At 66.3% G+C, this 222,463-nt stretch carries 226 protein-coding genes, 4 tRNA genes and 2 riboswitches (2 of these 232 only partly in view); of the genes, 96 read left to right on the forward strand and 134 right to left on the reverse strand.

Annotated features, from left to right (window positions below; all coding sequences use genetic code 11):
• From ACPVPU_RS13560 to rpsL, 33 genes are all read right to left on the reverse strand, one after another.
• Window positions 1-1,083, reverse strand: the 5' portion of a protein-coding gene (locus tag ACPVPU_RS13560) for a prolyl oligopeptidase family serine peptidase (RefSeq protein ID WP_448658489.1). 1,077 nt of this gene lie to the left of the window's left edge; only the first 1,083 of its 2,160 coding nucleotides appear in the window; its start codon is at window positions 1,081-1,083; its stop codon lies beyond the left edge, outside the window.
• A 402-nt stretch (window positions 1,084-1,485) separates the two neighbouring features.
• Window positions 1,486-1,908, reverse strand: a complete 423-nt coding sequence (gene rplQ / locus ACPVPU_RS13565) for a 50S ribosomal protein L17 (RefSeq protein ID WP_448658491.1) — start codon at window positions 1,906-1,908, stop codon at window positions 1,486-1,488.
• A 219-nt stretch (window positions 1,909-2,127) separates the two neighbouring features.
• On the reverse strand, window positions 2,128-3,192 hold the full coding sequence (locus tag ACPVPU_RS13570) for a DNA-directed RNA polymerase subunit alpha (RefSeq protein WP_448658492.1): 1,065 nt from the start codon (window positions 3,190-3,192) through the stop codon (window positions 2,128-2,130).
• 105 nt (window positions 3,193-3,297) lie between these two features.
• Window positions 3,298-3,687: a 30S ribosomal protein S11 gene (gene rpsK, locus ACPVPU_RS13575; protein ID WP_114687585.1), complete on the reverse strand. Its 390-nt coding sequence runs from the start codon at window positions 3,685-3,687 to the stop codon at window positions 3,298-3,300.
• 57 nt (window positions 3,688-3,744) lie between these two features.
• Window positions 3,745-4,113: a 30S ribosomal protein S13 gene (gene rpsM / locus ACPVPU_RS13580; protein ID WP_448658493.1), complete on the reverse strand. Its 369-nt coding sequence runs from the start codon at window positions 4,111-4,113 to the stop codon at window positions 3,745-3,747.
• 221 nt (window positions 4,114-4,334) lie between these two features.
• Window positions 4,335-4,850 carry an SRPBCC family protein gene (locus ACPVPU_RS13585; RefSeq protein WP_448658494.1) on the reverse strand — a complete coding sequence of 172 codons (516 nt, stop codon included), beginning with the start codon at window positions 4,848-4,850 and terminating at the stop codon, window positions 4,335-4,337.
• Window positions 4,851-4,918: 68 nt separating this feature from the next.
• Window positions 4,919-5,575: an adenylate kinase gene (locus ACPVPU_RS13590; protein ID WP_448658495.1), complete on the reverse strand. Its 657-nt coding sequence runs from the start codon at window positions 5,573-5,575 to the stop codon at window positions 4,919-4,921.
• A gap of 49 nt (window positions 5,576-5,624) precedes the next feature.
• On the reverse strand, window positions 5,625-6,977 hold the full coding sequence (secY, locus tag ACPVPU_RS13595) for a preprotein translocase subunit SecY (RefSeq protein WP_448658496.1): 1,353 nt from the start codon (window positions 6,975-6,977) through the stop codon (window positions 5,625-5,627).
• Window positions 6,978-7,142: 165 nt separating this feature from the next.
• A complete protein-coding gene (gene rplO, locus ACPVPU_RS13600; protein WP_448658497.1) occupies window positions 7,143-7,688 on the reverse strand; it encodes a 50S ribosomal protein L15 in 546 nt (181 codons plus the stop codon).
• A gap of 114 nt (window positions 7,689-7,802) precedes the next feature.
• Entirely contained in the window at window positions 7,803-7,982 is a 180-nt protein-coding gene (gene rpmD / locus ACPVPU_RS13605; RefSeq protein WP_448658498.1) for a 50S ribosomal protein L30, read from the reverse strand.
• 5 nt (window positions 7,983-7,987) lie between these two features.
• Complete coding sequence (rpsE, locus tag ACPVPU_RS13610) at window positions 7,988-8,701, reverse strand: 30S ribosomal protein S5 (RefSeq protein WP_448658499.1); 714 nt, start codon at window positions 8,699-8,701, stop codon at window positions 7,988-7,990.
• Between the two features lie 3 nt (window positions 8,702-8,704).
• On the reverse strand, window positions 8,705-9,061 hold the full coding sequence (gene rplR / locus ACPVPU_RS13615; RefSeq protein ID WP_448658500.1) for a 50S ribosomal protein L18: 357 nt from the start codon (window positions 9,059-9,061) through the stop codon (window positions 8,705-8,707).
• Window positions 9,061-9,594: a 50S ribosomal protein L6 gene (rplF, locus tag ACPVPU_RS13620; RefSeq protein ID WP_448658501.1), complete on the reverse strand. Its 534-nt coding sequence runs from the start codon at window positions 9,592-9,594 to the stop codon at window positions 9,061-9,063. Before rplF ends, rplR begins: the two co-directional genes overlap by 1 nt.
• Entirely contained in the window at window positions 9,594-9,989 is a 396-nt protein-coding gene (gene rpsH / locus ACPVPU_RS13625) for a 30S ribosomal protein S8 (RefSeq protein WP_448658502.1), read from the reverse strand. The genes rplF and rpsH overlap by 1 nt, the downstream gene beginning before the upstream one ends.
• A gap of 11 nt (window positions 9,990-10,000) precedes the next feature.
• A complete protein-coding gene (rpsN, locus tag ACPVPU_RS13630; protein WP_260022059.1) occupies window positions 10,001-10,306 on the reverse strand; it encodes a 30S ribosomal protein S14 in 306 nt (101 codons plus the stop codon).
• Window positions 10,307-10,333: 27 nt separating this feature from the next.
• On the reverse strand, window positions 10,334-10,915 hold the full coding sequence (rplE, locus tag ACPVPU_RS13635; protein WP_448658503.1) for a 50S ribosomal protein L5: 582 nt from the start codon (window positions 10,913-10,915) through the stop codon (window positions 10,334-10,336).
• Window positions 10,908-11,225: a 50S ribosomal protein L24 gene (gene rplX / locus ACPVPU_RS13640; protein WP_448658504.1), complete on the reverse strand. Its 318-nt coding sequence runs from the start codon at window positions 11,223-11,225 to the stop codon at window positions 10,908-10,910. The genes rplE and rplX overlap by 8 nt, the downstream gene beginning before the upstream one ends.
• Window positions 11,225-11,593: a 50S ribosomal protein L14 gene (gene rplN, locus ACPVPU_RS13645; protein ID WP_260022056.1), complete on the reverse strand. Its 369-nt coding sequence runs from the start codon at window positions 11,591-11,593 to the stop codon at window positions 11,225-11,227. The genes rplX and rplN overlap by 1 nt, the downstream gene beginning before the upstream one ends.
• 158 nt (window positions 11,594-11,751) lie before the next feature.
• On the reverse strand, window positions 11,752-12,006 hold the full coding sequence (gene rpsQ / locus ACPVPU_RS13650) for a 30S ribosomal protein S17 (RefSeq protein ID WP_448658505.1): 255 nt from the start codon (window positions 12,004-12,006) through the stop codon (window positions 11,752-11,754).
• Between the two features lie 11 nt (window positions 12,007-12,017).
• Window positions 12,018-12,221: a 50S ribosomal protein L29 gene (gene rpmC, locus ACPVPU_RS13655; RefSeq protein WP_260022054.1), complete on the reverse strand. Its 204-nt coding sequence runs from the start codon at window positions 12,219-12,221 to the stop codon at window positions 12,018-12,020.
• A 5-nt stretch (window positions 12,222-12,226) separates the two neighbouring features.
• A complete protein-coding gene (gene rplP, locus ACPVPU_RS13660; protein ID WP_448658506.1) occupies window positions 12,227-12,658 on the reverse strand; it encodes a 50S ribosomal protein L16 in 432 nt (143 codons plus the stop codon).
• A 14-nt stretch (window positions 12,659-12,672) separates the two neighbouring features.
• On the reverse strand, window positions 12,673-13,380 hold the full coding sequence (rpsC, locus tag ACPVPU_RS13665; protein WP_448658507.1) for a 30S ribosomal protein S3: 708 nt from the start codon (window positions 13,378-13,380) through the stop codon (window positions 12,673-12,675).
• Window positions 13,381-13,383: 3 nt separating this feature from the next.
• Window positions 13,384-13,761: a 50S ribosomal protein L22 gene (gene rplV, locus ACPVPU_RS13670; RefSeq protein ID WP_448658508.1), complete on the reverse strand. Its 378-nt coding sequence runs from the start codon at window positions 13,759-13,761 to the stop codon at window positions 13,384-13,386.
• Window positions 13,761-14,039: a 30S ribosomal protein S19 gene (rpsS, locus tag ACPVPU_RS13675; protein WP_448658509.1), complete on the reverse strand. Its 279-nt coding sequence runs from the start codon at window positions 14,037-14,039 to the stop codon at window positions 13,761-13,763. Before rpsS ends, rplV begins: the two co-directional genes overlap by 1 nt.
• Before the next feature lie 5 nt (window positions 14,040-14,044).
• A complete protein-coding gene (gene rplB / locus ACPVPU_RS13680; RefSeq protein WP_448658510.1) occupies window positions 14,045-14,896 on the reverse strand; it encodes a 50S ribosomal protein L2 in 852 nt (283 codons plus the stop codon).
• A gap of 4 nt (window positions 14,897-14,900) precedes the next feature.
• Complete coding sequence (locus tag ACPVPU_RS13685; RefSeq protein ID WP_448658512.1) at window positions 14,901-15,218, reverse strand: 50S ribosomal protein L23; 318 nt, start codon at window positions 15,216-15,218, stop codon at window positions 14,901-14,903.
• Window positions 15,211-15,834, reverse strand: a complete 624-nt coding sequence (gene rplD / locus ACPVPU_RS13690; protein WP_448658513.1) for a 50S ribosomal protein L4 — start codon at window positions 15,832-15,834, stop codon at window positions 15,211-15,213. The genes ACPVPU_RS13685 and rplD overlap by 8 nt, the downstream gene beginning before the upstream one ends.
• A 2-nt stretch (window positions 15,835-15,836) precedes the next feature.
• On the reverse strand, window positions 15,837-16,592 hold the full coding sequence (gene rplC / locus ACPVPU_RS13695; protein WP_448658514.1) for a 50S ribosomal protein L3: 756 nt from the start codon (window positions 16,590-16,592) through the stop codon (window positions 15,837-15,839).
• Window positions 16,593-16,949: 357 nt separating this feature from the next.
• Window positions 16,950-17,261, reverse strand: coding sequence for a 30S ribosomal protein S10 (gene rpsJ, locus ACPVPU_RS13700; RefSeq protein WP_448660526.1), 312 nt, complete (start codon window positions 17,259-17,261; stop codon window positions 16,950-16,952).
• Between the two features lie 245 nt (window positions 17,262-17,506).
• Complete coding sequence (gene tuf / locus ACPVPU_RS13705; protein WP_448658515.1) at window positions 17,507-18,703, reverse strand: elongation factor Tu; 1,197 nt, start codon at window positions 18,701-18,703, stop codon at window positions 17,507-17,509.
• A gap of 101 nt (window positions 18,704-18,804) precedes the next feature.
• The gene (gene fusA, locus ACPVPU_RS13710) at window positions 18,805-20,901 is read right to left on the reverse strand and encodes an elongation factor G (RefSeq protein ID WP_448658516.1); all 2,097 of its coding nucleotides are present in this window, start codon (window positions 20,899-20,901) and stop codon (window positions 18,805-18,807) included.
• Between the two features lie 179 nt (window positions 20,902-21,080).
• Window positions 21,081-21,551: a 30S ribosomal protein S7 gene (rpsG, locus tag ACPVPU_RS13715; RefSeq protein ID WP_426276217.1), complete on the reverse strand. Its 471-nt coding sequence runs from the start codon at window positions 21,549-21,551 to the stop codon at window positions 21,081-21,083.
• Window positions 21,552-21,613: 62 nt separating this feature from the next.
• The gene (gene rpsL, locus ACPVPU_RS13720; RefSeq protein WP_019831557.1) at window positions 21,614-21,985 is read right to left on the reverse strand and encodes a 30S ribosomal protein S12; all 372 of its coding nucleotides are present in this window, start codon (window positions 21,983-21,985) and stop codon (window positions 21,614-21,616) included.
• Between the two features lie 323 nt (window positions 21,986-22,308).
• Here rpsL and ACPVPU_RS13725 point away from each other — a divergent pair, with 323 nt between their 5' ends.
• Complete coding sequence (locus ACPVPU_RS13725; RefSeq protein ID WP_448658517.1) at window positions 22,309-22,806, forward strand: bactofilin family protein; 498 nt, start codon at window positions 22,309-22,311, stop codon at window positions 22,804-22,806.
• A 123-nt stretch (window positions 22,807-22,929) separates the two neighbouring features.
• On the opposite strand, the gene ACPVPU_RS13730 is transcribed toward ACPVPU_RS13725, so the two are convergent.
• The 7 genes from ACPVPU_RS13730 to ACPVPU_RS13760 form a co-directional block, all read right to left on the reverse strand.
• On the reverse strand, window positions 22,930-24,207 hold the full coding sequence (locus tag ACPVPU_RS13730) for a Xaa-Pro dipeptidase (protein WP_448658518.1): 1,278 nt from the start codon (window positions 24,205-24,207) through the stop codon (window positions 22,930-22,932).
• A 72-nt stretch (window positions 24,208-24,279) separates the two neighbouring features.
• Entirely contained in the window at window positions 24,280-24,846 is a 567-nt protein-coding gene (locus ACPVPU_RS13735) for an alpha/beta hydrolase (protein ID WP_448658519.1), read from the reverse strand.
• A gap of 111 nt (window positions 24,847-24,957) precedes the next feature.
• Complete coding sequence (lpdA, locus tag ACPVPU_RS13740; protein WP_448658520.1) at window positions 24,958-26,358, reverse strand: dihydrolipoyl dehydrogenase; 1,401 nt, start codon at window positions 26,356-26,358, stop codon at window positions 24,958-24,960.
• Entirely contained in the window at window positions 26,351-26,851 is a 501-nt protein-coding gene (locus tag ACPVPU_RS13745; protein WP_448658521.1) for an endonuclease domain-containing protein, read from the reverse strand. The genes lpdA and ACPVPU_RS13745 overlap by 8 nt, the downstream gene beginning before the upstream one ends.
• On the reverse strand, window positions 26,848-27,240 hold the full coding sequence (locus ACPVPU_RS13750) for an acyl-CoA thioesterase (protein WP_448658522.1): 393 nt from the start codon (window positions 27,238-27,240) through the stop codon (window positions 26,848-26,850). The genes ACPVPU_RS13745 and ACPVPU_RS13750 overlap by 4 nt, the downstream gene beginning before the upstream one ends.
• Window positions 27,233-27,442, reverse strand: a complete 210-nt coding sequence (locus ACPVPU_RS13755) for a hypothetical protein (RefSeq protein WP_448658523.1) — start codon at window positions 27,440-27,442, stop codon at window positions 27,233-27,235. Before ACPVPU_RS13755 ends, ACPVPU_RS13750 begins: the two co-directional genes overlap by 8 nt.
• Window positions 27,443-27,452: 10 nt before the next feature.
• The gene (locus ACPVPU_RS13760; protein WP_448658524.1) at window positions 27,453-28,763 is read right to left on the reverse strand and encodes a pyruvate dehydrogenase complex dihydrolipoamide acetyltransferase; all 1,311 of its coding nucleotides are present in this window, start codon (window positions 28,761-28,763) and stop codon (window positions 27,453-27,455) included.
• Window positions 28,764-28,907: 144 nt separating this feature from the next.
• Here ACPVPU_RS13760 and ACPVPU_RS13765 point away from each other — a divergent pair, with 144 nt between their 5' ends.
• Window positions 28,908-29,360, forward strand: a complete 453-nt coding sequence (locus ACPVPU_RS13765) for a universal stress protein (protein ID WP_448658525.1) — start codon at window positions 28,908-28,910, stop codon at window positions 29,358-29,360.
• Window positions 29,361-29,446: 86 nt separating this feature from the next.
• Window positions 29,447-30,745: a M28 family peptidase gene (locus ACPVPU_RS13770; RefSeq protein ID WP_448658526.1), complete on the forward strand. Its 1,299-nt coding sequence runs from the start codon at window positions 29,447-29,449 to the stop codon at window positions 30,743-30,745.
• Window positions 30,746-30,867: 122 nt separating this feature from the next.
• Here ACPVPU_RS13770 and ACPVPU_RS13775 read toward each other — a convergent pair whose 3' ends face one another.
• The 5 genes from ACPVPU_RS13775 to folK all read right to left on the reverse strand — a co-directional run bounded on the left by ACPVPU_RS13775 (window position 30,868) and on the right by folK (window position 33,894).
• Window positions 30,868-31,935, reverse strand: coding sequence for an RcnB family protein (locus tag ACPVPU_RS13775; protein WP_448658527.1), 1,068 nt, complete (start codon window positions 31,933-31,935; stop codon window positions 30,868-30,870).
• 124 nt (window positions 31,936-32,059) lie between these two features.
• Window positions 32,060-32,548 (reverse strand): GAF domain-containing protein, encoded by a 489-nt coding sequence (locus ACPVPU_RS13780; protein ID WP_448658528.1) that lies wholly within the window; start codon window positions 32,546-32,548, stop codon window positions 32,060-32,062.
• A gap of 52 nt (window positions 32,549-32,600) precedes the next feature.
• Window positions 32,601-33,236: a DUF1349 domain-containing protein gene (locus ACPVPU_RS13785; RefSeq protein WP_448658529.1), complete on the reverse strand. Its 636-nt coding sequence runs from the start codon at window positions 33,234-33,236 to the stop codon at window positions 32,601-32,603.
• Between the two features lie 83 nt (window positions 33,237-33,319).
• A tRNA-Lys gene (locus ACPVPU_RS13790) sits at window positions 33,320-33,395 on the reverse strand.
• A 40-nt stretch (window positions 33,396-33,435) separates the two neighbouring features.
• Entirely contained in the window at window positions 33,436-33,894 is a 459-nt protein-coding gene (gene folK / locus ACPVPU_RS13795; protein ID WP_448658531.1) for a 2-amino-4-hydroxy-6-hydroxymethyldihydropteridine diphosphokinase, read from the reverse strand.
• A 22-nt stretch (window positions 33,895-33,916) separates the two neighbouring features.
• On the opposite strand from folK, the gene ACPVPU_RS13800 reads away from it, so the two are divergent.
• A complete protein-coding gene (locus ACPVPU_RS13800; RefSeq protein WP_448658532.1) occupies window positions 33,917-34,570 on the forward strand; it encodes a uracil-DNA glycosylase in 654 nt (217 codons plus the stop codon).
• Between the two features lie 52 nt (window positions 34,571-34,622).
• Here ACPVPU_RS13800 and ACPVPU_RS13805 read toward each other — a convergent pair whose 3' ends face one another.
• The 4 genes from ACPVPU_RS13805 to ACPVPU_RS13820 form a co-directional block, all read right to left on the reverse strand.
• Window positions 34,623-35,060: a VOC family protein gene (locus tag ACPVPU_RS13805; protein WP_448658534.1), complete on the reverse strand. Its 438-nt coding sequence runs from the start codon at window positions 35,058-35,060 to the stop codon at window positions 34,623-34,625.
• Window positions 35,060-35,908 carry an N-carbamoylputrescine amidase gene (aguB, locus tag ACPVPU_RS13810; protein WP_448658535.1) on the reverse strand — a complete coding sequence of 283 codons (849 nt, stop codon included), beginning with the start codon at window positions 35,906-35,908 and terminating at the stop codon, window positions 35,060-35,062. The genes ACPVPU_RS13805 and aguB overlap by 1 nt, the downstream gene beginning before the upstream one ends.
• 20 nt (window positions 35,909-35,928) lie before the next feature.
• Entirely contained in the window at window positions 35,929-36,912 is a 984-nt protein-coding gene (locus ACPVPU_RS13815) for an agmatine deiminase family protein (protein ID WP_448658536.1), read from the reverse strand.
• A gap of 201 nt (window positions 36,913-37,113) precedes the next feature.
• A complete protein-coding gene (locus ACPVPU_RS13820) occupies window positions 37,114-38,748 on the reverse strand; it encodes a M28 family metallopeptidase (RefSeq protein ID WP_448658537.1) in 1,635 nt (544 codons plus the stop codon).
• A 236-nt stretch (window positions 38,749-38,984) separates the two neighbouring features.
• Between ACPVPU_RS13820 and ACPVPU_RS13825 the strand changes: the two genes are divergently transcribed.
• Window positions 38,985-40,985: an alpha/beta hydrolase family protein gene (locus tag ACPVPU_RS13825; protein ID WP_448658538.1), complete on the forward strand. Its 2,001-nt coding sequence runs from the start codon at window positions 38,985-38,987 to the stop codon at window positions 40,983-40,985.
• 163 nt (window positions 40,986-41,148) lie between these two features.
• Here the strand turns inward: ACPVPU_RS13825 and rpsD are convergent, their stop codons facing one another.
• A complete protein-coding gene (rpsD, locus tag ACPVPU_RS13830; protein WP_448658539.1) occupies window positions 41,149-41,763 on the reverse strand; it encodes a 30S ribosomal protein S4 in 615 nt (204 codons plus the stop codon).
• 207 nt (window positions 41,764-41,970) lie between these two features.
• Between rpsD and ACPVPU_RS13835 the strand changes: the two genes are divergently transcribed.
• Window positions 41,971-42,291, forward strand: coding sequence for a chorismate mutase (locus ACPVPU_RS13835; RefSeq protein ID WP_448658540.1), 321 nt, complete (start codon window positions 41,971-41,973; stop codon window positions 42,289-42,291).
• 151 nt (window positions 42,292-42,442) lie between these two features.
• Here the strand turns inward: ACPVPU_RS13835 and ACPVPU_RS13840 are convergent, their stop codons facing one another.
• From ACPVPU_RS13840 to glyA, 3 genes are all read right to left on the reverse strand, one after another.
• Window positions 42,443-43,588 (reverse strand): TrmH family RNA methyltransferase, encoded by a 1,146-nt coding sequence (locus ACPVPU_RS13840; RefSeq protein WP_448658541.1) that lies wholly within the window; start codon window positions 43,586-43,588, stop codon window positions 42,443-42,445.
• A 139-nt stretch (window positions 43,589-43,727) separates the two neighbouring features.
• On the reverse strand, window positions 43,728-44,189 hold the full coding sequence (gene nrdR, locus ACPVPU_RS13845; RefSeq protein ID WP_448658542.1) for a transcriptional regulator NrdR: 462 nt from the start codon (window positions 44,187-44,189) through the stop codon (window positions 43,728-43,730).
• A gap of 86 nt (window positions 44,190-44,275) precedes the next feature.
• Window positions 44,276-45,598: a serine hydroxymethyltransferase gene (gene glyA, locus ACPVPU_RS13850; RefSeq protein WP_448658543.1), complete on the reverse strand. Its 1,323-nt coding sequence runs from the start codon at window positions 45,596-45,598 to the stop codon at window positions 44,276-44,278.
• A gap of 145 nt (window positions 45,599-45,743) precedes the next feature.
• Between glyA and ACPVPU_RS13855 the strand changes: the two genes are divergently transcribed.
• Entirely contained in the window at window positions 45,744-46,223 is a 480-nt protein-coding gene (locus ACPVPU_RS13855) for a DUF3429 domain-containing protein (RefSeq protein ID WP_448658544.1), read from the forward strand.
• A gap of 18 nt (window positions 46,224-46,241) precedes the next feature.
• Here the strand turns inward: ACPVPU_RS13855 and rpiB are convergent, their stop codons facing one another.
• The gene (rpiB, locus tag ACPVPU_RS13860) at window positions 46,242-46,685 is read right to left on the reverse strand and encodes a ribose 5-phosphate isomerase B (RefSeq protein ID WP_448658545.1); all 444 of its coding nucleotides are present in this window, start codon (window positions 46,683-46,685) and stop codon (window positions 46,242-46,244) included.
• 91 nt (window positions 46,686-46,776) lie between these two features.
• Here rpiB and ACPVPU_RS13865 point away from each other — a divergent pair, with 91 nt between their 5' ends.
• The 4 genes from ACPVPU_RS13865 (at window position 46,777) to ACPVPU_RS13880 (ending at window position 49,712) form a co-directional block, all read left to right on the forward strand.
• Entirely contained in the window at window positions 46,777-47,235 is a 459-nt protein-coding gene (locus ACPVPU_RS13865) for a hypothetical protein (protein WP_448658546.1), read from the forward strand.
• Between the two features lie 142 nt (window positions 47,236-47,377).
• Window positions 47,378-48,613 carry a DUF3419 family protein gene (locus tag ACPVPU_RS13870; RefSeq protein ID WP_448658547.1) on the forward strand — a complete coding sequence of 412 codons (1,236 nt, stop codon included), beginning with the start codon at window positions 47,378-47,380 and terminating at the stop codon, window positions 48,611-48,613.
• Complete coding sequence (locus ACPVPU_RS13875) at window positions 48,610-49,269, forward strand: class I SAM-dependent methyltransferase (protein WP_448658548.1); 660 nt, start codon at window positions 48,610-48,612, stop codon at window positions 49,267-49,269. The genes ACPVPU_RS13870 and ACPVPU_RS13875 overlap by 4 nt, the downstream gene beginning before the upstream one ends.
• Window positions 49,266-49,712, forward strand: coding sequence for an AAC(3)-I family aminoglycoside N-acetyltransferase (locus ACPVPU_RS13880; protein ID WP_448658549.1), 447 nt, complete (start codon window positions 49,266-49,268; stop codon window positions 49,710-49,712). The genes ACPVPU_RS13875 and ACPVPU_RS13880 overlap by 4 nt, the downstream gene beginning before the upstream one ends.
• Here the strand turns inward: ACPVPU_RS13880 and ACPVPU_RS13885 are convergent.
• The 4 genes from ACPVPU_RS13885 to ACPVPU_RS13900 all read right to left on the reverse strand — a co-directional run bounded on the left by ACPVPU_RS13885 (window position 49,709) and on the right by ACPVPU_RS13900 (window position 53,205).
• Complete coding sequence (locus ACPVPU_RS13885; RefSeq protein WP_448658550.1) at window positions 49,709-50,473, reverse strand: exonuclease domain-containing protein; 765 nt, start codon at window positions 50,471-50,473, stop codon at window positions 49,709-49,711. The two genes, ACPVPU_RS13880 and ACPVPU_RS13885, sit on opposite strands and share 4 nt — an antisense overlap.
• Before the next feature lie 127 nt (window positions 50,474-50,600).
• Window positions 50,601-51,983 carry a phosphoglucomutase/phosphomannomutase PgmG gene (gene pgmG / locus ACPVPU_RS13890; protein ID WP_448658551.1) on the reverse strand — a complete coding sequence of 461 codons (1,383 nt, stop codon included), beginning with the start codon at window positions 51,981-51,983 and terminating at the stop codon, window positions 50,601-50,603.
• A gap of 61 nt (window positions 51,984-52,044) precedes the next feature.
• Complete coding sequence (locus tag ACPVPU_RS13895; protein ID WP_448658552.1) at window positions 52,045-52,377, reverse strand: J domain-containing protein; 333 nt, start codon at window positions 52,375-52,377, stop codon at window positions 52,045-52,047.
• A 12-nt stretch (window positions 52,378-52,389) separates the two neighbouring features.
• On the reverse strand, window positions 52,390-53,205 hold the full coding sequence (locus ACPVPU_RS13900) for a division plane positioning ATPase MipZ (protein WP_448660527.1): 816 nt from the start codon (window positions 53,203-53,205) through the stop codon (window positions 52,390-52,392).
• A 96-nt stretch (window positions 53,206-53,301) separates the two neighbouring features.
• On the opposite strand from ACPVPU_RS13900, the gene panC reads away from it, so the two are divergent.
• Together panC and ACPVPU_RS13910 are read left to right on the forward strand one after the other, a co-directional pair.
• Entirely contained in the window at window positions 53,302-54,153 is an 852-nt protein-coding gene (gene panC, locus ACPVPU_RS13905) for a pantoate--beta-alanine ligase (protein ID WP_448658553.1), read from the forward strand.
• A 75-nt stretch (window positions 54,154-54,228) separates the two neighbouring features.
• Window positions 54,229-54,525, forward strand: coding sequence for a hypothetical protein (locus ACPVPU_RS13910; protein ID WP_448658554.1), 297 nt, complete (start codon window positions 54,229-54,231; stop codon window positions 54,523-54,525).
• A 16-nt stretch (window positions 54,526-54,541) separates the two neighbouring features.
• On the opposite strand, the gene ACPVPU_RS13915 is transcribed toward ACPVPU_RS13910, so the two are convergent.
• The 5 genes from ACPVPU_RS13915 to ACPVPU_RS13935 form a co-directional block, all read right to left on the reverse strand.
• A tRNA-Arg gene (locus tag ACPVPU_RS13915) sits at window positions 54,542-54,618 on the reverse strand.
• Window positions 54,619-54,654: 36 nt separating this feature from the next.
• Window positions 54,655-55,131, reverse strand: a complete 477-nt coding sequence (locus ACPVPU_RS13920) for a DUF1178 family protein (protein WP_448658555.1) — start codon at window positions 55,129-55,131, stop codon at window positions 54,655-54,657.
• A complete protein-coding gene (locus tag ACPVPU_RS13925; RefSeq protein WP_448658556.1) occupies window positions 55,128-55,952 on the reverse strand; it encodes a carbon-nitrogen hydrolase family protein in 825 nt (274 codons plus the stop codon). Before ACPVPU_RS13925 ends, ACPVPU_RS13920 begins: the two co-directional genes overlap by 4 nt.
• Complete coding sequence (grxC, locus tag ACPVPU_RS13930; RefSeq protein WP_448658557.1) at window positions 55,949-56,206, reverse strand: glutaredoxin 3; 258 nt, start codon at window positions 56,204-56,206, stop codon at window positions 55,949-55,951. Before grxC ends, ACPVPU_RS13925 begins: the two co-directional genes overlap by 4 nt.
• 31 nt (window positions 56,207-56,237) lie before the next feature.
• On the reverse strand, window positions 56,238-56,990 hold the full coding sequence (locus ACPVPU_RS13935) for a double zinc ribbon domain-containing protein (RefSeq protein WP_448658558.1): 753 nt from the start codon (window positions 56,988-56,990) through the stop codon (window positions 56,238-56,240).
• Between the two features lie 76 nt (window positions 56,991-57,066).
• Between ACPVPU_RS13935 and ACPVPU_RS13940 the strand changes: the two genes are divergently transcribed.
• Entirely contained in the window at window positions 57,067-57,900 is an 834-nt protein-coding gene (locus tag ACPVPU_RS13940; protein ID WP_448658559.1) for a methyltransferase domain-containing protein, read from the forward strand.
• Window positions 57,901-57,910: 10 nt separating this feature from the next.
• Here ACPVPU_RS13940 and ACPVPU_RS13945 read toward each other — a convergent pair whose 3' ends face one another.
• Window positions 57,911-58,093, reverse strand: a complete 183-nt coding sequence (locus ACPVPU_RS13945) for a hypothetical protein (RefSeq protein ID WP_448658560.1) — start codon at window positions 58,091-58,093, stop codon at window positions 57,911-57,913.
• A 60-nt stretch (window positions 58,094-58,153) separates the two neighbouring features.
• Here ACPVPU_RS13945 and ACPVPU_RS13950 point away from each other — a divergent pair, with 60 nt between their 5' ends.
• The gene (locus tag ACPVPU_RS13950; RefSeq protein WP_448658562.1) at window positions 58,154-58,975 is read left to right on the forward strand and encodes a class I SAM-dependent methyltransferase; all 822 of its coding nucleotides are present in this window, start codon (window positions 58,154-58,156) and stop codon (window positions 58,973-58,975) included.
• A 52-nt stretch (window positions 58,976-59,027) separates the two neighbouring features.
• Here ACPVPU_RS13950 and phaR read toward each other — a convergent pair whose 3' ends face one another.
• Window positions 59,028-59,600 (reverse strand): polyhydroxyalkanoate synthesis repressor PhaR, encoded by a 573-nt coding sequence (gene phaR, locus ACPVPU_RS13955; RefSeq protein ID WP_448658564.1) that lies wholly within the window; start codon window positions 59,598-59,600, stop codon window positions 59,028-59,030.
• A gap of 38 nt (window positions 59,601-59,638) precedes the next feature.
• Here phaR and ACPVPU_RS13960 point away from each other — a divergent pair, with 38 nt between their 5' ends.
• The 3 genes from ACPVPU_RS13960 to ACPVPU_RS13970 all read left to right on the forward strand — a co-directional run bounded on the left by ACPVPU_RS13960 (window position 59,639) and on the right by ACPVPU_RS13970 (window position 65,336).
• Window positions 59,639-60,694 carry an alpha/beta fold hydrolase gene (locus ACPVPU_RS13960; protein ID WP_448658565.1) on the forward strand — a complete coding sequence of 352 codons (1,056 nt, stop codon included), beginning with the start codon at window positions 59,639-59,641 and terminating at the stop codon, window positions 60,692-60,694.
• Window positions 60,695-60,752: 58 nt separating this feature from the next.
• Window positions 60,753-61,925: an acetyl-CoA C-acetyltransferase gene (locus ACPVPU_RS13965; RefSeq protein ID WP_448658566.1), complete on the forward strand. Its 1,173-nt coding sequence runs from the start codon at window positions 60,753-60,755 to the stop codon at window positions 61,923-61,925.
• 264 nt (window positions 61,926-62,189) lie between these two features.
• A complete protein-coding gene (locus ACPVPU_RS13970; protein ID WP_448658568.1) occupies window positions 62,190-65,336 on the forward strand; it encodes a TonB-dependent receptor domain-containing protein in 3,147 nt (1,048 codons plus the stop codon).
• Between the two features lie 109 nt (window positions 65,337-65,445).
• Here the strand turns inward: ACPVPU_RS13970 and ACPVPU_RS13975 are convergent, their stop codons facing one another.
• The 22 genes from ACPVPU_RS13975 to ACPVPU_RS14080 form a co-directional block, all read right to left on the reverse strand.
• Window positions 65,446-66,657: a deoxyguanosinetriphosphate triphosphohydrolase gene (locus tag ACPVPU_RS13975; protein ID WP_448658569.1), complete on the reverse strand. Its 1,212-nt coding sequence runs from the start codon at window positions 66,655-66,657 to the stop codon at window positions 65,446-65,448.
• Complete coding sequence (locus ACPVPU_RS13980; protein WP_448658571.1) at window positions 66,609-68,510, reverse strand: SPOR domain-containing protein; 1,902 nt, start codon at window positions 68,508-68,510, stop codon at window positions 66,609-66,611. The genes ACPVPU_RS13975 and ACPVPU_RS13980 overlap by 49 nt, the downstream gene beginning before the upstream one ends.
• 10 nt (window positions 68,511-68,520) lie before the next feature.
• Window positions 68,521-69,993, reverse strand: a complete 1,473-nt coding sequence (gene ftsZ, locus ACPVPU_RS13985) for a cell division protein FtsZ (protein ID WP_448658572.1) — start codon at window positions 69,991-69,993, stop codon at window positions 68,521-68,523.
• Window positions 69,994-70,111: 118 nt separating this feature from the next.
• On the reverse strand, window positions 70,112-71,371 hold the full coding sequence (gene ftsA / locus ACPVPU_RS13990; protein WP_448658573.1) for a cell division protein FtsA: 1,260 nt from the start codon (window positions 71,369-71,371) through the stop codon (window positions 70,112-70,114).
• Between the two features lie 25 nt (window positions 71,372-71,396).
• Window positions 71,397-72,296 carry a cell division protein FtsQ/DivIB gene (locus ACPVPU_RS13995; protein WP_448658574.1) on the reverse strand — a complete coding sequence of 300 codons (900 nt, stop codon included), beginning with the start codon at window positions 72,294-72,296 and terminating at the stop codon, window positions 71,397-71,399.
• Window positions 72,296-73,252, reverse strand: a complete 957-nt coding sequence (locus tag ACPVPU_RS14000; protein WP_448658575.1) for a D-alanine--D-alanine ligase — start codon at window positions 73,250-73,252, stop codon at window positions 72,296-72,298. Before ACPVPU_RS14000 ends, ACPVPU_RS13995 begins: the two co-directional genes overlap by 1 nt.
• Window positions 73,253-73,367: 115 nt before the next feature.
• Window positions 73,368-74,300: a UDP-N-acetylmuramate dehydrogenase gene (murB, locus tag ACPVPU_RS14005; RefSeq protein ID WP_448658576.1), complete on the reverse strand. Its 933-nt coding sequence runs from the start codon at window positions 74,298-74,300 to the stop codon at window positions 73,368-73,370.
• A gap of 118 nt (window positions 74,301-74,418) precedes the next feature.
• Window positions 74,419-74,634: a hypothetical protein gene (locus tag ACPVPU_RS14010; RefSeq protein WP_448658577.1), complete on the reverse strand. Its 216-nt coding sequence runs from the start codon at window positions 74,632-74,634 to the stop codon at window positions 74,419-74,421.
• Window positions 74,631-76,055, reverse strand: a complete 1,425-nt coding sequence (murC, locus tag ACPVPU_RS14015; protein WP_448658578.1) for a UDP-N-acetylmuramate--L-alanine ligase — start codon at window positions 76,053-76,055, stop codon at window positions 74,631-74,633. Before murC ends, ACPVPU_RS14010 begins: the two co-directional genes overlap by 4 nt.
• Window positions 76,052-77,200, reverse strand: coding sequence for an undecaprenyldiphospho-muramoylpentapeptide beta-N-acetylglucosaminyltransferase (gene murG, locus ACPVPU_RS14020; protein WP_448658579.1), 1,149 nt, complete (start codon window positions 77,198-77,200; stop codon window positions 76,052-76,054). Before murG ends, murC begins: the two co-directional genes overlap by 4 nt.
• Window positions 77,197-78,411 (reverse strand): FtsW/RodA/SpoVE family cell cycle protein, encoded by a 1,215-nt coding sequence (locus tag ACPVPU_RS14025; protein ID WP_448658580.1) that lies wholly within the window; start codon window positions 78,409-78,411, stop codon window positions 77,197-77,199. The genes murG and ACPVPU_RS14025 overlap by 4 nt, the downstream gene beginning before the upstream one ends.
• Entirely contained in the window at window positions 78,408-79,784 is a 1,377-nt protein-coding gene (gene murD, locus ACPVPU_RS14030) for a UDP-N-acetylmuramoyl-L-alanine--D-glutamate ligase (protein ID WP_448658581.1), read from the reverse strand. The genes ACPVPU_RS14025 and murD overlap by 4 nt, the downstream gene beginning before the upstream one ends.
• Before the next feature lie 100 nt (window positions 79,785-79,884).
• Window positions 79,885-80,955 (reverse strand): phospho-N-acetylmuramoyl-pentapeptide-transferase, encoded by a 1,071-nt coding sequence (mraY, locus tag ACPVPU_RS14035; protein ID WP_448658582.1) that lies wholly within the window; start codon window positions 80,953-80,955, stop codon window positions 79,885-79,887.
• The gene (locus ACPVPU_RS14040) at window positions 80,955-82,325 is read right to left on the reverse strand and encodes a UDP-N-acetylmuramoyl-tripeptide--D-alanyl-D-alanine ligase (protein WP_448658583.1); all 1,371 of its coding nucleotides are present in this window, start codon (window positions 82,323-82,325) and stop codon (window positions 80,955-80,957) included. Before ACPVPU_RS14040 ends, mraY begins: the two co-directional genes overlap by 1 nt.
• A complete protein-coding gene (locus tag ACPVPU_RS14045; RefSeq protein WP_448658584.1) occupies window positions 82,322-83,740 on the reverse strand; it encodes a UDP-N-acetylmuramoyl-L-alanyl-D-glutamate--2,6-diaminopimelate ligase in 1,419 nt (472 codons plus the stop codon). Before ACPVPU_RS14045 ends, ACPVPU_RS14040 begins: the two co-directional genes overlap by 4 nt.
• Complete coding sequence (locus ACPVPU_RS14050) at window positions 83,737-85,464, reverse strand: peptidoglycan D,D-transpeptidase FtsI family protein (RefSeq protein ID WP_448658585.1); 1,728 nt, start codon at window positions 85,462-85,464, stop codon at window positions 83,737-83,739. The genes ACPVPU_RS14045 and ACPVPU_RS14050 overlap by 4 nt, the downstream gene beginning before the upstream one ends.
• Window positions 85,461-86,090: a hypothetical protein gene (locus tag ACPVPU_RS14055; protein WP_448658586.1), complete on the reverse strand. Its 630-nt coding sequence runs from the start codon at window positions 86,088-86,090 to the stop codon at window positions 85,461-85,463. Before ACPVPU_RS14055 ends, ACPVPU_RS14050 begins: the two co-directional genes overlap by 4 nt.
• The gene (gene rsmH / locus ACPVPU_RS14060) at window positions 86,090-87,040 is read right to left on the reverse strand and encodes a 16S rRNA (cytosine(1402)-N(4))-methyltransferase RsmH (RefSeq protein ID WP_448658587.1); all 951 of its coding nucleotides are present in this window, start codon (window positions 87,038-87,040) and stop codon (window positions 86,090-86,092) included. Before rsmH ends, ACPVPU_RS14055 begins: the two co-directional genes overlap by 1 nt.
• A gap of 2 nt (window positions 87,041-87,042) precedes the next feature.
• Window positions 87,043-87,546 (reverse strand): division/cell wall cluster transcriptional repressor MraZ, encoded by a 504-nt coding sequence (locus ACPVPU_RS14065; protein WP_448658588.1) that lies wholly within the window; start codon window positions 87,544-87,546, stop codon window positions 87,043-87,045.
• A 332-nt stretch (window positions 87,547-87,878) separates the two neighbouring features.
• Complete coding sequence (locus ACPVPU_RS14070; protein ID WP_448658589.1) at window positions 87,879-88,163, reverse strand: hypothetical protein; 285 nt, start codon at window positions 88,161-88,163, stop codon at window positions 87,879-87,881.
• A 101-nt stretch (window positions 88,164-88,264) separates the two neighbouring features.
• Window positions 88,265-89,254, reverse strand: a complete 990-nt coding sequence (locus ACPVPU_RS14075; RefSeq protein ID WP_448658590.1) for a cysteine synthase A — start codon at window positions 89,252-89,254, stop codon at window positions 88,265-88,267.
• Window positions 89,255-89,311: 57 nt separating this feature from the next.
• Window positions 89,312-89,647: an Mpo1-like protein gene (locus tag ACPVPU_RS14080; RefSeq protein WP_448658591.1), complete on the reverse strand. Its 336-nt coding sequence runs from the start codon at window positions 89,645-89,647 to the stop codon at window positions 89,312-89,314.
• Window positions 89,648-89,710: 63 nt separating this feature from the next.
• On the opposite strand from ACPVPU_RS14080, the gene ACPVPU_RS14085 reads away from it, so the two are divergent.
• Window positions 89,711-89,881 (forward strand): hypothetical protein, encoded by a 171-nt coding sequence (locus ACPVPU_RS14085; RefSeq protein ID WP_448658593.1) that lies wholly within the window; start codon window positions 89,711-89,713, stop codon window positions 89,879-89,881.
• 130 nt (window positions 89,882-90,011) lie between these two features.
• Here ACPVPU_RS14085 and ACPVPU_RS14090 read toward each other — a convergent pair whose 3' ends face one another.
• Together ACPVPU_RS14090 and ACPVPU_RS14095 are read right to left on the reverse strand one after the other, a co-directional pair.
• On the reverse strand, window positions 90,012-91,874 hold the full coding sequence (locus tag ACPVPU_RS14090) for an ABC-F family ATP-binding cassette domain-containing protein (RefSeq protein WP_448658594.1): 1,863 nt from the start codon (window positions 91,872-91,874) through the stop codon (window positions 90,012-90,014).
• 66 nt (window positions 91,875-91,940) lie between these two features.
• Entirely contained in the window at window positions 91,941-92,429 is a 489-nt protein-coding gene (locus ACPVPU_RS14095; RefSeq protein ID WP_448658595.1) for a winged helix-turn-helix transcriptional regulator, read from the reverse strand.
• A gap of 159 nt (window positions 92,430-92,588) precedes the next feature.
• Between ACPVPU_RS14095 and ACPVPU_RS14100 the strand changes: the two genes are divergently transcribed.
• From ACPVPU_RS14100 to ACPVPU_RS14135, 8 genes are all read left to right on the forward strand, one after another.
• The gene (locus ACPVPU_RS14100; RefSeq protein ID WP_448658596.1) at window positions 92,589-92,894 is read left to right on the forward strand and encodes a CC_3452 family protein; all 306 of its coding nucleotides are present in this window, start codon (window positions 92,589-92,591) and stop codon (window positions 92,892-92,894) included.
• 84 nt (window positions 92,895-92,978) lie between these two features.
• On the forward strand, window positions 92,979-95,069 hold the full coding sequence (locus ACPVPU_RS14105) for a RelA/SpoT family protein (RefSeq protein WP_448658597.1): 2,091 nt from the start codon (window positions 92,979-92,981) through the stop codon (window positions 95,067-95,069).
• A 62-nt stretch (window positions 95,070-95,131) separates the two neighbouring features.
• Window positions 95,132-95,530, forward strand: coding sequence for an acyl-CoA thioesterase (locus ACPVPU_RS14110; protein ID WP_448658598.1), 399 nt, complete (start codon window positions 95,132-95,134; stop codon window positions 95,528-95,530).
• 71 nt (window positions 95,531-95,601) lie between these two features.
• The gene (locus ACPVPU_RS14115; protein ID WP_448658599.1) at window positions 95,602-95,895 is read left to right on the forward strand and encodes a hypothetical protein; all 294 of its coding nucleotides are present in this window, start codon (window positions 95,602-95,604) and stop codon (window positions 95,893-95,895) included.
• Window positions 95,892-97,430, forward strand: a complete 1,539-nt coding sequence (locus tag ACPVPU_RS14120; protein WP_448658600.1) for a methyl-accepting chemotaxis protein — start codon at window positions 95,892-95,894, stop codon at window positions 97,428-97,430. Before ACPVPU_RS14115 ends, ACPVPU_RS14120 begins: the two co-directional genes overlap by 4 nt.
• Before the next feature lie 44 nt (window positions 97,431-97,474).
• Window positions 97,475-98,485, forward strand: coding sequence for a glycosyltransferase family 2 protein (locus ACPVPU_RS14125; RefSeq protein WP_448658601.1), 1,011 nt, complete (start codon window positions 97,475-97,477; stop codon window positions 98,483-98,485).
• A gap of 253 nt (window positions 98,486-98,738) precedes the next feature.
• A complete protein-coding gene (locus ACPVPU_RS14130; protein ID WP_448660528.1) occupies window positions 98,739-100,127 on the forward strand; it encodes a CpaF family protein in 1,389 nt (462 codons plus the stop codon).
• Between the two features lie 162 nt (window positions 100,128-100,289).
• Window positions 100,290-101,399, forward strand: coding sequence for an aspartyl protease family protein (locus tag ACPVPU_RS14135; RefSeq protein ID WP_448658602.1), 1,110 nt, complete (start codon window positions 100,290-100,292; stop codon window positions 101,397-101,399).
• Here the strand turns inward: ACPVPU_RS14135 and ACPVPU_RS14140 are convergent.
• A complete protein-coding gene (locus ACPVPU_RS14140; RefSeq protein ID WP_448660530.1) occupies window positions 101,396-101,764 on the reverse strand; it encodes a (deoxy)nucleoside triphosphate pyrophosphohydrolase in 369 nt (122 codons plus the stop codon). The two genes, ACPVPU_RS14135 and ACPVPU_RS14140, sit on opposite strands and share 4 nt — an antisense overlap.
• Window positions 101,765-101,855: 91 nt before the next feature.
• On the opposite strand from ACPVPU_RS14140, the gene ACPVPU_RS14145 reads away from it, so the two are divergent.
• Window positions 101,856-102,056, forward strand: a complete 201-nt coding sequence (locus tag ACPVPU_RS14145; RefSeq protein WP_448658604.1) for a Flp family type IVb pilin — start codon at window positions 101,856-101,858, stop codon at window positions 102,054-102,056.
• A 153-nt stretch (window positions 102,057-102,209) separates the two neighbouring features.
• The gene (locus tag ACPVPU_RS14150; protein ID WP_448658605.1) at window positions 102,210-102,380 is read left to right on the forward strand and encodes a Flp family type IVb pilin; all 171 of its coding nucleotides are present in this window, start codon (window positions 102,210-102,212) and stop codon (window positions 102,378-102,380) included.
• Window positions 102,381-102,455: 75 nt separating this feature from the next.
• Here the strand turns inward: ACPVPU_RS14150 and ACPVPU_RS14155 are convergent, their stop codons facing one another.
• The 4 genes from ACPVPU_RS14155 to ACPVPU_RS14170 form a co-directional block, all read right to left on the reverse strand.
• Entirely contained in the window at window positions 102,456-103,202 is a 747-nt protein-coding gene (locus ACPVPU_RS14155) for an energy transducer TonB (protein WP_448658607.1), read from the reverse strand.
• 6 nt (window positions 103,203-103,208) lie between these two features.
• Window positions 103,209-104,627 carry an MFS transporter gene (locus ACPVPU_RS14160; protein WP_448660532.1) on the reverse strand — a complete coding sequence of 473 codons (1,419 nt, stop codon included), beginning with the start codon at window positions 104,625-104,627 and terminating at the stop codon, window positions 103,209-103,211.
• 100 nt (window positions 104,628-104,727) lie between these two features.
• Window positions 104,728-105,120, reverse strand: coding sequence for a response regulator (locus ACPVPU_RS14165; RefSeq protein ID WP_448658608.1), 393 nt, complete (start codon window positions 105,118-105,120; stop codon window positions 104,728-104,730).
• A gap of 106 nt (window positions 105,121-105,226) precedes the next feature.
• Window positions 105,227-106,489 carry a dicarboxylate/amino acid:cation symporter gene (locus ACPVPU_RS14170; RefSeq protein ID WP_448658609.1) on the reverse strand — a complete coding sequence of 421 codons (1,263 nt, stop codon included), beginning with the start codon at window positions 106,487-106,489 and terminating at the stop codon, window positions 105,227-105,229.
• Window positions 106,490-106,561: 72 nt separating this feature from the next.
• On the opposite strand from ACPVPU_RS14170, the gene glmM reads away from it, so the two are divergent.
• Window positions 106,562-107,905: a phosphoglucosamine mutase gene (gene glmM, locus ACPVPU_RS14175; protein WP_448658610.1), complete on the forward strand. Its 1,344-nt coding sequence runs from the start codon at window positions 106,562-106,564 to the stop codon at window positions 107,903-107,905.
• 175 nt (window positions 107,906-108,080) lie between these two features.
• Here the strand turns inward: glmM and ACPVPU_RS14180 are convergent, their stop codons facing one another.
• The gene (locus tag ACPVPU_RS14180) at window positions 108,081-108,392 is read right to left on the reverse strand and encodes a GIY-YIG nuclease family protein (RefSeq protein WP_448658611.1); all 312 of its coding nucleotides are present in this window, start codon (window positions 108,390-108,392) and stop codon (window positions 108,081-108,083) included.
• Window positions 108,393-108,575: 183 nt separating this feature from the next.
• Between ACPVPU_RS14180 and ACPVPU_RS14185 the strand changes: the two genes are divergently transcribed.
• A complete protein-coding gene (locus ACPVPU_RS14185; protein ID WP_448658612.1) occupies window positions 108,576-108,800 on the forward strand; it encodes a DUF1272 domain-containing protein in 225 nt (74 codons plus the stop codon).
• Window positions 108,801-108,868: 68 nt separating this feature from the next.
• Complete coding sequence (locus ACPVPU_RS14190) at window positions 108,869-109,747, forward strand: aspartyl protease family protein (protein ID WP_448658613.1); 879 nt, start codon at window positions 108,869-108,871, stop codon at window positions 109,745-109,747.
• Between the two features lie 28 nt (window positions 109,748-109,775).
• Here the strand turns inward: ACPVPU_RS14190 and ACPVPU_RS14195 are convergent, their stop codons facing one another.
• Entirely contained in the window at window positions 109,776-110,699 is a 924-nt protein-coding gene (locus ACPVPU_RS14195) for a hypothetical protein (RefSeq protein ID WP_448658615.1), read from the reverse strand.
• Between the two features lie 255 nt (window positions 110,700-110,954).
• On the opposite strand from ACPVPU_RS14195, the gene thiD reads away from it, so the two are divergent.
• From thiD to folP, 5 genes are all read left to right on the forward strand, one after another.
• A complete protein-coding gene (gene thiD, locus ACPVPU_RS14200) occupies window positions 110,955-112,124 on the forward strand; it encodes a bifunctional hydroxymethylpyrimidine kinase/phosphomethylpyrimidine kinase (protein ID WP_448658616.1) in 1,170 nt (389 codons plus the stop codon).
• Window positions 112,121-112,675 carry a ribonuclease HII gene (locus ACPVPU_RS14205; protein ID WP_448658617.1) on the forward strand — a complete coding sequence of 185 codons (555 nt, stop codon included), beginning with the start codon at window positions 112,121-112,123 and terminating at the stop codon, window positions 112,673-112,675. The genes thiD and ACPVPU_RS14205 overlap by 4 nt, the downstream gene beginning before the upstream one ends.
• Window positions 112,676-113,028: 353 nt before the next feature.
• On the forward strand, window positions 113,029-114,159 hold the full coding sequence (locus tag ACPVPU_RS14210) for a DNA methyltransferase (protein WP_448658618.1): 1,131 nt from the start codon (window positions 113,029-113,031) through the stop codon (window positions 114,157-114,159).
• A 158-nt stretch (window positions 114,160-114,317) separates the two neighbouring features.
• Window positions 114,318-115,091, forward strand: a complete 774-nt coding sequence (locus ACPVPU_RS14215) for an outer membrane protein (protein ID WP_448658619.1) — start codon at window positions 114,318-114,320, stop codon at window positions 115,089-115,091.
• Between the two features lie 80 nt (window positions 115,092-115,171).
• Window positions 115,172-116,296 (forward strand): dihydropteroate synthase, encoded by a 1,125-nt coding sequence (gene folP / locus ACPVPU_RS14220; protein ID WP_448658620.1) that lies wholly within the window; start codon window positions 115,172-115,174, stop codon window positions 116,294-116,296.
• Here folP and ACPVPU_RS14225 read toward each other — a convergent pair.
• A complete protein-coding gene (locus ACPVPU_RS14225; RefSeq protein ID WP_448658621.1) occupies window positions 116,269-116,940 on the reverse strand; it encodes a glutathione S-transferase family protein in 672 nt (223 codons plus the stop codon). The two genes, folP and ACPVPU_RS14225, sit on opposite strands and share 28 nt — an antisense overlap.
• Window positions 116,941-116,983: 43 nt before the next feature.
• Window positions 116,984-117,784 (reverse strand): LytTR family DNA-binding domain-containing protein, encoded by an 801-nt coding sequence (locus tag ACPVPU_RS14230; RefSeq protein WP_448658622.1) that lies wholly within the window; start codon window positions 117,782-117,784, stop codon window positions 116,984-116,986.
• Window positions 117,785-117,938: 154 nt separating this feature from the next.
• On the opposite strand from ACPVPU_RS14230, the gene ACPVPU_RS14235 reads away from it, so the two are divergent.
• Both ACPVPU_RS14235 and ACPVPU_RS14240 read left to right on the forward strand, forming a co-directional pair.
• Entirely contained in the window at window positions 117,939-118,490 is a 552-nt protein-coding gene (locus tag ACPVPU_RS14235) for a DUF2306 domain-containing protein (protein ID WP_448658623.1), read from the forward strand.
• Window positions 118,491-118,549: 59 nt separating this feature from the next.
• Window positions 118,550-119,887, forward strand: coding sequence for an ABC1 kinase family protein (locus tag ACPVPU_RS14240; protein WP_448658624.1), 1,338 nt, complete (start codon window positions 118,550-118,552; stop codon window positions 119,885-119,887).
• 96 nt (window positions 119,888-119,983) lie between these two features.
• Here ACPVPU_RS14240 and ACPVPU_RS14245 read toward each other — a convergent pair whose 3' ends face one another.
• Window positions 119,984-122,026, reverse strand: coding sequence for a S9 family peptidase (locus tag ACPVPU_RS14245; RefSeq protein ID WP_448658625.1), 2,043 nt, complete (start codon window positions 122,024-122,026; stop codon window positions 119,984-119,986).
• A 100-nt stretch (window positions 122,027-122,126) separates the two neighbouring features.
• Window positions 122,127-123,554: a sigma-54-dependent transcriptional regulator gene (locus ACPVPU_RS14250; RefSeq protein ID WP_448658626.1), complete on the reverse strand. Its 1,428-nt coding sequence runs from the start codon at window positions 123,552-123,554 to the stop codon at window positions 122,127-122,129.
• A gap of 196 nt (window positions 123,555-123,750) precedes the next feature.
• On the opposite strand from ACPVPU_RS14250, the gene ACPVPU_RS14255 reads away from it, so the two are divergent.
• The 9 genes from ACPVPU_RS14255 (at window position 123,751) to ACPVPU_RS14295 (ending at window position 130,025) form a co-directional block, all read left to right on the forward strand.
• Window positions 123,751-123,879, forward strand: a complete 129-nt coding sequence (locus tag ACPVPU_RS14255) for an aa3-type cytochrome c oxidase subunit IV (RefSeq protein ID WP_448658627.1) — start codon at window positions 123,751-123,753, stop codon at window positions 123,877-123,879.
• Between the two features lie 5 nt (window positions 123,880-123,884).
• The gene (locus tag ACPVPU_RS14260; RefSeq protein ID WP_448658628.1) at window positions 123,885-125,006 is read left to right on the forward strand and encodes an NAD(P) transhydrogenase subunit alpha; all 1,122 of its coding nucleotides are present in this window, start codon (window positions 123,885-123,887) and stop codon (window positions 125,004-125,006) included.
• On the forward strand, window positions 125,003-125,401 hold the full coding sequence (locus tag ACPVPU_RS14265; protein WP_448658630.1) for a hypothetical protein: 399 nt from the start codon (window positions 125,003-125,005) through the stop codon (window positions 125,399-125,401). The genes ACPVPU_RS14260 and ACPVPU_RS14265 overlap by 4 nt, the downstream gene beginning before the upstream one ends.
• A 4-nt stretch (window positions 125,402-125,405) precedes the next feature.
• The gene (locus ACPVPU_RS14270; RefSeq protein WP_448658631.1) at window positions 125,406-125,699 is read left to right on the forward strand and encodes an NAD(P) transhydrogenase subunit alpha; all 294 of its coding nucleotides are present in this window, start codon (window positions 125,406-125,408) and stop codon (window positions 125,697-125,699) included.
• Window positions 125,700-125,811: 112 nt separating this feature from the next.
• Window positions 125,812-127,224 carry an NAD(P)(+) transhydrogenase (Re/Si-specific) subunit beta gene (locus ACPVPU_RS14275; RefSeq protein ID WP_448658632.1) on the forward strand — a complete coding sequence of 471 codons (1,413 nt, stop codon included), beginning with the start codon at window positions 125,812-125,814 and terminating at the stop codon, window positions 127,222-127,224.
• Window positions 127,225-127,292: 68 nt separating this feature from the next.
• Window positions 127,293-128,183, forward strand: coding sequence for a hypothetical protein (locus ACPVPU_RS14280; RefSeq protein ID WP_448658633.1), 891 nt, complete (start codon window positions 127,293-127,295; stop codon window positions 128,181-128,183).
• The gene (locus ACPVPU_RS14285) at window positions 128,180-129,079 is read left to right on the forward strand and encodes a hypothetical protein (RefSeq protein WP_448658634.1); all 900 of its coding nucleotides are present in this window, start codon (window positions 128,180-128,182) and stop codon (window positions 129,077-129,079) included. Before ACPVPU_RS14280 ends, ACPVPU_RS14285 begins: the two co-directional genes overlap by 4 nt.
• Window positions 129,080-129,160: 81 nt before the next feature.
• Window positions 129,161-129,236, forward strand: a tRNA-Val gene (locus tag ACPVPU_RS14290).
• Window positions 129,237-129,284: 48 nt separating this feature from the next.
• Window positions 129,285-130,025 (forward strand): GIN domain-containing protein, encoded by a 741-nt coding sequence (locus ACPVPU_RS14295; RefSeq protein ID WP_448658635.1) that lies wholly within the window; start codon window positions 129,285-129,287, stop codon window positions 130,023-130,025.
• 65 nt (window positions 130,026-130,090) lie between these two features.
• Here ACPVPU_RS14295 and ACPVPU_RS14300 read toward each other — a convergent pair whose 3' ends face one another.
• Entirely contained in the window at window positions 130,091-130,723 is a 633-nt protein-coding gene (locus tag ACPVPU_RS14300; protein WP_448658636.1) for a LysE family translocator, read from the reverse strand.
• A gap of 18 nt (window positions 130,724-130,741) precedes the next feature.
• Window positions 130,742-130,821, reverse strand: a riboswitch (ZMP/ZTP riboswitch).
• A 315-nt stretch (window positions 130,822-131,136) separates the two neighbouring features.
• Here ACPVPU_RS14300 and ACPVPU_RS14305 point away from each other — a divergent pair.
• Window positions 131,137-131,751: a DJ-1/PfpI family protein gene (locus tag ACPVPU_RS14305; RefSeq protein WP_448658637.1), complete on the forward strand. Its 615-nt coding sequence runs from the start codon at window positions 131,137-131,139 to the stop codon at window positions 131,749-131,751.
• Between the two features lie 77 nt (window positions 131,752-131,828).
• Here the strand turns inward: ACPVPU_RS14305 and pdeM are convergent, their stop codons facing one another.
• From pdeM to ACPVPU_RS14320, 3 genes are all read right to left on the reverse strand, one after another.
• Complete coding sequence (gene pdeM, locus ACPVPU_RS14310; protein WP_448660534.1) at window positions 131,829-132,491, reverse strand: ligase-associated DNA damage response endonuclease PdeM; 663 nt, start codon at window positions 132,489-132,491, stop codon at window positions 131,829-131,831.
• A gap of 36 nt (window positions 132,492-132,527) precedes the next feature.
• Window positions 132,528-133,505, reverse strand: coding sequence for a retroviral-like aspartic protease family protein (locus tag ACPVPU_RS14315; RefSeq protein ID WP_448658638.1), 978 nt, complete (start codon window positions 133,503-133,505; stop codon window positions 132,528-132,530).
• Window positions 133,506-133,846: 341 nt separating this feature from the next.
• Complete coding sequence (locus ACPVPU_RS14320; protein ID WP_448658639.1) at window positions 133,847-136,249, reverse strand: ligase-associated DNA damage response DEXH box helicase; 2,403 nt, start codon at window positions 136,247-136,249, stop codon at window positions 133,847-133,849.
• 187 nt (window positions 136,250-136,436) lie between these two features.
• On the opposite strand from ACPVPU_RS14320, the gene ACPVPU_RS14325 reads away from it, so the two are divergent.
• The 3 genes from ACPVPU_RS14325 to ACPVPU_RS14335 all read left to right on the forward strand — a co-directional run bounded on the left by ACPVPU_RS14325 (window position 136,437) and on the right by ACPVPU_RS14335 (window position 139,923).
• Entirely contained in the window at window positions 136,437-137,435 is a 999-nt protein-coding gene (locus tag ACPVPU_RS14325) for a ligase-associated DNA damage response exonuclease (protein ID WP_448658640.1), read from the forward strand.
• Between the two features lie 194 nt (window positions 137,436-137,629).
• A complete protein-coding gene (locus ACPVPU_RS14330) occupies window positions 137,630-139,447 on the forward strand; it encodes a DUF885 domain-containing protein (RefSeq protein WP_448658641.1) in 1,818 nt (605 codons plus the stop codon).
• Complete coding sequence (locus tag ACPVPU_RS14335) at window positions 139,423-139,923, forward strand: hypothetical protein (protein ID WP_448658643.1); 501 nt, start codon at window positions 139,423-139,425, stop codon at window positions 139,921-139,923. The genes ACPVPU_RS14330 and ACPVPU_RS14335 overlap by 25 nt, the downstream gene beginning before the upstream one ends.
• Window positions 139,924-140,032: 109 nt before the next feature.
• Here the strand turns inward: ACPVPU_RS14335 and ACPVPU_RS14340 are convergent, their stop codons facing one another.
• Together ACPVPU_RS14340 and ACPVPU_RS14345 are read right to left on the reverse strand one after the other, a co-directional pair.
• Window positions 140,033-142,369 carry a bifunctional diguanylate cyclase/phosphodiesterase gene (locus ACPVPU_RS14340; RefSeq protein WP_448658644.1) on the reverse strand — a complete coding sequence of 779 codons (2,337 nt, stop codon included), beginning with the start codon at window positions 142,367-142,369 and terminating at the stop codon, window positions 140,033-140,035.
• Between the two features lie 150 nt (window positions 142,370-142,519).
• Window positions 142,520-145,051: a TonB-dependent receptor gene (locus ACPVPU_RS14345; RefSeq protein ID WP_448658645.1), complete on the reverse strand. Its 2,532-nt coding sequence runs from the start codon at window positions 145,049-145,051 to the stop codon at window positions 142,520-142,522.
• 473 nt (window positions 145,052-145,524) lie between these two features.
• On the opposite strand from ACPVPU_RS14345, the gene ACPVPU_RS14350 reads away from it, so the two are divergent.
• The 4 genes from ACPVPU_RS14350 to ACPVPU_RS14365 all read left to right on the forward strand — a co-directional run bounded on the left by ACPVPU_RS14350 (window position 145,525) and on the right by ACPVPU_RS14365 (window position 147,992).
• Window positions 145,525-146,319, forward strand: a complete 795-nt coding sequence (locus tag ACPVPU_RS14350; RefSeq protein WP_448658646.1) for a sterol desaturase family protein — start codon at window positions 145,525-145,527, stop codon at window positions 146,317-146,319.
• 19 nt (window positions 146,320-146,338) lie between these two features.
• Complete coding sequence (locus ACPVPU_RS14355; protein WP_448658647.1) at window positions 146,339-146,770, forward strand: DUF2141 domain-containing protein; 432 nt, start codon at window positions 146,339-146,341, stop codon at window positions 146,768-146,770.
• A 65-nt stretch (window positions 146,771-146,835) separates the two neighbouring features.
• A complete protein-coding gene (locus ACPVPU_RS14360) occupies window positions 146,836-147,687 on the forward strand; it encodes a MipA/OmpV family protein (RefSeq protein ID WP_448658648.1) in 852 nt (283 codons plus the stop codon).
• A gap of 56 nt (window positions 147,688-147,743) precedes the next feature.
• A complete protein-coding gene (locus ACPVPU_RS14365; protein WP_448658649.1) occupies window positions 147,744-147,992 on the forward strand; it encodes a hypothetical protein in 249 nt (82 codons plus the stop codon).
• 94 nt (window positions 147,993-148,086) lie between these two features.
• Here ACPVPU_RS14365 and ACPVPU_RS14370 read toward each other — a convergent pair whose 3' ends face one another.
• Entirely contained in the window at window positions 148,087-149,598 is a 1,512-nt protein-coding gene (locus tag ACPVPU_RS14370; protein WP_448658651.1) for a YadA-like family protein, read from the reverse strand.
• A 160-nt stretch (window positions 149,599-149,758) separates the two neighbouring features.
• A riboswitch (TPP riboswitch) is annotated at window positions 149,759-149,868 on the forward strand.
• A gap of 35 nt (window positions 149,869-149,903) precedes the next feature.
• Here ACPVPU_RS14370 and thiC point away from each other — a divergent pair.
• From thiC to ACPVPU_RS14395, 5 genes are all read left to right on the forward strand, one after another.
• Window positions 149,904-151,799 (forward strand): phosphomethylpyrimidine synthase ThiC, encoded by a 1,896-nt coding sequence (gene thiC, locus ACPVPU_RS14375; RefSeq protein ID WP_448658652.1) that lies wholly within the window; start codon window positions 149,904-149,906, stop codon window positions 151,797-151,799.
• Window positions 151,800-151,827: 28 nt separating this feature from the next.
• Window positions 151,828-152,337 carry a Pvc16 family protein gene (locus ACPVPU_RS14380; protein WP_448658653.1) on the forward strand — a complete coding sequence of 170 codons (510 nt, stop codon included), beginning with the start codon at window positions 151,828-151,830 and terminating at the stop codon, window positions 152,335-152,337.
• Window positions 152,338-152,394: 57 nt separating this feature from the next.
• Window positions 152,395-152,907 carry a phage tail protein gene (locus ACPVPU_RS14385; protein WP_448658654.1) on the forward strand — a complete coding sequence of 171 codons (513 nt, stop codon included), beginning with the start codon at window positions 152,395-152,397 and terminating at the stop codon, window positions 152,905-152,907.
• Between the two features lie 341 nt (window positions 152,908-153,248).
• The gene (locus ACPVPU_RS14390) at window positions 153,249-154,190 is read left to right on the forward strand and encodes a ParA family protein (protein WP_448658655.1); all 942 of its coding nucleotides are present in this window, start codon (window positions 153,249-153,251) and stop codon (window positions 154,188-154,190) included.
• Window positions 154,187-154,630: a hypothetical protein gene (locus tag ACPVPU_RS14395; RefSeq protein ID WP_448658656.1), complete on the forward strand. Its 444-nt coding sequence runs from the start codon at window positions 154,187-154,189 to the stop codon at window positions 154,628-154,630. The genes ACPVPU_RS14390 and ACPVPU_RS14395 overlap by 4 nt, the downstream gene beginning before the upstream one ends.
• 86 nt (window positions 154,631-154,716) lie before the next feature.
• Here ACPVPU_RS14395 and ACPVPU_RS14400 read toward each other — a convergent pair whose 3' ends face one another.
• Entirely contained in the window at window positions 154,717-155,463 is a 747-nt protein-coding gene (locus tag ACPVPU_RS14400) for a glucose 1-dehydrogenase (RefSeq protein ID WP_448658657.1), read from the reverse strand.
• Between the two features lie 114 nt (window positions 155,464-155,577).
• Between ACPVPU_RS14400 and ACPVPU_RS14405 the strand changes: the two genes are divergently transcribed.
• Together ACPVPU_RS14405 and ACPVPU_RS14410 are read left to right on the forward strand one after the other, a co-directional pair.
• Window positions 155,578-155,916 (forward strand): ArsR/SmtB family transcription factor, encoded by a 339-nt coding sequence (locus ACPVPU_RS14405; protein ID WP_448658658.1) that lies wholly within the window; start codon window positions 155,578-155,580, stop codon window positions 155,914-155,916.
• Window positions 155,917-155,960: 44 nt separating this feature from the next.
• Window positions 155,961-156,245, forward strand: coding sequence for a LysR family transcriptional regulator (locus ACPVPU_RS14410; RefSeq protein ID WP_448658660.1), 285 nt, complete (start codon window positions 155,961-155,963; stop codon window positions 156,243-156,245).
• Between the two features lie 136 nt (window positions 156,246-156,381).
• Here the strand turns inward: ACPVPU_RS14410 and era are convergent, their stop codons facing one another.
• From era to lepB, 3 genes are read right to left on the reverse strand one after another with little or no spacing between them, the layout of a single operon-like run.
• Window positions 156,382-157,281 carry a GTPase Era gene (gene era, locus ACPVPU_RS14415; protein WP_448658661.1) on the reverse strand — a complete coding sequence of 300 codons (900 nt, stop codon included), beginning with the start codon at window positions 157,279-157,281 and terminating at the stop codon, window positions 156,382-156,384.
• Between the two features lie 8 nt (window positions 157,282-157,289).
• Entirely contained in the window at window positions 157,290-157,952 is a 663-nt protein-coding gene (rnc, locus tag ACPVPU_RS14420) for a ribonuclease III (RefSeq protein WP_448658662.1), read from the reverse strand.
• Between the two features lie 3 nt (window positions 157,953-157,955).
• Window positions 157,956-158,798 carry a signal peptidase I gene (lepB, locus tag ACPVPU_RS14425; protein WP_448658663.1) on the reverse strand — a complete coding sequence of 281 codons (843 nt, stop codon included), beginning with the start codon at window positions 158,796-158,798 and terminating at the stop codon, window positions 157,956-157,958.
• Between the two features lie 99 nt (window positions 158,799-158,897).
• Between lepB and pgi the strand changes: the two genes are divergently transcribed.
• From pgi to ACPVPU_RS14440, 3 genes are all read left to right on the forward strand, one after another.
• Window positions 158,898-160,391, forward strand: a complete 1,494-nt coding sequence (pgi, locus tag ACPVPU_RS14430; protein ID WP_448658664.1) for a glucose-6-phosphate isomerase — start codon at window positions 158,898-158,900, stop codon at window positions 160,389-160,391.
• 59 nt (window positions 160,392-160,450) lie between these two features.
• The gene (gene gorA, locus ACPVPU_RS14435) at window positions 160,451-161,797 is read left to right on the forward strand and encodes a glutathione-disulfide reductase (protein WP_448658666.1); all 1,347 of its coding nucleotides are present in this window, start codon (window positions 160,451-160,453) and stop codon (window positions 161,795-161,797) included.
• 99 nt (window positions 161,798-161,896) lie between these two features.
• Window positions 161,897-162,925 (forward strand): cell wall hydrolase, encoded by a 1,029-nt coding sequence (locus tag ACPVPU_RS14440; RefSeq protein ID WP_448658667.1) that lies wholly within the window; start codon window positions 161,897-161,899, stop codon window positions 162,923-162,925.
• A gap of 6 nt (window positions 162,926-162,931) precedes the next feature.
• Here the strand turns inward: ACPVPU_RS14440 and ACPVPU_RS14445 are convergent, their stop codons facing one another.
• The 3 genes from ACPVPU_RS14445 to ACPVPU_RS14455 all read right to left on the reverse strand — a co-directional run bounded on the left by ACPVPU_RS14445 (window position 162,932) and on the right by ACPVPU_RS14455 (window position 166,096).
• Window positions 162,932-163,351 (reverse strand): hypothetical protein, encoded by a 420-nt coding sequence (locus ACPVPU_RS14445; protein WP_448658668.1) that lies wholly within the window; start codon window positions 163,349-163,351, stop codon window positions 162,932-162,934.
• Between the two features lie 63 nt (window positions 163,352-163,414).
• Window positions 163,415-164,470, reverse strand: coding sequence for an alanine racemase (alr, locus tag ACPVPU_RS14450; RefSeq protein WP_448658669.1), 1,056 nt, complete (start codon window positions 164,468-164,470; stop codon window positions 163,415-163,417).
• A 33-nt stretch (window positions 164,471-164,503) separates the two neighbouring features.
• Window positions 164,504-166,096: an MFS transporter gene (locus ACPVPU_RS14455; protein ID WP_448658670.1), complete on the reverse strand. Its 1,593-nt coding sequence runs from the start codon at window positions 166,094-166,096 to the stop codon at window positions 164,504-164,506.
• Between the two features lie 100 nt (window positions 166,097-166,196).
• On the opposite strand from ACPVPU_RS14455, the gene ACPVPU_RS14460 reads away from it, so the two are divergent.
• The gene (locus ACPVPU_RS14460) at window positions 166,197-167,597 is read left to right on the forward strand and encodes a GGDEF domain-containing protein (RefSeq protein ID WP_448658671.1); all 1,401 of its coding nucleotides are present in this window, start codon (window positions 166,197-166,199) and stop codon (window positions 167,595-167,597) included.
• Between the two features lie 31 nt (window positions 167,598-167,628).
• Here the strand turns inward: ACPVPU_RS14460 and metH are convergent, their stop codons facing one another.
• The 4 genes from metH to ACPVPU_RS14480 all read right to left on the reverse strand — a co-directional run bounded on the left by metH (window position 167,629) and on the right by ACPVPU_RS14480 (window position 173,388).
• Window positions 167,629-170,244, reverse strand: a complete 2,616-nt coding sequence (gene metH, locus ACPVPU_RS14465) for a methionine synthase (protein ID WP_448658672.1) — start codon at window positions 170,242-170,244, stop codon at window positions 167,629-167,631.
• A gap of 130 nt (window positions 170,245-170,374) precedes the next feature.
• Complete coding sequence (locus ACPVPU_RS14470) at window positions 170,375-171,421, reverse strand: homocysteine S-methyltransferase family protein (protein WP_448660536.1); 1,047 nt, start codon at window positions 171,419-171,421, stop codon at window positions 170,375-170,377.
• 69 nt (window positions 171,422-171,490) lie between these two features.
• Window positions 171,491-172,432 (reverse strand): methylenetetrahydrofolate reductase [NAD(P)H], encoded by a 942-nt coding sequence (gene metF, locus ACPVPU_RS14475; RefSeq protein WP_448658673.1) that lies wholly within the window; start codon window positions 172,430-172,432, stop codon window positions 171,491-171,493.
• Window positions 172,429-173,388: an ArsR/SmtB family transcription factor gene (locus ACPVPU_RS14480; RefSeq protein ID WP_448658674.1), complete on the reverse strand. Its 960-nt coding sequence runs from the start codon at window positions 173,386-173,388 to the stop codon at window positions 172,429-172,431. The genes metF and ACPVPU_RS14480 overlap by 4 nt, the downstream gene beginning before the upstream one ends.
• Before the next feature lie 159 nt (window positions 173,389-173,547).
• Between ACPVPU_RS14480 and ACPVPU_RS14485 the strand changes: the two genes are divergently transcribed.
• Window positions 173,548-173,808 (forward strand): hypothetical protein, encoded by a 261-nt coding sequence (locus ACPVPU_RS14485; protein ID WP_448658675.1) that lies wholly within the window; start codon window positions 173,548-173,550, stop codon window positions 173,806-173,808.
• A gap of 137 nt (window positions 173,809-173,945) precedes the next feature.
• Window positions 173,946-174,143 carry a hypothetical protein gene (locus ACPVPU_RS14490; protein WP_448658676.1) on the forward strand — a complete coding sequence of 66 codons (198 nt, stop codon included), beginning with the start codon at window positions 173,946-173,948 and terminating at the stop codon, window positions 174,141-174,143.
• A gap of 57 nt (window positions 174,144-174,200) precedes the next feature.
• On the opposite strand, the gene ACPVPU_RS14495 is transcribed toward ACPVPU_RS14490, so the two are convergent.
• Window positions 174,201-175,409, reverse strand: coding sequence for an LL-diaminopimelate aminotransferase (locus ACPVPU_RS14495; RefSeq protein ID WP_448658677.1), 1,209 nt, complete (start codon window positions 175,407-175,409; stop codon window positions 174,201-174,203).
• A gap of 197 nt (window positions 175,410-175,606) precedes the next feature.
• Between ACPVPU_RS14495 and ACPVPU_RS14500 the strand changes: the two genes are divergently transcribed.
• The 4 genes from ACPVPU_RS14500 (at window position 175,607) to murA (ending at window position 180,126) form a co-directional block, all read left to right on the forward strand.
• The gene (locus ACPVPU_RS14500; RefSeq protein WP_448658678.1) at window positions 175,607-177,328 is read left to right on the forward strand and encodes a PHA/PHB synthase family protein; all 1,722 of its coding nucleotides are present in this window, start codon (window positions 175,607-175,609) and stop codon (window positions 177,326-177,328) included.
• A 164-nt stretch (window positions 177,329-177,492) separates the two neighbouring features.
• A complete protein-coding gene (locus tag ACPVPU_RS14505; RefSeq protein WP_448658679.1) occupies window positions 177,493-178,284 on the forward strand; it encodes a phasin family protein in 792 nt (263 codons plus the stop codon).
• A gap of 171 nt (window positions 178,285-178,455) precedes the next feature.
• The gene (gene clpS / locus ACPVPU_RS14510) at window positions 178,456-178,785 is read left to right on the forward strand and encodes an ATP-dependent Clp protease adapter ClpS (RefSeq protein WP_448658680.1); all 330 of its coding nucleotides are present in this window, start codon (window positions 178,456-178,458) and stop codon (window positions 178,783-178,785) included.
• Window positions 178,786-178,842: 57 nt separating this feature from the next.
• Complete coding sequence (gene murA / locus ACPVPU_RS14515) at window positions 178,843-180,126, forward strand: UDP-N-acetylglucosamine 1-carboxyvinyltransferase (RefSeq protein WP_448658681.1); 1,284 nt, start codon at window positions 178,843-178,845, stop codon at window positions 180,124-180,126.
• A gap of 37 nt (window positions 180,127-180,163) precedes the next feature.
• Here murA and ACPVPU_RS14520 read toward each other — a convergent pair whose 3' ends face one another.
• From ACPVPU_RS14520 to ACPVPU_RS14530, 3 genes are all read right to left on the reverse strand, one after another.
• On the reverse strand, window positions 180,164-181,594 hold the full coding sequence (locus tag ACPVPU_RS14520) for a porin (protein ID WP_448660538.1): 1,431 nt from the start codon (window positions 181,592-181,594) through the stop codon (window positions 180,164-180,166).
• Window positions 181,595-181,684: 90 nt separating this feature from the next.
• Window positions 181,685-182,137 carry a YaiI/YqxD family protein gene (locus ACPVPU_RS14525; protein ID WP_448658682.1) on the reverse strand — a complete coding sequence of 151 codons (453 nt, stop codon included), beginning with the start codon at window positions 182,135-182,137 and terminating at the stop codon, window positions 181,685-181,687.
• Entirely contained in the window at window positions 182,134-183,912 is a 1,779-nt protein-coding gene (locus ACPVPU_RS14530) for a DEAD/DEAH box helicase (RefSeq protein WP_448658683.1), read from the reverse strand. The genes ACPVPU_RS14525 and ACPVPU_RS14530 overlap by 4 nt, the downstream gene beginning before the upstream one ends.
• A gap of 295 nt (window positions 183,913-184,207) precedes the next feature.
• On the opposite strand from ACPVPU_RS14530, the gene ACPVPU_RS14535 reads away from it, so the two are divergent.
• Together ACPVPU_RS14535 and ACPVPU_RS14540 are read left to right on the forward strand one after the other, a co-directional pair.
• The gene (locus ACPVPU_RS14535) at window positions 184,208-185,503 is read left to right on the forward strand and encodes a Y-family DNA polymerase (protein WP_448658684.1); all 1,296 of its coding nucleotides are present in this window, start codon (window positions 184,208-184,210) and stop codon (window positions 185,501-185,503) included.
• Between the two features lie 91 nt (window positions 185,504-185,594).
• On the forward strand, window positions 185,595-185,975 hold the full coding sequence (locus tag ACPVPU_RS14540; protein WP_448658685.1) for a hypothetical protein: 381 nt from the start codon (window positions 185,595-185,597) through the stop codon (window positions 185,973-185,975).
• An 86-nt stretch (window positions 185,976-186,061) separates the two neighbouring features.
• Here the strand turns inward: ACPVPU_RS14540 and ACPVPU_RS14545 are convergent, their stop codons facing one another.
• Together ACPVPU_RS14545 and ACPVPU_RS14550 are read right to left on the reverse strand one after the other, a co-directional pair.
• Window positions 186,062-187,372: an amidohydrolase gene (locus ACPVPU_RS14545; RefSeq protein WP_448658686.1), complete on the reverse strand. Its 1,311-nt coding sequence runs from the start codon at window positions 187,370-187,372 to the stop codon at window positions 186,062-186,064.
• Window positions 187,373-187,513: 141 nt separating this feature from the next.
• Window positions 187,514-187,831 (reverse strand): UrcA family protein, encoded by a 318-nt coding sequence (locus ACPVPU_RS14550; RefSeq protein ID WP_448658687.1) that lies wholly within the window; start codon window positions 187,829-187,831, stop codon window positions 187,514-187,516.
• Window positions 187,832-188,110: 279 nt separating this feature from the next.
• Between ACPVPU_RS14550 and ACPVPU_RS14555 the strand changes: the two genes are divergently transcribed.
• The 18 genes from ACPVPU_RS14555 (at window position 188,111) to ACPVPU_RS14640 (ending at window position 207,339) form a co-directional block, all read left to right on the forward strand.
• Complete coding sequence (locus ACPVPU_RS14555) at window positions 188,111-189,337, forward strand: hypothetical protein (protein WP_448658688.1); 1,227 nt, start codon at window positions 188,111-188,113, stop codon at window positions 189,335-189,337.
• Window positions 189,338-189,419: 82 nt separating this feature from the next.
• Window positions 189,420-191,093 (forward strand): diguanylate cyclase domain-containing protein, encoded by a 1,674-nt coding sequence (locus ACPVPU_RS14560; protein ID WP_448658689.1) that lies wholly within the window; start codon window positions 189,420-189,422, stop codon window positions 191,091-191,093.
• 112 nt (window positions 191,094-191,205) lie between these two features.
• The gene (locus tag ACPVPU_RS14565) at window positions 191,206-191,394 is read left to right on the forward strand and encodes a hypothetical protein (RefSeq protein WP_448658690.1); all 189 of its coding nucleotides are present in this window, start codon (window positions 191,206-191,208) and stop codon (window positions 191,392-191,394) included.
• A gap of 92 nt (window positions 191,395-191,486) precedes the next feature.
• Window positions 191,487-193,202 carry an AMP-binding protein gene (locus ACPVPU_RS14570; protein WP_448658691.1) on the forward strand — a complete coding sequence of 572 codons (1,716 nt, stop codon included), beginning with the start codon at window positions 191,487-191,489 and terminating at the stop codon, window positions 193,200-193,202.
• Between the two features lie 228 nt (window positions 193,203-193,430).
• Window positions 193,431-193,676: an exodeoxyribonuclease VII small subunit gene (locus tag ACPVPU_RS14575; RefSeq protein ID WP_448658692.1), complete on the forward strand. Its 246-nt coding sequence runs from the start codon at window positions 193,431-193,433 to the stop codon at window positions 193,674-193,676.
• A 17-nt stretch (window positions 193,677-193,693) separates the two neighbouring features.
• Entirely contained in the window at window positions 193,694-194,584 is an 891-nt protein-coding gene (locus ACPVPU_RS14580) for a polyprenyl synthetase family protein (protein ID WP_448658693.1), read from the forward strand.
• Window positions 194,581-195,096, forward strand: coding sequence for a pantetheine-phosphate adenylyltransferase (gene coaD / locus ACPVPU_RS14585; RefSeq protein ID WP_448658694.1), 516 nt, complete (start codon window positions 194,581-194,583; stop codon window positions 195,094-195,096). Before ACPVPU_RS14580 ends, coaD begins: the two co-directional genes overlap by 4 nt.
• A gap of 64 nt (window positions 195,097-195,160) precedes the next feature.
• Complete coding sequence (locus tag ACPVPU_RS14590; RefSeq protein ID WP_448658695.1) at window positions 195,161-195,853, forward strand: peptidylprolyl isomerase; 693 nt, start codon at window positions 195,161-195,163, stop codon at window positions 195,851-195,853.
• A 13-nt stretch (window positions 195,854-195,866) separates the two neighbouring features.
• Window positions 195,867-196,907: a tRNA preQ1(34) S-adenosylmethionine ribosyltransferase-isomerase QueA gene (gene queA / locus ACPVPU_RS14595; protein WP_448658696.1), complete on the forward strand. Its 1,041-nt coding sequence runs from the start codon at window positions 195,867-195,869 to the stop codon at window positions 196,905-196,907.
• Window positions 196,908-197,209: 302 nt separating this feature from the next.
• Complete coding sequence (locus tag ACPVPU_RS14600) at window positions 197,210-200,287, forward strand: TonB-dependent receptor (protein WP_448658697.1); 3,078 nt, start codon at window positions 197,210-197,212, stop codon at window positions 200,285-200,287.
• An 88-nt stretch (window positions 200,288-200,375) separates the two neighbouring features.
• Window positions 200,376-201,101, forward strand: a complete 726-nt coding sequence (locus ACPVPU_RS14605) for a SapC family protein (RefSeq protein ID WP_448658698.1) — start codon at window positions 200,376-200,378, stop codon at window positions 201,099-201,101.
• 5 nt (window positions 201,102-201,106) lie between these two features.
• Entirely contained in the window at window positions 201,107-202,144 is a 1,038-nt protein-coding gene (locus ACPVPU_RS14610) for a cupin-like domain-containing protein (protein ID WP_448658700.1), read from the forward strand.
• Window positions 202,141-203,640, forward strand: a complete 1,500-nt coding sequence (locus tag ACPVPU_RS14615; protein ID WP_448658701.1) for a tryptophan halogenase family protein — start codon at window positions 202,141-202,143, stop codon at window positions 203,638-203,640. The genes ACPVPU_RS14610 and ACPVPU_RS14615 overlap by 4 nt, the downstream gene beginning before the upstream one ends.
• Before the next feature lie 39 nt (window positions 203,641-203,679).
• Window positions 203,680-204,171, forward strand: coding sequence for an EF-hand domain-containing protein (locus ACPVPU_RS14620; RefSeq protein WP_448658702.1), 492 nt, complete (start codon window positions 203,680-203,682; stop codon window positions 204,169-204,171).
• Between the two features lie 8 nt (window positions 204,172-204,179).
• Complete coding sequence (locus ACPVPU_RS14625) at window positions 204,180-205,139, forward strand: cation diffusion facilitator family transporter (protein ID WP_448658704.1); 960 nt, start codon at window positions 204,180-204,182, stop codon at window positions 205,137-205,139.
• On the forward strand, window positions 205,136-205,822 hold the full coding sequence (locus tag ACPVPU_RS14630; protein WP_448658705.1) for an HAD hydrolase-like protein: 687 nt from the start codon (window positions 205,136-205,138) through the stop codon (window positions 205,820-205,822). Before ACPVPU_RS14625 ends, ACPVPU_RS14630 begins: the two co-directional genes overlap by 4 nt.
• Window positions 205,823-205,951: 129 nt before the next feature.
• Window positions 205,952-207,088, forward strand: a complete 1,137-nt coding sequence (gene tgt, locus ACPVPU_RS14635; protein ID WP_448658706.1) for a tRNA guanosine(34) transglycosylase Tgt — start codon at window positions 205,952-205,954, stop codon at window positions 207,086-207,088.
• Between the two features lie 17 nt (window positions 207,089-207,105).
• Window positions 207,106-207,339 carry a hypothetical protein gene (locus tag ACPVPU_RS14640; RefSeq protein WP_448658707.1) on the forward strand — a complete coding sequence of 78 codons (234 nt, stop codon included), beginning with the start codon at window positions 207,106-207,108 and terminating at the stop codon, window positions 207,337-207,339.
• Window positions 207,340-207,380: 41 nt separating this feature from the next.
• Here ACPVPU_RS14640 and ACPVPU_RS14645 read toward each other — a convergent pair whose 3' ends face one another.
• The 5 genes from ACPVPU_RS14645 to mtnB form a co-directional block, all read right to left on the reverse strand.
• Entirely contained in the window at window positions 207,381-208,421 is a 1,041-nt protein-coding gene (locus ACPVPU_RS14645) for a LacI family DNA-binding transcriptional regulator (RefSeq protein ID WP_448658708.1), read from the reverse strand.
• A 14-nt stretch (window positions 208,422-208,435) separates the two neighbouring features.
• Window positions 208,436-209,518 (reverse strand): S-methyl-5-thioribose-1-phosphate isomerase, encoded by a 1,083-nt coding sequence (gene mtnA, locus ACPVPU_RS14650; protein WP_448658710.1) that lies wholly within the window; start codon window positions 209,516-209,518, stop codon window positions 208,436-208,438.
• Window positions 209,515-210,159 carry an acireductone synthase gene (gene mtnC, locus ACPVPU_RS14655; RefSeq protein WP_448658711.1) on the reverse strand — a complete coding sequence of 215 codons (645 nt, stop codon included), beginning with the start codon at window positions 210,157-210,159 and terminating at the stop codon, window positions 209,515-209,517. The genes mtnA and mtnC overlap by 4 nt, the downstream gene beginning before the upstream one ends.
• Before the next feature lie 109 nt (window positions 210,160-210,268).
• A complete protein-coding gene (locus ACPVPU_RS14660; protein ID WP_448658712.1) occupies window positions 210,269-210,820 on the reverse strand; it encodes a 1,2-dihydroxy-3-keto-5-methylthiopentene dioxygenase in 552 nt (183 codons plus the stop codon).
• Window positions 210,817-211,455: a methylthioribulose 1-phosphate dehydratase gene (gene mtnB, locus ACPVPU_RS14665; RefSeq protein ID WP_448658713.1), complete on the reverse strand. Its 639-nt coding sequence runs from the start codon at window positions 211,453-211,455 to the stop codon at window positions 210,817-210,819. Before mtnB ends, ACPVPU_RS14660 begins: the two co-directional genes overlap by 4 nt.
• A gap of 306 nt (window positions 211,456-211,761) precedes the next feature.
• Here mtnB and ACPVPU_RS14670 point away from each other — a divergent pair, with 306 nt between their 5' ends.
• Window positions 211,762-212,904 carry an aminotransferase gene (locus ACPVPU_RS14670; RefSeq protein WP_448658715.1) on the forward strand — a complete coding sequence of 381 codons (1,143 nt, stop codon included), beginning with the start codon at window positions 211,762-211,764 and terminating at the stop codon, window positions 212,902-212,904.
• 95 nt (window positions 212,905-212,999) lie between these two features.
• On the opposite strand, the gene ygfZ is transcribed toward ACPVPU_RS14670, so the two are convergent.
• On the reverse strand, window positions 213,000-213,719 hold the full coding sequence (gene ygfZ / locus ACPVPU_RS14675) for a CAF17-like 4Fe-4S cluster assembly/insertion protein YgfZ (protein ID WP_448658716.1): 720 nt from the start codon (window positions 213,717-213,719) through the stop codon (window positions 213,000-213,002).
• Between the two features lie 102 nt (window positions 213,720-213,821).
• On the opposite strand from ygfZ, the gene pyrC reads away from it, so the two are divergent.
• Window positions 213,822-214,859, forward strand: a complete 1,038-nt coding sequence (pyrC, locus tag ACPVPU_RS14680) for a dihydroorotase (RefSeq protein WP_448658717.1) — start codon at window positions 213,822-213,824, stop codon at window positions 214,857-214,859.
• 186 nt (window positions 214,860-215,045) lie between these two features.
• On the opposite strand, the gene ACPVPU_RS14685 is transcribed toward pyrC, so the two are convergent.
• Window positions 215,046-215,834: an EipA family protein gene (locus tag ACPVPU_RS14685; RefSeq protein WP_448658718.1), complete on the reverse strand. Its 789-nt coding sequence runs from the start codon at window positions 215,832-215,834 to the stop codon at window positions 215,046-215,048.
• Window positions 215,835-216,021: 187 nt separating this feature from the next.
• Between ACPVPU_RS14685 and ACPVPU_RS14690 the strand changes: the two genes are divergently transcribed.
• Window positions 216,022-216,111 (forward strand) — tRNA-Ser (locus tag ACPVPU_RS14690).
• A gap of 71 nt (window positions 216,112-216,182) precedes the next feature.
• Here ACPVPU_RS14690 and ACPVPU_RS14695 read toward each other — a convergent pair.
• The 3 genes in view from ACPVPU_RS14695 to ACPVPU_RS14705 are tightly spaced (at most 57 nt apart) and all read right to left on the reverse strand, a layout consistent with a single transcriptional unit that may run on beyond the window.
• Window positions 216,183-220,619, reverse strand: a complete 4,437-nt coding sequence (locus ACPVPU_RS14695; RefSeq protein ID WP_448658719.1) for a Calx-beta domain-containing protein — start codon at window positions 220,617-220,619, stop codon at window positions 216,183-216,185.
• Between the two features lie 57 nt (window positions 220,620-220,676).
• Window positions 220,677-221,660, reverse strand: coding sequence for a CsgG/HfaB family protein (locus ACPVPU_RS14700; RefSeq protein WP_448658720.1), 984 nt, complete (start codon window positions 221,658-221,660; stop codon window positions 220,677-220,679).
• Window positions 221,660-222,463 carry the 3' portion of a hypothetical protein gene (locus tag ACPVPU_RS14705; protein WP_448658721.1) on the reverse strand. Its footprint extends 111 nt past the window's final position, so the window shows 804 of its 915 coding nt (coding positions 112-915); the start codon falls outside the window, past its right edge; the stop codon is at window positions 221,660-221,662. Before ACPVPU_RS14705 ends, ACPVPU_RS14700 begins: the two co-directional genes overlap by 1 nt.

Genomic DNA, 222,463 nt, shown 5'->3' on the forward strand with positions numbered 1-222,463 from the left:
CAGCGTCGCTTCCTGCTGACCCACGATCTCGCGGGGGGTCAGGTCCGCAGAGGCGATGTCGATCGCCATGATCCGGCCCCGCGGCGCGCCGAAATCGGTGGAGAAGTAAAAGGTCGTGCCGACATTGCCGATCGCCGACCAGTCGTTCTTGAGCTCAGCGATGATCGGCTTTGCCGTCCAGTCGCCGCTTTCCAGATCGACGATGTGCACCTTGTTCCGATTATCGGTGCCTTCGGTCGTGCTGATGACCAGATAGCGGCCATCGTCGGTCATGCCCGAATAATGGCTGAGCTTCGGCGCATCCGGCGTCGAATAGACCAGCCGGTCGGCGCCTTGCGGCGTGCCGAGCTTGTGGAAATAGATTTTGTGGTTCTCGTTCAGCGCCTGGAACTGGGCGTCGGCGGGCGGTTCGGGATAGCGGGAATAGAAAAAGCCGCTGCCATCCTTTGCCCAGGAAGCACCCATGGTGAACTTGGCCCATTTCACCTCGTCATCCAGCACCTTGCCGGTGGCGACGTCGAGCACCTTGATCGTCCGCCAGTCGCTGCCCCCGTCCTGGATGGAATAGGCGAGCCTCTTGCCATCCTCCGACGGCAGCCATTCGGCCAGCGCGGTTGCGCCGTCCGCCGACCAGCCATTGGGATCGATCAGCACCCGGCCTTCCCCGTCCAGGCTGTCGCGGACATAGAGGACCGCCTGGTTCTGAAGCCCCGAGTTGCGGGAATAGAAATAGCGACCACCCTTCTTGTCCGGCAGGCCGAACCGCTCATAATCGAACAACGCCTTCAACCGGCCGGCAAAGACGTCGCGGCCGGGCAGCGTGTCCAGATAGGCGTCGGTCACCTTGTTCTGCGCCTCGACCCAGGCGGCGACGTCCTTGTCGGTGCGGACATCGTTTTCCAGCCAGCGATAGGGGTCGGCGACCTTTTGCCCGAACGCATCCTCGACCAGATCGACCTTGCGGGTTTCGGGATAGGCGATGGGGGCAGTCATGGCAGGCGTTGCTTCCTTGTGGTGATCGGCCGCGACGGCCAGCGGGCTGGCGAACAGGAGCGGCAGGGCGAGGATCGTAGAACGACGCATGGGGATCTCCGGTTTCGGGATGGCGTCACCCTATTGGCAGACGCCGGACCGTCAAGCGGGCGAGCATTGACAGTTTTGACGAAATGGATGGGGTTTTGCGCGCGGTGACAACCACGCGATGATCGAGATGCAGCCATGCCGGCGCCTCGTCCGGCTTTTGAACCTGCGATGCTCTGAACGCGAAGGGCATTGGATGGGCCATGACCAGCTTAGATCACGGCAACGCCTACATTGGAAGCGTGTGCTCCTGCGAAGGCAGGAGCCCAGGGTTTCAAGGGATACAGCTCTGCCGCTCTGGGCTTCCGCTTTCGCGGGAGCACTGCCCCACCCTCCTGCCATTGAACGAGAAAAGGGCGGCCGCATCGCTGCGACCGCCCCCTTTCATCGTGGCTGAAGTGCCGATCAGGCGGCTTCGTCCAGCCCCTCGTCGGTCATCACCGGGCCGCTATCCTGGCCCTTGGCATCGACGTCGCGGTCGACGAATTCGATGATCGCCATCGGGCTGGCGTCCGACGCGCGGATGCCCGCCTTGATGATGCGGGTATAGCCGCCGGCGCGGTCGGCGTAACGGGCCGCCAGCACGTCGAACAGCTTCACCAGCTGGGCATCGTCCAGCAGCCGGGCATGGGCCAGACGGCGATTGGACAGGCCGCCACGCTTGGCCAGCGTGACCAGACGCTCGACATAGGGGCGAAGCTCCTTTGCCTTGGCGGTGGTGGTGGTGATCTGTTCGTGCTTGATCAGCGCAGCCGCCATGTTGCGGAACAGGGCGGCGCGATGGGCCGAGGTACGCTGCAGCTTACGGCCGCCGACGCGATGACGCATGGTAATTCCTTCCTTCGTTCGTCAGGGGGCCGTTTGACGGAACCCCAAGCCTGGTGGGACGGCGGGCCACCGGTTGATGCCGTCGCTCCGGCTGAAAGCCGAAGCCCTTGTTCGTTGTCAGGCCCGGCGTGGCGAAGCCACGCCGTCAGACGGAGCCTTGCGGCTCCGCTGGCCGGGCTGATCGCTGCAGCGGCAGATAGCGGAACTATCTGCCTGCGATCAGCCGAGGATCTCCTGTTCCAGCTTCTTGGCCATTTCCTCGATATTCTCGGGCGGCCAGCCGGGGATTTCCATGCCGAGACGCAGGCCCATGCTGGACAGCACTTCCTTGATCTCGTTGAGCGACTTGCGGCCGAAATTCGGCGTGCGCAGCATCTCCGCCTCGGTCTTCTGAACCAGATCGCCGATATAGATGATGTTGTCGTTCTTCAGGCAGTTGGCGCTGCGAACCGACAGTTCCAGCTCGTCCACCTTCTTGAGCAGATAGCGGTTGATCGTCGCGGTGTCGCCGGCCGCTTCGGGCGCGGCGGCGGCGACGCCGGCCACCGGTGCGGCGGCGCGGGTCATCGACGAGTCGTCGAAATGGACGAACAGCGCCAGCTGGTCCTGAAGGATGCGCGCGGCATAGGCCAGCGCATCTTCGGGCGTGATGGTGCCGTCGGTTTCGATGCTGAGCGTCAGCTTGTCATAGTCCAGTTCCTGGCCGACGCGGGTGTTCTCCACCTTGTAGCTGACCTGGCGAACGGGCGAATACAGCGCATCGACCGGGATCAGGCCGATGGGCGCATCGGCCGGACGGTTGGCGGTGGCGGGGACATAACCCTTGCCGGTATCCGCGGTCAGTTCCATGTTCAGCGTGGCGCCGTCGTCCAGATGGCACAGCACCAGATCGGGGTTCATCACCTCGATATCGCCGGTCACGGCGATGTCGCCGGCCTTCACTTCGGCCGGGCCGGTGGCCGACAGCTGCAACCGCTTCGGGCCTTCGCCCTGCATGCGGAGCGCAATCTGCTTCACGTTCAGGACGATGTCGGTGACATCCTCCCGCACGCCGGCCAGCGACGAAAACTCATGCAGCACGTTTTCGATCTTGATCGAGGTGACGGCCGCGCCCTGCAGCGAGGACAGGAGCACGCGGCGCAGCGCATTGCCCAGCGTCAAGCCGAATCCGCGCTCCAGCGGCTCGGCAACGAACGTGGACTTGCGCTTGGGATCGCCAGCAGCCTTTTTCTCGAGGCCGTTGGGCTTTTTCAGTTCCTGCCAGTTCTTAGCGTTGACAGACACGGGCTTCCCCTAGGTTGGGCGGGATTGGGCGGCTCCCGCCAATAATCCGAAACGGACCGGCCGCGCGGGGCATCCGCGCCGACCGATCCGACGGCAATCACGCAATCAGACGCGGCGGCGCTTGGACGGACGAACGCCGTTGTGCGGGATCGAGGTCACGTCGCGGATCGACGTGATCTGGAAACCCACCGCCTGCAGCGCGCGCAGCGCCGATTCACGGCCCGAACCCGGGCCCTTCACTTCGACTTCCAGCGTGCGCACGCCGTGTTCGGCGGCCTTCTTGCCGGCGTCTTCCGCCGCGACCTGCGCGGCATAGGGCGTCGACTTGCGGCTGCCCTTGAACCCCATCATGCCGGCGGACGACCAGCTGATCGCATTGCCCTGGGCATCGGTGATGGTGATCATCGTGTTGTTGAAGCTGGCGTTCACATGCGCGACGCCAGAGGTGATGTTCTTGCGCTCGCGGCGGCGAATGCGCTGTGGTTCACGTGCCATGAAATGATCCTGACCTTGTCTGCAATCGGGGAGCCACCGACCAGCGGTGGCTCAACCTCACTTCTTCTTGCCGGCGATCGGCTTGGCCTTGCCCTTGCGGGTGCGCGCATTGGTGTGCGTGCGCTGGCCGCGAACCGGCAGACCCTTGCGATGCCGCAGCCCGCGATAGCAGGCCAGGTCCATCAGGCGCTTGATGTTCATCGCGGTTTCGCGGCGAAGATCGCCCTCGACCGTATGATCGGCGTCGATGGATTCGCGGATCTGCAGCACTTCCTGATCCGACAGGTCCTGGACGCGACGCTCGGCAGCGATGCCCAGCTTGTCCGTGATCTGACGGGCCTTTGCCGGGCCGATTCCGTGAATATATTGCAGCGCGATCACTACGCGCTTGTTGGTCGGGATATTAACACCCGCGATACGTGCCATGAATTTGTTTCTCCCAGCTCCACAGGGCATCGCATGGCGATACGGATGCCCTATCTCTCAGCATTGCATCCCGGAACGCACGACAGCGACGGGCACGCGATAAACGCGCCGTCGGCACCGCCGTCGAACCGGGAATGCGCTCCACTAGAGGGGTGCGGTTCGGCTGTCAAGCGAACCACGGCCTGTCAAGACGGATATTCCGGTCCGATCCCGACGAGTCATCACCCTGTCTCGACGGCCTTTTTCAGCCGGAGTGCCTGTTCGCCGATCACCCCATCGACAATCGGCGCCAACGTCGCCACCGGAACCCCGGCATCGCCATTGACCGCATAGCGCATCGTCAATTGAGTCGCACCATCATCAGCCGGTGCCAGTTCGATGGTCAGCGCGCCCGAAGCGCCGCTCGCCTGAAGCGGACCAAGCGCGCCCGACAATCGCAGCAACCGGCCGCGATCCAGATAGACGATTCGTGCATGTTCAACGCCGCCGCCGGGCAGCCGTTCGCAGAAGCAACCGCCGGGGCGCATTTCCATCGAGAAATTGGCAGCGTCGCCCGACCAGCTGTGCTGGCCGGACCACCAGCGCGCGGGCTGTCCGATCATCGCCCAGACCCGGTCGGCATCCGCAGCGACGGTCATCCTGTGCTCGACGGTGAAGTGAGTGTCGCCGCGGCGGACCACTTCGGCAGCGGTGGGCGAAGCGGCACACAAGGCCGCCACCAGCACAATCCGGTTCATGCCATCCCCTCCCCGCGCCCGGACGATGCGCCCTCTGGCATCGCTCCGTCAACGGCGAGGGAACGAGATCAGGCGGGCTGACGGTCGAGGATGGCCTCGATCGCTTCGGTAACCTGTCCGATCGGCGCCATGCCGTCGACCCGGTCGACGATGCCGCGCGCTTCATAGATGGGCAGGATCGGTGCGGTCTTGGCGCGATATTCGGCCATGCGGGTCCGCACCGTTTCCTCGTTGTCGTCCGCACGGCGCTTGAATTCCGTGCCGCCGCACGCGTCGCACACGCCGTCGGTGCTCGGGCGATGGAACTGATCGTGATAGCCCGCACCGCAGCTGGCGCAGGTAAAACGGCCGACAATCCGCTCGACCAGCGCGTCCTCGTCCACCACCAGTTCGATCACCCGGTCAAGGGCGCGGCCACGGTCGGACAGCAATGTGTCGAGCGATGCGGCCTGCGGCGCGGTGCGGGGATAACCGTCGAAGATGACGCCCTGCCCCGCCGACAGCGCGTCCAGCGCCTCGCCGATGATGCCCGACACGATCTCGTCGGACACGAGCGCGCCGGCCTCCATCACTGCCTTTGCCTTCAGGCCCGTCGGCGTGCCGGCCTTTACCGCCGCGCGCAGCATGTCGCCGGTCGACAGCTGTACCATGCCGCGTTCGGCAACCAGGCGAGCCGCCTGGGTGCCCTTGCCCGCGCCCGGCGGCCCCAGCAGGATGATGTTCACGCCTTGCAATCCCCTCTTGATGCCACCCGTCACCGACCGGTCATGCCGATCAGCGCAGGCGGCCCCCTTTCAGCTTCGCCTTCTTGATCAGGTCGCCATACTGGTGGGCCAGCAGGTGCGACTGGATCTGCGTCACCGTGTCCATGGTTACGTTGACCACGATCAGAAGGCTAGTCCCGCCCAGATAGAAGGGGATGCCCAGGCTGGCGATCAGATATTCCGGCACCAGACAGATGAAGGTCAGATAGGCCGCCCCGATCACGGTGATGCGGGTGAGCACGTAATCAAAATAATTCTCGGTATTCTTGCCCGGACGGATGCCGGGGATGAACCCGCCATAGCGCTTCAGATTCTCCGCCGTCTCCTCCGGATTGAACACGATCGCGGTGTAGAAGAAGCAGAAGAAGATGATGCCCAGGCCATAGAGCGCCATGTACACCGGGCTGCCATGCGTCAGATACTGGTTCAGCGTGACGATGGCGTTGCCGTACCAGGTGTCGCTGGTCGCGGAGGCGCCGGCGAACTGGCTGACCGTCAGCGGCATCAGCAGCAGCGACGAGGCGAAGATCGGCGGAATGACGCCCGCGGTATTGATCTTCAGCGGCAGATGGCTGCGCTCCGCCTGCATCCCCCGGCCCTGCGCCTGCTGACGCTTGGGATACTGGATCAGGATGCGGCGCTGGGCACGCTCCATGAAGCAGATGATGAGCACCAGCCCGGCAACCGCCGCGATGGTGGCGACGATGACCAAAGGCGAGGTGGAGCCGGTGCGGCCCCCTTCGAACAGCTGGGCCAGGGTCACCGGCAGGTTGGCGACGATGCCCGCCATGATGATCAGCGAAATGCCGTTGCCGATGCCCCGGCTGGTGATCTGTTCGCCCAGCCACATCAGGAACATGGTGCCGCCGACCAGGCTGATGACCGCGCCGATGCGGAACAGCATCCCCGGCTCGACCACCGCGCCGCCCGCTTCAAGCCCCGTGGCGATGAACCAGCCCTGCACCATGGTCAGGCCGACGGTGCCATAGCGGGTGTACTGGTTCAGCTTCTTGCGGCCGCTCTCCCCTTCCTTCTTCAGGGCGGCGAGCTGCGGCGCCAGCGAGCTGGCGAGCTGAACCACGATCGAGGCGGTGATATAGGGCATGACGCCCAGCGCGATCAGGCTGGCCCGTTCAAGCGCACCGCCTGAGAAATTGTTGAAAAACTCGAGCACACCGCCCGATGCACGATCGGCCAGGCCCTGCAGCCCCACGGGATCGATGCCCGGCAGCGGCACATAGCTGAGCAGCCGGAACACGATCAGCGCACCGATGGTGAACCAGAGGCGCTTTTTCAGGTCGGTCGCCTGCGAAAACTTCGACAGGCTCAGATTGGTGGCCAGTTGATCGGCTGCGGATGCCATATGAATGTTCGTCCCGGAAACACGTGCGGCGGATATCCTGCCGCCCTCCCGCCGTCCATATAGGTGCTGGCACGGGGATGTCTAACGGGGAAGCACCGGGCGCTGGCAGGCCCGCCCCCCGACGTGGAGAGCGGGGGAACCCGAAAGTCCCCCCGCCCCTGTCAATCAGCCCTTCTTCTTCTCGGCCTTCGCGGCCAGGCGCGCCTCGCGGGTCTTGCCCTTCTTGGCAGCGGCCTTTTCGTTCGCGGGCACGACTTCGATCACCTGGACCGAGCCGCCGGCCTTTTCGACCGCCTCGACCGCCGACTTGGACGCACCGGCCACGACGAAGCTCAGCTTCGCGGTCAGTTCGCCCTTGCCCAGCAGGCGCACGCCGTCCTTGCCGCCACGGGCCAGGCTGGCCGCCTTCAGCGCGGCATGATCGATGGTGGCACCGGCTTCCAGCTTGCCCGCGTCGACCGCCTTCTGGATCGCGCCCAGGTTCACCTCGGCATAATCCTTGGCGAAGATGTTGTTGAAGCCGCGCTTCGGGATCCGCATGTGCAGCGGCATCTGGCCGCCCTCGAAGCCCTTGATGGACACGCCTTCGCGGCTCTTCTGGCCCTTCTGGCCACGTCCGGCGGTCTTGCCCTTGCCGGAACCGATGCCGCGGCCGACCCGCATCTTGCGGTGACGGGCGCCTTCGTTGTCGCGGATGTCGTTCAGTTTCATGTGGTGCACTCGCTTTCGCTTTTGTCGCGCTTCGGAAAAATGGAAGGGGGGCCATTAGCCCCCCGTCCGGTATTTGTCACCCCGCTAAAGCGGGGCGGGACGGTGTTCGGGGCCTCAGCCCTCCAGCACCTTCACCATGTGCGGCAGCTTGGCGATCATGCCCCGAACCTCGGGGCTGTCCTCCAGCTCGCTGACCCGGTGCATTTTGTTGAGGCCCAGGCCGATCAGCGTCGCGCGCTGATCCTTGGTGCGGCGGATCGGCGAGCCGATCTGCTGAACTTTGATCTTCGCCATGTCGATTACTCCACGACCGCTGCGGCGTCGGCTTCTGCCTCGGCCTTGTCCGCGCCGCCACGGCCCAGCAGGTCGGCAATCTTCTTGCCGCGACGCTGCGCCACCGACTTGGGGCTGGTCTGTTCGACCAGCGCCTCGAAGGTCGCACGGATCATGTTATAAGGGTTGGACGTGCCGATCGACTTGGTCACGACGTCCGCGACGCCCAGCGCCTCGAACACCGCACGCATCGGGCCGCCCGCGATGATGCCGGTACCGGCTGGGGCCGAACGGACATAGACGCAGCCAGCGCCGAAGTGACCCGCACCGTCATGATGCAGCGTCCGGCCTTCCTTCAGTGGAACGCGGACCATCTTCTTCTTGGCAGCCGCCGTCGCCTTGGAAATGGCTTCCGGCACTTCGCGCGCCTTGCCATGACCGAAGCCGACCCGGCCCTTGCCGTCGCCCACCACGACCAGCGCGGCGAAACCGAAGCGCTTGCCGCCCTTCACCGTCTTGGACACGCGGTTGATGTGGACCAGCTTTTCGATCAGCTCTTCGCCACCCTCTTCCGCGCCGCCGCGACGATCGTCGCGCCGTCCGCGATTGCCGTCACGGCCACCCCGGCCGCGATTGTCGCCGCCCGGGCCGCCACGACCGCGACCACCGCGTCCGCCACGGGGGGGAGCGCCGGCGGCATCGCCTTCGGGCTGAGCGCCCTGAATGATTTCGTCAGCCATGCCTTAGAACTCCAATCCGCCTTCGCGCGCGGCTTCCGCCAGCGCCTTGACCCGACCGTGGAACAGGAAGCCGCCACGATCGAACACCACCTGGGTAACCCCGGCGGCCTTCGCCGCCTCGGCCAGGCGCTTGCCGACTTCGGCAGCGGCCGAGGTGTTGGCGCCCGACTGGCCCCGCACGTCCTTTTCCAGGGTGGACGCCGACGCCAGGGTACGACCCTGCGCATCGTCGATCACCTGGGCATAGATGTGCTTGCCGGAACGATGCACCGACAGACGCGGACGACCACCGGCCCGCGCACGAAGCGCGGTGCGGTTGCGGCGACGCCGCTTCTCGAACAGAGAAAGACCCTTGGTCATTACTTCTTCTTCCCTTCCTTGCGGAAGATGAACTCGCCGTCATACTTGATGCCCTTGCCCTTATAGGGCTCCGGCTTGCGCCAACGACGGATTTCCGCGGCCACCTGACCGACCTTCTGCTTGTCGATGCCCGAGATTTCGACCGTGGTCTGATCCGGGGTCTTGATTTCGATCCCTTCCGGAATGTCGAAATTCACATCGTGCGAATAGCCGAGCTGCAGCTTCAGCACCTTGCCCTGCGACGCGGCGCGATAACCGACGCCGGTGATCAGCAGCTTCTTGGTGAAGCCCTCGGTCACGCCGGTGACCAGGTTCTGCACCAGGGTGCGCTGCATGCCCCAGAAGGCGCGGGCCTGCTTGGTGCCATTGCCCGGCTGGACGACGATGCCGCCATCCTCGAGCGTGTAGCTGATCTCGTCGCGCAGCGGCAGGGTCAGGGTACCCTTCGGCCCCTTCACCGACAGGGTGCGCCCGTCGATGCTGGCGGTGACGTTCGCCGGCACGGTGACCGGCTTCTTGCCAATGCGGCTCATCAGAATACCTCCGCCAGCACTTCGCCGCCGACATTCTGTTCGCGCGCTTCGGCGTCGGACAGAACGCCGCGAGGCGTCGAGACGATGGTGATGCCAAGGCCGTTGCGGACGCGCGGCAGTTCCTGCGAACCGGAATAGACACGGCGGCCGGGCTTCGACACGCGAGCGACGTGCTTGATCGCCGGCTGGCCCTCGAAATACTTCAGCTCGATGCGGATGCCCGCAGCCGGGCCCATCTGCTCTTCGCTGTAGCCGCGAATATAGCCTTCGCGCTGCAGCACGTCGAGCACACGGACACGCAGCTTCGACGCCGGCGTCAGGACGCTGTCCTTGCGCGCGCGCTGGCCGTTGCGGATGCGGGTGAGCATATCACCCAGGGGATCGGTCAATGCCATACCAGTGATCCTTACCAGCTCGACTTGGTGACGCCGGGAATCATGCCCTTATTGGCCAATTCACGCAGCATGACGCGGGCGAGACGGAACTTGCGATAATAGCCGCGCGGACGACCCGTCAGTTCGCAGCGGTTGCGGATGCGGGTCGGATTCCCGTTGCGGGGAATCTCGGCCATCTTGAGCCGCGCGATCAGACGCTCGGTTTCATCCAGCGACTGGTCATTCGCCGTCGCCTTCAGCTTCGCATACTTGCCGGCGTACTTCTTCACCAGCTGCTTGCGACGCTCGTTCTTGTTGATCGAACTCAGTTTCGCCATGGACTTAAGCTCTCTTTCCTTAAAGTCTTACGCGGCCTGCTTCTCTTCACCGGTCATGCCGATGAAGGGGAAGCCGAACAGACGGAGCAGCTCGCGAGCTTCCTCATCCGTCTTTGCGGTGGTGGTCACGATCACGTCCATGCCGCGAACCTTGTCGATCCGGTCATAGTTGATCTCGGGGAACACGAGCTGTTCCTTGATGCCGCAGGCATAGTTGCCGCGGCCGTCGAACGACTTCGGGTTCAGCCCGCGAAAGTCGCGGACGCGGGGCAGCGCGATCGTCACGAAACGGTCGAGAAACTCGTACATCCGTTCACGACGCAGCGTCACCTTGCAACCGATCGCCATGCCTTCGCGCAGCTTGAACTGGGCGATGGACTTCTTGGCCTTGGTCACGACCGGCTTCTGACCGGCGATCAGCTCCATTTCCTGAGCGGCCTGTTCGACGCGCTTCTTGTCCTGGGTCGCTTCGCCGACGCCCATGTTCAGCACGATCTTGTCGATCCGCGGAACTTCGAGCGCGTTCTTGTAGCCGAACTTGTCGGTCATCGCCTTGACGATCTGCTCGTCATACAGCTTGCGCAGGCGGGGGGTGTATTTGTCAGCCATTGATCACGTCTCCGGTCTTGACGGCCACGCGTACCTTCTTGCCGTCGCGCTCCTCGAAGCGGACGCGGGTCGGCTTGCCGTCGGCGGTCACGTGCGCAACCTTGGACACGTGGAGCGGGGCTTCGGCGCGGTCCAGGCCACCCTGCGGGTTCGCTTGGGTCGGCTTGCGGTGACGAACGGCGATGTTGACGCCGGACACGACGACCTTGCCGTCCTTCGGCATCGACTTCACGACTTCGCCGGTCTTGCCCTTGTCCTTGCCGGACAGGACGATGACCTGGTCACCCTTCTTGATGCGAGCGGCAGCCATCACAGCACCTCCGGCGCGAGCGAAATGATCTTCATGAAGCCGCGCGAACGCAGCTCGCGGACGACCGGGCCAAAGATACGGGTGCCGATCGGCTCCTCGTTCTTGTTGATCAGCACGGCGGCGTTGCCGTCGAAACGGATCACCGAGCCATCGGCGCGGCGCACGTCCTTGGCGGTGCGCACGATCACCGCACGGTGAACGTCACCCTTCTTCACCTTGCCACGGGGCTGTGCTTCCTTGATGCTGACGACGATGATGTCGCCCACGGAGGCGAAGCGACGCTTCGATCCGCCCAGCACCTTGATGCACTGCACCCGCTTCGCGCCGCTGTTGTCAGCGACGTCGAGATTCGACTGCATCTGGATCATCGATCCGGTTCCTTCTTACCAATGGGCAGGATACCGACCCTGCCCCGCCTTAAATCCAAAACCCTCACCCTTCCCACCGCTTCGCGGCGGGCCCCTTCCATCTCCCGCGAGCGCGAGGGAGCGGCGTCAGCCGCGGAAGGGTGAGGGTCTGCTTCCCACTACGCGGCCGGCGTGTCGGCGCCGACGCGCCCCACGACCTTCCACGTCTTGAGCCGCGAAATCGGGGCGGTCTCTTCGATCCGCACGGTTTCGCCCTCGCGATACTCGTTGCCCTCGTCATGGGCATGATACTTCTTCGAACGACGGATGATCTTGCCGTAGAGCGGGTGCTTCACCTTGCGCTCCACCAGCACGACCACGGTCTTGTCGCCCTTGTCGGAAACCACGTTCCCGGTCAGCACGCGCTTCGGCATGGTTCTTCCTCTTACTTCGCAGCCGAGCGCGAACGCTCGTTCTGAATGGTCTTGATACGGGCGATGTCGCGGCGCACTTCGCGGACGCGGCTCGCCTTTTCAAGCTGCGCAGTTGCGGCCTGGAAGCGCAGGTTGAATGCCTCGCGCTTCAGCTGGCCCAGCGTCTCGACCAGCTGGTCGTCGCTCTGCGCACGGATATCTGCAGGCTTGGTCATTGTCCTCAACCCTCCAGGTGCGACGTGTCGCCCAGACGCGCCACGACCTTGACCTTGATCGGCAGCTTCATCGCCGCACGCTCGAATGCTTCCGCCGCCAGCGGGCCGGCAACGCCGTCCAGCTCGAACAGGATGCGGCCCGGCTTGACGCGGGCGACCCAGAATTCCGGCGAACCCTTGCCCGAGCCCATGCGGACTTCGGCGGGCTTGGACGATACCGGCACGTCCGGGAAAATGCGGATCCAGAGGCGACCCTGGCGCTTGATGTGGCGGGTGATCGCGCGGCGGGCCGCTTCGATCTGACGGGCGGTGATCCGCTCCGGCTCCATCGCCTTCAGGCCATAGGAACCGAAGTTCAGCGTCGTGCCACCCTTGGCATCGCCGTGAATCCGGCCCTTGAAGGCCTTGCGGAACTTGGTGCGCTTTGGCTGCAACATTGTCTTCTAGCCCCTTAGCGCCGGTCGTCGCGCGCCGGGCGAACGCCCGACGTCTGCGATTCCAGCATCAGACGGTCCTGCGCCATCGGATCATGGCCCAGGATCTCGCCCTTGAAGATCCACACCTTGACGCCGCAGACACCATAAGCAGTGTGCGCCTGCGCCTCGGCATAATCGACGTTCGCGCGCAGCGTGTGCAGCGGCACCCGGCCCTCGCGATACCATTCGGTCCGCGCGATTTCTGCGCCGCCCAGACGGCCGCCGCAGTTGATCCGGATGCCCTCTGCGCCCAGACGCATCGCCGACTGAACGGCGCGCTTCATGGCGCGGCGGAACGCGATGCGGCGCTCCAGCTGATCGGCAATGCCCTGCGCTACCAGCTTGGAATCGATTTCCGGCTTGCGGATCTCGACGATGTTCAGGCTGACGTCGCTCGAGGTCAGGCTGCCCAGCTTCTTGCGCAGCTTTTCGATGTCGGCGCCCTTCTTGCCGATGATCACGCCGGGGCGTGCGGCATAGATGGACACGCGGCACAGCTTGGCCGGACGCTCGATCACCACCTTGGAAATCGCGGCCTGCGGCAGCGTTTCCATGATGTACTTGCGGATCTTCAGGTCCTCCAGCAGCAGCCGGCCATAATCATGGCCTTCCGCGAACCAGCGGCTGTCCCAGGTGCGGTTGATCTGCAGGCGCAGACCGATCGGATTGCTCTTCTGACCCATGACTTACGCCTCTTCCTGCTCGCGCACGACAATCCGCAGCCGCGAGAACGGCTTGAGGATGCGGGTGGACTTGCCGCGACCGCGCGTGGCGAACCGCTTCATGGTGATCGACTTGCCGACCGACGCCTCGGCGACGACGAGCGCGTCGACATCGAGGTTGTGGTTGTTTTCCGCGTTGGCGATGGCGGACGCCAGCACCTTGCGGGCATCGACCGCCATGGCCTTCTTCGAGAAAGCCAGGATGTTCATCGCATCACCCGCCTTCTTGCCGCGGATCAGGCCCGCGACCAGGTTCAGCTTCTGGGCCGAACCACGGATGGTGGTGCCAACGGCCAGCGCCTCATTGTCGGCGACGCGGCGCGGAGCTGCTTGCTTGCTCATCAGCGCTTACCCTTCTTGTCGGCAGCGTGGCCGGGGAAATAGCGCGTGGGCGCAAATTCACCGAGCTTCATGCCGACCATGTCTTCGTTGACCGAAACCGGCACGAACTTGCGACCGTTATAGACGTTGAACGTCAGGCCGACGAAATCCGGCAGGATCGTCGAGCGGCGCGACCAGGTCTTGATCGGACCGGCGCGGGTGCCCTGCTCCTGGGCGACCTGCGCCTTCTTGAGCAGATGAAGGTCGACGAACGGACCCTTCCAAACCGAACGAGCCATTGCGTTTAGCCCTTCTTCTTCGCGTGACGCGACCGGATGATCATCTTGTCCGTCGCCTTGTTGTGGCGGGTGCGCGCACCCTTGGTCGGCTTGCCCCACGGGGTGACCGGATGACGGCCGCCCGAGGTCCGGCCTTCACCACCGCCGTGCGGGTGGTCGACCGGGTTCTTGGCGACGCCGCGGGTCAGCGGGCGCTTGCCCAGCCAGCGGTTGCGGCCGGCCTTGGCAAGGTTGGTGTTGGCGTTGTCCGGGTTGGACACCGCGCCGACCGTCGCCATGCAGTTGGAGTGGATATAGCGCTGCTCACCCGAATTCAGGCGAACGATCACCATGCCCTTGTCACGGCCGACGACCTGCACATAGGTGCCCGCCGAACGCGCGATCTGACCGCCCTTGCCCGGCTTCATCTCCACATTGTGGACGATGGTGCCGACCGGCATCTGGCCCAGCTCCATGGCGTTGCCCGGCTTCACGTCGGTCTTCTTGCCGGCGATCACCTTGTCGCCGACGCCCAGACGCTGCGGCGCGATGATATAGGCCAGGCGGTCCTGGCCGGCATCGTCGGCGCCGTAGTTCACCAGGGCGATGAACGCGGTGCGGTTGGGATCATATTCGATCCGCTCCACGGTGCCCTCGACATCCCACAGGCGACGCTTGAAGTCGATGATGCGATACCGCTGCTTGTGGCCGCCCGCGATGCCGCGCGACGTCACATGGCCCTTGTTGTTGCGGCCGCCGGTCTTGCGCTTGCCTTCGGTCAGCGCCTTGATCGGGCCGCCCTTGTGCAGGCCCGAACGGTCGACCAGGATCAGCCCGCGACGGGCCGGCGAGGTCGGATTATAATGCTTGAGTGCCATTGCCTCAGATCCCCGTCGTGACGTCGATGGAATCGCCGTCCTTCAGCGTCACGATCGCCTTCTTGACGTCGGAACGCTTGTAGGGGGCGCCCTTCCACTTCTTGGTCTTGCCCTTCTGCACCAGCGTGTTCACGCCCGTAACGGTCACGTTGAACAGCGCCTCGACAGCCGCTTTGATCTCGGGCTTGGACGCATCGCCCGCCACCTTGAACACCACGGCATTGTGCTCGGACACGAGCGTCGACTTTTCGGTGATGTGGGGGGCCACGATCACGTCGTAATGACGGACATCGACCGCCGCCTTGGTCGGCTGCTTAGCCATTGAACCGGGCCTCCAGCTTTTCGACCGCGGCGCGGGTCAGCACCAGCGTGTCATGCTTCAGGATGTCGTACACGTTCGCGCCGACGGCGGGCAGGACGTTGATGCCCGACAGGTTGCGGCTGGCGAGCGCGAAGCCGTATTCGACCTGCTCGCCATCGATGACCAGCGCGGTCTTGCCGAAGCCCAGCTTGGCCAGCTTGCCCTTCAGCTCGGCCGTCTTTTCAGCGCCGCCCAGCGTTTCCATGATCACGAGCGACCCTGCCTTGGCATGGCTCGACAGCGCCATCTTCAGGCCCAGTGCGCGGATCTTCTTGTTCAGCGACGGATCGAAGTCGCGAACGCGGGCGCCGTGCGCCTTGCCGCCGCCGACGAACACCGGAGCCCGGCGATCGCCGTGACGGGCGACGCCGCCGCCCTTCTGGCGACCCAGCTTCTTGCCCGACCGCGCCACATCGCTGCGCTCACGGGTGCCGCGAGCGGTGCCGCGACGCTTTTCCAGCTGCCAGGTGACGACGCGGTGCAGGATGTCGGCGCGCGGCTCGACGCCGAACACTTCGTCCTTCAGTTCGATTTCGCCCTTGTCGGCGGCATCGAGGGTTTGAACCTTGACCTTCACGTTCAGCCCTCCTGGCCTTCGGTCGCCTCGACCGCGTTCACGTCCTCAGCGGGCGTGTCGGCGGGGGCGTCGTTGTTGTTGCTCGCGCTCTTGATCGAGGCGGGGAACGGCGCATCGGCATGGCGCGGCTGCTTGACCGCATCCTTGACGAACAGCCAGCCGCCCTTCGATCCGGGCACCGAGCCCTTGACGAAGATCAGGCCGCGCTCGACGTCGGTGCCCACAATTTCCAGGTTCTGCTGGGTGCGATACTTGTCGCCCATGTGCCCGGCCATCTTCTTGTTCTTGAAGACCTTGCCCGGATCCTGGCGCTGACCGGTCGAACCGAGCGAACGGTGCGAGACCGAAACACCGTGGGTGGCGCGCAGACCGCCGAAGCCCCAACGCTTCATGCCGCCCGCAAAGCCCTTGCCCTGGGTGCGGCCCTGGATATCGACGAACTGGCCGGCAACATAGTGATCGGCCGAGATTTCGGCGCCGACATCGACCAGCGCATCCTCAGCGACCCGGAATTCGTGCACCACCGCCTTCGGCTCCACTTCGGCCTTGCCGAAATGGCCGCGCTGCGGCTTGGCGACATTCTTTGCCTTGGCGCTGCCAGCGCCCAGCTGGACGGCGGTGTAGCCGTCGCGTTCGGCGGTGCGATGCGCAACCACCTGAACCCCTTCAAGCGCCAGGACGGTAACGGGCACGTGGCGGCCGTCATCCTGGAACAGGCGGGTCATCCCCAGTTTCTTAACGATCACGCCAGTGCGCATGACCATGCTCCCATACAGAGGCCCGCGACGGACGATTCCGACGCGGGCGTGCTCCCAACCCGTAAAGCGATGCGAGCCCCCGTCCGGGCTGGTTTGCGCTGCCGAAGCGGCGCAAGACGGGGGACGCAGTCCCAGGCAAGCCTGGCGGTATCCCGAATTCATGAGAGGGCTTCGCCCTCTGCGCTATCCCCGTATCGGCGTCATCGCCGCCTGGGCTAGGCCGCTCACCCGATCAAGGGGAGCGCGAATCTCTTGGTGGAGGCGGGCTAATAGGTCAGCTTCGCTTCCTTGTCCACCCTGCATTTGCAGGATGGGTCCGGCCACCCCGGCCTTCGCCGGGGGTAACCGCAAACTCGCTCAGGCGAGCTTGATCTCGACATCGACACCGGCGGCCAGATCGAGCTTCATCAGCGCATCGACCGTCTGCGGCGTCGGCTGAACGATGTCCAGCAGGCGCTTGTAGGTGCGCGTCTCGAACTGCTCGCGCGACTTCTTGTCGATGTGCGGGCCGCGGTTGACGGTGAACTTGTCGATGTGCGTGGGCAGCGGGATGGGGCCACGGATCAGCGCGCCGGTGCGGCGGGCGGTGTCGGCGATGTCGCCGGCGGCCTGATCGAGCACGCGGTGATCAAAAGCCTTCAGGCGAATACGGATATTCTGAGCGTCCATGGTCCCTACCGATGCGAAAGAGCGGACCCCGTGGGCGGGGTTCATGCTGTTGTGTTGATCTGGAGGCGGGCCATTACAGGGCAGAAGCCGGGATGGCAAGGGGGTGGGACACGGATTCTGCCGCTATTGGCAGAGATACTTCGCTGGCCGGGCCGCATTTCGAAACGGCCGAACGGATCACGAAAAAGCCCGGCCTCCCCATGGGGAAGCCGGGCCTTTCTGTCTCAGCCCTTGCGGGCGTCAGATCACTTGTCGATCGACGCGACCACGCCGGCGCCGACGGTACGACCGCCTTCACGGATGGTGAAGCGCTGGCCGATGTCCATGGCGATCGGGGCGATCAGCTTGACGCCGAGCGCGACGTTGTCGCCGGGCATGACCATTTCCGTGCCCTCGGGCAGAACCACCGTGCCGGTGACGTCCGTGGTGCGGAAATAGAACTGCGGACGATAGTTGGCGAAGAACGGCGTGTGACGGCCACCTTCGTCCTTCGAAAGCACGTACACTTCCGACTGGAACTCGGTGTGCGGCTTGATCGAGCCGGGCTTGGCCAGAACCTGGCCACGCTCGACTTCTTCACGGCCGACGCCGCGGATCAGCGCACCGATGTTGTCGCCCGCCTGACCCTGGTCCAGCAGCTTCCGGAACATTTCGACGCCGGTCACAACGGTCTTGCGGACCGCTTCCTGGATGCCGATGATTTCGACTTCGTCGCCAACCTTGACGATGCCGGTTTCGACGCGGCCGGTGACGACCGTGCCGCGACCCGAGATCGAGAACACGTCTTCGATCGGCATCATGAACGGCTTGTCCAGCGGACGCTCCGGCTGCGGGATCGATTCGTCGACCGCCGCCATCAGGGCCAGGATCGCGTCCTTGCCGAGCTTGTCGTCCGAACCCGACAGAGCGGCCGTGGCCGAACCGCGGATGATCGGAATGTTGTCGCCGTCGAATTCGCGCTTGGACAGTTCCTCGCGGATTTCCATTTCGACCAGCTCGAGGATTTCCTCGTCATCGACCAGGTCGACCTTATTCAGGAACACGACCATCGTCGGCACGCCGACCTGGCGGGCGAGCAGGATGTGCTCCTTGGTCTGCGGCATCGGGCCGTCGGTCGCGGCAACCACCAGGATCGCGCCGTCCATCTGTGCCGCGCCGGTGATCATGTTCTTCACATAGTCGGCGTGGCCGGGGCAGTCGACGTGCGCATAGTGACGCGTTTCGGTTTCATACTCGACGTGCGCGGTCGAGATGGTGATGCCGCGCTCGCGCTCTTCCGGAGCCTTGTCGATGTTGGCGAAATCGACGGCGGCGTTGCCGGCGACGTTTTCGGCCAGGATCTTGGTGATCGCGGCGGTCAGCGACGTCTTGCCATGGTCGACGTGGCCGATGGTGCCGATGTTGAGGTGCGGTTTGTTCCGCTCAAACTTTGCCTTTGCCATTGTTTCCTACCTTCTGATCTTATCCCGCGCCGCCAAGGGAAATCGCCGGAACGCGGCCCCATAGCGGCTGATTAACGTTTATGCCAGCACCAACCTGTCGGTTAGGCGAGCTTCGCCTTCACTTCATCGGCCACATTCTGCGGCACTTCGTCATAATGGCTGAACTGCATCGAATATTGCGCCCGCCCTTGCGTGAACGAGCGCAGCTGGTTCACGTAACCGAACATGTTGGCCAGCGGCACCATCGCCTCGACCACCTGAGCATTGCCCCGGCTGTCAGTGCCCTGGATCTGGCCACGCCGCGAGTTCATGTCGCCGATGACGTCGCCCAGATAATCCTCCGGCGTCACCACCTCGACCTTCATGATCGGCTCAAGCAGCTTGATGCCCGACTTCTGGGCCGCTTCGCGCATCGCGCCACGGGCGCAGATTTCGAAGGCGAGCGCCGAGGAGTCGACGTCGTGATACTTGCCGTCGACCAGGTGAACCTCGAAGTCGATGATCGGAAAGCCGATCAGCGAGCCGGTTTCGGCGGTTTCGCGGAAGCCCTTTTCGACCGAGGGGATATATTCCTTGGGAATATTGCCGCCCTTGATCTCGTCGAAGAACTGGTATCCCGATCCGCGTTCGCCAGGGATCACCTTGACCTTCACTTCGCCGAACTGGCCGGAGCCGCCCGACTGCTTCTTGTGCGTGTAGGTCAGCTCGACCGGCTTCGCCAGATATTCGCGGTACGCCACCTGCGGCGCACCGACATTGGCTTCCACCTTGAACTCGCGCCGCATGCGATCGACCAGGATTTCCAGGTGAAGTTCACCCATCCCCTTGATGATCGTCTGGCCGCTTTCGGAATCAGACGATACGCGGAACGACGGATCCTCGCGGGCGAGACGGTTGAGCGCCACACCCATCTTTTCCTGGTCGGCCTTGGTCTTGGGCTCCACCGACAGCTCGATCACGGGCTCGGGGAACTCCATCCGCTCAAGGATGATCGGCGCGCTCTGCGCGCAGAGGGTATCGCCCGTGGTGGTGTCCTTCAGACCCGCAAGCGCCACGATGTCGCCAGCGAACGCCTCCTGAATGTCCTCGCGGCTGTTCGCGTGCATCAGCAGCATCCGGCCGACCTTTTCCTTCTTGTCCTTCACCGAATTGGTGACGGTCGAAGCGGCCTCGAGCTTGCCGGAATAGATGCGCGCGAAGGTCAGCGTGCCGACGAACGGATCGTTCATGATCTTGAACGCCAGGGCAGCGAACGGCGCCTCGTCGGACGAAGGACGCTCGTCCGGCGTCTCGCCGTCCAGCTTCACGCCCTTGATCGCCGGCACGTCCAGCGGCGACGGCAGATAGTCGATCACCGCGTCGAGCAGGGGCTGAACGCCCTTGTTCTTGAACGCCGAGCCGCAGACGATCGGCACGAACGCCATTTCCAGCGTGCCCTTGCGGATCAGCTTCTTGAGGTCGGCCACCGAAGGCTCGTTGCCTTCAAGATAGGCTTCCATCAGCTCGTCGTCCTGCTCGACGGCCATTTCGATCAGCTCGCTGCGATACTTCGCGGCCTTTTCGGCCATGTCGTCCGGGATCGGCTGATATTCGAACTTGGCACCCAGCGATTCTTCGAGCCAGATGATCGCGCGGTTCTCGACCAGGTCGACCAGGCCCTTGAACCCGCCTTCGATACCGATCGGCAGATACAGGACCGCCGGACGTGCGCCGAGGCGCTCGATGATCGAGTTCACGCAGTAATAGAAATCGGCCCCGGTCCGGTCGAGCTTGTTGACGAAGCACATGCGCGGCACGCCGTACTTGTCGGCCTGACGCCACACGGTTTCCGACTGCGGCTCCACACCGGCAACGCCGTCGAAGCAGGCGACCGCACCGTCGAGCACGCGCAGCGAACGCTCGACTTCGATGGTGAAGTCGACGTGGCCGGGGGTGTCGATGATGTTGATCCGGTGCTCTTCGCCCTGACCGTCCTGCGCCTTCCAGAAACAGGTGGTGGCAGCGGACGTGATCGTGATCCCGCGCTCCTGCTCCTGCTCCATCCAGTCCATGGTGGCCGTGCCTTCATGAACTTCGCCGATCTTATACGACTTGCCGGTGTAATAAAGGATACGCTCGGTCGTCGTCGTCTTGCCGGCATCGATGTGCGCCATGATGCCGATGTTGCGATAGCGCTCGAGCGGATGGCTGCGGGCCATGATCTTAACTCCTGATGCCTAACGGCGTTCGAAAAAGGACTGCACCTATTTCCGTTCGGGCTGAGCCAGTCGAAGCCCTGTCCTTTCTTCCGGGGAAGAAGTGCAGCCCTTCGACAAGCTCAGGGCGAACGGTGATGGGTGGAGGCGCCGGAGCGCTCCACCCATATAGTAACCCAAACTTACCAGCGGTAGTGGCTGAACGCACGGTTGGCCTCAGCCATCCGGTGCGTGTCTTCCCGCTTCTTCACCGCGTTGCCGCGGTTGTTGGCGGCGTCCATCAGCTCGCCCGACAGGCGGGCGGCCATGGTGTTTTCGCTGCGGTTGCGGGCCGACGTGATCAGCCAGCGGATCGCCAGCGCCTGGGCACGCTCGGGGCGCACCTCGACCGGCACCTGATAGGTCGCACCGCCGACGCGGCGGCTGCGGACCTCGATGCCCGGCTTGATGTTGTTCAGCGCATCGTGGAACACGCCCAGCGGATCGCGCTTGGCACGGGTTTCCACCGTTTCCAGCGCACCATAGACGATGCTTTCCGCGACCGACTTCTTGCCGTCCAGCATCACGCTGTTCATGAACTTGGACAGCACCACATCCCCGAACTTGGGATCCGGCAGAATTTCCCGCTTTTCGGGACGACGACGACGAGCCATCTTAGATTTCCTTCTAGAACTTCGGCCGGTCCGGAACCCGTCCGGGGCCTACTCTGGCTGAATTACTTCGGACGCTTCGCGCCGTACTTCGAACGGGACTGCTTGCGGTCCTTGACGCCCTGCGTGTCGAGCACGCCGCGCAGGACGTGGTAGCGCACGCCGGGCAAGTCGCGCACACGGCCGCCGCGGATGAGCACCACCGAGTGCTCCTGCAGGTTGTGGCCTTCGCCCGGAATGTAGCTGATGACTTCGCGCTGGTTGGTCAGGCGGACCTTGGCCACCTTGCGCAGCGCCGAGTTCGGCTTCTTCGGGGTCGTGGTATAGACACGGGTGCAGACGCCGCGCTTCTGCGGGTTCTGCTCCATCGCAGGGACCTTCGACTTGGCCTTCTGCGGTTCGCGGCCCTTGCGGACCAGCTGGTTGATCGTCGGCATGAAGCCCTTCACCTTCCAATGGTTACTTTGCTGGAGCCATGATTCCGGAAAATACGAAAGGACCCTGACGGCCTTGCCGGCCTCCGGGCCCTGGCGTCTCCAACAATGTTCAGCTCAAAAAAATCCCCATGCCCGAACCCATGGTCCGGTCAGATGTGGATGGCGCGCCTATACGCAGGGGCACGGCGCGGGTCAATGGGCCGCTGCGCGTCATTCCGCGCCATCCGTGCGCCCGGCCGTGGCCGCAATCCGCGACACGCCCGCCGCCCCCTGCTATGGCATTGTCGGTCGCGCAACGGCGCAGAAACGGGGGGAGCCGAATCATGTTCAACAACAACCGCAACCGTGAGGACCGTTTCGCGGCGCCCGCCCCCGTGTCCGTCACCCCGTCGCCGGCGCCCGCCAACCAGCAGGCGGGGCGAAAGGGAATGTTCTCCGTCGTCGGTGCCGATATCGTCATCACCGGCAACGTCACCGCATCGAACGACCTGCATATCGATGGCCGGGTCGAGGGGGACATTACCTGCGCCAGCCTGATCCAGGGGCCGGAAAGCCGGATCGGGGGCGTCATCACCGCCGATACCGCGCGGCTGGCGGGAACGGTGGACGGGACGGTGCGGGTCAAGAACCTGACCATCGACCGCACCGCCCGGATCAACGGCGATGTGGAATATGATCAGATCACGATCGAAACCGGCGGCCATATCGACGGACGACTGAAGCATATGGCCGTGATCGCCGAACAGGCGGCAAAGGCGGTACCGATGGAGGCACCGGAGCCGATCGCGCCGGTGACCATCGTCAGCGATACGGCGGAATAAGGCGGGCCGAGAGGCTCGGCGAACAGGACACTCTCACCCTGCCCACCGCTACGCGGCGGGCCGCCTCCCCCTCCGCCATGCGGGGAGGAGGCATTGGCAGGCTTCGGCCGCCTTTCCCCTACCCTACTCCTTCACCAGCACCCCGCCCTTCACCACCGTCACCGGTCCGGCGAGCAGGCCGATGTCGCGGGTCGGATCACCCGGCACCGCGACGATGTCGGCATAGCGGCCGACGGCGATCGCGCCGACATCCTTTTCCCGGCCAAGCGCTTCGGCGGCGTTCCGCGTGGCGGCCTGGATCGCCTCCATCGGGGTCATGCCGTACTGGACCATCACGCGGAACTGGCCGCCCGCCGTGCCGTGCGGCATGACGCCCGCGTCGGAACCGAACACCATCCGCACACCGGCCTTGTGCGCCTTGCGGAAATTGTCGCGCTGGATCTGCGCGATCTCCCGGTCCTTGCGCAGATTGTCCTCCAGCACGCCGTTCCTGGCGCCCTCTGCCTGAGTATAGTCGGTGTTGAAGATATCCATCGAGAACCAGACCGGCTGCTTGCGCTCGACGGCCAGCTTGATGCCCTCGTCATCGACCAGGCTGGCGTGCTCGATCGTGTCGATGCCCGCCTTGATCGCGGCCTTGATCCCCGCTGCGCCGTGCGCATGGGCGGCGACGCGCAGGCCCCATTGATGCGCCTCGTCAGCGATGGCGCGCAATTCGCCCTCGGACAATTGCTGCTGGCCGGGTTCGGTATTGCGGGAGAATACGCCGCCGGTCGCGCACACCTTGATGACCTCCGCGCCATATTTTCGCTGTTCGCGGACGATGCGGCGCAGTTCGTCCGGGCTGTCGCCCACTGCCACGCCCTTTGCCTTGAACGAGGGCGGCAGATAGGTGCTGTCGCAGTGCCCGCCCGTGGCGCCGAGCGAATGCGCCGCCGGGACGATGCGCGGGCCGGGGATCAGCCCCTCGTCGATCGCCTGCTTATAGGCCACATCGTCATAGTTTTCCGAGCCGACGTTCCGGACAGTGGTGAACCCCGCCATCAGCATGTCGCGGGCATTGGCTGTGCCCTGCACCGCCCAGAAATTGTCGGTGAACTGCAGGTTGGTATAGCCGCCATATTTCGGGTTGCTGTCCAGATGGACGTGCATGTCGATGAAGCCTGGCAGGATCGTCTGACCGGACAGGTCGATATGGCGGACGTCGCTGCTCCAGCGGACGATGCGCGCGTCGGCAATGCCGGTGATCCGGCCATCGGTGATGAACACCGCCGGGCTTTCGACCATCTTGCCGGTCAGCACATCGACCATCCGGTCGGCGGTCACCACGACATCCTCCGCCATCGCCGGCGCAGCGAACAGGGCAAGGGCCGATACGGCACCGGCAAACATCGATTTCATCAGGGTACCCCCGGCCAACGGAACAGGCGGCAAGCCTGTGCCCGGGCCGCCGCTCCTGTCAATCGCGCACCGTCAGATTTCGGTGCGAATCCCGTGCAGCGCGACGTCGCGTTCCACCACGCGGCGCATCCAGCGATTGACCGCATGGCTGAATGCCGTGCCCAGGCCCGTCGGTCCCGCGACAACCGATGCTTCGCCGCCCCATGTGCCGGCCAGCATCTGCACCCGCTCATCGCTGCCGAGCAGCGCTTCGCCATCGATCAGCATCGATTGAAAGGGCAGCGGGATCCGCGGCGATGCCAGGCTGGCGATGCGATCATCCTCGACCGGATCGACCATCAGCGCGCCCACGACGCGGTCGACATAATAGCGCGGGGTCAGCCGGCCCCACCAGGCGGCGGCAAAGCAAGCCGCCCCGCTGGCGAGCAGCAGCGCGGGCCGGGCGGCCTGGTTCACCGCTTCGTCAAGCTGGGCCGCCCAGCGGTTGCGCTCCGGCACGCTCCGCCCCCGGAACGGCAGCGTCCGAGCATCCGGAAACCGTCCGGCGACCAGTTCGGCCAGCACGGGCGGCAATCCACGGCGGTCGGGCAGCAAAATCAGGGAAACAGCGTCGGGACGATGCAGCGCAAGCGAGGTCATGGCGAGTCTCCGGCACAGATGCGCCGACAGAATGCCTTATCCCGACCAAATGACTAGGCGAAAAACGACTGGCGCGCCAAGACGGTATCCAGGCGCGCCAAGCCGTTCGGATCACATGTGCAGCGTCCGGCCATAAGCCGAGAGCACGCTTTCGTGCATCATTTCGGACAGGGTCGGGTGCGGGAAGACGGTGTTCATCAGCTCCGCCTCGGTCGTCTCCAGCGTCTTGCCGACGGTATAGCCCTGGATCAGCTCGGTCACTTCCGCGCCGACCATGTGCGCCCCCAGCAGCTCGCCGGTCTTGGCGTCGAACACCGTCTTGATGAAGCCTTCCGCCTCGCCCAGCGCAATCGCCTTGCCATTGCCGATGAAGGGGAAGTTGCCGACCTTGACGCTGTAGCCCAGCTCCTTCGCCTTGGCTTCGGTCAGGCCGACCGATGCGACCTGCGGGTGGCAATAGGTGCAGCCCGGAATGTTGCGCGGGTCCATGGCGTGCGGATGGCCGCCGGTCATTGCCTCCACCGCGATCACGCCCTCATGGCTCGCCTTGTGCGCCAGCCATGGCGGCGCGGTGATGTCGCCGATCGCCCAGATGCCGGGGACGTTGGTGGCGCAGTCCGGCCCGGTCTTCAGGAAGCCGCGATCGTCCATGGCGACGCCCAGTTCCTTCAGCCCGATATTCTCGGTATTCGGCACGATGCCGACCGCGACGATGACATGGCTGAACTCCTCGGTGGTTTCCTTGCCCGCCTTGTCCTTCAGCTTGGCCTTCACGCCGTTCACGCCGACCTCCAGCCCGTTCACGCCGGCGCCGGTCATGATCGTCATGCCCTGCTTAACGAGCGCCTTTTCGAGGAAGGTCGAGACATCCTTGTCCTCGACCGGCACGATGCGGTCCATCATCTCGACCACGGTCACCTTGGCGCCCATGTCGTTGTAGAAGCTGGCGAACTCGATGCCGATCGCGCCCGATCCGATGACCAGCAGCTTCGATGGCATCTCGGTCGGCACCATGGCGTGGCGATAGGTCCAGATGCGCTTGCCGTCCGATTTGGCGAAGGGCAGCTCCCGGGCGCGCGCACCGGTGGCGACGATGATGTTCTTGGCGGTCAGCTCGGTCGTCTTGCCGTCCTTGTCGGTGACGGTCAGCTTGTCCTTCGCCGTCAGCTTGCCATCGCCTATGTGGACGGTGATCTTGTTCTTCTTCATCAGGTGCGTGACGCCCTGATTGAGCTGCTTCGCCACGCCGCGCGACCGCTTGACCACCGCGTCCAGATCGGCGCTGATCTTCTCCGCGACCAGACCGTAATTCTTGGCGTGCTGCATGTAATGATAGATTTCGGCGGAGCGCAGCAGCGCCTTGGTGGGGATACAGCCCCAGTTGAGGCAGATGCCGCCCAGATTTTCCCGCTCGACGATCGCGGTCTTGAGGCCAAGCTGGCTCGCGCGGATCGCCGCGACATAGCCGCCGGGACCGGAGCCGAGAACGATCAGGTCGTAAGTGTCAGCCACGATTGTGCTCCTGCAAAAGCCCCTCTCCCCTTGCGGGAGAGGGGTTGGGGAGAGGGGGCGGTGCCGCAGGCGCATCGGTCGATGCAACAGCACCGGCCTGCGCCGCGAGGATGCGGTCGGCGACCCCCTCGGGATTGGTCAGAATATCGTTGTTCCAGAACCGGATGATACGAAAGCCCTGATCGGTGAGCCATTTATCGCGGGCAAGGTCGGCCTGACTGTCTGCGTGCTGGCCGCCATCGGCTTCGACGATCAGCCGCGTTTCAAAACAGACGAAATCGGCGATGTAGCGTTCCAGCGGCTGCTGGCGACGCCATTTCCACCCGGAAAGCTTCTTGGCGCGGAGGATCGACCAGAGCTTGCGTTCGGCGTCTGTAGTATCGCGCCGAAGCTGACGGGCGCGGCCTATCAGCCCCCCTCTCCCTCCCACGCCTTCGGCGCGGGCCCCTCCCTCCCCCGCAAGGGGGGAGGGGTTTGGGTTGAGACCGTTCATTCGCCGATCACACGCGGCTTCCGCGCTTCGTCAATGGCGACGAACACGAACCGCGCCTCGGTCACCTTGCAGAGTTGTTCGCCGTGGCGGTCGCGGCACCAGCTTTCGACCTGGATCGTCATGCTGGTGCGGCCGACCTTGACCATGTCGGCATAGACCGACACCTCGTCGCCGACGACGACCGGGCGGTGAAACTGCATGGCGTCGACCGCGATGGTGACGGCGCGGCCGCGCGAATAGCGGGAGGCGACGAGGCCCGCCGCCATGTCCATCACGCTCATCAGCCAGCCGCCAAAGATATCGCCATAGGGATTGGCGTCGGCGGGCATGGTGGTCACGCGCAGCGCGGGTTCGCCGGACGGCGGGCGACCGGGATCGCGTTCAGCCATGATTGCCCCGCCCTTCGCGCTCGGCGGCCATGGCACGGCGGACCGGGCCGATACCCATGGCGACCGAGATGACCGTGATCGCGCCCGTCACCAGCCAGATGTCGCCCGCTCCCTGCGGATAGGACCAGGCCGACAGCGCGCCGATGACCAGCGCTGCAATCAGGCCAAGGGCGACGAACGCCAGTTCAGTCCATACCCGCATCGCGGCCGTCTCAGGCGATGAAGCCCAGCGGGCTTTCGACCAGTTCCTTGAACAATTTCATCAGCTCCGCCCCGTCCGCACCGTCGATGGCGCGGTGGTCGAAACTGCCGGTGGCGCTCATCACCGTCGCCACGCCCAGCGCATCGTCCACGATATAGGGCCGCTTTTCGCCGGCGCCGATCGCCATGATCATGCCCTGCGGCGGGTTGATGACGGCTTCGAACTGCTTGATGCCGAACATGCCCATGTTGGAGAGCGACGCGGTACCGCCCTGATACTGTTCGGGCTTCAGCTTGCCCTCCTTGGCCAGCCCCGCCAGTTCCTTCATCTCGGCCGAGATCTTTGCCATCGACTTGTTGGCGGCATCGCGGACGATCGGGGTGATCAGGCCGGTCGGCGTGGAAACCGCGACCGACACGTCGGCGCGGTGGTAGCTGATCAGCTGATCGCCCGCGAAGGTGACGTTGCACTTCGGCGTCTGTTCCAGCGCCACGCCCAGCGCCTTGATCAGCAGGTCGTTGACCGACAGCTTCACGCCGCGCGATTCCAGCCCCTTGTTCAACTCGCCGCGCAGCTTGAGCAGCTTGTCCAAGCGGATATCGACGGTCAGGTAGATGTGCGGGATCGTCTGCTTCGCCTCGGTCAGGCGGCGGGCGATCGTCTTGCGGATGTTGGACAGCTTGTCGGCGGTGTGCGGGATCGAGTCGTCGAACCACACGGCCTTGGCCTCGGTCGGCGCGGCTGCGGGAGCAGCGGCGGGCGCAGGTGCCGCGGCGGCGGGCTTGGCACCCGGCTTGGCATCCTCGACGTCCGCCTTGACGATCCGGCCGTTCGGGCCGGTGCCCTGCAGCGCGGACAGGTCCAGCCCCTTGTCGGCGGCGATGCGGCGGGCCAGCGGGCTGGCCTTTACCCGGTCGCCGGACGCAGCTGGCGCGGGCGCAGCCTTGGCTTCGGCGCGCTCGGCCTGGGGCGCGTCCTTGGCGGGCTGGGCGCCATAGCCCTTTTCGGCGGCTACAGGCTCGGCAGCGGCCGGCGCGGCGGAAGCGGCGGGCTTTGCCTCGACCGCGCTCGCATCCTCGCCTTCTTCGGCGATGATGGCGATCACGGTTCCCACCTTCACGCCGTCGGTGCCTTCGGCGACCAAAATCTTGGCGATAACGCCTTCATCGACCGCCTCGAACTCCATCGTCGCCTTGTCGGTTTCGATTTCGGCCATGACATCGCCCGCCTTTACGGCATCGCCCTCCTTGAGGAGCCATTTGGCAAGCGTGCCCTCCTCCATCGTCGGCGACAGGGCGGGCATCTTGAGTTCGATCGACATGGCTTGTCCCGTTACTGGTCCTGTGAGTGGCCTTCCTTTGCCGTCATGGCAAGGCTGGTCAAGCCCGCCCCTTGCACTGGACGCGCCAGCGCTTACCCTTTCATTCGTATTCGGGCGATGCCGCCCGACAGGGGAGGATGGCGCGTGCGCACCTATCTGGTGGTGGTCGACGAAAGCCCGGAGGCAGCAATCGCCCTGCGTTTTGCCGCGCGCCGCGCGGTGAAAACGGGCGGGCATGTCGAAATCCTGGCGCTGATCCCGAAGCCCGATTTCGTGCAATGGGGCGGGGTGATGGCCCAGATGGAGGCAGAGGCGCGCGAGCGGGTCGATGCGCTGGTGACGGCGGCGGCCGGCACCTTGCTGGACGAATCCGGGCTGTCGCCAAGCATCATCGTGCATGAAGGCGAAGGTGCCCGCGCGGTGCGCGAGACGATTGCGGGCAATCCCGAAATCGCCGCGCTGGTGCTGGGCGCGGCGGCGGAGGGTGCGCCCGGCCCGCTCGTCACCCTGTTCGCGGCAGAGGCCGGAACGCTTGGCGTACCAGTGATGATCGTGCCCGGCGGGCTTAGTCACGAGGCGCTCGACCGGTTGAGCTGAGGTCCTGCCTTTCCTCCCCCCGCCAAGGGGAAGGAAGAAACCATTCGCCCCTTGAGCCGCGCGGCTTTTCCCGCCACGTTCCGGCAATGCGCACCCTTGTCCTTGCCCCGCTGCTGCTGAGCGCAGCCGTTCCCGCCATCGCTCAGGAAGCGCCCTCCCCCGCCCGGCTTGAGGCGGATGTGGCAAAGCTGGTTTCTTTCGGCACGCGTCACACCGCATCCGACCCCGATCATCCGACGCGGGGCATCGGTGCCGCCCGGCGCTGGTTCGCCAATGAACTGAACGGCATCAGCGAAAAATGCGGCGGGTGCATCACCGTCAGCAACATTGCCCGCACCTTCAACGGCCCGCGCGCGCCGAACGGCGTCAATGTCGTCGATGTGCTTGGCTTTCAGGCGGGCGAGGAAAACAAGCGCGTCATCATCATCATGGGCCATATCGACAGCCGCGTGTCCGACGTGATGGACGCGACCAGCGACGCGCCGGGGGCCAATGACGATGCGTCGGGTACCGCACTGGTGCTGGAGACGGCGCGTATCCTGTCAAAGGAGAAGTTCAAGGCGACGATCATCTATGCCGCGCTGTCCGGCGAGGAACAGGGCCTTTGGGGCGGGCAGTTGCTGGCCGAGACGGCACAGGCGGCGGGATGGGAAGTCTCGGCGGTGCTGAACAACGATATCGTCGGCAACACGGTGGGGCAGAACGGCGTGCGGGTCGCCGACCGGGTGCGCGTGTTTTCGGAAGGCATCCGCCAGATCGAGACGCTGGACGAGCAGAAGGCACGGCGCGGCAATGGCGGCGAGGATGACGGGCCGAGCCGGTCGCTGGCCAAGTCGATCGACCGGCTGGCCGCGGCGACCCCCGGCGCGCTCGACGTGTTCGTGGTGCGCCGCCCCGACCGATTCGGGCGCGGCGGCGATCATGAGGCGTTCCTGCGCCTCGGCTATCCGGCGATCCGCTTTTCGGTGGCGGCGGAGAATTACGACCAGCAGCACCAGGATCTGCGCACCGAAGGCGGCAGGGAATATGGCGACACCATCGACAAGATGGATTTCCCCTATCTGGCCAAGGTGACGGCCCTGAATATCGCCGCCGCGCGGCAGTTCGCATCCGCGCCGGGCATCCCGAAGAACGCCGCCATCGAAGGCGCGCTGGCGACCGATACCACCGTCAGCTGGGATCCGGTGCCGGGTGCCGCGAAATACCGGGTCCATTGGCGGCGCAACGATGCGCAGGACTGGACCGACCAGCTGGAGGTGACCGGCACGTCGGCGGTGCTGAAGGACATCGTGGTCGACGACCATTTCGTCGGCGTGTCCGCGCTGAGCGAGACGGGTGCCGAAAGCGTGGTGGCCTTTGCCGGGCGGGCGGTGCGTCGGCCCTGACTGCGCCCTCTCAACCGACAGGCGCTAGCCGATGGCGGGACAAGATGCGGCGGTGAACGCAAAAACGGCGCGGCTCCCCCCGAAGCCGCGCCGTTCGCGCTATCCGGCGATTGCCGGGCGCTTTACTTGCCCTTGGATCGATACACCCGCTTGATCGGCGCGCGGGGCGTCATCTTGCCGGGATGCGATTCCTCGATGATCACGGCTTCGTGGCGGGCTTCGCCGGGCACGCCGACGACCATCTGCGTTTCGATGACCGGCGGATAATACCAGCCATTCGCGGCATAGCCTTCGCGCACGATGCGGGTCCGGCGGCTGCCGATGGGGCCGAACACCTCGCCGCCATAGCGCCATTCGCCGTCACGGGCGGCGTAACCGTCCTCCACGGCATAGCGTTCGTCGAGGTCATAGCCCTCGGCATGACCCTCTTCGCGGCCGTAATAGCCGCCATGGCTGGGCGGAACCATCCGGCCATCGGGATAGCCCGGCTGGTCATAGGTCGCCCCCCGGCGGCGCGAATTGCTGTTTTCGGCCGAATCGATGGCGGCACCGGCCACTGCGCCGACGCCAGCACCGATCAGCGTACCGGCCAGGCGATTGCCGCGCCCGCCGATCAGGTTGCCGGCCACGCCGCCGACCACCGCCCCAGCCACCGCGCCTTCGACATTGCTGTCCTTGGGCACCGGCGCGGCCTCGTAACGGTCGTAATAGCCGTCCCGGCCGGCAATTCCGGCATCCGCGCCGCCGCTATAGGCACCGTCATAATAGGGGCCGTCATAGCGTTCCCATTCGACGCCCGGCTGAACCTGTTCCACCCGGCCGCGATGATCGACCAGCACCGCATCGTCGTAATAGCGTACCCAGGTGCGGCCGCGCGGCGGCGGGGCAAAGCTGTACCGGCTCCAGTCGCTGATCTGGAACTGCGGCGCGATCCAGTAGCTGGGCAGGATGAACCCGCGAGTCGGCGCGATATAGCCGCCCCAGCCGCCGGGCGCGCCAAAGCCGCCATACCAGCGGCCCTGCATCGCCCCGCCCCAGCGATGATGGCCCGGCATCGGCCGGTGCGGCATCATCGGGCGATGCGGCATCATGCCCCCGCCGGGCCGACCGCGATGCGCCACCTGTGCTTCGGCGGGCATGGCGGTGGCAAGGGCGGCCAGCGCGGCAGCGGACAGGGCAATGAGGCGCATCGGCAACTCCTGTTGAACGAAGCGGACCCGAATCCGGGACCGCAACATGGTTGCCGATTGATTTACCAGCCGCAGGGCGGCCGTGCCTACGCCGCGCTTTGGTTAAGGACTGTCCCGTTCCGGGTCAGCCGATCCGCGCGGCCAGCAAGGCCGCCAGCCGTTCGCAGCCGATCCGGTCCTGATCGTCGAACCGGCCGGGCAACGGACTGTCCAGGTCCAGGACAGCCAGCACGCGGTCCCCATCGGACGACAGGATCGGCACGACCAGTTCCGACCGGCTGGCCGCATCGCACGCGATGTGGCCCGGAAAGGCATGGACGTCGGGCACCAGCTGCGTTTCCCGCGTCGCAGCCGCCGTGCCGCATACCCCGCGACCAAACGGGATGCGGATGCACGCCGCCTTGCCCTGAAACGGGCCGAGCACCAGTTCGTCGCCGACGTTGCGGTAGAATCCGGCCCAGTTCAGGTCGGGCAGCACCTGCCAGATCAGGGCGGCGGCGTTGGCCATGTTGGCGATGCCGTCCGGCTCGCCGGCGGTCACCCCGTCCAGCGCGTCGGCCAGCGCGGCATACATTGCAGGCTTGTCGCCGGAATTGATTTCGAAGCTGTACATGCCAACGCCTTTAGCGATCCTGGACGCGCAGCGGGAGGGGGCGTTTGGCGGATCAGGCGCCGGCCTGCACCGCCGGCGGCTGGATGGTCAGCGCGCGGAACCGGACGTCGAAGCCCGATCCTTCCGGCGCGGCGGCCATGACACCGACGTCCAGCGTCGTCGCATCGGTCAGGTGACCCTGCCGGACCTCGCGCCAAGTCCTGCCGTCTGCGCTCCAGCTATAGGTGAAGGTCGACCCTTTTCGCGCCAGGCGGAACCACAGGTCGTTGGGGCTGGCATCGATCGGAAAGCCGGACCAGTCGGAAAAATCGCGGGTGAAGACCGCGCTGACGGTCGCGACGCCATCCACCCGTTCCACCCCGCATTTCAACCAGGTTTCATGGTCCAGCCGGACCATCAGCCCCGCCTGGTCATATTGCGCGGCATAGTCGCCGACGACATTGACCGTCGCCACGAAATCGCCGGTCACCCGCTGACTGCGAAAATGGCCATTGTCGGTGACATAACCGAAATAGGTCTTTCGCCAGAAATCCGTCTTGGGTTCGGCACGCATCATTAGCACGCCGTCCTGTTCGCGCCAGACGCGCGGCGGATTCATCCATCCGGCCTGATCGGTCGGGCCGGCAAGGGCGCGCGGCGGAACCAGCGCTGCGCCGCCCATGGCCGCCAACACCATCCGCCTGTCCATCGCCCCTCTCCGCATCCCGTTGATCGTCGCGCACGACAATGCCGTGATCGGTGGCCGATGCAAGCGATGGGGCGGTGAGTGGATGGTGGGTCCGCCGGGATTCGAACCCGGGACCTCTCGATTAAAAGTCGCTTGCTCTACCAACTGAGCTACGGACCCCGACCATCGGCGACGCACCTAGGGGCACTGGGCCGGTGCGTCAACCGAGCCGGGCAAGAAGCTGGCGCATGGTCCGCCCGGTCACCGGATCGCGGGCATCGGGGATCAGCGCCGCCAGCGGGCCAAGGGCGAACGCCCGTTCCCGCAACAGGATATGCGGGATCATCAGCCGGGGCGAGGCAAAGGCACCGCCCGACCACCACAGGATATCCAGATCGATGGGACGCGCCGCCCAGCGCTGGCCGCGCCGCCGCCCGAACGCCGTCTCGATCCGTTTAAGCCGGGCCAGCAGTTCGGGCGGCTGTTCGGCGGTATCGATCAGGACGGCGGTGTTGACGAAGCGGCGGATCGACGGACCGACCGGCGCGGTTTCGGTGAGCGGCGCGATGGCTGTGACGGGGCCGATGGCCTTGATCGCCGCCGCCACCATCGCGCGCGGCCGGCCGTGACGGCCGGGCCGGTTGGAGCCGATGCCGATGGCATAGCTTGTCTTTGCCACCCGCTCCCCCTAGCCCGCGCCCATGATTCCCACATCCCCGCTGCCCGAAACCGAACCGCCGCACAACTGCCCACTCTGTCCCCGCCTGGTCGCGTACCGCGAGGCATGCCGTGCGGAATATGCCGACTGGTGGAATGCGCCGGTGCAGGCGTTCGGCGATCCGGCTGCCTGGCTGGCGATCGTCGGCCTGGCCCCCGGCAAGCACGGCGCGAACCGCACCGGGCGGCCCTTCACCGGCGACTATGCAGGCGACCTGCTGTTCGCCACCCTGGCCAAGTTCGGGTTGAGCGAGGGAACCTATGATGCCCGGATCGACGACGGCCTGACGCTGAAGGGCGCGATGATCGTCAATTCGGTCAAGTGCCTGCCGCCCCAGAACAAGCCGACGCCGGAGGAAATCCGCACCTGTCGCCCGTTTCTGGAGGGGCAGGTCGCGGCGCTGCCGAATGCGCGGGTGTTCGTGGCGCTGGGCCAGATCGCCCACCAGTCGGCGGTCAAGGTGCTGGGCGGGCGCTTGCCCAAGGCCCGGTTCGGGCACCTGGCCGAACACCGGATGCCGGACGGCCGGGTGCTGATCGACAGCTATCATTGCAGCCGGTACAACACGAACACCGGTCGGCTGACCGCCGAGATGTTCGAAGCGGTGTTCGCGCGGGCGGTGGCATTGCGTCCCTGACGGCTCAACATCAACCTTTCCGTGCTCCCGCTTTCGCGGGAGCACGGATGAGTCACTCCGCCGCCTGGTGCAACGCGATGCGGTTGCCTTCGCTGTCCTCGATCTCGGCGACGCGGCCAAGCTCGCCCAGATCCTTGGGCGGATACAGGATGGCTGCACCCGCCGCCGTCGCCCGCGCCAATGTCGCATCGAGGTCGTCGACGCTGAAATACAGGATCGGCCCTGCCTTGCCGGGGACATAGACTTCGCCCTTGACCAGCGCGCCGCTGGCGCCCGCTGCGCCATTGGCAGCGGGGAAAAGCGCCATGGGATACCCGTCGATGGTAGCCCGTTCGAAATCGGTGCCCAGGACGCGAGTGTAGAAGGCGACGGCGCGGTCCATGTCGCTGACCGGCAGCTCGAAATAGCCCACGGGATTCATCGGTCGTACCCCCGCATGATGACAGCCCGCCAGCGCCAGGAGCAGCGCCGACAGGACCGCCGCCCGCATCAGATATCCTGAACCAGCCGCCCGTACAGTTCCGGCCGCCGGTCCCGGAAAAATCCGAATGCGGCGCGGTGGCGGCGGGCAAGATCCAGGTCGAGCATCGCGGTGATGACCCCTTCTTCCTCGCGGTCCAGCTCGGCCAGGATGTCGCCGCGTTCGTCGGTAATGAAACTGGTGCCGTAAAAGGTCTGGCCATGTTCGGTGCCGACGCGGTTGGCGGCGACCACGGGTACGACATTGGACACGGCATGGCCCACCATCGCGCGCCGCCAAAGCCGGGCGGTGTCCAGCCCCTCGTCATGCGGCTCCGATCCGATCGCGGTCGGATAGAACAGGATTTCGGCGCCCATCAGCATCATCGCGCGCGCGGTTTCGGGATACCATTGGTCCCAGCATACCCCGACGCCCAGCGTCGTCTGCGGCCCCTTCCACACCTTGAACCCCGTATTGCCGGGGCGGAAATAGAATTTCTCCTCATAGCCCGGACCGTCCGGGATATGGCTCTTGCGATAGACGCCCTGCACCCGGCCATCGGGATCGATCATCGCCAGCGAGTTGTAATGGTGCGGGCCTTCGCGTTCGAAAAAGCTGGTCGGTATCCAGATCTTCAGCTCGGCGGCCAGCGCCTGCATCGCCAGCACCGCCTTGTGCTCGTCCACCGGCTTTGCGGTGGCGAACAGCCCCTCATCCTCGACGCGGCAGAAATATTCCCCCTCGAACAATTCGGGCGGCAGCACGACCTGGGCTCCCTTCGCCGCGCCCTCGCGCACCATGCGGGCGACGTTGGCGATGTTGCGGTCGATGTCAGGGCCAAAGCCAAGCTGAAGCGCGGCAACGGTGATCTGGGTCATGATATGCTCCGGTGCCGGGTTCAGCGGCTGGGGATTTGCTGGCTGATGCAGTGGAAGCTGCCGCCGCCGGTCAGGATATGGTCGGCCCGCTGGCCGACGATGCGGCGGTCGGGGAACAGCGCCTGGATCGCCTCGATCGCGGCATCGTCGTTCGGCTGGCCATAGAGCGGCACGACCACGGCGGCATTGCCGATATAGAAGTTCATGTAGCTGGCCGGGATGATCTGTTCGTCCTCGTCCAGCACTCGGCCGGGCGAGGGGATGCGCACCAGCTCCACCCCGGCCACGCGGGCGGCATCGGCTGCGTGCTGATAGACCAGCCAGTTGGGATCATTCTCGGCCGCCTGCGGGATCGCCAGCCGGTTCTCGCCGACGAAGCGCGCCAGATTGTCGACATGGCCATCGGTATGGTCGTTTAGCAGCCCCTCGCCCAGCCACAGGAAGCGGGTGAAGCCGAGGTCGGCGGTCAGCCGCGCCTCGATGTCCCGCTGCGACAGCCCGGGATTGCGGTTTGGGTTGAGCAGGCATTGTTCGGTCGTGACGACCAGGCCGGTGCCGTCGCCATCGATTGCACCGCCCTCCAGCACCCAGTCATGGCGGATCGCCTTGAAGTGCCGCCGGTTCGCCAGCCGCTGGCCGATGGTGTCGTCGCCGGGCAGGTCGTATTTGCCGCCCCAGCCGTTGAAGCCGAAATCATGCGCGTGATGATCGCCGCCGATGATCGGCCCGGTATCGCGCAGCCAGATGTCGCCGAAGGGTTCCACGACGATCTGGGCGAAACGGCCGGCCAGCGCCTCCGCAGCCTCGGCCGCCTCGTCATCGGCAGCGACCAGGATCACCTTCTCGCCAGCGCCATCGGCATGAACCGCCTGGGCAAAGGCCGTCACCTCCTCCCGCGCGGGCTCCAGGTCGTCGACCCACAGCTCGGGATGGCTGGGAAAGCCGATCCAGACGGCATCGTGATGCGCCCATTCGGCGGGCGGCGGCGGGGGCGGCGTGCTCATGCGCCGCCATATAGGAGCGAATGACCGCGCGGGGGAGAGGGTGTTTGCGGCGCCAGGTGATTGGCGCGATCCTGGATCTATTCACCAGCAAGCCCAACCATCCGTTCGTGCTGAGCTTGTCGAAGCACTGCCCTTTTCTGCCAGCGGCGAATAGGCAGAAGGGCAGTACTTCGACAGGCTCAGTGCGAACGGGTGGGGATTCTACTGCGCCCCCGCCCGGCTCTTGTCGCGGATCGCGCGGAATTCGGCGGTGGGGTACCAGTTTGGCCACGCATCGCCCTCGGCCAATTGCCGACCAAGCGCGTAGTAGAGGGACAGGTCGGCCACCGCCCCGTCCCAGTTCCAGGCGGGATCATATTCGTCCTGCGGCTTGTGATAGCGCCGCTCGACATAATCCGCCGCCGCCGCTGCGCCCGCCTGAGGCCCGCCCTGGATCAGATCCTCGCCGCTTTCGGCATAGAGCATGGGCACGCCAAGCTTGGCGAAGCTGAAATGATCGGAGCGGTAATAATAGCCCTTTTCCGGGCTGGGTTCCGGCCGGATCACCCGCCCCGCCCCCTCGGCGATCGGCCGGACCAGATCCTCCAGCTCCGACTTGCCGACACCGACCACGACGAAATCGCGGGCGGGGCCGACGATGTTCAGCCCGTCCATGTTCACGCCCCCGACCGTCTGCGCGAGCGGATAGACCGGGTTTTCGGCATAATATTTCGATCCCAACAGGCCCGATTCCTCGGCCGTCACCGCCAGGAAAACCAGGCTGCGCTTGGCGGCTCCAGCCTTGGCATGGGCGCTGGCCAGCTCGATCAGCCCGGCAGTGCCGGTCGCATTGTCCAGCGCGCCGTTGCAGATGTCGTCGCCGTCCACTGCGTCGCAGCGGCCCAGATGGTCCCAATGCGCCGTGTAGAGGACATATTCATCGGGCGCGGCCGTGCCGGGCAGGATGCCGATCACGTTCTTCGACGCCTGTCGCCGGATATTCAGGTCGAAGCCCGTGCTGGCGCGCACGCCCAGCGGCACCGCGCGAAACCCCTTCTGCCGGGCCGACAGGGCCAGTGCCGCGAAATCCCGCCCGGCGCTGGCGAACAGCTTTTGTGCGGCATCCAGCTGAATCCAGCCAATGACGGCGCTTTCACCCGGATTCTCGTCGCCAGGATCCTGGATCAGCTGCGGGCCGGTCCAGCTGGACTGGACGACGCCCCAGCCATAGGCCGCCGGTTCGGTATCATGGACGATGATCGCCGCTGCCGCGCCCTGCCGCGCCGCTTCCTCGTATTTGTAGGTCCAGCGACCGTAATAGGTCATGGCGCGACCCCCGAACGGCCCGTCCAGGTTCGTGCTCTGCCAGTCGGGATCGTTGACCAGGATGACGACCGTCTTTCCCTTCACGTCGACGCCGGCATAATCGTTCCAGCCGCGTTCGGGGGCGTTGATGCCATAGCCGACGAACACGACCTCGCTGTCCTTTACCGCCACGTTCGGCACCACGCGGTACGTACCCATCACCACGTCGGTTCGATAGGCAAAGGACAGCGGCGTCTTGCCGCCGGATATCGTCAGCGGCTGCACATTCCCGGCGGTCAGTTCGACCAATGGCACGTCCTGCGTCCATTCGCCCTTGTTGCCAGGCTTCAGCCCCGCCGCCTGCATCCGTTCGATCAGGAAGGCGACGGTCTTTTCCTCGCCCGCAGTCGTGGGTGCCCGCCCTTCATATTCGTCGGACGCCAGCGTCTCCGTCATCGCCTTCAATGCGTCGATCGAAAGCGCGGGTGCATCCTGCGCCGTAACCGGAGCAGCAAGCAGCGCGATCAGCACGGCGGGGGTCAGAAAACGCATGCAAGCCTCCAGTGATGATTGCGTGATGCTGGCATTGGCGGCGGCCGGGGGCAATGGCCATGAGCGAAAAGGCCGTCGCGTCCATCCACGGTCGCACCGGCCATCCGCCAATCGATTGAACCGGCTGGATTTCCGCATTGCCGGATCGTCCATTCCGGCGCGGATAGGGCCTTGTGCGCCCGGCGGGATTGATCCAGCATCACCCCCTGGGGTTATTGCGTATGGGGGCAATCGAAATGACGAGGACGTGGAACGCGGCATGGGTTGCCGCTGCCGGAATTGCAGCCGTAGTGGGGGCACCGGCTTATGGACAGGACAGCGCGGGCGATGCCGCCATATTCGGCGCGCGCGAATCGATCGAACAGGCCAGCCTGTCGCCCGACGGAACCCGACTGGCCTATCTGTCGGCGGGCGCCGGCCAGGGATCGCAGCTGATGATCCACGATCTCGCAAAACCGGATTTGCCGCCCAAGACGGCGTTGGTGGCAGACGGCAATCCGCATCGCATCTCGTCCTGTCGCTGGACGGGGCGGACGCGATTGATGTGTTCGGTCTATATGGCGACCAAGCTGGACGGCGATGCGGTCTATGCCTCGCGCATGATCGCCGTCGATGCCGATGGCGGCAACCTGAAGGTGATCGAGGTCAAGAGCGGGGCCGGCGAGCGCCTTGGCGCAGCGCTCTATGGCGGTACCGTGATCGACTGGAACCCGGATCAGGAGGGCGAGGTGCTGATGACCCGGAATTACATTCCGGAAGCCCGCACCGGCGGCACGCGGCTGGCCCAGACGAAAAGCGGCCTTGGCGTCGACCGGATCAACACCATGACGATGGCGACCACGGTGCTGGTCCAGCCGGACGACGAAGCCACGGAGTTCATCTCCGACGGCTATGGCGCGGTCAGGATCAAGGGCATCCGCAAGGTCAGCGACGCCACCGGATACGATCGGGACGAACGGCGCTATTTCCATCGCGGGGTCGATGGCGGGAACTGGCAATTGCTCAGCACGATCAATGCGACCGATCGGGGATTCGATCCCTATGCCGTCGATCGGGAAAAGAATGTCGCCTATGGCCTGAAACCGCTGAACGGCCGGATGGCCGCCTATACCAAGGCTTTGGATGGCACCGGAACCGAAACCCTGGTCTTTGCGCATCCGGAGGTGGATGTATCCGGCTTTATCCGCGTCGGGCGGCGCGGCCGGGTGATCGGCGTGCGCTATGTTACTGATCAGGCCCAGGCCGAGTATTTCGACAAGGGCATTGCGTCGATGACCCGCGCCTTGTCCAAGGCGATCCCCGGCCTGCCGCTGATCCGCGTGGTCGATACCAACGAGGACGAAAGCAAGCTGCTGGTCTGGGCAGGCAGCGACATCGATCCGGGCCGCTATTTCCTTTTCGACCGGACGGCCAAGAGCCTGAACGAACTGGCGCTGGTCCGGCCGCAGATGGAAAACCGGCCGCTCGGCGCGATGAAGGCAGTCAGCTATGCCGCGCGCGACGGCGTGACCGTGCCGGGCTACCTCACCCTGCCGCCGGGCAAGACCGACGCCAAGGGCCTGCCGGCCATCGTGATGCCGCATGGCGGCCCCGGATCGCGCGACGAATGGGGGTTTGACTGGATGGTCCAATATTATGCCGCACAGGGCTATGCCGTGCTGCAACCCAATTTCCGCGGATCGGCCGGATATGGCGAGGCATGGTTCCAGAAGAACGGGTTTCAGAACTGGCAGACGGCAATCAACGACATTGTCGACGGTGCCCGGTGGCTGCTGTCCCAGGGGACCGACCAGCGGCGGCTTGCCGTGGTCGGATGGTCCTATGGCGGCTATGCGGCACTGCAATCCGCGGCGGTCGACCCCGACCTGTTCAAGGCGGTGGTGGCCATCGCCCCGGTGACCGACCTGGAACGGCTGAAAGAGGATCGCCGCAACTGGTCCGACTATAATCTGGTCAGCCGCTTCGTCGGGACCGGCCCGCATGTCGCCGAAGGGTCACCCGCCCGCCGCGCGGCCGAGATCAAGGCGCCGGTCCTGCTGTTCCACGGCGATTTCGACCGCAACGTCGATGTCGGCCATGCCCGGCTGATGCAGTCGCGGCTGCAGGCGGCGGGCAAGGCATCGGAACTGGTCATCTTCAAGGACCGCGACCATTATATCGACGATAGCGCCATGCGAACCGAAATGCTGGCGAAAAGCACCGTGCTGTTCGACCGGGCCTTTGCCACGGCGAATTGAGCGGTATCCGCCAGGATGCAACGAGAAAGGGCGGCCCCGGATGGGACCGCCCTTTTTTGGCTTTATGACGTCGCGGCGAAGCCGCGTCGTCAGTCGCCGCTGAAGCGGCGCCGCCCGTTCGCGCTGATTTCAAGGTGGATTCAGCTCGCGCTAAATCCAGCCATCAGCGCGAATAGAATTCGACGACCAGGTTCGGTTCCATCTTCACCGGATACGGCACTTCGTCCAGCGACGGCACGCGGGTGAAGGTGACCTTCGCATTGCCATCGGCAGCGACGTAATCGGGGATTTCGCGCTCGGCCAGGCCCTGCGCTTCCAGGACCAGCGCCATTTCCTTGGCCTTGCTGCCCAGCGTGATTTCCTCGCCCGGCTTGATCCGGCGCGACGCGACGTTGCACTTCACGCCGTTGACGCGGATGTGACCGTGGCTGACCAGCTGGCGGGCGGCGAAGATCGTCGGCGCGAACTTGGCGCGATAGACGATCATGTCCAGCCGCTGTTCCAGCAGGCCGATCAGGTTCATGCCCGTATCGCCCTTCAGCCGCGACGCTTCCTCATAGGTGCGCTTGAACTGCTTTTCGGTGATGTCGCCGTAATAGCCCTTCAGCTTCTGCTTGGCGCGCAGCTGGATGCCGAAATCCGACATCTTGCCCTTGCGGCGCTGGCCGTGCTGGCCGGGGCCGTATTCGCGCTTGTTCACCGGCGATTTCGGACGACCCCAGATGTTTTCGCCCATCCGGCGGTCGAGTTTATACTTGGCGCTCTGGCGCTTCGACATGGATATTCCTTTGCAACTTCCAACGACGTTGACCACCATCCCAAGAGGGCGGCCGCGATCCCGGTCATCGCCTGGACCGGGGCCAATGGCCCGGTCAGGGTCGCCGCTTCACCGGGGTGCGGGACCAATTGCGAAGGCGGGCGCGTAGCGTCGGCCACGCGCCGAGTCAAGCTGGACAGGCCAGCCCGGCCCGCCTAACCGACGGGAATGAGCGATCCCTTGTCCCCGGAACCATCCCCGGAAAGCTGCACCACCATGGCGGAGGTCCGCGCGGGCGTCGATGCGCTCGACCGCCGGATCGTCGCCCTGCTCGCCACCCGCTTCGCCTATATGGACGCCGCCGCCCGCATCAAGCCGGACCGGAATCAGGTGCGGGACGAGGCGCGCAAGGCAGCGGTCATCGATCAGGCCCGGGCGGAAGCGGAACGGCTCGGCGCGCCCGCCGATCGCATAGCGGCGCTGTGGGAAGTGCTGGTCGAGGCGTCGATCGCCCATGAGATGGAGCAGTTCGACGCGCTGAAGGGCTAGTGCCCGGGTCATCGATCTGCCGCTTCAGCCGTTCGTGTCGAGTAGGTGTCGAGCCTGTCGAGACATCGTATCGAGACAGGCCCCGGCAATGTCCCTCGATGTGCCTTCTCGACAAGCTCGAAGGTTACTCGGGACGAACGGAGATGGGATGCTACCGCCGCCGTGGCCGGGCCAGGGTACTGAGCACGCCGCGCATCGTCCGCACCTCCATCGCATTCCAGCCCGGCTTGGTCAGCAGTCCGCGCAGTGTACGCCGCGTCACCTCGGTCCGCTCCGGCGGATGGAAATAGCCTGCCGGGGCCAGCATCCCCTCCAGCTGTTCGATCATCCCCTCCAGCTCGGCCTGTGGCGCTGGCGGATCGAGCTCGGTCAGTGGCGGCTGCGCCAAGCCCTGACCCTTTGACCATTCATAGGCGCACAGGATCACCGCCTGCGCCAGGTTGAGCGAACCGAACTGCGGATTGATCGGCACGGTCAGGATGGTGCGGGCAAGCGCCACATCGTCCGTTTCCAAGCCCGATCGTTCCGGCCCGAACAGATAGGCGGAGCGACCCGGCCCGGCATGGATGGCCCGCGCCGCCACCTCGGGCGTCACGACCGGCTTGGTGACGCCGCGCTTGCGCACCGTGGTCGCATAGACATGGGCGCAATCGGCCACCGCATCGGCAACCGTGTCGAACACTTGGGCGCGCTCCAGCACGACGTCCGCCCCGGATGCCGCCGGCCCCGCCGACGGATTGGGCCAGCCATCGCGCGGAGCGACCAGCCGCATTTCCGTCAGGCCGAAATTGAGCATCGCGCGGGCGGCCTTGCCGATATTCTCGCCCAGTTGCGGGCGGACCAGCACGATGACGGGGGGCGGGGTGGCGGTTCGAGCAGTGCTTCGAGACGGCGCTTCGCTAGCGCTCAGCACCTCCTCAGCACGAACGGTTGAGAAAAAGGTGCCGCCCCCCATACCCCGTTCGTGCTGAGGAGAGGCTGACCCCGGACTTGATCCGGGGGAAGCCTCGTCTCGAAGCACCGACCTGCTGGCCAGCCTACGGATCGCATCCCAGTCTCCCCGGAACAGCGCCTCCTTCTTGGCACGATTCCAACCCTTGATCCGCCGCTCCGCCTCGATCGCTTCAGGTCGGCTGACAAACTCCTGTGACCACATCAGCGTGACCGGCAACCGGATGCGGGTGAACCCCTGGACCTCACCGCTCTGATGCTGTGCAATCCGATGCTCGAGATCGTCTGTGTGACCGGTGTAATATTTTCCGTCCGCGCAGCGCAGGATGTAAGTCCAAAAAGCCATGCTGCGGCCTAGCCCTCGATACGCGCTCTCGACAAGCTCGATCGCTACTCGGGCCGAACGGATATTTTAACCGACGCTCCAAAGCCGCTCGTTCCGCTCAGGGTTCGTGCATATCGTGAACCCGGATCGAAACAGGGGCCTACGCCTTGCCCACTTCCGTCACCGAGCCGGCAAATTCCTCGAAATCGCGGGCTTCGCGGAAGTCCTTATAGACGCTGGCGAACCGGATATAAGCGACGGAATCGAGCGCCTTCAGCCCGTCCATCACCAGTTCGCCGATGCGGGTGGACGTCACCTCGCCCTCGCCCTGGGTTTCCAGCTGGCGCTGGATCGAACTGACCAGCCGCTCGATCTGCGTTCCGGCGATGGGCCGCTTGCGACAGGCGATGGACACCGATCGCACCAGTTTCTCCCGCTCGAACGGCTCGCGCCGGTCCTCGGACTTGAGCACGGTCAGCTCGCGCAGCTGGATGCGTTCAAAGGTCGTGAAGCGCGCGCCGCAACCCTCGCACTGGCGGCGGCGACGGATCGCCGTGCCGTCCTCGGTCGGGCGGCTGTCCTTTACCTGGCTCGCCTCGTTGGCGCAGAATGGGCAACGCATTGCTTGGTCCTGACGGATGCGGTGCCGATCCTTTCCACCGATTGGAGGATCGAACCGGCACCGCTCACACGCGCAAGCGCGTCAAATCAACCGTAGATCGGGAAACGGGCGCACAGCGCGCGGACGCGGGCACGGACATCGGCCTCGACCACCGGATCGCCGCCCTCGCCCTTTTCCTTCAGACCATCGAGCACATCGGCGACCATATGGCCGATCTCGCGGAACTCGGCGACGCCGAACCCGCGGGTGGTGCCCGCAGGCGTCCCGACCCGGATGCCGCTGGTCTTGGCGGGCGGCAGCGGATCGTTGGGGATGCCGTTCTTGTTGCAGGTGATGCCCGCCCGCTCCAGCGCCTCGTCCGCGTCCTTGCCGGTGACGCCCAGCGGGCGCAGGTCGATGAGCGCCAGATGCGTGTCGGTGCCGCCCGCGATCACGTCGGCCCCCCGCTCCTTCAGCGTCGCGGCCAGCACCTTGGCGTTTTCGACGACGGCGCGGATATAGGTCTTGTAATCGGGCTGCAGCGCCTCGCCGAACGCCACCGCCTTGGCGGCGATGACGTGCATCAGCGGACCGCCCTGCATGCCGGGGAACACGGCCGAGTTGAACTTCTTGGCCAGCGCCTCGTCATTGGTCAGGATCATGCCGCCACGCGGGCCGCGCAGCGTCTTGTGCGTCGTCGTGGTGGCGACATGGGCGTGCGGGAAGGGGGAGGGATGCTGGCCTGCCGCGACGATGCCGCTGAAATGCGCCATGTCGACCATGAAGAACGCGCCGACCTTGTCCGCGATCGCGCGGAAGCGGGCAAAGTCGATAACGCGCGGATAGGCGGATCCGCCCGCGATGATCAGCTTTGGCTGATGCTCGATCGCCAGCGCCTCGACGGCGTCATAATCGATCAGGTGGGTGACCGGATCGACGCCGTACTGGACCGCGTTGAACCACTTGCCGCTCATCGCCGCCTTTGCGCCGTGGGTTAGGTGCCCGCCCGCATCCAGGCTCATGCCCAGGATGGTATCGCCCGGCTTGACCAGAGCGAGCATCACCGCGCCGTTCGCCTGAGCGCCCGAATGCGGCTGGACATTGGCGAAGCCGCAATCGAACAGCTGCTTGGCCCGCTCGATCGCCAGCGTCTCGACCGTGTCGGACGGGTGGCAGCCCTGATAATAGCGCTTGCCCGGATAGCCCTCGGCATATTTGTTGGTGAAGACCGACCCCTGCGCCTCCATCACCGCGCGGCTGACGATGTTTTCGGACGCAATCAGTTCGATCTGGGTCTGCTCGCGCTCCAGTTCCTCTGCCACGCCAGCAAATACCTCGGCATCGGCATCGGCCAGGCCGCGGGTAAAGAAACCGTCGGGCTGAACATCGGACAGCGCGCGGGGGGAAAGGGTCAGGGGCTGGGTGCTCATCGGCCGGACCTTTGATTTCGGGGCGGCGCGTGGCTGAGCCGCCTTCATGCTTCGCCGCGCCATCTATCCGCTTGGCGCGCCGATTTCCACTGCCCATTATAGGGGCAGGCCGGAACGATCGCACGAAAGGAATAGCATGGGGCGCATGACGCCGAACTTGCCCGCCCTGGTGGGGATGCCTGCCGGCGCGAAATGGCTGGGCCTGGCGGGATTGTTGCCGCAGGGGGCCTGTGTCGCAGTGCTGGTTTCCGGCTCGGTCGAATGGCGCTTTGCCGCACTGGCGATCGCATGGCTGTACGGCGCGCTGATCCTCAGCTTTCTGGGCGGCACCTGGTGGGGCCTTGCCGCGCGGCATCAGGAGCCGTCGGCGGGGCTGTTCGCCATCGCGGTGGTGCCGTCGCTGGTCGCGCTGGCGACGATCTGGCCCTGGCTGGTCGGCGACCCGTGGCCGCAACCCTCTCTGTTCCTGCTGGGTGTCGCGATCCTGGCCTCGCCGTTCGTCGACGCGTGGTTCTACCGCCAGCGGCTGACCCCGGCCTGGTGGATGGGGCTGCGGGTGCCGTTGTCCATCGGATTGGGCCTGTTGACCCTGATCGCCAGCGGATTCGCCACGCCGGTGGTCTAGGGCTGCCGACCCGCGCGCTCAGCCGAGGACGCGGCCCAGCTTTTCGACGCGGCGGGCATGGCGGTCGCCGCCGAATGGCTGCGCCAGGAACGCCTCGATACACGCCTTGGCCATGTCCGGTCCGGTCAGCCGCGCGCCCATCGCAATGACGTTCGCGTCATTATGCTCGCGCGCCAGCCGGGCCGATAAAGGTTCCGACACCAGCGCGCAGCGACAACCGGGATGGCGGTTGACCGCGATCGAGATGCCAATGCCCGATCCGCACAGCGCAATGCCGAAATCCGACCCGCCACCGGCCAGATGTTCCGCGAGCGCATAGCCGTAATCGGGATAATCGACGCTGTCGGCGGCATGCGGCCCCAGATCCTCGACCGCATGGCCCTGCGCCCCCAGCCAGGCCACAAGCATGGCCTTCAGCTCGACGGCTGCATGGTCGGATGCGATGGCGATGCGATGGGTCATGGCGTTCCCGTGACGAAGGCGATGCGTCCATCTAGGCGCTTCGGGCGTTCAGCACTAGGCTGAAGTCAATCACCCCCGCCTGGAGAAGATCATGCGCACCCTGTTCCCCGCACTACTGTTGCCGCTCACCATGACCCTGGCGGCCTGTGGCGGCGGGACGGAGAACCCCGCCGTGACCGATGCAGCCGATGCCATGCCGAACGAGATCGTCGATCTGCCCGTCGAGGGGAATGACGCCATCGGCAACGAAAGCGCGGTGGCCAATGAATGGACCGGCCGCTGGATCGGGCCGGAGGGCACCTATGCCACCATCCTTCCGGACGAAGAGGTTGGGCCGGGCCATTACCGGATCAACATGAAATACGGGCTGGACGATTCCATGGCCGGCGATTTCCAGGCCGTGACGGATGGGGAGACGTTGCGCTTCACCCGGCCGGACGGCGATCAGGTGCTGAAACGCGGCGACGGGGCCGCCACCGGCATGAAATATTTGGCCGAAAAGTCGGATTGCATCTACGTCAAATCGGGCGAAGGCTATTGCCGCGACTGACCCCAGCGGTTAGCGGGCGCCTATGCCGGCTTGGCGACGATTGACCTTCGATCACCCCTGTGACGCGGAACCGTCATATGTCATGTCTAGGCGCGCGTGAAACCGCTATGGTGCGGCCGCAACCAGTTCCGGGAAGCCGTTGATGCGTTCGATTGCCAAGTCGCCCAAGAACGAAGCGGTCCGTGGTGCCGTTCATCGTCACGACCACCTGTCGAAGGAAGGGTTGCTCGAACGGGCCTTCACCTTCGCCTTTCGCGGGCTGGTTTATGCGCAGATCTGGGAAGACCCGGTCGTCGACATGGAAGCGCTGGCCATCACGCGCGACAGCCATGTGATGACGATTGCGTCGGGCGGCTGCAACATGATGTCGTACCTGACCGCCGATCCGGCCCGGATCACGGTCGTCGACCTGAACCCGGCGCATATCGCGCTCAACAAGATGAAGCTGGTGGCAGCGCGCCACCTGCCCGACCAGGCGGCGTTCCACCGGTTTTTCGCCGATGCCGACCGCGCCGACAATCTGGACCTGTATCGCCGCCACATCGCGCCCAACCTGGACGCCACCAGCCGCGCCTATTGGGAGGGTCGCGACCTGATCGGCCGCAAGCGGATCGGCGGCTTTGCCAAGGGATTCTATCGCCGCGGCCTGCTGGGCAATTTCATCGCGCTCGCCCATTTCCTGTCGAAGCTGTACGGTGTCGATCCCCGCGAAATCCTGGCGGCCAGGGACATGGCCGAACAGCGGCGCATCTTCGACACCCGGCTGAAGACCGTGTTCGACAAGGGCTTCATCCGCTGGCTGGTCGATCAGCCCGCCAGCCTGTTCGGCCTGGGCATCCCGCCGGCGCAATATGAATCGCTGGCCAGCGACGATCCGCAAGGGATGCGCGCGGTGCTGATCGAGCGGCTGCGCAAGCTGGCCTGCGATTTCCCGCTTAAGGACAATTATTTCGCGTGGCAGGCGTTCAATCGCGGGTACGACAAGGCGCCGGGCGCGTCGCTGCCGCCCTATCTGCAGGCCGACAATTTCGAAACGGTACGGGCGCGTGCCGACCGCGTCGATGTTCGCCACGAAAACATGGTGCATTTCCTTGAATCGCAAGGGGCCGGATCGCTCGACCGCTATATCCTGCTCGATGCGCAGGACTGGATGACCGACGAACAGCTGACGAAGCTGTGGAGCGAGATCACCCGCACGGCAAAGTCCGGCGCGCGCGTGCTGTTCCGCACCGCCGCTGCGCCCAGCCTGTTGCCCGGCCGGATCCCCGACGTGCTGCTGAACCAGTGGGACTATCGCGCGGACGAATCGCTGGATTACACCCGCCGCGACCGATCGGCGATCTATGGCGGCGTTCACCTGTACGTTCTGAAGGCATGAACGACCAAAGCCCGGCCGATCATGGCCGCCGCATGGATGCGATCTATGCGGCGCAACGCCATATCTATGACCTGACCCGCAAATATTATCTGCTGGGCCGCGACCGCATGCTGGATGCATTGCAACCCCCGCCGGGCGGCACGGTGCTGGAGGTCGGGTGCGGGACGGCGCGCAACCTGATCCTGACTGCCCGGCGTTATCCCGGTGCGCGCTGCCATGGCTTCGACATTTCGGCCGCGATGCTGGAAACGGCGCGCGACAAGGTCGCAAAGGCCGGGTTGGCGGGTCGCATCACCTTGGCAGAGGGGGACGCCACCGCGTTCAGCCCGTCCGCCCTGTTCGGCCTAGACGGGTTCGACCGCATCTTCATGAGCTATACCCTGTCGATGATCCCCGACTGGCAGGGGGCGATTGCGGAGGCAGCAGCCAGGCTCAATTCCGGCGGCGCGCTGCATATCGTCGATTTCGGCCAGCAGGAACGCCTGCCCGCCCCCTTTCGTGCCGCGCTGTTCGCTTGGCTGGACAAGTTCCATGTGACGCCCCGCGCGGATATGCGGGCAGCCGTCGAACGCATCGCGTCGGAACAGGGCATGACCGCCGATTTCCGGCCGCTGTTCCGCGGCTATGCCTGGTCGGCGGTGCTGACCCGGCCATGATCGTCCGCCGCCTCGGCGCGGCTGACCTTGCCGCCATGCGGGCGGTCAACGCGCTGTTTGCCGAAGCGTTCGGGAACGATGGCGGCGATGCCTATACCGATGCCCCGCCCGGGGACGACTGGCTGGCCGAGCGGTTGGCCAGCCCCGACTTCATCGCGCTCGCGGCGATGGAGGATGGCCGGACCATAGGTGCCGCCGCCTATGTCCTGACCAAGTTCGAACAGGAACGGCGCGAAATCTATCTCTACGATCTGGCGGTGGCAGCGGACCGGCGGCGGCAGGGCGTGGCCACTGCCTTGATCGAGGCGCTGCGGGAAATCGCCCGATCAATCGGTGCCTGGGTCGTCTATGTCCAGGCCGATCACCGCGATCCGCCCGCTGTCGCGCTCTACAGCAAGCTCGGCGAGCGCGAGGACGTGCTGCATTTCGACATCGCGCCTTAAAGCAACAACCGCTCCACGCTTTCCGGGTCCGCGCCGATCGCGCCGCCATTGTTGCGCCGCTCCAGTTCCAGCTTAGCGGTATAGCGCACATCCTCGTCCCGGTCGGTCAGGTACCGGGCCAGCACCTCGTTCTCCAGTTCGCGCCAGTCGCGGCCGCGATCCGGGCCATAGCGGACGCGGGGCAGCAGTCCGGGCTGGTTCGACCATTCGACCAACTGGGCGACGCTCGCCTGGTTCAGCATGTCGCGCAGGTGAAAGGCAGTGACATAGGCGTCGGGAAAGGCGCGGTGCGCCGGCAGCCCGCGTTCATGCTCCATGCCGTCGGGCTTGCGCCAGTAGCGCAGCATCTGATTGGAAAAGCCCGGGCTTTCCGGCCATAGCCGCATCGCGCATTTCCAGGTGCAGATCCAGTCTGCCGACCGGGTCAGCGCCGGGGTGCAGAACTGCTCCTCGAAACTCGCGCGGTGGGCGGCCAGCGCCACCCGGCGCGGCCAGGGGTCGAGCACCTGTCGCGCGACATCATGCCACCAGGGCGCATCCGCCACCTGTTCGTCCAGGATGTGATGCACCGCCTGGGTAACGGGCGGGATCGACCGACCGGGATTGACCAGCATCGAGCCGCCATCGCCCGACAATTCCCACCGGCCATCCTCGCCCAGCGCCACATCCTGCCAGCCGATTTCGATGACTGCATGGGTCGGCGGCGCTGAGCCGGTGGTTTCCAGGTCGATTACCCGGACGATCTGGGGGGTGGGACGCATCCCGGACAGATGGGCCGTGCCGGCCCCGATTGCCAGTGCAAATGCTGAATGCGCGCCAGACCGGGTTCCCACCGCAACCCCGTCGTCCCCGCCTTCGCGGGGACGACGACAATCAATCAGGCCGCGATCAATGCCCGGCCTGCGGACCGCGTTCCAGGCCGCTGGCGGCGAGTTGCGCATCGATCATCGCCATCAGCCGGTCCAGACCGGCCTGATCGTTCGATTCGGCGCGCGCGACCAGCACGTCCTGGGTGTTGGATGCACGCAGCAGCCACCAGCCATCGGGCGTATTCACCCGCGCACCATCGGTGTCGTTGACGGTCGCGCCCTCGGCCTTCAGCCGGGCCAGCACTTCGTCGATGACGGCGAACTTGCGCGATTCATCGACCTGGAACCGCATTTCCGGCGTATTGACCATCGCCGGCATTTCGCTGCGCAACTGGGTCACCGATTTCCCGATCTTGCTGACCGCCTCGATCAGGCGGACGGCGGCATATTGCGCGTCGTCGAAGCCGTAAAAGCGGTGCGCGAAAAAGATGTGACCCGACATTTCGCCGGCCAGCGGCGATCCGGTTTCCTTCATCTTGGTCTTGACCAGGCTGTGACCGGTTTTCCACATCAGCGGCTCGCCACCCAGTTCGGCGATGCGGTCATACAGCGCCTGGCTGGCCTTCACGTCCGCAATGATGGTCGCGCCGGGCACGTCGGCCAGCACGGCTTCCGCCAGAATGGACAAAAGCTGGTCGCCCCAGATCACCCGGCCCTGCCCGTCGATCGCGCCGATCCGGTCGCCGTCGCCGTCGAATGCCAGACCGAAATCGAGCTGCTTGTCAGCGACCAGCGCCTTCAGATCGGCCAAGTTCTTTTCTTCGGTGGGATCCGGGTGATGATTGGGAAACGTGCCGTCGATTTCGGTGAACAGTGTGAAATGCTCGCCGGGCAGCTTGGTGACCAGCTTTTCGATGACGGTGCCGGCCGCGCCGTTGCCGGCGTCCCAGCCGATGCGGAATGCGTTGCCCTCGAACCCCTCGACCAGCCGGTCGACATAGGCGTCGAGAATGTCGGCGTCGGTCACCTCGCCTGCGCCTTCCTCCCAATCGCCTTCGGCCGCAAGTCGGCCCAGCGTCTGGATATCGGCGCCGAAAAACGGACGGTGCTGAAACACCATCTTGAAGCCGTTATAGTCGGCGGGATTATGGCTGCCGGTTATCTGGATGCCGCCATCCACCTCTAGCGTCGCTTCGGCGTAATAGAGCATCGGCGTGGGGCCCAGGCCGACGCGGACGACGTCCACGCCGCTGGCGGTCAGCCCTTCGACCAGCGCCGCTTCCAGGCTGGGCGAGGACAGGCGGCCGTCGCGGCCGACGGCGACCCGCGTGCCGCCCGCCCGGCGGATCAGCGTGGCAAAGCCGCGTCCGATCGCGCGCGCGTCGTCCGGCCCAAGCGTTTTGCCGACGATGCCGCGAATGTCGTATTCGCGCAGGCTGGTCGGATGGAACTGATGTGTCATTGCGGATCTCCCCTGCCGGTGCGCGGCACCCAAAGCCCTATTGCCGCAGCGCAATAATCGTTCAAGAGCCGATTTGTTTCAGCAATGTGTCCCGCGCCGCGTTGACCGTGCGCGTCAACTCGGCCGAACCGCCCCGGTCGGGGTGGACCGCCGCGATCAACCGGCGATGTGCGGCGCGGATCTGGGCCGCGTCCGCATCCGGCCCGACGCCAAGCACCGCACGGGCCGCAGCCGCCTCGTCCGCCAGACGAACCGCAGGGGCAGGCGCGGACGAAGGCGCGGACGGGGCAGAGGGTCGCGGTCGCCGGAACCGGTCCTGACGCACGACCGGCATCCGCCATATCCACCACCCGGCATAGGCAACGGCCAGTGCGATCAGCAATTTCCAGATCATGACCGTGGGGGATCAGGCCACGCGCGGGATCGACGGTGCGTCCGGCGTCGCGCCGGGAGCCAGGTCGGGCAGCGCCAGCCCGGCCATCATCTCCCGCAACTCCTGGCGCGCGGCGACATGGGCAATTCCCATCTCTCCGAACGCGCCGGCGTCCAGCATCGTCAGCCCCTTGGGAAACAATTCGCGGTAGATCACGCGTTCCGACAATCCGGGCACCACCCTAAACCCGACACGCTTGGACAACTGGTCGATCGCCTCGCCCACCCGCTTCATGTTGCGCGCCTCGATATGCTGAACGCGGTTGCGCAGCACGACCCAGTCGATCGTCGCCCCGTCCGCCCGCGCCCGCGTCTTGCGCGTTTCCCAGATCAGTTCGGAATAAAAGCTGGGCCGCGTCACCTTGAACGTATCGGGATCGACCTGACCGATCAGGTCGAAATCGACGAAACTGTCGTTCATCGGCGTGACCAGCGTGTCCGCATTGGTAACCGCGATCCGGGCAAAGCGGTCGTCGCGGCCGGGCGTGTCGATCACCAGGAAATCGGTGTCGGCACTCATGCGTTCCAGCAGGCCGGTAAACCGGGCCATGGTTTCGCCGTCATGCGTTTCATAGGCCGGCATGGGCAGATCCAGCTGGTTGCGCCGCATGATCTCGCGCCGATTGTCCAGATAGCGGCCGAGCGTGCGCTGCCGGTGATCCAAGTCGATACAGCCGACGCGGGCGCCCCGCGCCGCCAGCGCGATGGCGACGTGAACCGCCGTGGTCGATTTGCCCGTCCCGCCCTTTTCGTTGGCGAACACGATGACGTGCAGGCCCTTGCTGCCGATGCCCAAGCGTGAATATCCCTTGTTGCCGGACCCTGTTCGCCAGCCTAGATGGCCGCCCGCATCCGTTGCGGACATTGTATCGGAGGCCTGGTTACCGTGCAAACTATCCGTGAGCTGGATCGCCTGAGGGCCGAAATCCGGGCCATGGCAGCCGGGGGCGATCGGGTCGCGCTGGTGCCGACGATGGGGGCGCTGCATGCCGGCCATATCGCGCTGGTCCAGGCCGCGCGCAGCCAGGCGCAGCGCGTCGTCGTGTCGATCTTCGTCAATCCGATGCAATTCGCCCCGAACGAGGATCTGGCCGCCTATCCCCGGCGGGAAGCCGCCGATTTGCGGATGCTGGCCGATGCCAATGTCGACATCGCCTGGCTGCCCAGTGTCGAGACCATGTATCCCAACGGGTTCGCCAGCCGGGTGAGCGTGGCGGGAATCACCGAACGGCTGGATGGCGCGCACCGGCCCGGTCATTTCGACGGGGTGGCGACGGTGGTGACCAAGCTGTTCAATCAGGTGCGTCCCGATCTGGCACTGTTCGGCGAAAAGGATTTCCAGCAGCTGGCGGTCATCCGGCGGATGGTTGCCGATCTGGACATGCCGATCGACATCGTTTCGGTGCCGACGCAGCGGGACGATGACGGCCTGGCCCTGTCGTCGCGCAACCTGTACCTGACGCCGGAGGAACGCAGCGCCGCCACTGCCCTGCCCCGCGCACTGGGCGTCGCGCAGCGGCAGATCGAAGCAGGCGGCGATGTGGATGCCGCATTGGCCCAGGCATCCGAACAGCTGGAACGGGCGGGCTTCACCACCGATTATGTGACGCTGGTCGATGCCGCGACCCTGGGCGAACCCGGCGAAGGGGAGCGCCGCCTGCTGGCGGCCGCGCGCATCGGCGGAACGCGGCTGATCGACAACATGGCGGTTGCTGCACCCATTACCGAACAGGGTTAACGCCGTTAACCATTTGTTGAAGTTCATCGGCCAGAACGGACCCCGCTAAGGAAGCAATGCTTTCAAGGGGGCGACATGGGCAACAGCGTGAAAAGCGCACAGTTCCTGATGGACAGCCGGATGCGCGACGCGATGCGGGGCGATACCGATGCCTGTTTCGAACTGGGCATGGTGTATTCAAGCGGGGCTGGCGGCGAATCGATCGACCTGATCGAAGCGCATAAATGGTTCAATTTGGCGGCGCGCCACGGCGATATCCGCGCCCAGCAATGCCGCGCCGAAATCGCCGAGGACATGACGGCCCGCGAAATCGCCGAAGCGCAAAAGCAGGCCCGCGCGGTGCTGGTAAGCGCGAACGTCCGCGCAGCCTGAACACGGGATGGGGGCGTGGTGCCCTCGAGAGGACTTGAACCTCCGACCTGCGGTTTAGGAAACCGTTGCTCTATCCGGCTGAGCTACGAGGGCACTGGCACAGGCTGGTAGGCGAGCGGGACTTTGCGGTCAATTCAGCTGTTCGGGTGGAACCACCGGCACCAGGAGCGGCATCACCGGCACCCCTTCTTCCGCCAGTTCGCGCGCCACTTGCGGATCGGCGCGACCATGGATCGGCGAATCCGGCTCCTTCCCCGAATGCATCGCCCGTGCCTTTCGCGCGAAATCATCCCCCACCCACTGACTGTCCGCCAGCGCCTTTGCCTGGGCTTGCGCCAGCGCGGCCATCGCCTCGCGCAACGGCGGGGGTATCGAAGGGCCGCCGCTGGTCATCGGTACAGGCCGCTGACGGGCTGGCTCGACCGCCTGGCGCTGATTGCCCTTGGCCGCGACATTGGGGGCCATCACCGCCTTTTCGACCGAACCGTCGCCGCAGACTGGACATTCGACCAGACCAGCGGCGCGCTGTTCCTCCCAGGCCGACGACGATCCGAACCATGCTTCGAACACATGGCCTCGCCCGCATCGCAGGTCGAACACGATCATCCCGCCCGGTCCACCGCCGGAATGTGTCGCCGATGCCGGATCGCGGGCACCCGGCCGCGCACTTCCGCAACGCGCGCCACGTCGATTTCCGCAAAGCCCAGACCCGCCGCCTCGCCCATGTCCAGCAGCACCTCGCCCCAGGGATCGATGACGAGCGAATGGCCATAGGTCGCCCGGCCATCCTCGTGCACCCCGGTTTGTGCCGCCGCGACGACGAACACCCCCGCCTCGATGGCACGGGCGCGCAGCAGGGTATGCCAGTGCGCCTTGCCCGTGGGACGGGTGAATGCAGCCGGGATGGACAGGATTTCGGCACCCGCATCGGTCAATGCCCGGAACAGGTCGGGGAAGCGCATGTCGTAACAGATCGCCGGGCCGATCGCGCCGACCGGCGTGTCGACCACCACCGCCCCCTCGCCGGGCCGATAGCTGGCCGATTCGCGCCACCGCTCTCCGGTCGCCAGATCGACGTCGAACAAATGCAGCTTGTCATAACGGGCACGGATCGCACCAGCATCGTCGATCACGAACGCGCGGTTGGCATAGCGCCCATCGCCCGCCAGCACGGCCAGGCTGCCGATATGCACCCACATGCCCTGCGCCGCCGCAGCCGACCGCACGGCGGCCAGCACGGGGTCCAGATCCTCCTGCGTCACATGCACGGAGCCGCGTGCCCGGTCTGAATCCAGAAGGCCGCTCATTTCCGGGGTGAACAGCATTGCCGCACCCTCTGCCTTTGCCGCGGCCACGGCATCGACCATCACTGCGGCATTGGCGGCGGGATCGATACCGCTCGTCATCTGCAGGACGGCGACCTTCATGCCGATAACAGCGCGTCCAGCCGCCCTTCGCGGTCCATCGCGGCCAGATCGTCCGATCCGCCAACATGGGTATCGCCGATGAAGATCTGCGGCACGGTCGTCCGGCCGCCAGCCCGATCAATCATCTCGGCGCGTTTCGGACCGCCCATCGTGATGTCGTGTTCCTCGAACGATACGCCCTTGCCGTCCAGCAGCCGCTTGGCCCGGATGCAATAGGGGCACCATGCCTTGGTATAGATTTCGACCTTTGCCATGGGTTCTAGCTGTGGTGCCTGCCCGCGCTTGTCAATCCGCCTCGACATGGGTGACGCGGGCAAAGGTCAGGACGCTGACCCGCGCGGCCCCCGCGCGCTTCAGCGCGGCGGCACAGGCACCGACCGTCGCGCCGCTGGTATGGACATCGTCGATCAGCACCAGATGCCGCCCGGCGATGCGGGCACGCCCTGCCGCATCGACCCCGAAAACGCCGCGCACGGCCCGCCGCCGCGCGCTGCCGTCCATTCCGCGCAGCACCGGCGTGCGCCGGATGCGCGCCAGCAACTGCGTATCGTGCGGCACGCCTCCGATACGACCCAACGCCGCCGCGATCAGCGCCGACTGGTTGAACCCGCGCGACCATAGCCGCCAGCGGTGCAACGGCACCGGCACCAACAGGTGCGCATCGTCGGGCAGGTGACGGGCCATCATCCGCGCCATGGTCTGGGCCAGCGCCATCCGCCGCCCATATTTCAGCTTCAACGCCATCTGGCGCGCAACGGGGCCATAGGCGACTGCGGCGCGCAGCCCGTCATGGACGGGTGGCGACGCCATGCAGGGCGCGCACTGCGCCATCGGGCCTAGGTCCGCCTCGAACGGTTCGGCGCACAGGGCACAGGCCGGCTGGCCCAGAAAGCGCAGGCCCGACCAGCAATCGGCGCAAAGGCGATGGTCCGCCTCCACCACCTCCCCGCATCCCGGGCATCGTGGCGGCAATGCCAGCGCGAGGATGCCTGCCCCGGCCCGTGCCGCCCAGTCTGCCGCCGCCTTGCCCCGCCCCATGGCCTGCCCCGCGTCACCCCTTGCCGTGGCCCAAGCCCCCTTGTCGCGCGCCCCCGCACCCGGCACAAGCCGCGCGATGAGCGTCCCGAACCTGTTCGATCGCAATGCGCGCCGCCTGCGCCGCGACCGTGCCGCCGCCCGCGGTGCCGATGATTTCCTGCGCGCGGTGATGATCGACGGGCTGGCCGACCGGCTGGGTATGGTCACGCGGACCTTTGCCGATGCGCTGGAAATCGGCTGTGCGCCGCCGCTGTTCCCCTTTCCCGCCGGAGTTGCCGTCACCCGGATCGATCCCGGCCCGCGCTATGCGGCGATGGCGGGTGGCCTGGCGATGGACGAGGACAGGCTCGACCTGGGTACTGGCCGGTTCGACCTGATCGTTTCCGCCGGTCTGATCGATCAGGTCAGCGACCTGCCGGGCACGCTGGCCCTGATCCGCCGTGCCCTGCGACCGGACGGGCTGTTCCTCGGCGCATTTTGCGGGGCGGGCAGCCTGTCCAGTCTGAAGGCTGCTTTCCTGGCGGCAGAGGCGGAGCGCCCGGCGGCGCGGGTCCACCCGCAGGTCGACGTGCGATCGGCGGGCGACCTGTTGCAGCGGGCGGGCTTTGCCCTGCCGGTGGCGGATGTCGAGCCGCTGACGGTCCGCTACGGCTCGCTCGGCCGGTTGCTCGACGACCTGCGCGCGATGGCGGCCACCAACCTGATGACCGCGCGGGTGCCCTTGACCCGCACGACCCTGGGCCGGGCGGCGGCGGCGTTCGCCGACATGGCGGATGCGGACGGGCGGACGGCCGAACGGTTCGACATCGTGTACCTGACCGCGTGGGCGCCCGACGACAGCCAGCCGAAACCGGCGCGGCGGGGATCGGCCACGGCATCGATGCTGGACGCGCTGAAACCCCGGTCCTGAATGCGGGGCGTCAGGCGGTCAGGGCAAAGGCGGCCAGCAGGAAGCCGATTAGGATCGCCAGGAACTGCACCGTCGTCCACGGCACGACGCTCACCCGGTCTGGATCGTCCCGGTTGACCCGCCGGTGTTCCGCCACCCCACCGACCACGGCCAGCATCGCCATCGCGGCCACGCCGCCCCAAATCGCTTGCATCGCTGCGCCCCAACACCCATTCCACGCCAGTCAAACCCATAATTGGTGAAGGAGAGTCGAATGCGCCAGACCCTGACCCTTGCGATCGTCGCTGCCCTGATGGCGAGCGGAGGCGCCGCCGTCGCGTTGATGCCCGATCATCATGCCGCAGCCCCGTCGGACGCGATCAAGGCCGCCGTCGCCGCGCCCAGCCGCACCCCGGCCAACACCGCGCGCGACCGGTATCGCCACCCGTCGGAAACCCTTGCCTTTTTCGGCGTCAAACCCACCGATACCGTGGTCGAACTCTATCCCGGCGGCGGCTGGTACACCGAAATCCTGGCCCCCTATCTGGCGGCGAGCGGTTCCCTGCATGTCGCCGCCCCCAGCCCGCGCGGCCTGAACGGGGTCAACGCGCTGATCGCGGCCAAGCCGGATGTGTATGGCAAGGTCAAGACGGCCAGCTTTCCCGCCAATGCCGACGCCCCCGGCATCCCCGACGGCGCGGCCGATGTCGTGCTGACGTTCCGCAACGTCCATAATTGGCGTTTCGGCGGGGCGGATGCGGCGCAGGCCAATTTCAATGCCATCTTCAAGATGCTGAAGCCCGGCGGCGTGCTGGGTGTGGTCGAACATCGCCTGCCCGAGGGGCGCGACCCGGCGGCCGAGGAAAAATCGGGCTATATGAAGGAAAGCTCGGTCATCGCCTTTGCCGAGAAAGCGGGGTTCAAGCTGGCGGGCAAGTCAGAGGTGAACGCCAATGCGAAGGATACGGCCGACTGGCCCGACGGCGTCTGGACCCTGCCGCCCAGCTATGCGCTGAAGGACAAGGACCGGGAAAAATACGCCGCCATCGGCGAAAGCGACCGGATGACGCTGAAATTCGTGAAACCCGCCAACTAAAGACCGCGCGCCCCCGCCCCGGCATGTGCCGGGCGGGGGACAGGCGTCGGGCTTACTTGCCCAGCTTTTCGACCTTGTCGTGCAGCTTGGCCAACTCGGCGCGCAGCGCGGCGATCTCGTCGTCCTTCGCATCGCTGTCGGGGGCGGCAGCCTGGGCTGTGGTGGGCGCGCCGGGTATGCCCTGGCCCTTGAACGCGCCGGCGGCAGCCTCGAACATCGCCATGTTGCGCTTGGCGATTTCGGCAAAGGGCGTGTTGGCGAACGCGCCCTCGACGGCGGACTTGAACTGTTCCTGGTTGCGCCGGAAACTTTCCATCGACGCCTCCAGATAGCCGGGGACCATCGCCTGCATCGAATCGCCGTACAGCGCGATCAACTGGCGCAGGAAACTGACCGGCAGCATGGTCTGGCCACGCTGTTCCTCTTCCATGATGATCTGGGTCAGGACATTGTGCGTGATATCGTCTTCGGACTTGGCGTCGATGACCTTGAAATCCCGGCCCTCCCGCGTCATCGCCGCCAGATGCTCCAGCGTGATGTAGCTGGACGTCTCGGTGTTATACAGACGACGGTTGGCGTATTTCTTGATGATGACGGGACCGTTGCCGGCAGCAGCTCTTTTCATGGGACCCTCGCGCGATGACTGGGCCAGCCTTAGCATCAATGGATACCGCACCGCAACACGGCCCCAGGCCCCTGCCGCTGTTCCTTGCGATGCTGCATCATTACTGCGCAGCAACGCCGGATCGGCTGGCGGCGGCACTGGCCGGACTGGCCGCCTATCAGCGGGCGGCACGGCCGAATGGCGATGGACAGGGCGCAATTTTCGCGCAGCATGGGCGCGCCCGGCTGACCGGGCATGGCGATCCGGGGCACCCCGCCCCGCCGGTCTTGTTGGTGCCATCGCTGATCAATCCTCCATCGATCCTTGACCTGACCCCGACGACATCGCTCGCCCGCCATCTGGCACGGGACGGGCGGCAGGTGCTGCTGCTCGACTGGGGCACGCCGGATGCGGGCGAGGCAGGGCTGACGCTGGCCGGGCATGTGGAAACCTCTCTGCTGCCGCTGATGGACGGCCTCGGGCGGCCGCCGGTGCTTGTCGGCTATTGCCTGGGCGGCACGCTGGCGCTGGCGGCGGCGATGCTGCGGCCGGTCGCCGGAGTGGCGACGATTGCCGCACCCTGGCATTTCGCAGGCTATGGCGCGCGCGGCCGGGCGGATATCGCCAGCGGGTGGCAGGGTTCGCGCGATGCCTGTGCTGCGCTCGGGCTGGTGCCGATGGAGGTGCTGCAGGCCGGATTCTGGCGGATCGATCCCGAACGGACCATCGACAAATATGCCCGCTTTGCGACGCTCGACCCGGACAGCGATGCCGCGCGGCAGTTCGTGGTGCTGGAAGACTGGGCCAATGCCGGGGCGCCGCTGACCTTTGCGGCGGGTGCGGGACTGTTCGACGATCTGATCGGTGCGGACGTGACCGGACGCGGCTTGTGGCAGGTGGCCGGGCGGACGGTCGATCCCGCCGCGCTCGACTGTCCTGCGGTCGAGTTCGTGTCCACCACCGACCGCATCGTGCCCGCCGCCAGCGCCGTCGGCCTGCCGGATCAGCGGCGGCTGACCGCCGGCCATGTCGGCATGGTCGTCGGCGGGCGCGCGCGCGAACAGCTGTGGCAACCGCTCAGCGACTGGTTAAGCGGCCTCCCCTTCGCTAGATAGGCCCCCGACAGAAGCGGGCCGGAGGCAACCGGGCCGTCATCAGCAGGAGCCGACCCCCATGACCGATATCGTCATCACCGCCGCCAAGCGTACGCCGGTGGGCAGTTTCCTGGGCGCATTCGCCGCCGTGCCCGCGCATGAGCTGGGCCGCACCGCGATCGAGGCCGCGCTGGCCCAGGCGGGCGTCGCGGGCGAAGAGGTGTCCGAGGTGATCCTTGGCCAGGTGCTGACCGCGGCTCAGGGCCAGAACCCGGCGCGGCAGGCATCGATGGCCGCCGGCGTGCCAAAGGAGGTGCCGGCATGGGGCGTCAACCAGGTCTGCGGATCGGGCCTGCGTGCCGTCGCGCTGGCGGCTCAGGCGATTGCGACGGGCGATGCGCGCATCGTCGTTGCCGGGGGTCAGGAATCCATGTCGCTTTCGGCCCATGCCGCCAATCTGCGGCCCGGCACCAAGATGGGCGACCTGGGCCTGGTCGATACCATGATCAAGGATGGCCTGACCGACGTGTTCAACGGCTATCACATGGGCATCACCGCCGAAAATCTGGCCGAACAATTCCAGATCAGCCGGGGCGAACAGGATGCCTTCGCCGTCCGCTCGCAGAACCTGGCCGAAGCCGCGCGCGCATCGGGCCGCTTTGCCGACGAGATCGCGCCCGTGACGGTCAAGGGGCGCAAGGGCGACACGATCGTCGATCAGGACGAATATATTCGCGCAGGCGCCACGATCGACAGCGTGTCGGGACTGCGCCCGGCGTTCAAGAAGGACGGCAGCGTCACCGCCGCCAACGCCTCTGGCCTGAACGACGGTGCCGCCGCACTGGTCGTCATGAGCCGCGAGGAAGCGGAACGGCGCGGGTCGCCCATCCTGGCCCGCATCGCCAGCTGGGCGTCCGCCGGGGTCGATCCGTCGATCATGGGCATCGGCCCGGTTCCGGCCAGCCGCCGCGCGCTGGAAAAGGCTGGCTGGACGATCGACGACCTGGATCTGATCGAGGCGAACGAAGCATTTGCCGCGCAGGCGCTGGCGGTGGGCAAGGATATGGGCTGGAATGCGGACAAGGTGAACGTCAATGGCGGGGCCATCGCCATCGGCCATCCCATCGGCGCGTCGGGTGCCCGCGTGCTGACCACCCTGATCTATGAAATGCACAAGCGCGATGCGAAAAAGGGGCTGGCCACGCTGTGCATCGGCGGCGGCATGGGAATCGCCATGTGCATTGAACGGTGACCCTGCTGTTGCCGCAAAAGCGACACGGTTACTGTCCTATCTCAACCCACTGAGCAGGCGCAACATTCGTAAAGTCCGATGGGCCATGGGCCGCGCGATTATTTCGCGCGGCCATTTTTGCGTTGCAGTACTGTGACATCGCCGCAACAGCATTGGGGCGAAATCGGGCGCACAATCGCCAGAAGCCTTGCCACAGCATGAACAATGCAATTGTCTGGCCCCAGGCCGTGCACCCCCGCGCGGCACGATATCTGGGGCACATCGATGAGACTCTCACGCCTTTTGACGGCGACCGCGCTTGCCAGCGTCGCCTTTACCCTCCCACAGGTTGCTTTGGCCCAGGACACGCCCGCCGTCGGCGATCCGGCCCAGACGGCGGCTGACGAGGATGAGGAAGAAACCACCAACGACATCGTCGTCACCGGTACCCGCATCCGCCTGCCGAACCTGACCTCGCCCGAACCGATCACCACGCTGGACAATGCCCAGCTGCGCGAGCGGAACTTCACCAACATCGCCGACGCGCTGAACGAACTGCCTGGCGTGCGCGGTTCGGTGACCCCGGCCGGTGCGCAGGGCTTTGGTCAGGGCACGAACTTCATCAACAATTACGGCCTCGGCTCGAACCGCACACTGACCCTGATCAACGGTCGCCGTTTCGTCAGCTCGAACGTCGCCACCATCTTCAACAATGCCGGCGCCGGTACTCAGGTCGACCTGAACACCGTGCCCAGCATCCTGGTCGACCGCATCGACACGATCAGCGTCGGCGGCGCGCCGCTTTACGGTTCGGACGCCATCTCGGGCACCATCCTGGTCCAGCTGCGGTCGAAGTATGAAGGCGTCGAACTGCAGGCGACCACCGGCATCACGCAGGAAGGCGACAACGGCACCTACAACTTCTCCGGTATCGCCGGTAAGACGTTCCTGGACGGCCGCCTGAACATCACGATCGCGGGCCAGCACGACAATGTCGACGGCGTCGTCTATAACGATCGCGAATTCTTGCGTCGCCGCATCGGCGGTGCGACCAACCCGACCTCGGCTCAGGGCACGTCGCTGCGTCCCGGCCTGTCGCTCGGCGCCAGCAACGACGGCCGCGTGAACCCCAATATCGGGTTCAACAACAGCCAGACCGACGGCAATCCGGGCACGGTGCTGATCCGTCAGGTCAATATTCCGTTCCTGACCCCCGGCGGCCTGATCACCGCGACCAACCTGACGACTGCCGATCCGCGCAACCCCGCGGTTCCGTTCGGCGTTGCCACGACCCGTGGCCTTCAGTTCGCACCGGACGGCAGCCTGATCCCGTTCAACCAGGGCGTCGTGTTCCCCGGCACCTCCGGCTCGGGCGGCCAGGGTTTCACCTTCGCCGACTATACGCAGATCACCTCCGACCTGCGTCGCACGACCCTGAACGGCTTCCTGACGTTCGAATTCACGCCTGGTTTCGAATTCTTTGCGGAAGGCACGTTCTTCAAGTCGCGCGCCGACGAACTGACGCAGCAGCCGACGTTCAACAGCTCGCTGTTCGGCGGCCTCAGCGGCGCGCTGACCTACAGCGTCGACAACCCGTTCCTGACGCAGCAGGCGCGCGACGCGCTGGTTTCGCGCGGCGTGACCCGGTTCCAGGTGTCGCGCGCATCGGATGACTTCGCCGACCTGACCGGCTTCAACGATACCGAGATCTATTTCGGTACCGCTGGCATCCGGGGCGACATCAATGCACTGGGCACCACCTTCAACTTCGAAGTCTATGGCAGCCATGGCCGCACCCGCAGCCAGGACAACGGCCAGGATCTGAACGCCCAGAACTTCATCAACGCCGTCAACGTCGCGCGTGACGTGAACGGCAACATCGTCTGCACCACGGCGCCCACGGTGGGCACCGGCTTTGCCGCCCCCGGCGGCACGCCGATCGCTGATCCGAACTGTCGTCCGCTGAACGTGTTCGGCCGGTTCAATTCGGACCCCGCCGCCCGCGATTACGTGATCGAGGAGTTCAGCACCGTCAGCATCCAGGAACAGACGGTGTTCAACGCCAATATCGGTGGTGCGCTGTTCGACCTGTGGGGTGCCGGTGCGGCCGGTTTCAACGTCGGTTACGAATATCGCCGCGAATTCGCCAGCTTCACGCCCAGCTCGTTCCAGCAGGAAGGTCGCGGCCGTTCGGTCGCCATCACCCCGCTGTCGGGCAGCTACCAGCTGCATGACGTGTTCGGCGAAGTCGTGCTGCCGATCATCTCGCCGGAAAACGACATCCCGTTGCTGCACCGCGTGCAGGCATTCGGACGTGGCCGTTATTCGGACAACTCGATCAACGGCGGCTTCTTTGCCTATACGGCTGGCGGCACGATCGCACCGGTCGAGGATATCGCGTTCCGCGGCAACATCACCCGTTCGTTCCGTTCGCCCGCGATCACCGAACTGTTCCTGCCGGAAGTGAACACGTTCCAGTTCGTGGCCGATCTGTGCCAGGACGCCTCGATCCGTGGCGGCCCGGTGCCCACGATCCGCGAACGCAACTGCAACGCGTTCCGGGCCGCATTCCCCGGCACCGACTACTCCACGCCCGATCCGGCGTCGACGGCATCGGTTCCGGCACGTGCGGGCGGCAACCCGAACCTACAGAACGAAGAAGCCAACAGCTACACCTTCGGCGTCATCATCGAACCGCGGTTCATCCCGCGCCTGTCGCTGGCCGTCGATTATGTGAACATCGAACTGACCGGTCCGATCGCCAACCTGACCGTGCCGCAGATCGTGTCCGGCTGTTTCGACAACGAAACCTTTGATGCCAGCAATGTGCTCAACGCCAACGCGTTCTGCTCGCTGATCAACCGCAATCCGACCACGGGCCGGGTTGTCGGCGATCCGCAGAACCCGGCAGTGACTGCGGGCTTCGTCAACGGCCAGTCGATCGAGTTCAGCGGCATCCAGGGCACCATCGCCTACCAATTCCCGTTGTTCGGTGGCGACCTGCTGCTCGGCGGCGATGCGCAGTTCGTCGAACGGCGCCTGGTCGACATCACCGGCGTCGCCCCGGCGGAAAGCCATGGCGTCCTGGGTGATCCGGTCCTCGCGGGCCAGCTGCGGATTCGCTATATCGAGGAAGACTTCGGCATCAACACCACCATCAACTGGCAGGGCCAGACCCTGTTCAGCCGTCTGAACCGCGATGCGTCGGTTCCCGGCGGTGGTCCTGACGCCCGCGAACTCGATCGTCTGCCGGGCTTTGCCACGGTCAGCGGCGGCGTGTTCTTCGATCCGACGGACAATTTCCGCCTGGCCTTCTCGGTGACGAACCTGTTCAACCGTCAGGGCTATGAATATTTCGGGGAGCTGCACCCCTCCAGCTTCAACGACCTGCTGGGTCGTCGTTTCCAGGCGAGCGCCCGCGTCCGCTTCTGATCCGACGACCGGGCAACCGGTATGAATTGGGCCGCTTTCCTTATCGGGAAAGCGGCCCTTTTCATGGGTTCGCAATGGTCCGGACCGGTAGCAGCCGGACCGGCGGCGGTCAGAATCCTTCAGGCATCTCGATCGGGCCGACTACCTCGCGGTAGCAGCGGATGGCATAGCGGTCGGTCATCCCGCTGATGAAATCGGCGATATGGCGGCTGCGCCCCGGCTCGTCCGCCGGCACGGTGTCGCGCCACCCCTCCGCCATCCGGGACGGATCGTCGGCATAGGCGGCGAACAGCCCGCCGACCACCGTCCGCGCCGCCTCCGCCGCTGCCAGCTGACGGGGATGGTGGTACAGATTGGCGTACATGAACCGCTTCAGGTCGCGTTCCGTCGCCTGCATCTCGTCCGAAAATCCCGCCAGGCACCGATCGGCTGCGCGCACATCGTCCACCGTCTCCACCCCGCTTTCGCCGATGCGCCGCCGGGTTTCGGCCAGGAAGTCATTGACCATCAACCCGATCTGGCTGCGTGTCAGTTCGCTTATCAGCCGCGCGGGCGAGCTGTCGGGAAAGCGGGCGCGCACCTTGTCCCACAGTGCCGCGACCATCGGCACCGCCAGCAGCTGGTCCAGCGTCAACAGGCCGGCGCGGATGCCGTCGTCGATATCGTGATTATCATAGGCGATGTCGTCCGCCACCGCCGCCACCTGCGCCTCCAGCGACGGCCAGTCGTCCAGCGCCAGCGGAAAGGCCGCATCCGCCGCCTGCATCGCCCAGCCGGGGTGGCGCACCGGCCCGTTATGCTTGGCCAGCCCCTCCAGCATGTCCCAGGTCAGGTTCAGCCCCCGCCAGCCGGGATAGGGGCAATCCAGCTCGGTCAGCGCGCGCAGCGTATGGCCATTATGGTCGAACCCCCCTGCCCCGCCCAGCGCATCCTTCAACGCGCGTTCCCCGGCATGGCCGAACGGCGGATGGCCGATGTCGTGCGCCAGGCACAGGGCTTCGGTCAAATCCTCGTTCAGGCCGAGCGCGCGGGCGATCGTCCGCCCGATCTGAGCCACCTCCAGGCTGTGGGTCAGCCGGACGCGGAAATGGTCGCCATCGGGGGCCATGAACACCTGCGTCTTGTGGCGCAGGCGGCGGAAACTGATCGAATGGATGATCCGGTCCCGGTCCCGCTGGAATGCGTCACGCGGCCCGCGCTGTTCGCCGCCCGCTTCGGGGTGCAGCCGCCCGTGCGACCGGGCCGGGTCCGCGGCCCATGGAGCGCGGCGGATTACTTGACCGCCAGTGATTCGATCTGCTGCCCTGCGCCGCTGGTCCATTGAAAGCCGTCCAGTCCCTTTTTCTCGATCGCCTCAAGAAAGGCGCGCGCCTGCCCATTGCTGGCAAAGGGACCGACCAGCAAGCGGTTCGTGCGTCCGGCCGCCACGTATCCGCCCTGCTTGCCCTTGAACGCATCCGGCGCGGTCCGGTTCAGCTGGCGCCAGGTATAGGGCAGCTTGCTCTCATCGGCGCCGACGCCGACCTGGACCCAGATGCGCGACGGATGCAGCTTCTTGGGGTCGGGCTTTGCCGGTGCGGGCTTTGCCGCTGGAGCCTTGGGCGCGGCGGGCTTGGCCACCGGCTTTTCCGGCGTCGCTGATGGGGCTTCCTTTGCAGCGACGACCATCGGCCTGGCCCCCGGCGGCGGTTCCCGCGACGGCAGCGGCAGGGCAATCGGCTCGGGATTGGGATCGGCATCCCCGGCCAGCCGGGCGACGATCGCGGCCAGTTCGGCTCGCGCCGCCGCGCGCTGGGCGACGGGATCGGCGGGTTCGGGAGCCGTCGCCACCGTCTGGACCACAGCCGGGGCAACAGCAGCCGGCACCCGGTCGGCCACGGATGGCGCCACGGCGTCGATGCCCGGCTGAGCAGCAGCGATGGTCACCGGCGGCTGGGCGACGGACACCGGAGCGGCCGCCGGGGCAGATGCCGGCAAAACGGGTTCGGGCGGACGAGCCGCCACGGCGACCGGCGCGACAGCGACGGGTGCCGCGGGCATGGCAGCGACAGGTGGCGGGGTCTGCTGAACCTGCGCAGTGGCGACCGGCGCAGTCGGCTGAACCTGTGTTGCAGTCGTGACAGGTGGCGCGGGTTCAACCGATGACGGCGGCACGGGCACGGGTGCCAGATTTACGGCAGCGGTGGCCAGCGGACGCTCGCGCGCCACCAGGTCCAGCGAGGACATTCGGACCGGCCCGCCCTGTTGCGGCGTCAGCGCCTTCAAGTCGGGCGCAAGCGCCAGATCGGCCCGCCGCTCGGCAGTCATGCCCAGCTGGCCGAAATGCGCGGCATGGGCGCGGTCGGCGGGGGCAAGCGCCGCCAGCCGGTCGAAAAACGGAGCCAGCGACGGCCCGAACCCGGGCAGGCTGCCCGCCGCAATCGCCTTGGCCTGTGCCGGATCGCCGTTCATCGCCAGCACGCACGCCCAGGTCCGCCACGCCGACCGGTCGTTCTTGCGCAGCAGCGGATCGATCAGCCGCGTCGCTTCGGCCAGGTTGCCCGCAATGCCGAGCGACAGGGCCAGGCGGCGGGTCGCCTCTTCGCCGTCCGGTCCACCCTGCACCATCCGGTAATCGCGCTGCGCCAGATCGGGTCGGCCCAACAGGTCAAAGGCCATGCCCCGGTCCAGCGCCATCGCCTCGACCGACAGGCCGCGCTGCTCCGCCTCGCGGAACAGCCAGATCGCCTCGCCCGGCCGTTCCATCGCCACCAGTGCCGATGCGCGCCCCGCCAGCGCGCGGGGATGGCGCGGCGAAATCTGGTCGGCCCGTGCGAAAAATGCCATCGCGGCGACCGGATCGTTCAACCGGACGCTCGCCTCTCCCGCTACCAGCAATGCTTCCAGATTGCGGGGATTGGTCGCCAGCAGGCGGACCTGTTCCATCAGCCGGTCGGCAGTCGGCGTCGGCTGGGGCTGGGTCACGGGGGCGGCCGGGGCCGCATCCTGCCATGCCATTGCCGGGGCGGAACTCAACAACAGCGCGGAAATCAGCCCTGCCGCGCGGCAATACGGTGAACGAACGATCATCTTGCTGCGCTTGTGCCAGACCGCAAATGATCCGGCAATGAACCGACGGTCGGGCCGGGCACGAAACGGGCCGGGCAATCGCTCGCCCGGCCCGATGCGTGCCATGATTGACGGGTTACTGGTTGTTCTGGCGATGCAGGAACCGCGGGATGTCCAGGCCGCTGTCCTTGGCGGTTTCGTCCTCGTTCCGGCCCAGCGACCGGCCGGCATTGGCCATCCGTTCGAACAGTGTGCCGCCCGATTTCGGCGCTTCCGGTTCTGGCGCTTCCTCGGCCCCCGGCGTCAGCCAGCGTCGACGCCCGGCCCCTGACATGGGCAGCGGCTCCGGCTCGGCCAGTTGCGCCGTTTCATCGAGCACCAGTTCGTCGCCGGTCGGTTCGTCCTCCAGCCCGTCGTCCGCGAACACGCGCGGCGGTGCCTGCGGCGTCGGCGCAGCGGTTTCCGCAACCGGCGGCTCCAGGGTCAGCGGATCGGATTCAGCCGACGGCTCTTCGCTGAACCCGGGCTCGGGCAACGGATCGGCGTCGGCCACCGGCGCCGCTGCAACCGGCACGCGGCGCGGCGCGCCAAAGCTGAAGCTGCGCGACAGATCGGCCTGGGGCGTGGGCGCACTGGCGGCGGCCCCGTCCTCGATGCCGGTGGCGACCACGGATACGCGGATCTTGCCTTCCAGATCGGGGTTGAACGACGAACCCCAGATGATGTTCGCATCCTCGTCCACGAGTTCGCGGATGTGATGGGCGGCCTCGTCCACTTCCATCAGCCGCATGTCGTCGCCGCCGCTGATCGAAACGATCACGCCCTTGGCCCCGTTGAGCGACACGCCGTCCAGCAGCGGGTTGGCGATCGCCATCCGTGCGGCCTCGATCGCGCGACCGTCGCCCGACGCTTCGCCGGTGCCCATCATCGCCTTGCCCGCTTCCTGCATGACGGAGCGGACGTCGGCGAAGTCGAGGTTGATCAGGCCGGGCATGACCATCAGGTCGGTGATGCCGCGCACGCCCTGCTGCAGCACCTCGTCGGCCAGTTCGAACGCCTGCTTGAAGGTGGTATTGGCATCCGCGATCAGGAACAGATTCTGGTTCGGAATGACGATCAGCGTGTCGACGACCTTTTGCAGCTCCTCGATCCCCGCATCGGCAGAGCGCGAGCGCTTCTTGCCCTCGAACGCGAACGGCTTGGTCACGACGCCAACAGTCAGGATGCCCATGTCCCGCGCGGCCTTGGCCACCACGGGGGCAGCGCCGGTGCCGGTGCCGCCGCCCATGCCGGCGGCGATGAAGCACATATGGCTGCCCTCAAGCGCCTTTTGCACCGTCTCGATCGTCTCCTCGGCCGCGGCACGACCGATTTCCGGCCGCGAACCGGCACCCAGGCCCTGGGTGATCTTCGCGCCCAGCTGGATCCGCTGCGCCGCCGTCGACTGCTTCAGCGCCTGGGCATCGGTGTTCGCGACCAGGAACTCGACGCCCTGCACGTCCGCGCGGATCATGTTGGCGATGGCGTTTCCGCCCGCGCCGCCCACGCCGATCACCGAAATGCGGGGGGTCAGTTCGTCGCCGTCCGGCGGCAGGAATTCGATGCTCATTGTCGTCATCTCCACGGACCCGGCCGGAGCCGATGCCTTTTTGCTCTTATGCCCCTAGGATTGTGCACCAACTGGACTGCCGATCCTAGTCCCGGCAGCCAAAAACCGTAGCAATTCTTTAATAATTGGTCCGGAACGCCCAGACCATCTTGCGCAGCAATTCGCCAATCCGCGGGCGAACGACCAATTGCGTGGCCGATTCCACCGCGCGCAGATCGACCGGATCGGCGGCCGCAAACATCGCCAGCCCGGCCAGCGTGGCAAAGGCGGGGGTGCCGTGCGCATCGGGGAGCGCGGTCAGCCCGCGCGGACGCCCGATCCGCACCGGGCATCCCAGCGCCTGCTGCGCATAATCGGCGATCCCCTTCAGCTCGGCCCCGCCGCCGGTCAGCACCACCTGGCGTCCCATGCCGTTGGTGAATTCCAGCCGCTCCAGCTCGCGCTTGATCTCGGCGATCAGCCGGTCCAGCCGGGTGCGGATCACCGCGATCAACTGTGCCCGCGCGATCCGATTGAATTCGGACGGGTCGTCATCGGCCAGCGGCGGCACCTCCAGCATCTCGTGATTGTCGCGCGGGCTGACATTGGCCGAACCCTTCACGCATTTCAGCCGCTCGGCATGGACGCGCGCCGTGCCGAAGGTCGATGCGATGTCGTCGGTAATGTCGCCGCCGCCCATCGGCAGGGTTGCGATGCCGGTCACCACGCCGCCGGCATAGACGGACACGTTGGTCAGCCCCGCGCCGATTTCGACCAGCGCCACGCCCAGGTCGCGCTCCTCCGGGGTCAGGCAGGCCAGGCCGGTTGCCACCGGCGCGGCAACGATCGACCGCACGTTCAGATGGGCCGAACCGACGCACAAATGCAGGTTGCGGACCGGCGAGCCCTCGGTCGACACCAGATGCACCTCCACCCCCAGCCGGTCGGCATGCAGGCCGCGCGGATCGCTGACCCCGGCCAGCCCGTCGACCGAATAGCGCATGGGATGGGCGTGCAGGATCATGCGCTGGCCGGGATCGATGCCGTTGCGCGCCGTGCGCAACAGGCTTTCCACATCGCCCTGTTCGACCCGGCGTCCGTCCAGCAACGCCTCGCGCCGAAAGATATGGCTGTCCATGTCGCCGGCCGAAAAGCTGACCCACACATCCTCGATGCTGACGCCCGCGACCTGTTCGGCCTGTTCCACCGCCTGACGCACGGCGGTTTCGGCGGCGCGCATGTCGGCGACATAGCCGCGCTTGACGCCCTTGCTCTCGCGCTGGCCGGTGCCCAGCACCAGCAGTTCGCCGCCGTCGAGCGGCTGCGCGATCATCGCGGTCACCTTGGACGAACCGATGTCCAGCGCGGTGATCAGCCCTTCCGATACTGCCTTCGCCATGTCCCTGCCCCCGTTGTCCTCAGCGTCACTCGCCCGTATCGCCCACCAGCCGGGTGGACACATCGCCCGTGCCGCGCTGGATCACCAGTCGCGTCACGTCGCGCATGTCGAAATGGCGGTGCCCCCGCCCCAGCAGGCCGGTCGTGCCGTCCCATTCGGCGAACTTGACCAGCGCCGCCGAACTTTCCCGCACCCCTTCGGGCAGCATCAGCCGCTCGCCGGAGACGAAGGTCAACGTCCAGCGCCGGTCGCCGACCCAGTTGGCGGCCCGCACCATCGGTTTCAGCGCCGGGGCGGCCGCGATCAGCCGCTGGTAATCGTCATAATGATCGTTCGCGCTTTCCCCGACCACCATCGGCAGGTCGGGCAGCCGGTTGGGATCGAGCGGTTCCAGCGGCGTTCCCGCCGCATCGATCAGCATCAGTTGGCCGTTGCTCTGCCAAATGGCGGCGGGCACCCGCTCGCGGATGCGCACGACCAGCGCGTCGGGATAGCGGCGCGATACCTGCGCATCGGCGATCCACCCTTCCTGCAGCAATTGTTCGCGCAGGCCGTCCAGATCCACGAACGGCAAGGGCCGCGATTCCTGCGTCGCCAGCACCGAATAGACTACGGTCTTGTCGATGCGCTTGGCACCGATCAGCTCGAACGACCGCACTTTCAGCCCCGCAGCGCCCATCCCGTCGCCGATCGCGCCGCCGACCCCGGCCAGCGCGCCGCTCCACGATGCCAGCATCAGCACCCCGGCCAGCGCAACCCCGCTGATGGTAAAGGCCGCGATCCGGCGCATCATGTCCTGCCCGCCGGGCATCGCCGCCACGGCATGATCCAGGATGCCCGGGCGCTGGGCACGGTTCGTCTGCGGCTTGCGCTTCGGCTTGACCGGCGGACGCTGCGGCGCGCGGCGGGTGGACTGGCGCGCCATCAGGCCGGTTCCACCATCGCCGCACCCGCCATCGCCTCATCGACGATGCGCTGCACCAGTTGCGGATAATCGATGCCCAGATGCTTCGCCTGTTCAGGGACCAGGCTCAGCGGGGTCATGCCCGGCTGGGTATTCACCTCCAGCAGGAACAGTCCCTCGACGCCCTGATGATCGTCCCAGCGGAAGTCCGATCGCGATGCACCGCGACAGCCAAGCAGCCGATGGGCGCGGAGCGCGATGGCCTTGCACGCCTGCGCAATCTCATCGGGAATGTCGGCGGGAAAGACATGCTCGGTCATGCCGTCGGTATATTTGGCGTCATAGTCGTAGAATCCGCTCTTTGGCCGCAGTTCGGTAACGCCCAGCGCCGCGTCGCCCAGCACCGCCGCGGTCAGTTCGCGCCCGCGAATGAACGGCTCCGCCAGCAATTCGTCGAATTCGTGCCAGGGACCGGCGGCATCGCGGCTGATCGGATTGCCCAGATTGCCCTCGTCCGTGACGATGGCGACGCCGACCGACGATCCTTCGTTGACGGGTTTTAGCACATAGGGACGCGGCAACGGATCGCGCTCGAACAGCTCCTCCGTCCGCACGATCCTTCCACCGGGCATGGGGATGCCGTGCGGGACCAGGCTGTTCTTGGTCAGCACCTTGTCGATGGCGATGACCGAAGTGGCCAGCCCCGAATGGGTGTAACGCAGGCCCATCAGGTCCATCATTCCCTGCACCGACCCGTCCTCGCCAGGAGTACCGTGCAGCGCGTTGAACACCAGATCGGGCTTCGCCTCGGCCAGCCGCAGCGCGACATCGCGGTCCATGTCGATGCGCGTGACGTGGTGGCCGAGCGATTCCAGCGCGACGGCGACACCCGCGCCCGACATCAGCGACACCTCCCGCTCGGCGGACCAGCCGCCCATCAGGACCGCGATGTGGAGGGGGGACACCGATACGCTCACAGCATGTCTCCGTTCGGGCTGAGCTTGGCGAAGCCCCGTCCTGCCTTGGCGTCGCGTGGGCGAAGAAGCGGCAGCCCTTCGACAAGCTCAGAGCGAGCGGGATGATGCGCCAGGCTCACTTCGTCACCTCGACCCGTTCATCGCCACGATCATCGGCAAACACGCCCACCCGCTGGATTTCCCAATGCAGGTCGACGCCCGAATGCGCCTTGACCCGCGCGCGGACTTCCTCGCCCAGCGCCTCGATCTCGGCACTGGTCGCATCGCCGGTGTTGATCAGGAAATTCGTGTGCTTTTCACTGACCTGCGCGCCGCCCAGCGTCAGCCCGCGACAGCCGGCCGCATCGACCAGCGCCCATGCCTTCTCCCCATCCGGATTCTTGAAGGTCGATCCGCCGGTCTTGCTGCGCAGCGGCTGCGACGCTTCCCGCGCAGCACCGATCCGGTCCATTTCCGCCTGGATCGCGGCGGGCTCGCCCGGATCGCCCCGGAACACCGCGCCGACCACGACCGCACCCTCGGGCAACGCGCTGTGGCGATAGGTGAAGCCGAGCGCATCGAGCGGCAGCGTCAGCCGCTCGCCCGTACGCAGCACCACGTCGGCCTCGATCAGCACGTCCTTGACTTCGCGGCCATAGGCACCGCCGTTCATGCGGACGAAGCCGCCTACGGTGCCGGGGATCGACCGCAGGAACTCAAGCCCCGCAATGCCCGCGTCGCGCGCGGTCGACGAAACCAAGATGCCCGATGCCCCCGCCCCGCAGCGAAGCGTGGTGTCGTCCAGCCGCTCGACCCGCGCGAATGCCTTGCCCAGCCGCACGACCACGCCGGGCACGCCGCCATCGCGCACGATCAGATTGGAGCCAAGGCCCAGCGCCATGACGGGGGTGGCGGGATCGAGATCGCGCAGGAACGCAGCCAGATCGTCCACGTCCGCCGGCTCGAACAGCCACTGCGCCGCGCCGCCCGACTTGAACCAGACGAGCGGTGCGAGCGGCGCGTTCGGCGTCAGTTTCCCGCGCACTTCGGGGGAGGCAAGAACGGTCATCCCGCGACCCCTGTGATATCAATCCAGTGCTCCTGCGAAAGCAGGAGCCCAGGGTATCGAAGGGCGTCCGACGCCGCTCTGGGCTCCTGCTTTCGCAGGAGCGCGGCAGGGGCCCCGCTCACTTCCATCCCCACAGCTTCGCCCAGGCGTTCCACGCCTTCATGTTCGCCTCTGCGGCCTGCTGCCCAGCCTGCATCGCCTTTTTCCCGGCGGCCTGCATGTCGACCATGGCGCTGCCGGAATCGACCAGCTTCCGTGCGGCATCCAGTTGCGTCTGTTGCGCCCGGATGATCTCGCGCTGCATTTCGATGGCGGTGGAAAACCAGTCGGTCATGTGCGTGTTCCTTCGATGGCCCCCGCCAGGCCCCCCGCCCATTTGGTGATATCGCCCGCGCCCAGACACACGATCAGGTCGCCCGGCCCGACCTCGACCGCCAGCATCGCCGCCAGCGCATCGGCACTGTCGGCGGTGCGCGCCGACCGGTGGCCACGGTTCAGGATCGCCTGCACCAGCGCATCGGCGGACACGCCCTCGACCGGCGCTTCGCCCGCAGCATAGACGGGGGTGACGATGACGGCATCGGCGTCGTTGAACGCGGTGGCGAACTCGTCCATCAAATTGCCCAGCCGCGAATAGCGGTGCGGCTGGCACACCGCGATCACCCGACCCTGCACGCTTTCGCGCGCGGCGGACAGGACGGCGCGGATCTCGACGGGATGGTGCCCATAATCGTCGATCACCAGCGCAGGCGGTTGGCCATCGCCAAAGCCGATCTCGCCGACCTTGGTAAAGCGGCGCTTGACCCCGCTGAACCGAGCAAAACCCCGCTGGATCGTTGCATCATCCACGCCCAGTTCCAGCGCGACGCCGATCGCGGCCAGCGCGTTCTGGACATTGTGGCGGCCCGCCATGGGCAGGTCCACGGCCTCGATCGTGCGGGTCGATCCGTCGCGGGCGCGGGCAACCACGTCAAACCGGTTGCCGCCGGGATAGGGGGCGACGTTCAGCCCGCGCACGTCCGCCTGCGCGGCAAAGCCATAGGTGACGATGCGCCGGTCGCGCACCTTGGGGATGATCGCCTGAACCTCGGGATGGTCGAGGCACAGCAAAGCCGCGCCGTAAAAAGGGACGTTTTCGACAAACTCGACGAAGCAATCCTTCACCCGGTCGAACGACCCGTAATGATCCAGATGCTCGGGATCGATGTTGGTGACCACCGCAATGGTGCCGTCCAGGCGCAGGAAGCTGCCGTCGCTTTCGTCCGCCTCCACCACCATCCAGTCGGATGCGCCGAGCCTGGCATTGCTGCCGTAGCTGTTGATGATGCCGCCATTGATGACCGTGGGGTCGATGCCGCCGGCATCCAGGATCGCGGCGATCATGCTGGTCGTCGTCGTCTTGCCGTGCGTGCCCGCCACCGCGACGGTGGATTTCAGCCGCATCAGCTCGGCCAGCATCTCCGCGCGGCGGACCACGGGAATGCGCCGGGCATAGGCCGCCTCGACCTCCGGATTGCCGCGCTTGATCGCGGTCGAGGTGACGACCACGGCGGCGTCGCCCAGATTGTCCGCGTCATGGCCGATCGCGACGCGGATGCCGCGCTCGCGCAGGCCCTGGATCACATAGCCCTCGGCAACGTCCGATCCCTGCACGGCATAGCCCATATTGGCCATCACCTCGGCAATGCCGGACATGCCGATGCCGCCGATGCCGACGAAATGGATCGTGCCGATGTCGGTGCCGACCCCCTTCACGCGTAAGCCTCCCGGCTGGGGCTGGACTGCACCTTGCCGACGGGTGCCGTGGGCGCATCGACGCTTTCGACAAGGTCGGCCAGATCGCGCACCGCGTCGGGGCGCCCCACCGCGCGGGCGCGGGCGGCGGCATTGGCCAGCGCCTCCGGCTCCAGCCCCAGCTTCTGCATCTGCTTGGCCAGTTCCATGGCGGTGAATGCCGACTGGCGAATCGTGCGCGCGCCCCCCGCCTCGGTCATCTCGCGTGCGTTCGCCGTCTGGTGATCGTCGGTCGCGCTGGGCAGCGGCACCAGGATCGCGGGCCGCCCCGCCGCCGTCAGCTCGGCAATGGTCGATGCGCCCGCCCGCGCGATGACGATATGCGCCCAGGCCAGCCGGTCGGGCATGTCGGGCAGATAGGTGGCGATTTCCGCCGGAATGCCGTGCGCGGCATATTTGGCGCGCACCGCGTCCACATCCTCCGGCCGCGCCTGATGCGTCACCTGCAGCCGCTGGCGGAAATGCACGGGCAGCAGGGCCAGGCCGTCGGGCACCACCTGGCTCAGCACGCTCGCCCCCTGGCTGCCGCCCGTCACCAGCACGCGAAAGATGCTGTCGGCATCCAGCGGCGGATAGGGCCGCGCGCGCAGGTCGAGCACCGCCTGGCGCACGGGATTGCCGACCAGATGGACCTTGGGTGCCAGGCCGGGCTTCAGCCGCTCGACCGTGTCGTAACTGGTGGCGATGCCGTCCACCCGGCCCGCGACGAACCGGTTTACCCGGCCCAGCACGGCATTCTGTTCATGGATGATCGTCGGGATGCGCTTGCTGAACGCACCCAGCAGCGCGGGCAGCGCGGGGTATCCGCCGAAGCCGACGACGGCGGTCGGCCGCATCTTGGTGTAGATCTGGATGGCGCGCGCCCGGCCCTGGCGCATCTGGTTGACCGCGCGCAGCCAGCCGAGCGGCCCGCCCGCCAGCCGCCCGGCGGGCAGGACATGCGTTTCCACCCCGTCGAACAGGCCCGGAAAACGCACCCCGCGCGCATCGGAAATCAGCGCGACACTGTGCCCGCGCTTCATCAGTTCGGCCGCCAGTGCAGCCGCGGGCACCATATGGCCACCGGTCCCGCCGGCGGCGAGCACGAAATGGCGGGTTCTCTTCATCGTCCGTTCCACCTTGCCCCATAGGGAGACTGGGCCAGATACGGGTTTCGGCGGGTAAAGGCGAGCAAAAGGCCGGTGCCAACGGCCATCGCCAGCATCGACGACCCGCCATAGGAAATGAACGGCAGCGTCATGCCCTTTGACGGGGCCAGGCCGGTATTGACCATCATGCTGATCAGCGCTTGCAAGCCGATCTGCACCGTGATCCCCGCCCCTGCCAGCAGTCGGAAGGCGTCGGTTTCGTCGAACAGGCGGACGGCGGCACGGATGATCAGCGTCATGAACAGCGCGGCGATGATCCCGCAGGCGACCAGCCCGAACTCCTCGCCGATCACGGCAAAGATATAATCGGTGTGCGCCTCGGGCAGCTTGAACTTCGCCTGGCCCTGGGTCGGGCCAGTGCCGAGCAGGCCGCCGCCGGTCAGCGTTTCCATCGCCCGTTCGATCTGGAACCGCGTCGCCTCGGTATCCTCGCTCGACGGGAACAGGAACGCGTCGATGCGCCGCTGGGCCGTGCCATAGAAGAAATAGGCCGCAACGATGCCGCCGATGCCCGCCGCGATCAGCGCCGCAATGGCGCGGAACGGGATTCCGGCCAGGATGACCATGATCAGCCAGATGGTACACAGCAGGAACGCCTGACCGAAATCGGGCTGCAACATCAACAGGCCGGCACAGACGGCGGTGATGCCCCCGGTCACGGTGAACATCGGCAGATAGGGCGCATCGGCGCGCAGCGACAGCATCCATGCCGTGGCGACGATGAATGCGGGCTTCAGGAACTCGGACGGCTGCACGGTAAAGAAACCGAGCGGGATCCAGCGCGATGCGCCATTGGTCCCCTCTCCCCCGATCAGCGCCGCCAGCAACACCAGCGCCATGCAGGCGGGCAGCGCGGGAATGGCGATCCGCCAGACCCATTTCACCGGCAGCATCGACACCGCGAACAGCACCGGCAACGCCATGGTCACCCACGCCGCCTGTCGCCAGAAATAATGCATCGGGGCATATTGCACCGCTGCGCTGGAATAGCGGTCGGCAGAGGCGGGCGATGCCGCCGCCACCGCGAACAGCCCGAACGCGATCAGCACCAGCGTGGTCGCCACCAGCATCCGGTCGATCTCGTGGAACCAGGCGGCATAGCTGTTGCGGCTGCGCGTGGTCAGCGCCCGGGTGACGCCCGCCGGGCCGCCGCGCCAGATATCGGTCATTTCAGCGCCTCCACGGCCGCGCGGAATGCGGCGCCCCTGTCCTCGAAATCGCGGAACTGGTCGAACGATGCACAGGCGGGCGACAACAGCACCGTATCGCCCGGCCGTGCTTCGGCGGCTGCAGCGGCAACGGCGCGGTCCAGCGTGCCCAGTTCCTCCACGGCCATTTCCCCCTTCAACAATTCGGCGAAGCGCGCCCCTGCCTGCCCGATCGTATAGGCTTTGACGACATGGGGGAATCCCGCACGGCATGCCTCCAGATCATCGGTCTTGGCCTGGCCGCCCACGATCCAGCGGATCCGGGGAAACGCCATCAGCGCGGGCGCGACGGAATCGGGATTGGTCGCCTTGCTGTCATTGACGAATGCCACGCCACCCACGGTCGCAATGCGCTCCATCCGGTGCGGCAGGCCGGGGAACGTCTCCAGCCCCCGGTCGATGGCGTCGCGCGGTACGCCCAGCGCCTCGCACGCGGCAATCGCGGCCAGCGCGTTCAGCGCATTGTGCGGCCCCTGAAGCGCGGGCCAGCGCGACTGGTCCATGCAGAAACCGGGCGCGATCTTGGTCAGCCGCTCGCCGCGCCGCGACAGGCGGCGGGCGATGGCGGCGCTGGCTGCGTCGAAGATGCCGACGATCGCGGAATGATCGTTCGACTGCATGACGAACAGCCGTTCCTTGGACGCGGCATAGGCGTCGAACCCGTCATACCGATCCAGATGATCGGGCGTGATGTTCAGCAGCACCCCGACTTCGCAGTCCAGCGTCCGCGTCAGGTCGATCTGATAGCTGGACAGCTCCAGGACATAGACGCCCCCCGCCGCCAGCGGCTCCTGCTCCAGGATCGGCAGGCCGATATTGCCGCCCATCATCGTCGGGATGCCCGCCCCGGCGATGATGTGATGGGTCAGCGCCGTCGTCGTGGACTTGCCATTAGTGCCAGTGATGCCGACCACCTTGTGCGGCGGCAGGTCGGCACGGGCTTGGGCGAACAGCTCGATGTCCCCGATGACGGGCACCCCGAACCGCTCGGCATGGGCCGCAATCGGATGCCGGTTCAGCGGCACGCCGGGCGACACGACAACGGCTTCATAACCGGTGAGGTCAAGGGTTAAGGGGTCGGCAAAGCTTAGCCCCTCCCCTTCAGGGGAGGGGTTGGGGTGGGGTGATGGGGTGCAGTCAGCCCGCCCCACACCCCCACCCCAACCCCTCCCCCAGGGGGGAGGGGCTTGAATGGCGGAACGCCGTCCCTCGTCCGCATCCCAGGCCGTGACCTCGGCCCCGCCCACCAGCAGCGCGCGCACCGTCGCCGCGCCGGACCGCGCCAGCCCGAGCACCGCATAGCGTTTGCCGCGCCAGTCAGGTGAGACGATCACAAGCCCGTGCTCCTGCGAAAGCAGGAGCCCAGAGCCCCAGGCGACGTCGGCCGTTGCTCTGGATCCCCGCTTTCGCGGGGATACTGGGAAATCTGAAACGTCACCGCAGCTTCAGCGTGCTGAGCCCCGCCAGCGCCAGCACGAACGCGATGATCCAGAAGCGGATCACGACCGTCGGCTCGCTCCAGCCGAGCTGTTCGAAATGATGGTGGATCGGCGCCATGCGGAACACGCGGCGGCCCGTCCGCTTGTAGAAGAACACCTGGATGATGACGGAAAGCGCCTCGACCACGAACAGGCCGCCGATGATGCCCAGCACGATCTCGTGATGCGTGGCGACCGCGATGGTGCCGATCGCCCCGCCCAGCGCCAGGCTGCCGGTATCGCCCATGAACACCGCTGCCGGGGGCGCGTTGAACCACAGAAACGCCAGGCCCGCGCCGACAATGGCACCGCAGAAAATGGCCAGGTCGCCCGCCCCCGCCACGTGCGGGATGCCCAGATAGCTGGCGAACTTCACATTGCCGACCAGATAGGCGATCAGCATGAACGCGACACAGGCGATGATGACCGGCATCGTTGCCAGCCCGTCCAGCCCGTCGGTCAGGTTCACCGCATTGCCGAACGCCACGATCGTGAACGCGGCAAAGACGATGTAGAAATAGCCGAGGTCGATGGCGATGTTCGAAAAGAACGGCACATAGAGCTGCGTCCCGTTCTGGCCGGTGATGATCCAGGCCGCGATCGCCGCGATCAGGAACTCGCCCGCCAGCCGGATCCGGCCGGAAACGCCGGCCGTACTCGCCTTTCGCACCTTGTCGTAATCGTCCAGGAACCCGATGAACGCAAAGCCCAACGTCACGAACAGGCACGCCCAGACATAGGGGCTGCGCGGGTCCATCCAGATCAGGATGGCCAGGCTCATCGCGGTCAGGATCATCAGCCCGCCCATGGTCGGCGTGCCGCGCTTTGCCAGGTGCGATTGTGGCCCGTCGGTGCGGATCGGCTGGCCCTTGCCCTGGCGGACGCGCAGCCAGCCGATGAAGCGCGGACCGATGACCAGCCCGATGAACAGCGCCGTCGCCACCGCCGCGCCGGTTCGGAACGACAGATAGCGCACCAGATTGAGCAGGCCAGGAAAGCCCAGCGCCTCGGCCAGCAGATACAGCATCAGTTTGTCCCCGCCAGCGCCGCCACCAGCGTCGCCAGCCTTACCCCATTGGATCCCTTGACGAGCACCGCGTCGCCGGGTGCGAGCCGCGCCCGGATGATTTCCGTGGCCGCTGCGGCGTCGGGCACATGGACGAAATCCACCTGCCCCTCAAGCGTCCTGGCCAGCGGCGCCATCGCTTCGCCGACCAATACGGCGAAATGCACGCCCGCTGCGACGACCGGTTCGGCCAGCCCGCCATGCAGCGCGTCCGACTGGTCGCCCAGCTCGCGCATTTCGCCCAGCACGGCGATTCTGCGCGTCGCCGGTTCGGCGGCCAGCACCGCCAGCGTCGCCCGCATCGATGCGGCATTGGCGTTGTAGCTCTCGTCGATCAGCAGCGCATGGCCTTCGCCGACGGCCACGCTCATCCGCGCGCCGCGCCCCGGCAGGTCGGCCATGTCGGCCAGCGCCAGCCCCGCCAGCGCCAGGTCGCCGCCCGCCGCATCCACCGCCGCCAGCACTGCCAGCGCGTTGGACACCCAGTGCGCACCGGGCAGGCCGATGGTAAAGGTCAGCTGCCGGTCGCCCACCTGCGCCGTCACCTCGCTGCCGCCGGTCAGGGTGCGGATCGATTCGAGCGCGCGCACATCCGCGCCCTCGCCGTGACCGAAGGTGACGATCCGCGCCGCATGGGGCCGGGCGTGACCGATCAACCGATCGCGGTGCACGCTGTCGAACGGGACGATGGCCGTGCCGTCCGGCTCCAGCCCCTGGAAAATCTCGCCCTTGGCATCGGCGATGCCGCTTTCGTCCTTGAAAAACTCGATATGTGCCGGCGCAATGGCGGTGATGATGGCGACATGCGGGCGCACGATCCGGGTCAGCGCCGCCAGCTCGCCCGCATGGTTCATGCCCATCTCGAACACGCCGAACCGGCTGTCGGCGGGTGCTCGCGCCAGGCTCAGCGGCACGCCGGTATGGTTGTTGTAGCTCTTGACCGACCGGTGGACCCCGCCCGGCGCACATCGGTCCAATGCGGCGAACAGCGCTTCCTTGGTGCCCGTCTTGCCCACCGATCCGGTGACGCCGATCACCGTGCCCGTCATGCGCGCCCGCGCAGCGACGCCCAGGGCGTTCAGCGCGGCAAAGCCGTCCGCCACCCGGACATGGGGATGATCGGTCGGCTGGCTGACGATCAGGCCCGCCGCGCCGCGCGCCATCGCCTGATCCAGATAGCGATGCCCGTCGCTCGCCTCGCCCTGCATGGCGATGAACAGGTCGCCAGGCTGCACTTCGCGGCTGTCGAACGTGACGCCGGTGACGGTAAAGTCGGCGGATGCCGTGCCCCCGGTCGCGGCCGCGATGTCGGCTGAAGTCCACAGGCTCATGCCCCGGCGCACTCCCGCGCCACGGTCACGTCGTCGAACGGCAGCACGCGGTCGCCGACGATCTGGCCCTGTTCGTGCCCCTTGCCAGCGATCAGCACGATGTCGTTCGGCCCCGCCTCGGCAATGGCGGCGGCGATGGCGGCGCGGCGGTCGCCGATCACCGTTGCGCCGGGTGCGCCGGCCAGCACCATCGCGCGGATCGCGGCCGGATCCTCGCTGCGCGGATTGTCGTCGGTCACGATGACGCGGTCGGCGGCGGCGATGGCGACCGCGCCCATTTCCTCCCGCTTGCCAGCGTCCCGGTCACCCCCTGCCCCGAACACCACGATCAGCCGCCCGGCGGTGTGCGGCTTCAGCGCGGCGATGGCGGCGGCCAGCGCATCGGGGGTATGGGCATAGTCGACATAGACCGGCGCGCCATCCCGCGTGATCGCCGCCCGTTCCAGCCGACCGCGCACCGGGGCCAGCCGGGCGAGCGCCGCGATGGTCGTGCCCGCATCGCCGCCCGTGGCGATGACCAGCCCCGCGGCGACCAGCGCATTCGCCGCCTGATAGGCGCCGATCAGCGGAAGCATCACCCGGTGCTGCGTGCCCTCCACCTCGATAACCAGTTTCTGGCCCAACAGCGACGGTTCACGGTCGACCAGTCGCAGCGCATCGCCATGCTCGCCCACGGTCAGGATGCGGTTGCCCCGATGCCGTGCCAGGTCGATCACCCGCTCCGCATGGGGATCGTCGGCCCAGATCACCGCCGTGCCGTCCGCGTCCAGCACCTCGCTGAACAGGCGCAGCTTGGCGGTGAAATAGGCCGCCATGTCGCCGTGATAGTCCAGGTGGTCGCGCGACAGGTTGGTAAAGGCTGCAGCGCGCACCGGCAGCCCCTCGGTCCGGTATTGCGCCAGGCCGTGGCTCGACGCCTCGAACGCCAGATGGCTCACCCCCTCGCGCGCCAGACCGGCGACGTTGGACAGGAACGTGACGACATCGGGCGTGGTCAGGCCGGTGACGACGCGCTCGTCCGCCGTGGTGACGCCCAGCGTGCCGATGCTGGCGGCATGGTGCCCCGCCATCCGCCACAGCTGGCGCGTCAGCTCGACCGTACTGGTCTTGCCATTGGTGCCGGTAACGGCGACGGCCGTGTCGGGAAAGGGCTGGAAGAATCGCGCCGCCAGCCGGGCGAACCGGGCGCGCGGGCTGTCGTCGGCGATATGGACCGCCCCCTCCACCCGTACGCCGGGCCGGGCGACCACTGCAACCGCGCCCGCCTCGATCGCGGCGGGAATGAAATCCTCGCCGTTGACGCGCAGTCCTTCGAATGCCCCGAAGATGGTGCCGGGCGCGACCTTGCGATGGTCGATGGCAAAGCCGGTGACCGTGCGCTCGTCCGTCCCGCCGATCAGCGACGACAGCCTCATTCCGCTGCCACCGCCGTTCCGCGCGGCGACCACAGCAACGGCTCCAGTTCGCCGACGTCGATGTCCTTCGCCGGTTCGGGCAGCACGCCCAGCATCGGGCCGGTGCGCTGGATCGTGCGGCTGACGGCCGGGGCGACGGTCCATGCCGCCGAAGTCTGGCCATAGGTATCGGCGCTTGCCTTGGGCGAATCGAGCATGGCGACCACCACATATCGCGGTGCGTCCATCGGGAAAGCCGCTGCGAAGGTGGAAACGTTCACCGTCTTGGAATAGCCGCCGGTCGCGCTCAGCCGCTCGGCCGTTCCGGTCTTTGCGCCGACGCGGTAGCCATGGGCATCCCCGCGCTTGCCCGTTCCCTTCAGCGCGATCAGCCGCAACAGCTGGCGCATCCGGTGGCTGGTCGCTTCGCTGAACACGCGCTTGCCCTCCGGCACCTGGCTGGGGGCCAGCCGCATCAGCGTGGCGGGCCGCAGCACGCCGCCATTGACCAGCGCGGCATAGGCGATGGCCAGGTGCATCGGCGTCACGGCGACGCCGTGGCCATATCCGCTGGTCAGCACGCGGGCACGACTCCAGTTCTCTTCCGAAAAACGGGGGTTGCTGCGTTCGATCTCGATGTCCAGCGGCTGATGAAAGCCCAGGCTGCGAAACAGCGCCTTCATCCGGTCCTCGCCCATCTCGTCCGCCAGCCGCGCGGTGACGATGTTGGACGAATGGACCAGCGTTTCCGGCACGTTCAGGAACCGGCGCTGGGCATGGTCGTCCTTGATGCGGAACCGGCCGACGGCCAGCGGTTCGACCGCGTCGTACCGGCGCTGCATCGACGTCACGACCCCGGCGTCGATCGCCCCGGCGACGGTGATCGGCTTGAACGTCGATCCCAGTTCGTAAACGCCCTTGGTCACGTTGTTGAACTGGCCGTCAAGCGACCGGACATGGTTGGGATTGAAACTGGGCAGCGATACCATCGCCATCACTTCGCCCGTATCCACGTCCAGGATGATGCCCGCCGCACCCAGTGCCTGATGCTTGATCATCGCATGGCCCAGCTCGCTTTCCAGCGCCGACTGGACGCGCAGGTCGATGGACAGCGCAGCCGGCGTCTTGGCCAGCGCGGCATCGGTCAGCCGCCCGTCCAGGAACTTCTCCATGCCGAGCGCGCCCCGGCCCTGCGCATTGGTGAAGCCCAGGATGTGCGCAGCCGTCGCCGACTGGGTATAGAGCCGCTCGGGCTCGCGCCCGATGCGGATGCCCGGATCGCCCAGCGCGTTCGCCGCCTCGGCCAGCTCCGGCCGGGCATGACGCTTCAGGAACTGGAACGGCGCGGTGCTGGTCAGCCGGGCATAATACCATGCCTCGCTTTCCTCGGGCATCAGCGCGTGCAGCCGCCGGGCCAGGTCGCGCTTGTCGCCGATGACCTTGTCCGGCTGAACCCCGATCGACGGGACCAGGATCGTCTGGGCCAGCGGCACGCCGTTGCGATCGACGATGTCGCCGCGATTGACGGCGATGCCGGTCCGCCCCCCGGCTTCCGCCTCGGGGGTCATCGCCAGCCAGCTCAGCCGCACGATCACGGCCACCACCGCCAGCACGAACAGCGCCAGGATAACGGCCATGCGCGCATGGGCCACCGGCACCAGCCCCAGCGGCGGGGCAGGCAACGGCGCTGCCGTCCGGTTGGCAGGCTCCAGCGCCAGATCGCGGCCAAGCAGCAATGTGGTCACCGCAAGGTCGCTCCGCCGGCGGCCGAACCGCGCAACAGATCGCTGAAACTGGTATCGCGCAGCAGCTTGTCCTCAAGCGGCGCGGCACGCCCGGCGCCCTTGCCCGCACGCGGGGCGGCGGCGGGAGTGACGACCGATTTGACCTTCACCGTCTGGGCTGGCGCGATCGGCTGGGGCGTCGGGGCCGGGCCGACCGCTGCGGTCGTGGCGGCGGCGACCTGCGGCGCAGGCTTGGCAACCTGCGGCACGTCCGCTGCCTCGAGCGGCTTGGCCGCCAGCGCAGGGACGGCTTCGGGCACGATATAGCCCGCAAACTGGCGGTCGCCCGCCTCGCCCGGCTGTTCCAGCTGGGCCAGCGCCGCCTCGCCGGTCATGAACTGGCCGGCCGCCGGTACGCTCAGCCGCATCAGCTCGCCGTTCCACCGTTCCAGCTGGGCGGTGTTGGCGCGCGTCATGAACTCGGCCTCCAGCATCCGGATATCCGCCTCGGTCGCGGCGATGGCATTGTCCAGCGCCACCACGCGCTGCCGCTCCGCATCGACATGCGACGACACCATGTTGCACCCGAGCGCGACGACCACCGCCCCGCCCAGCCAGCCCAGCCCCCGAAAGCCCCTGATCGCCATCAGTCCTCTCCCTTGCCTGTCCATGGTGCGCCCGCCGTCCGCCGCGCCGCCCGCAGCGTGGCCGAACGGGCGCGCGGGTTGCGGGCCAGTTCCACTTCATCGGCGCGCACCGCCCGCGCCGGCGTCTCGAATGTCGGTGCCCGCGCTGCCGCCAGCGCGGGCCGGTGGCGCGAACCGGTCGGCTCGCTGCCCGATCGTTCGCGCAGGAACCGCTTGACCATCCGGTCCTCGCCCGAATGAAAGCTGACGATCACCAGCCGCCCGCCGGGGGCCAGCACCCGCTCGGCGGCGTCCATTGCCTCGGCCAGCTCGTCCAGCTCGCGGTTCACATGGATGCGGATCGCCTGGAACGTGCGGGTGGCGGGATCCTTCTTGTCGTGCGGGCGATGGCCCAGTGCCCGGCGAACGGTGGATGCCAGCTTGCCCGTCGTCTGGAACGGACGGTCGGCGACGATCGCCCGCGCCACCCGGCGGGCACGCGGTTCGTCGCCATAGCGGTGCAGGACATCGGCAATGTCCGCCTCGTCCGCGGTGTTGACGAAATCCGCCGCGCTGTCGCCTTCCTGCGCCATGCGCATGTCCAGCGGACCGTCCTCCGCCTGGAACGAAAAGCCGCGATGCGCCTGGTCCAGCTGCATCGACGATACGCCGATATCCATCACCACCCCGTCGACCGGCACCTTGCCGATCCCGGCCAGAGCCTCCGCCATCGCCGAAAAGGGCGCGTGGATCAGCGTCAGGCGACCGTCGCTGCCCTCGACCATCGCCTGGCCGCCGGCAATCGCATCGGGATCGCGGTCGAATGCGATCACCTCCGCACCCGCCGCCAGCATCGCCCGCGTGTAACCGCCCGCGCCGAACGTCGCATCGACATGGCGCTCGCCCGGCCGAATCGCCAGCGCGGCCAGCACCGGCTCCAAGAGGACGGGGATATGCGGCTGCCCGGTCATGCTCATGCCGCCTTCAGCCGTTCGAGGTGAAACTGGCACGCCCCGCGCAGGTCCTCGGACACATGGTCCAGCGCCATCAGCGTTTCCGGCTTCCAGATCTCGATGCGGTCGTTGCCGCCCCAGAAAAAGGCATAGCGGTCGATCTTGGCCCGAAAGCGCAGATAGGGCGGCAGGACGAACCGCCCATTGGCGTCGAACGTCACATATTCCGGCACGCCGATGGCATTGCGCAGCAGCTGGTCGTTGATCGCCCCGTCCGGCCCGGCATGGGCGCGGGCGCGGGCATCGACATCGGCCAGGTGGCGCTGGAAACTGGCGGGGTCGTACGCGACCAGGCAGGGCTGCTTTTCATGGGTGGCGATGGTCAGCCGGCGCATGTCCTTGTTCATCGCATCCGGCCCGAGCACCATTTCGACGGTCGAGCGCAGCTGTCCGGGCAGGGCCACCCGGCCCTTGTCGTCCACCGTCTGCACGGCGACCCCGAAATATCCCAGCCCCCCGCTCACGCCCGTTTTCGCACCCCTCTGGGCAAAGCTCCGCCAGCTCCGAAGTCACGCCCGCATGGCGTGCCGGATCGATGAATCTGGCGCGGAAAGAAAATGCCCTGTTAGCCAATTTCGCTAACGCAAATGGCTGCGGGATACAACGCCTCTTGGCGGGAATTTGCCCCACTTCGCTCCACTTTTTGCTCCGGAGCAGCAATGTTCTAACTTAGTTCTTGCTTTGATCCGTGTGATGGGCAATCCATTGGGTCTGGTCGGTTCGGGTCCTTCTGGTCGGCGATGCTCCTGGTGCGGGATGCGGTGCCCTATCGCGGGAATCGGATGCGCGGCGAATCTCAGGGGGTCTGGGGTTCGGTCGGCGGGGTGGTTGCATCCCCGCCCTTGGGTCGTTCGGCTGGCGTCACGCCCAGCGTCGCCAGCGGCTCGTCCGGCGTCGCATCGGTGGTCGCATTGGCCATCGGCGTCGGCGCTGTCATCGTCGCCACCACGTCGGGATTGGCCTGTCCGACGATCTTGGTCGGTTCCTCGCGCGATGCCGAGCGATAGACGATCGCAGCCGCCAGGATCAGCAGAACGGTGATGGTCAGGCCGGTCAGCCCAACACGTACACGCTGGAGCACCTGCCCCCGGTCGGATGTCGATTGTTGCAGCACTGTTGCACGAAGGTAACAGCGAAGCCCCATCCTGTCCACCGGATGTGGCAAATCGATTGGACCGCCGATCAGCGGCCGGCCCATTCGGGCACGTCCAGCCCCTTCGCCGCGCGCCATTCCGGGTTGTACAGGCTGGAGAGATACCGGAACCCGGTATCGCACAGGATCGTCGCCACCCGCGATCCCGGCCCCAGTTCCCGCGCCAGCCGCACCGCACCTGCCACGTTGATGCCGGACGACAGGCCCAGGCACAGCCCCTCTTCGTCCAGCAGGCGGCGGACCCATTCCATCCCCTCCGCATCGGACACGCGGTACTGGGTGTCGATCGGCGCGCCTTCCAGATTGGCGGTGATGCGCCCCTGCCCAATCCCCTCGGCCACCGACGATCCCTCGGCCTTCAATTCGCCGTGCGCATAGTAATGATAGAGCGCAGCACCGTGCGGGTCGGTCAGCGCGATCCGCACCCGCTCGTCCCGCTCCTTCAGGCCCAGGCCGATCCCGGCCAGCGTGCCGCCAGTGCCCACCGCGCAGGTGAACCCGTCGATCCGCCCGTCCATCTGCGCCCAGATTTCCGGTGCGGTGCCCATGATATGGGCGCGGCGGTTGGCGATATTGTCGAACTGGTTGGCCCAAACCGCGTTGGGTGTTTCCTCCGCGATGCGGCGGCTGGTGTGCACGAAATGGCCGGGATTGGCATAGGGCGCGGCGGGCACCAGCACCAGTTCGGCGCCCAGCGCGCGCAGCGTGTCCATCTTTTCCCGGCTCTGCGTTTCCGGCATGACGATGATCGACTTGTAGCCCTTGGCATTGGCGACCAGCGCCAGGCCGATGCCGGTATTGCCCGCCGTCCCCTCGACGATGGTGCCGCCCGGCTGGATGGCGCCGCGCGCCTCCGCATCCTCGACGATGAACAGCGCCGCGCGGTCCTTTACGCTCGCGCCGGGATTGGCGAATTCGCACTTGCCATAGATTTCGGCGCCGGCGGCCTCGCTCGGCCCCTTCAGCTTCACGAGCGGGGTGTTGCCGATCAGGGCGAGCGTATCGGAAATAATGGTCATGCCCCGTTAGCTATGCCGCCCGCCTGCCCACCGCAAGCAAGGGCTGCTGCGAGCGCATCAAGCGCGGCTTGCCACCCCTGCCGCACGCAGATGCGGGCCGAGCCGCCCGGCAAGCCATAGGAAGAACATCCGGTAATCGCTGATCAGCGACCAGAGCGGATAGGTGAAGGTCGCGGGCCGATTGCGCTCCACAGCGAAATGTGCGGCCCAGGCAAAGCCGTATCCGGCCAGCGGGATCGCAAGGAACCACCAGGCCGAACCGGTCAGCCCCAGCGCCAGCGCGACAAAGGTAAGGGCCGTGCCCGCATAATGGATCGCCCGCGTCTCCGCCCGCCCATGCTCGCGCAGATAATGCGGCCAGAATTCGGCATAATGGCGGATGGGAGCAGCCATGGCTTTGCGATCCTCTCCCGGCCATTCTATCGACCGCGCCAGGCAGCGCAACGGGAGCCGATCATGCGAACCAGGGCCAGCATCTGCGCGCGCAAGGCCCGCTACGCCAGCGGCGGCGATGCGGCAGAGGCGGCGGGGCGCAGCGGTCTTGCCCTGTTCCCCTATCGCTGCGACCGGTGCGGCCAGTTCCACCTGACCAGCCGGACCAAGGGGCGGCGACTGCCCCGGCCCTGAGTTACTCGACGCACCCCTCACCCGCTCGTGCTGAGCCTGTCGAAGCACTGCCCTTCTTCCACCAGCGGCCTGGGGGGAAGGACAATGCTTCGACAAGCTCAGCACGAGCGGTATGAATGTGCCGGACGGCTTAACCCGCCACCTGCTCCAGCGCCTCGCCAAGCTCCAGCCAGCGCGCCTCCGCCGCTTCCAGCCGGGCGACCACATCGGCATGGCGCTTCATCAATTCGCTCATCGGCAGCTTGGCGAGCGAAGCCTGCGCCTCGGCGGGGGCGAACATGGCGTGATCCAGCGCCTGCTTCTCGGCGGTCAGCTTCGTCACCTCGGCCTCCGCCGCCTTGGCCTGTTTCTTCAGCTCGGCCTCTTTCTCGCGCGCCTCGGCGGCGGCCTTCCGGTCGGCCTTCTTGTCCTTTTTCGATGCCTTTTCAGCCGCACTCTGGCCCAGCACATGGGCGATGTAATCGTCCAGTGTCCCGTCGAACTCGCGCGCCATGCCCTGATCGACCAGCACCAGCCGGTCGGCGGTCGTCTCCAGCATATGCCGATCGTGGCTGACCAGCAGCACGGCACCGGTATAGGCATTGAGCGCCTGGATCAGCGCTTCGCGCGCGTCGACGTCCAGGTGGTTGGTCGGCTCGTCCAGGATCAGCAGGTGCGGCGCATCCCGCGTGATCAGTGCCAGCGCCAGCCGCGCGCGCTCGCCACCGGACAGCTTGCCGACCTTGGTCGTCGCCTTGTCCCCCGAAAAGCCGAACCGGCCAAGCTGCGCGCGCACCGCTGCCGGGGTCGCGCCCTTCATCTGGCGGGTCATGTGGTCGAGCGGGGTGTCGGTGACGTCCAGTTCCTCGACCTGATACTGGGTGAAATACCCAACCTTCATCTTGCCCGACGCGTTCATCGCGCCTTCCATCGGAGCGAGTTGCGCCGCGAGCAGCCGGGCCAGCGTCGTCTTGCCGTTGCCGTTGCGGCCCAGGAGCGCGATCCGGTCGTCCGGGTCCATCCGCAGGTTCAGCCGTTTCAGGATCGGCGTCTCGCCATAGCCGACCGCCGCCATGTCCAGCGTGATCAGCGGCGGACGCAGCTCGTCCGGCGCCGGGAAATCGAAGCTGAGCGACGGATCCTCGGCCAGCGAGGCAATGGGCGTCAGCCTGGCCAGCGCCTTTTGCCGCGACTGCGCCTGTTTCGCAGTCGATGCGCGGGCGGAATTGCGCGCGATATAGTCCTGCAGCTTGGCGCGCTGCACCTCCTGGTTCGCCTTGGCCGCCGCAAGCTGCGCCATCCGCTCGGCCCGCTGCTTCTCGAACGCGTCATAGCCGCCGGGATAGAGCGTCACCTTGCCGCCCTGCAGGTGCAGGATATGGTCGACGACATTGTTCAGGAAATCGCGCTCGTGGCTGACCACGACGATGGTCGCGCGATAGGCCTTCAGGAAATCCTCCAGCCACATCACCGCTTCCAGGTCGAGGTGGTTGGACGGCTCGTCGAGCAGCAGGATGTCGGGCTGGCTGAACAAAAGGCTGGCCAGCGCCACGCGCATCTTCCACCCGCCCGAAAAACTGTCGAGCGGCCGCTGCTGCATCTCCTCGTCGAACCCCAGCCCCACCAGGATGCGGGCAGCCCGTGCAGGCGCGGCATAGGCGTCGATGGCGATCAGCCGCTCGTGCACATCGCCCAGCCGGTCCATGTCCGTCTGGGTCTCCGCTTCCTCAAGCAGCGCGGCCCGCTCGGTATCGGCGGCCAGCACCGTTTCGAACGGGGTCGCCGTGCCCGACGGCGCTTCCTGCGCGATATAGCCCAGCCGCGCGCCGCGAGGCATTTCCACCCCGCCGCCGTCCGGCTCCAGCATCCCGGCGATGACGCGGACCATGGTCGACTTGCCAGCGCCGTTCCGCCCGATCAGGCCGACGCGGCTGCGCGGCGGCAATGCGGCGCTCGCACCGTCCAGGATGGTGCGGCCACCCAGCCGCACGGTGATGTTGTTGAGGTTCAGCATGATTGCCGGGCCGATAGCAGGGTGCGCGCCCGTCCGAAACCCGCCGCGACAGATGCCGCGATCCGGTCAGCCCGCGTGGTCGCCGTCCGGGTCCGCTACATCCTCGGCCAGTGCCCAGACCAGGTCGTGCTTGCCCAGCGTCCGGCCGTCATGCGCCAGCACCGCCACGTCGCGCACCGGCCGCCGGTCGCGCGCATCGACCAGCACCGGACTGGCGCGGACCCCGGTTTCCCACCGCTCGCCCCATTGCCGCAAGGCAACCATGGTGGGCAGCAGCGCGAACCCCTTTTCCGTCAGGCAATATTCGACCTTGCGCCGGTCATCCTCGCACGGCCGACGCTCCAGGATGCCGTGCCCCACCAGACGCGCCAGCCGGTTGGCCAGGATGTTGCGGGCAATGCCCAGCTCGGACTGAAACTCCTCGAAATGCTTCAAGCCGTTGAATGCGGCGCGCAGGATCAGGAACGACCAGCGTTCGCCCATCGCCTCCAGCGCGGCGGGCAGACTGCAGTTCGCGGCCAGTTCCCGCAGGGATTCACGAAGCCGTTCGGACATTGCGTCCCGTCTAGCCGCATCCATCACAAAATGGAAACGCAACTTATCCGGTGGGAACATACTCGTTTCCGCTTGCAACCTATGGTGCACCTGCGTAAAAACATGGGTGTAAGTATCGTCCTGCAACTTAGTTTACGCCGAATTCAGGGGAGTTTCCGCATGATCCGCCTTGCCGTGCTTGCCGCCACCGCCGCCCTCGTCGCCGCTACGCCTGCCGCCGCTCAGTCGCGCGCGGGCTACATCGCCGCCCCGGTCGCGGCCAAGGCTGGCGAAAGCTTCATCACGCGCGGCGTCATGTGGCGCTGCACCGACACGGGCTGCATCGCGCCAAAGGGCAGCAGCCCGGCCAAGGTGGTGTGCGAACTGACCGTCCGCGAAGTCGGCGCGCTGACCGCCTTTTCGGTCGACGGGCTTGCCTTCGACGCGGATCAGCTGGCCCGGTGCAACGCCCGCGCCAAGGGCTGATTTCCCCGGAACTGTGCCTTTTGCGCCATATTCCGTGCCACTAACCGCTTGCAAAGTCCCGGCACGCCGCCCCACATTGGCGGCGTGCTGAGGCAATATGAACTGGTGGAGCGGGTCAAAAGCTATGACCCGGATGCCGACGAGGCGCTGCTCAACCGCGCCTATGTGTTCTCGTTGCACGCCCATGGCAGCCAGAAGCGCGCCAGCGGCGACCCCTATTTCAGCCACCCGATCGAGGTCGCCGGCATCCTGACCGACCTGCGGCTGGACGACGAAACGATCGCGACGGCGATCCTTCACGATACGATCGAGGATACGGTCGCCACGCCGGAGGAAATCCTGGCCAAGTTCGGCCCATCGGTCGCGCGGCTGGTCGATGGCGTGACCAAGCTGTCCAAGATCGAGGCCCAGTCCGAAAACGAGCGCGCAGCCGAAAACCTGCGCAAGTTCCTGCTCGCCATGTCGGACGATATCCGCGTGCTCCTGGTCAAGCTGGCAGACCGGCTGCACAACATGCGCACGCTCCACCACATCGCCAAGCCGGAAAAGCGCAAGCGCATCGCCCGCGAAACCATGGATATCTATGCGCCGCTTGCCGAGCGGATCGGCATGTACGAATTCATGAAGGAGATGCAGACGCTCGCCATGCGCGAGCTTGAGCCGGAGGGGTATGAATCGATCACCCGCCGGCTGGCCGCGCTCAAGGAAGGCGGCGGCGACCGCATTGCCAAGATCGCGTCGGGCCTGAAACTGCTCCTGTCCCGCGCCGGCATAGAGGCGGAACTCTCTGGCCGCGAAAAGCATCCCTATTCCATCTGGCGCAAGATGCAGGAACGCCATGTCAGCCTGGAATCCCTGTCCGACGTGATGGCGTTCCGGGCCATCGTGGAAACGGAAGAGGAATGTTACCGCGCGCTCGGCATCATCCATCGCCGCTGGCCGATGGTGCCCGGCCGGTTCAAGGATTATGTCTCGACGCCGAAACGCAACGGCTATCGCTCGCTACACACCACGATCATGCACGCGGGCGACACCCGCATCGAAATCCAGATCCGCACCCAGGAAATGCATGCCCAGGCGGAATATGGCCTGGCGGCGCACTGGGCGTACAAACAGGATGCGGTCCGCCCCGATACCCAGGTGCGCTGGATTCGCGATCTGGTCGAAATCCTCGAAAATGCCGAAAGCGCCGAGGAACTGATCGAACATACCAAGATGGCGATGTACCAGGATCGTATCTTCGCCTTTTCGCCCAAGGGCGAGCTGATCCAGCTGCCAAAGGGCGCGACGCCGATCGACTTCGCCTATGCCGTCCACACCGATCTGGGGGATCAGGCGGTGGGGGCAAAGGTCAATGGCCGCGTTGTGCCGCTGCGCCACGAACTGGCGAATGGCGACCAGGTGCAGATCCTGCGGTCAAAGGCGCAGCGCCCGCATGAGGCGTGGATGAACTTCGCCATTACCGGCAAGGCACGGGCCGCGATCCGCCGTCACCTGCGTCACAAGGAACGGGTGGAACGCGACCAGCTTGGCCGCAAATTGTTCGACAACATCATCGAACGGCTGCCGGCCAAAGTGGGGCCGGACGCGGTGGCCGCTGCGCTGAAACGGCTGAAACTGGCCGACGAATCGGCGCTGATGCAGGCGATTGCGCGCCAGAGCCTGACCGATGCGCAGGTGATGAACGCGCTGATGCCCGGATCGGCCAATCTGGACGAAGCCGGCGAGATGCCGCCCCAGCGCCACGCCATCATCATCAAGGGGCTGACCCCCGGCGTGGCGTTCGATCTGGCCGATTGCTGCCGCCCGGTCCCCGGCGACCGGATCGTCGGCATCCGGCGGCCCGGCGCCGGCATCGCCGTCCATGCCATCGAATGCCCCGAACTCGACCATTTCAACGATGCGCAATGGGTCGATCTGAACTGGGGGGACAAGGCGGAGGGCGGCGTCGCCCGGATCGCGGTCACGCTCAAGAACGAACCGGGCGCGTTGGGGGCCACCGCGACGATCATCGGTGCGCACCGCGCCAACATCCTCGGCCTGCGCATGGACAATCGCGACACGACCTTTCACACCAACGTGATCGATGTCGAGGTGCGCGACAACAGCCATCTGATGCGGCTGCTGGCCGCCCTGCGCGCCGCTGATGCGGTCAGCGCCGCCGAACGCGCCTGAACGCCCCGCCCCACTGCGCACATTCATTGACACCTTTGTCAGCAACGCCCATGCTGCACCGCATGACCGCAGCCGTCACCAGCCACGAACATCCCGTCTCGATCGCGCCCGGCGACATTGATTTCATGGGTCATGTCAACAATGCGGTCTATCTGACCTGGGTTCAGGATGCCGTCATCGCCTATTGGCGGGCGGTCGCCCCGGCAGAGGCGGTGGCGGCGCATCTGTGGGTCGCGCTGAAACACGAAATCACCTATCGCCGCCCCGCTTTCCTGGACGATCAGGTGATTGCGACCGTGGTTGCCGAACGTGTGCAGGGCGCACGCGCTGCGTTCCGCACGCTGATCCGCCGCGGCGAAGAAGTGCTGGCAGAAGTGGAAAGCAGCTGGTGCGCGCTCGATGCGACCACGCGCCGCCCGGTGCGCGTCGCCCGCGACATCGTTGCTCGTTTCCTCCCCTGAACGGCGGCAATCCCGCAATTCGCGCAACTGCGGTTAACGATGCGATAACCAGCTTGGACTAGGGACGGCGCATGACCTTGCGCGTGCCAGCCTGTCCGCCCGCCTGGACCGTCCAATCCTTTGGGGCATTGATGCTGATCCTTGGGCTGGGCGTGCTGCCTCCTGCCGAAGGCGCGATGCTGATCGTGCCGGTGGGCGATGCCGATGTGGTTGCCCCGGCGCTAGATGCGGGCGCTGCGCTCGTGGATCTCGGCCCCCTGCCCGGCTCCATCATCGTCCATGGCAGGTTTGACCGGCTGGCGGCGGGGGTCGGCGGCGCGCTGATCCTGCGCGCACCCCGTGCCGGATGCGAAGCACCGCGATGAGCGCCGCGCCCTTGTCCAGCCTCGACCAGTTGCGGCTGACCGGCACCCGCCTGCTGGTCGTCTGCGGCTGGGGATGCGTCGGGGCGATCGGGCTGATCGGGCTCGGCACCGGCGCGCCCATGGGCGCCATTGCCCTGGTGATCGCCGTCTTGGCGACGCTGCTTCCCACCCGCTACTTCCTGGCCAATCGGTGCGATGCGCAGGCGCGCATGGTGATCGGCACGCTGGCGGCCATCTATCCGGCACTGGGGCTGTTCCTGCTGTCCGGCCATGAATGGCAGATGGATGCCCATATGTACTTCTTCGTCGCGCTCGCCGCCCTGGCGGTGATGTGCGACTGGCGGCCCATCCTGCTCGCCAGCGGGATGATCGCCGTTCACCATCTGGTGCTCGGCTGGCTGATGCCGGCCTGGGTATTCAACGGCACCGAAAATATCGGTCGCGTCGTCATTCACGCGGTGGCGGTCCTGCTCCAGTTCGGCGTTCTTGCCCGGTTGACCACCCGTCTGGGCGAGCTGCTCGCTCAACAGGACCGGGCACGCGCCGAAAGCGAGGCAATGGCGCTGGAGGCCGACGAACGGCGGCACCAGGTCGAACGGGCGATGGCACAGACCCATGCCGCAGAGGCGCGCGCGAACGAGGAACGCCGCCGCCGCGAACAGCATCAGGCGGAACAGCGTGCCGAGCGACGTCAGGAAATGATCGCCTTTGCCGAACGCTTCCGCGAATCGATCGCCGATCTGGTCAACACGGTCGGTGCGGCCGCCGACGACCTTCGCCTGTCGGCCGGGGCACTGAACGATCTGGCCAGCCGCGCCAGCCGCGAAACGGCCCAGGTGGCAGAGGCGGCGCGCCGCTCCTCCGCCGGCGCCGCCGGGCTGGCTGCCCGCATCCATGAACTCAGCGAATCCATCACCGCTATCGCCGCGACCGCCGAACAGCAGGCACAGTTGAGCGCGGATGCCCGCGACAGCTCCAGCGCCGGGACGCTCGCCGTCGGCCAGCTGGGCGAACGGACCAACACGATCAGCGGTTTTGCCGAATCCATCCACGATATCGCCGCGCGCACCAACCTGCTGGCGTTGAACGCAACGATCGAAGCCGCCCGGGCGGGCGAGGTCGGGCGCGGCTTTGCCGTCGTCGCGCACGAGGTGAAACAGCTGGCGGGTCAGGCATCGGGCGCAACCAACGAAATCCGCACGCTTGCCAGCTCGATCCATGGCGAGGCAGACGTCGCCGAAACCGCGCTCGCCGAAATCGCACGGATGGTCGCCGATCTGGCCGACGCGGCGCAATCGGTCCGGCTTGCCGTCCAGCATCAGCACGCAACGGCCGACGCCATCGAAATCAACGCCCGCGATGCCGCCAGCGGCGCAGAAGTCATGGCCGACCAGGTCAAGGAAATCGCCCAAGTCGCGTTTCAGACCGAACATCTGTCCGGCACCGTCGCCGGGGCGGCCAACAGCCTGTCCGATACCGCAGCCACGCTCAGCCGCGTGACGGAACGGTTCATCGCCGATCTTCGCGCCGCCTGATTTGCCGATGACTTGGCGTTTGCCCCGCGCTAAGGCGCGCTGTCATGATCCGGCCTGACCTTTCGATCGTCGTCCCCTGCTATAACGAGGAATCGTGCCTCGACATCCTGCACGCCCGCATCGCCGCGGCGGCTGAGGCGGCGGTCGGCGATTCCTATGAAATCGTGCTGGTGAACGACGGATCGCGCGACAACAGCTGGGCGGTGATGCAGCGGCTGGCCGCCGCCGATCCGCACCTTGTCTGCATCAACCTGTCGCGCAATCACGGGCACCAGCTGGCGCTGACCGCCGGGCTCGATCTGTGCGCCGGACAGCAGATCCTGATCATCGATGCCGATCTTCAGGATCCGCCCGAACTGCTGGCCGACATGCGCCGCGTGATGGCGGAACAGGACGCCGATGTCGTCTATGCCGTCCGCCGCAAGCGCGAGGGCGAAAGCGTGTTCAAGAAACTGACCGCCGCCGCCTTCTACCGCGTGCTTGATCGGGTCACGGACACGCCGATCCCGCTGGATACCGGCGATTTCCGCCTGATGAGCCGCCGGGCGCTGGATGCGTTCCTGACCCTGCCGGAACAGGCGCGGTTCATCCGGGGCATGGTCGCCTGGGTCGGTTTCCGGCAGGTGCCGTTCCTCTATGACCGCGCCGAACGCCATGCAGGCGAGACCAAATATCCGCTGGCCAAGATGATCCGGTTCGCGCTGGATGCGGTCACCGGCTTTTCCACCGCGCCGCTTCGGCTCGCCAGCCATATCGGCCTGTGGCTCGTCGTCGCGGCGGGCCTGTTGATGCTGTATATCCTGGCCAGCTGGGCGCTGGGCGGTACGGTCGCCGGCTGGACGTCGCTGATGCTGCTCGTCCTGTTCCTGGGCGCGGCGCAGATGTTCGTGCTGGGCATGATCGGGGAATATCTGGGGCGGCTGTACATCGAATCGAAACGCCGCCCGCTCTATCTGGTCGCCGACATCGCCGGCAGCGCGCAGGGCCGCGCGACGCTTGGCTATAATGCGGTCGAAGCGCACGACCAGGCCGACGTCCACCCGCCCCTGATCTGACCGCCCGGCCTCGCCCGGATCCATGGAATCTGGATTGGTTAGGTAAATCGTAAGGCTTGTTGCTTACCCCTGTGGGTCAATCAATTTCGACCGGGGTGAGACTGAGACCGTGAGCGCATTCGGGCGACGCAGTGGATCGAACGGCACCGGCGGCAGGCCGGCCTTTGGCGTGGCGCGGCCGATGCAGGGTGCTCCTGCCGGATCGCACGACATGGACGGCGCGGGCCAGTTCCCGGCCGTTGCAGAGGCACCGATGCCCGTCGGGCTGAACGAGCCGATGGACAATAGCAGCATGTCGGGGGCCAATGCCGATGCGCTGGCCCGGCTGGCAGAGCGGCAATCCTCGTCCGGCGAAGCGGGCAACAGCCGGGTCGAGGGCTTTGAAAGCTCGATCCACCGCATCAAGGAACAGGTGCTGCCGCGCCTGCTCGAACGCGTCGATCCCGAAGCCGCGGCGACGCTGGGCAAGGACGAGCTGGCCGAGGAATTCCGCCCGATCATCGGGGAGGTGCTGGCCGAACTGAAGCTGACCCTCAACCGGCGCGAACAGTTCGCGCTGGAAAAGGTGCTGGTCGACGAACTGCTTGGCCTTGGTCCGCTTGAGGAACTGCTGTCCGATCCGGCGGTCAGCGACATCATGGTCAACGGGCCGGAACAGACCTATATCGAACGCAAGGGCAAGCTGGAGCTGGCCAACATCAATTTCCGCGACGAGGAGCATCTGTTCCAGATCGCGCAGCGCATCTGCAACTCGGTCGGCCGCCGCGTCGATCAGACCACGCCGCTGGCCGACGCCCGCCTGAAGGACGGATCCCGCGTCAACGTGATCGTCCCACCGCTCAGCCTCAAGGGCACGGCGATCTCGATCCGTAAGTTCTCCGCCAAGCCGATCACGCTGGACATGATGGCCAAGGGCGGATCGATGTCCGACAAGATGGCGACGTGCCTGAAGGTCGCTGGCGCCTGCCGCTTCAACATCGTCATCTCCGGCGGCACCGGCTCGGGCAAGACGACGATGCTGAATGCGCTGTCCAAGATGATTGATCCGGGCGAGCGCGTGCTGACCATCGAGGACGCGGCCGAACTTCGCCTGCAACAGCCGCACTGGCTGCCGCTCGAAACCCGCCCGCCGAACCTTGAAGGCCAGGGCGAAATCACCATCCGCGATCTCGTCAAGAACGCGCTGCGTATGCGCCCGGACCGCATCATCCTCGGCGAAATCCGCGGCAGCGAATGCTTCGACCTGCTCGCTGCCATGAATACCGGCCATGACGGCTCGATGGCGACGCTTCACTCCAACAGCCCCCGCGAATGCCTGGCGCGTATGGAAAACATGGTGATGATGTCGGACATCAAGGTGCCGAAGGAGGCCATTTCGCGCCAGATCGCCGACTCGGTCGACCTGATCGTCCAGGTCAAGCGCCTGCGCGACGGTTCGCGCCGCGTGACCAACATCACCGAGGTCATCGGCATGGAAGGCCCCGTCATCGTGACGCAGGAGCTGTTCAAGTTCGAATATCTGGACGAATCCGCCGAGGGCAAGATCATCGGCGAATATCGCTCCATGGGCCTGCGCCCCTATACGCTGGACAAGGCCAAGCAGTACGGCTTCGACCAGGCCCTGCTCGAAGCCTGCCTCTGACCCCCGGAAAGCCCCTCCCCTTCAGGGGAGGGGTTGGGGTGGGGTCGGGTCGCACGACAGTCGCCTCACTGCCCGGTATCGACCCCCGCCCGCCCATTGCGGGACATTAACCAGCGGCGGAAGCGGCTGGCGCGTGGCCGAGGCCCCGCCTAGCCTGCACATATGCGGCTCCTTCTCGCCCTGTTCGCGCTATTGGCCCTGGCCGCGCCTGCCCGAGCGGACGACAGCGGCTGGATCGCCTTCGATCGCACCCCCGGCAACCAGATCGCCTTTCTGCTCACCGTCGATGGCCGCCCGCTCCATGCGCTGCTCGACACCGGCGCCAGCCACAGCGTCATCGACGCACAGGCCGCCGCTGCGCTGAACCTGCGCTTGCGGGGCCAGGGCCGGGCAGATGCGATCGGCGGCCGGGCATCGCTGCGCTGGACGCAGGTTGCAGCCATCGGCCTCGGCGCGCTGACCTTGGGCGACCGGCAACTGGCCGTGCTGGCCCTGCCCGGCCGCGCCACCGGCAATGGCAGACCCGTATCCATGGTGATCGGCGCCGATATCCTTGGCGATCATGCGCTCGACATCGATTTCGCCACCCGCCGTTTCCGCCTGCTGCCCAGCGGCCGCCTGAGCTTTGCGGGCAGCGTCCTGCCGCTGGCACCGGGCTATGTCACGCCGCTCGGCCTTGCCGGCCAGACCATCGGCCCGGCGCTGATCGACACCGGCGACGGTGCCGCGCTGACGCTCAGCCGCCAGGGATGGGACCGCGCGGCCTTTCGGCATGACGGCGAATCCACGACCATCGGCTGGGGGGTCGGCGGCGCGGTGACGACGGGGATCGCCGTGATCGAGCGCGCCGATCTGGGCGACGTCGTCACCCGCCAGGTCGAGGCGCGGATCGAGGATGCCGGGGGCCATATCGCCGACCGCCGCCTGTCGGCGCGCATCGGTGCCGGCCTGCTTCAGCGGTTCCGCGTGCTGCTCGACCCCGGTGCCGGGCGCATGGTGCTCGGCCGGGTCGAACCGGATACCAGCCCGCTGCGCTCGACCAGCGGCCTGATCCTTGGCCGGGCGGGCGACCGGCTGACCGTCCTCCACGTCATGCGCGGCAGCCCGGCGGAACAGGCGGGATTCACCCCCGACGACCGCATCTGCGCGGTCGACGGAACCCAGGCGGCTCAGGCCGACCTGTCGGTGCTGGCCGGCACGCCGGGCCGCGCCCTTTCCGTCGCCTTGTGCAACGGCGGGCAGCGACAACTCACCCTCGCCCGCTTCTACTAGACCAGCAGCTCCAGCAATCCGATCAGCGGCCGGTCCGCCGGCGGCATCGCCAGCGCGTGCAGTTCGAACGGCTTTTTCCACGCCAGCGCCGTCGCATGGCGCGCCTGCGGGATCCCCGTCCATTTGCGCAGGACATAGACCAGCAGCAGCAGGTGCCGTCCGTCCAGCGGCTCGCTGGCAAATACGGCGGGGGCCAGGCAGCTGTGATCGACGGTCACGCCCAGTTCCTCGTCCAGCTCGCGGATCAGCGCCGCCTCCGGCGTTTCGCCCGGCTCCACCTTGCCGCCCGGAAACTCCCACAGCCCGGCCATGGCAGTACCCGGCGGGCGCTGCTGCACCAGCAACCGGCCATCGGCATCGATCATCGCGGCGGCCGTGACCAGCAGCAGCTTTGCCCCATGTTCCGGATCCAGGTTGCGCAATTCGTTAACCCCCTTTTGCTAGCCTGCGGCGTTCATGCGGGAGATCGCGGTGTTTGCCAGCCTTGTCAAAGCGCTCATGTGCCTGGCCCGCGATCGGCGGGGCGGGACGGCGATCGAATATGGCCTGATCGTGTCGCTGGTCGTGATCGCCATGATCGGGGCTGTGCATTTCCTGGCCGATACCACGACGACCATGTGGAACGACGTGTCCGACAAGGTCGTCAACGCCAGTTGACCGTCGATGCGGGCGACGGAAAATACGCAGAAATCGACGGTCTGCTTAAACAATTTTCAACCCTGTCGCGCTTAAATGCCCTTGCTGATCCGGGAAAGACGCCCGGTTGAGCCGGGTAAAATTGAAGACGTTTTCAATCTTGGAGACCGGAAAATGATGAAGATTCGCACGTTCCTGAAGAACAAGAAGGCCGCCACCGCCATCGAATACGGCCTGATCGCCGCGCTGATCGCCGTCGCCGCGATTGCCGCGATGCAGGGCCTGGGCAACGAGCTGAAGACCACGTTCAACAACGTGTCGAGCACGATGGGCAGCGCCAACTAATCGGCTCACGCCGTTTGGTATGCCGGGGGCGGCGGGGCGATGGTCCCGCCGCCCCTTTCGCATGTGCGGTCCGCGCTACTCGGGCGGTCGCGCCTGTCCCTCCAGCCACCAGTCCTGGCGGTATCCCGCCTGGCCCGCCACGGCCCGCCCGTCGGCATCGCGCGCCGGGGTATATCGGAACCGCTTGCGCGCCAGGGTACAGGTCGCATCGTCCAGCGCCTGCGTCCCGCTCGACCGCATGACCGCACAGCCCGTCACCCGCCCGCGCGCATCCACGTCCAGCGTCACGATCACCCGGCCGCCCGCGCCCGCGCGATAGGCGCTGGCGGGATAATCGCGGTTGCTGATGCTGCCGGCCACCCGTTTCAGCCCGCCGCCACCGCTGCCTGTGCCCGTTCCGGTGCCGCCGCTGCCCGTCCCGTTGCCGCTGCCCCCCGCGCCGGTGCCGGGCCCCGCCCGGTCGCTGGCCCCGGCGCTGGCCTGATTACCCTCGCCCGCAATCGGCGGCGCTGCGATCGGCGCGGGGCGCGGGCGGGGGACGGGCGGGGCCACCACGGCCTTTGGCCGGGCGCGCAGCGCGGGCGGTGCCGCCGCACCCTCCGCCTCGCCCATTACCGGCTCGGCGGCGGGGACCGGCGCGGGCGGCGGCGGCGGCGGGATGGCGACGTCGAACACGTCCAGCGCCCCGCCCGCCTCGACCACGCCCGATACCCGCAACCCCACCACAACCGCCGCGATCAGGCCAAGCCCGGCAATCGCCGCTGCAATGCCGCCGCCGATCCGCGCCCCCAGCGACCGATTCGGCGGGCGGCGGCGCATCATCCGGGATCAGCGGCCCGCCAGCCGGTCGAGCCGCGCCTCATGCTCGACCCGGCCAAAGGGAAAGGCGCGGTAGAACAGCGCCGCCACCAGCCCCAGGCTCAGGTAAATGGCGGCAAAGGCGAAGCTCAGCCGGTCGATCACCGCCACCGGCACCGTGCCCGGCGCGGCCCCGGTGGGGAATTCGATGACGGACAGGATGGCGCCGACCACGGCGATGCCCACGCCGCTGGTGCATTTCTGGACAAAGAACAGCCCGGCAAAGAACAGGCCTTCCGACCGCCGCCCGGTATCCGCTTCCGAATGCTCGACCACATCGGCCAGCATCGATGCCAGCAGGATGGTGGAACTCACCGCCGTCGCGCCGTTGATGAAATACAGGGCGAACAGCACCGGCATCAGCATCGGGTCGCCCGGTTCCGGGAACAGCCCCGCCAGCCGCAGCCAATAGGGCAAGCCGTTCAGCACCGCGGTCAGCGCCATGGTGGTCATCGCCGCCACCGGCTTGCCCAGCCGCCGCCCGAGCCGCGGCGCGATCACGAACGCGGCGACCGCGCCTGCCAGCAGCACCAGCCCCAGCCAGGTGAAATCCGCCCCGGCCATCCGCCACACATGGACATACAGGTAATTGGACAGGCCGAAACTGACCCCCTGTGCCACGAAATAGAACAGGCCGCCGCCCATCAGGATCAGGAACGCCCGGTTGCGCACGCTCGCGCCGATCTCGCCCAGATATCCGGCCAGCGTCTGCCGCTCGGCCGGCGGGCGCGACAACCGCCCGATCTCGCGGTGGGTGCCGATGGCGGACAACAGGATCACCCCCACGATCAGCGCCGCTCCGGCCAGCGAAAACCCGACATAGCCCTGCCGGTCCAGCACCCCGTCCGGCCCGTTCAGGAACACGCCGTACGTCAGGATCAGCATCCCCAGCCCGCCCAGCCAGCCAAAGACGTAGCGATAGGCCATGATCCGGGTGCGATCGTCGTAATCGGCGGTCAGTTCGGGGCTTAGCGCCTGGCTCGGCACCTCATAGGCGGACACGGCGCTGCGCACGACTACCGCCATGACGAACAGCCAGCCGAGCAGCGCGCCGCCAGTCCATTCCGGCGGGTTCCACAGCATCAGCCAGCCAAGCCCGATGGGCAGCGCCGCGCCGTACATCCACGGATGCCGCCGCCCCCAACGGCTGCGCGTCCGGTCCGACAGAAATCCGATCGCCGGATCGACAAAGGCATCGATGATCAGCGCGGCCCCGATCACCAGCCCCACCTGCGCCGCCGACAGGCCCAGCACCTGGTTGTAGAACAGCAGCAGAAAGGTCGAGAAACAGAAATCCTTGACGCCGTAGGCGATGGCCCCTGCGCCATAGAGCGTGCTCGTGCGGGTGGAGACGCGGCGGCGCGGCGGCAGGCTGGCGGGGGCGTCCATCACCACCGGTGATCGCCCGTCCCTGCGCACCGGTCAAGCTATCGTGCAATGCGCGCTTCAACCTGCCCGACGACCGACCAGCCGCGACAGCTTCGTCCCCTCACGTCTGCACCTGCGGTTGGACCTTTCCCTCGGCCGCCCGCTTGATCAATCGGCGCAGCTCCGGCGCCCGCCGAATGATCTGCGCCTTGTCGAAAAAGCCGAGCGCGCCGTGATCCATGGATTCGCACCGCGCCTCCGCACGTCCGCTCAGCATCACCGGGTGCGCCTTGGTCGTGGCGAGGATCAGGTCGAGCAGCGCGATGCCGTCCATGCCCGGCATGGCGATGTCCAACGTCACGACGTCGGGATAGAGCCTGCGGATCATCGTCATCGCCTGGGCGGCATCAGCCGCCTCGCCAACCACATCGATCTCCGGATCCCGTTCGAAAACGCTGTCCAGCATCGCCCGGATGGTCACGGAATCATCGACGACAAGCACGCGGATCTTCATGATCCTCTCCTTCTCTCCAATGGCTTACGCCTGGAGGATGGAGGAACGATTGCACAGACTGGCTAAGGCAATGCGCCGACCGGTTAAGCAATATTGTGCAGCGCCCTCACGCCGCGCCGATTGGCACGTCCGACCCGCCGCTCGCCGCCGCCTCGTCCTCGCCCGCCACGGCGGCGGTCACCGCCACGTCCATTGTCACATTGCCGACCGTGCGGAAGATGTCGGGGATCGTCTCCACCGCCACCAGCAGCGCCAGCGGCTCGATCGGCACGCCGATTGCCGAATTGATCGGCGCGATCGAGGTGACGAAGCTGATCGTGCCGGGCAGCCCCACCGATCCCATCGTGGTGATCGCCGCCGCCGCGATGCCGATGGCGACGCTATAGGGGGTCAGCTCGATCCCGTACCAATGGGCGATATAGAAGGCGACGGCGACGTTCATCGTCGGGCTGGTCGCGCGGAAAATCGCCACCGCCATCGGCAGGATGACGCCCGATTGCGCCGCCGGTGCCTTCAGCGTTTCCGCCGCGCGCAGCATCGCGGGCAGGCTTGCCAGCGACGATTGCGTGCTGATCGCCACCGCCCAGACCGGCAGCATCGCCCGCGAAAAGGCACCGGGCGACCGCTTGCCCGCCGCCGCCACCGCAAACGCCGCCAGGAAGATCGCCACGCCCACCGACGATACGATCAGCACATAATGAGCCAGCGCCCCCAGCGCCGCGCTGCCCGTCCGCGCACCAAGCCCGAATGCCAGCGCCGTCACGCCGATCGGGGCCAGCCACAGCACCCAATTGATGATGATGATCATCGCATCGCCGATCGCATCGAATAGCCCGACAAGCCGCCCGCGCTGTTCCTCGGGCAACCGCACCACGGCAAAGGCGAAGACAAGCGTGAACACGATCAGCGGCAGCAATTCGTCGGTTGCCGCCGCTGTGATCGGGTTGGTCGGCACCATTCCCTTGATGAACTCGACGAACGGCGGCACCTCGCCGACATCGCCCGCTCCGCTTAGCGCCCCGCGCAGCGCATCGGCGGATTCGCGCGGCATCGGAAACAATTCCAGCAACCCCAGCGTCATCAGTCCGCCCAGCGTGGAAAACAGCCAGAGCAGCGCGACGAACCGCGCAAGCACCTTGCCCGCAAAGGCCGTCGCGCTCGCCGCCTTCGCCGCCTTGGCGATGCCGACGACCAGCAGCGCGACGACCAGCGGCACGATGGTCATGCGCAGGCCGTTCAGCCACAATGTGCCGACCGGATCGGTCCACCCCACGACGCGCAGCGCGGCATCGGGTGCCCACTCCCCCATGCCGATCCCCAGCACCAGTCCCGCGACCAGTGCCGCCAATATCCGTGTCGCCTGTGACATACTCGCCCTTAACCGTTCATCGCGCTATGACGCACCGCAACGCATGGCGGCAAGGTGGAGCAGGCTCGCGCGATGGCAAGGAAATATTTCGGCACCGACGGCATCCGGGGCGCGACCAATGCCGGCGCGATGACCGCGCGCATGGCGATGCAGGTCGGCATGGCGGCGGGCGCGCATTTCCGCCGCGGCGATCACCGCCACCGCGTCGTCATCGGCAAGGACACGCGCCTGTCCGGCTATATGCTCGAAAGCGCGCTGGTCGCGGGCTTCACCAGCGTCGGCACCGATGTCGTGATGGTCGGCCCGATGCCCACGCCCGCCGTCGCCATGCTCACCCGCTCGATGCGCGCCGACATGGGCGTCATGCTCTCGGCCAGCCACAACCCCTATGCCGATAACGGCATCAAGCTGTTCGGCCCCGACGGCTACAAGCTGTCCGACGCGGACGAGGCGGCAATCGAGGCGCTGATCGACAGCGACGTGCCGCTTTCTCCTTCCGGCGATATTGGTCGTGCCCGCCGGATCGAGGATGCGCGCGGCCGCTATATCCACTTCGCCAAATCGACCTTTCCCGACGACCTGCGGCTGGATGGCATGAAGATCGTCGTCGATTGCGCCAATGGTGCGGCCTATCAGGTCGCGCCCTCGGCCCTGTGGGAACTGGGCGCTGAAATCGTCGCTATCGGCGTCAATCCCAATGGCAAGAACATCAACGACCGCATCGGCTCCACCCATCCCGAAACCATGTGCGAAACCGTCGTCGCATCCGGCGCGGACATCGGCATCGCGCTCGACGGCGATGCCGACCGGCTGATCGTCTGCGACGAACAGGGTCGCGTGGTCGACGGCGATCAGCTGATGGCGACCATCGCCGGCGGCTGGTCGGACAGCGGGCGGCTGACCCGAGCGGGCCTGGTGGCGACCGTGATGTCGAACCTCGGCCTGGAACGCCACCTCGCCACCCTCGGGCTCGACCTGATCCGCACCGGAGTCGGCGACCGCTATGTGCTGGAGGCGATGCGGGCGCAGGGATACAATGTCGGCGGCGAACAGTCGGGCCACATCATCCTGTCGGATTATGCCACCACCGGCGACGGCCTGGTCGCAGCGCTTCAGGTGCTGGCCGAGGTCAAGCGCGCCGGCGCGCCCGCCAGCGAAGTGCTCCACCGCTTCGACCCCGTGCCGCAGCTTCTGAAGAATGTCCGCTTCGCCGGCGGCAAGCCGCTCGAAGCGACCAGCGTCCAGGACGTCATCGCCGCCGCAGAGGCCGAACTGAACGGCACCGGCCGCCTCGTGATCCGCCCGTCGGGCACCGAACCGGTGATCCGGGTAATGGCGGAGGGCGACGACGCAGCGCAGGTGGAAGCGGTAGTCGACCGCATCTGCGACGCGGTAAGGGCGGCGGCGGCGGCTTAACACCCTCCGTCACCCCGGCCCTGTGCCGGGGTCCAGCGGTCAGCACGCGATCCCGCTCGAGCTGTCGCCCAGCAGCACCCTGGATGCCGCAACAAGTCCGGCATGACGGGTTATCCAGAAGCCAGCGCAATACGCCGTCACCCCGGCCTCTTGCCGGGGTCCAGACCTCGGCGCGCTACTCCCTCAGAGGCGGCAGCCCAAGGCCAACCGCCAGGTCGTTCCATTCCGGGTTCATCCGCTCGATCAAATTGCGCTTCCACTCCCGCCGATACCGCTTCACCTGCTTCTCGCGCGCGATGGCGGCCTCCATCGTCTCTGCCGTCTCGAAATATACCAAGCGCTTCACACCATAACGCTCGGTGAAACCGCCCGTTATCCCCTCCCGATGCTGGATCACCCGCCCGATCAAGTCGGACGTCACGCCCACATACAGCGCTCCATAATAACCACTGGCCAGGATATAGACACAGGGCATCCGCTCCCTCATGCCCGCACCCTGCCGCCCGCTGGACCCCGGCACAAGGCCGGGGTGACGATAGATGAATGTTACTCACCCGTCATGCCGGACTTGTTCCGGCATCCAGCGTGCCGCGACGGAAACCCTCACCGGAACGTCCACCCTAGCCCCCCAGCCCTTCCCCTCCCCTCGCCCAACCGCTAACCCGCCCCCATGCTCGCCATGCACCCCGATTGCGAACGCTGCGGCACGGACCTTCCCGCCGCCCGCCCCGGCGCATTCATCTGCTCCTTCGAATGCACCTTCTGCACCGAATGCGCCGAAGCATTGGACGATCGCTGCCCCAATTGCGGCGGCGAGCTGATGGACCGGCCAACCCGGACCGGCGACGCGCTGAGGCGCCATCCGGCCTCCACCGAGCGCCGACACCGCAGCTGATCCTGCCGCCATTGCGCCGCGGCGTCCGATGTGTATTACTACACTAACTCACACCGGGCGGAGGATGAATGTTCGGCACCCTGATCCTGATCGGCGCAGCACTCGCCGCCCATGCCCCCGTTCAGGATGAGCCAGCCGCCCCGCCCCCAGCCTGTGCCCTGGCCCACACCGCCGATCCGCTGGTCAGCGTGCCCTTCCGTGTCGTCGATGGCCGCATCTACGTCGCTGCCATGGTCAACGGCACCGGCCCCCACAATTTCGCAGTCGATACCGGGGCCAGCGGCATGGGCCGCGCCGATGCCGCGCTGGTCCGCACGCTCGGCCTTTCCGTCACCGGCTCCGGCCGGTCGTCCGACGGCGTCACCACGGCAGACGTCGATACCGTCCGCCTAGCCTCGGTCGAGCTTGGCGGCCTTGTCCGCCGCGACCTGGAGGTCATCACCCGCGACTATGCCAGTCGGACGAGCGCCGACGCCGCCTTTGCCGGCATCCTTGGGCGCGGCTTCTTCGACGACGGGCTGCTCGTCATCGACTATCCCGCCCGCCGCCTCACCTTCACCCGCGCCGTCTCGCTGACCGGCGAGGGGCCTGGCATACTGTCCTATGAACGCGCTTTCCGCGTGCCCGTCCGCATCGGCGACACCGTGGTGGAGGGCAATTTGGATACCGGCGCCAACGTCGCCTTCGTCCTGCCACAGCCGCTGTTCGACCGGATCGACGGCAGTGCAGTGACGGCGGCTGGCGAGGGGCGGCTGACCAACGGGTCGATCAGCACCGGCCGCGCCGTCATGAAAGGCCCCTTCCGCATCGGCGCCGCCACCCTGTCCGATGTCGAGGTTCGCGTGTCGGATCGCTTCCCCGAACTGCTCGTCGGCGCCCACGCGCTTCAGCACTTCACCCTGCTGATCGACCAGCGCACCCGCCGCGTCGCCCTCTGCCCGGCGTAACCCCGCCGGGTAGCGCCCGCCCCGCCGGTCAGCTCCGGGGCGGGCACATCAGCGTCACGGTGCCTGCGGCAAAGTCATAGTCGATCGACGCGCAATGCCCGATCGTATCCATGCCGATATACAGCCGCTGATTGGGCACCTTGCGCTTTCTGTCGGCGGTGACGACGATCTCGTTGGGGTCCGGCTCAGGCGCTGCACCCTCGGCGATTCGGCTGGCATTGCCCATGTCCGACACGCGCACCGCCAGATTGCGGATCTCCAGCTCGCCCAGCATCAGCGGGCGTTGCAGCTTCAGCGACCGGACCGGGCGCGACACGCCGTACAGGATCGGTGCGGCAAGCGCCTCGCCCTCGAAATACCCGCCATGCGCGTCGGCGATCCACTGGCCGCCCGTCGCGGAGACCAGGCTTTCGGCCCGGTCGATGCTGAACGCGGCATAGACCGGGCGGCCGCCCACATCGATGCGGACGCTGGTCTGGCTGTCCCCCATCTTGCGATCGAGCGGAAAGGAGATCGCCCGGTCGCCCGGCTGCGGGCCGCGCAGGATGAATTTCGTCCTGCCGAACGGAAATGTCTCCGGCCCGGCGATCCCGTCCGCCCCCGCCACCAACTGCCGCTGGCTGAACGCGGTGCGGACCCGGAACGATGCCTTCCCCTCGCCATAGCGGACATTGTCCGTGCGAAAGCCGATCTGCTCCGGCCCGATGATGTAGACATAGCCGATCAGGCTGGGTTTCAGCCCGATGCGCTCCGCCGTGTCGGCATTGACGGTGGGTACCGAAATCGCCTCCGGCACCATCCGAAACCGCACCGGCTGGCCATTGACCGTCATCTCGACTGTCTCGCCGCTGCGCACCTCGATGGTCCGCCCCGGTGCTTCCCGGCCAGTCGCGGCCATCGAAATACCGGCGGAGACAAGAGCGGCGACCGAGATACAGGCACGCAGGTTCATCGGGACACTCATCGATGGCAGGACGACGCGACCAAGACTATCGCGACGCCCCGTCGATGCAAGCGCGGACCGCCCATCAACCGCCCGCTCACCCTTTCCTACCCCCGCCCCGATATGCCATGGCTTGGCGATGATCTCCTCCCCGCCTTGCCCACCCCGCGCGCCTGTCGGTCGCGTCGCATCCCTGTCGCGTCACCGTCGCGTCCCCGGCGCGTCGCCCGCAAAACCCTTTCATTTCGTCAAAACCGTCAATCGATGAGCATCCCCCGCATCCTCATCATCGCCGGGTCCGACAGCGGCGGCGGCGCGGGTATTCAGGCGGATATCAAGACCGTCACGATGCTGGGCGGCCATGCCATGACCGCGATCACCGCGATCACGGCCCAGAACACTTTGGGCGTCGATGCCGTCCACCCCGTCCCCACCGACATGGTGCTGGCGCAGATCGACAGCGTGGTGCGCGATATCGGCGTCGATGCGGTCAAGATCGGCATGATCGGCTCGGCCCGCACCGCGCTGGCCGTCGCCGACCGGCTGGCGGAACTGCGCGGCATCCCCATCGTGTTCGATCCGGTGATGGTCGCCACCAGCGGCGCGGCGCTGGCCAATGATGCCACCATCGGCGCGTTCGAGCGGCTGATGCGGGTCGCCAGCGTCACCACGCCCAACCTGCCTGAACTGACCGCGCTCGGCGGCGATGCGGCGGCGCTGGTCACGGCACACGGCACGGCGGTGCTGGTCAAGGGCGGGCATGGCGACGATCCCATCGTCACCGATCGCCTCTATCAGCCCGCCGGCGACGGCCCGCCCGAAATCGCGTTTCAGGCCCCGCGCATCGACAGCAGCGCCACCCACGGCACCGGCTGCACCCTGTCCAGCGCGCTCGCCACGGAACTGGCCAAGGACTGGGACCTGCCCCGCGCGGTCGAGCGGGCGCGGCTGTTCGTCCGCCTCGCCATGCTGGATGCGCCGGACCTTGGCGGCGGCAACGGGCCGATGGGCCATGCCAACGTCCGGCTGGATCTGCCCGCCAGCCCCTATGCCCCCGCGTTCAACCAGGTGACGGTGCCCGCAGAGGACATCGCCGCCAGCGAGCATTTCTATCGCCTGCTGGGCCTCACCCAGATCGTCTCGACCCCCGGCAAATATGCCCGCTTCGAAAGCGAATGCGGGGCCACCTTCTCGCTCGAACGCCCGGAAAAGATGGGCGCGCGCGCCGTCGTCTATTTCGAATGTGCCGATCTCGACCTGACCGTCTCCTATCTGCAATCGCAGGGGATTTCGGTGGCGCAACAGCCGGTGGACGAACGCTGGGGCTGGCGAGAGGCGCGGCTGACCGACCCGTCGGGCAATCCCGTCTGCCTGTATCAGGCGGGCGAGATGCGCCGCTTCCCCCCCTGGCGGCTGGAATCAGCGCCCGAATGATCGCCGGTGTTGACGAGGCTGGGCGCGGGCCGCTGGCGGGACCCGTGGTGGCGGCGGCGGTCATCCTGTGCCCTGACGGCATCCCCGGGCTGGACGACAGCAAGAAACTGACCGAGCGTCGCCGCGAGGCGCTGTTCGCGCTGATCCTCGCGCATTGCACCGTCGGCATCGGCGTCGCGCAGGTGGAGGAGATCGACCGGCTCAACATCCTCTGGGCGACGATGCTGGCCATGGAGCGCGCGGTCGAGGGGCTTGGCCGCGACCCGGCGGAGGTGCTGGTTGACGGCAATCGCTGCCCGAACTGGCGCTGGCGCTCGCGCTGGATCGTCGGCGGCGACGCCATCGAACCCTGCATCTCGGCCGCCAGCATCGTCGCCAAGGTCACCCGCGACCGGATGATGCGCGAAGCGGACGCAGCGCATCCCGGCTATGGCTGGGCCAGCAACAAGGGCTATGGCAGCGCAGCACACCTGACCGCGCTGCGCACCCTCGGCCCCACCCCCCTCCACCGCCGCAGCTTCGCTCCCGTCGCGCAGGCGGTCCTGCTGTGATGGACCCGAACACCCTCACCTTTCCCACCGCTTCGCGGCGGGCCCCTTCCCTCTCCCATTGGGAGAGGGAGGGAGGCGCAACGCGCCGGAAGGGTGAGGGCCTTTCCCTAAGCCCTCCCCTTCAGGGGAGGGGTCGGGGTGGGGGCGGCAAAGGACGCCCGGATCGATGAGTCCTTTTCGCCACACCCCAACCCCTAGGGGCTGTGGATAACCGCCGGACTCAACATCTGCCCCCGCCCCCGGAATGTTCCGGAAGTTAACGGAATCCCAAGGATTTTCGTTAACCATTGTTTGCTTGACGGGAGTCCCGCCTTTCGCCTTTTTGGCCGCGGGGTCGTTAACCGGGGTTGGTCATGGGTGTTCTGGAAAAGGTCAAGCGCGGCCAGCGCGCAGCGGTAACGGTACCCGTCCGGCTGCCGCTGGACGAAATCCTGATGGACGATTGCGTGGCCGCGATGCAGTCGCTGCCCGACGCATCGATCGACATGATCTTTGCCGATCCGCCCTATAACCTTCAGCTCGGCGGCGACCTGCACCGCCCGGACGGCAGCCATGTCGATGCGGTGACGCAGGACTGGGACAAGTTTGCCAGCCTGGCCGCCTATGACCGCTTTACCGAGGCATGGATGAGCGAGGCGCGCCGCATCCTGAAACCGGGTGGCTCCATCTGGGTGATCGGCAGCTATCACAACATCTTCCGCGTCGGCTATGTGCTCCAGAACCAGGGCTTCTGGATCCTCAACGACATCGTCTGGCGGAAAGCCAACCCGATGCCCAATTTCAAGGGCACGCGCTTTACCAACGCCCATGAAACGCTGATCTGGGCGTCGATGGGGGAAAAGGCGAAATACACCTTCAACTACAAGACGATGAAGACCCTGAACGACGAACTGCAGATGCGGTCCGACTGGGAATTCCCCATCTGCGGCGGTCAGGAACGGCTGAAGGACGATAGCGGGCACAAGGTCCATCCGACCCAAAAGCCGGAGGCGCTGCTCTATCGCATCATGCTGGCCAGCACCCAGCCGGGCGATGTCGTGCTCGATCCCTTTTTCGGCACTGGCACCACGGGCGCGGTCGCCCGCCGCCTGGGCCGCAAGTTCATCGGTATCGAACGCGACGCGACCTATGTCGCGGCGGCACAGGCGCGCATCGATGCCGCCCTGCCGCTGGACGAAAGCGCGCTTCGATCGATGAAGTCGGCGGAGAAGCCGCCGCGCGTCGCATTCGGCCTGCTCGTCGAAAACGGCATGCTGACGCCGGGTCAGGTGCTGACCGATGCAAAACGCCGCTGGCGGGCCACCATCCTGGCCGATGGATCGATTTGCTGTGGCGATCATTCCGGTTCGATCCACAAGGTCGGATCGCTGGTTCAGGATGCGCCGGCCTGTAACGGCTGGACCTTCTGGCACACCGAAACCGCGACCGGTCTGCGGCCTATCGATCTGATCCGGCAGGATTATCTGCTGTCAACCCAGCCCTAGGGGCAGTGTTGCACTGCGGCAACAGTTCCGCAGTTTGCGACGAGATCAGCGACGGGATGCGCAACGATCGCGGCGCTTGCAGGTTTTGCGTCCTGACCTCGCCCGGGCATCCTCGCCCGGCGACGGGTCGGTGACAGATTAACGCAAGAGGACCCTATATGCGCATTTTGATGTTGGGCGCGGCCACCGCCGCCCTGTTTTCGGCCATGCCCGCTGCGGCTCAGGTCTATGTCGGTGTGCGCGGCGGTGCCACGCTGGACCAGAGCTCGACCAATCAGGGCCAGACGACCGCGACCATCCCCGCCACCACCGATTTCGGCGCGATCCCGGCCGGCACCTCGCTGGGTTGGGAAACCGACTTCGAAACCGGCTATGACGTGTCGGGCCAGATCGGCTACCGCTTCGCCGACGGCCTGCGGGTCGAGATCGAGGGCGGCTATTCGGACAGCAAGGTCGACAGCCACCGCAACCTGGCCGTCGGCGGTGCGGTGATCGACGCGGTCGACGTCGCCGTCCTGACGCGCGGCGCTCCGGCCGCCACCAACCCGACCGTCGGCGCGGTGCTCTCGACCGATCCGGGCAGCGTGAAGACGATCTACGGCTTCGGCAACGTCTTCTACGACATCAACAGCCAGGGCCGGTTCCAGCCCTATTTCGGCTTGGGTCTGGGCGCGGTTCGCGTCGATGTCGACTACAGCCCGTCGGGCGTTGCGGTCGTCAACGACAAGCAGACCCGCTTCGCCTATCAGCTGATGGGCGGCGCGACCTACAAGCTGTCCGACAATTTCGAGGTGTTCGCCCAGTACACCTGGCGCGCGACGCCGGACCGGGCGGAAACCGACGTGTCCCTGTTGCCTGCGCGACTGGGCGTGGAATCGCGCCAGTCGATCGTCGGCGGCGGCGTCCGTGTCGCCTTTGGCGGCGGCAACTAATGCGCTTTCGGGGCGGGCCTTCGGGTCCGCCCCGTTTTTTTCGGGTGCCGCATCCGCGACCCTTGGGTTAAGGGTCGGGCATGGAAATGCCGGCATTCGCCGCCTCTGCGCGGCTGTACCTTCGCCCCACCGCCTTTATCGACAGCCCGATCGGCCTCGACGGCCAGGTCGCCCGGCTGGCCGGAGGCATGTCTTGGTTCGCCGCCTATGAACTGATCGCGGTCGAAGGCACGCGCCGCACCGCACAGGCACTGATCCCCGTCGAACGGCTGCCCGCCCTGATCGCCGGGCTGCCCGAAGTTCAGGCCGCGCATCTGCGCACGCTTGCCGCCACGATCAGCGCGCCGCGCCCGGTGATCCGCGCCGGCGAACGCACCCTCCGCCTCGACCAGCCGCTCGTCGCTGGCATCCTGAACGCCACGCCGGATAGTTTTTCCGACGGCGGCCGACACGGCGACGATCCGCTCGCCATCGCCCAGGCCGGATACGACCTTAGCGCCGCCGGGGCCGCGCTGATTGATGTCGGCGGCGAATCCACCCGGCCCGGTGCACCGACGGTATGGGAGGGGGATGAGATCAAGCGGGTGATCCCCGTCATCGAACGGCTGGCTGCGTCCGGCGTCGCCATCTCCATCGACACGCGCAAGGCCGCCGTCATGGAGGCCGCGCTGGCCGCCGGGGCGCACATCGTCAACGACGTCGCCGCCCTCGCCTTTGACGAGCGCGCGGTGGAGGTGGTGGCGACGGCCGGATGCCCGGTCATCCTGATGCACTCGCCCGATCCGGCGAATGGCCCACATGGCGGCACCGGCCATGCCGATCCGCTGATCGAGGTCTATGACTGGCTGGCCGCGCGGATCGCTGCGGTCACGGCGCGCGGCATTCAGCGGTCGAACATCGTGATCGATCCCGGCATCGGCTTCGGCAAGTCGCTGACCGACAATCTGGCGCTCCTGAACGGCCTGACCCTGTTCCACGGGCTCGGCTGCCCGGTGATGCTGGGGGCCAGCCGCAAACGGATGATCGGCGCGCTGGATAACGAGGCACCGGTCGACCGTCGGCTCGGCGGCTCGGTTGCGCTAGCGATCCGTGGGGCAGAGGCGGGCTGCCAGCTCCTTCGCGTCCACGACGTCGCCGAAACGGTGCAGGCCATCCGCGTGTGGCGCGGGTGCAAGGATCAGGCGCTGGTCGGCCGCCCGGGCTGACCCTCGCCGGCCTCGAACAAGGCGCGCTGAGCGGCAAATGCACGCTGGAAAGCGGGCCGCGCCTCACCGCGTGCGACATACTCCGCCAGAACCGGGAACGCAGCGAGCAGGCCATCCCCCTGCAGCCGCCGCAGAACGGCGATCATCATCAGATCGCCTGCGCTGAACGGACCGTCCAGCCACTCGCCGTCCCCCAGCCGGTCGGCAAGGGCGCCAAGCCGCAGCCGCACCCGGTCGTCCAGCATCGGCTGGCGTTCGGCATGCCACGGCGCATGGCGCTCCAGCATCATCGCCAGGTCCCGCTCGACGATAGGCGGCTCGACCGTGTTCAACGCCGCGATCATCCATGCGATTGCCCGGGCGCGGGCATCGCCCTCGCTCGGCAGCAATCCCGGATGATGGCTGGCGATATGCAGCACGATCGCGCCCGATTCGAACAGGATCAGCCCATCCTGCTCAAGCGTCGGGATCTGCCCAAAGGGGTTCCGCGCCAGATGCGGGCCATGCTTCAGCTCGGCAAAGGATAGAGGCCGCACCTGATAGGAAAGGCCAGCCTCTTCCAGTGCCCAGCGCACCGGCATGTCGCGGGCCAGGCCCCGGCCCCGGTCGGGTGATGCGGCGAACACCGTCAGGATGATCGTCATTCCACTGCTCCCTGCGGCGGGCGACTGACCAGACGCCCAGTGATTACCACCAGCCCGCTGCCTCGAGCTCGGCTGCCTTGCCCCGCGCGACCGGCGCTTCCAGCCCGCCGGTCAGGATCAGGCGCAAATTGCGCCCGTCGCGTCGCACCCCCGTCACCGCCGCCCGCGCCACCCACCAGCTGCGATGCACCTGTGCGCCGTCCAGCCGGTCCAGTTCGGCCACGGCGTCGCGCATCCGCATCAGGATCAGGTCGCTGCCGGTCGTCGTGTGCGCACGGACATAATGATCCTCCATTTCCAGCGCGATCAGCACGCGCCCCAGTCGCGGCGGCAACCGGTCGAGAAACGGCGCAGTAGGGCCGGATGGCGGCGGCGCCGGGGACGCTGGCAAAGGCACCGCGACGGGGGATGCTTCGATGTCGACACCGGCCAGCGCCCGGCGCGCCCGCTGCTGCTGCGCGATCAGGAAAAAGATCATGGTGACGATGATACCGATCACCAGCACCTGCCCATAAAGCGCAACCGCCTGTTCCAGCGTCGGCAGGCGCACCGTCCCGCCATGCCATCCTGTCATCCAGACCACGGCGGACATCGGCACCGTGCCCACGACGCACGCGGCGATCCACATGGTCCATTCCGGCACCTGCAATCGCGGCGACAGCCAGGCGGCGATGCTGCCCGCGGGCCGATAGAACACATATCCGGCGACGATGACCCCGCACCAGTAAACCAGCCGCCAGGCAAAGGAGGCGCGAAAACTGCCGAACGGACCGATCAGCGCCATGGCGATGCCGATGACGATCAGGATGGTCAGGTCGATCAGGATCTGGCGCAGCGACGGCATGGCCCGACCATGGCTGCCATTTCACGCTTCGTGAAGGGGCAAAGCGCCGCATTTCCGCGCGATTGGCGCATGGGCTGCTCCGTCCGCGCAGCCGCGCTTGCCCGTGAAATGCCCGCTGGCAAACCGGCCCTGTCATCCAAGACGGAGCCACACCATGACGACCGCCACCGCCCTTTCCCGCTCGCCCGCCACGCCGCGTCCCGCCCGTTCCGTGGCGATGGACTATCCGCCGCTGGTCCGCTGGGGGCTGATCGCATCGGCGACGATCATCACCGTGCTGGCGCTGGCGGCGGTCGGTCGGGCAATGCTCGGCCTGGCCCCGGCCCATCCGGCGTGGAAGGAAACCGCCGTCGTGCTGCATGTCCTGACCGTGGTGCCCGCCGCGCCGCTCGGCCTTTACATCCTGATATCGCGAAAGGGCGGAAAGCTGCACAAGCTGCTCGGCCGCATCTGGGTCGGGCTGATGATCGCCACCGCCATTTCCGCCATCTTCATCCGCCACGTCAATCACGGCGATTTCAGCTTCATTCACCTGTTCGTGCCGATGACGATCATCGGTGCCGTCCGCTCGGTCCATGCCGCGCGCACCGGCCGGATCGACAAGCACCGCTTTCACCTGGCGGGCCTCTATTTCGGCGGCCTGTTCCTGGCGGGGCTGTTCAGCTTTGCCGGCGACCGGATGATGGGTGCATGGCTGTTCGGCTGATGCGGCACACGGCCTAAAGCCCATGTTGTCGGGTGTGGATCGCCCCCCATATCCGCCCCATGGCAAGCAACCCAGTCGACGAGCGCGGGCGCGCAGTCCCGCAGGGGCGGATCGCCCGCCTTTCCCGTTTCGGCGCGCTGGCGGGCGGCGTGGCGGGCGGAATGCTGGCAGAGGGGGCGCGGCAGCTGGCGGCCGGCAAGCGGCCCAGCCGCACCGACCTGCTGCTCACCCCCGCCAATGCCATGCGCGTCACCAAACAGCTCGCCCAGCTGCGCGGCGCGGCGATGAAGCTCGGCCAGCTCGTCTCGATGGATGCGGGCGATGTGCTGCCGCAGGAATTGACCGACATCCTCGCCCGGTTGCGTGCAGACGCGCAGCACATGCCGCCCGACCAGCTTCAGCGCGTGCTGGCCCAGCATTGGGGCCGGGACTGGCGCACCCGCTTCGCGCGGTTCGGCCCGCGGCCCATCGCCGCCGCCTCGATCGGTCAGGTCCACCGCGCCACCACCCGGGACGGCCGCGACCTGGCGATCAAGGTGCAATATCCCGGCGTCCGCGAAAGCATCGACAGCGATGTCGACAATGTCGCCACCCTGCTCCGCCTGACCGGCCTGCTGCCCGACACGATCGACCTCGACATGCTGCTGGCCGAGGCCAAGCGCCAGTTGCACGAGGAAGCGGACTATCTGCGCGAAGGCGAGCAGATGGAGCGGTTCCGCACGCTGCTGACCGGCGACGACCGCTATGTCGTGCCCGCGCTCGATGCCGAATTCACCGCCGACCGCGTGCTGGCGATGTCCTATGTCGAGGGCGTGCCGATCGAGCGGATGGCGGACGCGGATCAGGCGACCCGCGACCGGCTGATGACCAACCTCATCGATCTGGTCCTGCGCGAACTGTTCGAATTCGGCTGGATGCAGACCGATCCCAACTTCGCCAATTACCGGGTTCAGCCGGAAACCGGGCGGCTGGTGCTGCTGGATTTCGGCGCCGCGCGACCGGTGACGACCGCCACCGCGCTCGGCTATCACCGGATGCTGATGGCCGGGCTGGACATGGATGCCGACCGGGTGCGCGATGCGGCGCTGGCGGCGGGCTTCATGTCGCAACCGCTGGTCGAACGGCACCCCGAAACCGTCCGCCAGATGATCGGCGCGGTGATGGGCGAACTCGGTCGGGACGGCCCGTTCGACTTCGCTGACCGCGCTGTCGTCCATGCGCTGCGCGAACAGGGGATGGCCGTCGCCGCCGACCGCGCCGTCTGGCACCTGCCGCCCATCGAAACCCTGTTCGCCCAGCGCAAGATCAGCGGCACCGCCCTGCTCGCCGCCCGGCTAAAGGCGCGGGTGGACGTCAAATCCATGGTCGCCGCCTGGCGCGACCGGGTGCCGGGTTAGCCAACCCCATGTTCCCGCGAAAGCGGGAACCCAGAGCAACGGAAGACGGCCGATGCGGCACTGGGCTCCTGCTTTCGCAGGAGCACAACCCGCCTGTCACACCCCGCCATGCGCCTTGAACCAGGCGAGCCAGCGCTCCATCCGGTCCTTCTGGAAACTCGGCCGGGTCAGCCCGTGAAACTGGCCGGGATAGACGACCAGCTGCGTTTCGACCTTCTGGCTCTTCAATGCCTGATACATCTGCTCGCTGTTCAGCGCAGGCACGTTCAGGTCCTTTTCGCCGACCATGAACAGGGTCGGCGTCTTGATCCGGTCGACCTTGTAGAACGGATAGCTGATCTTCAGCCACGTCTCCAGATTGGCCCAGGGGACGCCCAGTTCCATCTCGTAATCGCGGATATACTGGTCGGTCCCGTATCCGGCCAGGACGTTGGCGATGCCGGCCCCGCTGACCGCCGCCTTGAACCGGGTGTCGCTGGCGATGACGTAATTGGTCAGCATCCCGCCATAGGACCATCCGCCGATATACAGCCGCTGGGGATCGGCGATGCCGCGTTTCACTGCGTCGTCCACCCCGGCCAGCGCGTCGGGCACGGCGGGTCCGCCCCAATCGGCATAGAGCGCGGCGGCGAAATCCTGGCCCCGCCCGGTGCTGCCGCGCGGGTTGGTCGAAACGATCGCATATCCGGCACCCGCCAGCACCTGCCAGCCGATATCGAATCCTGCATCAAACTGCGCCTGCGGCCCGCCATGATTGTACAGGATCGTCGGCAGGCGGCGGCCCTTCACCGCGTCGGGCGGGGTGATCAGGAACCCGTGCACCTCGGTCCCGTCGGCAGAGGCAAAGCGGGTCGGCTCCACCTTGGCCAGCTTCACCGATTTCAGCCACGCCTCGTTGTGGCGGGTCAGCTGGCGGGGCTTGCCGCCCTCGATGGCGAACACCTCGTCCGGCAGGGCGGGATTGGAATGCAGCGCCACCAGCGCGCCCGACGGTCCGGTGTCCATCCCGCCAAAGGTGCCCGTCACCCGCGCCACGTCGCGCACCTCGCCGCCGGCCGGGGCAACCTCGCCGATGCGGACATTGCCGTCATCCTCGATCAGAAACCGGATCGCGCCGCCATCCTCGGTCCATAGCGGCCGGGTGACGTTGCGATCCAGCGCCGGGGTCAACACCCGCGCCGCGCCCCCTGCCGACGGCACCACCGCCAGCACCTGCACCCCGTAACCGATCAGCTTGACCGGACCGCCCTGGATATAGGCGATAGATTGCCCGTCCGGGCTCCACGCCGGATAGCTGTCGCCGCCGACATCGACGTCCGCACCCTCGAAAATGGTTAGCGCCTTTGGCTCGGCGGGCTTGTCAGCCACGGTCACCACGAACAGGTTGCTGTCGTAATTGCGATCGGGATCGGCCGACCGGTTGGAGGCAAAGGCGATGCGCTTGCCGTCGGGCGACCATGCGGGCAGGCTTTCGTCGAAATCGCCGGTAGTCAGCCGCCGCGCCGTCCGCGTCGCCAGGTCGTACAGCCACAATCGCTGGCGCTGCTGGTTCAGATAGCCCTGATAATCCTGCTTGAACTGGAACCGGTCGATGACGATCGGCTTGGGCCGGTCCTTGGCCTTTCCGTCGGCCTTCTCCGCCGTCTTGCCGTCCTTTTCCTCCGCCTCCGGTTCCGGATCGGTCACGATCAGCGCCAGTTGCCGGCCATCGGGCGACCAGGCGAAATCGTCGACCGACCCCTTGATGCCGGGCAGCTTCTCGCCCTCCCCGCCCGCGCGCGGCATCAGCCACAGCGCGTCGCCCTCCTTGTCGTCCTCGGCCGCGCGGCCCGACAGGAACGCCAGATACCGGCCATCAGGGCTGAATCGCGGCGTCGATTCCCGCTCGCCCTTGCGGCTGGTCAGCTGCACGGTGCCGCTGCCGTCCCACCGGGTCATCCACAGATGCTTGTCGGTCTTGTCCGCATCGACATCGGTCGTCTGCACCGAATAGGCGACCCATTGCCCGGCGGGATCGACGTCCGGATCCTCGACGCGGGCAATGCGGGCGATGTCGTCGGGCGTCACGGCGCGCTGTGCGGCCACAGGCGTGCTCAGGATCGTGCCGGCGACCAGCAGCATCAGCAAAACAGGTTTCATCGCGGCATCTTGCTCCCCACCGGCTGGATACCGGTCGGGCCGCATTTGTCGTGCCGAACGGCCGATGGTCAAGCGGCGGCTGCGACTCCGTGCAGCGGGGTCAGGCCGCGCTCTGGTCGATCCCCAGTTCGGTCAGCTTGCGATACAGCGTCGATCGGCCGATCCCCAGCCGTCTGGCCACCTCGGTCATCCGCCCGCGATAATGGCCGATCGCCAGCCGGATCACATCCGCCTCGATCTCCTCCAGCGCGCGCAGATTGCCGTCGGCGGTGAACAGCGTCACGCCGCCCGAATTGGCCGGCGTCCGCTGCCCATGGGTCATTGGCGGCCCGCCCTCGGCCAGCCGCGCCAGCTGCGGGAAGTCCGCACGGGTCAGCGCCTGGCCGTCGCACAGCACCGATGCGCGGAACAGCGTGTTCTGCAGCTGGCGGACATTGCCCGGCCAGTCATAGGTCGCGAGCAACGCGAGCGCCTCGTCGGTGATGCCCAGCGGACGCAGCCCCGGCTGTTCGGCGATCCGCGCCATCAGGTGCCGGGCCAGCGCCGGAATATCGCCCAGCCGTTCGCGAAGCGGCGGAATCGACACCTGAGCGACGTTCAACCGGTAATACAGGTCCTCGCGGAACCGCCCGGCTTCGATCTCCTCGCTCAGCGTCTTGTTGGTCGCCGCCACGACGCGCACGTCGACGGTAAAGCTGTGCCGCGCGCCCAGCGGCTGGATTTCGCCGGATTGCAGCGCGCGGAGCAGCTTGACCTGCGCCTCCAGCGGCATCTCGCCCACCTCGTCCAGGAACAGGGTGGTGCCGTCGGCCTCCTGAAACCGGCCGATCTTGCGCTCGAACGCCCCGGTGAATGCCCCCTTTTCATGGCCGAACAGCTCGCTTTCGACCAGGTTCGCGGGGATCGCGCCGCAATTGACGCGCACCATCGGCTTGCGGGCGCGGGGGCTGGCGGCATGGATGGCCTCCGCCACCACTTCCTTGCCGACGCCGCTTTCGCCCTCGATCAGCACCGCGACCCTCGCCCGGGCCGCCTTGGCCGCAATGGCCAGCGCGGTGCGGAACTGCGGGGCGGAACCCACAATCTCGTCGAACCCCAGCGGGGCGGACATTTTTTCGGTCAGCGGCCGCAACTCGCCGGCGGTGCGTTCGCCCACCGCCGCATCCAGCGCCGCCAGCAACCGGTCCGCCGCCAGCGGCTTGACCAGGAAATCGCTCGCCCCCGCCCGCATCGCCTCGACCGCGGCTGCAACCGAGCTGTTGGCGGTCATCACCAGGATCGGCAATTGCGGCCGGTTGGCGCGCAGCTCGGCGATCAGTGCGGTCGTCTCCAGCTCCTGCGCCCAGCTGTCCAGCATGATCGCATCCAGCATCATGCCGTCGGGCGTGCCCAGCATCGCCAGCGCGGTTTCATGGTCGCCGGCAAAGATCGTGCGCCATCCCCGCCGGGCCGCGATCGCCGCGATCAGCCGGCGCTGGGCCGGCTCGTCGTCGATCAGCATCAATTGGCGCTGGCCGTTGCGATTCATTGGCCCTTGGGTCCCCTCTTGTCCCGGATCAGGACGGATGAGGTATCCGAAAGGAGTAAAGCGCAGCTTAAGCGACCCGCGACGAATTGATGCTGGACGCGGCCCGATGTTCGTTTAGCGTAATGCTTGAGCAGGCGGGATGCACTCGCTAGGGACGGGGCATCATTTACCCCTGCTCGAAAGGAGAGGACCGGCCATGGCTGGCACTGGCAATAGCGGCAGCGTCGATCGGCGCACCTATGACGGCTTCATGCGGATGACCAAGATCGGCAGCGTGATCGTGGCGATCGCGGTGGCCTTCGTCCTCTGGTTGATCGCGGGCTGACGGACATGAAGATCGGCGTTCTCAAGGAAGGCGCCGATGGCGAGCGCCGGGTGGCGGCGACGCCGGAAACCGTAAAGAAATATATCGGCTTGGGCGCCAGCGTCGCTGTAGAGGCGGGCGCGGGCGCTCATGCCAGCATCGCCGATGCGGCCTATGCCGATGCGGGCGCGACCATCGGATCGCGCGCGGACGTGATCGCCGATGCCGACATTCTGCTGGGCGTGGCCGGCCCCGATCCGGCCAGCCTGACCGGCATCAAGCCCGGCGCATGGCTTGCCGCATCGCTGAACCCGTTCGGTGAGCGCGCCCGCGTCGACGCCTATGCCGCTCTGGGCATCGAGGCGCTGGCGATGGAATTCATGCCGCGCATCACCCGCGCCCAGTCGATGGATATCCTGTCGTCGCAGGCGAACCTGGCCGGATACAAGGCGGTGCTGGATGCGGCCGCCGAATATGGCCGCGCCTTCCCCATGATGATGACCGCGGCGGGCACCGTCTCCGCCGCTCGGGTGTTCGTCATGGGCGTCGGCGTGGCGGGGCTACAGGCGATCGCCACCGCCCGGCGACTGGGCGCTCAGGTCTCGGCAACCGACGTGCGCTCCGCCACCAAGGAGCAGATCCTGTCGCTGGGTGCGAAACCGATCTTCGTCGAAGCGGTAAAGGGCATCGAGGGCGAAGGCTCGGGCGGCTATGCCACCGAAATGAGCGACGAATACAAGGCGGCACAAGCGGAGTTGGTTTCCACCCACATCGCCAAGCAGGACATCGTCATCACGACGGCCCTGATCCCCGGCCGCCCCGCCCCGCGCCTTATCAGCGATGCCCAGATCGCCTCGATGCGCCCCGGCAGCGTCATCGTCGACCTGGCTGTGGAAAGCGGCGGCAATGTCGAGGGTAGCAAGGCGGGCGAAGTCGTGAACATCCACGGCGTGAAGATCGTCGGCCACAGGAACGTCCCCAGCCGCCTCGCCGCCGACGCCAGCGCCCTGTTCAGCCGCAACCTGTTCAACTTCCTCTCCGCCTTCTGGGACAAGGAAACGGGCAAGCCCGTCCTCGACGAAGAAATCGGCACCGCCATCCGCCTGACCCAGGGCGGCAAGGTCGTGAACGAGAGGCTGGTCGGGTGAGGATCGCGGTGTTGTCCGCTTTTCTTCTTTCGGGATGCGACTCAGCCATCAGCAACTTTGACCCGAAACCGGGAGCCGAGTTTCGACATTTCGCCCGCGAAGTGATGGGAAACATTGATCCGGTATGTCCGATGTCGGAGCGACCAGAAATGCTGGATAAATACGCGCCGATGAGGGAACGGCTGGAACAGCTGAAATCCAAGATAGTAGGAACGCGCCTCGCCACGGATCTTGCCGTCGCCGAAGCTGATGAGGCTTTTTTCCGTTCGATCACATTGGTCGAATGCGCGGAACCAGATGGGCCGGAGTCCGAGCGTTACCTAATGAACGTAATCAAATCGATGTCAGGCCATTTGGAAAAGATGGAAGCCATCGCCCAAAAGGGGGGAGCCTGAATTCATGGACTTCATCTCGATCCTGTCGATCTTCGTCATGGCCTGTTTCGTCGGCTATTATGTCGTCTGGTCGGTGACGCCCGCGCTGCACACGCCGCTGATGGCGGTGACCAACGCCATCTCCTCCGTCATCATCGTCGGCGCGCTGATCGCGGCGGCCGCTGCGGGGTCGCCGGTGGCGAAATGGCTGGGGCTGCTCGGCGTGGTGCTGGCCAGCGTCAACATCTTCGGCGGCTTTGCGGTCACCGAACGGATGCTGGCGATGTACAAGAAGAAAGAGCGGCCTGCCGCGAAATAGACCGATATTGCTTCGTCATTGTGAGGAGCGCAGCGACGAAGCAATCCAGCGGGCAGCGTGAGGCTGGATTGCTTCGCTCCGCTCGCAATGACGAATTGGGGGTAAGGGTTCGATGCACGAAGCGGTTGCCGTAAATCCATGGGTCGCCCTCGCCTATCTGGTGGCGGGCGTCTGCTTCATCCTGGCGCTGCGCGGCCTGTCCAGTCCGTCGACCAGCCGCGCGGGCAATCGCTATGGCATGATCGGCATGACCATCGCGGTGGTCACCACGCTGATCACGCACGAGATCGCCGCGCTGCCCGAAATCCTGGTCGCAATCGGCATCGGTGCCGCCATCGGCATCGTCACCGCGCGGCGGATCGCGATGACCGACATGCCGCAGCTGGTCGCGGGGTTCCACTCGCTGGTCGGCCTTGCCGCCGTGCTGGTCGGGGCCGCCGCCTTCCTCAATCCCACCGCCTTCGGGATCGCGGACGCCACGGGCTCGATCTTCACCGCCAGCCGGGTCGAGTTGATCCTGGGCGTCGCCATCGGCGCCATCACCTTTTCGGGCTCGGTCATCGCCTTTGCCAAGCTGAACGGAAACATGAGCGGCAAGCCGATCCTCCTGCCTGCCCGCCACTTCATCAACCTCGCCGTCGCGCTGGCCATCGTCATCTTCACGGTCGGTTTCGTCAGCGGCCAGCACAGCATCGATTTCTGGCTTGTCCTGGCACTCAGTTTCGCCATCGGCTTCCTGCTGATCATTCCAATCGGCGGCGCGGACATGCCGGTCGTCGTCTCCATGCTGAACAGCTATTCCGGCTGGGCCGCCGCGGCGATGGGCTTCACGCTCGGCAACACCGCGATGATCATCACCGGCGCGCTTGTCGGATCGTCCGGCGCGATCCTCAGCTACATCATGTGCAAGGCGATGAACCGCAGCTTCATCAGCGTGATCGCCGGCGGCTTCGGCGCGACCGACAGCGGGCCTGCCGGTGCCGCCGCTGTCGACCGCCCGTGGAAGCGCGGCAGCGCCGACGACGCGGCCTTCCTGATGCAACAGGCCGAACAGGTCATCATCGTGCCCGGTTACGGCATGGCGGTGGCCCAGGCCCAGCATGTGCTGCGTGAAATGGGCGACAAGCTGAAGGAACACGGCGTCCGCGTGAAATACGCAATCCATCCGGTCGCGGGCCGGATGCCGGGGCATATGAACGTGCTGCTGGCCGAAGCGAACGTCCCCTATGACGAGGTGTTCGAACTGGAGGACATCAATTCGGAATTCGCCCAGACCGATGTCGCATTCGTCATCGGCGCGAACGACGTGACCAATCCGGCGGCCAAGACCGACAAGACCAGCCCCATCTACGGGATGCCGGTCCTAGACGTGGAAAAGGCCAAGACCGTCCTGTTCATCAAGCGCAGCATGGGCGGCGTCGGCTATGCGGGCGTCGACAACGAGGTGTTCTACCGCGACAACACCATGATGCTCCTGGCCGATGCCAAGAAAATGGTCGAGGAAATCGTCAAGGCGCTGGACTGACGCCGCAAATCCGCTTGCTCCCCGACGGCCCGCTGCTAGCCTGACCAGGTTTAACGGGGGAACATCGCATGGATATCGGCCGGGCACTGGGTGCCGGTTTTCGCCTGGTTCAGGCTCACCCGCTTGCCGTCGCGGTCTGGACGGCGATCAACGTCGTGCTGGCGGCGCTCTCGCAATTCGGCCTGTCGTCCATGTTCGGGGCGATCATGGCCAATGCGGGCAACCCCAGCCCCGACATCAGCGGTGTGATGCAGGGTATGAGCACGCTCTATCTGGTCCAGTTCGCGGCGATGATCGTTCAGCTGGCGATCTGGGGCGCCGTCTATCGCGCGGTGTTTCGCCCGGATGAAGCGAACGTTGCCTTTCTGCGGATCAGCGGCGATGAAGGACGCCTGTTCCTGCTCGGCCTGATCACCGCCATCGTCGCTATCGTCCTGACGCTCGCCATTTTCCTGCCGGTCGGCTTCATGGCCGGGGCGTCGGCCGCCACCGGGGGAGAGCCGGGGGCGGGCATCGTCCTGACGACCTTTGCGCTGATGCTGCTGGTCTTTGTTGCCTTCATCTTCATCGGCGTCCGCTTCGCCCTTGCCTGGCCGATTGCGGTGGCAGAGGGGCGGGTCGCGCTGGGCGAGGCATGGCGGCTGTCGCGCGGCCGTTTCTGGTCGATGTTCGCAACCGCCCTGGTGCTGATCATCGCGCTTGGCATCGCGGGACAGATTGTCAGTGCACTGCAATTCGGCGGCATGTTCGCCGGGTTCACCCCCGGCGGCGATCCAGAGGCGGTGCAGCGGATGATGGTCGAACGCTTCACCAACGTCACCGCCTTTTCGGTGATCGCCTGGGTGCTGGGCGGCGTCGTGTCGACCGCATGGATCGTGATGATGGGTGCGGGCATCGCCGATACCTATCTGCAGCTGCAACCCGATACGCATGACGATCTGGCCGAAGTCTACGCATGACCGGTGCCCTGCCCTTTCATGCCGTTCCGGTGCGGGCCGGCATCGACCTGATCGGGCAGGACAGCGCGCTGCTGGCCCAGCGTCTGGCCGATGCCGGCATCGCCGCCAACAGCCTGTCCACCTTCGGGCCGCTGGCGATGGCGGTCGCGCCGGTGCGGTTCGTCGATCTGGCCGGCATGACTGCCGACGCCGTCGACCGGCTGTTCGATGATCTTGGTCCGCCCGATGCGCGCTGGATCGTCAGCGCGCCGCTCGACCTGCTCGATCATGCCGCCGCCCGCATTGCGGACCATGGCGGGGTCTTGCTGTGCGATCCGGGCGACGTCGACCGGATCGCCGCCATCCATGTCGCGCTCAACCGAATTGCCCCGGCATCGCTGCGCGAGGGCGGCGAGGATGTGGAGGCGCAGCTTCGCCAGCTGAATGAAGAGGTCGCCCGCATCGCGCGCGTCCTGTCCGAACTGGCCTCCACCGGATCGGGCGCACTGGCCGATCGCCGCCGCGATTACGACGCCCCGCCATCCGATGCGGGCGATACCCCGGTCCCCGCCGTGGCGGCATCCGACCTGCGCGCCGCGATCCGCGCGCGCCGCCTGCGCGACCGGTATTTCCCGGCCGATCTGTTCGGCGATCCGGCCTGGGACATCCTGCTCGATCTGATGCTGGCCGAAATCGAGCATCGTCGCGTCCCCGTATCCAGCCTGTGCATCGCCGCCGCCGTGCCGCCCACAACGGCGCTCCGCTGGATCGGCCAGATGACCGAACAGAAACTGCTGACGCGAGAGGCGGATGCGCTCGACCGGCGGCGCAGCTACATCAAGCTGACGGCCGACGCCGGCATCCGGATGCGCCGCCTGCTCGGCGCGCTGGCGGCCCAGGGCCTGCCGATACCCTGAACCGGCCCGCCGCCGGGCAGGCCGCCAACCACCTTGCCGCCGCCGCCCGCTTCGCCTAAGGGCACCGCCACCGGCACGGCCGGGCGCTTAGCTCAGTTGGTAGAGCATCTCGTTTACACCGAGAGGGTCGGCGGTTCGAGCCCGTCAGCGCCCACCATCCCATCCCCGCTTGCCAACCACGGCCCGCCGGTGCGATGCCATGGCCATGCGCACCGCCCTGTTGCTCGCCCTGTCCCTTCCCCTGCTGCCTGCCGCAGCGTCGCACGCCGTCGCTGCGCCGCAAGCCGGCGGCCCGGTGCTGGAACGCCGTGTCGTCCTGTCCGGGTTCGACCGGCTGCGCGTCGACGGGCCGTGGCGGGTGGAGGTTTCGACCGGCACCAGCCCCGGCGCGGTCGTCACGGGCACGCGTCAGGCGATGGAGACGGTGCAGGTCCGGCAGGAAGGGGGCGTGCTGATCGTCTCTCCCATGCGCGATGCGCGCGGCGGCTGGCCCGACGATGCGCTGTCGGGCGACGGCCCCGTCATCCGGGTCACCGTGCCCACGCTCGACGGCGCGACCGTCATCGGCGCGGGCAGCGTGGCGATCGACCGGATCGGGGGCGCCCGGGTGCAACTGGTCGTCAACGGCCCCGGCACGATGGCGGTCGGCGCGGTGGAGGCGGACCAGCTTCAGGCGACCGTGATCGGCACCGGTCGCATCACCATGGCCGGCACGGCCCGGTCGGCGCGCATCCTGTCCAATGGCGGGGGCAGCATCGGCGGCTTTCCGCTGGTCGCCGATGAAGCGCGGGTCCGTTCGGAAAGCAGCGGCACCATCGAACTCACCGCCCGTTACCGCGCCGATGTCAGCGGCCTCGGGCTGGGCAGCGTCACCATCGGCGGCAATCCCGAATGCCGCGTCACCGGCCCCGCCCCGATCCGCTGCGGCAAGGGCGGGGAACGGTAAGGGTTACAACTCCCGGGCTCGGCCATGGGAAAAGCGGTGCGCTGCCACCGGGGTCGCACTTGCCGTCAGCGTCGCGCTTCGGTTGCCATCTGCACGGCCAGTCCGCCAAGCACGGTGCCCATGACCCAGCGTTGCACCACAGCAAATGTCGGGCGCCGGGTCAGGAACACCGCGATGGATGCCGCAGAGATTGCGATCACGGCATTGACGACGACGCTGATGACGATTTGCGTCGTGCCGAGGATCAGGGCCTGCCCCAGGATGCTGCCGTTCGCCGGATAGATGAATTGCGGCAGCAACGACAGATACATGACCGCGATCTTGGGGTTGAGCAGATTCGTCAGGAACCCCATCGTGAACAGCTTGCCGGGGCTGTCGATCGGCAAGTCCTTAACCTGGAATGGCGATCGGCCGCCAGGCCGCACTGCCTGCCAGGCAAGCCACAGCAGATACATGGCACCGGCATAGCGGATGGCGTCATAGGCATAGGGAACGGCCATCACCAAAGCGGTGATACCAAAAGCTGCGCACAGCATGTAGAACACGAAACCCAGCGCAACCCCGCCTAACGAGATCAATCCGGCCTTCCTGCCCTGACAGATGGACCGCGAAATCAGATAGACCATGTTCGGTCCGGGCGTCAGAACCATGCCAAGGGCGATCGCGGCAAAGGTGAACAGGTTCGTCAGATCGGGCATCGGGCGTCTCCGGTATCAGAGTTCTGCCCAGACGCGCGGCGGTCCCGTCGCGCTTCCCGGTGGTTATCCACCTTGCAGCGTCAGTTGCGCGACCGTACCAATTAACAATCCCTTCGCTGGCATGTAAAGGGAAAAGGCATCGGCACGGGCTTGGCGGGCAGAGCCGCACCGTCGCTCCCCCGTTCCCGGCCATTCGGCCGCGCTTCGGTCATCCGCCCCGATCCGCTGCGGCAGGGGCGACGGGCGGTAGGCTTTACCGACGACAATCTGCTGATCGGCGCCGGTGTCGGAGCGCATCCTTCGACCAACTCAGGATGAGCGAGTGAAGCAGGGACGTCATTGACCCCATTACCGAGGTTCCCATTCAGAACACATGGGGCTAAGGCTCGCTCCGCACTTCAAGGTTGGCCGAAATGCAAATCGCTGTTGTAACTTTCGACGGCTTCAACGAATTGGACTCGTTCATCGCTTCTGGCATCCTTAACCGGATGAAAGGGAAAGGCTGGGGAGCGTACATCACCTCTCCAACTGAGCAGGTGACGTCGATGAACGGAGTTACGGTCACGCGTCAGCGGCCTCTATCCTTTGCGAACGACGCCGATGCCGTGCTGATCGGCAGCGGGATCAAGACACGCGACATTGCTGCCGATCCGGTGCTGCTTGGTCAGCTTGAGCTTGACCCTAAGCGCCAGCTTGTTGCCGCCCAGTGCTCTGGAACATTGCTGCTGGCGAAGCTCGGATTGGTCGGCGATCTTCCTGCTTGCACAGACCTTACGACAAAGCCTTGGGTAGTTGAGGCTGGCGTGCGGGTCATCGACGCGCCGTTTGTTGCACATGACAATGTAGCAACGGCGGGCGGGTGCCTGTCCTCCCAATATCTCGCGGCTTGGATGATTGCGCGTGGAGCGTCATGGCAAGATGCGGCAGATGCAATCCACTACGTCGCTCCGGTTGGTGAGAAAGAAGAGTGGATAGAGCGCGTCCGCGCAGCGGTCGGTAAATTCTTGCCTCTCGCAGCCGCCGCGTGACGTCCGCTTACCACCCAATCCCTGCCACTCGCACGTCCTTCTGATAGCGGCCGCTCGAGGCTCCGCCCGCACCCCCCTCACGCCGCCACGGAAAAGCGGAGCAACCGGTCCTCCAACGCCACCAGCGCCTCGGCATCCCGCCCCACCGCGCGCACCAGTTCGGGGTGCCGCACGTCCAGCCCACCGGTCAGCGCGCCGAATGCGGGCAGCACGATCTTGGTCGGGCTGGTCAGGAAGCATCGCCGCGATACCAGCCGCCCGCGCACCTGCACCCGGAACTTCGGGTGGAAATGCCCGGATAGCTCCGGCGCGGGATCGCCCGGCACCGCCTCGTGCCTGAGCGTCAGCCCCTCGACCACCGCCTCGTCCAGGATCTCGCCGCCCAGCCCGTCGGTCACCGCGCCGTCATGATTGCCCGCGATCCACACCCAGCGCCGCGCGCCGATCAGCCGCTTCAGCCCGGCCCGCACCTCGGTCGGCAACCGCTCCACCCCGGCGCTGTCATGGAAACTGTCGCCCAGGCACCACACCTCCCGCGCTCCCGTGCGCTCCACCGCCCGCGTCAGCGCCGCCAGCGTGGCGGCACTGTCATAGGGGGGCAGCATCTGGCCCCGCGCCGCGAACCAGCTCGCCTTTTCCAGATGCAGGTCGGCAACGATCAGCGCCCGGCGGCGCGGCCAGTAAAGCGCACCCTCGGCCAGCGCGGCCAGCCCGTGCCCTGCGAACGAAAAGGGAACCATGCCCCCGCTATGCCGCGCCATGTCGCGCCCCGCAAGTCACAAGCTCAGCGGCGTCGCCATCCCCGTCGGCATCACCCGGTGGTCGCGTGGCATCTGGAACAGCACCTGCCGGTTGGCGAAATCCACCTCCACCCGGCGGAACTGGCGGATCACGTCCATGCCCAGCAGCAGCGCGGGCTGCTTGTCCAGCGCCAGCCGGGCAAAGGGCGGCACATCGGCAAACGCCATGGGCAGGTTGGAAAACTGCATGCCCCCCAGCCGCAACCGGTCGATGACGCCGTAATCGGCAATCACCTGTCCGCCGGTAACGCTCAGCATGGTCAGCGGCTCGGTCGTGCCGCCGCGCCTCGCGATGATCCGCCGCAGCGCGCTGTTGCCGATGGTCACCGACGATCCGGTATCCACCACCACCCGGACCCGGGTGTTGAAATAAAAGGCATCGGTCAGGATAAGCTGACCGGCATAATTACGCGCGGTGACGATGATCTCGTCGCGCCCCGCCCGCTGCCGCGCCCGCTTGCGCGACGGGATCAGCTGCATCTGATTGGCGTCCAGGTCGATGACCACCCGGTGCCCCTGCAACACGTCGATGCCAAGCAGGCCCGGTCCGCCGACATGATGCGCCTCCAGAGCGGGCGCTGTGATCGCCGCCGAACGGCTCCGCTCGCTCAGGCGCAGCGACGGGATGGTGACGGTCGGCACGCTGCTCGTCCCGCTCATCGCGGTCAGGCTGACCGTCGGCCCTGCGGCCAGGCGCAACTGCTCGGCCAGCTGCCGCGCGATCACGGTACGCTGCGAACCGGTATCGATCATGAATGCGTGCGGACCCGCATCGCCGATGCCGACGGGCACCGTCATCCGCTGCTCGTGATAGCCGATGGCCAGCACCTCGGCCTCGCTCGGCGGGCTGTCCGCCGTTGGCGAAGCCTGTGCCGGCAACGGCGCGGCCTGGGGCAGCCGGTCGTCGCCCCCTGCCCCGATCATCGCCAGCACCGTCAACAGCCAGACGTTCATGCCCCCATGCTACGCCCGTCCACAGCCGCCGACAATCATGCGGTGCAGCAAGGCCTGCAAGGCGACCTCATCGCCCGATCGATCCGGGATCTGCCGACCTATGCGTGCGTTTTTCCCGCCCACATGACCCGGCCGTCACCCCGGCCTCGTGCCGGGGTCCAGCGCACCTCACGCCATACCGCCGCTGCTGCGCCCTGGATGGGAACAGGTCCGGCATGACGGGAAGAACGAACGCCCTCACCCTTCCCACCGCTAAGCGGCGGGCCCCTTCCCTCTCCTGCTTGCGGGAGAGGGAGGGAGCGCCGTCAGGCGCGGAAGGGTGAGGGACTTCCTTTACGCCCTCACCCCATCGCCTCCGCCGCCAGCGCCTCCGCCTCGATCAGCAGTTCGTCGTCCGCCGTCCCCTGCGCCACGCTCTCGCGCCCGATCAGCACGATGACGGGCACCGCCAGCGGACTGATCCGGTCGAGCTCCACATGCAGCATCGTGTCCGCCGCCCGGTCGAGCAGATCGGCCAGCCGCCCCACATCGGTCATCCGCGCCCGCGCGTCCGCCCATGCCGCCTGCAGGAGCAGATGCCCCGGCTCGTATTTGCGCAGCACGTCATAGATCAGGTCGGTCGAAAACGTCACCTGCCGCCCGGTCTTGCGCTTGCCCGGCAATTGCCGCTCGACCAGCCCGCCGATCACCGCCACCTCGCGGAACGCCCGCTTCAGCAGCGACGATCCCTGCACCCAGTCGACAAACTCCTCCTCCAGGATGTCGCGCGAAAACAGCGCCGCCGGATCATTGATCGGCTCCAGCCCATAACAGGCCAGCGCATAGTCGTTCGACACGAAGCCCAGCGGCTTCAGCCCCTGCGCCTCCATCCGCCGGGTAATCAGCATCCCCAGCGACTGGTGCGCGTTCCACCCCTCGAAGCTGTAGGCGATCATGTAATGCCGCCCCTCGCGCGGGAAGGTTTCCACCAGCAATTCGCCCGGCGCGGGCAGTCGCGATCGCCGCTGCTGCATCTCCAGCCATTCGCGCACATCGGCGGGAAAGCGCGTCCACTCCTCCGGCTCGTGCAGGAAATGGCGGACCCGATTGGCCAAGTTGGTAGAGAGCGGCATCCGCGCGCCGACATAGGTCGGGATGCGCGCCGGCCGGCTGGTCGCCCGCACGATCAGCTCGGCGGCGTCCATCCGCTCCACCTCCAGGCTGGTGCCCGCAAAGAAGAACGTGTCACCGACCGACAATTGTGCGGCAAAATACTCTTCCACCGTGCCCAGTTTGCGCCCGTTCTTGAACCGCACGTCCAGCACGGGCGCATCGACGATGATCCCGGCATTCAACCGATGCTGCGCAACAAATTGCGGATGGCTGACGCGCCAGAGGCCGTCCTTCCCCTTGGTCAGTCGCTTGAACCGGTCATAGGCGCGCAAGCTATAACCGCCGTCGGCGATGAACCCCAGCACCCGGTCGAACGTCTCTGCATCCAGCCCCGAATAGGGCAGCGCCGACTGCACTTCCCGCAACATGGTTGCAGCATCGAACGGCGCGGCGCACGCACAGGCCATCAGATGCTGGGCCAGCACGTCCAGCCCGCCGGGGCGAAAGATATCGGGGTCCAGCTCCCCCGCCCGCACCGCGTCCAGCGCCGCGCGCGCCTCCAGATATTCGAACCGGTTGCCCGGCACCAGCACCGCCTCCGACGGTTCGTCCAGCCGGTGATTGGCCCGGCCGATCCGCTGCAGCAGCCGCGATGATCCCTTGGGCGCGCCCATCTGAATGACGCAATCGACATTGCCCCAGTCGACGCCAAGGTCCAGGCTGGCGGTGGCCACCAAGGCGCGCAGTTCCCCCCGCGCCATCGCCTCCTCCACCTTCCTGCGCGCCTCGATCGACAGGCTGCCGTGATGCACCCCGATCGGCAGTTTCAGCTCATTCGCTTTCCACAAATCCTGAAAGATCAGCTCGGCCAGGCCCCGCGTGTTGCAGAACACGATGGTCGTCTCGTGCGTCTCGATCTCCGCCATCACCTGCGGCGCGGCGTATCGTCCCGAATGGCCGGACCAGGGCACCCGCCCTTCGGGCAACAGGATGGCGATGTCCGGCTCCGCCCCTTCAATGCCCGCCACCAGATCGACCGCGTCGATATCGCCGTCTGGGGCCAGCCAGGCGCGGTATCCGTCCGGGTCAGCGACCGTCGCCGACAGCGCCACCCGCCGCGCATCCGGCGCAATCGCCGACAACCGGCTCATCGCCAGCGCCAGCAGATCGCCCCGCTTGCCGGTGGCAAAGGCATGGACCTCATCGACGATGATGGTCTTCAATCCGCTAAGCAGTTCGAAACTGTCGGGATAGCTGATCAGCAAACTCAGCGACTCCGGCGTCGTCAGCAATATCTGCGGCGGCTTCGCCCGCTGCCGCGCCTTGCGGTCGCTCGGCGTGTCACCGGTCCGCGTCTCGACCCGGATCGGCAGCCCCATCTCCTCGACGGGCGCGATCAGGTTGCGCCGCACGTCCACCGCCAGCGCCTTCAATGGACTGATATAAAGGGTATGCAGCCCCTCTGCCGGCGCGCGGATCAGGTCGTCCAGCACCGGCAGGAACCCCGCCATGGTCTTGCCCGCGCCGGTGGGGGCGACCAGCAGCGCATGCCGCCCCGCCCTCGCCGATGCCAGCATCCGCAATTGATGATCCCGCACCGCCCATCCCCGCGCGGCAAACCAGTCGGTCAGGATGGGGGAGAGGTCGCTCACGCGCCCCATGTGGCCCCTCCCCGCCGCTTCGCCAATCCCCGCGCTGAACCGTGCGGGCTGCAGGAAAGAACCCTCACCCTTCCGCGGCTGAAGCCGCTCCCTCACTCTCCCGCTTGCGGGAGAGGGAAGCGGTGGGAAGGGTTAGGGCCTTCTTCCCTCCGCCCCTCCCCCGCCCCATATCCCCGCCATGGCAAGGCTCGGCGACTGGATAGACCCGCGACCGGAGGGGATTTACGTCCCCGCCGCCGATGCGTGGATCGACCCCAGCCAGCCCAAGCCCCGCGCCCTCGTCACCCACGGCCATGCCGATCACGCCCGCGGCGGCCATGGCGCGGTCTGGGCGACGCCCGAAACGCTGGCGATCATGGGCGTCCGCTACGGCGAGCAATCGGGCAACCCCGTCGGCTATGGCGACACGATCCGCCTGGGCGAGGTGGACATCCGCTTCGTCCCGGCCGGCCACGTCCTCGGCTCCGCCCAGATCCTGCTGGAGCATCGCGGCGAGCGCGTCGTGGTCACCGGCGATTATAAGCGCCGCCCCGATCCCACCTGCGCCCCGTTCGAAGTCGTCCCCTGCGACGTGTTCATTACCGAGGCGACGTTCGGCCTGCCCGTCTTCGTCCATCCCGACACCCCGTCGGAGGTTGCCAAGCTGATCGCCGCCGTCCGCGCCGATCCCACGCGCTGCGTGCTGGTCGGGGCCTATGCGCTGGGCAAGGCACAGCGGGTGATCCGCGAACTGCGCGACGCCGGGTTCGACGATCCGCTCTACCTGCACGGCGCGCTGCAACGCCTCTGCGACCTGTACATCGCCCACGGCGTCGATCTCGGCGAACTGCGCCCGGCCAGCGAGGCGACCAAGGCAGACCTTGCCGGCCGCATCGTGCTCGCCCCGCCCTCCGCGCTCAACGACCGCTGGTCGCGCCGCCTGCCCGATCCGGTCACCGCCATGGCATCCGGCTGGATGCGCGTCCGCCAGCGCGCCCGCCAGCGCAACGTCGAACTCCCGATCATCCTGTCCGACCATGCCGACTGGGACGAACTGACCACCACCATCCGCGAAGTCGCCCCCCGCGAGGTCTGGGTCACGCACGGCCGCGAGGATGCGCTCGTCCACTGGTGCCAGACCCACCAGATCAAGGCCCGAGCCCTCGATCTCGTCGGCTTCGAGGACGAGGACGACTGACCGGATCGTTTGCCCGACAAGGCATCCCCCTCCTCCCCCCTTGCGGGGGAGGATAGCGAAGCTTGCCGCCCCAGCGGCTAGCGCAGCTTGGAGAGGGGGAAGTGACGTAGCGGACGCATACACCCCCTTGCCCCGCGCCTCGCAATCGGCCAGCTTCGCGCCCATCCACGAACTCCGAAGCCAAAGGGCCGTCCATGTCGCGCAAGCTGTTGCCATTGCTTATGATTTCCGCCGCCCCGCTCATGCTCGCCACCGCGCCCGGCGAACCTGTCGTGCAAGCCTCCGCCCAGGCGGAGGACGCGCGCCTCACCGCCTTCCTGGACGAAGCCTTCAACAAGGGCGTGGCGCTCAGCCCCGAAACCCAGACCGCGCTGGGCCTCAAGACCAACACTGACAAGCTCGACGACTATACCCCCGCCGCCGGCGAAAAGCGGATGAAGCTGGCCGAGGAAACGCTGGCCGCCATGCGCGCCCGGTTCGATCCGGCAAAACTCTCGCCCCAGGGCCGCCTCAGCTATCGCCTCTATGAAAAGTCGGTCGAAAATCAGCGGCGTCAGTATCAATTCCGCGACTATGGCTTCCCGGTCAGCACCAATGGCTCACCCGCCGGGCAGATCCCGGTATTCCTGATCAACAACCACCGCATCGAAACCGCCGACGACGCCCGCGCCTATGTCGCCCGCATCGCGGAGACCGAACGCGTGATGCGCGAGGTCGCCGCCGAAATGCGCGATCAGGCGGCAAAGGGCATCGTGCCGCCGCAGATGGTGTTCGCCCCCGCCCGGGCCGATGCGCAGAAAGTGCTACAGGGCGCGCCCTTCGCCAGCGGAGAGGACAGCACTGTGCTGGCCGATTTCCGCAAGAAGGTGACCGCGCTCTCGATCCCGCAAGCCGAAAAGGACAAGCTGATCGCCGATGCCTCGACCGCGCTGACCGGCCCGTTCAAACGCGGTTTCGACACCTTGTTCGCGGTGCTGGACGAGATCGAGCCCAAGGCAACCGGCAATAACGGCGCATGGAGCCTGCCCAACGGCGCGGCCTATTATGACGCGCGCCTCTCCGCCTACACCACCACCGACCTGAGCGCCGACCAGATCCACCGGATCGGCCTCGATCAGGTCGCCTCGATCCGCAAGGAAATGGAGGCGATCAAGGATCGGGTGGGGTTCAAAGGCGACCTGAAGGCCTTTTTCGACCATGTCCGCACCGATCCGCAGTTCCGCTATTCCAACGACCAGGCCGGGCGCGACCAGTATCTCGCCGATGCCCGCGCCGTCATCGCCCGCATGATGGCCAAGGCGCCCGAGTTCTTCCGCACCCTGCCCAAGGCGGCGCTTGAGGTGCGCGCGGTGGAAAAATGGCGCGAAGGGACGGCGTCGACCGCCTTCTACAACCGCCCCGCCCCGGACGGCTCTCGCCCCGGCATCTATTACGTCAATCTGGTCGACATGACCCAGACGCAGAAGATCCAGATGGAGGGCATTTCGGTCCATGAAGGCGCGCCGGGCCATCATTTCCAGATCGCCCGGCAGCAGGAATTACAGGGCCTGCCCCGCTTCCGCCTGTTCGGCGGCTATTCGGCCTATTCGGAGGGCTGGGGCCTCTATACCGAGCGGCTCGGCAAGGAAATGGGCGGTTACGCCGATCCCTATTCCGAATTCGGGATGCTCTCGCTCCAGATGTGGCGCGCGATCCGCCTGGTCACCGATACGGGGTTGCATTCCAAACGCTGGACCCGCGATCAGGCGATCCAGTATTTCCTCGACAACAGCTCGATCTCAAAGGGCGATGTCGAGCGCGAGGTGAACCGCTACATCAACAATCCGGGCCAGGCGACCAGCTACATGATCGGCCAATTGAAGATCGCCGAGCTGCGGAAAAAGGCGGAAGGCGAACTCGGCCCCAAATTCGACATCCGCGACTTCCATGAGGTCATCTTGTCCGGCGGCGCCGTGCCGCTGGATGTGCTGGAAGAACAGGTGAACGCATGGATCGCATCGGCAAAGGCGTAACGATAGCTGGGGCGATTGCAGCGGCGCTGGCGCTGGCATCGGCCAGCCCTGCCGCCGCGCAGGGTCAGCAGGCGGCGGCGCTCGACCGCTGCCTGTCGGCAAAGACGACGCGCGCGGATCGCACCGCGATGGTCCGCTGGACCTTCGCAGTCGCCGCGCTCAGCCCCGATCTCGCCGATCTGGCGCAGGTGACGCCCGCCAAGCGCGAAGCCGCGACCCAGGCGGCGGCGGTTGTGTTCAACCGGCTCGCCTTCACCGATTGCAAGACGGAAATGACCGCTGCGGCGCGCACCGGCGGCCAGGCCGCGCTGCAACAGGGCTTTTCCCGCATCGCCCAGCTCGCGCTTCAGGAACGCCTGTCCGACCCGCAGGTCGCCGGCGGCCTCATGGCCCTCGTCGCCCGCCTCGACCTCGGCGCGCTCGCCGCGATGATGCTGGAGGCTGGCCAGAACCCGTTCGGCGGCATGGGGAATTAGGGGGCGCAAAGGGGGATAAAGGGGCCTGTCGGCTTTCGACACCATTGCAGTCAAAGCGGACTGGCTCAAAACACTCCCCGGTGGTGCCGGTTTACCGCTCCCCGCCCCTTCAACTCGCCACGCGCAGCTGGGGCATCCGTGCGCCGGGCATGCTCATCGGCTCACCATAGAGGAAGCCCTGCGCCTGCGGGCAGCCTTCCTCCATCACCATGCGCCGCTGCGCCTCGGTCTCTACCCCTTCGGCCACGACGGGCAGATTGAGGCTGCGGCCCAGCCCGACGATCGCCCGCACGATCGACCGCGCGGCATCGTCGTCGGTCACGCTCGACACGAAACTCCGGTCGATCTTGATCTTGTCGATGGGAAAGCTCTGCAGGTTGCTCAGTGACGAATAACCGGTGCCGAAATCGTCCATGGCGATCCGTACGCCCATCGCCTTGATCGCGTGCAGCGTGGCCAGCGTCGTCGCCCGGTTGCGCAGCAGCGCGCTTTCCGTGACCTCCAGTTCCAGCCGCTTCGGGTCCAGCCCCGATTGGAACACCGCGTCGCGCACCACGCTGGCCAGGTTGGCAAGCTGGAACTGCACCGGCGATACATTGACTGCGATGGTCAGGTCCTGTTCCCAGGTTGCGGCCTGCCGGCACGCCTCGCGCAGCACCCATTCGCCGATCGGCACGATCGCGCCGATCTCCTCGGCCACGGGGATGAAGGTTTCCGGCGGCACGAACCCACGTTCGGGGTGGTTCCACCGGATCAGCGCCTCATACCCCATCACCAGCCCGCCCGTGGTCGAAACCAGCGGCTGAAAGGCCAGGCTGAACTGATCGTGGACCAGCGCCTGGCGCAAATCATGTTCCAGCTGACGGCGCGCGCGCACGATCTTGTCCATCTCGCCGCTGAAGAAACATACGCGCCCGCGCCCGCCCTCCTTGGCGTGATACAGCGCGACATCGGCATTGTGGCGCAGCGTCTCTGCCTGCACCCCGTCGCCGGGATACATGGCGACGCCGATGCTGACGCCCACCGCCATCGGATCGCGGCTGATGTCCATGTCGGTCGCAAAGCGCTTCAGCACACGCCGCGCCAGCATGTGCGCATTCGCTGCCTGCTCGGTATTCGACTGCACGATGACGAATTCGTCGCCGCCGATCCGCGCGACCAGATCACCGTCGCGCGCGCAATCGCGCAGGATCGCCGCCACCCGGCGCAGCACATCGTCCCCGGCGGCATGGCCGAAGATATCGTTCACTGCCTTGAACCGGTCCAGGTCGATGGCCAGCAGCGCAAAGCCGCCGACCGGATTGGCGATGCGGTCGTCCAGCACCCGTTCCAGATGCGCCCGGTTGGGCAGGCCGGTCAGCGAATCATGCGATGCCATATGCTCGATCTGCCGCTGCGCCCGCTTGCGCTCGGTCAGGTCGCGCACGGCGAACACGGTGCAGGGCCGCCCGCGATATTCGATGCCATGCACCCCGATTTCCAGCACCTCGTCCGGGTGCCGCGCGCCCAGCGCCCGCCCCTCGAACGGCATGTGCCGCTCCAGTCCGATGGGATGGCCGTCGGCAGCCTCCAGCCACTGGTCGGGCGCGGTGCCGATCATCGTGCGGGGCGGCACGCCCATCATCTCCGCCAGCCGCCGGTTCACCTCGACGATCCGCCCGCGCGACACGATGGCCAGCCCCTCCAGGCTCGCCTCGGTCAGGCCGTGCATGTCGGTCAGCAACCGGTCCAGAAACGCACCCGCCAGCACCAGCAGGATCAGGCCCAGTGTCGCCGCGACGATGGCGACGACCAGCCATTCGGTATGCACCGGCACGATCAGGTCCGCTCGGGTCGGGTCGTATCGCAGGATCGTCGCGGACATGGCGGTGAAATGCAGCGCGACCACGGCCAGGACGGCGCCGGCGGCGGGCACCAGGATCCGCCACCAGCGCCGCAGCCGGGCAAAGGCGATGAAGGAAAGCGAAAATGCCGCCGTACCCAGCAGCGCGGCCACCGCGATCGGTGCTGGATCATAGGTGATGCGCACCGGCGCGATGATCGCCGCCATGCCGGTGAAGTGCATTGCCGCGACGCCCAGCGTTGCGACCAGCCCGGCGGCAACGGCCCGGCCCGTACCCGGCTGGCGACCGAGCAGGCCGAGCGCGCCCCAGAAGAACATGATGGCGATCCCCACCGACAGCGCGGTGATCCCGACATCATATCCGATGGGCACCGCACCGCGATAGGCGAGCATCGCAACGAAATGCGTCGCCCAGATGCCGACCCCGGCGGCCAGCGCCGCCACCGCGATCCATTGCCGCCGTCGTGCCTCGATGCATTCGGCCGACCGACGCAGCAACAGGAACAAGGTGACACTGCCGATCAGCCAGATCATGGCGGCCAGCGTCACCAGCCGCTGGTCATGTTGATCGACAATGCACTCCAGCACGTTGAACATGGCCATCTCTCATCAATGAGCGGCCACGATGCAATCCCACAGTTAACAAGCCATCATCGGCAACATTACGTGAATTGCGCAATTAACTTTGTTTCCGATGATGCGGAACAACATGCAGTCAGCGCGCCTCGTTACTTGGCAGTAACAACAGGGTTATCAGAAATTGAACGTCACCGTGCCGCCAAAGGTGCGCGGATCGCCGATCTGCCCGGCGATCAGGCCGGTATTGCCGCCGGTCCCGGCCAGCAGGAAATCGACATAATCCTTTTCGAACGCATTGCGGACCCATCCGAACACTCCGAACCGCTCGCCGCGATAGCCCAGACGGAAATTGTGCAGGCTGTATCCATCGACATTGGTATAGATCGACGGCGACGGGTTGGACGAAAAACTGGAACGGCCGCTGCCGTCATAGCCCAGATAGAATTGCCCCTCATCGCCGAACAGGCTGCCGGGCAGGTTGTATTCCGCGCCCCAGCTCGCCGCCCATTTCGACACGCCAGGCAGCACCGCGCCGGAAATGTCGACAAAGGGCGGGCTGACCGCCCCTGCCACGCCCGGCGCACCGACCGCGCCGGTAAAGGTGCAGCGGCCCGTCACCACGATCCCCGTCGACGATCCGCCCGCCAGTTCCGGCGGCGGCGGCGCGTCGCAGAATTCGCGGAAGGTCGCATCGGTATAGGCCAGGCTGACATAGGCGTTCAGTCGCTCGCTCGGCCGCACCGACAGGTCCGCCTCGACGCCCCGCGACCGCACCCGGTCGGCATTGGCGAGATAGCCGCGCACCGTGCCCAGCTGCCCGTTCGACACGCTGGCCTGGAAATCCTTGATCTCGGTCCAGAAGCCGGTGAGGTTGAACGTCACCCGGCGATCCCAGAACTGCGTCTTCACGCCCGCTTCGAAATGGTCGACCTTTTCGGGCTTGATGGTGAAGACGGACGCGATCGGCACACCATTGGCATCGGCCGGCACGCCGTTCAGGTTGATGCCGCCCGTCTTGAACGACTTGGCATAGGTCGCATACAGGTTCACGTCGTCCGTCACCGCATAGCGCAGGTTCAGGTCGTAGGAGAGGTTCCACGCGCTGAATTCGGGCTCGAAGAACTGCGATGCCTGCACGCCGCGCGCCGCCGCGATCCACGGATCGGTGTAATAGGGCGAACCCGGCACCGGCGACACCACCTGCCGCGTCCCGTCGGACGCATTCCCGGTCACGACCGAATCGTAAAGCCCCTGCTTCTTGTCGTAATTGACGCGGATGCCGGGCGAGACGGTCAGGCGGTCGGTCAGGTTCCAGTTGAGCTTGCCGAACAGCGCCAGGCTGGTGTTGTCCAGCCGGATGTCGTTCACCGCGCTCAGATTGTTCAGCACCTGCGGGTTGTCGGACAGCGCGCTCGTCGGATTGAGCAGCCATTTGCTCGCCGCCGGGCCGGTTTCCTGGACGCCGCTGGTCCGGATATTCTGGTGGAACCCGAACAGGCCGACGACGAAGTCATAGCCGGTGCCGACATGGTTGAACCGGAATTCCTGCGTATATTGGTGCTGGATCGTCGGGTTGTTGACCTTGGTATAGACCGGCAGGCCGACATAGTCGCGGTCGTTCGCCGGCCCCCAGTCCCAATACCGCCAGGCAGTGATCGACGTCACCGTATTGTTGTCGTCCAGGTCCCAGATCGCGCGGGCGGAAAGGCCGCCATGCTCGTTGCGCGCGGTCAGTTCCGCATCGACATCGGTCGTCCGGTCATAGGGATTGACGTTGGGAATGGGGTAATCGGCGCGGGGATAGCCGGGGAAAAAGCTCAGCAGCGCGGGCAGTTGCCGGTTCGCCGCCCGCTGGGTCGCGCCATAGCGGAAAAACGGCAGCGCGCAGCAGATCGGGTCCTGCAAATTCCAGTCGCCGCTGACCGTCACTCGCAGATCATCGGCGGGCTTCCACAACAGCGACCCGCGCACCGCGATGCTGTCGATCGACTGGATGGCGATGTTGGTCGCCAGGTTCCGGATCGTCCCCTGTCGGCTGGTGGTGGCAATGCTCACCCGCGCGGCCAGCGTGTCGGCCAGCGGGCCGGAGACGGAGAGCTTGCCCTGCTTGAAATTGTAATTGCCGAACGACACCTCGCCCCGTCCTTCCAGGGTAAAGCTGGGCGCGGCGGTGGTGATGTTGATCGCGCCCGACGTGGTGTTCTTGCCGTATAGCGTGCCCTGCGGCCCGCGCAGCGTCTCGACCTGCTCGATATCGACGAAATCCAGCGTCGCCGACGCGATGCGGTTGTAATAGACATCGTCGATGTAAATGCCGACGCCCTGTTCGAACCCGTCATTGGTCAGCCCGAACGGCGCGCCGATGCCGCGAATGTTGATGAAGGTATTGCGCGGGTTCTGGCTGTAGAATTGCAGCGTCGGCTGCAACTGGGTCAGCCGCTGGATATTGAACGCGCCGGTCTGGGTCAGCGTCTCGTCCGACAGCACGGATACCGCGATCGGCACGTCCTGCACATTTTCAGACCGCCGCCGCGCGGTCACCACGATTTCCCCCGCCTGGTCGTCCGCTCCCTCGGCCATGTCCGCCACCGGGGATTCCGCCGCGGCGTCGGACCGCTGGACGGGCGCGGGTGCCGGAGCTGGGTCCGCCAACGGCGGCGCGACCAGCGCAGTGGACGTGAGCAACAAACCGGCGAACGAAACCATCCCTGAATCTCCTACTATTTAGATAGGATAATGCCGCCGGCCGTATATCCTATCAAGATAGTAGGTCTTTAATCGGCTGTCGGTGCCGCTTTAGCCGTCGGCAGGCGATAGTGGGTGCGCGTCGGCATCCGCGACGCTGCGGTCAGGCCCGAAGCAACACCCTCACCCTTCCCACCGCCTACGGCGACGGGCCCCTTCCCTCTCCCGCAAGCGGGAGAGGGAGGGAGGCGCGAAGGGTTCCCATGAAAGTAATACTTTCATGGGGTCCGGGAGCGCCGGAAGGGTGAGGGCCTTTCTTCCCGCTCGACCTACCTGTGATGCCAGACCTCTTCCGGCATCCAAGGCTCAGCAGTGGACAGATCCCGCTATGGCTGGGGGCCCAGACATTGGCCGCTGTTTTCTGCGGGCTGTTGCCGCCGGTCGGTATCGATCCCCATGGCGTCCCCCGCCCCACCCCGCTATGCTGCCATGCAATGTCGGTCGCTCTTGCCATCCTGTTGTCCGCCATCGCCATGACGGTGATCGTCGGCGTCCGCTATCTCGCGGCATCGGGTGGGTTTGCGCTCGCCACCCGCATCCGCTTTCCGGGCCTGTATGACGGGCTGGACAAACAGATCGTGCGGGAAATCAAATGGTCGCTCGCTTCTGCCGCCATCTACGGCGTTCCCGCCGGCATCGTCGCCTGGGGCTGGCAGAATCGCGGCTGGACCCGGATTTACACGGACGTCGCGGATTACCCGCTCTGGTATCTGCCGGTCAGCGTGTTGCTGTATCTGTTCGCGCACGATACCTGGTTCTACTGGACGCACCGCTGGATGCACCGGCCCAAATGGTTCCGCATCGCCCATGCGGTGCATCATCAAAGCCGCCCGCCGACCGCCTGGGCGGCCATGGCCTTTCATCCGGTCGAGGCGCTGACGGGGGCCGTCGTGATTCCGGCACTCGTCTTCGCAATTCCCATCCATGTCGGTGCGCTGGCGGTTGTGCTGAGCGTGATGACGATTATGGGCGTCACCAACCATATGGGCTGGGAGGTTTTCCCCCGGTTCATCTGGGATGGGCCATTGGGGAAGTGGCTGATCACTGCGTCACATCACCAACGGCATCATGAACGATATGGTTGCAATTACGGATTATACTTCCGCTTCTGGGACCGGCTCTGTCGCACGGATCAGGGCCTGGGCCAGTTCGGCAAACGGACGCCGCATCGGGGGATGGCGGCGCGCATGGATAAAAATGGGGGCGCAATTGGCACGGGAATGGGGTGAAGCGGGACGGGGACACCGGATGGCGCGGCGATTTGGCGCGGCGCTGATTCTGATCGCGCTGCTGCCCGGCGCATCGCCGGTGGGCGGGCTGGACGTCGATGTTTCGAAACTGCGCTCGGAAAAGGGGATATTGCGGCTCTGCCTGACCGCCGATCCCGATAATTTTCCCGGCTGCCTGGATGACAAGAACGCCGTTACCCGGTCGGTTCCGGCCAGCGAACGCTCGGTCCGCTTCGACGGCCTGTCCGGCGGGCGCTATGCCCTGTCGGTGATCCACGACGAAAACGGCAATGCCAAGCTGGATACCTTTGCCGGCATCCCGCGAGAGGGATTCGGCTTTTCCCGCAATCCGGCGATCCGCTTCGGCCCGCCGCGTTTTTCCTCCGCTGAGTTCGCGCTTCAGGCCGGTGGCCGCGTCGAACAGGATGTCCGCATCCGCTATATGTTCTGACCGGCTGGAACCTGCGGCATGGGCGGGGCGTTACGCGGCTGAAACCGTTGGAGTATCCCCGTCCCATGAACGTCGCCCTGCCCGGTGCGCTTGTCGCGCTGATCCTGTGTGCCACCCCTGCTCTGGCGCAGGAAGGGGCCGGCGCGCCCGACCTCGATCCCAATCGGGATACGCTGTCGATCGGCACCGGCGTGATCACCGTGCCCAGCTATGAAGGGTCGGACGAAAACATCGTCATTCCCGAATTCGTGCTGCGGGGTCAGGTGTCGCGATTCTCCTTCTTCTCGCGCGGGCCGATGCTGTTCGTCGATGTCGTACGGGATCAGGGCAATCCGAACGGCATCGATATCGGCGCCGGGCCGACCATCGGCCTGCGGCTCGATCGCACCACGCTGATCAAGGATCCTCAGGTTGAGGCGCTGGGCAAGCTCGACACTGCCGTCGAACTCGGCGGCTGGGTCGGCGTGACCAAGACGGGCGTCATCACCAGCGATTACGACATCCTGTCCGCCCGCATCAGCGTCGCCAGCGACGTGGCCGGCGCGCATGGCAGCTATATCGTCACCCCCACCGTCGAATATGGCACGCCGCTGTCGACCCAGACGTTCGTCGGTGTCTCCGTCCTCGCGGATTATGTGGGCAAGGGCTATGGCGACTATTATTTCGACGTGAGCACAGCGGGCGCGGCCGCCAGCGGCCTGTCGCCCTACAGCGCGGCCGGTTCCGGCTGGAAACGCTGGGGCGTCAACGCCCTCGCCGTCCAGTCGCTGACCGGCGACCTGACCGGCGGCCTCAGCCTGGTCGGCGTCGTCGGCCGTTATCAGATGCTCGGCGACTACAAGCGCTCGCCGATCGTGGCAGAGGCGGGCAAGGCAGACCAGTGGATCGCCGGCCTGGGCCTCACCTACACCTTCTGAACCATCCGGTTACACCGGACGGGCGGTATTTCGTCGTGCGCGGGCGTCTATGGCGGATGAGCGATCCCGCTCTGCCGCCCGACCGGCGCGAGGCGCTGGTCAGCGAGTTGATGGCCGCTCGCCGCGCCGTCCGCGACCATGCGCCGGATGCCCGCGCCCGCGTCGACGCCGCCAAGCGCGCGCTCGGCGAACGCGGCCCGCCCTGGTGGGATGACGGCGCACCCGACTGGAACCGCCACCTGGCGAAGAACACGCCCTATGCCGAATGGTACGCCGCGCTGGGCACAACCGCCAGGAACGACTAGCCGCCGACCCTTCCCGGCAGCGCATCGATCCGCGCTGGTCAGGCGGAACCGGACGGGCGCGGCACGTCCGCCACCATGCCGCGCCCGCCGCTCCTCACCACCCGATCGTCATGCCCGCCCGCGCGGCCGTCTTGCCGCCCCGGTTAAAGCCCGTCGCTGCCCCCACATTCACCGCCACGTTCCGCGTGACCATCGCGCCCAGTTGCATCGAACCGGCATGGGCACCGTCATAGGTCGCCACGTTCGCCGTCAGGTTGAACTTCATGTCCGGCAGGAAAACGGCGCCGCCCATCGCCGTCGCGATCGCGCCGGCGCTCGCCACGCTTGCGTCCATCCGGTCGAGCCGCGAATCGATCTGGTCCAGCCGGCTCGCCACGGCATCGACGCGCAGCGACAGGGCATTGTCGGCAGCGATCCGCGCCGCATTCTCGTTGGCCAGCGCCGATGCCAGCGAATTGTCGACCGACTCCAGGGTCTGGATGCGCTGGGATACCTGTAACAGCGCGTTGGCCCGCGCCGTCGATTCGCTGACGATCGCCCCGGCCAGCTGGGTGTCGGCACTGGCGCGGGTTGCCGATTCGCTGGCAATCGCGCCCGCCAGGGCGGTATCGGCATTGGCCCGCGTCGTGGCCTCATTTGCGATCGCGCCGGCCAATTGCGTGTCGGCATTCGCCCGCGCTGTCGCTTCGCTCGTGATGGCGGCCGCCAGTTGCGTGTCGGCATTGGCCCGCGTCGTGGCCTCGGCTGCAATCGCGCCCGCCAGTGCCGTATCGGCGGCGGTGCGGGCCGCCGTTTCCTGCTGAAGCTGGCCGACATTGACCGCATCGGTCGCGGCAATGCCCGCCGCCAGGTTGGTGATCCGGCTGCCGCTCATGTCGATGCCCTGGCTCACGGTGATCCGCGGCGTGATCAGTCCCGTCTCGTCCAGATGCGTGGTCGTGACGAACGACAGGTCGGCCAGGTCCGACTGCACCGGTCCAACACGCGACACCGGGGCGGCCCCCAGCGTGGCCAACCCGGTCACCGTGCCAAAGGAAAGGCCATCGTTGGTATTGGTATCGTAAAAGCGCCCGACAATGCGGGTGGCGTTGTTGTTGATGATCTGGCTGCCATCGACGGTGCGGTACGTATAGGCAAAGCCGTCCAGCTGCTCGCGCCCCGAAACGTCCAGGAAATCAAGCTGAAGGTTTCGGTTCAGATAGGTGGGAAAGGCGGCAAATTCGCTGCCCGGCGGCACGGCTCCGACAAACAGGAAATCGTTGAACTGCCCCGTATACTGCAGCGACGTCCTCGCCGTGATGTTCCTGTTCGATGTCCCACCCAGGTTGACGGTGCGATTCACGTTCCAGTTGACGATGTCGACGTCATACACGCCATTCTGGATCCGGGTATTGCCCGATGGCGTAGTCGTGCGTGTTTCGGTGACGGTGGTGACGGTGCGGGAGTCACCATCGAAGGTACAGGTTTGGCCCGGATTGGCGAAAAACCCGCCTGCACAGCTCGTTTCGTAAATGGAAACGGTCTGCGGATCGTCGGTGATCGTTGTCGGAACCGTTTGTGCAACCGCTTCCGCACCCCAGATCGACGCACCCGTGGCTAAAGCCAACGCTGCATACTTCCCTTTTCCCATCGCCTGCCCTCCTGTTGCTGCCGTCATGAAAGTAAAACCAAGTTATCGGTCGGGAAGCGTATCACGAAAGCCGCAGACGATGCGCATGCAATTCCGGGCATGGGCTTCCTTGGCTGGTCGGAATGCGCTACCACGGGCTGATCCCCGGGGGAGCGCTGACGCGGCGCTTGAGAGGGGGGCGGCAGCCCCCGACCCGCTGAACCTGATCCGGCTGACACCGGCGTAGGGAGCGGAGCGCTTGTCCCCTCAGGCCATCCCTCCCCCGCCCAAGGAGAGACACGATGGCAGACATCCCCGCCCGCACCGAACTGCGCGTCACCACCGGCCCCATTCGCGGCAGCCGCAAGGTGCATGTCGGCCCCCTCAATGTCGCCATGCGCGAGATCGACCTGGAACCCACCTCCGGCGAGCCACCCCTGCGCGTCTATGACACCTCCGGCCCCTACAGCGATCCCAGCGCCGCGATCGACATCATGGCCGGCCTGCCCGAGCTGCGCCGCGACTGGATCCGCGCGCGCGGCGACGTGGAGGAGGTCGAACAGCGCGAGGTGCGCCCGGAAGATAACGGCCAGCTCGGCCCCGACCGTTCCGGCGGGGTGCAGCCCTTCCCGAACGTCCGCCGCCGCGTTCTTCGCGCGAAACCCGGCATGAATGTCAGCCAGATGCACTATGCCCGTCGCGGCATCGTCACGCCCGAGATGGAATATGTCGCCACCCGCGAAAATCTGGGCCGCGAGCGCCTGCGCGAATATGTCCGCGACGGTGAAAGCTTCGGCGCCGCCATCCCCGACTACGTCACCCCCGAGTTCGTCCGGGACGAGGTCGCCCGCGGCCGCGCCATCATCCCCAACAACATCAACCACCCCGAAACCGAGCCGATGGCGATCGGCCGCAACTTCCTGGTCAAGATCAACGCCAATATCGGCAACTCCGCCGTCGCGTCCGACGTGGCACAGGAGGTGGACAAGATGGTCTGGGCCACCCGCTGGGGCGCGGACACGATCATGGACCTGTCGACGGGCCGCAACATCCACGACACCCGCGAATGGATCCTCCGCAACTCCCCCGTCCCGATCGGCACCGTCCCCATCTATCAGGCGCTGGAAAAGGTCGGCGGCATTGCCGAGGAACTGACCTGGGAAATCTTCCGCGACACCCTCATTGAACAGGCGCAGCAGGGCGTCGACTATTTCACCATCCATGCCGGCGTCCGCCTGGCGTACATCCCGATGGCGGCCAAGCGCGTCACCGGCATCGTCTCGCGCGGCGGTTCGATCATGGCGAAATGGTGCCTGGCGCACCACAAGGAAAGCTTCCTCTACGAGCATTTCGACGAGATCACCGAGATCATGAAGGCGTACGACATCGCCTATTCCCTCGGCGACGGCCTCCGCCCCGGCTCAATCGCCGACGCCAATGACGAGGCGCAGTTCAGCGAGCTCTACACGCTGGGCGAACTCACCCACCGCGCCTGGAAACAGGACGTGCAGGTGATGATCGAGGGGCCGGGCCACGTCCCCATGCACAAGATCAAGGAGAATATGGACAAGCAGCTCGAGGTGTGCGGCGAAGCGCCCTTCTACACCCTCGGCCCGCTCACCACCGATATCGCGCCCGGTTACGACCATATCACCAGCGGCATCGGTGCGGCGATGATCGGCTGGTACGGCACGGCGATGCTCTGCTACGTCACGCCCAAGGAGCATCTGGGCCTGCCCGACCGCGACGATGTGAAGGTCGGCGTCGTCACCTACAAGCTCGCCGCCCACGCAGCGGACCTCGCCAAGGGGCACCCCGCGGCGCAGATGCGCGACAACGCCCTGTCAAAGGCCCGCTTCGAATTCCGCTGGCGCGATCAGTTCAACCTCAGCCTCGACCCCGAAACCGCCGAGCAGTATCACGATCAGACGCTGCCGGCCGAAGGCGCCAAGACCGCCCATTTCTGTTCCATGTGCGGCCCCAAATTCTGCTCGATGCAGATCAGCCAGGAAGTCCGCGACTTCGCCTCGAAACAGAACCAGAGCGTCGAAGGCTTCATCGCCTCCGGCCCCACCGGCGCCGAAACCGCCGCCGCCAGCAAGGCCGCCGCGCTGGCCGGCATGGCCGAGATGAGCCGGGTGTACGAGGAAATGGGCCGCGAACTCTATCTGGGCGCGGGGGACCGGGAGCACGATTGATCCGCCACCACCCGGGACCGCGCCGGCCATGACCACCGGCATCGCCGCGATCAGCCTGGCGCTGGCCGATCTTGCCCGCGCGGCGGTGCCCCTTGCGGACGTTCGCATCGGCCCGCCCGCCCTCGCCCACGGCGATGGTCTGTCGGTCGCGCTCTGGCTCTACCGGATCGAACAGGACGCGAGCGCCCGCAACGTCCGTCGGCTCGGCCCGGTCGATCGGGCGCGACCCGGCCTGTCGCTGACCGCGCACTATCTGTTGAGCGTCACCGGCGCGGATCAGGCCGCGGCGCACGGCACGCTCGGCACGCTCGCCCTCGCGATTCAGGATCACGCCGTCCTCGCCACGGGCGACGAAGCGGCGGGCACCGCATCCGCATCGCCGCTCGTCCTGGAATCCCTGCCCGTCGAAACCGTCACCGCGCTCTGGGCGACGCTCGGAGCAGTCCCGCTTCAACCGTGGCTGGCGCTTTCCGTCGGTGGCATCCGGCTCGACGCGGCGGAAGGCGCCGCGCCCGCGCTCCCCATCCTCGGCAATTGACACGCGCCCGCCCCTGCGGCCTCATCTTGCGGCGAATGCGGCACGGGGGGCAGGCTCATGGCGAAATTCACGGTCAATGCGGCGCGTCACGATCCCTATAAGGGGTTCAAGTTCCGGGTGAAATGGGACGGGCGATACGTCGCCGGCGTCTCGAAGATCAGCGCGCTCAAGCGAATCACGGAAGTGGTGGAGCACCGCGAGGGCGGCGACCCGTCGCGCGTCCGCCGCTCCCCCGGCGCGTCGCGCTACGAACCCGTCACCATCGAACGCGGCGTCACCCATGACAGCGAATTCGAAGCCTGGGCCAATCGCGTCCACCGGCTCGATGCCGGGGCGGGCAGTGAAATGGCGCTGGCCGATTTCCGCAAGGATGTCGTCATCGAACTGATGAACGAAGCGGGCCAGCTCGTCCTCGCCTATCGCCTCTTTCGCTGCTGGCCATCGGAATACACCGCCCTGCCCGACCTCGACGCAGCCGCCAACGCCGTCGCCATCCAGACCTTGGTCCTTCAGAACGAAGGCTGGGAACGCGACGTCGATGTAGCAGAACCGGCGGAACCGAAGGGGTAAGACCGTAGGGGAAACATGTGTAGGGGACAGCCACTGCGTTCGATGACCGTCAAATGGCCAAAAGCTGCATCCCCATCGGCCCCACCGGCGCCGAAACCGCCGCCGCCAGTAAGGCCGCAGCCCTTGCGGGCCTGGCGGAAATGAGGCGAGTGTATGAAAGAAATGGGGCGCGAGCTGTATCTGGGGGCAGGGGACCGGGAGCATGATTGAGTTCAAAGCTGGCGCATAGTTATGATGACCCTGGTTAGCGGCGGCAACAGATAAATTCAATTTAGAATGATGTGCTTTCTTACATGAGACTGATAAGCTCAGGTTTGACTCAATGGTAGGGAGAGGGGAGGATGAAGGCAGTATCGATCATCAATTTTAAAGGGGGCGTCAGTAAGACGACCCTTTCTTTCCATTTGAGCTGTTTTCTGGCCCGGTCCAACCGGGTGCTACTAATCGACGTTGACCATCAATCGAGCCTTTCGCTCGTTGTTTTACGCTCAGCATGGCAAGCGCGTGTGGCGTCGGGGCTTACGGTGAATCGGATTTTCGAATCATTTACGAACCGTCGCATTCCAATGCCGGGGGATGAAATAATCGTTAGAAACCCGATGCGTAGGGGGCCAAGTTTCGACATGTATCCCCGCTTGGATCTTGTGCCGGCCCAGTTTGAACTTGATGACACAGAGATTGATCTCGCATCGACGTTTTCTGGGAACCCCGCACTTTCGGACTGGGAAAAGCGAACCTTGCTGGCGGCTTGGCTCGACAGCATCGACGCGGACGCCAATTATGATTATGTGCTTTTTGACTGCCCACCAGCCACCAAAATTGTGAGCCAGAACGCCTTGGCATGCAGCGATGGATATATCGTTCCGGTTATACCTGACGAACTTTCGAGTCGCGGCGTCACTCACTTCTCTGCGCTCGTGGAGAACAAAATTGACGAAAAGCTTAAATTTCTAAGCAACTCCGCTCGTATTCCGGAAGATCAAATTCCAGATGCCTATGTTCCTGATACCCAGATGGCAGCAATTGTTCCCTCGCTTGTAAAATCTGCGGGCAATGCAGCTTCAGGAATGACAAACATACATACGGAACAATTGGCAGCATTACGACGACAATGGGGCGCATCTGTCGTTAACACCGTTGGTAAACATTACATAGGTGTTCCTGAGGCGACCAACGCGGGCTTGCCTGTTTGGAACTACTGGGGTCAAAACGCTAAGCGTGGGGTGAGAACTATGATGAATAATATATGCTCAGAGCTGAAGGTAAAAATAGATTCCTTATGAAAAGTATGACTAAAATATCACAATTTAGGGTGGTCGTTAAGATAATTGACGGGCAGCGTCGGCTGCTGTCGGAGGCCGGCGCTGATGCTGAATTAATTTCTTCTTTTGATGCAATTGTTCGGCACCTTCATCGGCTTCCGGAAAGTCAGGTCTATCGAATTATAGAAGGTGCTCGTCCGTCCGGAGAGGATCGAGCTAAGCGCGAGAAGATAGAGGCTGCTTCTCGACTGTCACTAAGCCATGTAGAAGCAGCTGTAGATAACAACGAGCTGACAAGAAGTGATTTAGAAGCAATTGCCATAGGGCGTTTTCAAGTTCCACGCGGATCAATGCGTAGTATAGGCAACATTGAAAATCTCAGGGATAAAATTCGAACATTGGTGCAAAACGAGCGGGCTCACGCGACGATTACTAAAGTAGCACGAGAAACCAAGAAATAGGCGACTCTGGCGGCGCCAACGCCTGCTAATGTACGCCTATCCCGCAAAAGGAGACGGTGCGCCGACCTCGTTGATGCCCCCCCCAATCAGGCTCCCCCGCTCACGCCGATGACTTCGCCCGTGATCCACCGGCCCTCGTCCGATGCCAGGAACACCGCCGCCACCGCGATGTCGTCCACATGGCCCACCCGGCCCAGCGGCGTCTGCGCGACGATCTGGCTGACGAAATCCGATCCCTCGACGATGCCCGCCGCGTCGGTGCCTTCGGTCATGGTCATGCCGGGCGAGATCGCGTTGACGCGGATCTGGCGCGGGCCCAGTTCGGCGGAAAGCACGCGGGTGATCGCGTCCACCGCCGCCTTGGTCGCGGTATAGAGCGATGCGCCGGGCATCCGCATGCGCGTGATGTTGGACGAGATGTTGATGATGCTCGCCCCTTCGGTCAGGTGCGGGACGGCGGCCTTGGTCACGTTCAGCAGGCCCAGCACATTGATGCCGAACATCCGGTGATATTCCAGCGGATCGAACGCGTCGATCGGGGCAAAGGCATAAACGCCGCTGTTGTTCACCACCACGTCGATGCGCCCATATTCGCGCTTGGCCGCCTCGATCAGCGCGTCGGCCTGTCCGGCGTCGGCGACATCGGCCTTCACCGCGATCGCCCGGCCGCCCGCGCTTTCGATGGCGGCGACGGTGGCGTCGGCCCCTTCGCGGCTGCTGGCATAGTTGACCACCACCGCCGCGCCTTCCGCGGCCAGCGCCCGCGCGATGGCCGCGCCGATGCCCTTGGATGCGCCGGTGACGATGGCGACCTTGTCTGAAAGCTTGCGCATGATCCTTGTCCTTTTCCTGTTCGCACCGTCGCCGGGATCGGCGTGCTTGGTGCGATGGTTCGGGAATATGGAACTATTGAACGAAGCGACAAGGGGGACTATCTGAAATTTATCATGCGCCCTTTCATCCACCCCGATATGGACCGCGTCTCGCCCCAGGCGATCCTGCACGCCCTGTCCGATCCCGAACGCGCCCGGATCTACGCCGAAATCGCGGGCGTCGGCTGTGTTCAGGGGTGCGCGAAGCTTGCCGACACGGGGGAGCGGACGATCCCCAAATCCTCGCTGTCGCATCATTTCCGCGTGTTGAGGGAGGCGGGTCTGATCCGCTCCGAACGCCGCGGCGTCGAAATGCACAACCATGCCCGCTGTGCCGAGGTGGATGCACGCTTTCCGGGGCTGCTCGCGGCGATCATGGCTGCCTATGCCGCATCGCCCACCGCGCAGCGCTGACGGGCGGCTGTCCTACACGGGGCGATTCTGCTTCACCCCTGGCGATGGAACCGCCTGTCCCTACCCCCGACCGGTCTGCACCGGCCGCCGCCCCGCCCGCCCGCCGCGCCCGCTGGACGCCCGCTCGGCAGCGGATTTTTCTCGTCGCCCTGTCGGATACCGGCAGCATCGCCGCCGCCGCGCGGGCGGCGGGCCTGTCGCGGTCCAGCGCGCACCGGCTGCGGGCGCGGCTGGCCGGAACGCCGTTCGATATCGGATGGGATCGGGCGCTGGCCCTTTATGCGCGGCGGGCGGCCGATCCGTTCGCGCCGGACCGGACGGGGGCATGACGACGGTGGCGCGCTTGTCGCGTGCCTGTCGCGTCCCGGTCGCATTCCCGCCGCGTCGCCGTCGTCACGCGGTCGCCTTGCTCGCAAAACCCGCTGTTTTCGTCAAAACCGTCAACGCGCCGTCATCCGGCCGGCGTCAGTCCACCCAGTCCAGCCCGATGTCGCGATAGAGGCTCCGGTCCTCTTCCCAGCGCGGGTTCACCTTGACGTGCAGGTACAGGTGCACGCGCACGCCCATGATCCGCTCCAGCTCGGCCCGCGCCCTCGCGCCGATCTCCTTGATCCGCTGCCCGCCCTTGCCCAGCACGATCGCCCGCTGCGTATCGCGCGCGACGAAGATCTGCTGGTGGATTTCCACCGATCCGTCCTCGCGCTCCGAATATTTCTCGGTCTCGATGGCGCTGGCATAGGGGAGCTCGGCGTGAAGCTGCAGGTATAGCTGCTCGCGCGTCACCTCGGCGGCCAGCATCCGGTCGGTCGCGTCCGATACCTGGTCCTCGGGGAAGTGCCACGGCCCCTCCGGCATCCGGGCGGCCAGCGCGGCCTTCATTTCCGCCACCCCGTCGCCACTGGTGGCGGACACGAAGAACGTCTCGTCAAAGCTGAGCCGCTCGTTCAGCCGCTGGGCATGGGTCAGCAGGCGCGGCTTGTCCGCAATGTCGACCTTGTTGAGGATCAGGATCTTGGGCTCCGGCCGCGCCGCGATGCCGTCGACGATCTCCATGACGCGCTCGGGCAGCCCGCCCTTGGCATCGACGACCAGCGCGATGACGTCCGCGCCCTCTGCCCCGCCCCAGGCGGCCGCGACCATCGCCCGGTCCAGCCGGCGTTCAGGGGCAAAGATGCCGGGGGTATCGACCAGGATGATCTGCGTCGCCCCCTCGATGGCAATGCCCATCAGCCGGGCACGGGTCGTCTGCGCCTTGGGACTCACGATGGCCACCTTCTGGCCGACCAGCGCATTGACCAGGGTCGACTTGCCCGCATTGGGCGCGCCCAGCACGGCGACGACGCCGCATTTTTGAGGAGAGTTCATGGCTATTGTCATCGTTCCAGTTCCGCCAGTAACGCCGCCGCCGCTGCGGTTTCCGCTTCCTGCTTGTTCGCCCCCTCGCCGCTCGCCTCGGCCAGCTTGCCGATGCTGACCTTCACCACGAAACGCGGCGCATGCTGCGGTCCGCTGCGCTCGACCAGGCTGTATTCCGGGGGCCGCCGCTGATGCGCCGCCGCCCATTCCTGCAGCGCGGACTTGGGATGCCGCGGTGCCTTGGTCTGCGTCTCGATCCGGTCGGCCCAGGCGGTGCGGACGAATGCCGTCGCCGCATCGAACCCCCTTGCCAGGTACAGCGCCCCGATCAGAGCCTCCATCACGTCGCCCAGCACATTGTCGCTCTGCGCCGCCCCGTCGTCCCGCGCCTGCTTGCCCAGGCGAAGGTGCGGCACGACGCCCAGCTCCCGCGCCACTTCGGCACAGATGGCCCCGGTCACCAGCGCGTTGAACCGGCGGGACAGCGCCCCCTCCGGCTCGGCGGGGAACCGTTCGTAAAGCCAGGTCGCCATGGCCAGTCCCAGCACCCGGTCGCCCAGGAATTCCAGCCGCTCGTAATTCGCCGCCGCCTGGCTGCCATGGGTCAGCGCCCGTTCGAAATCGCCGATCGCGCCTTCGACCCCAAAGGTCGCGGCGATCCATCCGGCGGCGTCAGCCACGGCCTAGAACCCCTCGCCGATCCGTTCGAACCGCGCCGCGCTGAACCAGGTCCAGGGGAGCAGCCATTCCGCCGAGCCGTCGGTGGACCAAAATACCACCGCCGCCCGCCCCTGCAGATTTTCCATCGGCACGAAACTCAATCCGCCACGATGGCGTCCATCAAATGCGGCCAGCTGCGGTTCGAACCGGCTGTCGGTCGAATCGTCGCGATTGTCCCCCATCAGGAACACATGGCCCGCCGGCACGGTGAAGACCGGCGTATCGTCCGCATCAGGCGACAGGCCCTGGTCCAGCACCCGGTAGCTGCGACCGCTGGGCAATGTTTCCTGAAACTGCGGATAGCGACAGAACTGCGCACCCGACGCGTCCTTGTCCAGGAACGGGCCGGCGCATGGGCTGTTCGGGCTGACAGGGACGATGAAATCGGCGATCCGGTCCTTGGGCACCGGCTGACCGTTCAGGATCAGGGTACCGCCCCGCATCTGGACCGTGTCGCCCGGCAGTCCGATGACGCGCTTGATCCAGTCCTCCCGGTCCTCCGGTGGTGCCTTCAGCACGACGACGTCGCCGCGCTCGGGCGTCTTGGCCAGGATGCGGTCGGGGATCAACGGCAGGCTGAATGGCAGCGAATGACGCGAATACCCGTAATTCCACTTGGTGATGAACAGGTAATCGCCGACCAGCAGGCGGGGCAGCATCGATCCGGAGGGGATGCTGAAGGCGGAAAACACGAAGCTGCGGACGATCGCCACAATCACGACCAGCTTCAGCAGGAAGATCACGGTTTCGACGAATTCGGAACGCTTGCCCGGCTTTCGGGCTGCGGCTCGGGACGCATGGGCCATGCCCCTCCATCGCGGGCGGCCGCCGGGGCGTCAAGCCGCCTTTCGGGTGGCATCGCGCCGCCGGCGTCGCTACAGGGCAGCGGACATCAGGAGACGAGCATGACCCATCCCGCCTGGACCGCGATCGAAGCGCTGCGCCCCGCCCGCCTGACCGACCTGTTCGCCGCCGACGCCGGCCGCGTCGACCGGTTCGGCATGACCGTTGCGGGCATCTATTTCGACTGGTCCAAAACTCATCTGGATGCGGCCGCGATCGACGCCTTCACGGCGCTGGCGGACCAAGCCGGGCTGTCGGCGGCGCGCGATGCGCTGTTCAGCGGCGCGGTGGTCAACGTGACCGAAGGGCGCTCGGTCGAACACACCGCCGAACGCGGCGAGGGCAATCCGGACAGCGTGGCCAGGGCGCGGGGGTTTCAGGCGCGGATGCGTGCGCTGATCGACGCGATCGAGGCAGAGGCGCTCGGCCCCGTCCGCCACATCCTGCATGTCGGCATCGGCGGATCGGCACTCGGCCCGGACCTGATCGTCGATGCGCTGGGCCGCGATGCGGACCGCTATGATGTCGCCATCGTGTCGAATGTCGACGGGCTGGCGCTGGAGGAAGCGGTCAAGGGATTCGATGCCGCCGCCACCCTGCTGCTGGTCGCGTCAAAGACGTTCACCACCACCGAAACGCTGCTGAACGCCGAAAGCGCGCTGGGCTGGATGACCGAAGGGGGCGTCGCCGATCCCTATGGCCGCGTCATCGCGCTGACCGCCGCACCGGACAAGGCGGTGGCCTGGGGCGTCGATGAAACCCGCATCCTGCCCTTCGCCGAAAGCGTCGGCGGGCGCTATTCGCTCTGGTCGTCGCTGGGCTTTCCTGCGGCACTCGGTCTGGGTTGGGATGCGTTCGAGGAACTGCTGGAGGGCGCGGCCGAAATGGACCGGCATTTCCGCCTGACTCCCGCTGATCGGAACGCGCCCGTCCTCGCCGCCTTTGCCGACCTGTATTACACGCAGGTCAAGGGCTGCGCGACCCGCGCCGTATTCGCCTACGACGAACGGCTGCGGCTGCTGCCCAGCTATCTGCAACAGCTCGAGATGGAATCGAACGGCAAGGGCGTGACGGTGGACGGGACCCCCGTCACCCGCGCCACCGCGCCGATCACCTGGGGCGGCGTCGGCACCGATGCCCAGCACGCCGTGTTCCAGCTGCTGCACCAGGGGACGCACATCGTCCCGGTCGAATTCATCGCGGTCAAGGAACCGGGCGACACGCTGGCAGAGGCACATCACCGCCAGCTGCTCCTCAACTGTTTCGCGCAAGGCGCGGCGCTGATGGCGGGCCGTGCCAATGACGATGCCGCCCGGGCCTATCCCGGCGACCGACCCTCCTCCACCCTGCTCCTCGACACGCTCGACCCGCGTACGCTGGGCGCGCTGATCGCGTTTTACGAGCATCGCACTTTCGTCAATTCGGTGCTGCTGGGCATCAATGCCTTCGACCAGTTCGGCGTCGAATTGGGCAAGGAAATGGCCAAGGCGGCGGATGCGGGCGATCTGGATTTCGATGCCAGCACCAATGCCCTGATCGCCCGCGCCATGGGATGAATCTGGCAAGGCGACCCGCGACACCCTAAATGCGCGGTCTGGTTCAGCGGGGACGGCAAATGGCTTTCGACTATGATCTCTTCGTCATCGGTGCGGGTTCCGGCGGCGTGCGCGCGGCCCGGGTCTCCGGCGCCTATGGCGCGCGCGTGGCCATTGCCGAGGAATATCGCGTCGGCGGCACCTGCGTCATTCGCGGCTGCGTGCCCAAGAAACTGCTCGTCTATGGCGCGCATTTCGCCGAGGATCTGAAGGATGCCCGCGAATTCGGCTGGGACGTGCCAAAGGACGTGCCGTTCGACTGGCAGCGGCTGACCGCCAATGTCTTCAAGGAAGTCGACCGGATCAACGGCGCCTACACGACCACGCTGAACAGCAACAAGGTCGAGATATTCAACGAACGCGCCACCGTGTCCGGCCCGAATGAAGTGACGCTGGCTTCGGGTCGGAAAATCACCGCCGAACGCATCCTGATCGCGGTCGGCGCGCGTCCCCATGTCCCGGATTGTCCCGGGGCCGAACATGGCATCACCTCGAACGAGGCATTTCATCTGCCGGCGGTGCCGAAGCGCATCCTGATCGCGGGCGCCGGCTATATCGCCAACGAGTTCGCCGGGATCTTCAACGAATTCGGGGCGGAGGTCACGCTGATGAACCGCTCGGACATGATCCTGCGCGGGTATGACGAACAGATCCGCGATCGGCTGCTGCAGATCAGCACGATGAAGGGGATCCAGTTCCGCTTCAACGCCAGTTTCCGGGGAATCGAGAAACAGGCCGACGGCACCCTGCGCGTCAGCATGTCCGGCCATGCCGACATCGACGTCGATTGCGTGATGTTCGCCACCGGCCGCGTTCCCAATACCAGCGGTCTGGGGCTGGATCGGGCGGGCGTCGAGCTTGACGATGGCGGCGCGATCAAGGTGGACGCCGAAAACCGGTCGTCCTGCTCCAGCATCTTTGCCGTGGGCGACGTCACCAACCGCGTTCAGCTGACGCCGGTCGCGATCCGCGAGGGCCAGGCCTTTGCCGACACCTTTTATGGCAACAAGCCGACGACCGTCGATTACGACTGCATCCCCAGCGCCGTGTTCAGCCATCCGCCGATCGCCGGGGTGGGACTGACGGAAAGCCAGGCCAAGATGAAATATGGCTCGGTCAAGGTCTATACCTCCGACTTCCGCGCCATGAAGAACGTCCTTGCCGGCCGCAACGAACGCGCGCTGTACAAGATGATCTGCGAGCCGGAGAGCGAGCGCATCCTTGGCATCCACCTGATCGGGCCGGACGCGCCCGAAATCCTTCAGGCAGCGGCAGTGGCGGTCAAGGCAGGACTGACAAAGGCGGCGTTCGACGCGACCGTCGCGATCCACCCGACCATGGCCGAGGAACTAGTGCTGATGCGCTGAACCGCGCGCAATGCTTGCATTAACCACATTGTGTCGCGCACTGGGACGGTCGAAAATCCGCTGAGGAAAGCGTTATCCGAATCGCGTATCAGCGCGGCCATGAACTGGCGGCACTGGTCCTTCCTGCAATCGCGCGGTGTGGTCGCGGCATTGCTCGTATCGCTGATCGGAGCTGGGTTTTCGGGTCATGCGGGCTATGCATCGCTGAAACAGGCCGCGCCGCCGCCGATGCCGGAACGGCTGCCCAGCGGATATGAAGCGGACGACCATTTTCCGGGTGCCGCCTTGCTGCTTTCGATCGAGGATGGCGATGCACTGGCCCCGGGCGTCACCGGGACGACGGCATTGCCCGATCTTCCGGTTCCGGCCGATTACCGGGAGGACGCGGCTGCGGTGCTGGGCGGCGGCACCATCCGCCCGGCCCGCCCCTTTTTCATGGCCGGCACCGAATCCGACCGTGCCCGCGCCCTGCAATGCCTGACGACCGCCATCTATTACGAGGCGGCCAGCGAACCGGACGACGGCCAGGCCGCAGTTGCTCAGGTCATCCTGAACCGCGTCCGCCATCCCGCCTTTCCCAACACCGTCTGCGGCGTCATCTATCAGGGGTCGGAACGCAGCGGGTGCCAGTTCAGCTTTGCCTGCGACGGCGCAATGGCGCGCAAGCCGATGGCTTCCGCCTGGGACCGCGCCCGGCGCTCCGCCCAGCGCGCCCTTGACGGTTATGTCATGGCCGGCGTCGGGCTGGCGACGCATTACCACACCTATGCGGTCAAGCCCTATTGGGCCAGCAGCCTGGTCATGACCGGTGTTTACGGCGCGCACTTCTTTCACCGGTGGAAAGGCTATTGGGGCACCGCAGCCGCGTTCCGCGACCATTATGCGGGGGATGAACCCGTCCCTGGCCCGCATCGGCCCCTGCCGGTGTCGGTGGCCGCCCTGGCGCTGGATCAGGCGATTATTGCAACGCCGCTTGCCACGACTATCACTACGTCACCCGTGCAACCGGCAACCGATCCCGCGCCGATCGATCTTGCGGTTTCCGGCACGGTTCAGCCGGTGCCGGACACGCTTCCCCAGTCGCCGATCCTGCCGCGCTGGGCCAATAGCGGGAAGCCGCTGCGCTAACGGGGCTTATTCGGCGGCGGGGGCCCGGCGATAGGGCACGAAATCGCCCAGGATGACAAAGCCCCGATCGAACCCCGACACACGGTCGACCAGCCGCACCGTATCATTGGCGCAAAGCTGGGTCAGCGGCGTCACGGTCACCAATATGCTGTCGTCGCTCAACTGATCCAGTGATCCGCCCTTGCCCCGGTTCAGGTACAGGGTCGAACCCGGACCCTGATACAGGATGCCCACACCCCGGTACATCGTCGTGCCGCGGAGCTGGCGGAACGAAACGCAGCTCTGGGCCTTGTCCGCAACCCGTCCGTCCAGCCGCTCGGCCAGCGCCGCCTCACCGGTCGGTCGGTCCTTGGTCGATGCTGGCAGAGGCATTGAACCGGCAGCGGTCAGGGCGCAGGCGATGATTGCGGTCAGAGCAGGGTTCATTGTCGCTTCTCCTACGGAGGATTTGTCATCCTAACGCAGATTGCATGAACCCGACATAACCGATCACGATCGCCAGACCCGTTCGTATCGCTGGCCAAGCCCCGTCAGCAGTTCATATTGCGACCGTCCCGCCTGGGCCGCCGCTTGCGCCAGATCGTATTGGATGGGCAGCCAGTCCCCCTCGCCCACATCCGGCGCCGCACCGATGTCGACGGTCAACAGGTCCATGGAAACCCGGCCGATCACCGGCAGCGGCTGACCCTCCGGTCCGATGGCCGCGCCGACATTGGAAAATCCACGCCCATAGCCATCGGCATAGCCGATGTTCAGGATGGCAAGCTGCATCGGCCGATCGGCGACTGCCGTCGCATTGTATCCGATGCACGCCCCCGCCGCGACTTCCCGAACCTGAAGCACCTCGGCTTCGGGACGGACGACCGGACGGATCAGGTCCGCCGCCGTCGGCGTCGGCACCCCGCCATATAGCGACAGGCCGGGTCGGGTCAGGTCGAAGCCATATCCATCGCCCAGCAGGATGCCGGCGCTGTTTGCCAGACTGGCCCGCCGCGCCGGCACTTGAGGCACCAGCGCCGCAAATGTCGCACGCTGCCGTTCGTTCAACGGATGCGACTCGTCGGCGCAGGACAGGTGGCTCATGACCGTATCGATCCGCAGACCGCCGGCCAGTGCCGCCGCCTCGTCCGGTGCGACACCCAATCGGTTCATGCCGGTATCGACCATCAGGTCGCATCGCCGCCCGCCCCCGCCTTGCCGCCAGCGGACGGCCTGACCAGCCGTGTTCAGTACGGGACGCACATGCGCTGGCGCCGCAACGGCCGCCGCCATGTCGGCATCCCGCACCCCGTGCAGCACAGCGACGGACGGGGCCAGATCGGCAATCGCCAGCGCTTCGGCCCAGGTGGCGACGAAGAAGTCGCGGCACCCCGCCGCCGCCAATCGGCGCACCACGGCCCGTGCGCCCAGGCCATAGCCGTCCGCCTTGACCGCAGCGCCGCATGCAGCCGCCGGATGACGCGCGGCAAGGGCGCGCCAGTTGCCGACCAGCGCGTCGCCATCGATGACCAGGCGAAGGGGCGGCGGGGGCGGTTCAGCGATCATCCGAGCTGCCGCTATCCCGCTTTGGCCCCGCGCTCAATCCTTCAACGGTTCGGGTCGGCCACTCTTCAGGCCCCAGAGCGATACCGCCAGCGCCAATGCGACCACCGCCATGGTGTACCACAGCCCGGCATAGGCATTGCCGGAACGGGCGACCATATAGGCGCTGATAAAGGGCAGAAACCCGCCGAAATAGCCCGTGCCGATGTGGTAGGGGATCGACATGGATGAATAGCGGATTCGCGGCGGAAACATCTCCGACAATAAGGCTGCCACAGGGCCGAAGGTTGCACCCGCCAGCATGGACAGGGTGACGATCGCCACCAGGATGATGGCGATGTTGCCCGGCGACGGGATCACCCGGTCCAGCCGGTATCCCGCTCGCTCCAGCGCGGCATCGATCGATTGCGGTTCGGTCGATCCGACCGGCAGTCCGCCGATCGATAGGGTGACGGCGGGCGCGCGCATCGTGGTGTAATGGACACCTTTTTTGGACAGATGGTCGAGCACGCGGCCACACGCATCCTTCTGGGTCGCCGAGAAGGGATCGAAGGCGCAGGCAGGGCCGGTTACCACCACCGGCGCGCGGTCGGCGGCATCGGCCAGGCCGGGATTGGCGGCATGGCCGATCGTCCAGAAAATCGGGAACAAGAGGAGCAGCGTTGCCGCATAGCCGGTCACGATCGGGGCCTTCCGGCCCACCCGGTCGGACAGCCGGCCAAAAAACACGAACCAGAACAGCCCGGCCAGCGCGCCGGCTCCGACGATCAGCTGCGCCGTCGTTTCGTCCACTCGCATCGGCCCCTGCAGGAAGCTAAGCACGCTGAACATCGCGGTGTACCATATGACGGTCAGCCCGGCGGCGATGCCGAACAGGGCAACGAATAGCCGCTTCCAGTTGCCGGGATAGGTGAAGCTTTCCAGGAACGGGTTCTTCGCCGTCTCGCCCGCTGCCTTCATCGCCTTGAACACCGGGCTTTCGGAAAGCTTGACCCGCATCCACAGCGAAATTGCCAGCAACAGCAGCGAGAACAGGAACGGCGCACGCCAGCCCCAGTCGTTCCAGACTTCGCTGCTCATCGAGGATTTGAAGCCGAGCACGACGATCAGACTGAGGATGAAGCCGCCCGCCACCGATGCCTGGATGAAACTGGTGTGATAGCCGCTTTTGCCCGGCGGCGAATGTTCGGCGACATAGATCGCCGCTCCGCCATATTCGCCGCCCAGCGCCAGCCCCTGCGCAATGCGGAGCAGGATGATCAGGATGGGAGCGGCGATGCCGATGCTGGCATAGCTCGGCACCAGACCGACACCTGCAGTGGCAATGCCCATCAGCGTGATCGTGACCAGAAACGTGTATTTGCGTCCCAGCTTGTCGCCCAGAAACCCGAACAACACGGCACCCAGCGGCCGAAACCCGAAGCCGACGGCAAAGCCCGCCCAGGCGAGCAGGGTCTGAAGAACCTCGTTTCCCCCGGGAAAAAAGGTGCGCCCGATGATGCCGGACGCAGCCAGCGTGCCATAGATGAAGAAGTCATACCATTCGAACGCCGTTCCCAGCGACGATGCGGTGATGACGGTCCGGATTTCCTTGGCGCTTGGTTCGCGCGGCACAGTGTCGTCGGTCATGGCGGCTTCGGCCATTGGTTCCCCCGGAATGCTTCCCCGGCCTACGCTGGCCGATCCAGCCGCTTCGGGCAAGACAATGCGTATTTGCGGCCTTTTTCGGATGACGGCGTTAACCGAATTTCAGGGGGGATATGGCGATGCTGGCTTCATGGAATATGACCGGCGTCTGACGATGGCGCCGCGCGGCGCGCGGACGATTGGCAATTCATCGGCGCGCGCTCGGTGGGTCGACTTTCTGCGCACCGAACTCCTGCTGATGGCGCTGCTTGTCCTGACCGTCGCTGCGGTGCTCGGCGGCGACACCCTGCTCGAGCGCCGATTGATCCTGGACAAGGACACGGTTGCAACGATGCAGCGCGCGCCGTTGAGCGACCAATTCAACGATGGGCAATCCACCGCACGCGAAACCAGTCCGCTCGCTTGGGAATGCGAACTCAAGGCGGGGTTCGCCTATCCCTATTGCGGTTACGAAATCTATTTCGGGCGTCAGCAACTGGAACGGGGTATCGACCTCAGCAATCTGCGATCGGTCACGCTAAAGCTTCGCTATGACGGCCCGGCAAACAGCGTGCGGATGCACATGAAAAACTTCGATCCGGCCTATGCCCGGTCGGTGCTGGACGACACGCCTAAATTCAACCGTGTGGAACACGAAATCACGCCAGGCAAGATGACGTCGATCCATTTGGACCGACTGGATTTCGGCGTCGCCGACTGGTGGCTCGCGCTGCATGACATCCCGCCGAAACTGGGCCACGCCCAATTCGACAATATCGTCAGCCTGGACATTCAGAGCGGCAGCAACGCTCCGCTTGGCAAGCATCGGTTCGCGGTCGAATCCATCGAGATCCGTCGAAGCGCCCTTACCCGCGATCAATGGTATCTCGGGCTGCTGGCCCTGTGGGTGCTGGCGATCGGCGCGCATCTTGCGCATCGCATCCTGCGCCTGCGGGGCGAAGTCGAGCATCGCCGTGCCCTGGCGGATCTGGCGCGCGTCGAGGCGGATCAGGCCATGATCGCCGCCCGCCACGATCCGATGACCGCCTTGCTCAACCGGCGCGGGCTGGCCGAAGCCAGATTGGATGCCGACGCCGGGCCGCTGGCCGTGATGATGGTCGACCTCGATCGCTTCAAGCGGCTGAACGACACCTATGGCCACCTGTGCGGCGACCGGGTCATCATCGGCATCGCCCGTGTCCTGCAACAGACGATGCGGCCGGGCGACGTGATCGGCCGCTGGGGGGGCGAGGAGTTCATCCTGATCTGTCCCGGTCTGACCGGCGAAGCCGCAATGGCCATGGCCGAGCGGTTGCGTCAGGCGATCGAGCAAACCCAGTTCATCCCCTGCGGCGCAGTGACGGCCAGTATCGGGGTGTGCGTGTCATCCGGCTGCGTTCCGCTGGACGACCTGATCGCCGCCGCCGACGCAGCGCTCTACGCGGCCAAGAATGGCGGTCGGAACCAGGTTGCGGTCGCGGCAGGCAACGACGCGGCGGCGTGATCCCCGCTATGGTCACTCGTTAACGCCGCGATCAATCCAGGTTCGGGCGCAGCCAGCGTTCGGTCGTCGCCAGGTCGACCCCGCGCCGCTGGGCATAATCCTCCACCTGGTCCTTGCCCACGCGCGCCACCCCGAAATAGGCGGCGTCCGGATGGCCGAAATAGAAGCCGCTGACTGCCGCCGTCGGCAGCATCGCAAAGCTTTCGGTCAGCGAAATGCCAGTGGCGTCATGCGCACCCAGCATCTTGAACAGGATGGGTTTCAGGCTGTGGTCCGGGCAGGCGGGATAGCCGGGCGCGGGGCGGATGCCATGATATTGCTCGCGGATCAGGGCATGGTTGTCCAGCTGTTCGCCTTCTGCATAACCCCAGAGCGACTTGCGGACATATTGGTGCAGCCGTTCGGCAAAGGCTTCGGCGAAACGGTCGGCCAGCGCCTTCAGCAAAATGTCCGAATAATCGTCATGCGCCGCCCGGAATTTGGCCAGATGCGGTTCGATCCCGTGAATGCCGACGGCGAATCCGCCGATCCAGTCGCCGTCGCGGTCGATGAAGTCGGCCAAGCACATGTTCGCGCGGCCCTCGCGCTTGGCGACCTGCTGTCGCAGGAACGGCAGGCGCACATGGTCCTCGTCCTCCACATGGACGACGACATCGTCGCCCTCGCGGGCACAAGGCCACAGGCCGGCAACGCCCTTTGCCACCAGCCAGCGGTCGGCAACGATCCGGTCCAGCATCTTCTGCGCATCGGCAAACAGGCTGCGGGCGCTTTCGCCGACGACGGCATCGTCCAGGATCGCGGGGTAATTGCCATGCAGTTCCCACGCCCGGAAAAACGGCGTCCAGTCGATATAGTCGCGCAGGTCGGCCAGATCCCAGTCGGGGAAACGGTGCACGCCGGGCAGGATGGGCTTGCGCGGCTTGATGCTCATGTCCGCTTCGAACGCATTGGCGCGGGCGGCTTCCAGCGGCACCAGTTCGCTCTGACCCTTGCCGGCGCGGGCGAGGCGAACGGCTTCATATTCCGCCGCGATCTTGGTCACGTAATCGTCGCGGATCGTGTCGGAGACGAGCGTGGTGGCAACGCCGACGGCGCGGCTGGCATCGAGCACATGGACGACCGGCCCAGCATAGGCCGGTGCGATCTTCAGCGCGGTATGCACTTTCGACGTGGTTGCCCCGCCGATCAGCAGCGGCATCGTCATGCCGGCGCGCTGCATTTCCTCCGCCACGGTGACCATTTCGTCGAGCGAGGGGGTGATCAGGCCGGACAGGCCGATCATGTCGGCATCGTTCTCGTTCGCCGCCTCCAGGATCTTGGTCCAGGGGACCATGACACCCAGATCGACGACCTCGAAACCGTTGCACTGAAGCACGACGCCGACGATGTTCTTGCCGATATCGTGCACGTCGCCCTTGACCGTCGCCATGATGACGCGGCCCTTGCCGCGGCTGTCGCCCTCGGCCTTTTCCGCCTCGATATAGGGGAGCAGGTGCGCGACCGCCTTCTTCATCACGCGGGCGGATTTGACGACCTGTGGCAGGAACATCTTGCCGGAACCGAACAGATCGCCGACGACGTTCATCCCCTCCATCAACGGCCCTTCGATCACCTCGATCGGACGGCCGCCGCGCGCAGCGATCTCCTGGCGGGCCAGCTCGGTATCGTCGACGACGTACATGTCGATGCCCTTGACCAGCGCATGTTCCAGGCGCTTGACCACAGGCCAGCCGCGCCATTCGGCGGCGGCCTTTTCGGTCGCCGCATCGGTGCCGCGATACTTTTCCGCCAGCGCGACCAGCCGCTCGCCAGCCTCGGGATCGGTGTTGAGGATCACATCCTCGCACGCCTGGCGCAGCTCGGGATCGATCGTGTCATAGACGTCGAGTTGCCCGGCATTGACGATCGCCATGTCCATCCCCGCCGGAATGGCGTGATAGAGGAAGATCGAATGCATCGCCCGGCGCACCGGCTCGTTGCCGCGAAAGCTGAAGGACAGGTTGGAGAGGCCGCCGGAGATATGGACGTGCGGGCAGCGGGCGCGGATCTCCCGCGTCGCCTCGATGAAATCCATAGCGTAATTGTTATGCTCCTCGATCCCCGTCGCGACGGCGAAGACGTTGGGATCGAAGATGATGTCCTCGGGAGGGAAGCCGATACCGGTCAGCAGCTTATAGGCGCGCTCGCAGATTTCGATCTTGCGGTCGCGGGTGTCCGCCTGCCCCACTTCGTCGAACGCCATGACAACGACTGCGGCGCCGTACGCCATGCACTTGCGGGCGTGCTCCAGGAACTGTTCCTCGCCCTCCTTCATGCTAATCGAATTGACGATCGGCTTGCCGGAGACGCATTTCAGCCCCTCCTCGATCACATGCCATTTCGAGCTGTCGATCATCACCGGCACCCGGCTGATATCCGGCTCGGCGGTGATCAGCTTCAGAAAGGTCGTCATCGCCTCGACCGCGTCGAGCAGCCCCTCGTCCATGTTGACGTCGATGATCTGCGCGCCGTTCTCCACCTGCTGGCGCGCGACCTCCACGGCCTTGGCATAGTCGCCGGCCATGATCAGCTTCTTGAACGCGGCAGAGCCGGTGACGTTGGTGCGTTCGCCGATGTTGATGAACTGGGTGGCGGAGGTGGTGGTCATCGGTTCTTTCTTCTCTCCCTCTCCCCTTCAGGGGAGAGGGCCGGGGAGAGGGGAAGTCGGAGAGCGGGTCAGCCGTGGCACGGCCCCTCTCCCAACCCTCTCCCCTGAAGGGGAGAGGGCTTTGGCTGGGTCATGCCGCCATCGTGAACGGCTCCAGGCCGGACAGCTTCATGGCGACGGGCACTTCGGGCACCACGCGCGGCGGGGCGCCGGCGACGGCGCGGGCAATGGCGGCGATGTGATCGGGCGTAGTGCCGCAGCAGCCGCCAACCGCGTTGACGAGGCCCTCGCGCGTCCATTCCTGGATCAGCTCGGCCGTGCGCGCCGGCAGCTCGTCATACTGGCCCAGCTCGTTGGGCAGGCCCGCGTTCGGATAGGCCAGGATCAGCGTGTCCGCACTCTTCGACAGCTCGCTGAGATAGGGGCGCAGCAAATCCGCGCCGAACGCACAGTTCGCGCCGACCGTCAGCGGCTTCAGATGCCGCAGCGAATACCAAAAGGCGTTGATCGTGTGGCCCGACAGGTTGCGGCCCGACATGTCGGTGATGGTGAAGCTGACCATCACCGGCACCTCGCGCCCTGCTTCGGCCTCGGCTTCCTTCGCCGCCATTCCCGCCGCCTTGGCGTTGAGCGTATCGAAGCAGGTCTCGATCAGGATGAAGTCGACCCCACCCGCGATCAGTGCCGCGCACTGTTCCTTGTACTGCTGCTTCAGCTCGTCATAGCTGACTTCGCGGTACGCGGGGTCGTTCACGTCCGGCGACAGCGACAGCGTCTTGTTGGTCGGGCCGATCGACCCCGCGACGAAGCGGCGCTTGCCGTCCTTCGCGGTCGCCTCTTCCGCGGCTTCGCGGGCAAGCTTTGCGGCGGCAAGGTTGATCTCGTCCACCAGATGCTCGCAGCCATAATCGGCCATGGCGATCCGGGTGCCGCTGAAGGTATTGGTTTCCACCATGTCGGCGCCAGCGTCGAAATAGGCGGCATGGATGCCCTTGATGATGTCCGGCCGGGTCAGCACGAGCAGGTCGTTATTGCCCTTCTGATCCATCGGCAGGTCCAGGTTGCCGCGATAATCGGCCTCCTGCAGGCCGAATTTCTGGATCGCGGTGCCGTATCCCCCATCGAACACCAGGATGCGTTCGCGGGCGAGGTCGAGAAAGGCTTGGCGGGCACTCATCATTTTCTCCGTCACCCCGGCCATGTGCCGGGGTCCAGTTGGCAACCGGGATGGGTTGCCGGGTTTCAGTCAGGCCGCTGCCCGCCCCTCTGCCGGCTGTCCACGCAGACCCAGCAGATGGCAGATTGCGAAGCTCAATTCCGCGCGGTTGAGCGTGTAGAAATGGAAATGCCGAACGCCCCCGGCATATAGACGCCGGCACATTTCAGCAGCGACGGTCGCCGCCACCAGCTGACGCGCGGCAGGATGATCGTCCAGCCCTTCGAACAACCGGTCCATCCAGTCGGGGATCACGGCACCGCACATCCCGGCGAACTTGCGCGTCTGTGCCACGTTCGAAACCGGCAGGATGCCGGGCACGATCTCTGCATTGATGCCCGCCGCAGCCGCTGCATCGCGGAACCGGAAGAACGTCTCGGGCGAGAAAAAGAATTGCGTGATCGCCCGGTTCGCCCCGGCATCGATCTTGCGCTTCAGATTGTCGATGTCCGCCGTCACGTCGGGCGAATCCGGATGACACTCCGGATAGGCTGCCACGGAAATGTCGAACGGATGCAGCGCGCGCAGGCCGGCGACCAAGTCGGCTGCGTTCTGATAACCCTGCGGATGCGCCACGAACTTCTCGCCCATCACCGGCATGTCGCCGCGCAGCGCAACGATATGACGCACGCCAGCGGCCCAGTATTCGCGGGCGACCGCGTTCACCTCTTCCTTGCTGGCGCTGACGCAGGTGAGGTGGGCAGCGGCGGGAATGGCGGTTTCGCGGGCGATCCGCGCCACGGTTTCATGCGTGCGGTCGCGCGTCGATCCGCCCGCGCCATAGGTCACCGAAACGAAGCGCGGACCAAGCGGGGCCAGCGTCATCAGCGCGTCCCATGCGGCTTCGGCCATCTTTTCCGTCTTGGTGGGGAAAAATTCGAAGCTGACCGCCGCATCGCCCGCCAGGTCGGCGAACAGCGGCGCTTCCAGGGCGCGACGCGCCTCTTCCAGCTGGGAAACCGAGATCGTCATGCCGCCTTCTTCTCCATCATCGGCTGACCGCGCTTGCGGCCCAACCATAATTTCACGGTCAGTTCGCCGCCGCCCAGCGTTTCGATCCGTTCCGCCGCCAGCCCTGCCGCATCGAACCATGCCAGCATCTGTTCGTCGGAAAATCCCAGCCGGGCATGGGCGTCGCGGGTTCGCAATTCTTCGCGGGCGTGCGGCGCGAAATCGACGACCAGCAACCGCCCTGACGCTGCCAGCACCCGCCCGGCCTCTGCCAGGACACGTTCCGGCGAATGCGCAAAATGCAGAACATGGTGCAGGATCGCGGCGTCCGCCCCCGCATCGTCGATCGGCAGGGCATAGAAATCCGCCTGCCGCAACTCGGTGCGATCCAGCCCCCGCTCCATCAACTTGGCGCGCGCCAGCCGCAACATTTCCGACGACCGGTCAATGCCTGTCACCGCATCCGCGCGCGGGCCGAACAATTCCAGCATCCGCCCGGTACCGGTGCCGATATCGACCAGCCGACCCAGGGGGGCGTCGCCCAGCGCCGCCGCCATCGCCTGTTCGATCTCGCTTTCGGCGATGTACAGGCTGCGGATCGCATCCCATTGCCCGGCATTGCTCTGGAACCACAGGGCCGCTGCAGCGGCTCGGTCGGCCAGCACGTCGGACAGACGCTGGGTGTCCGCATCGATCAATGCCCGGTCGGCGGGCGCTGCAAAGGCATCCAGCGCCGACAGAACCGGGGCCACGGTATCGACAGCGCCAAGCGCGACAAAGACCCAGCTGCCTTCCTTACGACGGATCGCCAGTCCGGCATCGGCCAGGATCTTGACGTGGCGGGACACGCGCGGCTGGCTTTGGTTCAGCACCTGCGCCAGTTCGCCGACCGATAATTCCATCCGTCGCAGCAACGCCATGATGCGCAGCCGGGTCGGATCCGCCAAAGCGCGGAAAATATCGAGGGCGGGGGCCATGACGAGTGATATAAAGATTTCTTTATATGAGGTCAACGCGTCAATGCCGTCGATCGGCGTGCAACCGGTCCGCGCGCTTCGCGTTATGTGGCATCAAGGCCGGAACGACCGGCCGGAGCGGGGCCAGTCCTCCTCACGCAACAGGAAGGGAAGAATTTTATGCGTAAGTCGCTTTTCGTGCCCATTGCCGCCCTTGCCGCGTTCGGCATGACCGCCTGTTCCGAACAGGCCCAGAACGAAACCGGCGAAGCGGCGGAAGCCATTGGCTCGGACGTCGAATCGACCGCTGCCGAAGCCGCGAACGATGTCGACCAGGCGTTCGACAGTGCCGAGCGCGCGCTCGACAATGTCGGCGATTCGATCGAACGCGAGGCTGAAGATGTCGACAATCGCGTCGATATGGACGGCGACGGCGAATAAGCCGCTTTCGGCATCACATGCATCAGACGGCCGGCGCTGCAATGCGTCGGCCGTTTGCTTTTACCCGTTATCGGCGAGCCGCCCCCGCCTTTCGCCCGCGCTCGACTTTGGCAAGTGCAACGCGCTAGGGTCTGCGGATGAACAAGATCGGATCCGCGCAAACGTTTTTCCTGCTGGCGTCGGCCACGCTGCTCGCCGGGTGCGGCCCGTCCGCCAGCGATCCCGGCCCGGGCGGCGTTTCGGTCGAGGAAGCGCAGGCGCTGAACGAAGCGGCCGACATGCTGGACGTCAATGCCATGGACATGGCGACCGAAGGCTCGAACCAGGCCGAATGACAATCTTGCCCGCGACGCCCCGGACGCCGCATCGCATCCGGGGCGCGGCGATGCGCCCTATCCCGCCTGCTTCGCGCCGGTATTGACGCCCATCGACTGCAGATATTTGCGGACGTTGCGTGCTGCCTGGCGCAGCCTCTGTTCATTCTCCACCATGGCGATGCGGACAAACCCCTCACCGTCCTCGCCGTAACCGACGCCAGGCGCGACCGCGACCTTGGCATGGGTCAAGAGCTGCTTGGAAAACTCCAGGCTGCCCAGATGCGCCAGCGCCGGGGGCAGCGGGGCCCAGGCGAACATCGACGCCGGGGGTGACGGGATTTCCCACCCCGCCCGGCCGAAGCTTTCGACCAGCACGTCGCGGCGCTTGTGATAGAGCAGCCGGTTCTTTTCCACGATGTCCTGAGGACCGTTCAGCGCAGCGCACGCCGCCGCCTGGATCGGCGTGAACGCGCCATAATCGAGATAGCTCTTCACCCGCGTCATTGCCGCGATCAGCTTCTGGTTGCCGACCGCGAATCCCATGCGCCAACCGGCCATGGAGTAGGTCTTGGACAGCGACGTGAACTCGACCGCGACGTCCTTCGCTCCCGGCACCTGCAGGATCGAAACGGTCGGCTTGCCGTCGAAATACAGCTCGGAATAGGCCAGGTCGGACAGGACCCAGACCTTGTTCTCCTTGGCCCACGCGACCAGCCGTTCGTAGAAATCGATCCCCACCGTCTCGGCGGTCGGGTTCGACGGATAATTCACCACCAGGATGGATGGTCGGGGCACGGTGAACGCCATCGCGCGATCGAGCGAACGCCAGTAATGCTCGTCGGGCGTAGTCGGCACGCTGCGGATCGTCGCGCCGGCCAGGATGAACCCAAAGGTGTGGATGGGATAGCTGGGATTGGGTGCCAGCACGACATCGCCCGGACCGGTGATCGCCGTGGCCAGGCTGGCCAGCCCCTCCTTGGACCCCATGGTGACGACGACCTCGCGCTCGGGGTCGAGCTCGACGCCGAAGCGGCGACCATAATAATTGGCCTGGGCGCGGCGCAGCCCGGGAATACCCTTCGACTGGCTGTATCCATGCGCGTCTGGCTTGCGCGCCACCTCGCACAGTTTTTCGATCACATGGTCCGGCGGCGGCAAGTCGGGATTGCCCATGCCCAGGTCGATAATGTCCTCTCCGCCTGCGCGTGCTGCCGCGCGCATCGCATTCACTTCGGCGATGACATAGGGCGGCAGGCGCTTCATGCGGTAGAATTCGTCGGACATTGACCTCATTCTTTCGGTTGGAGGAAGGACCGGACCTTAACCGGTTTCGAAGCGTACGGGAATCATTTGCTTTGCCGCTTTTTCTCTTGCGCCCTCCCTCGCGCCAACCGGTCCGCAGGCAGCAATCCCGGTAAAGGGCTGACGCGGCGTCGCCGGTTGGCTAAGACCCTGTGGCCACCGGATAAAGGGAAGCCCAGATGACCGACCAGCCCGCCGCGCCGCCAAAGCTGGAGGACCTGCAGCACTGGACCTGGGTGCTTGGCCGCGCCCAGCAGATGATGCTGGAACAGGGCTTTTACACGCTGAATGCGTCGCCGATGTCCGCATGGGGCGATCCGACTGCCTTTGCCCGGGCGTCCGCCGATTTCTGGGCCGACACCATGAAATTGTGGCAACGCTTTCTGGATCCGGAAGCCGCAGGACCGTCGGCGGAAACCCCCGAACAGGCGCGGGACCGCCGGTTCAAGGACGCGCAGTGGCGGGACAATCCGCTGTTCGATTTCCTGCGGCAAAGCTATTTCCTGATCGCCGATCACATGCTGAAGGGCGTGGAGGCGCTGGACGGCATCGATCCCAAGCAAAAGGAACCGCTGCGGTTCGCCACGCAAGGCTTCATCGATGCGATCAGCCCGTCCAACTATCCCGCGACCAACCCCGTCGTCGTTGAACGGATCATCGAAACCCGCGGCGAAAACCTGTTGAAGGGGCTGTCGAACATGATGGCCGACCTGACCCGCGGCCAGATGACCCAGGCGGATTCGAGCGGTTTTGAATTGGGCAAGACGATCGCCGCGACCCCGGGAAAGGTCGTCCACCGCACCGACCTGTACGAACTGATCCAGTACAGCCCGACGACCAAGCAGGTGTTCGAAACGCCGCTGATCATCTTCCCGCCCTGGATCAACCGATTCTACATCCTCGACCTGACCCCGGAAAAAAGCTTCATCAAATGGGCCGTCGATCAGGGACTGACCGTCTTCGTCGTCTCCTGGAAATCGGCCGATGCCACGATGAAGGATGTGGTGTGGGACGATTATGTCGAACGCGGTCAGATCGACGCGATCGATACGGTGCGCTCGCTGCTCAAGGTAGATGGCGTCCATACCATCGGCTATTGCGTCGCGGGCACCACGCTGGCGGCGACGCTGGCCGTCCTGGCTGCGCGCGAACAGGCGGACAAGGTCAAGAGCGCAACCTTCTTCACAGCCCAGGTCGATTTCAGCGAGGCAGGCGACCTGTCGCTGTTCGTCACCGACGAGCAGCTGGAATTCATCCGGTCGATCTCGGCCGAAGGGTTTCTGGACGGCCGCTACATGGCGGCGACCTTCAACCTGTTGCGCGCGCGCGAGCTGATCTGGAACTATGTCACCAACAATTATCTGTTGGGCAACGACTATCCGCCGTTCGACCTGCTTCACTGGAACGCCGACGTCACCAATCTGCCCGCGCGCTGGCACCTGAGCTATCTGACCGATCTGTACCGGGACAATCGGCTGGTCGTGCCGGGGGCATTGTCGATCGGCGGCACGCCCATCGACCTCAGCCGGATCAAGACGCCCGCCTACATCCAGGCCGGCAAGGAAGATCACATCGCCCCGGCGGCCAGCGTCTGGAAACTGACGGGCCAGCTGAAGGGGCCGGTGCGGTTCGTGCTGGCCGGGTCGGGCCACATCGCCGGCGTGGTCAACCCGCCAGCGGCACAGAAATACCAATTCTGGACCAGCGACACCCAGGCCGATTCGCTCGAAGCCTTCGTGGCCGGCGCGCGGGAGACGCGGGGCAGCTGGTGGCCGGACTGGGTGCAATGGATCGGGGAACAGGCCCCGGCGCGAGTCAACGCGACCGGCGCGCGTAACCCGGCGGCGGGCAAGGGCGCGACGCTCGACGATGCCCCCGGCCAATATGTGCGGTTGCGATAGCGAAACGGTAACAAGCGGCGCATTCAGGGCGAGCCAATCATTATCAATCGCCAGATTTTTCGCCGATTTTACGTTTTTGTTGCAGTGCACCATAATGGCTTGATTGTCGACGAAAGCCTCGCTATATGCTGCGTCGCAACACAGCATTTTCGAGGAGCCAGACCATGGCAAGCAAGGGTCCCAAGACCGGCGCCGCCAAGCCAGCGCCCAGCGCCAAGGCGGTGAAACCCGCCGTCGAGCGCACGATCGCCGCTCCCGTCGAGGCCGCCGCCCAGGTGGCAGAGGCCAATGCCGCTATTGCCGAATCGGCGGTCAAGGCGACTGCCGAGACGATCGAAAAGGGATCAGAACCGGCCGCGGCGATCGTCGCCGAAACGCCGGCACCCGCCGCCAAGCCCGCAGAAAAGGTGGTCGAGGCGGTCAAGCAGGCAGCGGTCAAGGTGGCGGCTACCGTCACTGCGCCGCTCGCCAAGGCTGCCAAGCCAGCAACCCCCGCCGCCAAGAAGGAAATCAAGACCATGACCGACACGATCGAAACCATGACCGAAAAGAGCCAGGCGATGTTCGTCGAGATGAACGAGCGCGCCAAGACCGCGATGGAAAAGCAGGCCAAGCTGGTCGAGGAAATGAACGACCTCGCCAAGGGCAATGTCGAAGCGATGGTCGAAAGCGGCAAGATCACTGCCAAGGGCCTGGAATCGATGAGCCAGGATGCGGTCGAGCTGAGCCGCAAGCAGTTCGAGCAGGCCACTGCCATGCTGAAGAGCCTGGCATCGGCCAAGTCGCCGACCGACTTCGTCAAGGTGCAGAGCGATTATTTCCGCTCGCTGTTCGACACGATGGTCGCCGAAACCTCGAAGAACACCGAAGCGATGATGAAGCTGGCCGGCGACGCCGCCCAGCCGATCAGCAACCGCGTCGCGGTTGCCGCCGACAAGATGAAGATCGCCGCGTAATCGCATCGATCGAATGGAACGGGCGGTCGTACCCAGCGGTACGGCCGCCCGTTCCTTTTTTGCCGACTGGCGACCCACGGTTTGGCATTTTCGTTGCGAACCCCTTGCCCACTGCCGATGCACTGCCATATTTTGCGAACGATGATTCACCCGCAGCCCATGACCCCGACAATGGCCAACACGCCCGATGACGAAGACGGCAAGGGCGCGTCGATCGGCGTGGCGACGCGGACGCGGACGCGGACGAAGAAACCCACGCCTTATCGCGTGCTGATGCTCAACGACGATTACACCCCGATGGAATTCGTCGTCCTCGTCCTCCAGCGCTTTTTCCGCATGACCCGGGACGAAGCGACCCAGGTGATGCTCCATGTGCATCAGCGCGGCGTCGGCGTGTGTGGCGTGTTCAGCTATGAAGTGGCCGAAACCAAGGTCAGCCAGGTGATCGACTTCGCCCGGCAGAACCAGCATCCGCTTCAGTGCACGCTGGAAAAGGCCTGAACGCCGGGCGCGCTGCGCCCTCTTGCCTCCGCCACCTTACCCGTTACTAAGCCGCCGATGGACCGCATCCTCATCCGCGGCGGCAATCGCCTGTCCGGCCGCATCGCCATCTCCGGCGCAAAGAACGCCGCCCTGACCCTGCTGCCTTGCGCGCTGCTTACCGACGAGCCGCTGACCCTGCGCAATCTGCCGCGTCTCGCCGATGTCGACAGCTTCGGGCACCTGCTCAACCAGTTCGGCGTGTCGACGATGATCGAAGGCACGCGACCCGACGAGTTCGGCCGCGTGATGACGATGCGGGCGGGGCGTCTGACCTCGACCGTCGCGCCCTATGACATTGTGCGCAAGATGCGCGCATCGATCTTGGTGCTCGGTCCGCTGATCGCGCGGATGGGCGAGGCGACCGTGTCGCTGCCCGGTGGCTGTGCCATCGGCAACCGGCCGATCGACCTGCACCTCAAGGCGCTTGAGGCGATGGGCGCCGAAATCGAACTGGCCGCCGGGTATGTAAAGGCAGTCGCCCCCGGCGGCCGCTTGCCCGGTGGGCGGTTCACCTTTCCCGTCGTCTCGGTCGGCGCGACCGAAAACGCGGTGATGGCCGCCGTCACCGCCAGGGGTACGACGGTATTGGAGAATGCCGCACGGGAACCGGAGATCGTCGATCTGTGCCGCCTGCTGATCGCCATGGGCGCAAGCATCGACGGCGTGGGCACTGAGACGCTCACCATCGAGGGCCGCGACCGGCTGCACGGCGCCACCTACCGCGTGATGCCCGACCGGATCGAGGCGGGCAGCTATGCCTGTGCCGCCGCGATCACCGGCGGCGCGCTGGAACTGGTCGGCGCGGATGCCGGCGACATGCGGGCGACGATCCAGGCGCTGATCGATGCAGGCGTCACCGTTGAGCAACGCACGGACAGCCTGTTCGTCGAAGCGTGCGGCCCGCTGGCCCCTGTCAACCTGTCGACCGCTCCCTTCCCCGGCTTTGCCACCGACATGCAGGCGCAGTTCATGGCGATGCTGACCCAGGCCCAGGGGGCAAGCGTGCTGACCGAAACGATCTTTGAAAATCGCTACATGCACGTGCCCGAACTGGCGCGCATGGGTGCCGATATTCAGGTGACCGGGCGCTCGGCGGTGGTGCGCGGCATCAGCCCGCTGATCGGCGCGCCGGTGATGGCTACCGATCTTCGCGCGTCGATGAGCCTGATCCTCGCCGGGCTGGCGGCAGCGGGCGAAACGCAGGTCAGCCGAATCTATCACCTGGATCGCGGCTATGAGCGGCTGGAGGAAAAGCTGCAGGGGGTGGGTGCCGATATCGAGCGGGTTGGCGACGGCTGACCGTCAACCCCTGCGCTGCCTCAACAGGTTCAACGGATCAGTAATTCCATTGCAGCTGCGCGCGGATGACGTCGCCTTCGGCCTGACCGGTGCGCCGCTCGTCCGCCTCGCGCCGCCGCATATGGGCATAGGCCAGCGTCAACTCGATCGGGTCGGCGAACTGGAACTCGGCACCGATCTCCCAGTCGTCCGTCTCCAGTCGCGGGGCATTCAGCGCGGCCTTCCACCCGCCCCGATAATGCTGCCAGCGGGCAAAGGGCGTGACCTCGCCCAGCGGGCTGTCCTTGATGCGGAACATTGTCTGCACATAGCCGCCGGTCAGCGGCTTTTCGGCGATGGCGCCCAGCGCGATGTCATATTCCGGCCCCTTGCCCCAGTTCCACTCCGCCTGGATGCCGAACGGTTGGGGATACAGGATGGCGTGCAGCCCCACCCGCTCCTCGCTGAACGCCGTCGCGCTGACGCCGCCGCTGCGCAATTCGGGTTGGAAGTCGTTGCGCAGCAGCGCTCCGCCCACCTCCACCACCTGACCGCCGAGCACGCCGCCCAGTTCGATGGGCCATGTCGCCATCGCCACGGTCATCAGGCCGTTGTTGCTTTCCCGACGATTGCTCCCCTGCCCGTTATAGACCGACAGGCTGAACGCGCCGTAATTGCCGAACAATTTCTGCCCATCCTCCTCCAGCCGGTCCCAGATCCGCTGAAACCGGGGCGGCGTGTAGAACAGGGTGACGCCAGTATCGCGCTCGCCGGGCACCGCGCTGTTGATGGCATCCGTCCGATCGATGGGCACCCGGTTGGACGAGGATTGCAGGTTTTCCCAACCGAACGGCACCTTTGCCTGGCCGAACCGCACCTGCCAGCTTTTGGCGTCGTCCAGGAACCAGTCGACATAAGCATCGCGCAACTGGGCATAGGCCTCGCGCGGCTCGCCCGCTGTCTGGTTGCTGACTGCAACGGCGAAATCGGGCTGGAAGTAAAAGGACATCCGGTCGCTGATATCGCCCTGCAGGACCAGCCGGATGCGCCGGAAACTGAAATTACCACGGTCGCTGATCCCACCATCGGCTACGGAACGCAGGCGAGCGACACCGTCCGGTGCCGTCGCGTCCCCCGCAACAATCTCGTTCACCCGCAACTGGGTATAGCCGCGCAACTGGATGCGATCATACCAATTGGCAGGCTTCAGCGGTGCCTCGGCTACGGCGAGCTGCACCGGCGCTTCCACCGCAGTCACAGCGGCCGACGGCGCTGCAAATGCCTGTCGCGGTTCGGGCACGGGCTGCGGCGCGGCAGGCTGCTTTGCCATTTGCGCCTTCAGCTCGGCTACCGTCGCCTTCAGCTCGTCAATCTGTCGTTGCAGTTCCTCGACGGTTTGCGCCCGTGCGGCATCGACCGGCAGGAACAGCGCCATGGCACCGATGGCAAGCGCACCGCCCGCCCGCCGCAGCGGGGCATATTGCAACATTTCTGTCACGAAAAACCCCTCCGCCGTCACAAATGGTTCACGATCGCGTCGGGCGCCCGATGGACCACCCCCCGCCCCGATGCAACCCCGTCAGCGGCGCCGCAGCCGCCCGATCGCCGTGTCCAGCGCCTGCAGAAAGGCGGAACGATCTGCCTTGCCGAACGGCTTTGGCCCGCCCAGCTGATCGCCCCCGGCGCGCAGGTCGGCCATGATCGCGCGGGTCGCGATGGCGCCGCCGATGGAACTGGTCGTGAACGGCTTGCCGGTCGGTGCCAGGACGGTCGCGCCCGCTTTCAGGCAACGGTCCGCCAGCAGGATATCGGCCGTGACAACGATGCTGGCCGCATCGCTCGCCTCGGCGATCCAGTCATCGGCGGCGTCGAACCCGTCGCTAACCACGACACGCTCAATCAGCGGGTGATCCGGCACGCGCAAATGGCTGTTGCTGACCACCGTCACCGCCACCGCGTGCCGCCACGCGACCTTGTAGATTTCGTCCTTGACCGGACAGGCATCGGCATCGACCAGGATGCGTAAACTCATTTCGGACGCGGACCCCGATGCGCTGGCTTGCCTGCGCCCGGCCCCTTGCGGAACGGCTTGGGTCCGCCGCGCGGCGGCCCTGCCGGTCGGCTGGGCTGCGCCTTGTGCAGCGTCGGGCGTGCCCGCACTGGCCCCGCGCGGTGGTCTGCCCGGGCACCGGCCTCCGGCCCGCCCTGGGCTGGTTCGATGCGGACCACTTCCTCGTCGCTCTCGGTTTCGCCCGTGCGAATCACCGCCGCCTGGAACTTCGCGGCGATGGCGCGGGGAATCTGGAAATGCGTCTCATGCTGGCCGATGCGGATCGCACCGACCTCGTTCTTGGTGATGTGCCCGCGCCGACAGATCAGCGGCAGGATCCAGCGCGCATCCGCATTCTGGCGCCGGCCGATGTCCAGCCGGAACCACACCGTATCGTCGAAGCCCGGCCGGTGCCGCTCCTGCTGCGCGGCGCGGCGGGCATCGGGCGTGTTCTCGATCAGCTCCTCTGGCTGCGGCATGGCGGCGCGGTGGGCACGAACGAGCGCAGCGGCGATATCCTCTGCAGACTTTTCCGTCAGCAGCCGTGCGGCCAGTGCCCGGTCCTCGTCATCCACCTCCACCGGCGCAAGCAGCGCCGCGATCAGCCGTTCGCGGTCCTGCTCCCGGATCGCCTCGGCACTCGGCGCCTCGATCCATTCGGCGGCGATGCGCGCCCCGCGCAGCATGGATTCGACCCGGCGGCGACGGGGATAGGGTACGATCAGCACTGCCGTCCCCTTCTTGCCCGCCCGCCCCGTGCGGCCCGACCGGTGCTGCAACGTCTCCGCATCGCGCGGAATCTCGACATGGATGACCAGGCTGAGCGTCGGCAGGTCGATGCCGCGCGCTGCTACGTCCGTCGCCACGCAGACCCGCGCCCGGCGATCGCGCAACGCCTGCAGCGCCTGATTGCGCTCCGACTGGCTATGCTCGCCGGACAGGGCGACGACGCCGAACCCGCGCTCCTGCAAGGTCGCGTGCAGATGGCGCACATTGTCGCGGGTGGCGCAGAACAGCATCGCCGTCTCCGCCTCGTGAAAGCGCAGCAGGTTGACCACCGCCGCCTCGATCTCGGCAGGTGCGACGGTCACCGCCTGATAGGCGATGTCGCCATGCCCGCGCTCGTCCCCGACCGTCGAGATGCGCAGCGCATCGCGCTGATACCGCCTGGCCAGCGCCACGATCGGCCCCGGCATGGTGGCGGAGAACAGGAGCGTCCGCCGCCCCTCGGGCGTACCGTCCAGAATCTGCTCCAGATCGTCGCGGAAGCCCATGTCGAGCATCTCGTCCGCTTCATCCAGCACGGCGGCGCGCAGGCTCGACAGGTCGAGCGCCCCCCGCTCCAGATGATCGCGCAGCCGCCCCGGCGTGCCGACGACGATATGCGCGCCCGCGCGAAGCGCCCGCCGCTCCTTGGACTGGTCCATGCCGCCGACACAGGTGACGACGCGCCCGCCCGCTTTGCCATAAAGCCACATCAGTTCGCGGCTGACCTGCAGCGCAAGTTCCCGAGTCGGCGCGATGACCAGCGCCAGCGGCCGTTCGGCTGGCGGCGCGGTGCCGTCGATATCCAGCAGGTCGCCCGCCATAGCCAGGCCGAACGCGACGGTCTTGCCCGATCCCGTCTGGGCGGAAACGATCAGGTCGCGCCCTGCGGCTTCGGGGGCCATGACGGCGGCCTGCACGGCGGTCGGCTCGGCATAGCCCCGTTCGGCCAAGGCTTCGGAAAGGATGGGGGGCAGATCGGAAAAGGACATGAATCTCGCAAACGGTCGGCCCGGCGCAGACGCGCGGGGCGGGAGGGGACAGGGGTAAAGGCCGGTCGCCGGAACAGGGCCTCTCGCTCACCCATCCATGGCGGCACTCGGCCGGTTCGTGCGCGCCATAACCGCTTTCAACGGAAAAAGCGCGTGCTGATTTCTGGGAGGGTGCCCAGCAACAACAAGTTGGCGCCCATCATAAAGCCCCTCCCCTTCAGGGGAGGGGTTAGTTGGGTCCGTCTGCTGATCACCGATACAGAAACGGCATTTGTTCTGCTATTGTTCCGTCGTCATGTCGAGTCGCCCCGACCTTCCTCCGCGCCCGCTGCGCTGGCTGTTCCTCGATCTGAACAGCTATTTCGCGAGCGTGGAGCAACAGGATAATCCCGCCCTGCGCGGCCACCCGGTCATCGTCGCACCGGTGGACAGCGACACAACGGTCGCGATCGCCGCCTCGGTTCAGGCAAAGCGTTTCGGCATATCCACCGGCACGCCGGTGTGGGAGGCAAAGCGGCTGTGCCCCGACATCCGCATCACGCCCGCCCGGCATCACCGCTATGTCGAGGTGCATGACGCGATCGTTGCCGAGATCTGGCGGCATATTCCCGTCACCAAAGTCTGCTCGATCGACGAGGTCGCCTGCCGCCTGCTGGATAACGAGAACAGCCGGGAACAGGCGGTGGCGCTGGCCCGGCGGATCAAGGCGGGGATCCTGGCCAATGTCGGCGAATGCCTGACCAGTTCGGTCGGCATCGCGCCCAACCGGCTGCTGGCGAAACTCGCCAGCGACATGCAGAAACCCGACGGACTGGTGGTGTTCGAGGGGGATGAGCTGCCCGAGCGCCTGTTCGACGTGCCGCTGCGCGACATCGCCGGCATCGGGGCGAAGATGGAGCGGCGGCTGGCGCGCGACGGCGTGCTCGACATCCGCCAGCTCTGCGCCCGCCGCCCCCGCGATGCGGGCACCGCCTGGGGCGGCACCAATGGCGACCGGCTCTGGTATCTGCTCCACGGCGTCGACCTGCCGGAAAAGCCGACCCAATCGCGAACCATCGGGCACAGCCACGTCCTGTCGCCGCAAAGGCGTGGGGCCGAACCCGTGCGCCTGACCGCCCGGCGACTGGCGCTGAAGGCTGCCAGCCGGCTGCGGCGCAAGGGGTATCTCAGCCGCCTGCTGGTCCTGCATGCCCGGTTCGAGGACAAGGCAAAGTTCCAGACCAGCATCAAATTGCCAGCGACGCAGGACAGCTTCGTCGTGCTTTCCGCGCTGGAACAGCTGCTGCCCCGGTTGCGCGCCGCCGCCGCCGAACGGCCCAGGGGCGTTCAGGTGCGGATGATCGGCGTCACGCTGATGGAAATAGAGCCGTTGGCGGGCGAACAGGCCAGCCTGTTCGCCGCGCTGGACCCGGACGATCCGCTGGCGCGCGAAACGCGGACGCTCAAATTGTCAAAGGCGATGGACCGCATCAATGAACGGTTCGGGCGTCATGCCGTCTCCGTCGGGCCGATGACGGGCGGGCGGCTCGACCGGGTGGGGGCAAAGATCGCCTTTGGCCGCATTCCGGAGGCGCACGAGTTTCACGATTGAGCGCCGGAAACTTGATCCCCGGCGCACGATCATCGCGGCGACGTTCCCCGGGCTTGACGATATATGCTGCATGGGCGAAGCGTTCTGCACCATGAAAAACCTCTCCCTGCTCGCCGTCGCGGCAGCGCTTGCTGCGACCCTTTCCGCCTGCAATTCCGAACCGGAAGTCGTTTCCAGCCGGGCGCCCGATCCCTATGCCGAAGCGCGCAAAAAGGCCGGCCCGGTCGAGCTGCCGCCATCGATCCGCGAAAGCGTGACCTTTCGGTGCAAGGACAATAGCCTGCTCTATGTCGATTTCTTCAACGGCGATCAGCAGGTCAACCTCAAGACCGAGCCGACCGCAACGCCGGTTCAGCTGAAAGCGCCTGCCGCCGGCGAACCCTTTGTCGCCGAGGGTTACGCGCTGTCGGGCACCGCCAAGTCGGTCACCGTCACCCTGCCGGGCAAGTCGGAGCAGAGCTGCACCGCCTGATCTGCGGGCCTGCCAAACGATATCAAGCATCCAGCAACGGGGCCGTCGGCGCAGACCGGCGGCCCCTTTTTTCGCCCGCCCTTCGGTCAGCGACGGGGCAACAGGTCAAGCGCGGCGGCGGTCATCGCCTCGGTCGCGGTGGCGATGACCTTTTCCGCATCGGGCGCCCAGCCGCCATTGTGGAGGGACGGGAGCGCTGCCGTCCCCGCCTCGGCCGCAGCCCAGCGATCCTGCGGCACGCCGCCGACCCAGAACAGCGTTGATTGAATGCCCTTGTCCGCCAGCCAGAACCGGCTGAAATCCTCGCCGCCCATCGTCGCTGGTACCTCGCGCACGCGGTCGGTGCCGAACCGGCCGGTGAACAGGGTGCGCAGCCGGCCGGTCTGGGGTGCCGTGTTGAAGGTGGCGGGCGTGAATTCATCCTGCACCGTCACCACCGGCAACCGGTCGTCCGGGATCCCGGCAGCGATCGCCTCTCCCTTCGCGATGCGGGCAATGCCGTCCAGCAGCTTCTTGCGAACGGAATCCGAATAGCTGCGCACCGTGATCTGCAGCTTGGCCTCGTCAGGAATGATGTTGTGCTTGGCGCCGGCATGGATACTGCCGACCGTCACGACGCCCGGTTCGCTCTGCACGTCCAGCTCGCGCGACACCAGCGTCTGCAACGCGCCGACGATCCGCGATGCCAGCACGATCGGATCCTGGGTGGTGTGCGGATAGGCCCCATGTCCGCCCTTGCCCCGCACCAGCACGTCGACGGAATCGACATTGGCAAAGATATAGTCGTCCTTCATGCCGATGACGCCTGCGGGCATCCCGGCACTGTCATGGAAACCGATGACATGGGCAGGCTTCGGAAACCGGGTGTACAGGCCGTCGGCCAGCATCATCCGCGCGCCCTTGCCCACTTCCTCCGCCGGCTGGGCGATCATCACGACGGTGCCGGACCACTCGCCCTTCATCGCCGCCAGGTTGCGCGCGGTGCCGACCCAGCTTGCCATGTGCGTGTCGTGGCCACAGGCGTGCATGACCCCGGTTTCCACCCCGTCGGCCGTCGTCGCGCGGACCTTCGACGCATAGGGCAGGCCGGTCGCCTCCGTCACCGGCAGGCCGTCCATGTCGGCTCGGATCATGACGACCGGGCCGGGGCCGTTGCGCATCACCGCCACGACGCCGGTGCCGCCGACCTTTTCCGTTACCTCGAACCCCAGCTTGCGCACTTCCTCGGCCATTCGGGCGGCGGTTTTGACTTCCTGCAGGCTCAGCTCGGGCGCGGCGTGCAACGTCCGGTACAAGGTCATCAGCGACGGCATCTCCCGCGCGGTCGCGTCGCGGACGGGGTCGGCAAGCGCGGGCGTGGCCCATAACAGGCTGGCGGCGGCAATGGCACGGATCATCTTCGATTTCCCCCGGGACTGGTGCCGCACCATCAAAGCGCGCTGCCGGTGTGTCAATCATCCGCCGCCCGACGATCGGTCAAACGAAAAAGCCCGGCGGTCGACCCGCCGGGCTTTGTCGAACATGGGTTGATCAGAGGATCAGCGCATCAGCGCCGTCACCTCCACCTCGCCCACGCCTGCGCCCAGCGAGCGCAGCTTGGCATTGGCGTCGGCCTGCGCCTCGACCATGCAGCCTTCGCTGGTCAGCCGCTCGGCCTCGGTCTGCTTGCCATAGCCACGGCACATACGGCGGATGGCCGTGCCCACCCGGTCGTTCAGTTCGGCCCGGTCGGCGGCCATGCCGAGGTCGAGGTCGGCCAGCATGATGGTGGTGGACACAACGCGCTGATCGGCCATCGCCGGAACAGCAACGGTCGCCACGGCGGCTGCCGCGGCGAGCATCAAGGTGCGGGTCATTGTTCTCGTCTCCTGCTTCTGCGGTATTCTTATGTTCTTCGGCGCGTCGGCTATCGCCGTATCACGTCCGCCCATAACGCCGCCCGGTCGTTACCGGTTGCGACGTTCGGGTGATGTTGCATTATTTCATTCCGACCGGGGCTTCTATTGCAAAATCGGCACGTTGCAGCTGCGAAGAGGCACGATGTGCGAACGGCTTGATTTGGACTATACTGGCGCTGGGTAAGGCAAGGGCGCGCTGGCGACAGTGCCGGGGCGACTATTCGGGGGGATAATCGCATGAAATCAAATGGCTTTCATGCCGCCATGGGCGGCGCGTGCCTGTTGCCGATGGCGTTGCTGGCGGGCGACTCGGCGGCGCAGGTGACGTCGGGGCCGGTGGCCCGTTACTGGATCGATGCCGAAACCATGGGCGGAATGGCCGCAATGGGCGGCGGCATGGACATGATGGCAATGATGGCCGGGGGTGGCCCGCCCAAGGCGGCGCACCGCGTCGAACTGCATCTGGGCTCGAACACGGCAGCCCCCGCCGCCGGGCCGAAGGCGGATCATTTCATGCCGCCAGCCGCGCGGATCGGGGCCTCGGTCCCGCTGGATACCCCGCGCAGCGGTACCGGCAGCCCGGACTCCACCGAGTTCAAGCGGCCAAAGGGTCGCCTGCTGATCTATTGGGGTTGCGGAGCAAAGGCGGGGCCGGGCCAGCCGGTCGTCATCGATTTCGCCAAGGTCGCCGCCGGGCAGTTCCCGCCGGGCCTGTTCACCACCAGCGTTCCCGCCGAACGCGGCCCTTCATCCGCCAACAGCCGCACCTATGGCCATTGGCCCAACGCGCTCGACCGTCGGGCCACGAAGCCGCCGGTATCGCTGATCGGCACGCACCGCATCGCCGGCAATTACAGCCCGGAAATCCGGTTCGACCTGACCCGCGACTATATGCCCGCCTTGACCGTCAGCGCGGCCGACGGCCCGAGTGGAACGCTCGACCTGAACTGGCAACCGGTCACCGACGCCACCGGCTATTATGCCTGGGCCGTCGGCGGCAAGGGGATGGAAAGCGGCAGCGGCGACATCGTGTGGTGGACATCGGCGGCGGCCCAGCAATTCGGCGGCGGCCTGTCCGACTGGCTGTCCCCCGCCACGGTCCGGCGGCTGATCGGCGACAAGGTGGTGATGGCCCCCACCGTCACCCAGTGCACCGTCCCGGCAGAGGCCAAGCGGGCGGCGGGCGACGCCATTGTCACCTTCATGACCGCTTACGGGCCAGAGGCCGACTTTGCCTATCCGCCCCGTCCCACCGATCCGAAACTGCCCTGGAACCTGATCTGGACGGCAAAGGTGCGGTTCAAGTCGACGACGATGGTGATGCCAGGGATGCCCGATATGTCGGTAATGGGCGGCGACGCCGAAGACCGGACCGAGGCACCCGCCAGCGAAGCGACGCCCGAGCCCAAGAAGAAGCGGTGCCGCCCCAGCCTTGGTGGATTGCTTGGCGGAAGCATCTGCTGACCCATCGGCAGGCGGATCGATCGCCGATTGGTGAAGCGGGCGTTTACCCGATCTTTGCGAACGGACGGCTATCCCCGCGCCGATGTCGTTTCGCCTGACCCTGTGCCTGATCGCGATGCTGATGCTGGTATGCACGCCAGCGGCGTCGCAGGCATCCGATATCGGTGCGGTCCGAACGCTGACGGTCTGCATCTCCGCGGTTCAGCCCGGCGATACGCCGGCATCGCCAGTTCAGCGGCGGGCGATGTGCGGCACCGATCAGACACGGCTTGGCCCGGGCGATTTCTGGGCGGTATCCGAACCGCTCAACGACCGGATTTCGATCGACAATCCGATGCGGGTCCGCATCGCCAGCGTCTGGCAGGATCGCATCGCACTCACTGCCATCTACGCCGACGGGCGACAGGTGACTCAGTCGCTGAACAATCGCGGGATCAGCCAGCATATCCAATTGGGCGCGCTGATCGAATGGGAACTGCCGCACCATAAAGCGCCGCTGCAGCGGCTGGTTTGGCGGGTGGACGACAGCGCCAATCTGCGCGGGGTGCTGCTGGGTGCGCATATCCTGGACCACCGGTCGGTCGATTACCACAATCTGCGCATGGCCGCGATCTATGCCGGCTTTGTCGGGCTGGCCCTGGCCCTGATCATCTACAATCTGGCGATGTGGGCGGCGCTGCGTCACCGGTTTCAGGCGCAATACTGCATCATGGTGGCGTTGCTGATCGGCTATATGGTGTCGTCGTCCGGCCTGCTCGCCTGGGTGATCCCGGATCTGGCGAACAACGACCGGCTGCGGATCAATCATTTCTTTCTGGCGACGTCGGCTGCCGCGGCCCTGGCCTTTGCCAACCGCTATTTCGAACCGCGGATCACCGCCGGCTGGGTCGGCCGGTTGCAGGCGGTGGTGATGGGGGCGCTGGTGACGGCGGGGATCGGCTTTGCCCCGCTGTCGATGCTGTCGATCGGGCTGGCGGACCGGCTCTATTCGCTGATCTTCGCAGGCTTGATGCTCCAGGCAAGCGTGCTCACCTGGGCCTGCTGGCACCGGCGCAGCGATTACCGGCTGATGTTCTCGATCGCGTGGGGCCTGCCCGTCCTGTCCGGACTGGCGCGCACCGCCGCCAATCTGGGGCTGATCCCCTGGAACTTCTGGCTCGACAATTCCACGATCATTGCCATGTCCGCAGAGGCGCTGTTGTCGTCGCTGGCCATCGCCTATCGCATCCATCTGCTCAGCCGGGAACGCGATGCCGCGCTTGCCGGGGCAGTGGCGGCACAGTTGCTGGCGGATACCGATCCGCTGACCGGGCTGCTCAACCGCCGCTCCTTTCTGTCGCGCGCCATCGGGCGGACCGGCGACCAGCAGCTGATGATCATCGACATCGATCATTTCAAACGGGTCAACGACACGCTGGGCCATGATGGCGGGGACGAGGTGCTGCGCATCTTTGCCCGTGTCCTGCGCGAGGTGGCAAGCGAGGGCGCACTGGCGGCACGGATCGGGGGCGAGGAATTCGCGCTGGTTCAGGATGCCGCCCGCGCGGTCCGGCCCGACACCATCCTGGACCGCCTGCGCACGGCCCGGATGCCGTTCGACCTGACGGTTACGGCCAGCATCGGCTGTTCCGTCGGCCCGCTGTCGGACGAACGCGACTGGAAACAACTGTATCGCGCGACAGACCGTGCCTTGTTCGATGCCAAGGCGGCGGGCCGCGACCGGGTGCGCGACGCCCGATCATCCGCTGCCGCCTGAGCCGTGCACGGCCATATCGTTTCGCCCCCGGTTCACTTGTCGTTCAGCGATATTCAGGTTAAAGCAAGCTGACACAAAACGGGGAGAATGCGCGGTGCGGAAACGTCGGATCATGCTCGGGGCCGCGCTTGCGCTGCTCGTCATGGTCGCCATCCGTCAGCCTAGCGCCGATATCCGCATCATGACCCATGATTCGGGTGATTCCGCCCCGCATCGCATTCAGGCAGCGGTCGATCTGGGCGTGCTCGCCGTCAATGTGCTCATCACCTGGACCGCGCGGCGCGTCGTCGCGCCAGCTTGACGCAGCGTCATCCGGAACGCCGTTGAATTGGCCGGTTTCGGTTAGCGCAACCACGCTTGCGCGGGCTGAAACCCGTGCTTACACCTGTGTCAATGACGGATTTTGATCCTCTTTGGCGTGCGCATTATCGGCATCCCGGACCCTGGGATCAGGCGCTGCCGCCGACCAGCATGGTGGCCCTGTTCGATCAGACGGCACGGGCGAAGGGCGCTGCCCCGCTGATCGATTTCATGGGCCGCCATTACAGCTATGCCGAAACGCTGGACGGAGCCAATCGCGTCGCCGCCGGCCTTGCCGCCATGGGCTATGGCAAGGGCGACCGGATCGGCCTGTTCCTGCCCAACGTCCCCCATTATGTCGCGGCCTATTACGGCATCCTGAAACTCGGCGCGACGGTCGTCAATTTCTCCCCCCTCTACACCGCCGACGAGCTGGCGGCGCAGGTGGCGGATTCGGGCACGCGCGTGCTGTTCACCCTGTCGGCCACGGCGTTGTTGCCGACTGCGCTGAAGGTGCTGGAGCGCAGCTCTCTGGAACGGCTGATCGTCGGATCGGTCGCTGGCGCGCTGCCTGCGGGCAAGTCCATCCTTTATCGCCTGTTCCGCCAGAACGAGGTGACCGAAAAGCCGGACGACGCCCGCGTCACTGCCTTTTCCGCGTTGATCGCCAATGACGGCCGCTTCGATGCGCCCGCGCTCGATCCCGAATGCGACATCGCGCTGATCCAATATACCGGCGGCACCACCGGCACGCCAAAGGGCGCGATGCTCAGCCATCAGAACCTGTCGGCGAATGCCCGTCAGGTCGCCTGGCTGGACCCGAAACTGGGCAAGCGCGCCGACCGGGTGCTGGGCGTGCTGCCCATGTTTCACGTCTTCGCCAACACCTGCGTCCTCAACCGCACCGTGGTGACCGGCGGCGAGATCGTGATGCTGCCCCGCTTCGACGCGGGCCAGGCGCTGGCGGCGATCCAGCGGGCGCGCTGTACCGCCCTGCCCGGCGTGCCGACCATGTACCGCGCGCTGCTCGACCATCCGAAACTGGCGCAAACGGACCTGTCGTCGCTTGAAATCTGCATCTCCGGTGGCGCCCCGCTGGCGGCGGAACTGAAGGCCGCGTTCGAGGCCAAGACCGGCGCCCGCGTGCTGGAGGGCTATGGCCTGTCCGAAAGCTCGGGCGTCGTGTCGACCAATCCCTATGAGGCGGAGGGCAAGACCGGGACCATCGGCCAGCCGATCATCGGCACCCGCATCCGCCTGGTGGACAAGGAGGATCCGTCGAAACCCGCGCCGAAGGGTGAGCCGGGCGAAATCGTGGTGTGCGGGCCACAGATCATGTGCGGATACTGGAACCGTCCCGAGGCCGATGCCGAGGTGTTCATCGACGATCCCGACACCAATGTGCCCGGCCGTCACTGGCTGCGCACCGGCGATGTCGGCACCATCGATGCCGACGGCTTCGTCCGCATCGTCGACCGGCTGAAGGACATGATCGCCGTCGGGGGGTTCAAGGTGTTTCCCAGCCAGATCGAGGCGATCCTCTATCACCATCCGGCGGTGAAAGAGACGCTCGTCATCGGCCTGCCCGACGCCTATCTGGGCGAGCGACCGCACGCCTATGTCACGCTGCATCCCGAAGCGGAGCCGGTGGACGGCGACACCCTGCGCGACTGGCTGAACGCCCAGATGGGCAAGCACGAGCGGGTGGCGAGCGTGACCATCCGCCTGACCCTGCCCAAGACGATGATCGGCAAATTGAGCCGCAAGGACCTGATCGCGGAGGTGATGGTCGATAGGAGCCGGGACTAAACTTTCAGCTTCAAGCGTTTTACCCAAATCGTTCGTGTCGAGTAGGTGTCGAGCTTGTCGAGACGCCGTATCGAGACAGGCTCCCGGAATGTTCCTCGATACGCCTTCTGGACAGGCTCGAAGGCACTCGGAACGAACGGGTTTCTGCTTGATGCTCGCTCCGCATCCCATTGATGACCAGCATCAGCCCGGTTGCAACGATCGGGGGCCTGCCGCATAGCTGCGCCCATGGCCGAGGATATTCAAGTCGCGCAGCTCTCGTTCGAGGATGCGCTGAAGCAACTGGAAGCGATCGTGACCCAGCTGGAAAGCGGCGATGTGCCGCTGGACCGCGCGATCGAGCTGTATCGACAGGGCGATGCCCTGCGTCGCCAGTGCGCCGAACGGCTGGAGCGCGCGCAGATGCGGATCGAGGCGGTGCGCGCCGGGGCCGATGGCCAGGCGACCGGTACCCAACCCTTCGCCGCAGGATAACGGCCGCGATGGGGGGAATGTCACCGCTGCTCGTCGAAGCGCTCGCCGATGTCGGCGAGGAAATCGACCGCCAGTTCGACGCGCTGCTGCCCGTGCCGGACGATGCCCGCGCCGACCTGTATCGCGCGATGCGCCATGCCAGCATTGGCGGCGGCAAAAGGCTTCGTCCGCTGCTGGTGTTCGCCACCGCGCGGCTGTTCGGGGTCGACCGGCGCTGCATGGCGCGTGCCGCACTGGCGATCGAGGCGATCCATGTCTATTCGCTCATCCATGACGATCTGCCCGCGATGGACGATGACGATATGCGCCGGGGCAAGCCGACGGTGCACAAGGCTTTCGATGAGGCGACGGCGATCCTGGCGGGCGACTGCCTGCACGATCTCGCCTTCGATGTGCTGGCGCATGAGGACACCCACGCCGACCCCTTTGTCCGCGTCGAGCTGATCGCCGATCTTGCCCGCGCGGCCGGCCCGGCCGGCATGGGCGGCGGTCAGATGATGGACCTGAAGGCGGAGGAAACGACCTTCGACCTCGCCACTGTCACCCGGCTTCAGGCGATGAAGACCGGCGCCTTGATCGCCGCCTCTGTTGAGGCAGGCGCGATCCTGGGCCGCGTGCCGCCGGAAGGGCGCACCGGCCTGCGCGGCTATGCCCGCGACATCGGCCTGGCGTTCCAGATCGCCGACGACCTGCTCGACGTGGAGGGCGACGAGGAAGCGGCGGGCAAGAAGCTGCGCAAGGACGGCGAGGCGGGCAAGGAAACCTTCCTCTCGCTGCTCGGCATCGAACGCGCCCGCGAACAGGCCCGGCTGCTCGTCGATCAGGCGATCGCCCATCTCCACGGCTATGGCGAGGAAGCCGACCTGCTCCGCGCCATTGCCCGCTACGTCCTGGAACGCGACCGGTGACGTCCCCCCGCACCGGCGTCTATCCCGGCACCTTCGATCCGATCACGCTGGGTCACATGGACATCATCCGGCGGGGCGCGAAGCTGGTCGACCGGCTGGTCATCGGCGTCACCACCAACCCGTCCAAGAACCCCATGTTTACCGTCGACGAGCGGATGGCGATGGTCCGGCGCGAGGTGGCGGCAATCGAGGGCGAGATCGAAGTGGTCAGCTTCGATTCGCTGCTGATGGACTTTGCCGAGCGGGAGGGCGCGGGGATCATCGTGCGCGGCCTGCGCGCCGTCGCCGATTTCGAATATGAATATCAGATGGCGGGCATGAATCAGCAGATCAACAACCGCATCGATACCGTCTTCCTGATGGCGGACGTCGCGTTGCAGCCCATTGCCAGCCGCCTGGTCAAGGAAATCGCGCTGTTCGGCGGCCCCATCCACCGCTTCGTCACGCCCGCAGTCGAGGCCGAGGTCATCGCGCGCGTCGATCGGATCGGTCGCAAGGGCAGTCCGGCGTGACGGCATTGGACTGACGGACGAATTGGGCTAAGCCGCCGCCGTTCATCCTATGATCGGGGTTTCGATGCGTTTCCTGTCCATCCTGTTTCTTGCCATGGCATCCCTGTGGACTGCGCCCGCTATGGCCCAGCAGACCTTGCTGGTGCCGAGCGACCGGCCGCCTGCGCCCTCCACCACGGACAAGGAAAATCTGTGGCTCCTTGATCTGTCCACCGGCGGTCGCGTCACCGTCTGGCTGCGGCCTGATGTTGCGCCGGGCCATGTCGAACGGATCAAGACGCTGACCCGCCAGAAATTCTATGACGGCACGGTATTCCACCGCGTCATCGACGGCTTCATGGCCCAGGGCGGCGATCCAAAGGCCGACGGGACGGGCGGGTCGGACCTGCCGGACCTGACCAAGGAGTTCAATTACCTGCCGCACGTCCGAGGTGCCGTTTCGGCGGCACGGCCGGGCGCGCCGCAGGGTGCACCCGCCGAAATCCGGGAAAAGGCGGAAAACGGCGCCAACAGCCAGTTCTTCATCATGCTCGCCCCGCGCCTGTCGCTGGACGGCGACTATACCGTGTTCGGCCGCGTGCTCGACGGCATGCAATATGTCGATCCGATTCCGCGCGGCGAACCGCCGGCCCAGCCCGCCCGCATCCTTCGCGCCTGGATCGCGGCAGACAATCCCCCACCCTATCAGCCGGACAGCACGCAACAGGCGGTTCCAAACGAGGATGCCGACCTGGTGATCCCGCCCGCCGGCAATTGACGGTCCGCCGCCGATGAAGGTGGACGCCTTTGACTTCGACCTGCCGAACGATCGGATCGCTCTGCGTCCGGCGGAGCCCCGCGACGCCGCGAGGATGCTCGTGCTCGACGGGGCGGCGACGCTCGACCGCCATGTCGCCGATCTGCCCGGGATGCTTCGCCCCGGCGATCTGATGGTGTTCAACGACACCCGCGTCATTCCAGCCCAGCTTCAGGGGTTGCGCGGCGATGCCCGGATCGGGGCGACGTTGCACAAGCGCGAAGGGCCGCGCCGATGGCGCGCCTTTGTCCGCAATGCCCGCCGCCTGCGCGACGGCGACCGCATCGATTTCGGCGCGGGCGTCAGCGCCATTGCAGACGAGCGCGGCGACGATGGCAGCGTGGCATTGACCTTCGAGGGGGCAGAACCGGTCGAACTGCTGCTGGAGCGCGCGGGCACGGTACCCCTGCCCCCCTATATCGCGTCGAAGCGGGCGATCAACGACCGCGACCGGGCGGACTATCAGACGATGTTCGCGCGAGAAGCCGGAGCGGTTGCCGCGCCCACCGCATCGCTGCATTTCACCCCCGATCTGATGGCCGCGATCGCGTCGGCCGGGATCGAAACGGCGACATTGACCCTGCATGTCGGGGCCGGCACCTTTCTGCCGGTCAAGGCGGACGACACCGAGGACCACCGGATGCACGCGGAATGGGGCCGGATCGACGCCGAAACCGCCGATCGACTGAACCGGGTGCGCGCCAGCGGCGGGCGCATCATCGCGGTCGGCACCACCAGCCTGCGCCTGATCGAAAGCGCCGCTGGCGAGGACGGGGTCATCCGCCCGTTCGAGGGGGATACCGCCATCTTCATCACCCCCGGCTACCGGTTTCGCGGCATCGACGGCCTGATGACCAATTTCCACCTGCCACGTTCCACCCTGTTCATGCTGGTATCCGCGCTGATGGGTCTGGACCGGATGCAGGCTGCCTATGCCCATGCCATCGCGTCGGAATACCGCTTCTACAGCTATGGCGACGCCAGCCTGTTGCTGCCGGGCAACGCTGCGGGATGAAACTGCAGCGATCAACTCATACAAATATGCCAGTTTGGAACTTTATTGCGCCCTCGACCTATGCGGCGTAACCAGGTTTCATAATTGGCCGGATTTTTGAACAGCATTGCAAGTTTTGCATTCATGCTTCAGTTGACAACGTAAGACAAATCGTTAGGGCGCGGATTGACAGTGATGGCCACTGTGATACCGCTAACAGCGCGATTCAACGGACTCGCGTGTAACACGATACCCGGCGGGCAAATATGTGCCCGACCATTAGGAGGGGGAATATGAAGCAATTCACGCTATCCACAGCTTTGGTGCGCTCGGCGTCTGTGATCGCCGTGGCTGCAAGCCTGGCCGTCCCGGCCGCCGCTTTTGCGCAGGACGTTGATCCCAACGCCGCCGAAGTGGGCCAGGATCCTGCCGACGAGGATATCGTCGTCGTCGGCGTTCGCGGCTCGATCCAGCGCGCCATCGATATCAAGCGCAACTCCGCCGGCGTCGTCGACGCCATCTCCGCCGAAGACATCGGCAAGTTCCCCGACACCAACCTGGCTGAATCGCTGCAGCGCATCACCGGCGTGTCGATCAGCCGCGTGAACGGCGAAGGCTCGCAGGTCGCGGTCCGCGGTTTCTCGGGCGGCTTCAACCTGGTCACCATCAACGGCCGTCAGCTGCCGGCATCGAACGTCGATACCAGCGCCGGCAACGCCTTTGCGCGCGGCACGGGCCGTTCGTTCGACTTCCAGAACCTGGCATCGGAAGGCGTCAGCGCGCTTGAGGTGTACAAGACCGGCCGCGCCAGCGTGCCGTCGGGCGGCATCGGCGCCGCGATCAACATCGTGACCCGCAAGCCGCTCGATTCGCGCGACACCGGCTTCACCGGCTCGGTCGGCGCCAAGGCGCTGTACGACGTGTCGATGTCCGACGCCGAAAACGACCGCAGCCATGTCACCCCGGAACTGTCGGGTCTGCTGAACTGGACCAACGAGGACAGCACCTTCGGCGCGACCCTGTTCGGCAGCTACCAGCTGCGTAACTCGACCTCGGTTCAGGCGAACCCGAACTACTGGAACATCGTGCCGCTGGCCGAATTCCTGAACTCGGGCACCTATGTGAATGCCAACACCGTGGTCGAAAACCGTCCGACCACGTCGTTCGTTCAGATCCCAAACGACAGCCGCTACCAGTTCTCGGAAAACCGCCGCGAGCGCATCAACGCGCAGGGCGTCCTGCAATTCCGTCCGAGCGACACCATCGACCTCAGCATCGACGCACTGTATGCGCGCAACACGCTGGAGGAAGACCGCAGCGAGCAGACCAACTGGTTCCAGCGTCCGTTCGGCCGCATCCGCTTCGACAACGATCCGCAGATGCAGTCGGCCATCTTCCTTCAGGAAGCGATCCAGGCCGACAAGGGCTATGAGCAGCAGCGCTTCTCGACCAAGACCGAGCTCTACTCGGTCGGCGGCAACCTGAAGTGGGAATTCGCCGACAACCTGTCGCTGTTCGTCGACGGCTATCATTCGAAGTCGGTTTCGAACCCGAACAACCCGAACGGCACGTCGGCCACGCTGGTCGCCATCGGCGCGCCGGTCCGCTCCAGCCACTCGCTGACCTATGTCGACGGGTTCCCGCAGCAGGCCGAAACCATCAACGACGCGACCAACCGTGGCGGCAACCGCAACGGCGTGCTCGACCTCGGCGATCTGGGTACCCAGGTCGGCCGCACCGTGACCTCGCGTCAGGAACAGCGCATCAACGGTGCGACTGCCCGCCTGGCATGGGATTTCGGCGATGGCAGCCGCTTCGATTTCGGCGGTCAGTATGTCGATTCGAACATGCGCTCCACTACGTCGCAGACCACCCAGACGCTGGGTGACTGGGGCATCACCGACACCGGTCTGGTCAACCAGCTGGCCGGCGATCTGGTCAGCACCTACTGCCTGACCTGCAAGTTCGATTCGTTCAATCCGGGTTCCACCGGATCGGCGCTGATCGCGTTCCGCGGCAACGCCGTCGATCTGAACAACGTCTTCAGCCCCTACTATGCCCAGCGTGGCAAGCCCGTCGGCCCCAACCCGCCGTCGGACGATTCGGTTGCTGAAAAGACCTGGGCGGTGTTCGGCCAGATGACCTGGAACGGCGAAATCGCCGGTCGCCGGGCACAGGCCGTGATCGGTGCGCGCTACGAACAGACGGACGTCCGTTCGGTCGGTATTCAGGCCATTCCGTCGGCGATCCGCTGGGCGGCCGATAACGACTTCTTCGTCGACGCCGGTGGCGCCGGTTCGGAAGTGGTCGGCTCGGGCAGCTATGAAAACCTGCTGCCGTCGCTCGACTTCAACATCGACATCGTCGACAATCTGGTTGGCCGCGTGTCGTTCAGCCGGACGCTGGCGCGTGCCGATTATGGCAACCTGTTCGCCACTGCCACGGCCGGCGCTCCGCCGCGTCCGACGGCAACGGGCGGCGTGCCGACCGGCAGCTCGCAGAACCCGGGTCTGCTGCCGCTGCTGTCCGACAATTTCGACGTCTCGCTGGAATGGTATTACCAGCCCTCGAGCTTCGTGTCGGTCGGCTTCTTCGACAAGCGCGTGCGCAACTTCATCGGCACGGGCGTGACCAACCGCAACCTGTTCGGCCTGCGTGACCCCGCCTCGGGCGCGGCAGGCAGCCGTTCGGGCACCGCACTCGCCTTCCTGCGCGCCAACAACTACGACGTGTCGGACATCAACCTGTTTTCCTACACTGCCCTCCTGGTGCAGAATAACGGGAACCAGGCTGCGGCCACGGCGGCGTTCAATGCCAACTATGCCAACGGCGCGCTGAACGATGCGTTCGTCAACACGCTGCTGGCTCAGGTCGACATCGTTGCCGATCCGAACGATCCGTTGTTCAACTTCGCCGTGTCGCAGCCGATCAACAACCGCGAGGGCCGCATCAACGGCTTCGAAGTGGCCTGGACCCACTTCTTCGGAGACAGCGGCTTCGGCTTCGCTGCGTCGTACACCAAGGTGAACGGCGACGTGAACGTCGATCCCTATGCCAACCCGAACGAGAACGTGTTCGCGCTGACCGGTCTTGGCGACAGCGCCAACCTGACCGGCATCTACGACAAGGGTGGCCTGTCGGCCCGCGTGTCGTACAACTGGCGCGACAAGTTCCTGTCGGCGACCAACCAGGGCGCGAACCGCAACCCGCTGTTCACGGCGGCGTTCGGCACGCTCGATGCCAATATCAGCTATGACATCAGCGAAAACTTCGCCGTCTCGCTGGAAGCGATCAACCTGACCAGCGAATCGCTGCGGCAATATGCCCGCACCGAAACGAACCTGGTGTTCGCTCAGGAACTGAAGCCCCGCATCCTGGTGGGCGGCCGCTTCCGCTTCTGATCCTTGCGGCATCAACGGTAAAATGGGGAAAGGCCGCTATTCGTAGCGGCCTTTTTCCTTTATCCCTTTCAGTGAAAGCATTGTCCTGATGAACCCGGTCCTGCTCAACAACATCGACCATGCCGACCTTCGCCTGGCGCCCGGCCATGGTGCACGCTTCGGCGATGCGGTGAACCAGGCGATCCTGCTGCCCAACGAGTTCGAGGCGGCACAGCGGGACTATGCGATCCTGCTGTCCCGCACGGCCGAAGGCCCGCTTCAGGCCGTGGCGATGCTGGGCATGGACCGCGAGGAAAACCTGTTCATCGACGGCGACCGCTGGGTCGCCCGCTATATCCCGGCCAGCATCGCGCGCGGCCCGTTCATGATCGGCTTTGTCGAACGCGAGGGCGAACGCCATCCGGTCATCAACGTCGATCTGGATCATCCCCGCATCGTCAGCGACGGCAGCGCGGGCCATCCGCTGTTCCTGCCGCATGGGGGCAACGCCCCGGTGCTGGATGCCGTGCTGGACGTACTGGGCACCCTGCACACCGGCCACGCCATCGCCGACGAATGCTATGCCGCGTGGGAGGCACTGGACCTGATCGAGCCGGTGTCGCTCGAACTCGCCCTCAACGACCGCGAAGTCTATGCGGTCGAGGATTATCTGACCATCAGCCAGGGGCGCTTTGCCGACCTGTCGGGGGACGAGCTGGCCGGTCTTCACGCCCGGGGTTTCCTGGCCCCGGCCTTCTTCCTCATCGCATCGCTCGGCAACATCAGCGCGCTGATCGATCGCAAGGTCGCCCGGCTGGCGGAGCAGGCGGAATAGCCGCCATGGCGCTGCCCACCCCGCGCAGGACCCGCGTGATCGAGGGGCTGGATGCCGCCACCCTGCCCGTGGCCGACCTGATCGCAGAAGGGCGACCGGCGATCCTGCGCGGGATCGGCCGTCACCTGCCGCTGGTCCAGGCGGGATTGCGCGGCGCGGGCGATGCCATCGCCTATCTGAAACAGTTCGACGGCGGCCGCCCGATCACCCTGTATCATGGCGACCCCGCCATCCGCAGCCGGTTTGGCTATCGATCCGATTTTGCCGCGCTGAACTTTCAGACCGAACGGGTGCCCTTGTCCCCCACGCTCGATCGGATCGCCGCGACGGGCGGATCGGCGGACCAGCCCAGCCTGTATGTCGGATCGACCGATCTCGACCGCTATCTGCCCGGCCTGCGCCAGGAAGCGGCGCTGCCCTTTGCCGATCCGACCCTGGCCGCGCACCCGCCGGTGGTCAGCATCTGGATCGGCAACCGCACCATCGCCAGCGCGCATTTCGACATGTCGAACAACATCGCCGTCACGATGGTCGGGCGGCGGCGGTTCACCCTGTTCCCCCCCGATCAGGTCGGCAACCTCTATCCCGGCCCGCTCGACCCGACCCCGGCAGGCCAGGTGGTCAGCACCGTCGATTTCGATACCCCCGATCTCGCGCGCCATCCCGGTTTTGCCGATGCGCTGGCTGCGGCGGAAGTGGCGGAAATGGAGCCTGGCGACGGGCTGATCTATCCGGCGCTGTGGTGGCATCAGGTCGAGGCGCTGGATCCGTTCAACGCCATGATCAACTATTGGTGGAATGTCGCCGCGCCGCACATGGACACGCCGATGAACACCCTGCTCCACGCCCTTATTTCCCTGCGCGACCGGCCGGATGCCGAAAAACTGGCGTGGCGTGCCCTGTTCGACCATTATGTCTTTGGCCCGGCCGACCGGGCGGGCGCGCATCTGCCCCCCGATGCACGGGGACCGCTGGCCGCCCCGCTCGACCCCCTCACCGCGCGCGCCCTTCGCGCGATGGTGCTACAGAAGATGAATCGATGACCCAGTCCGATCCGCCCCGCACCCGCCTTGTCATCGCCGGTGGCGGCACCGCCGGCTGGTGCGCTGCCGCCGCGCTGGTCAAACAGCTTGGCGCGCTGATCGACATCACCCTGGTCGAATCCGATGAAATCGGCACTGTCGGCGTCGGCGAGGCGACGATCCCCACCGTGCGCAGCTTTCATACCCTGTGCGGCATCGACGAACGCGAGTTCATGTCCGCCACCCAGGCGACGTTCAAGCTGGGCATCGCCTTCGAAAACTGGGCGCGGCCGGGCGACCGCTACATCCACAGCTTCGGCACCGTCGGCAAATCGACCTGGATGGCGGATTTCCAGCATATCTGGCTTGAGGCGCGGCGTCAGGGCATTGCCGGGCCGCTGGGCGATTATTGTTTCGAGCATCAGGCGGCCGATGCCGAACGCTTCTATGTCTCCGATCAGGCAAAGATCAGCTATGCCTTCCACCTCGATGCCACGGCCTATGCGCGCTTCCTGCGCACGCTCAGCGAGCGGCAGGGGGTCCGCCGGGTCGAGGGTCGGATCGCCCGCGTGGAACAGGATGGCGAAAGCGGCAACGTCACCGCGCTTCACCTGGACAATGGCACGGTCATTCCGGGCGACGTGTTCATCGACTGCACCGGTTTTCGCAGCCTGCTGCTCGGCGATACGCTGGGCGTACCCTATGTCGACTGGAGCCAGTGGCTGCCGATGAATGCGGCCCAGGCGGTGCAGACCGAGGCGGTTCGGCCTGCCCGCCCCTATACCCGCGCCATCGCCCATGAATCCGGCTGGCAGTGGCAGATTCCGCTGCAATCGCGGGTCGGCAACGGCATCGTCTATTCGACCGATTATCTGTCCGACGACGATGCGCGCGAGCGGCTGTTGGCGAATATCGAGGGTCGCCCGCTCACCCAGCCGCGCCAGTTGCGCTTTACCACGGGCCGACGCGAGCGGCTGTGGGATCGCAATGTCATCGGCATGGGCCTGTCGAGCGGATTCCTCGAGCCGCTGGAATCGACCAGCATCCACCTGATGATGATCGCCGTCACCCGGCTGATCCAGATGTTCCCCTTTGCCGGGACCAACGCGGCGGCGCTGGCCGAGCGTTACAACACGATCGGCATCACCGAACTGGAAGGGGTGCGCGATTTCATCATCCTGCACTATGCCGCGACGGAGCGGGATGACAGCCCGTTCTGGCGGCGCTGCCGCAGCATGGAATTGCCCGACAGCCTTCGCTCGCGGATGGCGCTGTGGCGGGAAAGCGCCCAGGCGTTTCAGGCCGGCGAGGATATCTTCCGGGTCGACAGCTGGATGCAGGTGCTGTTCGGCCAGCGGGTCGAGCCCCGGGACTGGCATGCCGTTGGCCGCATGATTCCCCGCGACAGGCTGGCCGGATCGCTTGCGGATCTCAAAAGCCAGATCGACCGGGCCGTCGCCCAGATGCCGCATCATGCCGATTTCGTGGCGGGATACTGTCCGGCCAAGGCCGCCTGACCCCTTGCGCGTCCGGCAAAGCGCCGCCACGGTCGGCTGATGGCTGCAATCCTGATCGCGCTGCTGCTGACCGCCCTGCAGGATCCGGCCGCCGGACAGCGCGGGGCAATGCCTGCTCCCGAATCCATGCCGATGCCCCGCGCCAGCATGATGGCCGAGCCGCTGGCGCTGTTCCTGGTCGGTTGCGACGCCGATCGGGACGCGGTGGTCACCCGCGCGGAACTGGATGCCTGTGCGCAGTCCAGCCTGCTGCCCCATCTTGACCGCGATGGCATGGCGGCGGGGTATCTGTCCTTTGGCGACTGGGCCGAACGGCACCTGGGGGATCGCAACGCCCTGCCCAGCCCCTTTGGCGTGGATACGGACGGCGACAACCGGATTACGCCCGCCGAGTTCGCCGCAACCCTGACTGCCGCCTTTGCGCGCATGGACCGCGACAGCGACGGGCGGCTGACCCGGGCCGAATTGCTGACGATCCGCACGACCGCCGGGCCGGGCGGGCCGGGCCGCCCGCGGTCGCGGCGTCGCTGATCCGGCCCATGGGCGGCGCGCACGACCATCGACACGACGGGGATTTCAGCCACGACCCCGATCATCACGGCCACGGTCACGGCCATGCGCATGGGCCAGGCAATTACGGCCGCGCCTTTGCGATCGGCACCGCACTCAATCTCGGCTTCGTCCTGGTCGAAGGCGGCGTGGGCTATGTCAGCGGATCGACGGCGCTGATTGCCGATGCCGGCCATAATCTGACCGATGTGGCGGGGCTGGTGATCGCCTGGATCGGGGCCAGCCTGGCGGCGCGGGCACCCACGGACCGCTTCACCTATGGCTTGGGCGCGGCATCGATCCTGGCGGCGCTTGGCAACGCCCTGTTGCTGCTGCTTGCGATTGCCGCGATCGCCGCCGAATCATTGCACCAGCTCGCCAATCCCGCCCCGGTGCCGGGCACCACCGTCATGATCGTCGCCGGGATCGGCATCGTCATCAATCTGGGCACCGCCCTGTTGTTCGCGCGGGGGCGGCGGGGTGACATCAACATTCGCGGCGCGTTCCTGCACATGGCGGCCGATGCTGCCGTTTCCGGCGGCGTGGTGATCGCCGGTGCCCTGATCCTGTGGACCGGTGCATCTTGGATCGATCCGCTGACCGGCATCGCCATCGCCCTGGTCATCGTGGCGTCCGGCTGGGGATTGCTGCGCGAATCGGTCGCCATGGCCCTGCACGGCGTGCCTCAGGGCATCGATCGCAACGCGGTCGCCGCCACGCTCGGCGCGCTGCCCGGCGTCGCCCGGCTCCACGACCTGCACATCTGGCCGATCAGCACGACCCAGGCTGCGCTGACGGTGCATCTGGTCATGCCGGACGGGCATCCCGGCGACGATTTTCTTGTGGCGCTGCAACATCGGCTGGCGCGCGAGCACCGGATCGGGCACATCACGGTCCAGGTGGAAACGGGAACCGGAACGGAATGTCGGCTGCATGGAGGGCATTGTTGAGCGCGGACGAAGCACCGCTCGCGCCCGCGATCCTGGCCGTGCCGTCGGACCCGATCTGCCGCCTGGTGATCTTCGATTTCGACGGCACCCTGTCGGACAGCGGCACCTGGTTCCTGTCCATCGTCGATGAACTGGCCGACCGCTTCCGTTTTCCGCATGTGACGCCAGAGGAAATCGAGATGCTGCGCGGTCGCACCACGCGCGAGGTGATCCGCACGCTCGGCATTTCCCGCTGGCGACTGCCCGCCATCGCCCGTTACGTCCAGGCGCGCTTTGCCGAAAATGCGCACCGGATCGAACTGTTTCCCGGCGTTTCGGAAATGCTGGAACAGGTGCACGCCAGCGGCATCCGCATTGCGCTGTGCACGTCGAACAGCGAAGCCAATGCCAAGGCAGTGCTCGGCCCGGCCAATGTCGCGCTGATCGAACATTTCGAATGCGGCGCCGGCCTGTTCGGCAAGGCGCGCAAGTTCCGCCGCCTGCTCCGCAAGCTGCGGGTCGCGCCGGGCGATGCCCTGTCCGTCGGCGACGAAACCCGCGACGTGACGGCAGCTCGCAAGACCGGGGTGCGCTGCGGCGCGGTGCTGTGGGGCTATGCCAATCCGGGCATCCTGACCGCCATGCAGCCCGACTGGCTGTTCACCGGCCCGGATCACGTCGTGCAAACGGTGCTGGGGCGGTAGCTCGTTCCTTGTGTTCCTGCGAAAGCGGGAACCCAGAGCGATAGAGACCAGCGGCCGGGGAATGCTTGGCTCCCGCTTTCGGCAGGGGCGCGCTTCATTTCATCGCGGTTAGGCCCTAAGGCGCGCGTCATGCCATCCCGTTTTCAATTCACCATCAACGCCACCGACGGCCGTGCCCGCACTGGCGAAATCGCCATGCAACGGGGCACCATCCGCACCCCAGCCTTCATGCCGGTCGGCACCGCCGCCACGGTCAAGGCGATGAAGCCCCAGGATGTCCGCGCGGCGGGTGCCGACATCATCCTGGGCAATACCTATCACCTGATGCTGCGCCCCACCGCCGAACGGGTGGCGCGGCTGGGCGGGCTTCACGCCTTCATGGGCTGGGACCGCCCGATCCTGACCGACAGCGGCGGCTATCAGGTGATGAGCCTGTCCGACCTGACCAAGCGCAGCGAGGACGGCATCGTCTTCAAAAGCCATCTCGACGGCTCGCGCCACCTGCTCACCCCCGAACGATCGATGGAAATCCAGCGGCTGCTGGGTTCCAACATCGTCATGGCGTTCGACGAGCTGGTGCCGACCACGTCGACGCGCGAGGTTCAGGCCGCCGCCATGGAACGGTCGATGCGCTGGGCGCGCCGCTCGCGCCAAGGCTTCGATGCGGGCGGCGATCATGCCGCCAACAACGCGCTGTTCGGCATTCAGCAGGGCGCGCTGGACGAGGGGCTGCGCAAGGCGAGCGCCGATGCGCTGCTCGACATCGGTTTCGACGGATACGCCATCGGCGGGCTTGCCGTGGGCGAGGGGCAGGAGGCGATGTTCGGCGTGCTCGACTATGCGCCCGCGCAACTCGATCCCGCCAAGCCCCGCTATCTGATGGGCGTTGGCAAGCCCGACGATATCGTCGGTGCGGTCGAACGCGGCGTCGACATGTTTGACTGCGTGCTGCCAACCCGGTCGGGCCGCACGGGCCAGGCGTTTACGCGATCCGGCCCGATCAACATCCGCAACGCCCGCTTTGCCGAGGATCAGGGGCCGCTCGATCCCGAATGCGCCTGCCCCGTCTGTACCAAATGGAGCCGCGCCTATCTGCACCATCTCGTCAGATCGGGCGAGATTCTGGGGGCCATGTTGATGACCGAACATAATATCGCCTTTTATCAGGCGCTGATGCAGGATTTGCGGAACGCCATCGCCCAGGGGCGGTTGACGGCATTCGCAACGGATTTCCGCACCCGCTATACTGGCGGGCGACAGAATTGACGCGCTGGAGAGAAGCCTTGACTGACGAACCGACCCGAAAGAACGGCAACGAAATCACCGACGTCGCGCTGAGCGCCAAGGCCACCCGCGAGGCGATCGAGGAAGCCAATGCCGGCGATCCCGCCAAGTCGGCTGACGAAGTTCGCCGCTGGCCGACCAGCACCATCGGCATTGCGGCCGGGATCGGCGTCGGCTCCGCCGCACTGGTCGCAGCACTGCTCTATGCCAATCGCGGCAAGGGCAAGAAGTAACGGCCATGCCGTTTCGGTCCCGGTCGGTGGCCGGGACCGGGTCAGGCGCTGGCCCGCTCCAGCAGCCGGACCGGCACCGGCTCGGGCGTAAAGGATCGCCCGTCGAGCATGGCCAGCATCTTGGCGACCAATGCCTCGCCCGCCCGGTCATAATCATGCTCGATGGTGGTCAGCGGCGGACTGGCGTACAGGCCGGCGCGGATGCCGTCGAACCCGATCACCGGCACCGCATCGGGCACCGCGATCCCGGCTTCCTGCAACCTCTGCATCGCGCCCAGCGCCACTAGGTCGCTGGTCGCGAACACCGCGTCGAACGACAGGCCGATGCCCAGCGCCCAGTCGATCACTGCCACGCCATAGGATTCGCGGTCGCCGCCGAACGGCACGGCGATGTCGTCCACCTCGATCGGGGCAAGCCCGGCCGCGCCCATCGCCGCGACATAGCCGCGATGCCGGTCGCGGAACTGCGGCAGCCCGCTTTCGCTCGGTCCGACGAACAGGATGCGGCGGCATCCGCGCGCGATCAACCGCTCGGTCGCCAGCCGTCCCCCGGCCAGGTTGTCGGCATGAACGGCGGCGATGCCCTTCACCGAACCGGTCCATGCGACGACACGCTTGCCCTGCCCCGCCACCGCCGCGAAAAAGGCCCAGCCGTCCCGGTTCTGCCCCGATCCGATGACGATGACCCCGTCGGCCAGCCCCGAATCCTCATAAGCGCCGAAATAGGGATCGCCACCCGCCCCCTGGAAACTGACCAGCAGGCTGTAGCCATGATCCGCCGCCGCCACCGACACGGCACTCAGCAGCGAAAGGTAAAAGGGGTTCACGTCCGCCGCCCGGCCATCGGCCGGGGCCAGCACCACCAGCGCCAGCGTCTGCGTGCGGCCGGTGCGCAGCCGGGAAGCGGGCACATTCAGCGAATAGCCCATTTCCCGGGCGATCGCCTGAATCCGCTCGCGCGTCTCCGCCGCGACGCTTGGGTCGTTGCGCAGCGCACGCGACACCGTCGGCTGCGAAACGCCCGCGCGTTCGGCCAGTTCGACAGAGGTCAGGCGGGGCGGCGGCTTCGTCAATCGATCCATCCTTCGCGGATGACCTACGCTGGCAACCCGCTCTCGTGCAACCCTGCCAGCCCGTCCCGGTCCAGCACGCCGCGTTCGGTGATGTATCCCGTCACCAGCCGCGCGGGCGTGATGTCGAACGCATGGTTGGCGGCGGGCGATCCGGTCACCCGCACCGTTTCGATCCGCCCATCGGCGGTCGGCCCCGTCAGCCAGGCAAGCTCGTCGCCCGACCGTTCCTCGATCGGCACCGATGCGCCGTTCGGCGTTGCGGGATCGAAGGTCGTCGAGGGCAGCGCGACGTAAAACGGTATGCCATTGTCATGCGCGGCCAGCGCCTTCAGATAGGTGCCGATCTTGTTGCAGACATCGCCGTTCGCCGTCACCCGGTCGGTGCCGACGATCACCGCATCGACCTGCCCCCGCATCATCAACAGGCCGCCGGAATTGTCGCTGATCAGGTGATGCGGCACACCGTGCCCGGCCAGCTCGAACGCGGTCAAGAGCGCGCCCTGATTGCGCGGCCGCGTCTCGTCCACCCACACATGCACCGGTACCCCCTCGTCATGCGCCAGATAGATGGGCGCGGTCGCGGTGCCGTAATCGGCGGTGGCCAGCCAGCCGGCATTGCAATGGGTCAGCACATTGACGCTGCGATCCGCCTTGCCCGCCGAAATGTCGCGCAGCAGCCTCAGCCCGTGCTCGCCGATGGCACGGTTGATCGCCACTTCCTCGTCACAGATCGCATCCGCCTCGGCAAAGGCGGCGGCTGCCCGCTGCTCGGGGGGCAGCGGGCGGACCATGCGCCCCACCCGGTCGAGCGCCCAGCGCAGATTGACCGCCGTCGGCCGCGCCGCCCCCAGCAGCGCATCGGCCCGCGCCAGCCCCTCGTCCGAAGGATCGACGGCCAGCGCCATGGCCAGGCCGTAAGCGGCGGTTTCCCCGATCAAGGGCGCGCCGCGCGTCCACATTTCGCGGATCGCGGTCGCCGCCGTCGCTGCATCGCGGATTTCCACCCAGCGGATTTCCCAGGGCAGCAGCCGCTGATCGAGAATGCGGCACCCCGCCCCGTCCTCGGTCCGCATGATCGATCGGGTGGCAACCCCGTTCAGCTTCACGGGCGTACCTCCGCCAGCGAGGCGACGTCCCCGGCCCCGCCCGCCCGGTCGATCAGCAGCGCCTGCATCCCCGCCGCCCGCGCCGCCGCCACTTCGGGCATCATGTCGCTGACGAACAGCATGTCGCCTGCCGCCAGCCCCAGCACGGCGGCGATCGCCGCATAGGACGCCGCCTCCCGCTTCGCCCCCACCCGCGTATCGAAATGCTCGCCCAGACAGGGCGTCAGGTCGCCCGCCTCCGAATGGCGGAACAACAGCTTCTGCGCCTCGACCGAGCCGGACGAATAGATATGCACCGGCACGCCAGCCGCACGCCACCGCACCAGCGCGGCAACGGTGTCGGGATAGACATGGCCGCGGATCGTGCCGTCGGCATAGCCATCGGCCCAGATCATCCCCTGAATGGCCTTGAGCGGCGTCGCCTTGCGATCCTCGTCGATCCAGCGGATCAGCGTATCGACCGGATCGCCCGGTTCCGCTGCCTGAACCTCGGACAGGATGGCCGCGGCGGCCTCGGGATGCGCTGCCACCCAATCCCGCAGCCGCGCCCTGGCATAGGGAAACAGCACATCGGCAACGAACGCGATGGAAGAGGTCGTGCCCTCGATATCGAGCAGCAAAGCTTTGGGGACGTTTGTCATGCGCCTTTGCCCCTAACCGTTCGGGCTGAGCTTGTCGAAGCCCTGTCCTTTTTCTGTGAGCACGGGAAGGCAGCGCTTCGACAGGCTCAGCGCGAACGGGATTTGGTTGCTAAGCGGCCACCGGCTCATGCCGGGGAAAGCGGCTGGCGATGTCGTTGCCGGTAAACTTTGCCACCCAGCCGTCCGGGTTCACGAACAGGCGGATCGCGGTAAAGCGCGGGCTTGGCCCCATGTCGAACCAGTGGGTCATGCCCGCCGGCACCGAAATCAGGTCGCCTGCCGTGCACAGCATCGCATGGACGCGACCCCCGGCGTGCAGGGTGAACAGCCCCTCCCCCTCGACAAAGAACCGCACCTCGTCCTCGGCATGGGCGTGCTCGTCCAGGAATTTGGTGCGCAAGCTCGCTCGGTCGGGATGGTCGGGGACCATGCGGACGATATCGACCGACCGGTATCCGCCCGCCGCCTTCAGCCGCTCGATCTCCGGCGCATAGAGCGACAGGATGGCGTCGTTGTCCGCCCCCTCGGGCAAGTCGCGGAGTGGCCAGCGCTCGAAATGCGCGCCGATCGGGGCCAGTTCGCGGGCGATGGCGTCGCCATCCTCGGTGTCCAGCAGCACCGCTTCGGGCGCATCCGCTGCATAGATGCGAAGTCGGCTCATCGTCCTGCTCCCTTGATCTGTAGCGCGGCGATCTCGGCCGCGATCATGAACTCGGTCGCCTCGGCCACCCGCTCCGCTTCCGCCACGTCGCGGCCCCAGCCATAGATGCCGTGGGCGCGGATGATGAACACAGGCGCGGCATCGGGCGCGCTCAGCCGATCGCCCAGCGCCGCCTCGATCTCCGCCATGTCCTGGCTGTTGTCGACCACCGGGATCGTCCGCGCCGTGTCATGCGTGGCCACGCCCGGATAGGCCTTCAGCATCTCGTGCCCCGCCAGCATCAGCGCATCGCCGACGACGCGACTCAGCGCCACCCCGCCCGGCGAATGCCAGTGCAGGATCGCGCCCGTCTCCGGAAATTGCCTGTAAATCAGCGCGTGCAGCGCGGTCTCGGCGGAGGGCCGCCCGGCCTCCAGCGGCTCGCCCGCCGGGGTGGCGCGCATCAGGTCCGCCGGGGTCAGCCGCCCCTTGTGCGTGCCCGACCGGGTGATGGCGATGGTCCCCGCATCCAGCCGCACCGAATGATTGCCGCTGGTCGCCGCCGCCAGCCCCCGCGCATCCAGCCGCGCCGTCGCCGCGATCAGCGCGGCGATGCGGGGGTCGGGCTGTTCCGGCTTCAGGGCGGTCAGGGTCATGCGAGGATTGTAAGGCCGGGCCGGTGCAGCGGCAAGCCGAGAGAAACAGCGATGGCATGACCCAGACAAAAGCCCTCACCCTTCCGGCGCTGGTGCGCCTCCCTCCCTCTCCCGCTTGCGGGAGAGGCAAGGGGCCCGCCGCGCAGCGGTGGGAAGGGTGAGGGCTTCTTCTCGGCCGCCATGCCACACTTGTCCCGGCATCCCGCGCGAGGCACTGGACGACCTGGACGGGACGGCTCCCCCTTGCGGAGCGTCCTTTCGGCAGGCAACGGTCAAGGCAACTTCAATCCTTGAGGACCTCGCCCGTTGAACCCCGTCTATGCATCGCTCGGCACCACCATCTTCGAGGCGATGTCGGCGCGCGCGAGAGAGACCGGAGCGATCAACCTGGGCCAGGGCTTTCCGGAGGAGGATGGCTGCCCCTCCGTCATCGCCGCCGCCGCCGCCGCGCTGTCGGAGAAATCCAACCAGTATCCGCCCATGCCCGGCCTGCCCGTGCTGCGCGACGCAGTGGCAGGCTGGTACAACGACACGCAGGGGACCGACCTGTCGCCTGCCGAAGTCATCGTCACCTCCGGCGCGACCGAGGCGCTGGCCGCCGCGATCCTGGCGCTGGTCTCGCCCGGCGATCAGGTCGTGCTGGTCCAGCCGCTCTACGACGCCTATCTGCCCCTCGTTCAGCGCGCGGGCGGCGATGCGCGGCTGGTGACGCTCGCCCCGCCCGACTGGCAATTGACCCGCCAAATGCTGGATTCAGCCGCTGATCGGCCGCACTTCATCATCCTGAACGATCCAGTGAATCCCACCGGCGCGATGATGGACGACGCCACCCGCGCGATGATCGCCCGCTGGTGCGTCGAGCATGGCGTGATCGCCATCTGTGACGAGGTGTGGGAGGGCGTGACCTTCGACGGCCGCCACCACCGCCCGCTGATCGCCGAGCCGGGAATGCGCGAGCGGACGGTCAAGATTGGTTCGGCGGGCAAGCTGTTCGCACTGACCGGCTGGAAGGTCGGCTGGCTCTGCGCTGCGCCCGCCATTTCGTCCGTGCTGGCAAAGGCACACCAATTCCTCACCTTCACCACCCCGCCCGCACTGCAATGGGGCGTGGCGCACGGCCTGATGCACGAACGCGCCTGGATCGAGGGAATGGCCGCCGACCTGCAGCGCTCGCGCGACCGGCTGGCTTCGGGGCTGGCACAGGCGGGGTTCGTCACCACGCCGAGCGCAGGCACCTATTTCCTGTCGATCGATCTGCCTGCCAGCGGCATCGCCATGGGCGATGTGGCGTTCAGCGAATGGGCCATCGACCATGCCGGGGTCGCCAGCATCCCGCTTTCCGCCTTCTTCGCCGCCGACCCGGTCACCACCCAGGTCCGGCTGTGCTTCGCCAAGTCGGACGCGACGCTGGACGCGGCGATCGAACGCCTGGCGCGGGCGCGGCGCTGAACGCCTCCCCCTTGAGGGGGGGGGATAGCAGAGCTTGCCGCTTCAGCGGCTAGCGACGCTTGGAGAGGGGGATCGTCCAACGCTAATATGGAGCGTCAAACCTCCACCCCCCACCATCCCGGCACCAGCGCATCACCCGGCGCCTCGACACGGCGATGCTCGACCATCAGGCCGAGTTCCGGATACACTGCCCGCGTCCGCTCCCCCGGCTCGCCCAGCGGCGCGACCATCAGGCGGCGGTTGACCTTCGACCGGTGGTGCATCCGCGCCGTATTTTCCTGGCCGACATAACAGCCCTTGGTGAAGCTGACCCCGTTCAGCTCGCGGGCATTGGCCTCCAGCCACAATGTCTTGTCCTGCCCCAGCTCGCCCGCCCCCTCGGTCACGCCCAGCGCCAACCGGTGCACCCGCCAGGCGGGCGACGCATCCCCCCCGCCCGGCTCGCCCAGCCAGCGCCAGCCCAGCGCGGACAGCCGCGGATCGGGCACCCCCTGCCCCGGATCGGGCGACCAATGCACGGCCAGCGCGTTCCGCTCGATCGTCACCGGACGGCGCAGACGATACAGCGTCAGCCGCCGGATCAGCGCCTCTGCCTCCCCCGCCTCGCAATCCACCAGCACGTCGGCGCCATCGCCCCACAGGATGAAATCGAACAGCGCCTTGCCCTGCGGCGTCAACAGACCCGCCCAGAGCGGCCGATCCGGTGCGACAGCGGCGGTATCGTTGGTCACCAGCCCCTGCAGAAACGCGCGCGCCTCCGCCCCGCGCACGGCTATCACGGCCCGGTCGGCCAGAAGGCTGGGATTGTCATTCATTCGGCAGATATAGGTCTGTCGACGCCGCACGCCATCCCGTTCCCGGCAGAGGGACGATCCGGAGGTTCAATCCGCCTGAAAATCGGTGTAACGCGCGTGCCCATGACCGACACCATCACCATCCGCCGCCCCGACGACTGGCACGTCCATCTGCGCGACGGCGCGATGCTGCAGGCGGTGGCGCAGTACACTGCGCGCCAGTTCGCCCGCGCCGTCGTCATGCCCAATCTCGCCCCGCCGGTCACGACTGCGGATCAGGCGGATGCGTACCGCGACCGCATTTTGGCCGCGGTCGCACCGGGCACCGACTTCACCCCGCTGATGACCTGTTACCTGACGGACGGAGCCGACGGGGCGGCGATCGTCGAGGGATTCCGGCGCGGATCCTTCGCCGCGTGCAAGCTCTATCCCGCCCACGCCACCACCAACAGTTCGCACGGCGTCACCGATGTGGCGAACATCCACGGCGTGCTCGCCGCGATGGAGGCGGCGGACATGCCGCTCCTCATCCATGGCGAGGTGACCGATCACAGCGTCGACATCTTCGACCGCGAGGCGGTGTTCATCGACCGCATCCTGACCGGCATCGTCCGCGACTTTCCCGCCCTCCGCATCGTGTTCGAACACATCACGACCGAGGATGCGGTGCAGTTCGTCGAATCCTCCGGCGTCCGCATCGCAGCGACGATCACGCCGCAGCATCTGCACCTCAACCGCAATGCCATCTTTGATGGCGGCATCCGCCCGCACGCCTATTGCCTGCCCGTGGTGAAGCGCGAGCGGCACCGGCTGGCGCTGCGCCGCGCCGCCACTTCCGGCTCGGCCAGGTTCTTCCTGGGCACCGACAGCGCGCCGCACGCCATCGAGCGCAAGGAAACGGCCTGCGGATGCGCCGGCATCTTCAATGCGCCCTATGCCATCGAAAGCTATGCCCAGGTGTTCGATGAGGAAGGCGCGCTGGACAAGCTGGAGGCGTTCGCCTCGCTGAACGGCCCCGCCTTCTACGGCCTGCCGGTGAACGAGGGGACGATCACGCTGACGCGCGGCGGCGAAACGGTCACCGCGTCGATCGCGGCGGCAGGGACCAGCGTCGTGCCGTTCCATGCGGGCGAAACGCTCGGCTGGCGTTTGGCCGGGTGAACTGAACCTCCCCGTCCCCTTGCGGGAGAGGGAAGGAGCCCGTCCCCCCGAAAGCGGGGATGGGAAGGGTGAGGGTTTTGTTTCCCGATCAGCCCCGGCACGGGCAAAGCCCGTGCCGTCAGTCGGCGCTTCGCGCCGCTGGCCGGACCGATGGCGGGCGGTCGGACATTGCCGACCTGCCATCGGTCAGAACGGCAGCCAGCGCTGCTTTTCGCTGAACTTCATATAGCCGATGTTCGCGCCCAGCCGCCAGCCGACGCCCAGCCGAATGGGGATCAACACCGTATCGCCGCGCCGCAGATAGCTTCCCGAAAAACCGCCGACGAAATAGACGCGGCCCTCGGCCGCCGGGAACCGCTTATAAAGTTCCTTCTGCTCGGCCAGGTTATAGACCAGCACGAACACCTTGGCCGCGTCGCCGCCGACATCGAACCCGACGGACGGCCCGGTCCAATAGACCGGCGACTGGCCCAGCACCTTGTGGCTCATCGTGCCCGACCCATAGCGAAGCCCGACGACGAACGCGCCGCCCGCTTCCCGCCCGGCGATATAGGCACTGGGCCTGCCCTGATCCTTCAGGATGTTCTCGATGATGCCGGCCAGCCCTTCGGCCCCTTCGCCGAACACGCCCTCGGCGGCCCCGATCAGGTCCTTTTCCTCGTACGTCTGGCCGATATCGCCCTGCTGAACGCCGGGCGCGGCGGCGGTCCCGCTACCCTGCCCGCCATAGGGCTGGCCATAGGGGCTGCGCGCATCGGCATAGGGATCGTCGGTCGGCACGCCGTCCTGCATCACCGACGGGTCGACCGTCGCCGGCGGCACCGTCGTGGGTACCGGCGGCGGCGGGGTGCGCGGCGCGCCCTGCAGATCCTGGTCCATCACCACATTGGGATCGACGGTTTCGATCTGGGCCTGTGCGACGCCCGACAGGCTCATGCCCATCGCCAGCATCAGGCTGAACAGCAATTTCCTCATGACAATCCCCCGGGCGATCATCGGCCTCATTAACCAGTCCGCCCCTGTCGGAGCAATGAACAGACGACGACCCGAATCGATTCTGCGCCGAACCGGCCCGACATGGCCGTTGCGACCCGAAAAAAGGGGATCGGCACCCGTTGATCCCGCCGGTTCGCATGGCTATAGCCCTGCCTCCAGCCAAGCCGGAGACGTGGGTGAGTGGCTGAAACCAACGCTTTGCTAAAGCGTCATACGGGAAACCGTATCGAGGGTTCGAATCCCTCCGTCTCCGCCACATCATCATGATGCCGGGCCGCACCGCCCCCCACCGGATCCATGCCGGACAGGGGGCGGGGCGCCCTGGGATCAGGCGAGGATGAAATCCGACGCCGCCAGCTGGCTCATCTGGACATTCTGCAAGATCAGCACTTCGCCAGTGACGAACTGGATCGCGCCCGTGCCGCTATTCTGGACGAACAACGCCTGCAACTGGGCAAAGGTCAATCCGAACGCGCTCAGGTCGATCCGGTCCGTGCCCCGCTGGAAATCGCCGATGACGTCGATGCCGGACGAACGCTGGAACACGAACTGGTCGGCGCCCGCCTCTCCGAACAGTACGTCGTTGCCGCCGGCGCCGTTCAGGACGTCGTTGCCCGCCCCGCCCAGCAGCGTGTTGCCAATCGCATTGCCCGTGATGCGATTGTTCAGGGCGTTGCCGACGCCGAACGGCGTTTCGGCCAGCAGCACCAGATCCTCGATATTGTCGTACAGGTAATAACCGGCACCGATGATGCCGGCATAGACGGTGTCGGTCCCTTCGCCCGGCTGTTCGAACGCCAGGTCGGCGGGCGTGTCGACATAGAAACGGTCATTGCCGGCATTGCCGTAGAGCAGGTCGAAATCGCCCAGCCCGCTGTCGCCGCGCAGGATGTCGTCGCCCTGCCCGCCGACCAGGATGTCGGTATGGAACGTCCCGCCGCCGATCAGCGTATCGTTGCCGGCCTCGCCATAGATTTCGTCGGCATCCGCGCCGCCATCCACTGTGTCGTTGCCGATCCCGGCGACCAGATAATCGATGCCCGCATCGCCGAACAGGCTGTCGTCGCCATCCTCGCCAAAGATCGCGTCGCGCGCGCCCCCACCGCGGATGGTGTCGTTGCCGGCACCCCCGATCAACAGGTTCTCGCCCGCATTGCCGGTGATCGTATTGGCCAGCGCATTGCCGACGCCGAACAGGCCGCTGGTACCGGTCAGCACCAGGTTTTCGATGTTTGCGAACAGATAATGGTTGATCGACGCCTCTGCGGTGTCGGTGCCGCCACCCGCATCCTCGAACGCCAGGTCGCCCGCCGAATTGATCCGGAACAGGTCGTTGCCAGCGCCGCCGAACAACAGGTCCTCGCCCAACCCGCCATCCAGCACGTCATCACCGCCCTGACCGCGCAGGATGTCGTTGCCCGCACTGCCGATCAACGTGTTGGCCAGGGCATTGCCGATCCCTTCGCTGCCGGCGGTGGCCAGCACCAATGTTTCGAACTGATCGCCCAGCGTCGTCAGCGCCAGCGTGCTGATGATGGTGTCGATCCCCTCTCCGGCATTTTCCCGCGCATCGTCGCTGGCGGCATCGACGATATAGATGTCGTTGCCCACGCCGCCGCGCAGCACGTCGCCCTCGCCCCGCCCGTCGAGCAGGTCGTCGCCGCCGCCGCCGGTCAGCTGGTCGGGAAAATCCGATCCGATCAGCAGGTCGTTCAGGTTGCCGCCGTTTCGGATCACGGGGCCGGGCTGCGGCCCGCCGTCATTGTCGACGATGGTTGCCGTCGCGGTCGATGTGCCGATGATCCCGCCAACGACGTTGGACAGGCCGATGGACAGGGATTCCAGCCCCTCGTTCAACAGATCGTCGGTGATCGCCACCCGGACGGTGTGCATCGTGACCCCCGGCGCAAAGGTCAGCGTGCCGCTGGTGCTGTTGAAATCCGACAGGCTGGCCGTGCCGGACGAGGTGCCATAGCGCACGGATACCGCCGAAGTGGACGGCGCGCTCAGCCGGACGACGAACTCCGCGATGCCGCTCGCCTCGGCCACGACGATGTCGTCGATCGTGATGGTGGGCTGGCTCGTGGCGGCCTGGTCGCTGGCGGCGATGGTGGCGATGCCGACCGCGTCGGCAATGGTCGCGCCCGTCGACCCCGACAGGATCAGGGCAAAGGCCTCTGCGCCCTCGGCCAGCGTATCGCCGGTTATCGGCACCGTCACCGTGCGCGCCGTCTCTCCGGGGTGAAAGGTCAGCGCCCCCGCAATCCCGGTGTAATCGCTGCCCGCGACCGCCGTGCCGTTGACCGTCTGGAAATTGACCGAAACCGATGTCACGGAGGGTCGGTCCATCAGGATTTCGAACCGGGCAAATCCGCCCTCCTCATCCACCGTCACATTGCCGATCCGGATGGCGGGCGTGCCGCTGGCGGCATTGGCATCGACGATGGTCATCGTCGCCGTGCTGCGCCCGATGGTCGCACCGACGACGTTGCTCAGCTCGACCTCGAACGATTCGATCGGTTCCGCCACGGTGTCGGTCACCAGCGGGATGCGCACCGTCTTGATCGTTTCGCCAGGACCAAAGGTCAGCGTGCCAGAATCGGAATCGAAATCGGACAGGCTGGCCGTCCCCGAACTCGTGCCGAACCGCACCGATACCGCGCTTTCGCTGGGTGCCGTCAGCCGCACGATAAATTCGACGAATCCCTGGCCTTCGCTGCTCCACCCGTCCTCGATCACGATGCTCGGCAACAGCACGGTCGCGCCGTCGCTGGCTGCGATGATGCCGGTGCCGCCGGCGTCGATCAGCGATGCGCCCACCACGTTGGAAAGGACGAGCTGCACCGTCTCCGCGCCCTCCACTGTCCCGTCGTCGGTGATCGGAACCCGGACGGTGCGGCTGGTTTCGCCCGGCGCGAAGTTGATGCTGCCCTGCACCGGGGTGAAATCCCCGGCGCCGGCCGTACCCCCGGCGCTGGCATAATCGACCTGCACCACGCCGGTGCTGGGCCGGTCGAGCGAGATGACATAGTTCAGGTAGCCGCCACCTTCATCGACGATCGGATCGCTGATGCGGATCACCGGCTGGCGCGCCGCCCCGTCATTGTCGATGATCGACACCGTGGTCACCGAATTGCCCAGCACCGCGCCGACGACATTGGACAATTCTGCATACAGCGTCTCGACGCCCTCGCCGATCAAGTCGTCGGTGATCGGCACCCGGATGGTCTTCACCGTCTCGCCGGGGGCAAAGGCCAGCACGCCCGACCCGCCGGTGTAATCGCTCAATCCTGCGGTCCCGCTGCCCGTTCCGTACCGAACCTCGACGATGCCGGTGGATGGCCGGTTCAGCGTCACCAGCAATTCGGCGAATCCCTGGCCCTCGCCGATCACGGCGGCACCGATGCTGACGGTGGGCAGGAACAGGTCCGCCTGGTCGCTGGCCGCGATATGGATCGTCGCCGCCCGGTCGGTCACCGTCGCGCCGGTCGCGGTCACCAGTTCCAGCTGCAGCGTCTCGATCCCCTCCAGCACGCTGTCGTCCGCGATGGGCACGCGGATGGTCCGCACGGTCTCGCCGGCAGCAAACACGATGGTGCCGGTCTGCGCGGCATAGTCACTGCCCGAAGCGGCCGTGCCGTTGGCGGTGCGATAGGTCAGCGTGACCGGTCCGGTCGACGGCCGGTCCAGCGTCACGACGACATCGGCGAACTCGGCGCTTTCATCGACCACCACATCGCGCAGGCTGATCACCGGCGGACCGGCGGCACGATCATTGTCGATGATCGTCACCACACCGGCCGACTGGCCGATCACGCCGTTCACGGCGTTGGACAAATCCACCTCGAACGATTCGATGGCCTCGGCAACGGCATCGTCGCTTACCGCGATGCGGACCGTCCGCACGGTTTCGCCCGCCGCAAAGCGCAGGATGCCGCTCGTCGATCCGTAATCGGACAGGCCGGCGGTACCGGAATCCGTGCCATAGCGCACTTCCACCTCGTCGGCCGACGGGGCGCTCAGCCGGACCACGACGTCGACATAGCCCTGGCCCTCGCCGATGACGGCGGGGTCGACGCTGATCGTCGGGCGCTGGGTGCGCGCATTGTCGCTCGCCGCGATCAGGGCGGTGCCGTTCGTGTCGGCGACCGCCGCTCCGACGACATTGGTCAGCAGCAGCGAAAAGCCCTCGACTCCTTCGTCCAGCGCATCGTTGGTGATCGGCACCTCGATCGTCCGCGACATCTGGCCGGCGGCAAAGGTGATGGTGCCGGACACCGCGCTGTAATCGCTGCCGGCCCGGGCGGAGCCGTCTGCCGTGGAATAGCTAAAGCTGACCGCGCCGGTCGACGGCCGGTCCAGCGACACGACGAACCGCGCCACCCCGGCGGCTTCGTCGACCACGGGGTCCGACACCCGCAGCGTCGGCGAACCGGTCGTCCCGTCATTGTCGATGATCGTCACCAGCCCGACGCTGCGGCCGATCGCGGCCCCCACCGCATTCGACAATTCGATCTCGAAATTTTCCGTCCCCTCGCGCAAAGTATCGGGGGTCAGCGCGATGCGCACCACCTTGACCGTCTCGCCAGCGGCAAAGCTCACGGTGCCGCTGGTCGAGGTGTAATCGGAAAGGCCCGCCGTGCCGGAATCGGTGCCGAACCGCACCGAAACCGGCCCATCCACCGGCTCGCTCAGCCGGATGACCACGTCGACAAAGGATTGCGCCTCGTCCACCACATAATCGTCAACGATGATTACAGCCATGGTCAATCCTCTCCTGCTAAAGCCACTCGGCACTCAATCGGAACTGGGGTGATGGGATCAGGGATCGGCCCATTCGCCCCCGGTCATCGGCCGCCCCGCCTCGGGCACTTCTTCGGACAACAGGACGCGGGCTGCCGCGTTCAGGGCGCCGGGCGACCCTGTGCGCAGCTTCGCCACCGCAAAATCGGGATTGGCGGATGTGACGACCAGGGTCGCGGCGGTAATCCCCGCCCCCCGGATCACCCGGCCGGTATCCGGATCCACCAGATCGCCACCGGACCCATCCGTTACGTCCAGGATCATGCCGCGTTCCAGCACGCCGCCGCCATAGCTCAGAATGGCACTGTCCCCGGTCACCCGCAGGATGCGGATCGGATAGGCCTGGGTCACCAGTTGCAGCGCGATGGCCCGGGCGGCCTTTCGTTGCAGGGCACCGTAAAGCGCGCCGAGGGACGTCGTGGTCGAACTGCTGCTGCTGGCCGATGCCGACCCGCCGGCCATCGTTTCCTCGACCCGGACAGTGCCCGCGTAAAAGATCTTGCCCGTCCGGGTTTCGGCAAACTTCACATCGACGGCAAAGGTGCCGACGACGTTGCGGTTGGACGATGTGCGATCGTTGAACTCGCGCGCCTGATACCCGACCTCGGTGATGTTGCCGTACACCAGATAATCGGCCCCCGTGGTGGTGAACGACCATTTGCGCCCGGCGCTTCGGAAAAAGCTCTGGACCGCCTGTTCGTCCATCATGCGATAAAGCTGGTTGCGCTCGACCACCTGCAGCTTGCGGGTCTGGGTGATGGCGGTTTCCAGATTGGCCTGAAACGCGCGCCAGCCGTCGGTGCACGAAAACACCCGCCCCCATTGCCCGGCGAAATATTCGCATTGCTGGGTGCTATCCATGTCCAGCACGGCGGCCTTGGCGCAACTCGCGCACCCCTGGATCTGCGCTGCGGCCATCTGAGCGCCGAACAGGCCGATGGCCACGATGACGGCCCGGCCGCAATGGCGGGCCAGTGCGGCGATGGCGGACATCATGCGCATCAGCGGCACTCCCCGGGCAGGGTGGACCCCTTGGCGGGGCGCTGGGCGCGCAGCTTGGCGGGGGCCAGCCGGGCGATATCGCCGATCGCGGGTTCACCGCCGCCATAGGTGCAGATCAGCTGCGCGATCGACGAGCTGGGCGACAGGGTAACGACTTCGGCAACGCCCACCTGGATTTCGGTGGGGAATTGCCGCCCCTGGCTGTCGGTCCGCACCGGTCCTTTGCGCAGCACGACGACCTGCTGCTTCTGCGCCAGCACATCCTCGCCATAGGTCAGCATCATGCGGTTGCCGGGCTGCAGGTCGATCAGCTCGATCGGGTAGCTGGTCAGCACCAGCTTTTGCGTGATGCGCTCGGCGATGCTGCGCAACAGGCTGTCGAACGCCGACCGCGCATTGGGTTCCGATCCGTCGCACGCCGTTACCTTGGGGCCTTTCAGCGTGATCGCCTCGCCCGCCTGAATCTGGTTTGCCGATGTGGTGACGCGGATATCGACCGAGAGATAAGGTTCCTGGATGATGCAGGGCGGGGCATCCTTTGCCAGGATCGAGATCAGGTTGACGCCGTTCGAGCGGTTGATCCCGACCGAGGTGACCTGCGCCGAGATCCGGTAATCGGGCAGCTTCACGCTGCCGCGCACGCACTTGCCGCGTTCCCAGATCATGCCCGTGCCGCACAGCGTCTCGGATTTTTCCAGCACCTCCACCTGGCCCGCGTTCATCACCGTGAAGCGGTTGGTGTTGATGATCGACGTTTCGATCATGGTGCGCAGATTGGGGACTTCCTGTTCCCCGCCCTTGAC

The organism is Sphingomonas paludis (genome assembly GCF_053502515.1).

Excerpts from the sequence above, each read along its gene's own strand:
- rplQ (WP_448658491.1), bottom strand. The coding sequence starts at position 1,908 with ATGCGTCATCGCGTCGGCGGCCGTAAGCTGCAGCGTACCTCGGCCCAT.
- rpsK (WP_114687585.1), bottom strand. The coding sequence starts at position 3,687 with ATGGCACGTGAACCACAGCGCATTCGCCGCCGCGAGCGCAAGAACATC.
- rpsM (WP_448658493.1), bottom strand. The coding sequence starts at position 4,113 with ATGGCACGTATCGCGGGTGTTAATATCCCGACCAACAAGCGCGTAGTG.
- ACPVPU_RS13585 (WP_448658494.1), bottom strand. The coding sequence starts at position 4,850 with ATGAACCGGATTGTGCTGGTGGCGGCCTTGTGTGCCGCTTCGCCCACC.
- secY (WP_448658496.1), bottom strand. The coding sequence starts at position 6,977 with ATGGCATCCGCAGCCGATCAACTGGCCACCAATCTGAGCCTGTCGAAG.
- rplO (WP_448658497.1), bottom strand. The coding sequence starts at position 7,688 with ATGAAACTGAACGACATCCGCGACAACGAAGGCGCCCGTCACCGCAAG.
- rpmD (WP_448658498.1), bottom strand. The coding sequence starts at position 7,982 with ATGGCGAAGATCAAAGTTCAGCAGATCGGCTCGCCGATCCGCCGCACC.
- rpsE (WP_448658499.1), bottom strand. The coding sequence starts at position 8,701 with ATGGCTGACGAAATCATTCAGGGCGCTCAGCCCGAAGGCGATGCCGCC.
- rplR (WP_448658500.1), bottom strand. The coding sequence starts at position 9,061 with ATGACCAAGGGTCTTTCTCTGTTCGAGAAGCGGCGTCGCCGCAACCGC.
- rplF (WP_448658501.1), bottom strand. The coding sequence starts at position 9,594 with ATGAGCCGCATTGGCAAGAAGCCGGTCACCGTGCCGGCGAACGTCACC.
- rpsH (WP_448658502.1), bottom strand. The coding sequence starts at position 9,989 with ATGGCATTGACCGATCCCCTGGGTGATATGCTCACCCGCATCCGCAAC.
- rpsN (WP_260022059.1), bottom strand. The coding sequence starts at position 10,306 with ATGGCGAAACTGAGTTCGATCAACAAGAACGAGCGTCGCAAGCAGCTG.
- rplE (WP_448658503.1), bottom strand. The coding sequence starts at position 10,915 with ATGGCTGACAAATACACCCCCCGCCTGCGCAAGCTGTATGACGAGCAG.
- rplX (WP_448658504.1), bottom strand. The coding sequence starts at position 11,225 with ATGGCTGCCGCTCGCATCAAGAAGGGTGACCAGGTCATCGTCCTGTCC.
- rplN (WP_260022056.1), bottom strand. The coding sequence starts at position 11,593 with ATGATCCAGATGCAGTCGAATCTCGACGTCGCTGACAACAGCGGCGCG.
- rpsQ (WP_448658505.1), bottom strand. The coding sequence starts at position 12,006 with ATGCCGAAGCGCGTGCTGACCGGGAACGTGGTTTCCGACAAGGGCGAC.
- rpmC (WP_260022054.1), bottom strand. The coding sequence starts at position 12,221 with ATGACCAAGCCTGCAGATATCCGTGCGCAGAGCGACGACCAGCTGGTC.
- rplP (WP_448658506.1), bottom strand. The coding sequence starts at position 12,658 with ATGTTGCAGCCAAAGCGCACCAAGTTCCGCAAGGCCTTCAAGGGCCGG.
- rpsC (WP_448658507.1), bottom strand. The coding sequence starts at position 13,380 with ATGGGTCAGAAGAGCAATCCGATCGGTCTGCGCCTGCAGATCAACCGC.
- rplV (WP_448658508.1), bottom strand. The coding sequence starts at position 13,761 with ATGAGCAAGCAAGCAGCTCCGCGCCGCGTCGCCGACAATGAGGCGCTG.
- rpsS (WP_448658509.1), bottom strand. The coding sequence starts at position 14,039 with ATGGCTCGTTCGGTTTGGAAGGGTCCGTTCGTCGACCTTCATCTGCTC.
- rplB (WP_448658510.1), bottom strand. The coding sequence starts at position 14,896 with ATGGCACTCAAGCATTATAATCCGACCTCGCCGGCCCGTCGCGGGCTG.
- ACPVPU_RS13685 (WP_448658512.1), bottom strand. The coding sequence starts at position 15,218 with ATGGCTAAGCAGCCGACCAAGGCGGCGGTCGATGTCCGTCATTACGAC.
- rplC (WP_448658514.1), bottom strand. The coding sequence starts at position 16,592 with ATGCGCACTGGCGTGATCGTTAAGAAACTGGGGATGACCCGCCTGTTC.
- rpsJ (WP_448660526.1), bottom strand. The coding sequence starts at position 17,261 with ATGGACGCTCAGAATATCCGTATTCGCCTGAAGGCTTTTGATCACCGC.
- tuf (WP_448658515.1), bottom strand. The coding sequence starts at position 18,703 with ATGGCAAAGGCAAAGTTTGAGCGGAACAAACCGCACCTCAACATCGGC.
- fusA (WP_448658516.1), bottom strand. The coding sequence starts at position 20,901 with ATGGCCCGCAGCCATCCGCTCGAGCGCTATCGCAACATCGGCATCATG.
- rpsG (WP_426276217.1), bottom strand. The coding sequence starts at position 21,551 with ATGGCTCGTCGTCGTCGTCCCGAAAAGCGGGAAATTCTGCCGGATCCC.
- rpsL (WP_019831557.1), bottom strand. The coding sequence starts at position 21,985 with ATGCCGACGATCAACCAGCTGGTCCGCAAGGGCCGCGAACCGCAGAAG.
- ACPVPU_RS13725 (WP_448658517.1), top strand. The coding sequence starts at position 22,309 with ATGTTCAACAACAACCGCAACCGTGAGGACCGTTTCGCGGCGCCCGCC.
- ACPVPU_RS13730 (WP_448658518.1), bottom strand. The coding sequence starts at position 24,207 with ATGAAATCGATGTTTGCCGGTGCCGTATCGGCCCTTGCCCTGTTCGCT.
- ACPVPU_RS13735 (WP_448658519.1), bottom strand. The coding sequence starts at position 24,846 with ATGACCTCGCTTGCGCTGCATCGTCCCGACGCTGTTTCCCTGATTTTG.
- ACPVPU_RS13745 (WP_448658521.1), bottom strand. The coding sequence starts at position 26,851 with ATGAACGGTCTCAACCCAAACCCCTCCCCCCTTGCGGGGGAGGGAGGG.
- ACPVPU_RS13750 (WP_448658522.1), bottom strand. The coding sequence starts at position 27,240 with ATGGCTGAACGCGATCCCGGTCGCCCGCCGTCCGGCGAACCCGCGCTG.
- ACPVPU_RS13755 (WP_448658523.1), bottom strand. The coding sequence starts at position 27,442 with ATGCGGGTATGGACTGAACTGGCGTTCGTCGCCCTTGGCCTGATTGCA.
- ACPVPU_RS13760 (WP_448658524.1), bottom strand. The coding sequence starts at position 28,763 with ATGTCGATCGAACTCAAGATGCCCGCCCTGTCGCCGACGATGGAGGAG.
- ACPVPU_RS13770 (WP_448658526.1), top strand. The coding sequence starts at position 29,447 with ATGCGCACCCTTGTCCTTGCCCCGCTGCTGCTGAGCGCAGCCGTTCCC.
- ACPVPU_RS13775 (WP_448658527.1), bottom strand. The coding sequence starts at position 31,935 with ATGCGCCTCATTGCCCTGTCCGCTGCCGCGCTGGCCGCCCTTGCCACC.
- ACPVPU_RS13780 (WP_448658528.1), bottom strand. The coding sequence starts at position 32,548 with ATGTACAGCTTCGAAATCAATTCCGGCGACAAGCCTGCAATGTATGCC.
- ACPVPU_RS13785 (WP_448658529.1), bottom strand. The coding sequence starts at position 33,236 with ATGGACAGGCGGATGGTGTTGGCGGCCATGGGCGGCGCAGCGCTGGTT.
- ACPVPU_RS13800 (WP_448658532.1), top strand. The coding sequence starts at position 33,917 with ATGATTCCCACATCCCCGCTGCCCGAAACCGAACCGCCGCACAACTGC.
- ACPVPU_RS13805 (WP_448658534.1), bottom strand. The coding sequence starts at position 35,060 with ATGCGGGCGGCGGTCCTGTCGGCGCTGCTCCTGGCGCTGGCGGGCTGT.
- aguB (WP_448658535.1), bottom strand. The coding sequence starts at position 35,908 with ATGACCCAGATCACCGTTGCCGCGCTTCAGCTTGGCTTTGGCCCTGAC.
- ACPVPU_RS13815 (WP_448658536.1), bottom strand. The coding sequence starts at position 36,912 with ATGAGCACGCCGCCCCCGCCGCCGCCCGCCGAATGGGCGCATCACGAT.
- ACPVPU_RS13820 (WP_448658537.1), bottom strand. The coding sequence starts at position 38,748 with ATGCGTTTTCTGACCCCCGCCGTGCTGATCGCGCTGCTTGCTGCTCCG.
- ACPVPU_RS13825 (WP_448658538.1), top strand. The coding sequence starts at position 38,985 with ATGACGAGGACGTGGAACGCGGCATGGGTTGCCGCTGCCGGAATTGCA.
- rpsD (WP_448658539.1), bottom strand. The coding sequence starts at position 41,763 with ATGTCGAAGCGCCAGAGCGCCAAGTATAAACTCGACCGCCGGATGGGC.
- ACPVPU_RS13835 (WP_448658540.1), top strand. The coding sequence starts at position 41,971 with ATGAGCGATCCCTTGTCCCCGGAACCATCCCCGGAAAGCTGCACCACC.
- ACPVPU_RS13840 (WP_448658541.1), bottom strand. The coding sequence starts at position 43,588 with ATGGCTTTTTGGACTTACATCCTGCGCTGCGCGGACGGAAAATATTAC.
- nrdR (WP_448658542.1), bottom strand. The coding sequence starts at position 44,189 with ATGCGTTGCCCATTCTGCGCCAACGAGGCGAGCCAGGTAAAGGACAGC.
- glyA (WP_448658543.1), bottom strand. The coding sequence starts at position 45,598 with ATGAGCACCCAGCCCCTGACCCTTTCCCCCCGCGCGCTGTCCGATGTT.
- ACPVPU_RS13855 (WP_448658544.1), top strand. The coding sequence starts at position 45,744 with ATGACGCCGAACTTGCCCGCCCTGGTGGGGATGCCTGCCGGCGCGAAA.
- rpiB (WP_448658545.1), bottom strand. The coding sequence starts at position 46,685 with ATGACCCATCGCATCGCCATCGCATCCGACCATGCAGCCGTCGAGCTG.
- ACPVPU_RS13865 (WP_448658546.1), top strand. The coding sequence starts at position 46,777 with ATGCGCACCCTGTTCCCCGCACTACTGTTGCCGCTCACCATGACCCTG.
- ACPVPU_RS13870 (WP_448658547.1), top strand. The coding sequence starts at position 47,378 with ATGCGTTCGATTGCCAAGTCGCCCAAGAACGAAGCGGTCCGTGGTGCC.
- ACPVPU_RS13875 (WP_448658548.1), top strand. The coding sequence starts at position 48,610 with ATGAACGACCAAAGCCCGGCCGATCATGGCCGCCGCATGGATGCGATC.
- ACPVPU_RS13880 (WP_448658549.1), top strand. The coding sequence starts at position 49,266 with ATGATCGTCCGCCGCCTCGGCGCGGCTGACCTTGCCGCCATGCGGGCG.
- ACPVPU_RS13885 (WP_448658550.1), bottom strand. The coding sequence starts at position 50,473 with ATGCGTCCCACCCCCCAGATCGTCCGGGTAATCGACCTGGAAACCACC.
- pgmG (WP_448658551.1), bottom strand. The coding sequence starts at position 51,983 with ATGACACATCAGTTCCATCCGACCAGCCTGCGCGAATACGACATTCGC.
- ACPVPU_RS13895 (WP_448658552.1), bottom strand. The coding sequence starts at position 52,377 with ATGATCTGGAAATTGCTGATCGCACTGGCCGTTGCCTATGCCGGGTGG.
- ACPVPU_RS13910 (WP_448658554.1), top strand. The coding sequence starts at position 54,229 with ATGGGCAACAGCGTGAAAAGCGCACAGTTCCTGATGGACAGCCGGATG.
- ACPVPU_RS13920 (WP_448658555.1), bottom strand. The coding sequence starts at position 55,131 with ATGATCGTGTTCGACCTGCGATGCGGGCGAGGCCATGTGTTCGAAGCA.
- ACPVPU_RS13925 (WP_448658556.1), bottom strand. The coding sequence starts at position 55,952 with ATGAAGGTCGCCGTCCTGCAGATGACGAGCGGTATCGATCCCGCCGCC.
- grxC (WP_448658557.1), bottom strand. The coding sequence starts at position 56,206 with ATGGCAAAGGTCGAAATCTATACCAAGGCATGGTGCCCCTATTGCATC.
- ACPVPU_RS13935 (WP_448658558.1), bottom strand. The coding sequence starts at position 56,990 with ATGGGGCGGGGCAAGGCGGCGGCAGACTGGGCGGCACGGGCCGGGGCA.
- ACPVPU_RS13940 (WP_448658559.1), top strand. The coding sequence starts at position 57,067 with ATGAGCGTCCCGAACCTGTTCGATCGCAATGCGCGCCGCCTGCGCCGC.
- ACPVPU_RS13945 (WP_448658560.1), bottom strand. The coding sequence starts at position 58,093 with ATGCAAGCGATTTGGGGCGGCGTGGCCGCGATGGCGATGCTGGCCGTG.
- ACPVPU_RS13950 (WP_448658562.1), top strand. The coding sequence starts at position 58,154 with ATGCGCCAGACCCTGACCCTTGCGATCGTCGCTGCCCTGATGGCGAGC.
- phaR (WP_448658564.1), bottom strand. The coding sequence starts at position 59,600 with ATGAAAAGAGCTGCTGCCGGCAACGGTCCCGTCATCATCAAGAAATAC.
- ACPVPU_RS13960 (WP_448658565.1), top strand. The coding sequence starts at position 59,639 with ATGGATACCGCACCGCAACACGGCCCCAGGCCCCTGCCGCTGTTCCTT.
- ACPVPU_RS13965 (WP_448658566.1), top strand. The coding sequence starts at position 60,753 with ATGACCGATATCGTCATCACCGCCGCCAAGCGTACGCCGGTGGGCAGT.
- ACPVPU_RS13970 (WP_448658568.1), top strand. The coding sequence starts at position 62,190 with ATGAGACTCTCACGCCTTTTGACGGCGACCGCGCTTGCCAGCGTCGCC.
- ACPVPU_RS13975 (WP_448658569.1), bottom strand. The coding sequence starts at position 66,657 with ATGGACCAGCGGCGCAGGGCAGCAGATCGAATCACTGGCGGTCAAGTA.
- ACPVPU_RS13980 (WP_448658571.1), bottom strand. The coding sequence starts at position 68,510 with ATGGCACGCATCGGGCCGGGCGAGCGATTGCCCGGCCCGTTTCGTGCC.
- ftsZ (WP_448658572.1), bottom strand. The coding sequence starts at position 69,993 with ATGAGCATCGAATTCCTGCCGCCGGACGGCGACGAACTGACCCCCCGC.
- ftsA (WP_448658573.1), bottom strand. The coding sequence starts at position 71,371 with ATGGCGAAGGCAGTATCGGAAGGGCTGATCACCGCGCTGGACATCGGT.
- ACPVPU_RS13995 (WP_448658574.1), bottom strand. The coding sequence starts at position 72,296 with ATGGCGCGCCAGTCCACCCGCCGCGCGCCGCAGCGTCCGCCGGTCAAG.
- murB (WP_448658576.1), bottom strand. The coding sequence starts at position 74,300 with ATGACCGTTCTTGCCTCCCCCGAAGTGCGCGGGAAACTGACGCCGAAC.
- ACPVPU_RS14010 (WP_448658577.1), bottom strand. The coding sequence starts at position 74,634 with ATGACCGACTGGTTTTCCACCGCCATCGAAATGCAGCGCGAGATCATC.
- murG (WP_448658579.1), bottom strand. The coding sequence starts at position 77,200 with ATGAAGAGAACCCGCCATTTCGTGCTCGCCGCCGGCGGGACCGGTGGC.
- ACPVPU_RS14025 (WP_448658580.1), bottom strand. The coding sequence starts at position 78,411 with ATGACCGATATCTGGCGCGGCGGCCCGGCGGGCGTCACCCGGGCGCTG.
- mraY (WP_448658582.1), bottom strand. The coding sequence starts at position 80,955 with ATGCTGTATCTGCTGGCCGAGGCGCTGGGCTTTCCTGGCCTGCTCAAT.
- ACPVPU_RS14040 (WP_448658583.1), bottom strand. The coding sequence starts at position 82,325 with ATGAGCCTGTGGACTTCAGCCGACATCGCGGCCGCGACCGGGGGCACG.
- ACPVPU_RS14045 (WP_448658584.1), bottom strand. The coding sequence starts at position 83,740 with ATGAGGCTGTCGTCGCTGATCGGCGGGACGGACGAGCGCACGGTCACC.
- ACPVPU_RS14055 (WP_448658586.1), bottom strand. The coding sequence starts at position 86,090 with ATGGCGATCAGGGGCTTTCGGGGGCTGGGCTGGCTGGGCGGGGCGGTG.
- rsmH (WP_448658587.1), bottom strand. The coding sequence starts at position 87,040 with ATGACCGGGCAGCCGCATATCCCCGTCCTCTTGGAGCCGGTGCTGGCC.
- ACPVPU_RS14075 (WP_448658590.1), bottom strand. The coding sequence starts at position 89,254 with ATGACCATTATTTCCGATACGCTCGCCCTGATCGGCAACACCCCGCTC.
- ACPVPU_RS14080 (WP_448658591.1), bottom strand. The coding sequence starts at position 89,647 with ATGGCTGCTCCCATCCGCCATTATGCCGAATTCTGGCCGCATTATCTG.
- ACPVPU_RS14085 (WP_448658593.1), top strand. The coding sequence starts at position 89,711 with ATGCGAACCAGGGCCAGCATCTGCGCGCGCAAGGCCCGCTACGCCAGC.
- ACPVPU_RS14090 (WP_448658594.1), bottom strand. The coding sequence starts at position 91,874 with ATGCTGAACCTCAACAACATCACCGTGCGGCTGGGTGGCCGCACCATC.
- ACPVPU_RS14095 (WP_448658595.1), bottom strand. The coding sequence starts at position 92,429 with ATGTCCGAACGGCTTCGTGAATCCCTGCGGGAACTGGCCGCGAACTGC.
- ACPVPU_RS14100 (WP_448658596.1), top strand. The coding sequence starts at position 92,589 with ATGATCCGCCTTGCCGTGCTTGCCGCCACCGCCGCCCTCGTCGCCGCT.
- ACPVPU_RS14110 (WP_448658598.1), top strand. The coding sequence starts at position 95,132 with ATGACCGCAGCCGTCACCAGCCACGAACATCCCGTCTCGATCGCGCCC.
- ACPVPU_RS14115 (WP_448658599.1), top strand. The coding sequence starts at position 95,602 with ATGACCTTGCGCGTGCCAGCCTGTCCGCCCGCCTGGACCGTCCAATCC.
- ACPVPU_RS14120 (WP_448658600.1), top strand. The coding sequence starts at position 95,892 with ATGAGCGCCGCGCCCTTGTCCAGCCTCGACCAGTTGCGGCTGACCGGC.
- ACPVPU_RS14125 (WP_448658601.1), top strand. The coding sequence starts at position 97,475 with ATGATCCGGCCTGACCTTTCGATCGTCGTCCCCTGCTATAACGAGGAA.
- ACPVPU_RS14130 (WP_448660528.1), top strand. The coding sequence starts at position 98,739 with ATGCCCGTCGGGCTGAACGAGCCGATGGACAATAGCAGCATGTCGGGG.
- ACPVPU_RS14135 (WP_448658602.1), top strand. The coding sequence starts at position 100,290 with ATGCGGCTCCTTCTCGCCCTGTTCGCGCTATTGGCCCTGGCCGCGCCT.
- ACPVPU_RS14140 (WP_448660530.1), bottom strand. The coding sequence starts at position 101,764 with ATGATCGATGCCGATGGCCGGTTGCTGGTGCAGCAGCGCCCGCCGGGT.
- ACPVPU_RS14145 (WP_448658604.1), top strand. The coding sequence starts at position 101,856 with ATGCGGGAGATCGCGGTGTTTGCCAGCCTTGTCAAAGCGCTCATGTGC.
- ACPVPU_RS14150 (WP_448658605.1), top strand. The coding sequence starts at position 102,210 with ATGATGAAGATTCGCACGTTCCTGAAGAACAAGAAGGCCGCCACCGCC.
- ACPVPU_RS14155 (WP_448658607.1), bottom strand. The coding sequence starts at position 103,202 with ATGATGCGCCGCCGCCCGCCGAATCGGTCGCTGGGGGCGCGGATCGGC.
- ACPVPU_RS14160 (WP_448660532.1), bottom strand. The coding sequence starts at position 104,627 with ATGGACGCCCCCGCCAGCCTGCCGCCGCGCCGCCGCGTCTCCACCCGC.
- ACPVPU_RS14165 (WP_448658608.1), bottom strand. The coding sequence starts at position 105,120 with ATGAAGATCCGCGTGCTTGTCGTCGATGATTCCGTGACCATCCGGGCG.
- ACPVPU_RS14170 (WP_448658609.1), bottom strand. The coding sequence starts at position 106,489 with ATGTCACAGGCGACACGGATATTGGCGGCACTGGTCGCGGGACTGGTG.
- glmM (WP_448658610.1), top strand. The coding sequence starts at position 106,562 with ATGGCAAGGAAATATTTCGGCACCGACGGCATCCGGGGCGCGACCAAT.
- ACPVPU_RS14180 (WP_448658611.1), bottom strand. The coding sequence starts at position 108,392 with ATGAGGGAGCGGATGCCCTGTGTCTATATCCTGGCCAGTGGTTATTAT.
- ACPVPU_RS14185 (WP_448658612.1), top strand. The coding sequence starts at position 108,576 with ATGCTCGCCATGCACCCCGATTGCGAACGCTGCGGCACGGACCTTCCC.
- ACPVPU_RS14190 (WP_448658613.1), top strand. The coding sequence starts at position 108,869 with ATGTTCGGCACCCTGATCCTGATCGGCGCAGCACTCGCCGCCCATGCC.
- ACPVPU_RS14195 (WP_448658615.1), bottom strand. The coding sequence starts at position 110,699 with ATGAACCTGCGTGCCTGTATCTCGGTCGCCGCTCTTGTCTCCGCCGGT.
- thiD (WP_448658616.1), top strand. The coding sequence starts at position 110,955 with ATGAGCATCCCCCGCATCCTCATCATCGCCGGGTCCGACAGCGGCGGC.
- ACPVPU_RS14205 (WP_448658617.1), top strand. The coding sequence starts at position 112,121 with ATGATCGCCGGTGTTGACGAGGCTGGGCGCGGGCCGCTGGCGGGACCC.
- ACPVPU_RS14210 (WP_448658618.1), top strand. The coding sequence starts at position 113,029 with ATGGGTGTTCTGGAAAAGGTCAAGCGCGGCCAGCGCGCAGCGGTAACG.
- ACPVPU_RS14215 (WP_448658619.1), top strand. The coding sequence starts at position 114,318 with ATGCGCATTTTGATGTTGGGCGCGGCCACCGCCGCCCTGTTTTCGGCC.
- folP (WP_448658620.1), top strand. The coding sequence starts at position 115,172 with ATGGAAATGCCGGCATTCGCCGCCTCTGCGCGGCTGTACCTTCGCCCC.
- ACPVPU_RS14225 (WP_448658621.1), bottom strand. The coding sequence starts at position 116,940 with ATGACGATCATCCTGACGGTGTTCGCCGCATCACCCGACCGGGGCCGG.
- ACPVPU_RS14230 (WP_448658622.1), bottom strand. The coding sequence starts at position 117,784 with ATGCCGTCGCTGCGCCAGATCCTGATCGACCTGACCATCCTGATCGTC.
- ACPVPU_RS14235 (WP_448658623.1), top strand. The coding sequence starts at position 117,939 with ATGACGACCGCCACCGCCCTTTCCCGCTCGCCCGCCACGCCGCGTCCC.
- ACPVPU_RS14240 (WP_448658624.1), top strand. The coding sequence starts at position 118,550 with ATGGCAAGCAACCCAGTCGACGAGCGCGGGCGCGCAGTCCCGCAGGGG.
- ACPVPU_RS14245 (WP_448658625.1), bottom strand. The coding sequence starts at position 122,026 with ATGAAACCTGTTTTGCTGATGCTGCTGGTCGCCGGCACGATCCTGAGC.
- ACPVPU_RS14250 (WP_448658626.1), bottom strand. The coding sequence starts at position 123,554 with ATGAATCGCAACGGCCAGCGCCAATTGATGCTGATCGACGACGAGCCG.
- ACPVPU_RS14255 (WP_448658627.1), top strand. The coding sequence starts at position 123,751 with ATGGCTGGCACTGGCAATAGCGGCAGCGTCGATCGGCGCACCTATGAC.
- ACPVPU_RS14260 (WP_448658628.1), top strand. The coding sequence starts at position 123,885 with ATGAAGATCGGCGTTCTCAAGGAAGGCGCCGATGGCGAGCGCCGGGTG.
- ACPVPU_RS14270 (WP_448658631.1), top strand. The coding sequence starts at position 125,406 with ATGGACTTCATCTCGATCCTGTCGATCTTCGTCATGGCCTGTTTCGTC.
- ACPVPU_RS14275 (WP_448658632.1), top strand. The coding sequence starts at position 125,812 with ATGCACGAAGCGGTTGCCGTAAATCCATGGGTCGCCCTCGCCTATCTG.
- ACPVPU_RS14280 (WP_448658633.1), top strand. The coding sequence starts at position 127,293 with ATGGATATCGGCCGGGCACTGGGTGCCGGTTTTCGCCTGGTTCAGGCT.
- ACPVPU_RS14285 (WP_448658634.1), top strand. The coding sequence starts at position 128,180 with ATGACCGGTGCCCTGCCCTTTCATGCCGTTCCGGTGCGGGCCGGCATC.
- ACPVPU_RS14295 (WP_448658635.1), top strand. The coding sequence starts at position 129,285 with ATGCGCACCGCCCTGTTGCTCGCCCTGTCCCTTCCCCTGCTGCCTGCC.
- ACPVPU_RS14300 (WP_448658636.1), bottom strand. The coding sequence starts at position 130,723 with ATGCCCGATCTGACGAACCTGTTCACCTTTGCCGCGATCGCCCTTGGC.
- ACPVPU_RS14305 (WP_448658637.1), top strand. The coding sequence starts at position 131,137 with ATGCAAATCGCTGTTGTAACTTTCGACGGCTTCAACGAATTGGACTCG.
- pdeM (WP_448660534.1), bottom strand. The coding sequence starts at position 132,491 with ATGGTTCCCTTTTCGTTCGCAGGGCACGGGCTGGCCGCGCTGGCCGAG.
- ACPVPU_RS14315 (WP_448658638.1), bottom strand. The coding sequence starts at position 133,505 with ATGAACGTCTGGCTGTTGACGGTGCTGGCGATGATCGGGGCAGGGGGC.
- ACPVPU_RS14325 (WP_448658640.1), top strand. The coding sequence starts at position 136,437 with ATGGCAAGGCTCGGCGACTGGATAGACCCGCGACCGGAGGGGATTTAC.
- ACPVPU_RS14330 (WP_448658641.1), top strand. The coding sequence starts at position 137,630 with ATGTCGCGCAAGCTGTTGCCATTGCTTATGATTTCCGCCGCCCCGCTC.
- ACPVPU_RS14335 (WP_448658643.1), top strand. The coding sequence starts at position 139,423 with ATGGATCGCATCGGCAAAGGCGTAACGATAGCTGGGGCGATTGCAGCG.
- ACPVPU_RS14340 (WP_448658644.1), bottom strand. The coding sequence starts at position 142,369 with ATGGCCATGTTCAACGTGCTGGAGTGCATTGTCGATCAACATGACCAG.
- ACPVPU_RS14345 (WP_448658645.1), bottom strand. The coding sequence starts at position 145,051 with ATGGTTTCGTTCGCCGGTTTGTTGCTCACGTCCACTGCGCTGGTCGCG.
- ACPVPU_RS14350 (WP_448658646.1), top strand. The coding sequence starts at position 145,525 with ATGTCGGTCGCTCTTGCCATCCTGTTGTCCGCCATCGCCATGACGGTG.
- ACPVPU_RS14355 (WP_448658647.1), top strand. The coding sequence starts at position 146,339 with ATGGCGCGGCGATTTGGCGCGGCGCTGATTCTGATCGCGCTGCTGCCC.
- ACPVPU_RS14360 (WP_448658648.1), top strand. The coding sequence starts at position 146,836 with ATGAACGTCGCCCTGCCCGGTGCGCTTGTCGCGCTGATCCTGTGTGCC.
- ACPVPU_RS14365 (WP_448658649.1), top strand. The coding sequence starts at position 147,744 with ATGAGCGATCCCGCTCTGCCGCCCGACCGGCGCGAGGCGCTGGTCAGC.
- thiC (WP_448658652.1), top strand. The coding sequence starts at position 149,904 with ATGGCAGACATCCCCGCCCGCACCGAACTGCGCGTCACCACCGGCCCC.
- ACPVPU_RS14380 (WP_448658653.1), top strand. The coding sequence starts at position 151,828 with ATGACCACCGGCATCGCCGCGATCAGCCTGGCGCTGGCCGATCTTGCC.
- ACPVPU_RS14385 (WP_448658654.1), top strand. The coding sequence starts at position 152,395 with ATGGCGAAATTCACGGTCAATGCGGCGCGTCACGATCCCTATAAGGGG.
- ACPVPU_RS14390 (WP_448658655.1), top strand. The coding sequence starts at position 153,249 with ATGAAGGCAGTATCGATCATCAATTTTAAAGGGGGCGTCAGTAAGACG.
- ACPVPU_RS14395 (WP_448658656.1), top strand. The coding sequence starts at position 154,187 with ATGAAAAGTATGACTAAAATATCACAATTTAGGGTGGTCGTTAAGATA.
- ACPVPU_RS14400 (WP_448658657.1), bottom strand. The coding sequence starts at position 155,463 with ATGCGCAAGCTTTCAGACAAGGTCGCCATCGTCACCGGCGCATCCAAG.
- ACPVPU_RS14405 (WP_448658658.1), top strand. The coding sequence starts at position 155,578 with ATGCGCCCTTTCATCCACCCCGATATGGACCGCGTCTCGCCCCAGGCG.
- ACPVPU_RS14410 (WP_448658660.1), top strand. The coding sequence starts at position 155,961 with ATGGAACCGCCTGTCCCTACCCCCGACCGGTCTGCACCGGCCGCCGCC.
- era (WP_448658661.1), bottom strand. The coding sequence starts at position 157,281 with ATGAACTCTCCTCAAAAATGCGGCGTCGTCGCCGTGCTGGGCGCGCCC.
- lepB (WP_448658663.1), bottom strand. The coding sequence starts at position 158,798 with ATGGCCCATGCGTCCCGAGCCGCAGCCCGAAAGCCGGGCAAGCGTTCC.
- pgi (WP_448658664.1), top strand. The coding sequence starts at position 158,898 with ATGACCCATCCCGCCTGGACCGCGATCGAAGCGCTGCGCCCCGCCCGC.
- gorA (WP_448658666.1), top strand. The coding sequence starts at position 160,451 with ATGGCTTTCGACTATGATCTCTTCGTCATCGGTGCGGGTTCCGGCGGC.
- ACPVPU_RS14440 (WP_448658667.1), top strand. The coding sequence starts at position 161,897 with ATGAACTGGCGGCACTGGTCCTTCCTGCAATCGCGCGGTGTGGTCGCG.
- ACPVPU_RS14445 (WP_448658668.1), bottom strand. The coding sequence starts at position 163,351 with ATGAACCCTGCTCTGACCGCAATCATCGCCTGCGCCCTGACCGCTGCC.
- alr (WP_448658669.1), bottom strand. The coding sequence starts at position 164,470 with ATGATCGCTGAACCGCCCCCGCCGCCCCTTCGCCTGGTCATCGATGGC.
- ACPVPU_RS14455 (WP_448658670.1), bottom strand. The coding sequence starts at position 166,096 with ATGACCGACGACACTGTGCCGCGCGAACCAAGCGCCAAGGAAATCCGG.
- ACPVPU_RS14460 (WP_448658671.1), top strand. The coding sequence starts at position 166,197 with ATGACGGCGTTAACCGAATTTCAGGGGGGATATGGCGATGCTGGCTTC.
- metH (WP_448658672.1), bottom strand. The coding sequence starts at position 170,244 with ATGACCACCACCTCCGCCACCCAGTTCATCAACATCGGCGAACGCACC.
- ACPVPU_RS14470 (WP_448660536.1), bottom strand. The coding sequence starts at position 171,421 with ATGAGTGCCCGCCAAGCCTTTCTCGACCTCGCCCGCGAACGCATCCTG.
- metF (WP_448658673.1), bottom strand. The coding sequence starts at position 172,432 with ATGACGATCTCGGTTTCCCAGCTGGAAGAGGCGCGTCGCGCCCTGGAA.
- ACPVPU_RS14480 (WP_448658674.1), bottom strand. The coding sequence starts at position 173,388 with ATGGCCCCCGCCCTCGATATTTTCCGCGCTTTGGCGGATCCGACCCGG.
- ACPVPU_RS14485 (WP_448658675.1), top strand. The coding sequence starts at position 173,548 with ATGCGTAAGTCGCTTTTCGTGCCCATTGCCGCCCTTGCCGCGTTCGGC.
- ACPVPU_RS14490 (WP_448658676.1), top strand. The coding sequence starts at position 173,946 with ATGAACAAGATCGGATCCGCGCAAACGTTTTTCCTGCTGGCGTCGGCC.
- ACPVPU_RS14495 (WP_448658677.1), bottom strand. The coding sequence starts at position 175,409 with ATGTCCGACGAATTCTACCGCATGAAGCGCCTGCCGCCCTATGTCATC.
- ACPVPU_RS14500 (WP_448658678.1), top strand. The coding sequence starts at position 175,607 with ATGACCGACCAGCCCGCCGCGCCGCCAAAGCTGGAGGACCTGCAGCAC.
- ACPVPU_RS14505 (WP_448658679.1), top strand. The coding sequence starts at position 177,493 with ATGGCAAGCAAGGGTCCCAAGACCGGCGCCGCCAAGCCAGCGCCCAGC.
- clpS (WP_448658680.1), top strand. The coding sequence starts at position 178,456 with ATGGCCAACACGCCCGATGACGAAGACGGCAAGGGCGCGTCGATCGGC.
- murA (WP_448658681.1), top strand. The coding sequence starts at position 178,843 with ATGGACCGCATCCTCATCCGCGGCGGCAATCGCCTGTCCGGCCGCATC.
- ACPVPU_RS14520 (WP_448660538.1), bottom strand. The coding sequence starts at position 181,594 with ATGTTGCAATATGCCCCGCTGCGGCGGGCGGGCGGTGCGCTTGCCATC.
- ACPVPU_RS14525 (WP_448658682.1), bottom strand. The coding sequence starts at position 182,137 with ATGAGTTTACGCATCCTGGTCGATGCCGATGCCTGTCCGGTCAAGGAC.
- ACPVPU_RS14530 (WP_448658683.1), bottom strand. The coding sequence starts at position 183,912 with ATGTCCTTTTCCGATCTGCCCCCCATCCTTTCCGAAGCCTTGGCCGAA.
- ACPVPU_RS14535 (WP_448658684.1), top strand. The coding sequence starts at position 184,208 with ATGTCGAGTCGCCCCGACCTTCCTCCGCGCCCGCTGCGCTGGCTGTTC.
- ACPVPU_RS14540 (WP_448658685.1), top strand. The coding sequence starts at position 185,595 with ATGAAAAACCTCTCCCTGCTCGCCGTCGCGGCAGCGCTTGCTGCGACC.
- ACPVPU_RS14545 (WP_448658686.1), bottom strand. The coding sequence starts at position 187,372 with ATGATCCGTGCCATTGCCGCCGCCAGCCTGTTATGGGCCACGCCCGCG.
- ACPVPU_RS14550 (WP_448658687.1), bottom strand. The coding sequence starts at position 187,831 with ATGACCCGCACCTTGATGCTCGCCGCGGCAGCCGCCGTGGCGACCGTT.
- ACPVPU_RS14555 (WP_448658688.1), top strand. The coding sequence starts at position 188,111 with ATGAAATCAAATGGCTTTCATGCCGCCATGGGCGGCGCGTGCCTGTTG.
- ACPVPU_RS14560 (WP_448658689.1), top strand. The coding sequence starts at position 189,420 with ATGTCGTTTCGCCTGACCCTGTGCCTGATCGCGATGCTGATGCTGGTA.
- ACPVPU_RS14565 (WP_448658690.1), top strand. The coding sequence starts at position 191,206 with ATGCTCGGGGCCGCGCTTGCGCTGCTCGTCATGGTCGCCATCCGTCAG.
- ACPVPU_RS14570 (WP_448658691.1), top strand. The coding sequence starts at position 191,487 with ATGACGGATTTTGATCCTCTTTGGCGTGCGCATTATCGGCATCCCGGA.
- ACPVPU_RS14575 (WP_448658692.1), top strand. The coding sequence starts at position 193,431 with ATGGCCGAGGATATTCAAGTCGCGCAGCTCTCGTTCGAGGATGCGCTG.
- ACPVPU_RS14580 (WP_448658693.1), top strand. The coding sequence starts at position 193,694 with ATGTCACCGCTGCTCGTCGAAGCGCTCGCCGATGTCGGCGAGGAAATC.
- ACPVPU_RS14590 (WP_448658695.1), top strand. The coding sequence starts at position 195,161 with ATGCGTTTCCTGTCCATCCTGTTTCTTGCCATGGCATCCCTGTGGACT.
- queA (WP_448658696.1), top strand. The coding sequence starts at position 195,867 with ATGAAGGTGGACGCCTTTGACTTCGACCTGCCGAACGATCGGATCGCT.
- ACPVPU_RS14605 (WP_448658698.1), top strand. The coding sequence starts at position 200,376 with ATGAACCCGGTCCTGCTCAACAACATCGACCATGCCGACCTTCGCCTG.
- ACPVPU_RS14610 (WP_448658700.1), top strand. The coding sequence starts at position 201,107 with ATGGCGCTGCCCACCCCGCGCAGGACCCGCGTGATCGAGGGGCTGGAT.
- ACPVPU_RS14615 (WP_448658701.1), top strand. The coding sequence starts at position 202,141 with ATGACCCAGTCCGATCCGCCCCGCACCCGCCTTGTCATCGCCGGTGGC.
- ACPVPU_RS14620 (WP_448658702.1), top strand. The coding sequence starts at position 203,680 with ATGGCTGCAATCCTGATCGCGCTGCTGCTGACCGCCCTGCAGGATCCG.
- ACPVPU_RS14625 (WP_448658704.1), top strand. The coding sequence starts at position 204,180 with ATGGGCGGCGCGCACGACCATCGACACGACGGGGATTTCAGCCACGAC.
- tgt (WP_448658706.1), top strand. The coding sequence starts at position 205,952 with ATGCCATCCCGTTTTCAATTCACCATCAACGCCACCGACGGCCGTGCC.
- ACPVPU_RS14645 (WP_448658708.1), bottom strand. The coding sequence starts at position 208,421 with ATGGATCGATTGACGAAGCCGCCGCCCCGCCTGACCTCTGTCGAACTG.
- mtnC (WP_448658711.1), bottom strand. The coding sequence starts at position 210,159 with ATGACAAACGTCCCCAAAGCTTTGCTGCTCGATATCGAGGGCACGACC.
- ACPVPU_RS14660 (WP_448658712.1), bottom strand. The coding sequence starts at position 210,820 with ATGAGCCGACTTCGCATCTATGCAGCGGATGCGCCCGAAGCGGTGCTG.
- mtnB (WP_448658713.1), bottom strand. The coding sequence starts at position 211,455 with ATGACCCTGACCGCCCTGAAGCCGGAACAGCCCGACCCCCGCATCGCC.
- ygfZ (WP_448658716.1), bottom strand. The coding sequence starts at position 213,719 with ATGAATGACAATCCCAGCCTTCTGGCCGACCGGGCCGTGATAGCCGTG.
- pyrC (WP_448658717.1), top strand. The coding sequence starts at position 213,822 with ATGACCGACACCATCACCATCCGCCGCCCCGACGACTGGCACGTCCAT.
- ACPVPU_RS14685 (WP_448658718.1), bottom strand. The coding sequence starts at position 215,834 with ATGAGGAAATTGCTGTTCAGCCTGATGCTGGCGATGGGCATGAGCCTG.
- ACPVPU_RS14695 (WP_448658719.1), bottom strand. The coding sequence starts at position 220,619 with ATGGCTGTAATCATCGTTGACGATTATGTGGTGGACGAGGCGCAATCC.
- ACPVPU_RS14700 (WP_448658720.1), bottom strand. The coding sequence starts at position 221,660 with ATGCGCATGATGTCCGCCATCGCCGCACTGGCCCGCCATTGCGGCCGG.